This is a genomic window from Curtobacterium sp. TXMA1 (genome assembly GCF_020162095.1).
Taxonomy (GTDB): Bacteria; Actinomycetota; Actinomycetes; order Actinomycetales; family Microbacteriaceae; genus Curtobacterium.
This window is the reverse complement of sequence record NZ_CP083910.1, coordinates 1255354-1486039: the sequence shown is the minus strand read 5'-3', so window position 1 is coordinate 1486039 and position 230686 is coordinate 1255354. Positions and strand designations below refer to the sequence as shown.

General features: G+C 72.5%; 211 protein-coding genes, 3 tRNA genes, 6 pseudogenes and 1 riboswitch (2 of these 221 running past the window's edge). Of the genes and pseudogenes, 72 read left to right on the top strand and 148 right to left on the bottom strand.

Annotated features, from left to right (window positions below; all coding sequences use genetic code 11):
• The 3 genes from LCG91_RS07065 to LCG91_RS07055 form a co-directional block, all read right to left on the bottom strand.
• Positions 1–744 carry the 5' portion of a multidrug effflux MFS transporter gene (locus LCG91_RS07065; protein WP_224442941.1) on the bottom strand. 474 nt of this gene lie to the left of the window's left edge, so the window shows 744 of its 1218 coding nt (coding positions 1–744); it begins with the start codon at positions 742–744; its stop codon lies off the left edge, out of view.
• Positions 745–1008: 264 nt separating this feature from the next.
• Positions 1009–3660: a phosphoenolpyruvate carboxylase gene (locus LCG91_RS07060; protein ID WP_224442940.1), complete on the bottom strand. Its 2652-nt coding sequence runs from the start codon at positions 3658–3660 to the stop codon at positions 1009–1011.
• Between the two features lie 140 nt (positions 3661–3800).
• A complete protein-coding gene (locus tag LCG91_RS07055) occupies positions 3801–4478 on the bottom strand; it encodes a heme oxygenase (biliverdin-producing) (RefSeq protein ID WP_224442939.1) in 678 nt (225 codons plus the stop codon).
• 57 nt (positions 4479–4535) lie between these two features.
• Here LCG91_RS07055 and LCG91_RS07050 point away from each other — a divergent pair, with 57 nt between their 5' ends.
• Both LCG91_RS07050 and LCG91_RS07045 read left to right on the top strand, forming a co-directional pair.
• Positions 4536–5375 (top strand): siderophore-interacting protein, encoded by an 840-nt coding sequence (locus tag LCG91_RS07050; RefSeq protein WP_224442938.1) that lies wholly within the window; start codon positions 4536–4538, stop codon positions 5373–5375.
• Between the two features lie 81 nt (positions 5376–5456).
• A complete protein-coding gene (locus LCG91_RS07045) occupies positions 5457–6038 on the top strand; it encodes a GIY-YIG nuclease family protein (RefSeq protein ID WP_411955830.1) in 582 nt (193 codons plus the stop codon).
• A gap of 52 nt (positions 6039–6090) precedes the next feature.
• Here the strand turns inward: LCG91_RS07045 and LCG91_RS07040 are convergent, their stop codons facing one another.
• The 5 genes from LCG91_RS07040 to LCG91_RS07020 all read right to left on the bottom strand — a co-directional run bounded on the left by LCG91_RS07040 (position 6091) and on the right by LCG91_RS07020 (position 10137).
• Positions 6091–7680 (bottom strand): GMC family oxidoreductase, encoded by a 1590-nt coding sequence (locus LCG91_RS07040; protein ID WP_224442937.1) that lies wholly within the window; start codon positions 7678–7680, stop codon positions 6091–6093.
• Positions 7677–9014, bottom strand: coding sequence for an alpha/beta fold hydrolase (locus tag LCG91_RS07035; protein ID WP_224442936.1), 1338 nt, complete (start codon positions 9012–9014; stop codon positions 7677–7679). The genes LCG91_RS07040 and LCG91_RS07035 overlap by 4 nt, the downstream gene beginning before the upstream one ends.
• A gap of 73 nt (positions 9015–9087) precedes the next feature.
• Positions 9088–9684 carry a TetR/AcrR family transcriptional regulator gene (locus LCG91_RS07030; RefSeq protein WP_224442935.1) on the bottom strand — a complete coding sequence of 199 codons (597 nt, stop codon included), beginning with the start codon at positions 9682–9684 and terminating at the stop codon, positions 9088–9090.
• Positions 9685–9712: 28 nt separating this feature from the next.
• Positions 9713–9916: a hypothetical protein gene (locus tag LCG91_RS07025; RefSeq protein ID WP_224442934.1), complete on the bottom strand. Its 204-nt coding sequence runs from the start codon at positions 9914–9916 to the stop codon at positions 9713–9715.
• Entirely contained in the window at positions 9913–10137 is a 225-nt protein-coding gene (locus LCG91_RS07020; protein ID WP_058729478.1) for a hypothetical protein, read from the bottom strand. The genes LCG91_RS07025 and LCG91_RS07020 overlap by 4 nt, the downstream gene beginning before the upstream one ends.
• Positions 10138–10376: 239 nt before the next feature.
• Here LCG91_RS07020 and LCG91_RS07015 point away from each other — a divergent pair, with 239 nt between their 5' ends.
• Positions 10377–11345 carry an AraC family transcriptional regulator gene (locus LCG91_RS07015; RefSeq protein WP_224442933.1) on the top strand — a complete coding sequence of 323 codons (969 nt, stop codon included), beginning with the start codon at positions 10377–10379 and terminating at the stop codon, positions 11343–11345.
• Here LCG91_RS07015 and LCG91_RS07010 read toward each other — a convergent pair.
• The 5 genes from LCG91_RS07010 to LCG91_RS06990 form a co-directional block, all read right to left on the bottom strand.
• Positions 11333–12337, bottom strand: a complete 1005-nt coding sequence (locus LCG91_RS07010; RefSeq protein WP_224442932.1) for an endonuclease domain-containing protein — start codon at positions 12335–12337, stop codon at positions 11333–11335. The genes LCG91_RS07015 and LCG91_RS07010 overlap by 13 nt on opposite strands.
• Positions 12338–12417: 80 nt before the next feature.
• Positions 12418–12669, bottom strand: a complete 252-nt coding sequence (locus tag LCG91_RS07005) for a DUF4287 domain-containing protein (protein ID WP_058750698.1) — start codon at positions 12667–12669, stop codon at positions 12418–12420.
• A 57-nt stretch (positions 12670–12726) separates the two neighbouring features.
• On the bottom strand, positions 12727–13695 hold the full coding sequence (locus LCG91_RS07000; protein WP_224442931.1) for a helix-turn-helix transcriptional regulator: 969 nt from the start codon (positions 13693–13695) through the stop codon (positions 12727–12729).
• 93 nt (positions 13696–13788) lie between these two features.
• Positions 13789–15273: a reverse transcriptase family protein gene (locus tag LCG91_RS06995; protein ID WP_224442930.1), complete on the bottom strand. Its 1485-nt coding sequence runs from the start codon at positions 15271–15273 to the stop codon at positions 13789–13791.
• 87 nt (positions 15274–15360) lie between these two features.
• Positions 15361–16323 (bottom strand): SDR family NAD(P)-dependent oxidoreductase, encoded by a 963-nt coding sequence (locus LCG91_RS06990; RefSeq protein WP_058750293.1) that lies wholly within the window; start codon positions 16321–16323, stop codon positions 15361–15363.
• A gap of 95 nt (positions 16324–16418) precedes the next feature.
• Here LCG91_RS06990 and LCG91_RS06985 point away from each other — a divergent pair, with 95 nt between their 5' ends.
• The 3 genes from LCG91_RS06985 (at position 16419) to LCG91_RS06975 (ending at position 19143) form a co-directional block, all read left to right on the top strand.
• Positions 16419–16682, top strand: coding sequence for a hypothetical protein (locus LCG91_RS06985; RefSeq protein ID WP_058750294.1), 264 nt, complete (start codon positions 16419–16421; stop codon positions 16680–16682).
• Positions 16683–16845: 163 nt separating this feature from the next.
• Positions 16846–18156, top strand: coding sequence for a PP2C family protein-serine/threonine phosphatase (locus LCG91_RS06980; RefSeq protein ID WP_224442929.1), 1311 nt, complete (start codon positions 16846–16848; stop codon positions 18154–18156).
• Between the two features lie 108 nt (positions 18157–18264).
• The gene (locus LCG91_RS06975) at positions 18265–19143 is read left to right on the top strand and encodes a family 16 glycosylhydrolase (protein WP_224442928.1); all 879 of its coding nucleotides are present in this window, start codon (positions 18265–18267) and stop codon (positions 19141–19143) included.
• A gap of 114 nt (positions 19144–19257) precedes the next feature.
• On the opposite strand, the gene LCG91_RS06970 is transcribed toward LCG91_RS06975, so the two are convergent.
• Together LCG91_RS06970 and LCG91_RS06965 are read right to left on the bottom strand one after the other, a co-directional pair.
• A complete protein-coding gene (locus LCG91_RS06970) occupies positions 19258–19467 on the bottom strand; it encodes a hypothetical protein (protein WP_224442927.1) in 210 nt (69 codons plus the stop codon).
• Positions 19468–19498: 31 nt separating this feature from the next.
• Positions 19499–19840, bottom strand: coding sequence for a DUF3140 domain-containing protein (locus LCG91_RS06965; protein ID WP_224442926.1), 342 nt, complete (start codon positions 19838–19840; stop codon positions 19499–19501).
• A 149-nt stretch (positions 19841–19989) separates the two neighbouring features.
• On the opposite strand from LCG91_RS06965, the gene LCG91_RS06960 reads away from it, so the two are divergent.
• From LCG91_RS06960 to LCG91_RS06950, 3 genes are all read left to right on the top strand, one after another.
• Positions 19990–21213: a zinc-dependent alcohol dehydrogenase gene (locus LCG91_RS06960; RefSeq protein WP_224442925.1), complete on the top strand. Its 1224-nt coding sequence runs from the start codon at positions 19990–19992 to the stop codon at positions 21211–21213.
• Positions 21210–22118, top strand: a complete 909-nt coding sequence (locus tag LCG91_RS06955) for an SDR family oxidoreductase (RefSeq protein WP_224442924.1) — start codon at positions 21210–21212, stop codon at positions 22116–22118. The genes LCG91_RS06960 and LCG91_RS06955 overlap by 4 nt, the downstream gene beginning before the upstream one ends.
• 113 nt (positions 22119–22231) lie before the next feature.
• A complete protein-coding gene (locus LCG91_RS06950; protein WP_161968431.1) occupies positions 22232–22372 on the top strand; it encodes a hypothetical protein in 141 nt (46 codons plus the stop codon).
• 221 nt (positions 22373–22593) lie between these two features.
• Here LCG91_RS06950 and LCG91_RS06945 read toward each other — a convergent pair whose 3' ends face one another.
• Positions 22594–23010 carry a VOC family protein gene (locus tag LCG91_RS06945; protein WP_224442923.1) on the bottom strand — a complete coding sequence of 139 codons (417 nt, stop codon included), beginning with the start codon at positions 23008–23010 and terminating at the stop codon, positions 22594–22596.
• Between the two features lie 293 nt (positions 23011–23303).
• Between LCG91_RS06945 and LCG91_RS06940 the strand changes: the two genes are divergently transcribed.
• Positions 23304–23459, top strand: a complete 156-nt coding sequence (locus LCG91_RS06940) for a hypothetical protein (RefSeq protein WP_161968432.1) — start codon at positions 23304–23306, stop codon at positions 23457–23459.
• 19 nt (positions 23460–23478) lie between these two features.
• On the opposite strand, the gene LCG91_RS06935 is transcribed toward LCG91_RS06940, so the two are convergent.
• Positions 23479–23733: a hypothetical protein gene (locus tag LCG91_RS06935; RefSeq protein WP_058750299.1), complete on the bottom strand. Its 255-nt coding sequence runs from the start codon at positions 23731–23733 to the stop codon at positions 23479–23481.
• Between the two features lie 138 nt (positions 23734–23871).
• On the opposite strand from LCG91_RS06935, the gene LCG91_RS06930 reads away from it, so the two are divergent.
• From LCG91_RS06930 to LCG91_RS06910, 5 genes are all read left to right on the top strand, one after another.
• Positions 23872–24429, top strand: a complete 558-nt coding sequence (locus tag LCG91_RS06930) for an RNA polymerase sigma factor (RefSeq protein WP_224442922.1) — start codon at positions 23872–23874, stop codon at positions 24427–24429.
• Positions 24426–25004 (top strand): Asp23/Gls24 family envelope stress response protein, encoded by a 579-nt coding sequence (locus tag LCG91_RS06925; protein WP_224442921.1) that lies wholly within the window; start codon positions 24426–24428, stop codon positions 25002–25004. Before LCG91_RS06930 ends, LCG91_RS06925 begins: the two co-directional genes overlap by 4 nt.
• Before the next feature lie 101 nt (positions 25005–25105).
• Complete coding sequence (locus LCG91_RS06920) at positions 25106–25528, top strand: hypothetical protein (protein WP_224442920.1); 423 nt, start codon at positions 25106–25108, stop codon at positions 25526–25528.
• Positions 25529–25679: 151 nt separating this feature from the next.
• Complete coding sequence (locus LCG91_RS06915; RefSeq protein ID WP_058729447.1) at positions 25680–26285, top strand: HD domain-containing protein; 606 nt, start codon at positions 25680–25682, stop codon at positions 26283–26285.
• 46 nt (positions 26286–26331) lie between these two features.
• On the top strand, positions 26332–27300 hold the full coding sequence (locus LCG91_RS06910) for a helix-turn-helix transcriptional regulator (RefSeq protein ID WP_224442919.1): 969 nt from the start codon (positions 26332–26334) through the stop codon (positions 27298–27300).
• Between the two features lie 18 nt (positions 27301–27318).
• Here the strand turns inward: LCG91_RS06910 and LCG91_RS06905 are convergent, their stop codons facing one another.
• From LCG91_RS06905 to LCG91_RS06895, 3 genes are all read right to left on the bottom strand, one after another.
• Positions 27319–28302 carry a helix-turn-helix transcriptional regulator gene (locus LCG91_RS06905; RefSeq protein WP_224442918.1) on the bottom strand — a complete coding sequence of 328 codons (984 nt, stop codon included), beginning with the start codon at positions 28300–28302 and terminating at the stop codon, positions 27319–27321.
• 124 nt (positions 28303–28426) lie between these two features.
• Positions 28427–28499: transfer RNA gene (locus tag LCG91_RS06900), tRNA-Val, on the bottom strand.
• Positions 28500–28560: 61 nt separating this feature from the next.
• Positions 28561–30156 (bottom strand): long-chain-fatty-acid--CoA ligase, encoded by a 1596-nt coding sequence (locus tag LCG91_RS06895; protein WP_224442917.1) that lies wholly within the window; start codon positions 30154–30156, stop codon positions 28561–28563.
• A gap of 418 nt (positions 30157–30574) precedes the next feature.
• Between LCG91_RS06895 and LCG91_RS06890 the strand changes: the two genes are divergently transcribed.
• The 3 genes from LCG91_RS06890 (at position 30575) to LCG91_RS06880 (ending at position 31533) form a co-directional block, all read left to right on the top strand.
• Positions 30575–31141: a MarR family winged helix-turn-helix transcriptional regulator gene (locus LCG91_RS06890; RefSeq protein ID WP_224442916.1), complete on the top strand. Its 567-nt coding sequence runs from the start codon at positions 30575–30577 to the stop codon at positions 31139–31141.
• 75 nt (positions 31142–31216) lie between these two features.
• Positions 31217–31366, top strand: a complete 150-nt coding sequence (locus tag LCG91_RS06885) for a hypothetical protein (RefSeq protein ID WP_224442915.1) — start codon at positions 31217–31219, stop codon at positions 31364–31366.
• A complete protein-coding gene (locus tag LCG91_RS06880; protein WP_161968386.1) occupies positions 31363–31533 on the top strand; it encodes a hypothetical protein in 171 nt (56 codons plus the stop codon). Before LCG91_RS06885 ends, LCG91_RS06880 begins: the two co-directional genes overlap by 4 nt.
• Here the strand turns inward: LCG91_RS06880 and LCG91_RS06875 are convergent.
• Positions 31506–33260 carry an AMP-binding protein gene (locus LCG91_RS06875; RefSeq protein WP_318010458.1) on the bottom strand — a complete coding sequence of 585 codons (1755 nt, stop codon included), beginning with the start codon at positions 33258–33260 and terminating at the stop codon, positions 31506–31508. The genes LCG91_RS06880 and LCG91_RS06875 overlap by 28 nt on opposite strands.
• Positions 33261–33343: 83 nt before the next feature.
• On the opposite strand from LCG91_RS06875, the gene LCG91_RS06870 reads away from it, so the two are divergent.
• From LCG91_RS06870 to LCG91_RS06835, 8 genes are all read left to right on the top strand, one after another.
• The gene (locus tag LCG91_RS06870) at positions 33344–33886 is read left to right on the top strand and encodes a hypothetical protein (RefSeq protein WP_058749040.1); all 543 of its coding nucleotides are present in this window, start codon (positions 33344–33346) and stop codon (positions 33884–33886) included.
• Between the two features lie 93 nt (positions 33887–33979).
• Positions 33980–34975, top strand: coding sequence for an aldo/keto reductase (locus tag LCG91_RS06865; RefSeq protein WP_224442914.1), 996 nt, complete (start codon positions 33980–33982; stop codon positions 34973–34975).
• Between the two features lie 89 nt (positions 34976–35064).
• The gene (locus LCG91_RS06860; RefSeq protein ID WP_224442913.1) at positions 35065–35604 is read left to right on the top strand and encodes a hypothetical protein; all 540 of its coding nucleotides are present in this window, start codon (positions 35065–35067) and stop codon (positions 35602–35604) included.
• A 130-nt stretch (positions 35605–35734) separates the two neighbouring features.
• Positions 35735–36112: a holo-ACP synthase gene (locus tag LCG91_RS06855; RefSeq protein WP_058729439.1), complete on the top strand. Its 378-nt coding sequence runs from the start codon at positions 35735–35737 to the stop codon at positions 36110–36112.
• 115 nt (positions 36113–36227) lie between these two features.
• The gene (locus LCG91_RS06850) at positions 36228–36515 is read left to right on the top strand and encodes an acyl carrier protein (RefSeq protein ID WP_224442912.1); all 288 of its coding nucleotides are present in this window, start codon (positions 36228–36230) and stop codon (positions 36513–36515) included.
• Positions 36512–37726: an acyl-CoA dehydrogenase family protein gene (locus tag LCG91_RS06845; RefSeq protein WP_224442911.1), complete on the top strand. Its 1215-nt coding sequence runs from the start codon at positions 36512–36514 to the stop codon at positions 37724–37726. The genes LCG91_RS06850 and LCG91_RS06845 overlap by 4 nt, the downstream gene beginning before the upstream one ends.
• A complete protein-coding gene (locus LCG91_RS06840; RefSeq protein WP_224442910.1) occupies positions 37723–38664 on the top strand; it encodes an amino acid--[acyl-carrier-protein] ligase in 942 nt (313 codons plus the stop codon). Before LCG91_RS06845 ends, LCG91_RS06840 begins: the two co-directional genes overlap by 4 nt.
• A complete protein-coding gene (locus LCG91_RS06835) occupies positions 38661–40247 on the top strand; it encodes an alpha/beta fold hydrolase (RefSeq protein WP_224442909.1) in 1587 nt (528 codons plus the stop codon). The genes LCG91_RS06840 and LCG91_RS06835 overlap by 4 nt, the downstream gene beginning before the upstream one ends.
• Before the next feature lie 8 nt (positions 40248–40255).
• On the opposite strand, the gene LCG91_RS06830 is transcribed toward LCG91_RS06835, so the two are convergent.
• Both LCG91_RS06830 and LCG91_RS06825 read right to left on the bottom strand, forming a co-directional pair.
• Positions 40256–41200, bottom strand: a complete 945-nt coding sequence (locus tag LCG91_RS06830; protein WP_058749044.1) for an alpha/beta fold hydrolase — start codon at positions 41198–41200, stop codon at positions 40256–40258.
• Positions 41173–41661 carry a peroxiredoxin gene (locus LCG91_RS06825; protein WP_058729435.1) on the bottom strand — a complete coding sequence of 163 codons (489 nt, stop codon included), beginning with the start codon at positions 41659–41661 and terminating at the stop codon, positions 41173–41175. Before LCG91_RS06825 ends, LCG91_RS06830 begins: the two co-directional genes overlap by 28 nt.
• Before the next feature lie 242 nt (positions 41662–41903).
• Here LCG91_RS06825 and aceE point away from each other — a divergent pair.
• The 6 genes and pseudogenes from aceE (at position 41904) to LCG91_RS06795 (ending at position 49683) form a co-directional block, all read left to right on the top strand.
• Positions 41904–44647 (top strand): annotated as a pseudogene (aceE, locus tag LCG91_RS06820) (pyruvate dehydrogenase (acetyl-transferring), homodimeric type).
• Positions 44648–44654: 7 nt separating this feature from the next.
• Entirely contained in the window at positions 44655–45884 is a 1230-nt protein-coding gene (locus LCG91_RS06815) for a PucR family transcriptional regulator (protein WP_224442908.1), read from the top strand.
• A 94-nt stretch (positions 45885–45978) separates the two neighbouring features.
• The gene (locus LCG91_RS06810; RefSeq protein WP_224442907.1) at positions 45979–46932 is read left to right on the top strand and encodes an ACP S-malonyltransferase; all 954 of its coding nucleotides are present in this window, start codon (positions 45979–45981) and stop codon (positions 46930–46932) included.
• A 62-nt stretch (positions 46933–46994) separates the two neighbouring features.
• Entirely contained in the window at positions 46995–47984 is a 990-nt protein-coding gene (locus LCG91_RS06805; RefSeq protein WP_058729459.1) for a beta-ketoacyl-ACP synthase III, read from the top strand.
• Between the two features lie 91 nt (positions 47985–48075).
• Entirely contained in the window at positions 48076–48324 is a 249-nt protein-coding gene (locus LCG91_RS06800; RefSeq protein ID WP_058729431.1) for an acyl carrier protein, read from the top strand.
• A gap of 114 nt (positions 48325–48438) precedes the next feature.
• Positions 48439–49683, top strand: coding sequence for a beta-ketoacyl-[acyl-carrier-protein] synthase family protein (locus LCG91_RS06795; protein ID WP_224442906.1), 1245 nt, complete (start codon positions 48439–48441; stop codon positions 49681–49683).
• A gap of 313 nt (positions 49684–49996) precedes the next feature.
• On the opposite strand, the gene LCG91_RS06790 is transcribed toward LCG91_RS06795, so the two are convergent.
• The 6 genes from LCG91_RS06790 to LCG91_RS06765 all read right to left on the bottom strand — a co-directional run bounded on the left by LCG91_RS06790 (position 49997) and on the right by LCG91_RS06765 (position 55066).
• Entirely contained in the window at positions 49997–50476 is a 480-nt protein-coding gene (locus LCG91_RS06790) for a DUF3145 domain-containing protein (protein WP_224443108.1), read from the bottom strand.
• A gap of 182 nt (positions 50477–50658) precedes the next feature.
• Positions 50659–51480: a DUF1684 domain-containing protein gene (locus LCG91_RS06785; protein WP_224442905.1), complete on the bottom strand. Its 822-nt coding sequence runs from the start codon at positions 51478–51480 to the stop codon at positions 50659–50661.
• On the bottom strand, positions 51477–52604 hold the full coding sequence (locus LCG91_RS06780) for an AI-2E family transporter (RefSeq protein WP_318010453.1): 1128 nt from the start codon (positions 52602–52604) through the stop codon (positions 51477–51479). The genes LCG91_RS06785 and LCG91_RS06780 overlap by 4 nt, the downstream gene beginning before the upstream one ends.
• Before the next feature lie 29 nt (positions 52605–52633).
• A tRNA-Ile gene (locus tag LCG91_RS06775) sits at positions 52634–52707 on the bottom strand.
• A gap of 13 nt (positions 52708–52720) precedes the next feature.
• The gene (locus LCG91_RS06770; protein WP_167346597.1) at positions 52721–53941 is read right to left on the bottom strand and encodes a glycosyltransferase; all 1221 of its coding nucleotides are present in this window, start codon (positions 53939–53941) and stop codon (positions 52721–52723) included.
• A gap of 213 nt (positions 53942–54154) precedes the next feature.
• Complete coding sequence (locus LCG91_RS06765) at positions 54155–55066, bottom strand: multidrug DMT transporter permease (protein WP_209442903.1); 912 nt, start codon at positions 55064–55066, stop codon at positions 54155–54157.
• Between the two features lie 39 nt (positions 55067–55105).
• Here LCG91_RS06765 and def point away from each other — a divergent pair, with 39 nt between their 5' ends.
• Positions 55106–55681 (top strand): peptide deformylase, encoded by a 576-nt coding sequence (def, locus tag LCG91_RS06760; RefSeq protein ID WP_058729426.1) that lies wholly within the window; start codon positions 55106–55108, stop codon positions 55679–55681.
• A gap of 81 nt (positions 55682–55762) precedes the next feature.
• On the opposite strand, the gene LCG91_RS06755 is transcribed toward def, so the two are convergent.
• The 11 genes from LCG91_RS06755 to dusB form a co-directional block, all read right to left on the bottom strand.
• Positions 55763–56290, bottom strand: a complete 528-nt coding sequence (locus LCG91_RS06755; RefSeq protein WP_224442904.1) for a hypothetical protein — start codon at positions 56288–56290, stop codon at positions 55763–55765.
• Between the two features lie 142 nt (positions 56291–56432).
• Positions 56433–56505: transfer RNA gene (locus LCG91_RS06750), tRNA-Asn, on the bottom strand.
• 136 nt (positions 56506–56641) lie between these two features.
• Positions 56642–57664: a D-isomer specific 2-hydroxyacid dehydrogenase family protein gene (locus LCG91_RS06745; protein ID WP_224442903.1), complete on the bottom strand. Its 1023-nt coding sequence runs from the start codon at positions 57662–57664 to the stop codon at positions 56642–56644.
• Entirely contained in the window at positions 57661–58593 is a 933-nt protein-coding gene (locus LCG91_RS06740) for an ATP-binding cassette domain-containing protein (RefSeq protein ID WP_224442902.1), read from the bottom strand. Before LCG91_RS06740 ends, LCG91_RS06745 begins: the two co-directional genes overlap by 4 nt.
• Positions 58594–58738: 145 nt before the next feature.
• On the bottom strand, positions 58739–60424 hold the full coding sequence (locus LCG91_RS06735; RefSeq protein WP_058729424.1) for an ABC transporter ATP-binding protein: 1686 nt from the start codon (positions 60422–60424) through the stop codon (positions 58739–58741).
• Positions 60421–61416: an ABC transporter permease gene (locus tag LCG91_RS06730; protein ID WP_224442901.1), complete on the bottom strand. Its 996-nt coding sequence runs from the start codon at positions 61414–61416 to the stop codon at positions 60421–60423. Before LCG91_RS06730 ends, LCG91_RS06735 begins: the two co-directional genes overlap by 4 nt.
• A 2-nt stretch (positions 61417–61418) precedes the next feature.
• The gene (locus LCG91_RS06725) at positions 61419–62525 is read right to left on the bottom strand and encodes an ABC transporter permease (RefSeq protein ID WP_137767101.1); all 1107 of its coding nucleotides are present in this window, start codon (positions 62523–62525) and stop codon (positions 61419–61421) included.
• Positions 62526–62609: 84 nt separating this feature from the next.
• A complete protein-coding gene (locus LCG91_RS06720; RefSeq protein ID WP_137767100.1) occupies positions 62610–64226 on the bottom strand; it encodes an ABC transporter substrate-binding protein in 1617 nt (538 codons plus the stop codon).
• 972 nt (positions 64227–65198) lie between these two features.
• Entirely contained in the window at positions 65199–67121 is a 1923-nt protein-coding gene (gene dnaG / locus LCG91_RS06715; protein WP_224442900.1) for a DNA primase, read from the bottom strand.
• A 431-nt stretch (positions 67122–67552) separates the two neighbouring features.
• Positions 67553–68842, bottom strand: a complete 1290-nt coding sequence (locus LCG91_RS06710) for a deoxyguanosinetriphosphate triphosphohydrolase (protein WP_058729419.1) — start codon at positions 68840–68842, stop codon at positions 67553–67555.
• Positions 68839–70011: a tRNA dihydrouridine synthase DusB gene (dusB, locus tag LCG91_RS06705; RefSeq protein ID WP_058729418.1), complete on the bottom strand. Its 1173-nt coding sequence runs from the start codon at positions 70009–70011 to the stop codon at positions 68839–68841. The genes LCG91_RS06710 and dusB overlap by 4 nt, the downstream gene beginning before the upstream one ends.
• A gap of 47 nt (positions 70012–70058) precedes the next feature.
• Here dusB and LCG91_RS06700 point away from each other — a divergent pair, with 47 nt between their 5' ends.
• Positions 70059–70541, top strand: coding sequence for an aminoacyl-tRNA deacylase (locus LCG91_RS06700; RefSeq protein ID WP_058729417.1), 483 nt, complete (start codon positions 70059–70061; stop codon positions 70539–70541).
• 175 nt (positions 70542–70716) lie between these two features.
• On the opposite strand, the gene LCG91_RS06695 is transcribed toward LCG91_RS06700, so the two are convergent.
• From LCG91_RS06695 to LCG91_RS06685, 3 genes are all read right to left on the bottom strand, one after another.
• Positions 70717–71451 (bottom strand): DsbA family protein, encoded by a 735-nt coding sequence (locus LCG91_RS06695; protein WP_058729416.1) that lies wholly within the window; start codon positions 71449–71451, stop codon positions 70717–70719.
• Positions 71452–71712: 261 nt separating this feature from the next.
• The gene (locus LCG91_RS06690; RefSeq protein ID WP_058729454.1) at positions 71713–73098 is read right to left on the bottom strand and encodes a glycine--tRNA ligase; all 1386 of its coding nucleotides are present in this window, start codon (positions 73096–73098) and stop codon (positions 71713–71715) included.
• Between the two features lie 114 nt (positions 73099–73212).
• Positions 73213–74262, bottom strand: a complete 1050-nt coding sequence (locus LCG91_RS06685) for an aminotransferase class V-fold PLP-dependent enzyme (protein ID WP_224442899.1) — start codon at positions 74260–74262, stop codon at positions 73213–73215.
• Between the two features lie 70 nt (positions 74263–74332).
• Here LCG91_RS06685 and LCG91_RS06680 point away from each other — a divergent pair, with 70 nt between their 5' ends.
• The gene (locus LCG91_RS06680; protein WP_224442898.1) at positions 74333–75295 is read left to right on the top strand and encodes a LysR family transcriptional regulator; all 963 of its coding nucleotides are present in this window, start codon (positions 74333–74335) and stop codon (positions 75293–75295) included.
• A gap of 177 nt (positions 75296–75472) precedes the next feature.
• Here the strand turns inward: LCG91_RS06680 and LCG91_RS06675 are convergent, their stop codons facing one another.
• From LCG91_RS06675 to hrcA, 15 genes are all read right to left on the bottom strand, one after another.
• Complete coding sequence (locus LCG91_RS06675; RefSeq protein WP_224442897.1) at positions 75473–76279, bottom strand: isoprenyl transferase; 807 nt, start codon at positions 76277–76279, stop codon at positions 75473–75475.
• Positions 76276–77109 (bottom strand): DNA repair protein RecO, encoded by an 834-nt coding sequence (gene recO, locus LCG91_RS06670; protein WP_058729412.1) that lies wholly within the window; start codon positions 77107–77109, stop codon positions 76276–76278. The genes LCG91_RS06675 and recO overlap by 4 nt, the downstream gene beginning before the upstream one ends.
• Positions 77110–77398: 289 nt before the next feature.
• Complete coding sequence (gene leuA, locus LCG91_RS06665; RefSeq protein WP_058729411.1) at positions 77399–79168, bottom strand: 2-isopropylmalate synthase; 1770 nt, start codon at positions 79166–79168, stop codon at positions 77399–77401.
• 199 nt (positions 79169–79367) lie between these two features.
• Positions 79368–80768: an ABC transporter permease gene (locus LCG91_RS06660; protein WP_224442896.1), complete on the bottom strand. Its 1401-nt coding sequence runs from the start codon at positions 80766–80768 to the stop codon at positions 79368–79370.
• Positions 80765–81517, bottom strand: coding sequence for an ABC transporter ATP-binding protein (locus LCG91_RS06655; protein ID WP_224442895.1), 753 nt, complete (start codon positions 81515–81517; stop codon positions 80765–80767). The genes LCG91_RS06660 and LCG91_RS06655 overlap by 4 nt, the downstream gene beginning before the upstream one ends.
• A 129-nt stretch (positions 81518–81646) precedes the next feature.
• Positions 81647–82336: a response regulator gene (locus LCG91_RS06650; protein WP_224442894.1), complete on the bottom strand. Its 690-nt coding sequence runs from the start codon at positions 82334–82336 to the stop codon at positions 81647–81649.
• Positions 82333–83571 (bottom strand): sensor histidine kinase, encoded by a 1239-nt coding sequence (locus LCG91_RS06645; RefSeq protein ID WP_224442893.1) that lies wholly within the window; start codon positions 83569–83571, stop codon positions 82333–82335. The genes LCG91_RS06650 and LCG91_RS06645 overlap by 4 nt, the downstream gene beginning before the upstream one ends.
• Before the next feature lie 56 nt (positions 83572–83627).
• Positions 83628–84590 carry a GTPase Era gene (era, locus tag LCG91_RS06640; protein ID WP_224442892.1) on the bottom strand — a complete coding sequence of 321 codons (963 nt, stop codon included), beginning with the start codon at positions 84588–84590 and terminating at the stop codon, positions 83628–83630.
• Positions 84587–85909 (bottom strand): hemolysin family protein, encoded by a 1323-nt coding sequence (locus LCG91_RS06635; RefSeq protein WP_058729406.1) that lies wholly within the window; start codon positions 85907–85909, stop codon positions 84587–84589. Before LCG91_RS06635 ends, era begins: the two co-directional genes overlap by 4 nt.
• A gap of 4 nt (positions 85910–85913) precedes the next feature.
• The gene (ybeY, locus tag LCG91_RS06630) at positions 85914–86375 is read right to left on the bottom strand and encodes an rRNA maturation RNase YbeY (protein WP_058729405.1); all 462 of its coding nucleotides are present in this window, start codon (positions 86373–86375) and stop codon (positions 85914–85916) included.
• Entirely contained in the window at positions 86372–87433 is a 1062-nt protein-coding gene (locus LCG91_RS06625) for a PhoH family protein (protein ID WP_224443107.1), read from the bottom strand. Before LCG91_RS06625 ends, ybeY begins: the two co-directional genes overlap by 4 nt.
• Before the next feature lie 109 nt (positions 87434–87542).
• A complete protein-coding gene (locus LCG91_RS06620) occupies positions 87543–87899 on the bottom strand; it encodes a histidine triad nucleotide-binding protein (protein WP_058729451.1) in 357 nt (118 codons plus the stop codon).
• Between the two features lie 32 nt (positions 87900–87931).
• Positions 87932–88735, bottom strand: coding sequence for a 16S rRNA (uracil(1498)-N(3))-methyltransferase (locus tag LCG91_RS06615; RefSeq protein WP_224442891.1), 804 nt, complete (start codon positions 88733–88735; stop codon positions 87932–87934).
• Positions 88735–89847, bottom strand: coding sequence for a molecular chaperone DnaJ (gene dnaJ / locus LCG91_RS06610; RefSeq protein ID WP_058729403.1), 1113 nt, complete (start codon positions 89845–89847; stop codon positions 88735–88737). Before dnaJ ends, LCG91_RS06615 begins: the two co-directional genes overlap by 1 nt.
• A gap of 111 nt (positions 89848–89958) precedes the next feature.
• Positions 89959–90981, bottom strand: a complete 1023-nt coding sequence (hrcA, locus tag LCG91_RS06605) for a heat-inducible transcriptional repressor HrcA (RefSeq protein ID WP_058729402.1) — start codon at positions 90979–90981, stop codon at positions 89959–89961.
• 108 nt (positions 90982–91089) lie between these two features.
• On the opposite strand from hrcA, the gene LCG91_RS06600 reads away from it, so the two are divergent.
• Positions 91090–91533 (top strand): DUF4870 domain-containing protein, encoded by a 444-nt coding sequence (locus LCG91_RS06600; protein ID WP_224442890.1) that lies wholly within the window; start codon positions 91090–91092, stop codon positions 91531–91533.
• Between the two features lie 55 nt (positions 91534–91588).
• Here the strand turns inward: LCG91_RS06600 and hemW are convergent.
• A pseudogene (hemW, locus tag LCG91_RS06595) lies at positions 91589–92825 on the bottom strand (radical SAM family heme chaperone HemW).
• Between the two features lie 28 nt (positions 92826–92853).
• Between hemW and LCG91_RS06590 the strand changes: the two are divergent.
• Positions 92854–93546, top strand: coding sequence for an HAD family hydrolase (locus tag LCG91_RS06590; protein WP_224442889.1), 693 nt, complete (start codon positions 92854–92856; stop codon positions 93544–93546).
• A gap of 82 nt (positions 93547–93628) precedes the next feature.
• On the opposite strand, the gene LCG91_RS06585 is transcribed toward LCG91_RS06590, so the two are convergent.
• The 7 genes from LCG91_RS06585 to LCG91_RS06555 form a co-directional block, all read right to left on the bottom strand.
• The gene (locus LCG91_RS06585) at positions 93629–94276 is read right to left on the bottom strand and encodes a DUF1990 family protein (protein ID WP_058748991.1); all 648 of its coding nucleotides are present in this window, start codon (positions 94274–94276) and stop codon (positions 93629–93631) included.
• 37 nt (positions 94277–94313) lie between these two features.
• A complete protein-coding gene (locus LCG91_RS06580; RefSeq protein ID WP_224442888.1) occupies positions 94314–95621 on the bottom strand; it encodes a family 16 glycoside hydrolase in 1308 nt (435 codons plus the stop codon).
• A complete protein-coding gene (locus LCG91_RS06575) occupies positions 95618–96733 on the bottom strand; it encodes a S26 family signal peptidase (protein WP_224442887.1) in 1116 nt (371 codons plus the stop codon). The genes LCG91_RS06580 and LCG91_RS06575 overlap by 4 nt, the downstream gene beginning before the upstream one ends.
• Positions 96730–97353: a hypothetical protein gene (locus LCG91_RS06570; protein ID WP_224442886.1), complete on the bottom strand. Its 624-nt coding sequence runs from the start codon at positions 97351–97353 to the stop codon at positions 96730–96732. The genes LCG91_RS06575 and LCG91_RS06570 overlap by 4 nt, the downstream gene beginning before the upstream one ends.
• A 10-nt stretch (positions 97354–97363) precedes the next feature.
• A complete protein-coding gene (locus tag LCG91_RS06565; protein WP_224442885.1) occupies positions 97364–97987 on the bottom strand; it encodes a hypothetical protein in 624 nt (207 codons plus the stop codon).
• A 349-nt stretch (positions 97988–98336) separates the two neighbouring features.
• Positions 98337–100184 carry a translation elongation factor 4 gene (gene lepA, locus LCG91_RS06560; protein WP_058748986.1) on the bottom strand — a complete coding sequence of 616 codons (1848 nt, stop codon included), beginning with the start codon at positions 100182–100184 and terminating at the stop codon, positions 98337–98339.
• Between the two features lie 155 nt (positions 100185–100339).
• Positions 100340–101506 carry a pyridoxal phosphate-dependent aminotransferase gene (locus LCG91_RS06555; RefSeq protein ID WP_224442884.1) on the bottom strand — a complete coding sequence of 389 codons (1167 nt, stop codon included), beginning with the start codon at positions 101504–101506 and terminating at the stop codon, positions 100340–100342.
• A gap of 293 nt (positions 101507–101799) precedes the next feature.
• Here LCG91_RS06555 and rpsT point away from each other — a divergent pair, with 293 nt between their 5' ends.
• Complete coding sequence (gene rpsT / locus LCG91_RS06550; protein WP_058729393.1) at positions 101800–102060, top strand: 30S ribosomal protein S20; 261 nt, start codon at positions 101800–101802, stop codon at positions 102058–102060.
• A gap of 205 nt (positions 102061–102265) precedes the next feature.
• Here rpsT and holA read toward each other — a convergent pair whose 3' ends face one another.
• The 13 genes from holA to LCG91_RS06485 all read right to left on the bottom strand — a co-directional run bounded on the left by holA (position 102266) and on the right by LCG91_RS06485 (position 119672).
• A complete protein-coding gene (gene holA / locus LCG91_RS06545; RefSeq protein ID WP_224443106.1) occupies positions 102266–103240 on the bottom strand; it encodes a DNA polymerase III subunit delta in 975 nt (324 codons plus the stop codon).
• Positions 103149–105710, bottom strand: coding sequence for a ComEC/Rec2 family competence protein (locus tag LCG91_RS06540; RefSeq protein ID WP_224442883.1), 2562 nt, complete (start codon positions 105708–105710; stop codon positions 103149–103151). Before LCG91_RS06540 ends, holA begins: the two co-directional genes overlap by 92 nt.
• Before the next feature lie 69 nt (positions 105711–105779).
• Entirely contained in the window at positions 105780–106574 is a 795-nt protein-coding gene (locus tag LCG91_RS06535) for a ComEA family DNA-binding protein (protein ID WP_224442882.1), read from the bottom strand.
• A 154-nt stretch (positions 106575–106728) separates the two neighbouring features.
• Positions 106729–109314, bottom strand: coding sequence for a leucine--tRNA ligase (gene leuS, locus LCG91_RS06530; RefSeq protein WP_263480179.1), 2586 nt, complete (start codon positions 109312–109314; stop codon positions 106729–106731).
• A 69-nt stretch (positions 109315–109383) separates the two neighbouring features.
• The gene (cydC, locus tag LCG91_RS06525; protein WP_224442881.1) at positions 109384–111093 is read right to left on the bottom strand and encodes a thiol reductant ABC exporter subunit CydC; all 1710 of its coding nucleotides are present in this window, start codon (positions 111091–111093) and stop codon (positions 109384–109386) included.
• A complete protein-coding gene (gene cydD, locus LCG91_RS06520) occupies positions 111090–112838 on the bottom strand; it encodes a thiol reductant ABC exporter subunit CydD (protein WP_224442880.1) in 1749 nt (582 codons plus the stop codon). The genes cydC and cydD overlap by 4 nt, the downstream gene beginning before the upstream one ends.
• 9 nt (positions 112839–112847) lie before the next feature.
• Positions 112848–113852: a cytochrome d ubiquinol oxidase subunit II gene (cydB, locus tag LCG91_RS06515; protein ID WP_224442879.1), complete on the bottom strand. Its 1005-nt coding sequence runs from the start codon at positions 113850–113852 to the stop codon at positions 112848–112850.
• Between the two features lies 1 nt (position 113853).
• A complete protein-coding gene (locus tag LCG91_RS06510) occupies positions 113854–115266 on the bottom strand; it encodes a cytochrome ubiquinol oxidase subunit I (protein ID WP_224442878.1) in 1413 nt (470 codons plus the stop codon).
• Positions 115267–115553: 287 nt separating this feature from the next.
• The gene (locus LCG91_RS06505; RefSeq protein ID WP_224442877.1) at positions 115554–116474 is read right to left on the bottom strand and encodes an ABC transporter substrate-binding protein; all 921 of its coding nucleotides are present in this window, start codon (positions 116472–116474) and stop codon (positions 115554–115556) included.
• Positions 116471–117199, bottom strand: a complete 729-nt coding sequence (locus LCG91_RS06500; protein WP_224442876.1) for an ABC transporter permease — start codon at positions 117197–117199, stop codon at positions 116471–116473. Before LCG91_RS06500 ends, LCG91_RS06505 begins: the two co-directional genes overlap by 4 nt.
• Positions 117196–117912, bottom strand: a complete 717-nt coding sequence (locus LCG91_RS06495) for an ABC transporter permease (RefSeq protein WP_058729760.1) — start codon at positions 117910–117912, stop codon at positions 117196–117198. The genes LCG91_RS06500 and LCG91_RS06495 overlap by 4 nt, the downstream gene beginning before the upstream one ends.
• Complete coding sequence (locus tag LCG91_RS06490) at positions 117909–118823, bottom strand: ABC transporter ATP-binding protein (RefSeq protein WP_058729759.1); 915 nt, start codon at positions 118821–118823, stop codon at positions 117909–117911. The genes LCG91_RS06495 and LCG91_RS06490 overlap by 4 nt, the downstream gene beginning before the upstream one ends.
• Positions 118824–119024: 201 nt before the next feature.
• The gene (locus tag LCG91_RS06485; protein ID WP_058729758.1) at positions 119025–119672 is read right to left on the bottom strand and encodes a TetR/AcrR family transcriptional regulator; all 648 of its coding nucleotides are present in this window, start codon (positions 119670–119672) and stop codon (positions 119025–119027) included.
• Positions 119673–119824: 152 nt separating this feature from the next.
• Between LCG91_RS06485 and LCG91_RS06480 the strand changes: the two genes are divergently transcribed.
• The gene (locus LCG91_RS06480) at positions 119825–120889 is read left to right on the top strand and encodes an App1 family protein (RefSeq protein WP_058729757.1); all 1065 of its coding nucleotides are present in this window, start codon (positions 119825–119827) and stop codon (positions 120887–120889) included.
• A gap of 87 nt (positions 120890–120976) precedes the next feature.
• Positions 120977–122863 (top strand): glycoside hydrolase family 15 protein, encoded by a 1887-nt coding sequence (locus tag LCG91_RS06475; RefSeq protein ID WP_224442875.1) that lies wholly within the window; start codon positions 120977–120979, stop codon positions 122861–122863.
• 191 nt (positions 122864–123054) lie between these two features.
• Here the strand turns inward: LCG91_RS06475 and LCG91_RS06470 are convergent, their stop codons facing one another.
• The 6 genes from LCG91_RS06470 to LCG91_RS06445 all read right to left on the bottom strand — a co-directional run bounded on the left by LCG91_RS06470 (position 123055) and on the right by LCG91_RS06445 (position 130041).
• Complete coding sequence (locus LCG91_RS06470) at positions 123055–124428, bottom strand: glucose-6-phosphate dehydrogenase (protein ID WP_058729755.1); 1374 nt, start codon at positions 124426–124428, stop codon at positions 123055–123057.
• A 187-nt stretch (positions 124429–124615) separates the two neighbouring features.
• The gene (locus LCG91_RS06465; protein WP_058729754.1) at positions 124616–125032 is read right to left on the bottom strand and encodes a cytochrome c oxidase subunit 4; all 417 of its coding nucleotides are present in this window, start codon (positions 125030–125032) and stop codon (positions 124616–124618) included.
• 4 nt (positions 125033–125036) lie between these two features.
• Positions 125037–126773, bottom strand: a complete 1737-nt coding sequence (gene ctaD / locus LCG91_RS06460; protein WP_058729753.1) for a cytochrome c oxidase subunit I — start codon at positions 126771–126773, stop codon at positions 125037–125039.
• 11 nt (positions 126774–126784) lie between these two features.
• Entirely contained in the window at positions 126785–127687 is a 903-nt protein-coding gene (gene coxB, locus LCG91_RS06455; protein ID WP_058729752.1) for a cytochrome c oxidase subunit II, read from the bottom strand.
• 302 nt (positions 127688–127989) lie between these two features.
• Complete coding sequence (locus tag LCG91_RS06450; protein ID WP_058729751.1) at positions 127990–128364, bottom strand: HesB/IscA family protein; 375 nt, start codon at positions 128362–128364, stop codon at positions 127990–127992.
• A gap of 231 nt (positions 128365–128595) precedes the next feature.
• The gene (locus LCG91_RS06445; protein WP_224442874.1) at positions 128596–130041 is read right to left on the bottom strand and encodes a dipeptidase; all 1446 of its coding nucleotides are present in this window, start codon (positions 130039–130041) and stop codon (positions 128596–128598) included.
• A 51-nt stretch (positions 130042–130092) separates the two neighbouring features.
• On the opposite strand from LCG91_RS06445, the gene LCG91_RS06440 reads away from it, so the two are divergent.
• Positions 130093–130668: a DUF3043 domain-containing protein gene (locus LCG91_RS06440; RefSeq protein ID WP_058729749.1), complete on the top strand. Its 576-nt coding sequence runs from the start codon at positions 130093–130095 to the stop codon at positions 130666–130668.
• An 815-nt stretch (positions 130669–131483) separates the two neighbouring features.
• Here LCG91_RS06440 and LCG91_RS06435 read toward each other — a convergent pair.
• The 25 genes and pseudogenes from LCG91_RS06435 to LCG91_RS06315 all read right to left on the bottom strand — a co-directional run bounded on the left by LCG91_RS06435 (position 131484) and on the right by LCG91_RS06315 (position 161175).
• Positions 131484–132560, bottom strand: coding sequence for a quinone-dependent dihydroorotate dehydrogenase (locus LCG91_RS06435; RefSeq protein WP_224442873.1), 1077 nt, complete (start codon positions 132558–132560; stop codon positions 131484–131486).
• A complete protein-coding gene (nrdR, locus tag LCG91_RS06430; RefSeq protein WP_058729747.1) occupies positions 132557–133054 on the bottom strand; it encodes a transcriptional regulator NrdR in 498 nt (165 codons plus the stop codon). Before nrdR ends, LCG91_RS06435 begins: the two co-directional genes overlap by 4 nt.
• Positions 133055–133126: 72 nt before the next feature.
• Positions 133127–134437 (bottom strand): histidinol dehydrogenase, encoded by a 1311-nt coding sequence (gene hisD, locus LCG91_RS06425; RefSeq protein WP_224442872.1) that lies wholly within the window; start codon positions 134435–134437, stop codon positions 133127–133129.
• Complete coding sequence (locus LCG91_RS06420; RefSeq protein WP_224442871.1) at positions 134437–135261, bottom strand: hypothetical protein; 825 nt, start codon at positions 135259–135261, stop codon at positions 134437–134439. The genes hisD and LCG91_RS06420 overlap by 1 nt, the downstream gene beginning before the upstream one ends.
• An 8-nt stretch (positions 135262–135269) precedes the next feature.
• Complete coding sequence (gene dnaE, locus LCG91_RS06415) at positions 135270–138752, bottom strand: DNA polymerase III subunit alpha (RefSeq protein WP_411955835.1); 3483 nt, start codon at positions 138750–138752, stop codon at positions 135270–135272.
• Positions 138753–139485: 733 nt separating this feature from the next.
• Positions 139486–140415: an RluA family pseudouridine synthase gene (locus LCG91_RS06410; RefSeq protein ID WP_058729744.1), complete on the bottom strand. Its 930-nt coding sequence runs from the start codon at positions 140413–140415 to the stop codon at positions 139486–139488.
• On the bottom strand, positions 140412–141080 hold the full coding sequence (lspA, locus tag LCG91_RS06405) for a signal peptidase II (RefSeq protein ID WP_224442869.1): 669 nt from the start codon (positions 141078–141080) through the stop codon (positions 140412–140414). Before lspA ends, LCG91_RS06410 begins: the two co-directional genes overlap by 4 nt.
• Before the next feature lie 2 nt (positions 141081–141082).
• Entirely contained in the window at positions 141083–141778 is a 696-nt protein-coding gene (locus tag LCG91_RS06400) for a DivIVA domain-containing protein (protein ID WP_058729743.1), read from the bottom strand.
• A 185-nt stretch (positions 141779–141963) separates the two neighbouring features.
• Positions 141964–142260 (bottom strand): YggT family protein, encoded by a 297-nt coding sequence (locus LCG91_RS06395; RefSeq protein WP_082687673.1) that lies wholly within the window; start codon positions 142258–142260, stop codon positions 141964–141966.
• Positions 142261–142333: 73 nt separating this feature from the next.
• A complete protein-coding gene (locus LCG91_RS06390; RefSeq protein WP_224442868.1) occupies positions 142334–142924 on the bottom strand; it encodes a cell division protein SepF in 591 nt (196 codons plus the stop codon).
• Positions 142925–142966: 42 nt separating this feature from the next.
• Entirely contained in the window at positions 142967–143686 is a 720-nt protein-coding gene (locus LCG91_RS06385) for a YggS family pyridoxal phosphate-dependent enzyme (RefSeq protein WP_224442867.1), read from the bottom strand.
• Positions 143687–143694: 8 nt separating this feature from the next.
• Positions 143695–144859: pseudogene (gene ftsZ / locus LCG91_RS06380) on the bottom strand (cell division protein FtsZ).
• A 214-nt stretch (positions 144860–145073) separates the two neighbouring features.
• Positions 145074–146435: an FtsQ-type POTRA domain-containing protein gene (locus tag LCG91_RS06375; protein ID WP_224442866.1), complete on the bottom strand. Its 1362-nt coding sequence runs from the start codon at positions 146433–146435 to the stop codon at positions 145074–145076.
• On the bottom strand, positions 146432–147859 hold the full coding sequence (gene murC, locus LCG91_RS06370) for a UDP-N-acetylmuramate--L-alanine ligase (protein WP_224442865.1): 1428 nt from the start codon (positions 147857–147859) through the stop codon (positions 146432–146434). Before murC ends, LCG91_RS06375 begins: the two co-directional genes overlap by 4 nt.
• A pseudogene (locus LCG91_RS06365) lies at positions 147856–149051 on the bottom strand (UDP-N-acetylglucosamine--N-acetylmuramyl-(pentapeptide) pyrophosphoryl-undecaprenol N-acetylglucosamine transferase). Before LCG91_RS06365 ends, murC begins: the two are co-directional and overlap by 4 nt.
• Positions 149048–150352 carry a putative lipid II flippase FtsW gene (gene ftsW, locus LCG91_RS06360; RefSeq protein ID WP_058729736.1) on the bottom strand — a complete coding sequence of 435 codons (1305 nt, stop codon included), beginning with the start codon at positions 150350–150352 and terminating at the stop codon, positions 149048–149050. Before ftsW ends, LCG91_RS06365 begins: the two are co-directional and overlap by 4 nt.
• Positions 150321–151850 (bottom strand): UDP-N-acetylmuramoyl-L-alanine--D-glutamate ligase, encoded by a 1530-nt coding sequence (murD, locus tag LCG91_RS06355; protein WP_224442864.1) that lies wholly within the window; start codon positions 151848–151850, stop codon positions 150321–150323. The genes ftsW and murD overlap by 32 nt, the downstream gene beginning before the upstream one ends.
• Entirely contained in the window at positions 151840–152943 is a 1104-nt protein-coding gene (gene mraY / locus LCG91_RS06350) for a phospho-N-acetylmuramoyl-pentapeptide-transferase (RefSeq protein ID WP_058729734.1), read from the bottom strand. The genes murD and mraY overlap by 11 nt, the downstream gene beginning before the upstream one ends.
• Entirely contained in the window at positions 152940–154451 is a 1512-nt protein-coding gene (locus tag LCG91_RS06345) for a UDP-N-acetylmuramoyl-tripeptide--D-alanyl-D-alanine ligase (RefSeq protein ID WP_224442863.1), read from the bottom strand. Before LCG91_RS06345 ends, mraY begins: the two co-directional genes overlap by 4 nt.
• Positions 154448–156073, bottom strand: a complete 1626-nt coding sequence (locus LCG91_RS06340; protein ID WP_058729765.1) for a Mur ligase family protein — start codon at positions 156071–156073, stop codon at positions 154448–154450. The genes LCG91_RS06345 and LCG91_RS06340 overlap by 4 nt, the downstream gene beginning before the upstream one ends.
• A 14-nt stretch (positions 156074–156087) precedes the next feature.
• Positions 156088–157857 carry a peptidoglycan D,D-transpeptidase FtsI family protein gene (locus LCG91_RS06335; RefSeq protein ID WP_224442862.1) on the bottom strand — a complete coding sequence of 590 codons (1770 nt, stop codon included), beginning with the start codon at positions 157855–157857 and terminating at the stop codon, positions 156088–156090.
• 49 nt (positions 157858–157906) lie between these two features.
• On the bottom strand, positions 157907–158671 hold the full coding sequence (locus LCG91_RS06330) for a hypothetical protein (RefSeq protein ID WP_224442861.1): 765 nt from the start codon (positions 158669–158671) through the stop codon (positions 157907–157909).
• A 1-nt stretch (position 158672) separates the two neighbouring features.
• Positions 158673–159629 (bottom strand): 16S rRNA (cytosine(1402)-N(4))-methyltransferase RsmH, encoded by a 957-nt coding sequence (gene rsmH / locus LCG91_RS06325; RefSeq protein WP_224442860.1) that lies wholly within the window; start codon positions 159627–159629, stop codon positions 158673–158675.
• Positions 159630–159737: 108 nt separating this feature from the next.
• A pseudogene (mraZ, locus tag LCG91_RS06320) lies at positions 159738–160170 on the bottom strand (division/cell wall cluster transcriptional repressor MraZ).
• 606 nt (positions 160171–160776) lie between these two features.
• Positions 160777–161175 (bottom strand): DUF3040 domain-containing protein, encoded by a 399-nt coding sequence (locus LCG91_RS06315; protein ID WP_058730171.1) that lies wholly within the window; start codon positions 161173–161175, stop codon positions 160777–160779.
• Positions 161176–161301: 126 nt separating this feature from the next.
• Between LCG91_RS06315 and LCG91_RS06310 the strand changes: the two genes are divergently transcribed.
• Complete coding sequence (locus tag LCG91_RS06310; RefSeq protein WP_058750353.1) at positions 161302–162420, top strand: polyprenyl synthetase family protein; 1119 nt, start codon at positions 161302–161304, stop codon at positions 162418–162420.
• A gap of 132 nt (positions 162421–162552) precedes the next feature.
• Here LCG91_RS06310 and LCG91_RS06305 read toward each other — a convergent pair whose 3' ends face one another.
• The gene (locus LCG91_RS06305) at positions 162553–162918 is read right to left on the bottom strand and encodes an Rv2175c family DNA-binding protein (RefSeq protein ID WP_224442859.1); all 366 of its coding nucleotides are present in this window, start codon (positions 162916–162918) and stop codon (positions 162553–162555) included.
• 163 nt (positions 162919–163081) lie between these two features.
• Between LCG91_RS06305 and LCG91_RS06300 the strand changes: the two genes are divergently transcribed.
• Positions 163082–164362, top strand: coding sequence for a LysM peptidoglycan-binding domain-containing protein (locus tag LCG91_RS06300; RefSeq protein ID WP_224442858.1), 1281 nt, complete (start codon positions 163082–163084; stop codon positions 164360–164362).
• Positions 164363–164471: 109 nt separating this feature from the next.
• Complete coding sequence (pknB, locus tag LCG91_RS06295) at positions 164472–166511, top strand: Stk1 family PASTA domain-containing Ser/Thr kinase (protein ID WP_224442857.1); 2040 nt, start codon at positions 164472–164474, stop codon at positions 166509–166511.
• A gap of 191 nt (positions 166512–166702) precedes the next feature.
• On the opposite strand, the gene LCG91_RS06290 is transcribed toward pknB, so the two are convergent.
• The 3 genes from LCG91_RS06290 to LCG91_RS06280 all read right to left on the bottom strand — a co-directional run bounded on the left by LCG91_RS06290 (position 166703) and on the right by LCG91_RS06280 (position 169951).
• Positions 166703–168046: a class II 3-deoxy-7-phosphoheptulonate synthase gene (locus LCG91_RS06290; protein ID WP_224443104.1), complete on the bottom strand. Its 1344-nt coding sequence runs from the start codon at positions 168044–168046 to the stop codon at positions 166703–166705.
• Positions 168047–168233: 187 nt separating this feature from the next.
• Entirely contained in the window at positions 168234–168956 is a 723-nt protein-coding gene (locus LCG91_RS06285; protein WP_058729215.1) for a lysophospholipid acyltransferase family protein, read from the bottom strand.
• Between the two features lie 41 nt (positions 168957–168997).
• Positions 168998–169951: an ROK family glucokinase gene (locus tag LCG91_RS06280; RefSeq protein WP_224442856.1), complete on the bottom strand. Its 954-nt coding sequence runs from the start codon at positions 169949–169951 to the stop codon at positions 168998–169000.
• Positions 169952–170189: 238 nt separating this feature from the next.
• On the opposite strand from LCG91_RS06280, the gene LCG91_RS06275 reads away from it, so the two are divergent.
• Positions 170190–172037 carry an AMP-dependent synthetase/ligase gene (locus LCG91_RS06275; protein WP_224442855.1) on the top strand — a complete coding sequence of 616 codons (1848 nt, stop codon included), beginning with the start codon at positions 170190–170192 and terminating at the stop codon, positions 172035–172037.
• A gap of 110 nt (positions 172038–172147) precedes the next feature.
• Here the strand turns inward: LCG91_RS06275 and LCG91_RS16415 are convergent, their stop codons facing one another.
• From LCG91_RS16415 to LCG91_RS06265, 3 genes are all read right to left on the bottom strand, one after another.
• On the bottom strand, positions 172148–172276 hold the full coding sequence (locus LCG91_RS16415) for a hypothetical protein (protein WP_263480178.1): 129 nt from the start codon (positions 172274–172276) through the stop codon (positions 172148–172150).
• Positions 172277–172475: 199 nt separating this feature from the next.
• Positions 172476–172979 (bottom strand): peptide deformylase, encoded by a 504-nt coding sequence (locus LCG91_RS06270; protein WP_058729212.1) that lies wholly within the window; start codon positions 172977–172979, stop codon positions 172476–172478.
• Position 172980: 1 nt separating this feature from the next.
• Positions 172981–173157 carry a hypothetical protein gene (locus LCG91_RS06265; protein WP_161968441.1) on the bottom strand — a complete coding sequence of 59 codons (177 nt, stop codon included), beginning with the start codon at positions 173155–173157 and terminating at the stop codon, positions 172981–172983.
• Positions 173158–173217: 60 nt separating this feature from the next.
• Here LCG91_RS06265 and LCG91_RS06260 point away from each other — a divergent pair.
• Positions 173218–174029: pseudogene (locus LCG91_RS06260) on the top strand (ParA family protein).
• An 848-nt stretch (positions 174030–174877) separates the two neighbouring features.
• Here LCG91_RS06260 and LCG91_RS06255 read toward each other — a convergent pair.
• From LCG91_RS06255 to LCG91_RS06220, 8 genes are all read right to left on the bottom strand, one after another.
• The gene (locus tag LCG91_RS06255) at positions 174878–175438 is read right to left on the bottom strand and encodes a MerR family transcriptional regulator (protein ID WP_058729221.1); all 561 of its coding nucleotides are present in this window, start codon (positions 175436–175438) and stop codon (positions 174878–174880) included.
• Between the two features lie 199 nt (positions 175439–175637).
• Positions 175638–176342, bottom strand: a complete 705-nt coding sequence (locus LCG91_RS06250) for a MerR family transcriptional regulator (RefSeq protein ID WP_224442854.1) — start codon at positions 176340–176342, stop codon at positions 175638–175640.
• Positions 176342–176821 (bottom strand): FHA domain-containing protein, encoded by a 480-nt coding sequence (locus LCG91_RS06245; protein ID WP_058729209.1) that lies wholly within the window; start codon positions 176819–176821, stop codon positions 176342–176344. Before LCG91_RS06245 ends, LCG91_RS06250 begins: the two co-directional genes overlap by 1 nt.
• 194 nt (positions 176822–177015) lie before the next feature.
• Positions 177016–178038: a hypothetical protein gene (locus LCG91_RS06240; RefSeq protein WP_224442853.1), complete on the bottom strand. Its 1023-nt coding sequence runs from the start codon at positions 178036–178038 to the stop codon at positions 177016–177018.
• Positions 178002–178613, bottom strand: a complete 612-nt coding sequence (locus LCG91_RS06235) for a hypothetical protein (RefSeq protein WP_224442852.1) — start codon at positions 178611–178613, stop codon at positions 178002–178004. Before LCG91_RS06235 ends, LCG91_RS06240 begins: the two co-directional genes overlap by 37 nt.
• Positions 178613–181036, bottom strand: coding sequence for a glycosyltransferase family 2 protein (locus tag LCG91_RS06230; protein ID WP_224442851.1), 2424 nt, complete (start codon positions 181034–181036; stop codon positions 178613–178615). The genes LCG91_RS06235 and LCG91_RS06230 overlap by 1 nt, the downstream gene beginning before the upstream one ends.
• 501 nt (positions 181037–181537) lie before the next feature.
• Positions 181538–182518, bottom strand: a complete 981-nt coding sequence (locus LCG91_RS06225) for a FecCD family ABC transporter permease (protein ID WP_224442850.1) — start codon at positions 182516–182518, stop codon at positions 181538–181540.
• On the bottom strand, positions 182515–183567 hold the full coding sequence (locus tag LCG91_RS06220; protein ID WP_224442849.1) for a FecCD family ABC transporter permease: 1053 nt from the start codon (positions 183565–183567) through the stop codon (positions 182515–182517). The genes LCG91_RS06225 and LCG91_RS06220 overlap by 4 nt, the downstream gene beginning before the upstream one ends.
• A 189-nt stretch (positions 183568–183756) precedes the next feature.
• On the opposite strand from LCG91_RS06220, the gene LCG91_RS06215 reads away from it, so the two are divergent.
• The gene (locus LCG91_RS06215) at positions 183757–185334 is read left to right on the top strand and encodes a S1C family serine protease (protein ID WP_224442848.1); all 1578 of its coding nucleotides are present in this window, start codon (positions 183757–183759) and stop codon (positions 185332–185334) included.
• 33 nt (positions 185335–185367) lie between these two features.
• Here LCG91_RS06215 and LCG91_RS06210 read toward each other — a convergent pair whose 3' ends face one another.
• Positions 185368–186525: a hypothetical protein gene (locus LCG91_RS06210; protein WP_058729206.1), complete on the bottom strand. Its 1158-nt coding sequence runs from the start codon at positions 186523–186525 to the stop codon at positions 185368–185370.
• Positions 186526–186534: 9 nt separating this feature from the next.
• Positions 186535–186867, bottom strand: coding sequence for a hypothetical protein (locus tag LCG91_RS06205; protein WP_224442847.1), 333 nt, complete (start codon positions 186865–186867; stop codon positions 186535–186537).
• 50 nt (positions 186868–186917) lie between these two features.
• Between LCG91_RS06205 and LCG91_RS06200 the strand changes: the two genes are divergently transcribed.
• Positions 186918–187280 (top strand): RNA-binding S4 domain-containing protein, encoded by a 363-nt coding sequence (locus tag LCG91_RS06200; protein ID WP_058729205.1) that lies wholly within the window; start codon positions 186918–186920, stop codon positions 187278–187280.
• Positions 187281–187298: 18 nt separating this feature from the next.
• On the opposite strand, the gene LCG91_RS06195 is transcribed toward LCG91_RS06200, so the two are convergent.
• Complete coding sequence (locus LCG91_RS06195) at positions 187299–188243, bottom strand: J domain-containing protein (RefSeq protein ID WP_058729204.1); 945 nt, start codon at positions 188241–188243, stop codon at positions 187299–187301.
• A 112-nt stretch (positions 188244–188355) separates the two neighbouring features.
• A complete protein-coding gene (locus tag LCG91_RS06190; RefSeq protein ID WP_058729203.1) occupies positions 188356–189108 on the bottom strand; it encodes an aminoglycoside phosphotransferase family protein in 753 nt (250 codons plus the stop codon).
• Positions 189109–189258: 150 nt separating this feature from the next.
• On the opposite strand from LCG91_RS06190, the gene LCG91_RS06185 reads away from it, so the two are divergent.
• Together LCG91_RS06185 and LCG91_RS06180 are read left to right on the top strand one after the other, a co-directional pair.
• Positions 189259–189900 (top strand): GntR family transcriptional regulator, encoded by a 642-nt coding sequence (locus tag LCG91_RS06185; protein WP_058729202.1) that lies wholly within the window; start codon positions 189259–189261, stop codon positions 189898–189900.
• A complete protein-coding gene (locus LCG91_RS06180; protein WP_224442846.1) occupies positions 189897–191150 on the top strand; it encodes an MFS transporter in 1254 nt (417 codons plus the stop codon). The genes LCG91_RS06185 and LCG91_RS06180 overlap by 4 nt, the downstream gene beginning before the upstream one ends.
• 94 nt (positions 191151–191244) lie before the next feature.
• On the opposite strand, the gene LCG91_RS06175 is transcribed toward LCG91_RS06180, so the two are convergent.
• Entirely contained in the window at positions 191245–192147 is a 903-nt protein-coding gene (locus tag LCG91_RS06175) for an NUDIX domain-containing protein (RefSeq protein ID WP_224442845.1), read from the bottom strand.
• A 68-nt stretch (positions 192148–192215) separates the two neighbouring features.
• A riboswitch (TPP riboswitch) is annotated at positions 192216–192311 on the top strand.
• Here LCG91_RS06175 and thiM point away from each other — a divergent pair.
• From thiM to thiD, 3 genes are all read left to right on the top strand, one after another.
• The gene (thiM, locus tag LCG91_RS06170; protein ID WP_224442844.1) at positions 192300–193226 is read left to right on the top strand and encodes a hydroxyethylthiazole kinase; all 927 of its coding nucleotides are present in this window, start codon (positions 192300–192302) and stop codon (positions 193224–193226) included. (Overlaps the previous riboswitch by 12 nt.)
• Positions 193223–193891 carry a thiamine phosphate synthase gene (gene thiE / locus LCG91_RS06165; RefSeq protein ID WP_224442843.1) on the top strand — a complete coding sequence of 223 codons (669 nt, stop codon included), beginning with the start codon at positions 193223–193225 and terminating at the stop codon, positions 193889–193891. Before thiM ends, thiE begins: the two co-directional genes overlap by 4 nt.
• Complete coding sequence (gene thiD, locus LCG91_RS06160; RefSeq protein WP_224442842.1) at positions 193888–195432, top strand: bifunctional hydroxymethylpyrimidine kinase/phosphomethylpyrimidine kinase; 1545 nt, start codon at positions 193888–193890, stop codon at positions 195430–195432. The genes thiE and thiD overlap by 4 nt, the downstream gene beginning before the upstream one ends.
• 121 nt (positions 195433–195553) lie before the next feature.
• On the opposite strand, the gene LCG91_RS06155 is transcribed toward thiD, so the two are convergent.
• The 4 genes from LCG91_RS06155 to LCG91_RS06140 all read right to left on the bottom strand — a co-directional run bounded on the left by LCG91_RS06155 (position 195554) and on the right by LCG91_RS06140 (position 197527).
• Positions 195554–196063: a metallophosphoesterase family protein gene (locus LCG91_RS06155; RefSeq protein WP_137767022.1), complete on the bottom strand. Its 510-nt coding sequence runs from the start codon at positions 196061–196063 to the stop codon at positions 195554–195556.
• Positions 196060–196626, bottom strand: a complete 567-nt coding sequence (locus LCG91_RS06150) for a MarR family winged helix-turn-helix transcriptional regulator (protein ID WP_224442841.1) — start codon at positions 196624–196626, stop codon at positions 196060–196062. Before LCG91_RS06150 ends, LCG91_RS06155 begins: the two co-directional genes overlap by 4 nt.
• 86 nt (positions 196627–196712) lie before the next feature.
• Entirely contained in the window at positions 196713–197174 is a 462-nt protein-coding gene (locus LCG91_RS06145) for a VOC family protein (protein WP_224442840.1), read from the bottom strand.
• A gap of 56 nt (positions 197175–197230) precedes the next feature.
• Positions 197231–197527 carry a GNAT family N-acetyltransferase gene (locus LCG91_RS06140; protein WP_224442839.1) on the bottom strand — a complete coding sequence of 99 codons (297 nt, stop codon included), beginning with the start codon at positions 197525–197527 and terminating at the stop codon, positions 197231–197233.
• Between the two features lie 136 nt (positions 197528–197663).
• On the opposite strand from LCG91_RS06140, the gene LCG91_RS06135 reads away from it, so the two are divergent.
• Positions 197664–198311 carry an NADPH-dependent F420 reductase gene (locus LCG91_RS06135; protein ID WP_058727410.1) on the top strand — a complete coding sequence of 216 codons (648 nt, stop codon included), beginning with the start codon at positions 197664–197666 and terminating at the stop codon, positions 198309–198311.
• A gap of 281 nt (positions 198312–198592) precedes the next feature.
• On the top strand, positions 198593–199879 hold the full coding sequence (locus tag LCG91_RS06130) for a hypothetical protein (RefSeq protein WP_224442838.1): 1287 nt from the start codon (positions 198593–198595) through the stop codon (positions 199877–199879).
• 178 nt (positions 199880–200057) lie between these two features.
• Here LCG91_RS06130 and LCG91_RS06125 read toward each other — a convergent pair whose 3' ends face one another.
• On the bottom strand, positions 200058–200915 hold the full coding sequence (locus tag LCG91_RS06125) for a LysR substrate-binding domain-containing protein (RefSeq protein WP_224442837.1): 858 nt from the start codon (positions 200913–200915) through the stop codon (positions 200058–200060).
• 141 nt (positions 200916–201056) lie between these two features.
• Between LCG91_RS06125 and LCG91_RS06120 the strand changes: the two genes are divergently transcribed.
• The gene (locus LCG91_RS06120; protein WP_224442836.1) at positions 201057–202379 is read left to right on the top strand and encodes an MFS transporter; all 1323 of its coding nucleotides are present in this window, start codon (positions 201057–201059) and stop codon (positions 202377–202379) included.
• A gap of 332 nt (positions 202380–202711) precedes the next feature.
• Here LCG91_RS06120 and LCG91_RS06115 read toward each other — a convergent pair whose 3' ends face one another.
• Entirely contained in the window at positions 202712–203365 is a 654-nt protein-coding gene (locus tag LCG91_RS06115) for an NAD(P)-dependent oxidoreductase (RefSeq protein WP_224442835.1), read from the bottom strand.
• Between the two features lie 90 nt (positions 203366–203455).
• Between LCG91_RS06115 and LCG91_RS06110 the strand changes: the two genes are divergently transcribed.
• The 3 genes from LCG91_RS06110 (at position 203456) to LCG91_RS06100 (ending at position 206116) form a co-directional block, all read left to right on the top strand.
• Positions 203456–203818, top strand: a complete 363-nt coding sequence (locus LCG91_RS06110; RefSeq protein WP_058749567.1) for a winged helix-turn-helix transcriptional regulator — start codon at positions 203456–203458, stop codon at positions 203816–203818.
• Positions 203819–204005: 187 nt separating this feature from the next.
• On the top strand, positions 204006–205034 hold the full coding sequence (locus tag LCG91_RS06105) for an NADPH:quinone reductase (RefSeq protein WP_224442834.1): 1029 nt from the start codon (positions 204006–204008) through the stop codon (positions 205032–205034).
• 209 nt (positions 205035–205243) lie between these two features.
• On the top strand, positions 205244–206116 hold the full coding sequence (locus LCG91_RS06100) for a patatin-like phospholipase family protein (RefSeq protein ID WP_224442833.1): 873 nt from the start codon (positions 205244–205246) through the stop codon (positions 206114–206116).
• A 242-nt stretch (positions 206117–206358) separates the two neighbouring features.
• Here LCG91_RS06100 and LCG91_RS06095 read toward each other — a convergent pair whose 3' ends face one another.
• Positions 206359–207552 (bottom strand): acyl-CoA dehydrogenase family protein, encoded by a 1194-nt coding sequence (locus LCG91_RS06095; RefSeq protein WP_058749556.1) that lies wholly within the window; start codon positions 207550–207552, stop codon positions 206359–206361.
• 63 nt (positions 207553–207615) lie between these two features.
• Here LCG91_RS06095 and LCG91_RS06090 point away from each other — a divergent pair, with 63 nt between their 5' ends.
• A complete protein-coding gene (locus tag LCG91_RS06090) occupies positions 207616–208236 on the top strand; it encodes a QsdR family transcriptional regulator (RefSeq protein ID WP_224442832.1) in 621 nt (206 codons plus the stop codon).
• Positions 208237–208287: 51 nt separating this feature from the next.
• Here LCG91_RS06090 and LCG91_RS06085 read toward each other — a convergent pair whose 3' ends face one another.
• The 4 genes from LCG91_RS06085 to LCG91_RS06070 form a co-directional block, all read right to left on the bottom strand.
• Positions 208288–208725, bottom strand: coding sequence for a VOC family protein (locus LCG91_RS06085; RefSeq protein ID WP_058749554.1), 438 nt, complete (start codon positions 208723–208725; stop codon positions 208288–208290).
• 48 nt (positions 208726–208773) lie between these two features.
• Complete coding sequence (locus LCG91_RS06080) at positions 208774–209262, bottom strand: VOC family protein (protein ID WP_224442831.1); 489 nt, start codon at positions 209260–209262, stop codon at positions 208774–208776.
• Complete coding sequence (locus LCG91_RS06075; RefSeq protein WP_181430632.1) at positions 209259–209414, bottom strand: hypothetical protein; 156 nt, start codon at positions 209412–209414, stop codon at positions 209259–209261. The genes LCG91_RS06080 and LCG91_RS06075 overlap by 4 nt, the downstream gene beginning before the upstream one ends.
• A 302-nt stretch (positions 209415–209716) precedes the next feature.
• Positions 209717–213187 carry a proline dehydrogenase family protein gene (locus LCG91_RS06070; RefSeq protein ID WP_224442830.1) on the bottom strand — a complete coding sequence of 1157 codons (3471 nt, stop codon included), beginning with the start codon at positions 213185–213187 and terminating at the stop codon, positions 209717–209719.
• 81 nt (positions 213188–213268) lie between these two features.
• Here LCG91_RS06070 and LCG91_RS06065 point away from each other — a divergent pair, with 81 nt between their 5' ends.
• The 4 genes from LCG91_RS06065 to LCG91_RS06050 all read left to right on the top strand — a co-directional run bounded on the left by LCG91_RS06065 (position 213269) and on the right by LCG91_RS06050 (position 218494).
• On the top strand, positions 213269–214186 hold the full coding sequence (locus tag LCG91_RS06065; protein WP_224442829.1) for a LysR family transcriptional regulator: 918 nt from the start codon (positions 213269–213271) through the stop codon (positions 214184–214186).
• A 112-nt stretch (positions 214187–214298) separates the two neighbouring features.
• Positions 214299–215903 (top strand): hypothetical protein, encoded by a 1605-nt coding sequence (locus tag LCG91_RS06060; RefSeq protein WP_224442828.1) that lies wholly within the window; start codon positions 214299–214301, stop codon positions 215901–215903.
• Positions 215904–216203: 300 nt separating this feature from the next.
• On the top strand, positions 216204–217727 hold the full coding sequence (locus LCG91_RS06055; protein WP_224442827.1) for a hypothetical protein: 1524 nt from the start codon (positions 216204–216206) through the stop codon (positions 217725–217727).
• Between the two features lie 134 nt (positions 217728–217861).
• On the top strand, positions 217862–218494 hold the full coding sequence (locus LCG91_RS06050) for an FMN-dependent NADH-azoreductase (protein ID WP_058749549.1): 633 nt from the start codon (positions 217862–217864) through the stop codon (positions 218492–218494).
• A gap of 73 nt (positions 218495–218567) precedes the next feature.
• Here LCG91_RS06050 and LCG91_RS06045 read toward each other — a convergent pair whose 3' ends face one another.
• Positions 218568–219611: an MBL fold metallo-hydrolase gene (locus tag LCG91_RS06045; RefSeq protein WP_224442826.1), complete on the bottom strand. Its 1044-nt coding sequence runs from the start codon at positions 219609–219611 to the stop codon at positions 218568–218570.
• Between the two features lie 140 nt (positions 219612–219751).
• Between LCG91_RS06045 and LCG91_RS06040 the strand changes: the two genes are divergently transcribed.
• Together LCG91_RS06040 and LCG91_RS06035 are read left to right on the top strand one after the other, a co-directional pair.
• Entirely contained in the window at positions 219752–220795 is a 1044-nt protein-coding gene (locus LCG91_RS06040; protein ID WP_058727394.1) for an ATP-dependent DNA ligase, read from the top strand.
• A 101-nt stretch (positions 220796–220896) separates the two neighbouring features.
• Positions 220897–221040 carry a hypothetical protein gene (locus tag LCG91_RS06035; RefSeq protein ID WP_161968408.1) on the top strand — a complete coding sequence of 48 codons (144 nt, stop codon included), beginning with the start codon at positions 220897–220899 and terminating at the stop codon, positions 221038–221040.
• A gap of 12 nt (positions 221041–221052) precedes the next feature.
• Here LCG91_RS06035 and ligD read toward each other — a convergent pair whose 3' ends face one another.
• Complete coding sequence (ligD, locus tag LCG91_RS06030) at positions 221053–222072, bottom strand: non-homologous end-joining DNA ligase (protein WP_224442825.1); 1020 nt, start codon at positions 222070–222072, stop codon at positions 221053–221055.
• Positions 222073–222332: 260 nt separating this feature from the next.
• Between ligD and LCG91_RS06025 the strand changes: the two genes are divergently transcribed.
• Genes LCG91_RS06025 through LCG91_RS06015 form a run of 3 tightly spaced genes read left to right on the top strand, consistent with a single transcriptional unit; the run spans position 222333 to position 225005 of the window.
• The gene (locus tag LCG91_RS06025; protein WP_224442824.1) at positions 222333–223169 is read left to right on the top strand and encodes a DUF429 domain-containing protein; all 837 of its coding nucleotides are present in this window, start codon (positions 222333–222335) and stop codon (positions 223167–223169) included.
• Positions 223170–223179: 10 nt separating this feature from the next.
• Positions 223180–224382: a glycosyltransferase gene (locus LCG91_RS06020; RefSeq protein WP_224442823.1), complete on the top strand. Its 1203-nt coding sequence runs from the start codon at positions 223180–223182 to the stop codon at positions 224380–224382.
• Positions 224379–225005 (top strand): uracil-DNA glycosylase, encoded by a 627-nt coding sequence (locus tag LCG91_RS06015; protein WP_224442822.1) that lies wholly within the window; start codon positions 224379–224381, stop codon positions 225003–225005. The genes LCG91_RS06020 and LCG91_RS06015 overlap by 4 nt, the downstream gene beginning before the upstream one ends.
• Before the next feature lie 189 nt (positions 225006–225194).
• On the opposite strand, the gene LCG91_RS06010 is transcribed toward LCG91_RS06015, so the two are convergent.
• On the bottom strand, positions 225195–225623 hold the full coding sequence (locus LCG91_RS06010) for a DUF6892 domain-containing protein (protein ID WP_058727390.1): 429 nt from the start codon (positions 225621–225623) through the stop codon (positions 225195–225197).
• 124 nt (positions 225624–225747) lie between these two features.
• Here LCG91_RS06010 and LCG91_RS06005 point away from each other — a divergent pair, with 124 nt between their 5' ends.
• Entirely contained in the window at positions 225748–227310 is a 1563-nt protein-coding gene (locus tag LCG91_RS06005) for an APC family permease (protein ID WP_224442821.1), read from the top strand.
• A 270-nt stretch (positions 227311–227580) separates the two neighbouring features.
• Positions 227581–228195 carry a hypothetical protein gene (locus LCG91_RS06000; protein WP_058749542.1) on the top strand — a complete coding sequence of 205 codons (615 nt, stop codon included), beginning with the start codon at positions 227581–227583 and terminating at the stop codon, positions 228193–228195.
• A gap of 2 nt (positions 228196–228197) precedes the next feature.
• Here the strand turns inward: LCG91_RS06000 and LCG91_RS05995 are convergent, their stop codons facing one another.
• The 3 genes from LCG91_RS05995 to LCG91_RS05985 all read right to left on the bottom strand — a co-directional run bounded on the left by LCG91_RS05995 (position 228198) and on the right by LCG91_RS05985 (position 229676).
• Positions 228198–228638 (bottom strand): hypothetical protein, encoded by a 441-nt coding sequence (locus LCG91_RS05995; RefSeq protein ID WP_058727388.1) that lies wholly within the window; start codon positions 228636–228638, stop codon positions 228198–228200.
• A 94-nt stretch (positions 228639–228732) separates the two neighbouring features.
• Entirely contained in the window at positions 228733–229122 is a 390-nt protein-coding gene (locus LCG91_RS05990) for a hypothetical protein (RefSeq protein WP_082688214.1), read from the bottom strand.
• Between the two features lie 170 nt (positions 229123–229292).
• Positions 229293–229676 carry a MauE/DoxX family redox-associated membrane protein gene (locus tag LCG91_RS05985; protein WP_058727385.1) on the bottom strand — a complete coding sequence of 128 codons (384 nt, stop codon included), beginning with the start codon at positions 229674–229676 and terminating at the stop codon, positions 229293–229295.
• A gap of 113 nt (positions 229677–229789) precedes the next feature.
• On the opposite strand from LCG91_RS05985, the gene LCG91_RS05980 reads away from it, so the two are divergent.
• Positions 229790–230122 (top strand): hypothetical protein, encoded by a 333-nt coding sequence (locus LCG91_RS05980; RefSeq protein WP_224442820.1) that lies wholly within the window; start codon positions 229790–229792, stop codon positions 230120–230122.
• A gap of 126 nt (positions 230123–230248) precedes the next feature.
• Here the strand turns inward: LCG91_RS05980 and LCG91_RS05975 are convergent, their stop codons facing one another.
• Positions 230249–230686, bottom strand: partial view of a DUF427 domain-containing protein gene (locus tag LCG91_RS05975; protein ID WP_224442819.1) — the 3' portion only. It continues 54 nt past the right edge of the window; 438 of the gene's 492 nt are visible here — the last part of the coding sequence; its start codon lies beyond the right edge, outside the window — the gene reads right to left on this strand; it ends in the stop codon at positions 230249–230251.

The window sequence follows — 230686 nt, the reverse complement described above, 5'->3', positions numbered from 1 at the left end:
CACGAACGAGCTCGTCGCGATGTAGGCGAAGAACCCGATCGTGGACAGCACGCCCGTGAGCACGTACGCCCGGAACCGCCCGATCGCGAGCAGGTCCCGGATGCGTCGCCCGTTCGCACGGAAGCCGGTGCCGCCCCGCGCAGCCGGCGGCAGCGTCTCCCCGAAGCGCAGGACCACCGCGACGGTGAAGGTCGCGCCGAGCACCGCGAGGACGACGAACATCAGGCGCCACGAGCCGACCGTGAGCACGGCACCACCCGCCAGCGGTGCGACGACCGGGCCGATGGCGTTGATCGCGGCGAGGGTGCCGAACACCTTCGCGGTGCGCGGACCCGTCGTCGTGTCCGAGACCATCGCGCGTCCGGCGACGGCTCCGGCCGCTCCGGCGAGCCCCTGCAGCACACGGGCGGCGACGAGGGTGCCGACGTCGGGCGCGAGTGCGCACCCGACGGAGGCCACCGCGAAGCCGGCGGTCCCGACGAGCAGCAGCGGCCGGCGCCCGATGCCGTCGCTCACCGGACCGGCCAGGAGCTGCCCGACGGCGAACGCGACGAGGAACGCCGTGAGCGACAGCTGCACGAGGCCCGGGGTCGTCCCGAGCTCGTTCGCGATGGTCGGCAGCGCGGGGATGTACATGTCCGTCGCGAAGGGCGAGACCCCGACGATGAGCGCCAGCGGGACGATGGGCGGCAGGACCCCACTGGTAGAGGTCGTCGGTCCGGTCCCCGCGCGCTCCGTCGTCACCGACGCCACGCTACGCCCGCGCGAATCGATTCGACAAGGGTCGACGCGACGCCGGACTCGCGACTCCTGCGACAGGAGCGTCGTCGGACGACAGCGGTCCTGTCGCGTCAGCCGACGTGCGGCTCCGGCGCGCGGACGGGACGACAGGTCCGTCGTCGGACGACAGCGGTCCTGTCGCGTTGGCCGACGAGCATCAAGCGCACGGACGGGAGGCGCGGTGCCAGCCGGCACCGTCCTCCCGTCCGCCACCGGCCGGGTCCGGGCTCAACCCGTGTTCTGCAGGCCGGCCGCCACCCCGTTGACGGTGAGGAGGAGCAGACGGTGGTCGCCGTCCGTCGGGTCGGTGCTGCCCGAAGTGCGGATCGCGCGCAGGGCGCGGAGCTGCAGGTGCGACAGCGCGTCCACGTACGGGCTGCGCAGGCGCACGGCCCGGGCGAGCACCGGACGGTCCTCGAGCACGTCGCTGCCGCCGGACACCCGCAGCACCCACTCGCGCGTGCGGAGCATCTCGTCGAGCACCTTCGCAGCGAGGTCGTCACGGTCGGCGAGCTCGAGGTAGCGACGGGCGATCTGCTCGTCGGTCTTCGCGAGCGACATCTCGACGTTCTTGATCATCGCGCCGAACAGCGGCCACTCGGCGTAGGCCGCACGGAGGGCGTCGACGTCACCGACGGCCTCGAGCGCTGAGCCCAGGCCGTACCAGCCGGCCAGGTTGATCCGCGCCTGCGTCCACGAGAACACCCACGGGATGGCGCGGAGGTCCTCGAGCGACTCGACGCTCAGCCCGCGGCGGGCCGGGCGGGACCCGAGCGGCAGGAGCCCGATCTCCTCCATCGGGGTGACGCGGGCGAACCACGGCGCGAAGCCGTCGGCCTTCACCAGGTCGTAGAACGCCCGGCGCGAGACGTCGTCGAGCTCCTGCGCGAGGTCGGCGAAGCGGGTCGCCGCGGCTGCCGTGCGCTCCTCGTTCGAGGGCGACGACGCGAACAGCGTGGCCGAGGCCATCTGCTCGAGGTGCCGCGCCGCGATGTCCTGGTCGCCGTACTGGGCGAAGATGACCTCGCCCTGCTCGGTGAGCTTGAGCCGACCGTCGATCGACCCCGGTGGCTGTGCGAGGACGGCCTCGTTCGCCGGTCCTCCGCCACGACCGAGCGATCCGCCGCGGCCGTGGAACAGCGTCAGCTCGACGTCGTTGTCGCGGGCCCAGTCGGCGATCCGGGCCTGCGCGTCGTAGAGCGCCAGGTTCGCCGAGACCGGGCCGACGTCCTTCGACGAGTCGGAGTAGCCGAGCATGACCTCGAGCCGCCGCCCGGTCGCCGCGAGCCGCCGCTGGAAGGGCTCGGTGCGCACGGCCTCGTCGAGGATGTCGACGCTCGCGTGCAGGTCGGCGAAGGTCTCGAACAGCGGGATGACGTCGAGCACGGGGGCGCGGTCACCACAGGCGGCACGGGCGAGTTCGTGCACGTTCGCCAGGTCGGCGGCCGACTGCGTGAAGGAGACGATGTAGCGGTGCGCGGCGCGGACGCCGTAGCGCTGCTGCAGGTCGGCCACGGTGCGGAACACCGAGAGGACCTCTCCGGTGGTCTCGCTCAGCTCACCACCGGCACGGATCTCCGCCAGCGCGTTCCGGTGCACCTGGGAGTGCTGGCGCACCTCGAGCTCGGCGAGGTGGAACCCGAACGTCTCGACCTGCCACACGAGGTTCTGCAGGTCGCCGTTCGCCGTCCGGACGGCACCGGCGGCCACGAGCGATGCCTGGATCACCCGGAGGTCGGCGAGGAGCTCCTCGGGACCGCCGTACGCCAGGCCGTCCTGACCGCGACGGGTCGCACGGATGCGGGCGGCGACGAAGAGCAGTGCGCGGCGGTGGGTCTCGTTCGGGGCACGGACGCCGATGCGCTCGGCGATGCCCGGGTCGAGCTGCTCCTGCGCGGCCACGAGGGCCTGCAGCCCTGCGTCCGCCGGGGTCTCGGCGGCGTCGAGCGTGAGCGCCGAGCCGATGCGGGTCGCGGCGCGGGCGAGGCCGAGCAGGATGTGCTCGGCGGCGATGTCGGCGGCCTGCTTGGTGACGGCGGCGGTCACGTGCGGGTTGCCGTCGCGGTCGCCGCCGATCCAGGTGCCGAAGCGCACGAAGGCCGGCGCGGTCACGGGCACCCGACCGGCGTCGTCCCCGAGCAGCCGGTCGTCGAGCAGGCGGTAGACCTGCGGCACGATCTCGAACAGGGTCTGGTCGAACACGCTCATCGCCGTGCGGACCTCGTCGAGCGGGGTCGGACGGGTCGTGCGGAGCGGCGAGGTGCGCAGCAGCGTCGTGATCTCCTCGAGCAGCCGTCGCTCGTTCTCGGCACGCGCGGTGGCGTTCCGGGAGCGGTCGCGCTCGTCGATCAGGTCCGTGATGCGTCGGACGGCCGTGGTCACCGCGCGGCGGCGGGCCTCGGTCGGGTGGGCGGTGAGCACCGGGTGGAACCGGAGGTCGGCCAGGCGGGCGGCGGCCTCGTCGGCGCCGACCTGCTCGACGAGCGAGGCGTAGGTGGCGGGGAACGAGTCACCCGGCAGTCCCCCGTCGTCACCGCGGGCACGGAGGACGCGGACGCGGTGGTGCTCCTCGGCCAGGTTCGTCAGGTGGAAGTAGGTCGTGAACGCCTGGGCGACGGCCTCGGCCCGCTCGGCGGACATGCCGGCGACGATCGCCTCGGCACGTGCGGCACCCTCGCTGTCGGAGCCCTCGTACGCGTCGATGACCGCAGCGCGCAGGCTCTCGACGTCGTGCAGCAGCTCGTCGCCCCCGGTCTCCCGCAGCACCCGCCCGAGCAGGTTGCCGAGGTACCGGACGTCCGCGCGCAGGTCGCTGTCGACCGCGCCGCTGACGTCGTCCCGTGCGCGCCCGTGGCGCGTCGATCCGTCGATCGCCGTCATGGGTTCCTCTCACGTTGCGCCGGGAGCACGTCCCGGGTCCCCAGCACTGTACCGGCGCACGCGCTCGCGTGACGACGACCGTCCGGACGGACCGCAGTGCTCCCGGCGATCGGCCGGCCGCGACCGTCCCGCGGGCGCGGTCAGGCGGGGAGCAGCGCCGCGGCCTGGTCGTCCCCGGCCCCGGGGCGACGCACCGACGCCACGAGCGCTCGGTCCAGGCCCGCAGCCAGGTCGACCTCGGCGAGCACGGCCTCGCGCTCGGCGTCCGACCACGGCGCGGCGTCGAGCTGCGCCCGGTAGGTGTCCTCGAACGCCGCGGGGTCGGCGACCTGGTCGAAGATCGTGAACAGCACGCCGTTGGTGTCGAAGCCGAACCGGTCCTCGAGCAGCCGCGCCAGGGTGGGGCCGCCCGTCAGGTCGCCGAGGTAGCGCGTGTAGTGGTGCGCGACGAACGCCCCGGGCGAGGTCGCCGCCACGGCGCACAGACGGCGGACGTACGCGGTGGTCGCGGGGGTCGGGCAGCAGAGCTCGGACCAGTCCGGACCGACCAGGTACTCGAGGTCGGCGCGGATCGCGGGCATCCGGGTGAGCTGCGTCGTGACGAACGGCGCGGCCACCGGGTGGTCGGCCATCCGCTCGGCGGCCCGCTCGAGGGCGTCGTACACGACGGCGTACTGCCCGAGCAGGTCGGCGTAGTCCGCGACGTCGCACTCCCCCGCCAGCAGGTCGTGCGCACCGCCGGTCCAGGCGGCCGGGGCCGCAGCGCTGCGGGAGCGCCGGCGCAGGAGCTCGGAGAACGGCGTCACGGTCGGACTCATGAGGTGAGGCTAACCTCACTAGCTGGCAAGGTCGAGCACCGGAAGAGGAATCCCAGGATGAACCCCAAGCGCAGCCAGCACGTCTTCGTCGTCGAGCGGACGGAACGCCTGACCCCCCACATGGTCCGCGTGCACCTGGGTGGTCCTGCCTTCCGGGACTTCGTCGACGGCGCCGACCCGGACCGGCTCGGCGCCACCGACAAGTACGTGAAGCTCCTGCTCGCGCCGCCGTCGAGCAGGCTGACCCCGCCGTACGACCTCGAGGCGCTCCGTGCGACCCTGCCGAAGCACGAGCGGCCCGCGCGCCGCACCTACACGGTACGCTCCGTCGACCACGCCGCCGGCACCATCGCGATCGACTTCGTCGTGCACGGCGACCAGGGCCTCGCCGGACCGTGGGCCGCAGCCGCGCAGCCCGGCGACCTGCTCGCGCTGTCCGGTCCCGGCGGCGGGTACGCCCCGTCGCACGACCCGGACGTCACCCACGTGCTGCTCGGCGACGACAGCGCGCTCCCCGCGATCGGCGCGGCCCTCGCCGCGATGCCCGCCGACGCCCGCGGCGTCGCGCTCGTCGAGGTCGGCGGCGTAGCCGACGAGCAGCCGCTCGAGCACCCGGTCGACGTCGACCTGCGGTGGCTGCACCGCGACGCCACCGGCGCCGAGCCGGGCACGCTGCTGGTCGAGGCCGCTCGCGGACTGCCCCGTGCCTCCCGGCCGGTGCAGGTCTTCGCGCACGGTGAGCGGACCGCGGTGAAGGCGATCCGTCGGCTGCTGCAGGACGGGTGGGGCCTCGAGAAGACGGAGATGTCGCTGTCTGCCTACTGGGCGCACGGTCGCGCCGAGGACCGCTTCCAGGAGGAGAAGCGCGAGCCCGTCGGCGTGATCTTCGCGGACTGAACCCCGCCCGTCCCGGATCGCGTCGCCCGCACCGGCCTGGAGGTCCGTGACACGTCGGTGGCGCGCGCTAGCGTCCGACGCGTGGTCACCCCTCCCGCCGTCCCCTCGTGCTGCGTCCCCGGCTGCGACGCGCCCTGCGCCGACGGCTTCGCCGCCGTCCTGCCGCTCTGCGGCGGGCACGTGACGCTGGTCGCCGACGCGGCGGCCGAGCACCTCGGTACCGAGGACGCCCTGCCGGGCCCCTGCCCGGTGTGCGGCTCGCGGGTCGGTGTGCGCTGGCCGAGCGCCGTGCTCTGCGGGACGTGCGAGTGGCCGTGGGGCGACGTGCCGGACGGGGAGCTGCCACCGCCGCGGGTCGACGTCGTCTACTACCTGCGGCAGCGCGACGACTTCGGCGACCGGGTGAAGATCGGCACGACCGCGAACCCGCGGCAGCGGCTCGCAGCGGTGCCGCACCAGGAGCTCCTGGCGTTCGAGCGCGGCGACCGGCACCTCGAGCGGCGGCGGCACACGGCGTTCGCCGCCGACCGGTTCCCCCGGACGGAGTGGTTCCGGACGACGCCCGCGCTGCTCGACCACGTCGCGCAGGTCGCCGCCGGGGTGGACGACCCGTGGACGCTGCACGCCCGGTGGACGAGCGAGGCGGTGGCGCTGCGCGGGTGAGGGCCGTGCCGCGCCAGCGAGACGCTGACGCAGCACGGGCGAGGGGTGCGCGTCAGACCGCTGCTGCGATCGTGCGCTGCCGGTCGGCTGCCGGGTCGTCCCGCAGGAACCGGTCGGCGGTGCGCAGGGACAGCGCCATGATCGTGAGCGCTGGGTTCGCGATGACGGCGCTCGGGAACACCGAGTTGTCGCACACCCACAGGTTCGGCACGTCCCACGAGCGGCCCGCGGGGTCGACGACCGACGATCCGGCGTCGGAGCCCATCCTGGCGGTGCCGATCGTGTGCGCGGTCCGCTCGAGGACCCGGACGTCGGTGCCGCCGGCCGCCTCGACGATCGCCGTCATCGTGCGGACGGCGTGGGCGCGGATGGCGTCCTCGTTCGACCCCGGCGAGAAGGTCACGCGGGCGCGGGGCACCCCGTGCTCGTCGAGGTCGTCGGAGAGCACCAGTCGGTTGTCGTCGTACGGCAGGCACTCGGCGTTGATGCCGACTCCGGCCATCCACGGGTAGTCGCGCATCGCCTTCACGAGCTCGGCTCCGCGGAGCCCCCCGCCGCGCACGAGCGTGGTCGCGAACGTCAGGGGCTGGACGCCGAGGCTCTGGATCAGGTAGCCGCCCGCGAAGTCCGCGTCGGTCGGCCGGACGAAGTCCTCGGTGATGATCGACGACGGGTAGCCGCGGTACGAGCGCATCGACTCGTCGAAGGTCGCCCACACCTGGGTGGCCCCGTGCGCGGTGAAGTTGCGACCGACCTGGCCGCTGCTGTTCGCCAGGCCGGTGTGCAGGAGCAGGCGCGGCGTCTCCACCCCGCCGGCGGCCAGCACGAGGGACCGGCACCGTTGGCGCCGCTCCCGACCGTCGCGCGTGTAGAGCACGGCGCACACCCGGCCGTCGGCGTCGAGCTCGATGCCGTGCACGAACGACTCCGGACGGATCTCGGCCCCGAACGCCACGGCCGCGGGCAGGTACGTGGTGTCCATCGACACCTTCGACCCGTTGCGGCAGCCCTGGTGGCACGAACCGCAGGACACGCAGGCCTGGCGCAGCCCGTGGTGCTCCTGCACCCGGTCCTCCGTCGTCAGCGCGACCGGAGCGTCCGTGGCCGTGATCCCGAGCGCCGCGGTACCGCGCATCATCATGTCCGACGAGGCGTTCCGCGCCGGCGGTCCCATCCGGTAGCGGCGGTCCGGGTCCCACGGGTAGTGCTCCGGGCCCGCGACGCCGACCTCGTGCTCGACGCGCTCGATGTACTCGGTCAGCTCGGCGTGGTCGATCGGCCAGTCCTCACCCTGCCCGCTCTCGGTGCGCAGGCGCAGGTCGTGCGTGCTCGGGCGCGGGGTGAACGCGCCCCAGTGCAGGGTCGACCCGCCGACGCCCGTGCCGCTGTTGTTCGGACCGAAGGCCGTCGGGGCGGCTCCCCCGCTGATCCGCTCGTCCATCCAGTTGATGTCCGTGGGTGCCTCGACCTCGTCGGGGGTGTGGTCGCCGGGCTCGCTGTTGCGGCCGGCCTCGAAGGCGACCACGGTCAGGCCCTCGCGGGCGAGCCGGGCGGTCAGCGGTGCGCCGCCCGCGCCCGTGCCGACGACGACGACGTCGACGACCTCGTCGTCCTGGTGGTGGCGCTGTGCGTCGAGTCTCATCGTCCTGCTCCCTCGGGTTCCCACGCTTCCCGCTGCCCGGCTCCGAGCAGCTGGAAGCCCTGCTTCCGGACGCCGTCGCCGCCGTTGGCGAAGCCGTCGTAGTCGATCTCGGACATGGTCGCGGGGTGAGCGAGCCACTGCTTCACCAGGTCCACGCTCGCGTCCTCGAACCAGACGCGGAGCTGCTCGGCGTCGAGCGGACCGTCCGACCGGTACCGGCCGGCGGCGACGTCCTCGAGCGCTGCGGCCAGGTCGTCGGCGGACACCGCCCCGAGCACGTCGAGCGCACCGCGGTAGGCGTCGACGTCGGTCGGCATCCCGTCCGGTCGCCAGCCGTCGCCCTGCCCGGCGGCGAGCTGGCGGTCGACGCGGAGGGCGACGTCCACCTCGCCCTCCCCTGGCTGTGGCACGACGATCCGCGCCACCGCCCGGAGCACGTCGAGCTGCTGCCGCGTCAGGGCGTCCGGCGTCGCGTCGGGGTCGTCCGACAGTGCGCGGACCGCCAGCACCCCACGGGTCCTGGCGCTCACGCGCGGCGAGGCGATGACCCGCGCCTGGTCGGCGGGCACCACCGGGCCGTGTGCGATCCGGCGCGTCCAGAAGTCACGGACGAGTGCGGCGACCTCCACCGGACGCTCCCACGGCAGCAGGTGTGCAGCGTCGGCGACCTCGTGCAGCTCGGCTGCCGGCCAGTGCGGCATCGTCAGGCGCCGCTGCGCGTCCGCGGCCAGGTCGCCGTCCTCGGCGCCGGCGAGCACGAGCGTCGGCACGGGGTTCGGGTCCGCGGTGGTCGACCAGTCCTCGCGGCTGCCGCGGAGCAGCCAGTCCCGCCAGGCCCGCGGATCCGCTCGCTGCACGTCCTGCACGGCCTGCTCGTGGCGGTCGGGCGGCAGGACGCCTGCGGTGTTCGCGTCGACGAACTCCGCCGCGTGGTGCGGCTCGATCGGTCCGTCCGCGGCCCAGGCGAGCATGGACGCACGTCGACCCTCGTCCATCGGCTCGGGCGCGAGGGGCGAGGCGGCCAGGAGCACGACGGCGCGCAGCCCGAACAGGCCGTTCGCACCCGACACGGTCCGGTCGGCGACGACGGTCGCGACCTTGCCGCCCATCGAGTGGCCCACGATCGCCCACTCGGTGGCACCGCTCGCGCCGATCGCCCGCTCGACGAGCACGGCCATCTCCTCGACGGTCGTACCGCCGGACGCCGGGCTCCGGCCGAACCCGGGCAGGTCGATCCCGACGAGGTCGAGGGTGCCGGCGAGTTCGGAGCGGAGGAGGGCGAACTCCTCCGCGCTCGAACCCAGCGCGTGCAGGCAGAAGGCGGTCGCTGTCATCCTTCGTTCCTACCGTCCGGATCGCGCGGGACCCAGGCTCCTGTACCCCGTGCCCGTACCCCGACGGACGACGTCAGGAGGTGGGGTGCGCGTCGTAGACGGACAGCAGCATCGCCGCGCCGAGGCGGGCGGCACGGGCCGGCTGTGCGGACCGCTGCACGGCCGACCCGACCCGGGCTCCCTCGACGAGCAACGAGAGCGCCTGCGCCACGTGCGACGGCACGCCGGCGCGCGCACACAGCTGCGTCAGGTGCGCCTCGACGTCGGCGAAGTGCGCCTGCGCGAGCTCGGCGATCGCCGGGTCGATCCGTCCGAGCTCGGCGTGGCCGTTGATGAACGCGCAGCCGCGCCACCCCTCGTCCGCGAAGCACTGCTCGAGGTAGCCGAAGACGCCGAGCACCTCGTCCCGGGGGTCCTCGGACGCGCGGGCGATCCCGTCGAGCGCTCGACGCCAGGCACCGTGCCAGCGCTGCAGCACGGCGACCACGAGTGCACGCTTCGACGGGTAGGCCGCGGCGAGCTCGCCCGGGGCGAGCCCGGCCTCGGCCGCGATGTCGTCCATCGTCACGGGCGTGACGCCGTGCCGGGTGAAGAGCGTGTCCGCTGCGGTCGACGCCCTGCGCTGCGCCGCGGTCTCGCGGGTGGTGGGCGTCAGGGAGAGGAGGGTCATGGGCCTTCCGGTGATCGGTTCCGCGAGCCTAGCGAGCGGAGACGCTCGGCGCTTCGAGCGCCTCGGCGAGCAGGGCGCGCATGTCGATCGGCTGGGTCGGCGCGTCCGCTGCGGCCGACCGGCGTACCGGCAGGACGGAGTCGGCGACGGAGCGGTCCGCACCGGGCAGCGCGCGGGTCCCGCGGGACAGTCGGGAGCCGCGGATGCCGAGTTCGTTGCGCGGGATGCTCATGCGGAGAGTCCGAGCACGATCGCGGCGGAGGCGGCGACGGTGACCGACACGAGACCGGTCGTCACCGCAGCGACCTGCAGGCCGTGCAGTCGTCGGGCCTCACGGACCTCGGAGAACACCGGGTCGGCGCCCGCTCCGGCTGCTCGTCGTCGCGCGGCCGACGAGACGGCGTCGCGGGCGGTCCTCGGTCCGGTGTGCACTCCGGCGGCGGTGATGGTCACGGTCATCGTCCTCGGGTCTGCGGGGCCGGCTGTTCCGGCCCCCTCCACCGAGGACGTTAGGAGCGGGCGGGGCGCCCCGGTCGCCGATCGGAGGACGACGACGATTCGCGGACGTCCACGGCGGTCCGGGCGACGATCGGTGGACATCGGCTGCGCGCGGAACGGGCCGTCCACCCCCCGGACCGGGGACATGCCTGTCCGGACAACGCCGCGTCACACGGACAGAATGCACGGGACCCATGAACCCGACACCGCCACTCCGCATCGACGTCGAGACGCAGAGCACCGACCTCGACGACGCCCGCGACTTCCTCGCCACCGCCTACGCGGGGAACGAGTGGAGCGCCGACGCGACCCGGCAGCCGTTCGCCTTCCGGTACTCCGCCGTGGGCGACGCCGCGATGTCGCTCCGCGCGATCCGGTTCGACGGCCACCTCGAGGGCGTGATGACCCCGTCCGAGGACTTCGTCGTCCAGTGGACGAACCGCGGTTCGGCGACGATCGGCACCGGTGACGACCAGATCGTCATGGAGCCCGGTCGCCCCCAGCTGTGGCCGCAGCAGGGTGCGGCCTTCTCGTACGACGACTACGAGCAGCGCATCGTCCAGGTGAACCGCGCTGCGCTCGAGGAGGTCGCCGGCGAACGCGGCACGGCCCCCGGGCAGCTCGTGCTCGACCACACCGTCCGCCTCGACGACCGCGCGCTCAGGGTGTGGCGCAGCAGCGTGCAGCTGATCTCGCACACGGTCCTCGACCGCCGCGCCTCGCCGCTGCTGCAGGCCGAGATGGGTCGACTCGGGGCGCTCGCGCTGCTGGAGCTCTACCCGGTCGTGAGCTCGTCGCTCCCCGACGAGCTCCTGCTCCCCCGCAACGCGCACGTCCGGCGGGCCGTCGAGTACGTGCACGAGCACGCGCACCTCCCGATCACCAGCACCGACCTGGCGCGTGTCGCCTCGCTGAGTCTCCGTGCCCTGCAGACGGCCTTCCAGCGGACCTTCGAGCAGTCGCCGAACGCCTACATCCGGCAGGTCCGGCTCGACCGGGTCCGCGACGCGCTGCTCGCCGGCGACCCCGCGACGACCAACATCGCCGACGTCGCGCGTGCGTGGGGCTTCGCGCACGCGGGTCGGTTCTCCGCGACGTACCAGCAGCGCCACGGGGAGTACCCGCGGGAGACCCTGCGCCGGTCCGGCCGTCAGCGCGCGTAGGCGTCGACGAACAGCGGCCCCCGGAGGTCCCGCAGGGTGTCGACGAGCCGCTCCACCGTCCGGCCGGAGATGCCGGACACCTCGAGGTCGTACGGTCCGAGCGCGGGCAGGCGACCGGTGCGGATCCGCACGACCTCCCACCCCACCGCGCGGACGGCCCGGTCCTTCCGACGGTCCGTCTCCTGCCGCGGCCCGACGTGCTCGAGCCCGTGCCGACCGGTGCTGTCGTACTCGATCGCGACGCGGAGCTCGGGGAGCACGACGTCCGGCCAGGCCTCGACGTGGTCGAAGAACGGTCGGTCGAGCCGGATGGCGGTGTGGTCGAACGTGAAGGCGAAGCGGTCCCGCAGCGCCTGTCGGAGGTCGGCCTCGACCGCCGAGGCCGGAGCAGGGGCGCACACGCTCGTGAAGGACTCACCGGACGGCAGCCGCGGCGTCTTCGTGCAGACCGACCGCGGGACCGGTCGTGCCGAGCGCCCGCCACCGGTCCGACCCGGACGACCCGGAGACCGTCGGCCCGACCGGGACGACGCGACCGCACCGCTCGGCAGCTGGGTCGTTCCCGGGCTCGGCGCCGGGCCGCGAGCCGGGGCGGCGGGGATCGTCTGCCGACCGCGGACCCGCTCGGCCCGCTGCGGCGGCGGGACCGCGGCCGGCCAGTCAGCGGGGAGCACCGGCCACCGCTGCGGGGTCGCCTGCAGGCGGCACTCGGGACACCACACCGACCTGCGGCGTTCCCGACCGGGGCGGGAACGCTGCTCGGCCGGGGTCGCGACGAAGACGTGTCCGACGTCGCACTCCCAGGTCAGCAGGACCTCTGCCGCGGGCGGGACCTGCGTGAGCACCACGCCGTGGTTCCACTCCGGGTGGTACTGCCGCACGAGGACCGGGTAGGACGCCCACGCCGCCCGGAACTCGCCGACGGCGTACGGCACGGCGACCCCGCGCGACCACTGTCGCCGCCGCCACCACGCGTCCACCGGTTCGACCACGGTGCCACCGTAGGGAGCACCGCCGACACCCGCTTCCGTGCGACGGACCCGCCGCCGCGTGTCAGGACCGGTACCGCACGTCAGGAGTCGAGCGCGCTCCGGACGTACCCGACCAGGGCGTTCGCGTGCCCGTGCCCGAACCCGTGCTCGTCCTTGAGCCAGGCCACGACCTCCATGTGCCGGTGGCCGTCGAGCTGCTCCACGACGAGGTCGAGCCAGTCCTGCACGGGACGCCCGTACGTCTTCTCGATGCTCGGGAAGTACGAGGCCGGGCCCTTCGGCTTCGAGCCGTCGACCGTCGGCTCCGGAGCGGTCACACGCTGTGTCGTCACGGCGGTGAGGCTAGCCGGGGTGGCGTCCGAACGCCACCGTCGAACCGGGTCCGGGTGTCAGCGCAGCGCGTCGTCCCGCCGACTCCGGTGGACGGTGTCGCTCGGGTGCTCGCCGAAGCGCTCGGCGTACGCGGCCGCGAACCGGCCGAGGTGCGCCCACTGCCACCGCCGCGCGACGTCCGCCACCAGGAGCTCCCCGCCGGAGCCCTCGAGGTCGCGTCGAGCGCCGTCGAGCCGCTCGGCGCGCAGCCGCGCCATCGGCGACTCCCCGAACCGCCGGTGCATCGCGTTCTGCAGTCCGCGCTCGCTGATCCCGACGGCGTCCGCGATGTCCCGGAGCGTCACGGGCTGGTCGGCGTGCGTGCGGATCCACTCCGCCGCGCGCGCCGCTGAGCCACGAGCGGTCGGTGCAGCGCTCGGGACGACCGGGAAGGCGGCCACGACGGCGTCGGCGATCTCGGCGTTGACGGCCTGGCGGGCAGCGTCGGCGAGCGCCGCGTCCATGACGGGTCCGCCGTGGGCTCGGATCACGTCGCGCAGGGTCCGCCGGGCGGACTCGTCCGCCGATCTGAGTGCGAGGACGACCGGCCCGGTCGGGACGTGGCCCCGGCGGACGAGTGCGCGCCGGAGCACACGATCGGACAGGTGGACCATCGTGATGGTGCGGACGTCCGCCGTGAAGGCGTAGCGGCGCGAGGCGGAGAGCAGGACCGGCACGCCAGGCTGCACGACGAGCGCGTCACCGCTCTCGAGGTCCTCGATGGTCGCGCCGCCGTCCCCGACCCAGAAGACGATGTGCTCGTCGCGGGGCTGCATGGTGCCGGCACGGGTGCCCTCGACCTCGGCGCGCCGGACCGAGACCTCGGTGTCGCCCGCGCCCAGGTAGCGGAAGGCCTCGAGGGCGCTGTCGATCCCGCCGGCGGTCCCGTAGATCGTGTCGAGTTCGACTCCGCGCTCCTCGCTGACGGCCTCCACCCGGAACCGGCGGAACGAAGGGCGCTCGGGCCCCGGTGCCTGCACAGTCACGATCGCATCGTCTCAGCACCGCCGGTCCGTGTTCGCATTCCGGACAGGCGGGTCGCAGGCCGTCGGCACCGTCACGCGTCGGGGACGGACGCGTCACCAGCGGATGCGCGCGAACTCCTCGTGCAGCCGGCGAGCACGACCGGGGTGCACCTGCTCGACCCAGCCGATCCGGCCGAGCAGGTGCGCTCGGAAGTCCGGGTGACCGGTGCGGTCCTGGGACGCCGGGCCGTGCACGACGCAGTTGTGCAGGACCGCGTGCAGGCGGTCGACCTCGCGCCGCCCGGGCGATGGGAGGTCGTTGACCACGACACCCGTCACCGACTGCCTCGTGCCCCGCCGGCGGACGCGGGTCTTGTGCGGGTTGAGCCGGTGGCCCTGGTCTGCGACGATCCGCTCGACCCCGCGCAGGAACGCGTCGGGCCGCGCCGCCAGTCGATCGTCGCCGCTGAAGGTCAGGTCGTCGGCGTACCGCGTGTAGCGGCCCCCGGCCGCCGCCGCCCACCCGGCGAGCCGCGCGTCGAGGTGCCGGAGCGCCGTGTTGGCGAGCGCCGGCGAGGTGGGGGCGCCCTGCGGCAGGTGGGCGACGGCGAGCGCCTCGCGCAGGGCGGCCCGTTCCTCGGGCGTCCCACCGGCGGGCATCGCGGTGAGGACGTGCGGCGGGACCCGGTGGGTGCAGAGGCCGGTGAGCACGTGTGCGAGCGGTTCGGCGAACCCGGCGGACCGGAACACGCCGTACACCGTCGGGGCGCTGACGCTGGCGAAGAACGTGGTGAGGTCGGCGGTGAGCACGACCTGCCGACCGGTGTGCGCCGCAGCGCCGGTGACGACGCTGCGGCCCGCGACGAAGCCGTGGGCGGCGTCGTGCACCGGCAGCCGGACCAGCAGTCCGTCGAGCAGGACGCGCTGCGTCCTGCTGAGCAGGTCCATCGGCTTCTCGAGGAGCCGTGGGACCCGCCCGGGGCGGACCACCCACTCGTGCCGGACGTGGTGGAGTGGACTGCCGGCAGGAGCGTGCCGGTTCCACGCCCGGGTGTCGGCGAGCCACAGCAGCCGGCCGACGGTGACGTCCAGTGCCCGGGCGAGCTCCGGGATCGTGTCGACGAGCAGCGGGCTGTCGGTGACGGGTCGTGCCCGGACGGCGGTCGCGCGTCGGGTCAGCACGCGGACCGGACGCCGCGCTCCGCGGGAGCGGTGCAGGGCGGCGAGCCGGGGCTCGGCGGCGAGCACCCCGGCCAGCTGGCGCGGCGCGTCGACGGGTGATCGGGGGTACGCGTCGAGGGCCGCTCCCACGGCTCGGCCCACGTAGGCGCGTTCCACCCCGACGACGGCGTAGCCGGCGGCGGTCAGGTCGTCGGCGGTCCAGGCGTCGGCGGCGAGGAAGGCGTCGGCGAGCGCCGCCGCCACGACGGTGAGGGGCGCGGGGTTCCCGGGGGACCCGTCGGTGCCTCCGTGCGGCGTGGCGCGCGGAGCGCGCTCTCCCGCTCGGGGCGTGTCGTCCTGCTGGTCCTGCGTGCCCCGGGGTGACCCCGGAGAGGTCGACGCGTCGCGCGCGTCGGCCGCCTCCCCCGGGAACTCCACCCGGTCAGCGTACGGCGAGCAGCCGACGGACGGGAGGCCCGTTGCCCGACCGCCGCGCGCCTCCCGTCCGTCGGTGGGCTGGTCCGGTCAGCGGCGCGGCCGGCCGAGCAGGACCGTCCCGACCACGGCGGCGACACCCGCCCAGACGAGCGGACGCGTCACACGGCGGCGCTTCGCGACCCAGCCGCCGTCGGTGGCGTTGTGGGCGTCGGCGGGCGCGTAGAGGTTCCCGTCGCTCGGCACGCCCCTGCCGCGCAGGGCGAACGTCTCCACCATGGGCTTGGTGATCCTGTGGAACAGGCCCGGGAAGACGTACTGCAGCGGGACGAGCGACGCCTGGATCCGCCCGACGAACCGGTAGCGCTTCGGGTGCAGCGCGGCCTGGACGACGGCCTTGCCTGCCCGCTGGACCGACACCGTGGGCGGCAGCGGGTGCGAGGTCTTGCCGGTGTAGTTGGCGCCGTTCTGGTAGATCGGGGTGTCGATCGTCGACGGCAGCAGGGCGGTGAAGCGGATGCCGGTGCCGGCGTACTCGTCACCGAGGACGTCGACCAGGCCGAGGGCCGCGTGCTTGCTGGTGACGTAGGCCGACTGGTAGGGCGCGGACAGCAGCGACTGGATGGACCCGACAAGGACGTAGGTGCCCTTCCCCCGCTGCTTCCAGTGCGGCAGCAGGGCGGTGATCGCGTGCAGGTGCCCGTACAGGTTCGTGTCGACGACGCGCTTGAAGGCCTTCGTCGGGGTCTGCTCGAACAGCGCGTAGACGAACAGCGCGGCGTTGCCGACGAACACGTCGATCCGGCCGAAGCGGGCGGTCGTGGTGGCGATCAGGGTCTGCACCGCGTGCTCGTCGGCGACGTCGGTGGGGATCGCGATCGCCTCGACGCCGAGGGCACGGCACTCTGCGGCGGCGGCCTCGAGGGACTGCTCCCCCCGGGCGGCGAGCACGAGCGTGGCGCCCTGTCGGGCGAACTCGTGGGCTGCGGCCCTCCCGATGCCGCTCGATGCTCCGGTGACGACGACGATCTTCCCGCGGAACCGTTTGGTCATGTCCTCGTTGGTACCCGGGGCGTGCTGCGGTGGTGTCCAGGCCGGGAGACGATCGGCTCTTCCGACCCGCGACCACGGGGTGCGACGATGGGCGCATGCCGAAGGACGAGCTGACCGTCGAGGAAGCGACGGCGATCGCCGAGCACGCCCGGTCCGGGTCGCTGCCACTGGACGACCCCGAGGTCCGCAAGGTGGTCGAGCAGGCGAACCGCACCCTGGTGCGTGCGCAGATGTGGGGCGAGGACCGCAGTCCGAAGCTCCGGCGGCGGCGGCGGTGGCTCGCGGCCGGAGCCCTCGTCATGGTGCTCGTCTGGGTCGCCGGGCTGCTCGTCCCGCTGGCGTTCCGACTCGGGCTCTGAGACGGGCCGATCGTCCCGCCAGCGCGGCGGCCGTTCATCCCGTGAGCGCTTCGGCCGTTCATCCCGTGAGCGCGGCGCTCGTTCATCCCGTGAGCGCGGCTCAACACGCCCGGCCCTCGGAGTGGGGTTGCCCGGACGTCCACGCGCGGGTTGACTCGACGGTGTGACGAGCACCGCGGACCGCCCCTCGTCGACGAGGACGTGGACGACCAGCGTGCGCGACGACACCGGTCCGATCGTCCTCGCCGGCCTCCGCACGACCTGGGCGCCGCTCGCGAAGCAGACGCTCATCGCCGCCCTGGTCGTCGGTGCCGCGGTCGCGAGCACCTTCTCGCCGTGGCTCCTCGTGACCGCTGCGCCCTGGATGTGGACGGGCGTCCTCATCGCCGTCGTCGGTCTGGTCGTCGCCGCAGCCGCTGCTCGGTGGCCAGCCGTGATGCGGATCGAACTCGTCGTGCCGGCAATGGACTTCTTCGCCGTCGGTCTGCTGCGGTACGGCACCGGGGACAGCCGATCCGTCTTCACCACGATCGTGGCGCTCCCACTCATCTGGGTGGCGGCGAACCCCGGTCGCTGGAACGTCCTGTGGCCGGTCCTCGGCACCGCCGGCACCCTCCTGCTGCCGTACCTGATCGCTCCGACGGACGCGCAGGGCAGCGAGCTCGTGCGACTGTTCACCGTCGTGGTGGTCTTCGGTGCCACTGCGGCCGTCACGAACGAGCTCGCCCGCCAGGCCGGTCTGCAGCTCGCCGCGGTGCAGCGTCGACGCCGGGTGGCCGAGGGCGAGATCGACCGCGCCGCCCTCGTGCAGCAGTCCCTCCTGCCGACCACCGCCGCAGGCCTGCCCGAGGAGCTCCGCGCCGTGGGCGTCTGCATCCCCGCCCGCACCGTCGGCGGCGACTTCTACGACTGGTTCCCCACCCCCGGCGGAGCCGCCTTCACGCTCGGCGACGTGATGGGCAAGGGTGTCGGCGCAGGCATGATCGCCGCGGCCGTGCGCTCCCTGATCCGCAGCACCGTCGACGAGTCCGACCCCGCGGTCGCCGTCCGCCGCGCCGCGACCGGGCTCGCCACCGGCACCTCCGACCTGACCAGCGGGCAGTTCACGACCTGCTTCCACGTCCGGGTCGACCGCGACGGGCACGCACGCTGGGTCGACGCCGGGCACGGCCTGACCGTGCTCCGGAGCTCCGACGGCACGGTCCGCTCCCTGCGCTCCGGCCACCTGCCGATCGGTGTCGGTACCGCGTGGACCGCGGAGGACACCTTCCTCGAACCCGGCGACGTGATCGTCACCGTCAGCGACGGCGTGCTCGACCTGTTCGGCGGTGACCTCGACTCGCTCGACCGCTTCGAGGCGTGGGTCGCCGAGCGCGACCACCCGCAGCAGGTCGTGGACGGCATCGCCGAGCTCGCCCACGCGGGCGACCACCCCGACGACGTCACCGTGCTGTGCATCGGCTACCGCCCCTGAACCGGCCCCCGCGGGGTTGTCCCTCGAAGTGCGGACTGGTCGTCGGCCCGATCACGGGTGATGATCGTGCGTCCCGTCCGTCGACGGGCGCGACGACAGGAACCCCACATGCCGCACGACCACACCCCGCACGACGCCGCGCGCGCCGTGGACCGACGCCGCTTCCTGACGTTGGGACTGGGCGGTGCCGCTGCCGCGACGGCAGCCGCCACCGCTGCCCTGGCCGCTGACGACCGGGCGGACGCAGCCTCCACCACGGCATCCGGTGCCGTGCTGCTCGCCGCCGACGAGTTCGACGGCGCCGCCGGCAGCGCCCCGAACCCCGGCATCTGGCGGTTCGACACCGGTGCCGGCGGATGGGGGAACGCCGAGCTGCAGACCTACACCGACTCGCGCCGCAACAGCGCGCTGGACGGCGCCGGCAACCTCGTCGTCACGGCACGACGGGAGGCCGACGGCACCTACACGTCCGCTCGGCTGAAGACCGAGGGCACCTTCACGGCGCAGTACGGCCGGATCGAGGCCCGCATCCGCATCCCGAGGGGGCAGGGCATCTGGCCCGCGTTCTGGATGCTCGGCGCGGACATCGGGCAGGTCGGCTGGCCGGCGTGCGGCGAGATCGACGTGATGGAGAACGTCGGGTACGAGCCCGGCACGGTCCACGGCACGGTGCACGGGCCCGGCTACTCGGGCGCGAACGGGCTCTCCGCCGCAGCGACGCTGCCGGACGGCGCCGCCTGGGCGGACGCGTTCCACGTGTTCGGCGTGGACTGGCGACCCGGGTCGGTCACGTGGACGGTCGACGGCGTCGCGCAGCGGACCGTCACCCGCGCGGACGTCGGTTCGTCGCCCTGGGTGTTCGACAAGCCGTTCTTCGTGCTGCTCAACGTCGCGGTCGGTGGCACGTGGCCGGGGTCGCCGGACGCGACCACCCGGTTCCCGCAGCAGATGCTGGTCGACTGGGTGCGCGTCTGGCAGCAGTCCTGACGGGACGGGAGATCCCCACCGGGCACGGCCCGACAGCCGCCGGCGCGTCTGCCGGGAACCGGCCGGCGTGGCCCCTGCTGAACTGCGGTCACGCGCCTCCCGTCCGCCCGCCACTCAGCGCCGGGCGCGGCCCAGCAGCCAGAGGTAGGTCGCGTGGCCGACCAGTGCCAGGCCGAAGAACACCGCGGCGACCGCGTACACGCGGTCGAGCTTCCCCTGCCCGATGACGAGCATCACGACGCAGAACACCACGGCCGCAGCGAGCACGCCGACCTGGATCGTCGACCAGATGCGGCGGAAGCGGGGCATGCCGGAGTCGTCCACGACCCCATTCTGCCCGACGCCGACGACCGGACTACTTCTCCGGGTCGTGGCCCCAGTTCATGAGCGAGTACCGCCACCGCGAGTCGTGCGAGTCGCCCTTCGGCTCCTGCTTGGAGTGCCGCGCCACGTAGCCGACCACCTTGCGCATGTGCGCGTAGTCGTCGTCGGTGTAGTCGCCCTGCTTCTTCTCGAGGATGCGGACGATGTGGCGCCCGCTCTCGTGCCCGGTGGACTCCCCGCCGCCGTCGGACTTCTGCCCGACCTCCTTCGACTCGTCCGTGTCGAGCCACTTCTTCAGCTCCGACGCGGTCATGTTCACCGCATCGGCGAAGTCGTCGCGCGTCTGCTCCTCGTCGTGCTGGTCGTCACTCATGGGCGCCAGCGAACGCGTCCGGCCTGGGTGTCCACGCAGCGCTGCGTGTCCCCCGTTCCCGTGCGCTGATCGGACGCCGCTCCGCGTCCGTCCAGGCCGTCCCGGGTTGTGTGTCCCCCGAACACCCCACGACAGGAAGCGAGAGCGACATGCGCGCAGTGGTCTGGCACGGCATCGGGGACATCCGTCTCGACGAGGTCCCGGAGCCCACCATCCAGCACCCGGAGGACGCGATCGTCCGGATCACCCGCAGTGCGATCTGCGGCACCGACCTGCACTTCGTCCGCGGCACCATGGCGCCGATGGAGGAGGGCACGATCCTCGGGCACGAGGCCGTCGGCGTCGTCACCGAGGTCGGCGACGCCGTCCGCGGGTTCAGCGCCGGTGACCGCGTCGTCATCAACTCGACGATCTCGTGCGGCGCGTGCCGGTACTGCCGGATGGGCAAGACCGCCCAGTGCGACGTCGCGAACCCGAACGGACCCGACGCCGGCACGAGCTTCTTCGGCGGCCCGCAGTCGACCGGCCCGGTGAACGGCCTGCAGGCCGAGTACGTCCGGGTGCCGTACGCCCGCAACACCATGCACCCGCTGCCCGAGAACGTCAGCGACGAGCAGGCGATCCTGCTCTCCGACATCTTCCCGACCGGCTGGTTCGGCGCCGAGCTCGCCGGCGTCACCCGCGGCGACGTCGTCGTGGTGTTCGGTGCCGGCATCGTCGGCCAGTTCGCCGCCGCCTCCGCCTACAAGCTCGGCGCGGCACGTGTGATCGTCGTCGACGGCGACGAGACCCGGCTGGCCGCCGCGCTCGCGCAGCACTGCGAGGTCGTCGACTACAACCGCGAGGACCCGGTGCAGGCGATCAAGGACCTGACGAACGGCATCGGCGCGGACGCCGTGATCGACGCCGTCGGTGTCGACGCCGAGCGCCCGAAGCGCGGCCCCGCCGCGGTGTCCGACGAGGACGCCGCAGCGTTCGACGCCGAGGTGCAACAGGTCGCGCCCGACGCCTCGCCGGACGGCTTCGGCGACCTCGAGCAGTGGAAGCCCGGCGACGGTCCGTCACAGGTCGCGCAGTGGGCGGTCGCGTCGGTGGCGAAGTACGGCCGCATCGGCATCATCGGCGTCTACGGCCCGACCGCCGAGCGCTACCCGATCGGCCAGGCGATGAACAAGAACCTGACGATCCGCATGGGCAACTGCGACCACCACTCGGTCACGCCGCCGCTCATCGACATGGTCGCGTCGGGTCAGTTCGACCCGACCGCACTCATCACCGAGCACGAGCCGATCGGCGACGCCATCGCCGCGTACGAGGCCTTCGACCGGCGCGAGCCCGGCTGGGTCAAGGTGGAGCTGGAGGCGACCCGATGAGCGCCGCGCCGTCCGATCAGTACGCCTTCGGCGACCCGCGCAGCCGGTACCCCGACGTCTCCCCCGAACCCCAGACCCAGGATGAGCCGGGTCTGCAGTCGCAGATGACCCCCGTCCCCGACCTGGGCGAGTCCAGCTACCGCGGCACCGGGCGACTCGAGGGCCGCAAGGCGGTGATCACCGGCGCCGACTCCGGCATCGGAGCCGCCGTCGCGATCGCCTTCGCCCGCGAGGGCGCCGACGTCGTCCTGGCGTACCTGCCCGAGGAGCAGTCGGACGCCGACCACGTCATCGAGCAGGTCGAGGCCGCCGGTCGCAAGGCCGTCGCGGTCCCCGGTGACCTCCGCGACAAGGCGTACGCGGGGCAGCTCGTCGAGCGGGCCGTCGCCGAGCTCGGCGGGATCGACGCGCTCGTCAGCGTCGCCGGCAAGCAGCGGTGGCAGCCGGACCTGCTCGACATCACCGACGACCAGTTCGAGGCGACGTTCGACGTCAACGTCTTCGGGCTGTTCCGTCTCGTGAAGGCCGCCCTGCCGCACCTGCAGCCGGGGTCGACGATCACCACGACCGCGTCGATGGAGGCGTACAAGCCGGCTCCGGACCGCCTGGACTACGCGGCGTCGAAGGGCGCGATCAACAACTTCTCGAAGGGGCTGTCGCAGCTGCTCGTCGAGCGCGGCATCCGCGTCAACGTCGTCGCGCCGGGTCCGACCTGGAGCGTCCTGCAGCCGAGCGGCGGGGTCGACCCCGAGTCGCTGCCCGAGTTCGGCAGCAGCGAGTCACCGATGGGTCGCGCCGCACAGCCAGCGGAACAGGCGCCCGCGTACGTGTTCCTCGCCTCGCAGGAGTCGAGCTACGTCGTCGGCGAGACGCTCAACGTCAACGGGGGCATGGTCACGCCCTGACCCCGCTGTCATCACCCACCGGCTCGTGAACCGGACAGTCCGCTCCCCCGAGCGGGAATGCCCGTGCAACCGACGGTGTCGAACCATCCACACACCACGCGAAGGAGCACATCATGACCCTCGACCTCCACAAGGGGAACAGCGTCGACACCGAGCGTCGCTGCCTGCCCACCAGCACCCTGCGCGCCCTGCACGACGACCAGCAGGAGCCGTCGTTCGGCCGCTGGCTCGGCCAGATCAACGGTCAGCGCTGATCACCGGACAGCGCTGATCGAGCGTCAGGACTGATCGACGGACGGGAGGCGCGGTGCCAGCTGGCACCGCGCCTCCCGTCCGTTCGTGCTCGCGCCGGGCGCCGTGAGCCGGCCGACACGCCGCCCCGTCCGCGAGACGCCGCCGCATCCGGCTGCGTCTCGCGGGGACGAGGGCGTGCCGCGCTGACGCCGGCGTCCCGCACCGCCGGCGGTCAGCCCGGTCAGGCCGCCGCGCCGCTGATGTTCACGAGCCAGGTGACCCCGAAGCGGTCTGTCAGCATGCCGAAGGTGTCGCCCCAGGGGGCCTTCGTCAGCGGCTCGATGACCGTCGCCCCGTCGGTCAGTCCCTCCCAGTAGCCGGTGAGCAGGTCCTCGTCGTCGCCGCTGAGCGACACGGACACGTTGCTCTCGGTCGGTGTCGGCATGCTCGCCGGCGAGTCCGACGCCATGAGCAGCAGGCCCCCGGGGGTCTCGATCTGGCCGTGCATGATCTTCTCAGCGTCCGCCGGGTCCTGGACCATGCCGCCCTCGGCGAAGGTCATGGTCTTCAGCTCGCCGCCGAGCACCTCGTGCCAGAAGCCGAGCGCCTCGCGGGCCTGGTCGCGGAAGCCGATGTAGGGGTTGAGGTGGACGGACACGGTCGCTCCTTCGGGTCACGCGGACCCCGGCGTCCGCTCCGGCACGATGATTGCAGACCGCCGGGGCCGGGCGGAAGGCCTCGGTCGCGCAAGCTCAGCAGGCCGGACCGCGCGCGCAGCAGGCCGGGCCGCGCGCAAAGCGGACGACCGGCCGGTCCGCGTCCGGAAGGCGACCGGACCCGCCGGGCACACCGCGGTGCGTGCAGTGTGGGCGGGGTCGTCCGACCGGGCGGCGCCCCACGCTCGCAGACCGAGCGTGGACGGCGGACGAGGACGACGGAGAGGTGTCACGGGTGCGACCGAGACTCTCCGACCTGCACGACGAACCCCGGGAGTGGCACCAGCGCGGGCTGCGCCACCCGGACGAGATCGCCTCGCTCGTGCACACCCGGTTGCTCGAGAACGTCCCGGCGGACCCCGCCTACCGCGACTTCTTCACCGCGGAGTGACCGTCGTGCCGAGCACCGCTCAGAGGTCCCGGAGCATCCGTCCGGAGACGGCGTCGTTCCAGGACGTGGTGGCACCCACCTCGACCGCGGTGTGCAGACCCGCGTGCCCGTCCTCCAGGCCGCACCGCCACCGGTCGAAGACGCTCATGCAGAGGTCACGCGCGGGACGGTCCGGGCCGACGACCGGCGACTGCGGCGCAGGGTCGTCGAGCACCTCCTGCACCGTCACGGGGTCGGTCTCGGGCAGGGGCGTCGCTGTGGTGTCGTCGTGCATCTCACCAGTGGGACGACACCGGGAGCCGATGTGTCACGAAGTGACCGACCGGACGGCGCCCGGGCGCGGCGTGTGCGGGCGGTGCATGCTCGGAGGAGACCGGTCGAGCGACCGGCCCGGGTCGGACGGAAGGCGGGGATGAGCGACGGGACCTCGCTGCAGCACGCGTCCGACGCGACGCTCGTCGCCCGCGCGGCCGACGGGGACGTCCCGGCGTTCGAGGTGCTCGCCCGGCGGCACGGACCGCTGATGCGGGTCTACGCGGAGCAGGTCCTCGGCTCGAACGTCGAGTCCGACGACGTCGTGCAGGAGGCGTTCCTGACCGGCTGGCGGAAACTCGCCGACCTCGAGGACGCCGAGCGCTTCCGGCCCTGGATGATGCAGATCGTCACGCGTCGGGCCCTCGACCGGCTCCGGCGACGACGACACCACGACGACCTGGACGACCACGACGGGGCAGCCGATCCGTCGCAGGCGCCGGAGCGTACCGTCGAGACGCGGTTGCAGCTCGACGCGATGTGGGCGGCGCTGGACCGGATGCCGGTCGACCAGCGGCGGTGTTGGCTCCTCCGCGAGACCGCCGGCTACAGCTACCAGCAGATCGCCGAGGAACTCGAGCTCCCGACGTCGACCGTGCGGGGTCTGCTCGCCCGGGCACGACGGTTCCTCTCCGCGGAGATGGAGGGATGGCGATGACGACCGACGACCTCCCCCTGCCCGAGGACGACCTCGACGGCCACACCATCGAGGAGCTCGCGGACTACCTCGACCGTGGCCGGACGCCCGTCGACCCGTCCATCGAGGGCTCGGCCGCGTGCCGTCTCGCGATGACGAACATGCAGCGCCTGCGCGAGCTGTCCCTCGGCGCCCTCGAACAGCGTGCCGACGCCGAGCCCGACCGGGAGACCGCCTGGGTCGACCGGCTGCTCGAGGCGATCCGCGCCGAGGTCCGCCCCGGCCGCGACGTCCCGGTCGCCCACCCCGACCCCCGCCTCCGCCTGGCCGTGACCGAGGCGGCCGTCCGCGGGCTCGTCCGTCGCGCCGGCGACACCATGGGCGGCGTCGTCATGGGTCGGTGCGTGCTCCGCGGCGACGTGGAGCAGCCCGGGGCCGCGGTCAGCATCGACGTGACCGCGGGTCTCGTCTACGGCGGATCGGCGCTCGAGACCGCCGAGCGGCTCCGCCGGACCGTCGCCGAGGCCGTCGAGCGGCACACCGAGCTGCGCGTCGAGGCCGTCGACGTCCGCTTCGACGACGTCTACCTGCCCTGAGCGCGACCGGACCGACCACCAGCCGCCGACGACGGACCGCCAGCCGCCCGACCACCGATCAGACCAGCAGCCGAGACCACCACGGGAGCGAGGAGCACGACATGGACGACGAGGCGATCTCCCGCACACTGACCGGCGGCGTCCGCCGCGTTCCCGGCGTCACCGGCGTCTACCCGCCGCGTCCCCTCGCGGCCGTCGCCGAGACCGTCGTCGACGCGGTGGCCCCCGTGCCGCTCCGCCTGCACGACCCGGACGTGCTGGTCGACGTCGACCGGCACGGCGGCCGCGTGCACGTCGTCACGGGCATCAGCGTCGACGGTGGGCGACCCGCAGCGGACACGCTCCGCGCGGTCGGCGAGCGCGTCCGCGACCTGCTCGACAGCGGCACGACCACGACGGCGGACCTGGTCAGCGTGACCGTCCACCTCGTCGAGGACCCGGTCCCGCCCGACCACGCCGCCGCCGCCGCCGCCGCCGCCGCCGAGGACCCTCGCCCGACCGACGCGAGCCAGCCGGACCGGTGAGCGGTCGCCGCGGGCCGACCGAGGGGCCGACCTCGTCGTCGACGGACGGGGCACCGGACGGGAGGCCCGTGGCGGGCCGGCGACGAGCCTCCCGTCCGCCACGGGGCCGGGTCGGAGGCGTGCGGGCTGCGTGCACGTGTCATGATCCGGTGTGCACATCGAGGACTTCCCGGCTCCGGACACCGCTGCCGCCCGCGCGGCCGTCTCGCTCGCCGAGCGCTACCAGTCGCCTGCGATCACCGCGCACGCGGTCCGGTCCTGGTACTGGGCGGCAGGCTTCGCGGCGCTCGATGCGCTGACCGGCGTCGACCACGAGCTGCTCTGGGTCGCGGCCGTGCTGCACGACATCGGCACCGTCACCGAGTTCGACGCCCACACGGTGTCCTACGAGCACGCCGGCGGGCACGTCGCGGTCGCACTGACGACCGGAGCCGGGTGGGCGGTGGAGCGCCAGCAGCGTGTGCTCGACGTCGTCGTCCGCCACAACTGGCCGAGCGTCGACGTGGACCTCGACCTCGAAGGGCACCTGCTCGAACGCGCCACCGGGCTCGACATCTCCGGCGCGGGAGCCGACCTGCTCCCGGAGCCGTTCCTCCGCGAGGTGCTCGCGCGGTACCCTCGCGGCTCGCTCGCGGCCGAGTTCGGCGCGTGCGTCGTGGACCAGGCCGCGCGGAAGCCCGACACCGCAGCGCGTCGCCTGGTCGACGGCGGTGTCGTCGAGAAGCTCGCGCGGAACCCGCTCGAGACGCTCTCCTGACCACGACGCGCGCGCGGCACCCAGGAGGACGTGACAGCATCGGCTCATGAGCACCGCCGAGACCGACGTCCGTCACGTCGTCGAAGCCTCCGGTGACGACCTCGACGCAGCCCGGGCGCTGTTCGAGTCGGCGTACGGCGCGTCCGGGTTCCTGCCCGAGCGCACCGAACGGGACTTCGGGTACCGGTTCCGATCGGTCGGTGACGACACCCTGTCGCTTGACGCGAAGCGCTTCGACGGTCGCATGGCCGGCGAGGTCGACGCGACGAGTCACTACTTCGTGTCGTGGGTCAGCGACGGCGGCGGCTTCCTGGACATCGGCCGCGACGAGGTCGCACTCGCGCCGGGCCGGCCGGTCGTGTTCCCGAGCGATCGCCCCTACCGCTTCGACCTCGCGGACGTCCGGCAGAACGTCGTGCAGTTCGACCGCCGCACCCTCGAGCGCACCGCGGCCGAGCTGCACGGGACGGAACCGGCGCCCCTCGTGTTCGACCACGCAGCGCTCCCCCGGCGCGACGACGTCCGAGCCTGGAACGCCGAACTGCGGGAGACCGCACAGGTCGTGCTCGGCGGCACGCCGCTGACCCCGCTCGCGATGGCCGAGGCGACCCGGCGCACCGCGGTCGCGATGCTCCGGACCTTCCCGCACGCGACGCTCGCGCCGGCCGCACCGGTGCCCGTCGGAGCCCGGGGGCGGGTGCAGCAGGCGATCGAGTACATGCACGCCAACGCCGACACCCCGATCACCACCACGGACGTCGCCGAGCACGTCGGACTCAGCGTCCGCGGGCTGCAGCAGGGCTTCCAGCGCCAGGTCGGGATGTCGCCGAACGCGATGCTCCGCGGGATCCGGTTCGACCGGGTGCGGACCGAACTCCGGTACCACTCGGTCGGCGAGACCACGGTCGCCGGGGTCGCACGGCAGTGGGGCTTCGCGCACGCGGGGCGGTTCTCGTCCGCCTACGCGAAGCGCTTCGGCGAGCTGCCGAGCGAGACGTTGCGCGCGCGGCGCTGAGGATCGCCGACCGGCCGCTCAGCGGTGGAGCGAGTCCCTCGGGAACTCGCCGAACCGTGCGCGGTACGCGCCCGAGAACCTGCCGACGTGCAGGTACCCCCATCGTCGGGCGACCTGGGCGACGGTCGTCGTCGCCGGGTCGGCTTCGAGGAGGTCCGCACGGACGCGTTCCATCCGGTGCTGCTGCACGTACTGCATCGGCGTGACACCGAGCACCCGCTGGAAGGCCTCCTGCGTGCTGCGCGTGCTCATCCCCGCCGCGGCCGCGATCTCCGCGACGGTCAGCGGTTGCGCGGCGTGGACGTGGACGTGCTCCACGGCCGCGCGCACGCGGGCGTTCCGTGGGTACCGCAGGGCCGGGTGCACTGCCTCGACCGGCGGCGACCAGAGCCCGAGGAACGCCGCGGCGACCGACCGGGTCGCCCGGTGCCACGCGAGTGGTGCGGCCGTGCGGTCCCCCACCGACGCGGTCGCACCGGCCATGGCGTTGCGCCACCGCGCCAGCGCAGCACCGTCCGGCGGTCGCCGCACGTCGAAGTGCAGGGTGTCGACCGGCTCTCCCGCTCGTTCGGCGGCGACGTCGTGCACCAGGTCACGACCGAGGTGGACGAGCCGGGTGTCGTAGTCCTGCGTCTCGAAGACGAACTCCTCGCCCTCCGGGGAGAGGTGCGGTCGCATCGGCGTCACCACGATCGGGTCCCGGTGCGTGTCCAGCACCACGGTCCCCCTCGTGAGCCAGTAGACGACGTAGTCGCCGTCGCCGGTGCACACAGCACCACGGAGGAAGCCGTCGAGGACGGACCGGCGGAACGTCAGGTCTTCGTCCCCGACGGCGGAGTACCGGTACGAGAACGGGTGGTCCGTCCTCCTGCTGTACCAGTGCTTGCCGGCGTACAGGCCCGGCAGGGTGGCCATCGCTTCGTCCGGGCTCGTCCCGCTGGCCTCGACCCGCACCGGGCGCTGCACGGTTCCCGCAGCTTGCAACGACTGCACGGTGGACACGGCTCTGCCTCCTGGTCGCCTGATCACGGTGAGGAGTGTTGACGGGACACTACGGAGCCGCCGAGCCGAGGGGAAGGCTGCCGTCCAGATCCCGCGGATCGACGTCCGGGCGAGCGGGTGCGAGTGGGCCCTGCCGGGATCGAACCGACGACATCCACGGTGTAAACGTGGCGCTCTACCAGCTGAGCTAAAGGCCCCTGCCGACGATCCTAGACGCTCACCGGCGTCGTCCCGAGCGCCGACCGTCGTGCGGAGCCCTCAGCCGAACCGCTCGACGAGCTCCCGCTTCAGCACCTTCCCGCTCGGCCCGAGCGGCAGCGCGTCCACGACGTGCACGACCCGCGGGTACTTGTAGACCGCGATCTCGTCCGCGACGAAGCGCACGAGCTCGTCCGGGGTCACCTCGGCGCCCTGGCGGAGCACGACGGCCGCGGCGACCTCCTGCCCGTGCACCTCGTGCGGGATCCCGAAGACGGCGGCCATCGTGACGTCCGGATGCGCGGCGAGGACCTCCTCGACCTGCCGCGGGTACACGTTGTAGCCGTTCCGGATGATCATGTCCTTCGTGCGGTCGACGATCGTCAGGTAGCCGTCGTCGTCCTTCGTGCCGAGGTCGCCGGTGCGGAACCACCCGTCGACGATCGCCTCGGCGGTGGCCTCGGGGCGGTTCAGGTACCCGTTCATCAGGTTGTGCCCGCGGATCACCAGCTCGCCGATCTCGCCGCGGGGCAGCAGGACGGTCCGGTCGGTGACCTCGGGGTCGGCGATCTCGATGTCGACGCCCCAGATCGGCGTCCCGATGGTGCCCGGTCGCGGGGTCGTGCCGACGTGGTTGAACGACGCCACCGGCGAGGTCTCGGTCAGGCCGTAGCCCTCGTGCACCGGCGCGTCGAACACCTGCTGGAACCGCTCGAGCACGGCGAGCGGCAGCGAGGCGCCGCCGGAGATCGCGTAGCGCAGGTGCGGTCGGGCGGCGTTCCGCGTGGCCGCGTCGAGCAGCGCGATGTACATCGTCGGGACGCCCATGAAGATCGCCGTGTCGTGCTCGACCATGGCCGTGAGGGCGGCGTCGCCGTCGAACTTCGGCAGCATGACGATGGTCGCCCCGGCGCGGAAGCCGGTGTTCATGGTGCAGGTCTGCCCGAAGGTGTGGAAGAGCGGCAGTGCTCCGAGCAGCACGTCGCCCCGACGCATGTCGAACGTGGTGAGCAGGCACGTGTTGACCTGTTCGAGCAGGGCGAAGTGCGACCCCTCGGCACCCTTCGGCTTCCCGGTCGTCCCGCTCGTGTACAAGATCGTGGCGGTGTCGAACGGATGGCGGGGCACGTAGGTGTCGAGCGGCTCGCTCGCCGCGGCGACGGTCTCCAGCCGATCCGGGGCGCCCTCGGCGTCCGCGGGGGCGAGCACGCTGAGGACGTCGACGTCGGCACGCTCCGCCCCGGCTGCACCCTCACCGAGCAGCGGGGCGGCACAGACCAGCAGCCGCGCGTCGCTGTCGCGGAGCACGAACTCGATCTCGCCGCGCTTCAGCAGGGCGTGCACGGGGACGACCACGGCACCGAGCGCGAGGACCGCGTAGTAGACGCGCGGGAAGTCGGCGACGTTCGGCACGAGCATCGCGACCCGGTCACCCTCGCGGACGCCGCGTGCCCGCAGCCCACCGGCGTAGGCGAGGGCCTGCTGCCACAGCTGGGCGTAGGTGGTCCGCTGGTCGCCCACCACGACGGCGACGTCGTCCGGGAACCGCGCCGCGGACTCGGCGAGGATCGCGGCGACCGAGGCGGTGGCCTGGGTCGTCCTGGCGCCGTCGGCGACGCCGGGTGCGGGGTGGCTGCTGGTGGTGGTGCTGGTCATGCCGGCCTTCCGTCTCCCGTGACGAGTTCTCCTCAGGAGCCTACGGCTCCGGTGTACCTGCCGACCGGATGCGGGCCTCCGGGCGTGCCACGGCGACAGCGGCAGCTGGACGTCGGCTGCGCGCGCTGCGCGGAGCGGCTGTGGACTTGCGCTCCCAGCAGGATCGTGTTCAATCGAGACGTCGTGGTGCGGGTCAGGCACCACGGCACGGGCGGCCGGTCTGTGTTCGGGTCACGGATCGGCCGCCGTCTCCCCGGGCCGGTGCGCCCGTGAGCGGGAGCACGACCTGATCGCCCCGCGTCGGACGGCAGGCCCGTGGCGGGTCCGCCCCGTGCCTCCCGTCCGTCTCGTACCCCGTTGTCCCCCACCCCGCCGCAACCGCTCGGTACTGTCGATCCGACGACGTGAGGAGGGTGCGATGACCGAGGACGGCACGCACGGTACGTCCGGGTACTGGTACCCGGACCGACCGACCAGGACCGGTGTCGAGCTGCTCACGACGATGCGCCGGTACCGGGCCGCAGAGGTCGCCATGCGCGAGCGCAAGCGCCGGTCCATGGGGATGAACGCGACCGACATGGAGGCGGTCCGGTTCCTGCTGCGCGCGGCCGAACAGGGGCGAACGGTGCGTCCTGGCGACCTCACCGCCCACCTGGGCATCACATCGGCGTCGACCACGGCCGTCGTGAAGCGACTCGTGGCCAGCGGCCACGCGGAGCGCCGAGCGGACCCGACCGACGGACGCGGCGCGATCCTCGTCGCGACGGTGCACAGCGACGACGAGGTCCGGTCCGAGCTCACCGACGTGCACGCTCGCATGATCGCCGCGGCGGACCGGCTGTCACCGCAGACCGTGGCCGAGATGCAGGCGTTCTTCGCCGAGGTGATCGATGCGATGAGCGCCGACTCCCCCGCCGACGAGGCCGACGGCGCCGACCGCCCGGGCGCGATGGCCGATATGCGTACGCATCCAATCGGTAGTTAGACAAACTAGAGAAACCGGAGCAAGCTGGTCACAGTCGCCCACCGGCGACGATCCACCGCACGGGAAGGGCCGGCCATGAGCACCATCGACGCGACGCACTCGCAGTTCTCCGAAGTCCGAGAGGCCGCCCGTGGACGGCTCCTCGCCACCGTCGCCACGACTCTCGGCATCGTCGCCGTGACCGTCGCCACCGCCGCCGTCACCGTCGTCACCCTCGGGGCGTGAGCACGATGCGCACCGCGACCGACCTCCGCGAGCTCCAGCGCCACCCGCACGAGTGGCACCGCCGCGGGCTGCGACACCCGGACGAGATCGAAGCGCTCGTGCACCACCGCACGCACGGTGCGGTCCCGCCCGAGCCGACCTACGGCGACTTCTTCCGCGCCGCCTGACCCCGACCGACCGACCGGAGCTCCGGGAACTGCTCGTCCCGCCACTCCCCCTCGACCGGCCTGCCGGCCGATGCAGCAGCCTCTTCGCGCTCGCGGAGCTCGACCCGGCGGATCTTGCCCGAGATCGTCTTCGGCAGTTGCCCGAACTCGACCCGGCGGACGCGGGCGTACGCCGGGAGCGCGACCCGGGCGTGCTCGAGCACCGCGCGGGCGGTCTCGGCCGTGGGCTCGAACCCGGCGGCGAGCGTGACGTACGCCTTCACAACGTTCAACCGGGCGTCGTCCGGGGCGGGCACGACCGCGCTCTCGGCCACGGCCGCGTGCTGCAGGAGAGCGCTCTCGACCTCGAACGGCGACACCTTGTAGTCGGAGGACTTGAACACGTCGTCGGTCCGACCGATGAAGGTGAGCTGTCCGTCGGCGTCGCGGCTCGCGATGTCGCCGGTGTGGAAGAAGCCGTCCCGCATCGCATCGGCGGTGCGCTCCGGGTCGCCGAGGTACCCGGACATCAGGTTGGTCGGCCGCTCGGTCAGGTCGAGGCAGACCTCGCCCTCGTCGCCGGCACGACCCGTCAGCGGGTCGAGGAGCGTCACGGCGACACCGGGCAGCGGGCGCCCCATCGCGCCGGGTGTCACGGGCGCGGCCGGCACGTTGCCGACGATCGCCGTGGTCTCGGTCTGGCCGTAGCCGTCACGGATCGTCAGGCCCCAGGCCGCCTGCACGCGGGCGATGACCTCGGGGTTGAGCGGCTCACCCGCCGACACCACCTCGCGCAGTGCACGGGGCCTCGGTCCGAGGTCGGCCTGCAGCAGCATCCGCCAGGCGGTCGGCGGTGCGCAGAAGGTGTCGACGCCTGCCTCGTCGAGCTGATCGAGGAGTCCGGCCGGGTCGAAGCGCGGGGTGTCGTACACGAAGACGGTCGCCTCGGCGATCCACGGGGCGAAGAAGCAGCTCCAGGCGTGCTTGCCCCAGCCGGGCGAGCTGATCGCCAGGTGCACGTCGCCGGGTCGGAGGCCGAGCCAGTGCATCGTGCTCAGGTGTCCGACCGGGTAGGACGCCTGCGTGTGCACGACCATCTTTGGCCGCGACGTCGTGCCCGACGTGAAGTAGACCAGGCAGGGGTCCTCGGTGCTGGTGGTCACGACGGGTCGCGCCTCGCCCTCGGGTGCCGGCTCGCCGAGGTCGTCCGGGTAGGACGTCCAGCCGTCCGCGGTTCCCCCGACGACGATGCGTGAGGGCGCTCCGGTGACGCCGTCGAACTTCGGCGTCTCGCCGTGGTTCGTCACCACGTGCGCGACGCCCCCGCGGTCGATGCGGTCCTGCAGGTCGGCGGTGTCGAGCATGGTCGAGGTCGGCAGGATCACCGCGCCGAGCTTCATCACCGCGAGCATCGTCTCCCAGAGCTCGAGCTGGTTGCCGAGCATGAGGAGCACGTGGTCGCCCTTCCGCACACCGAGCCGGTCCAGGTGCACGGCGAGCCGGTCCGACCGGGCGGCCATCTCGGCGTAGGTCGTGCGGGAGCCGCCGTCCTCGTCGACGATCCAGAGCGCCACGCGGTCGTTCCCGTGCGCGACGACGTCGAACCAGTCCGTCGCCCAGTTGAACGTCCCGCCCAGGTCCGGCCAGCGGAAGGCACGTCGGGCGGCCTCGGCGCGCGCGGCGTCGGGCTCGTCGAGGACGGCGAGCAGCTCGTCGCGGGCGGCGCGGTAGACCGTGGTCGGGTTCAGGGAGGACACCGGTCGATCATGCCCCACCCGGCTCCCGACGCGCTCGCAGCGCACCGTCGCACGACACGGGTACGGTCGTCGACGTGGACGGAGTCGGCGTGGTGGACGAGGCCGGGCGGCTGCGGCTGCTCGGCAGCGCGGGCGCGGGTGCCGCCTTCGGCGTGGTGCTCGCCGTGCTCGTCGCGTCGTCCTGGGTGACGACGACCACGGCGCTGCTCGTCGGGGTCGGGGTGCCGGCCGGGCTCCTCGGTGCGGCGATCGGCGTGTGGACGCAGCTGCGCTCGTGGCGAGCGGCCGGCGGGTACGAGCGTTGCGTGGCCGTGCAGCGCTGGGTCGCGGAGCAGCGCGTGCCGCCCGGGGTGACGGCGGACGAGTGGGTCCCGGCGCTGCAGGCGCAGGCGGACCGCGAGGGCGCTGGCTGGGGCAAGATCGTCCTCTGCGTGCTGTGGACCGCGATGACGCTCTCGATGGCCGACCAGCACGGTCCGCTCCTGACCGGGATGCTCGTGACGCTCTGGGTCGGCATCGGGGCGTGGTCCGCCCTCTGGATCATCCCCCGCGCCCGTGCCGCCCGAGCCCTGCTCCGCCGCGGTGTCGCGACCGAGCCGCACCCGACCGAGTCCTGACCGACCGGGTCCTGACCGACCGGGTCTGCGCTCGCCCTGCGCCCCGGGGATCGTCCCGGGCCGTCCGCGGCCGCCGTGACTACGGTGGGCGGCATGCAGAGTCGCACCCTCGGCCGCACCGGCCGCTCCGTGTCCGTCGTCGGCCTCGGCACCTGGCAGTTCGGCGGTGACTGGGGCCCCGTCAGCGAGCAGGACGCCGCCGCCGTCATGGACGCCTCGGTCGAGTCCGGCGTCACCCTCTTCGACACCGCCGACGTGTACGGCGACGGCCGGAGCGAACAGCTCATCGGGGCATGGCGTCGGTCGAACCCGGACGTGCCGCTGACCGTCACGACGAAGATGGGCCGCCGTGCGGAGCAGGTCCCGTCGAACTACGTCGCAGCGCACTTCCGCGAGTGGGTCGACCGGTCCCGCCGGAACCTCGGCCAGGACACCCTCGACCTCGTCCAGCTGCACTGCCCGCCGACGCCGGTCTTCGAGGACGACGCCGTGTACGACGCCCTCGACGCGCTCGTCGCCGACGGGTCGATCGCCGCCTACGGCGTCTCCGTCGAGACCGCCGACCAGGCGCTCACCGCGATCGCCCGTCCGCACGTCGCGAGCGTGCAGGTCATCCTCAACGCGTTCCGCCTCAAGCCGCTGGACCGCGTGCTGCCGGCCGCCCGGGAGGCAGGGGTCGGCATCCTCGCGCGCGTCCCGCTGGCCTCGGGGCTGCTCTCCGGGAAGTACACGACCGAGACCACGTTCAGCGAGGGCGACCACCGCAACTACAACCGCCACGGCGAGGCGTTCGACCAGGGCGAGACCTTCAGCGGCGTCGACTTCGCGGACGGCGTGCAGGCAGCGCGGGCGTTCGCCGCGGCACTGCCCGAGGGCGTCTCGGTCCCGCAGGCGGCGCTCGCCTGGATCGTCGCACAGGACGGCGTGACCGCCGCCATCCCCGGGGCGCGGAACCCCGAGCAGGCACGCTCCAACGCCGGTGCGGCAGACCTGCTCGACGGCAGCGCCCTCGACCTCGGCAGCCTCGACACGACCGTGCACGAGCTCTACGACCGGTGGTTCCGCGCCACCGTGCACGACAAGTGGTGACCCGGACGGGCGGCGGTCGCCGTCCGTCCACCGGGCGCCGCTCCGGCGCGCGCGGTGGTGACGGACGGAGGGCGCCCCGCAGCATTGCCGTGACGGTCGTGGCGGCGGTGGCCGTCGTCCTGCTCGCGCTCTGCACGGCGCCGGCTGCGGGCACGACCCGCGCAGCGCCTCCCTGGCCGGCACCGACCAACCTGCAGACGCGTGCCGAGGCGGCCGGACTGCGGAACGTGTGGGGTGAGCCGCTCGCCGAGCACGTGCACACCCACCTGACGATCCTCGACGGGTCGACGCCGGTGACCGTGCCCGGGAACGTCGGGCACTCGTCACGGGAGCGCTTCGCCGCCGAGCTGCACACGCACGACACCTCCGGCATCCTGCACGTCGAGTCGCCCACCCGGCAGACCTTCACGCTCGGGCAGTTCTTCGACGAGTGGGACGTCTCGCTCGGCGCGGGGCACGTCGGCGGACTCCGCGGCGAGCTCACGGTGTGGGTCGACGGACACCGGTACCTCGGCAACCCGCGCTCGATCGAGCTGACGAACCGGCGCGAGGTCGTCCTCGCCGTCACGACGATCGGCGAGGTGCCGCGCCTGCCCGCGCCCTTCGACTGGCCGCCGCAGTACCGCTGACGGTCCCGCAGCCGGCGGTGGGCAAACGGCCGGCGCCGCAGCCGCGGCGGCGCGGCAGTGTCGCCGCGGACGCGGCCGTGTCGCCGCGGCCTGCCCGGTCGCAGCGCGGCGGGCACCGTACGCTTCGTCCATGACGACCATCCGGACCGGCACCGACCTCGCCGCGGTCGAGGACGTGGTCGCCGGCATCACCGCCCACGGCGAGCGCTACCTGTCGCGGGTGTTCACCGAGCGGGAACGGGCCGACTGCGGCGACGACCCCGAGCGCCTCGCGGCCCGGTTCGCCGGCAAGGAGGCCGTCGTGAAGCTCCTGCGTCCCGCGCCGGACGACGCGGTCCTGCCGACCGAGGTCGCGGTGGTGCTGGACACCGCCGGCGCACCGGTCGTCGAGCTGTCCGGACGCGCCGCCGAGCTCGCCGCCGCCCTCGGGTGCGGCCCCGTCGCGGTGTCCCTGTCACACGAACGGGGGCTGGCGGTCGCGACCGCCGTCGCGCTCGCCGAGCGCTGACCGACCGCCGGTCCGGTGCCGGCCGGCGGGACCCGGCGCACCTTGCGGAGCACGTGCGGGATCACGCACCGGCACGGCGGTTTTCCGGGTCCGCACCCTCCCTAGGGTGGCTCACATGCACCAGGACCCGACCTCCGCATCCCCCTCCGTCGCCCTCGCCGCACCCCGCGCCGAGCAGGCCGTCCGACGGGCCCTCGCCGAGCACGGCCACCTCTCCGTCGACGCCTCCGACGTCGCGTCCATCGCGGACCTCTACGTCCTCGGGCTCACCTCGCACGCCACGGTGAACGTGATGCTCGCGGTCGAGGACGAGCTCGACGTGGAGTTCCCGGACGCCCTGCTGCACCGTTCGACCTTCGCCACGATCGAGTCGATCGCGGCCGCTGCCGAGGCCGCGGCGTGAGCACCGACCTGCTGGTCGACGACGACGTCGCCGCAACCGGCCCGACCACGGCCGGAGCCGGCGCAGCCGACCGCTTCGCCGCCCGTGCCGCACGCGTCGCCGAGGTCGCCGCACGCCACGCCGACGAGGTCGACCGCGACGCACGCCCCCCGCGCGAGGCGATCGCCGCCATGAAGGAGCACGGGCTCCTGGCGGCCGCGGTGCCGACCGCGCTCGGCGGCGAGGGGGCGACCCTCACCGAGCTCTCCGCGATCGCGACGACCCTCGGGCGCGCCTGCGCCGCGACCGGGATGGTGTTCGCGATGCACCACGGTCAGGCGATGGCGCTCTGGCGGCACGGCGGCGTGGGGCTCGGCATCACCGCGATGACCGAGGCGGTGCTGGCGGGGGCGCTGGTGGCCTCCTCGACCACCGAGAAGGGCATCGGCGGCGACGCGCGACGGAGCACCTGCGCCATCGAGACCTCGGCGGCGGGCCGGATCCACCTCCACAAGGAGGCGCCGGTGATCTCCTACGCGACCGAGGCCGACGCCGTGTTCGTCACCGCCCGCCGCGACCCGGACGCCGCCCCCTCGGACCAGCGGCTCGTCGTCTGCCTCCCCGAGGACACGACGCTGACGCAGACGTCCACGTGGGACACCCTCGGGCTCCGCGGCACGTGCAGCCACGGGTGGGTGCTCGACGCCGAGACCCACGAGGACCGGGTGCTCCGCGACGACTACGCCACGATCTCGGCGCGGACCGTCCTGCCGGTCTCGCACGTCCTCTGGGCATCCGTGTGGACCGGCATCGCGGCTGCGGCCGCGGACCGTGCCCGCAGCGCGGTCCGGAAGCAGGCTCGTGCCGCCGTCGGGACGACCCCGCCCGGGGCCCTCCGGCTCGCCGAGCTGCTGGTGGAGCTGCAGACCCTCGCCGACGCCGTGCGCCACGCGGCGGAGCGCTTCGACCGAGCAGCCGAGGACCCGTCCGTCCTCGAGTCCCCGGCGTCCGCGCTCGCCGCGAACGCCCTCAAGGTCGCCGCGTCCGAGCGGGTCGTCGACATCGTGACGGCGGCGATGCGCGTCGTCGGCATCGCCGGCTACGCCGCCTCCGGGCCGCTGAGCACCGCCCGACACCTCCGGGACGCCCACGGAGCCGCCGTCATGGTGAGCAACGACCGGCTCCTCCACAACGACGCCGCACTGGCACTGATGAGCGGAGCGATCCTGTGACGATCACCGACCCCACCACCACGTCCGCCCTGGACGCCGCCCGAGCCGACCTGCGCGGGCGCCTGCTCGCCGACGGCGTGCTCATCGACCTCGGCTCCCCCGGGCTCTACGGACGCACCGGCGTCTTCGAGCGCGTGTACGCGGCCGTCGACGCCGCAGCCGTGCGGAGCCAGGCCGACCTCGACGCCGAGGTCCTGCGCTTCCCGCCGGTCGAGCCCCTGGCAGCCTTCGAGCGCACCGACTACATCGCGTCCTTCCCCGACCTGGCCGCGTCGATCTCCGGGTTCACCGGCGACGACCGCACCCACCGCGCCCTGCTCGCCGCCCGGGAGCGCGGCGAGCGCTGGGAGACCTTCCTCGAGCCGGCCGACCTGATGCTCACCCCCGCGGTGTGCCACCCGGTCTACGGCCTGATCGGCGACACCGTCCCCGAGGGCGGCCGGGCGTTCGACATCGTCGGCGACTCCTTCCGCCGCGAGCCCTCCCTCGACCCGATGCGCCTGCAGGCGTTCCACATGCACGAGTTCGTGCACGTCGGCACCCCGGAGTCGGCGAAGGCGCACCGCGACGGCCGGATCCCGGGCATGCGCGCGCTCCTGGAGTCCTTCGGCCTGGCGATCGACGTCGTGCCGGCGAACGACCCGTTCTTCGGCCGCGTCGGGCAGATGCTCGCCCGCAACCAGGTCGAGCAGTCCCTGAAGTACGAGTTCGTCACCCCGGTCCACGGGCCGGACCACGACGCGACGGCGATCGCGTCGGCGAACCTGCACGAGGACCACTTCGGCACCGCGTTCGGGCTCCGCACCACCGACGGCGAGGTCGCGCACAGTGCGTGCCTCGCGTTCGGCCTCGAGCGCATCACGATCGCCCTGTTCGCCGCGCACGGCACCGACCCGGACCGCTGGACGTCGGACGTCCGCGCGGCCCTGGCGCTGTGACCACCCACCACGGCTGGGCAGGCTCCCCCGCGCTGCGGGTCGCCGTGCAGCTGCCGTCGTCCACCGCGCGCGCCGGCGTCGTCCTCTGCCCGCCGCTCGGCCAGGAGGGCGTGATCGCGTACCGCACGTTGCGCCTGCTGGCGGACCGCCTGGAGGCACGTGGCGTGGCCTCGGTGCGCTACGACCCGTCCGGACGTGGGGACTCCGCGGACGACGACGACCCCGACGCGCAGGTCCGGTCCGCACGCGCAGCCGCGGCCCTGCTGCGTCGGTCCGGCGTGGAGCACGTCGCCTTCGTCGGCCTCGCCTCGGCGGCCCTCGTCGCCGCGGCCGCCGCGACCGACGAGGACGCCCTGGTGGTGTGGGACGCCCCGGCGTCCGGCCGCGCCTGGCTGCGTCGACAGCGGGCCCTCGCGGCGATCGCGATCGGGCCCGACCGGGTCCTCGACCGGACCGAGTCGCTCGTCGGCATCGACCTCGGCCCGGAGGAGCTCGCGGCCATCGGGGCGCTGACGTACCCGCCGCGTGCCGCGACGACGGTCGCGGTCGTCCGACCGGGCGGCGCCGCACCTCGCGCGCTCGCCTCCGCGGAGGTCCTCGAGGTACCCGGCACCGCCGAGCTCCTGGACGGCACGAGCATCGACGCCAGGATCCCCGGGGAGGCCGTCGAGGCGGTCGCCCGGCGGCTCGACCGCTGGGCTCCCGCCGCGGGCGTCCCGACCACGCCGCCTGCGGTCGCCGAGGTGCTCGACGTGGACGACCGCGTGTCCGAGCGGGTGCTCCAGCTCGGTCCGCACGGGCTCTTCGCCGTGGAGACCGTGTCGTCGGCCCAGGACGAGGACGCCCCGGTCGTGCTGCTCCACAACGGCGGCGCCGAGCACCGCACCGGCGCGGTCGACTACCAGGTCGCGCTCGCCCGCACGCTCGCCCGGGACGGCGTCCGCGTCGTGCGGGTCGACCGACGCGGGACGGGTGAGAGCTCCGCGGTGCGGGCGGACGAGGACGCGTTCCTGTTCGCCCAGGAGTGGGTCGACGACCAGCACGAGGTGGTCAGGGCGCTGCGCATCCCCTCCGAACGGCTCGCGATCGTCGGCATGTGTGCCGGTGCGTGGATCGCCGGCCGCGCGGTGGTCGAGAACCCGCGCCTCGTCGTCGAGATCAGCCCGAACGACTACCGGCGCACACCGGCCGCGCCCGGGACCTACGCCGAGTCGGCGCAGGCCGTCGCTGATGCCTCCCGGCTGCGGCGCGCGCTCCGCGGTCCGTACAACCGGCTGGTTCCAGCAGTGGTGCGCGACGCGGTCGCCCGCCGCGGTGCCCTCGGTGGGGTCGTCGGACACCTCGGCCCGCTCGTGGAGCACGGCACCGACGTCGTCGTGGTCGCCGCTCCGGAGGACATCGAGCGGTTCGAGCGTTACGGCGGCCGTCGTGCCGTCCGGCGCTGGGGTGCCCGGGTGTCGGTCGTCGAGGTACCGGACGGCGACCACGCGTTGTTCTCGCTGGCGATGCGCCGAGCGGTGGTGGACGAGGTGCGTTCGCGGGTCGCCACGACCTTCCCGACGCGGCGGGCGCTCGTGCGCTGACGGCGTCGTCAGCCCTGCGCCGCGACGAGTCCGAGGAACGCCGCCACGGCCTCGGGGTGCTCGACGTGCGCGAAGTGCCCGCAGTCCTCGAGCACGGCCGTCCGGGCTCCCGGCACCAGGCGGCGCAGGTCGTCGAGGTCGGTCACCCGGGCGAAGACGTCCCCGCGTCCGAGGACCGCCGCCACCGGACAGGCGACCGCGCTCCACCGCTCGACGTCGTGGTGGGCCGCGTCGCGCGCGGCCGCAGTGAAGCGTCCGGGCCGGAACTCCTCGACGAAGGCGTCGAGCACGCTCGGGTCGAGGCGACGCACGTGTGCGAACACGGGCGCGGCGAGGACCGGGAGGAGTCCGGTCCGGGCGGTGGCGCGGAGGATCCGCCGTGCCGACCGCCCCGTCACGAGGAGCCCGGCGCGCAACAGCGTGAACGCGGGCAGGGAGACGAGCGCCCTCCAGGGGTGCCGGGCGGCGCGGACGGTCGCGGTCGTGGTGCCCGACACGAGCCCGAGCGACCGGACGCGGTCCGGGGCCACCACCGCGAGGTGCAGTCCCACGAAGGCGCCCATCGAGTGCCCGACGACGTCGACCGACCCCACGGCGAGTGCGTCGAGGACCTCGACGAGCACGCGGACGCCGTCGTCCACGGTGAACGGCGTCGAGGGCTCCGGCGACGATCCCCAGCCGGGCAGGTCGACGAGCACGAGACCCCGGTCGCCGATGCCGCCGGCGGCGGCGAGCAGGGGCGTCCACGTCGTCCACGACCCGGCGACGCCGTGGAGCAGCAGCACCGGATCGGGTCCCGGTCGGTGGTGCACCACGACGGGTCCGCTGCCGGTGGGCACCACGGAGCGCGCCAGTCCCCACGCGGCGGGCGCGTCGCGCACCGGCCACGGCGCGTACGGCGTCGTGCCGAGGGCCGCGGCCGGTCTCAGGCGACCGGGACGGGCGCGGCGCACGCGGCGAGACGGTCGAGCGCCTCGCGGTACTCGGCGACGTCGCGCTGCAGCCCCGGCTCGGTGATGATCGAGGCCTTGATCCGGCCGTGCACGTCGATGACGAAGGTCGCGCGGGTCGCGAAGCCCTTCTTGTCGAGGAACACGCCGTACTCCTTCGACACCGCGCCGTGCGGCCAGAAGTCCGCGAGCAGCTCGAAGTCGTAGCCGTGCGTCTCGGCGAACGAGCGGAGCGTGGCCTTCGAGTCGACGGAGATGCCGATCAGCTCGACGCGCTGGTCCTGGAACATCGCGATGTTGTCCTGCAGGGTGCAGAGCTCGTTGGTGCAGCCGGACGAGAACGCCAGCGGGAAGAAGACGAGGGCGACCGGGCGGACGCCCCGGAAGTCGCTGAGGCGGACGTGCTCACCGAACTGGTTCGGGAGCTCGAAGTCCGGCGCGAGTGAGCCGATCTCCAGGGCCATCGGTGCGTTGCTTCTTCCTCGGGCGTGGGGTGTGCCCGTGTCGCGTGCGCACGTGCGGGTCGCCCGTGCACGATCGGCAATCGTACGCCGACGACACCAGGACGCAAGTACCCGTCCACCTGCACGTCACCATCAGCGAAGGCGTCGGTCCTGGGGCCTAAGGTGGTGTGGGCCCCATCCGGTCGTGACCCGACCACCGGTGGCCCCCATGTCCACCACCACGAGAACGAACGAGGTCAAGGGTGACGGTGAACGACCAGGACCCGCGCAGCACCGCAGGGACCGACCAGGACCCCGAGGAGACCGCAGAGTGGCGTGAGTCGCTCGACGGGCTCGTCGCGACGCACGGCCACCAGCGGGCGCGCGAGATCATGCAGAGCCTGCTGAAGCGCTCGAACGAGCTGCACCTCGGCGTGCCCATGGTCCCGACGACCGACTACGTCAACACGATCGCGCCCGAGGACGAGCCCGAGTTCCCCGGTGACGAGGAACTCGAGCGCCGCTACCGCCGGTGGATCCGGTGGAACGCCGCCATCACGGTGCACCGCGCCCAGCGTCCCGGTGTCGCGGTCGGCGGCCACATCTCGACGTACGCGTCGAGCGCCGCCATGTACGAGGTCGGCTACAACCACTTCTTCCGTGCGCAGGACCACCCGTCCGGCGGCGACCAGGTGTTCTTCCAGGGCCACGCCTCCCCGGCATGTACGCACGCGCCTACATGGAGGGTCGTCTCAGCGAGGACCAGCTCGACGGCTTCCGCCAGGAGAAGTCGCACGCCGGCGGTGGGCTGTCGTCCTACCCGCACCCGCGTCTCATGCCGCACTTCTGGCAGTTCCCGACCGTGTCGATGGGCATCGGCCCGATCAACGCGATCTACCAGGCGCAGCAGGCCAAGTACCTGTCCAACCGCGGGATCAAGGACGCCGCCGACCAGCAGGTCTGGGCGTTCCTCGGCGACGGCGAGATGGACGAGGTCGAGTCGCGCGGGCAGCTGCAGGTCGCGGCGAACGACGGGCTCGACAACCTGAACTTCGTCATCAACTGCAACCTCCAGCGCCTCGACGGCCCCGTCCGCGGCAACGGCAAGATCATCCAGGAACTCGAGGCGTTCTTCCGCGGCGCCGGCTGGAACGTCATCAAGGTCGTCTGGGGCCGCGAGTGGGACGACCTGCTCGCCCGTGACACCGAGGGCGCGCTCCTCAACCTGATGAACGCGACGCCCGACGGCGACTACCAGACGTACAAGGCCGAGAACGGCGCCTACGTCCGCGAGAACTTCTTCGGGCGCGACCCGAAGGCGCTCCAGCTCGTCGAGGGCTACTCGGACGACCAGATCTGGAACCTCAAGCGCGGCGGCCACGACTACCGCAAGGTCTACGCCGCGTTCAAGGCCGCGACCGAGCACAAGGGCCAGCCGACCGTCATCCTGGCGAAGACCGTCAAGGGCTACGGCCTCGGGCCGAGCTTCGAGGGCCGCAACGCGACCCACCAGATGAAGAAGCTGACCCTCGACAACCTCAAGCAGTTCCGCGACGAGATGCGCATCCCGATCTCGGACGCGCAGCTCGAGGAGAACCCCTACACGCCGCCGTACTACCACCCGGGCAACGACGACGAGGCGATCCAGTACATGCACGAGCGTCGCCGCGCGCTCGGCGGGTACGTCCCGGAGCGCCGCACCAAGTACACGCAGTTCACGCTGCCGGACGAGTCGAAGTACCAGGTCGTCAAGAAGGGCTCCGGCAAGCAGGAGGTCGCCACGACGATGGCGTTCGCCCGCCTGCTCAAGGACCTGCTCCGTTCCCCGGACTTCGGCGACCGCGTGGTCCCGATCATCCCGGACGAGGCACGCACCTTCGGCATGGACGCCTACTTCCCGACGGCGAAGATCTACAACCCGAACGGCCAGCACTACACGTCGGTCGACCGCGAGCTGCTCCTGGCCTACAAGGAGAGCCCGCAGGGCCAGATCGTCCACGTCGGCATCAACGAAGCGGGCGCCCTCGCGGCGTTCACCGCCATCGGGACGTCGTACTCGACGCAGGGCGAGCCGCTCATCCCGGTCTACGTCTTCTACTCGATGTTCGGCTTCCAGCGCACCGGTGACGCGATCTGGGCCGCCGGCGACCAGATGGCGCGCGGCTTCATGATCGGTGCGACCGCCGGTCGCACCACCCTGACTGGTGAGGGCCTGCAGCACGCCGACGGGCACTCGCCGCTCCTCGCGGCGACGAACCCGGCGGTCGTGTCGTACGACCCCGCCTACGGCTACGAGATCGGCCACATCGTCAAGTCCGGCCTCGAGCGCATGTACGGCACGAACGAGGACGGCTCGCCGAAGCACGCCGACCCGAACGTCATGTACTACCTCACGGTCTACAACGAGCCGATCGTGCAGCCGGCCGAGCCCGAGGGCGTCGACGTCGAGGGCATCGTCAAGGGCATGTACCTGCTCAAGCCGAGCGAGCACGACGGCCCGAAGGCCCAGCTGCTCGCGTCCGGCGTCGCGGTGCCGTGGATCCTCGAGGCGCAGCAGCTCCTCGCGGAGGACTGGGGCGTGTCCGCCGACGTCTGGAGCGTCACGAGCTGGGGCGAGCTGACCCGCGACGGTCTCGACGCCGAGCAGCAGGCGTTCCTCAACCCGGACGAGCAGCCGCGCACCCCGTACGTCACCGAGCGGCTGCTCGGCACCGAGGGCCCGGTCGTCGCGGTGAGCGACTTCATGCACGCCGTGCAGGAGCAGATCCGTCCGTTCGTCCCGACCGACTACGCCACGCTCGGTGCCGACGGCTTCGGCTTCTCGGACACCCGCCCCGCGGCCCGCCGCTTCTTCCACATCGACGGCCCCTCGGTCGTCGTGCGGACGCTGCAGCAGCTCGCGAAGCAGGGCAAGGTCGACCGCGCCGTCGTCCAGCAGGCGATCGACAAGTACCGCCTGCACGACGTGAACGCCGGCACCACCGGCAGCGCGGGCGGAGAGGCCTGATCCTCCGGTGAGCACACCCCGCACCGTCCCTGCCGCGAGCCAGGAGAGGGAACGCGAACGCGCGCTCTCCTGGCTCCGGCAGGTGTCGGGCGAACTCTCCACCGCGACGATCAAGCGGCTCGAGGACACGCTGCCCTGGTACAGCGAGATGCCACCAGGGCGCCGGTCCGCCGTCGGACTCGTGGCCCAGGCGGGGATCACCTCGTTCATCTCGTGGCTCGAGGGCACCGCCTCGACGCCGTGGATCGCCGCGGCCGACGTGTTCGGCTCCGCACCCCGGGAGCTCCTGCGCTCGGTGAGCCTGCAGCAGACGCTGCAGCTCATCCGCGTCGTGGTGACCGTCGTCGAGGAGCGCGCGAAGGACGACGAGATGCTGCAGGAGGCGATCCTGAAGTACTCGCGCGACATCGCCTTCGCAGCAGCCGACGTCTACGCCCGCGCGGCAGAGGCCCGCGGGCTGTGGGACGCCCGGCTCGAGGCCCTGGTCGTGGACTCGATCCTGTCCGGCGAGTACGACGACGAGCTCCCCTCCCGCATCGCCGCGCTCGGTTGGCACGGCCACGGCGAGGTCGCGGTCCTGGTCGGCAACGCGCCGAAGCAGCTCGAGGTCGACCAGATCCGCCGGACCGCGCGGCACATGGACGCCGACGTGCTCATCGGCGTGCAGGGCTCGCGGCTCGTGGTCGTCATCGGTCGTGCCACCCCGAGGGAGGACGTGCCCGAGGGCGAGGAACCGGTGTCCTTCACCGCCATCGCCCAGGCGCTCGAACCGTCCTTCGGCGAGGGACACCTGGTGCTCGGCAACGAGGTCCCCGGGGTCGTCGACGCCTCGACCAGCGCGAAGGGCGCCCTCGCCGGGTTCGCCGTCGCGCGGGCGTGGCGTGGTGCTCCCCGTCCGGCCCTCGCCGACGACCTGCTCCCGGAGCGGGCCCTGGCGGGTGACCCGCTCGCCCGGTCGGCCCTGGTGCAGCGCATCTACGTGCCGCTCAAGGACCAGTCGACCGAGCTGCTGCAGACGCTCTGGTGCTACCTCGACACCGGTCGCTCGCTCGAGGCGACGGCCCGCGAGCTCTTCGTGCACCCGAACACCGTCCGCTACCGGCTCCGCCGGGTCGCCGACGTCATCGGGTGGGACGCCACGCACGCCCGCGACGCCCTGATCGTGCAGTCGGCGCTCATCCTCGGCGCGATGTCCGAGTCGAACGCCGGCCGGCGCCGCCTGCCCAACCGCCGCTGACGATCCTTCCCGGTAGGGATCGCACAACGTCCCCGCCGGATCGCTGTCGGATGTCCACACGGACCGGAGCGACATCGGCAGCAAGGATTGACCGGTGATCGTCGTCGTCGCGCCCGGACAGGGCTCCCAGACCCCCGGCTTCCTCGCCCCCTGGCTCGAGGACTCCGCCGTCCGTGACCGCGTCGGAGCGTGGTCCGAGGCGATCGGCGTCGACCTCGTCGAGCACGGCACGAACTCCGACGCGGACACCATCAAGGACACCGCCCTCGCGCAACCGCTCATCGTCGCCGCCGGGCTCGTGACCGCGGACGCCCTGCTCGCCGACGGCCGTCGCGCCCTGGTCGGTGGCGTCGCCGGGCACTCGGTCGGCGAGTTCACCGCCGCCGGCGTCGCCGGGATCCTCGAGCCCACCGACGCCGTCGCCCTCGTCGCCGAGCGCGGCCGGGCGATGGCCGACGCCGCAGCGCTCGAGCCGACCTCGATGGCCGCCGTGCTCGGTGGCGACGCCGACGCGGTCGCCGCGGCCCTCGAGCAGCACGGCCTCGTACCCGCGAACCACAACGGCGGCGGGCAGACCGTCGTCGCCGGTCCCGCCGAGGGCATCGCGGCGCTGGCCGCCGAGCCGCCCGCGCGCGCCCGGGTCGTCCCGCTCGCCGTCGCCGGTGCGTTCCACACCCGGTACATGGTCCCCGCGGTCGACCGGGTCACCCCGGTCGCCGCCGCCACCACGGTGCAGGACCCGACGCTGCCCATCTGGACGAACGCCGACGGCTCGCGCGTGGACGACGGCCGGCACTTCGTCGACCTGATGGTCCGCCAGATCGCGAACCCCGTGCACTGGGACGCGGTCATGGAGTCGTTCTCGACCGCCGGCGTCACCGGCATCATCGAACTCGCGCCGGCGGGCGCGCTCGTCGGGCTCGCCAAGCGCGGCCTGCGCGGTACCCCCACCGTCGCCGTGAAGACCCCCGACGACCTGCCCGCCGCGATCGAGCTCCTGCAGCACGACAGCGAGACCGCAGGCCAGGAAGCAGACGCAACCGCATGACCGACGCCACCACGCCGTCCCCCGCAGCCGACGGGACGGACGCGACCCGCGCCTCCCGGCCGATGCTGCAGCAGCGTCGCGGCCACGAGTACACCCGCATCCTGGCGTTCGGCGCCGCCCGCGGTGAGCACGTCGTGCCGAACGACGACCTCGTCGGCCCGATCGACTCCTCCGACGAGTGGATCCGCCAGCGCACCGGCATCGTCACCCGCAAGCGCGCCGGCGCCGACGTCGAGGCGGTCGACCTCGCCGAGACCGCAGCGCGCGAGGCCATCGAGAAGGCCGGCATCACCCCGGAGCAGATCGGTGTCGTGCTCGTCAGCACCGTCACCCACACCGTCGCGACCCCGTCGATGGCGTCCCTGCTCGCCGAGCGCATCGGCGCGACGCCGGCCGCGGCCTACGACGTCAGCGCGGCCTGCGCCGGCTACGCGTACGGCATCGCCCAGGCGGACTCGTTCATCAAGTCCGGCCTCGCCGACCACGTGCTCGTCGTGGGCGCCGAGAAGCTCAGCGACGTGGTCGACCCGACCGACCGCTCGATCTCCTTCCTCCTCGGCGACGGCGCGGGCGCCGCGGTCGTCGGCCCGAGCGACTTCCCCGGCATCGCCCCGACGATCTGGGGGTCGGACGGCTCGAAGTGGGACGCCATCGGCATGACGGCGACCTACAACGAGTGGGCCGCCGGCGCCCCGCGCCCGACGATGCGCCAGGCCGGTCAGACGGTCTTCCGCTGGGCCGTGTGGGAGATGGTCAAGGTCGCACGTCAGGCACTCGAGACCGCGGGCGTCGCTCCGTCGGACCTCGCCGCGTTCGTGCCGCACCAGGCGAACATCCGCATCATCGACGAGTTCGCGAAGCAGCTCGGCCTGCCCGACACGGTGACGATCGCCCGCGACATCACCACCACCGGCAACACCTCGGCCGCGAGCATCCCGCTCGCCACGCACCGCCTGCTCGAGGAGCACCCGGAGCTCTCCGGCGGTCTCGCGCTGCAGATCGGCTTCGGTGCCGGTCTCGTGTTCGGCGCGCAGGTCGTCGTCCTCCCCTAGTCCCCCATCCCGGCTCGGCTCCGGGCACCCGTACCACTCGTGCCCTAGGCTGGTCCACGGTCAAACGACACCCCCCTCAAGGAGAACACCCATGGCCCTGTCCAACGAAGAAGTCCTCGCCGGCCTGGCCGAGCTGATCAACGACGAGACCGGCATCGCGACCGACACCGTCGCCGCCGACAAGTCGTTCACCGACGACCTCGACATCGACTCGATCTCGATGATGACCATCGTCGTGAACGCCGAGGAGAAGTTCGACGTGAAGATCCCGGACGAAGAGGTCAAGAACCTCAAGACCGTGGGCGACGCCGTCGACTACATCACCAAGGCCCAGGCCTGACGCGAGCTTCCTGAGCGCCGCGGACCGCGCACACTCCGCGGTCCGCGGCGCTCTCCTCGTTCACAACGGCGGGTCGTCCCGCCGACTCGTCCACACGAAAGAACACGTCGTTCCATGACCAAGAAGACCGTCGTCGTCACCGGGATCGGTGCGATCACACCCCTCGCCGCGACCGCCCGGGAGACCTGGGAGGCGCTGCTCGCCGGCCGGTCCGGCATCACCCGCATCGAGGACGAGCGCTACTCGTCGCTCGAGATCCCCGTCGAGTTCGCGGGCCAGGCGCGCCGCTTCCTGACCGACCAGCTCACCCGCCCGGAGACCAAGCGCCTCGACCCGTCGTCGCAGCTGTCGCTCGTCGCCGCCCGCGAGGCCTGGGCAGACGCCGGCATCGACCCCGAGACCGTCGTGCCCGAGCGCCTCATCGTCGACTGGGCGACCGGCATCGGCGGCGTCAACACGCTCCTCGACGCCTGGGACACCCTGCGCGAGAAGGGCCCGCGTCGCGTCATGCCGATGACGGTGCCGATGCTCATGGCGAACGGCCCAGCCGCCGCCATCGAGATGGAGTTCGGCGCCCGCGGTGGCGCCCGCACGTACCTGTCCGCCTGCGCCTCGTCCACCGAGTCGCTGGCCGAGGCCTACCGGCACATCGCCGACGGCGACGCCGACATCGTCATCACCGGTGGCGCCGAGGCCGCGCTGCACCCGCTGCCCCTCGCCGCGTTCGCCGCGATGCAGGCCCTGTCGCGCCGCAACGACTCCCCCGAGACGGCCTCGCGGCCGTACGACGTCACGCGCGACGGCTTCGTGCTCGGCGACGGCGCCGCGGCGCTCATCCTCGAGTCGAAGGAGCACGCCGAGGCCCGCGGCGCGACGATCTACGCCGAGGTCGCCGGTGCCGGCATCACCTCGGACGCCTTCCACATCACCGCTCCGGACCCCGAGGGCAGCGCCGCCGCCCGCGCGGTCATCACCGCCCTCGAGCACGCCGACGCCGCCCGCGAGGACGTCGTCCACGTCAACGCCCACGCCACCTCGACCCCGGTCGGCGACGTGGCCGAGTACCACGCCATGCGCCGGGTCTTCGGCGACCACCTCGACAACGTGGTCGTCTCCGCGACCAAGGCGTCGACCGGTCACCTGCTCGGTGGCGCCGGGGCCATCGAGGCCGCGTTCACGGTCTTGGCGCTGCACGAGCGCGTCGCGCCGCCGACCATCAACATGACCGAGCAGGACCCGGAGATCGTCATGGACGTCGCGACCGCGCCGCGCGAACTGCCGGCGGGCGACCTGCTCGCGGTGAGCAACTCGTTCGGCTTCGGCGGGCACAACGCCGTGGTGGCGTTCCGCACGGCCTGATCGGTCGTCGCCGGCCCACGTCGGTCTGGAGGCCCGCCCTGCATCCGCAGGGCGGGCCTCCGTCGTCCCCGTGGCCCACCTCCCGCACCACGTCCGCCCCCGCCTTCGGCCGCTTCCGGTTGCACGACATGCCGCTCACCTTCGTCTCCGACGGCATGTCCTGCGACCCGGACGTCCGCCGGCGGCTTGTCGTGCGACTGCAGGGGCAGCGGCAGGCGCCGTCCGTCGTGCCGGCGATCCGCAGCACGACGGACGCCGCCGGCTCCGGAGGGAGCGGGCGGCGTCCGAGGTGGTGCGGAGGAAGCGGGTACGGTCAACCGACGCGGTGCAGCCAGACGACCGGGTTGCCCTCGGCGGCCTGCCGGAAGGGCTCGAGCTCGTCGTCCCAGGCCTGCCCGAGGGCGAGCCGGAGCTCACGGTGGAGTTCGAGGGCGTTGCTGCCGGCGACCTCCATGGCGTAGCGCACGCGGTCCTCGGGAACGACCATGTTGCCGGAGACGTCCGTCTGCGCGAAGAAGACGCCGAGGTCGGGCGTGTGCATCCATCGGCCGCCGTCGGACTGCGCCGTGGGCTCCTCGGTGACCTCGTAGCGCAGGTGCTCCCAGCCGCGCAGGGCAGAGGCGATCGCCGCGCCGGTGCCGACCTGCCCGGTCCACGTGAACTCCGTCCGACGGGAACCGTCGAGCGCGGGCTGGTCGAGCCACGAGAAGTTCACGGCGCGGCTCATCGCGCGACCTGCTGCCCATTCGACGTGCGGGCAGAGCGCGCGTGGTGAGGAGTGCACGTAGAGCACTCCTGTCGTCGTTCCGTTCACGATTCCTCCGCTTCGTCAGGTGCGACTTCCCCATCGACCTGTGGTGCGGAGTCCCGTAGCGGAACCATCGGTATCAGATTGTGATGTCCCTGCGGACACGCCCATTATGCAGCGTCCGCGCTGGGAACGCCACACCCGTCGGGCACCGGGCGGAGACGAGGTCAGTGCAGCACGGCTCCGGTGGTGTCGACCGGGTGCCGCTCCCCCGCGGTCACGGAGACCGGGATCCGGTTCTCCTCCGGCGGGACCGGGCAGGCGTACTGGTACGAGAACGCGCACGGCGGCAGCACGAGCCACTCCCAGTCGAGGGTGACGTCGGCGGCGCCGTCCGGCTCGTCGAGGTACAGGAAGCGGCCCATCGAGTACGAGCTGCCGGGGTCGTCCTCCGGCAGGGCGCTGGTGCCGTCCTGCACGATGAGCTGCAGCCGCGGACGGCCGTGGAACGGCGCGGACCGGACCGCGGTGAGACGCACCGTGACGCCGTCGACGGTGGTCGTGATCGTGCCCGCGATCGGCAGGGCGTCGCCGGCGGCGTCGGTGAGGTGACCGGGTGCCTCCAGGCCGGACCGCGGTTCGTACCTGCCGGTCGTGACCCACCCCTCCGGACTCGGGGCGAATCGCGCGATCCGGGCGAAGCGGGAGACCGCGTCGGACGCCGGGTCCCAGACCCGGAGCACCTGGTCGTCGATCGTCCGGCCGTGCACCGTCCCGGCGAGTCCGTCGGCGAAGGCGACCGTCGAGGGCACCACTGCGGTGTCACCGGCGACCAGCACCGTGCCGTCCACCGGGACACCGTCGACGACGACGCCGTCCGACACGGCGGCGGTGACCGTGAGCCCGCCCGGAGCCGGTGCCCACTGCCCCGCGACCGGCCACACCGGCTGCGGCCGGTCGACGTGCTGCGCGTTCACCAGGGCGAGCGGGCCGCGGGCGCTCCTGGCCCAGGCGTCCCGCGCGGCGACGTGCTCGGCGAGGTCGGTCACGACTGCTCCTGGCGCGGGTAGATGACCTTCTGCACGATGATGATCACCGAGGCGGCGACCGGCACGGCGACCAGCGCACCGAGGACCCCGCCGATCGTGCCGCCGGCGACCGCGGCGATGACCACGAGGGCACCGGGGACCTGTACCGCCCGCGACATGATGCGCGGGGAGATGAGGTACGCCTCGACCTGCATGTAGACGAGGTAGTAGATCGCGGCCGCGAGCGCGGTGGCCGGCGAGGCGAACAGGCAGAGCAGCGAGATGACGACCGCGGCGGCCAGGGTGCCGACCAGCGGGATGAGCGAGCCGAGGAACGCGAAGGTCGCCAGCAGCACCGGCAGCGGCGCGCCGATCACGAGCAGGAACACCAGGCTGAGGATGCCGTTGATGAGCGCCTGGCTGATCTGCCCGACGACGTACCGCCCCACGGCCTGGGTGATCTGCTCGCTGACGTCGACGAAGTTCTGCCGACGGGTCGCCGGGACGAAGCGGTACGCCATCGACTTCAGGCCCCGCATCGAGGCCAGGAAGTACAGCATCAGGATGATGACGATCACGGCGCCGGTCAGTCCGGACAGGATGCCGCTGCCGACCGCCAGGATGCCGCCGCCGAGGCTCAGGAGGTTGCCCGGGTCCTCGACGAAGGACTGCAGCGACTGCAGTGCGTGGTCCACGTCGAACGCACCCGCGAACTGCTGCGACAGGTCCTGGAACCACTCCTGCCGCGAGATGTCCTGGATGATCTCCGGGAAGTTCTGGACGAGGTTCGTCGCCTGCTGGATGAGGATCGGGACGACCGCGAACACCACGCCGGCGAAGGCGGAGAGCACCCCGACGACGACGATGGTGATCGCCGCCCACCGCGGGATGAAGCGCTCGAGGAAGGAGACCAGCGGGTCGATGCCGAGCGACAGGAAGAGCGCGACGCCGATGTAGACCAGGACCGTGCTGAGCTGCTGGACGATCACGCCGGCGAGCAGGGCGATGAGCACGCCGAGGGCGCCCATGAAGCCGATGCGGAAGGCGTTGACGCGCACGCCCGTGCCGACCCGGGTGGCCTCGAACGTCACGTTCGGGGTCGGCGCGTGGTCGTCGGGGGTGTCTCGTCGTCGGGGCAGGTGCACGGGCGGGCCAGCCTTTCTGGACTGCTCGGTAGGGCGGGCGGGACTTGAACCCGCGATCGTTCGGTTATGAGCCGAGTGCCTTGACCAGCTTGGCTACCGCCCCTCGTCGGGGACCGTCAGGCCACCGGCTCCCCACGATACAGCGACTCGAACGTCGCGAGCGTCCGGTTGATGTCGTGTGCCTCGATCATGGTCAGGCTGCGCTCCCGCATCGCCTGGTAGTCGCTCTCCGACGCCTGCAGCACCTGCGTGAGCTTCGCCGCGAGGTCCTGCACGTCGCCCGGGGTGAACAGGTACCCGTTGCCGTCGATCAGGTGCGGCAGCGCCATCGAGTCCGCGGCGACGACCGGCAGCCCTGACGCCATCGCCTCGAGCGACGAGATGCTCTGCAGCTCCGCGGTCGAGGGCATCGCGAACACGGTGCCGTTCGTCAGTGCCTGGCGCTTGGCCTCGTCCGAGACGAACCCGGCGAACCGGACGCGGTCGGTGAGCCCGAGTTCCTGCACGAGCGTCTTCAGCTTCGGGATCATCTCGCCGCCGCCGACGATGGTGAGCGTCGCGTGGAGTTCCGCCGGCAGCAGCGGGAGCGCCCGGACGAGCACGTCGAGGTTCTTCTCCGGGGCGACACGACCGACGAAGACGATGTCGTTGCCGGCGGGCCGCCCGATCCGGGCCGTGTAGCGCGAGGCGTCGAGACCGCAGGAGATCGCGAGCACCCGCTGTCCGGCGATGGCGTGCCGGAGGTAGTCGGCGGCCAGGACGGTCGGGGTGGTGATGGCGTCGGCCAGCCGGTAGGTCTTCGCGGCGTCGTTCCACGCGATCTTCAGCGCGATCGGCAGGGTCCGGCGGCCGAACGGCACGTACTCGAGCAGGTTCTCCGGCATGAAGTGGTTCGTCGCCACGATGCGGATGCCGCGCTCGTGGGCCTCGTGCGCGATCCCGCGGCCGATCACGATGTGCGACTGGATGTGCAGGACGTCCGGCTGCACGGCGTCGAGGATCGGGGCGGTCCACTTGCGGACGCTCCACGGCCACACGAACCGCAGCCAGGCGTGCCACGGCCACTTGTAGGACTTGAGACGGTGCACGGTGAGCACGACCCCGCGGTGCTCCTCGTCGAAGGTACCGTGGTGGGCGCTCGACGCGGGGGCGACGACGTGGACCTCGTGCCCGCGCTCCGCGAGCCCGACGGCGAGCTGCTCGGCGAAGGTTGCGGCGCCGTTGACGTCGGGCGGGAAGGTGTCCGCCGCGATCATGACGCGCAGCGGTCGGGACCCGCCCGTCGCACCCGTCGACTCGGCGGTGGCGGTGGTGGCGTCCTCTGACACGGCTGGCATCGTCCTCTCGTGGGCGGTTGCTGGTCGGGCCTCGACGGTACCGCACGGGCCCGAGGGCACGCGTCAGCCTCGCGGACGACCCCCGGAGCCGACGACGGACGCCGCCGGTGGGCACCGGCCGCGATCCGACCGGACGCCGACGGCGAGCACCGACCTCGAGCGGACGAGGCGCCGACCGCGATCAACGACCGCGAGCACCGATCGCGTGCGCCGTCAGCGCCGCGTCTCGGGGTGGTGCTTCGCCAGCAGGAACACCCCGGTGATGGCGATCACCGCGGCGACCAGGAACCCGACCACCGCGATCCACGGCGCGCCGGCCGCCTCGCCGAGCACGATCACGCCGATGCCCACCGCCACGATCGGGTCGATGACCGTGAGTCCGGCGATCACCAGGTCGGCCGACCCGCTCGAGTACGCGTTCTGCACGAAGTACCCGCCGAGCGCGGCCGCCACGACGACGCCGACGATCGCGATCGCGGTCGACCAGTCGAACGTGCCGTGCAGGAAGCGGTTCAGCACCACCTTGGCCAGCGTCGCGACGAACCCGTAGAGCACCCCCGCCCCGACGATGTAGTACATGGCGCTCGCCCGCTTCGCCGCGAAGCGGAACGACAGGAGCACGGCCACGAGCACGACCGCCAGGACCACCAGGATCGTGACGAGCTGCTGGTGCGTGATCGCGCTCTCGCGACCGACCACCGCGGCGATGCCGACGAAGATGCCGACGCCGATGATGCAGGTCCAGACGGCCCGACGCGCCTGCTGCCCGAGCGGGACGCCCGACGAGCGCGACGAGAACCACGTCGTGATGACGAGCGCGACGGCGCCGAGCGGCTGCACGACGATGAGCGGGGCGTTGGTGATGCTGATGAGCTGGAGCACGACGGCGAGCCCGAGCATGAGCGTGCCGAGCACCCACCAGCCGCTGCCGAGCAGTCCGAGGACGTGCCGCACCGACAGGCCCTTCGACTGCCGGCCGAGCCGGGCCTCGACGCGCTGCACCCCGCGGCTCTGGAACTGCGCCCCGAGCGACAGGAAGACGGCGCCGACGAGCGCGACGGGGATCATCAGGGCCTGGAACGGCGTCAGGTTGACCGCGTCCGGGATCGGGAGGTCCGTCGTCACGCGATGAGGCTACCGGTCCTGGCCGGATAACCTGGGTGAATGCCCGTACTCCCCATCCGCATCACCGGCGAACCCGTCCTCCACGAGCGCGCGACCGAGGTCACCGCGTTCGACGACGACCTCCGCTCCCTGGTGCAGGACATGTACGAGACGATGGACCTCGCCCCCGGGGTCGGCCTCGCGGGCCCGCAGGTGGGGGTCGGCAAGCGCCTGTTCGTGTACTCGTGGACCGACGACGACGAGGTCCTGCACCGCGGGGTCGCCGTGAACCCGGTGCTCTGGACCACCCCGCCGGTCCCGGAGTCGGTCGAGGAGCTCGACGAGGACGAGGAGTCCGAGGGCTGCCTCTCGATCCCGGGTGAGCGCTTCCCGCTCCGCCGCGCCGAGGGCGTCCTGCTCCGCGCGGTCGACGAGCACGGCGAGCCCTTCGAGATCGAGGCGCACGGGTGGCTCGCCCGCGTCTTCCAGCACGAGTACGACCACCTCGACGGCACCCTGTACGCGGACCGGCTCGTGCACCCGTACGGCAAGCAGGTCGCGAAGGCGATCCGGAAGAACAGCTGGGGCGGGCCGGGCAGGTCCTGGCTGCCCGGGCGCGACCACCCCGAGGGCTGACGGAGCGGCGTCCCGCGCTCGGAGCCGCGTTCCGCGCACGGAGTCCAGCCGACGACGACGCAGCCGGCCTGGAGGCGCGGCTCAGCCCCGGTAGGCCGTCAACGCGTCCTGCAGACGGTCTCGGTCCGGGTGCCCGGGGCAGTACGCGACGAGTCCGGCTGCCAGGTCCGCCTGCTCCGGCGTGGAGACGCTGTCACGCCACGGCGACGCCCCGCGCTCCGCGCAGGTCGCCGCGAGCTCCTCGAGCGTCGCGGCGCCGTCGGTCGCCCGCACGGCGGCACGCTGCTGCGCGGACATCTCCGTGCCGGTGATGCGCTCGGCGCGGCAGTCGGCGCGCTCGGCCTCCCACACGGCGGCGTAGGTGGTGTACGTCTCGGCCGTGCCGTCGGGATCGTCGCTCGGTTCGTCGCCCGAGTCGGTGCTGCCGTCCGCGGCGCCGCTGCACACGAACGCGAAGACGATCGGGGCGCTGCCCGTCGCCGAGACCTCGGACCGGGCGGCGGTGTCGAGCGAGTCCTCCGGCTCGGGCTGCCCGGTGGTGCAGGCGGTGAGCCCCGCCGCTCCGAGGACGACGACCACCGCGGCGAGGGCTCGGCGCACGGTGATCACCTGTGAACGCTAACAGCTTCCGCCCGGACGGCGCCTGCGAGCCAGCCGGAACCCGAACGGGCCCCTAACGCCGACGGAGCCGCGCTGACGGAATCGCGCTGAAACGCGAGAGGCCCCCACCCGGAGGGTGAGGGCCGTTCTGCTCCCCGAGTTGGACTCGAACCAACAACCTGCCGGTTAACAGCCGGCTGCTCTGCCAATTGAGCTATCGAGGATCACTGTCCGCTGGCGAATGTCTTGCGAACAACGGGTAACAGCATAGCAGCACCCCGAGCCCGCTCCGCGCATCGGCCACGCATCCCGGGCGTGCCGCGCTGACGCGCCGCCGGCGTTCCCGCGCGCGGGTGCCGATCAGTACCCGGCGGCCGGGTCCACGACGCCGACGAACCCGTCGCCGGATCCGCCGAGGAAGGCCCTGGCGTTGGTGCGGACGCGCTCGGCCAGCAGCGGCGCCACCATGTCCGGGGTGTCCGCCTGGTGCGGCGTGATGATCGCGCCCGGCTCGTCCCACAGCGGGTGGCCGTCCGGTAGTGGCTCCGGGTCGGTCACGTCGAGACCTGCGGCGGCGATCGTGCCCTCGCGCAGCGCCGTGACGAGTGCGTCGGTGTCGACCAGTCCCCCGCGCGCGATGTTCACCAGGCGCGCCGACGGCTTCATGAGACCGAAGCGACGGGCGTCGAACAGCTTCGCGGTGCCCGAGGTCATCGCCGCCGCGACCACGACGACGTCGGCGTCGGGCAGGACCTCGTCGAGCGCGTCGGTCGTGACGGTGCGCTCGGCGCCGGGGACCGGGTCGTCCGAGCGCCGGACGACGGTGACGGACACCTCGAACGGTGCGACGAGCCGGAGGTACTCGAGCGCGATCCCGCCGGCACCGATGACGACGACGTTCCGCCCGTAGAGCGACACGCCCTCGGGCTCGGTCGCCCACGAGGTCGCACGAGCGCGCTGCTGCAGCACCCGCAGCGTCGCCAGCGTCAGCGCGAGGGCGTGCTCGGCGACCGGCTCGGCGTACGCACCCTTGGCCGACGTGAAGAGGACCCGGTCGCCGTGCTCCTGGATCAGGTGCGCGAACGCGTCGACCCCGGCGAACGGCAGCTGGACCCAGCCGACACCAGGAGCCTCGGCCAGCGCAGCCTCGAGCCCGTCGGGGTCGCGCGCGTCGAGCCAGACGATCCCCCGCGTGTCCGCACCGAGGTCGCCGACCGTTCCGCCGGCGTCCCGCACGGCGTCCGCGTGCAGGTCGGCCGCCGTCGGGAGGATCGCGACGGGTCCGGCCTCGGGCGGTTCGACGGGCAGCGGCGCGCCGGCGTCCGTGACGACCGCACGGTGCCCTCGGCTGCTCGCCGTGTCCGGTGCGCTGGTGGTGCTCATGCGTTCTCCTGACGCTCGGTGCGGGGGCCGGTACCGGCGCCGACCGGGCGACGGGGTGCGGACGAGCGGCGCGGTGCGCCGGTGGCGGCGGTGCGGCGCTTCACGGGGCGCGAGGCCGTCGCGGCGAGCGTCTGCACGTACGGGTCGACGGGGTTGTCGAGGACCTCGTCGAAGGTGCCGAGGCCGACGAGACGGCTCTCGGCGAGCACGCCGACACGGTCCGCGAGCGCCCGGGCCTCGCGGAGGTCGCTCGACACCACGACGGCCGAGAACTGCCGGCCGCGCTGCAGGTTGGTCAGTGCCTCGAGCACCGACTGGCGGACCAGGACGTCGACGCCACGAGCGGGTTCGTCGGCGACGAGGAGCTGCGGCTCGAGGATCAGGGCACGTGCGAGGGCGACGCGCTGCCGCTGGCCGCTCGACAGCTCCCAGGTGTTGAGCCGCATGATGCCGAGGGGCAGGTGCACGGCGTCGACGAGCCGCGCGACCATGAGACCGGCTTCTCGGCGGTCGAACCGCCGGTCGCGGACGTAGATCGGTTCGGCGATCGCCTCGCCGACGGTCAGGTCGGGACTCAACCGGTCGGCGGCGTCCTGCGGCAGGTAGCCGATCCGGCCGGTCAGCCGCTGCGCCTTCCGCGACGAGGGACGGAGTCCACGGACGTGCTGCCCGAGTACGGTGAGCTCGCCGCCGACGATCTGCCGACGGTGCGCGCCCTCGCCCTCGCCGGTCGCACCGAGCTGGCCGGCGACCGCGGCGGCGAAGGTGCTCTTGCCGGACCCGGACTCACCGATGAGCGCGAGGATCTCGCCCTGACGGACGGTCAGGCTGACCCCGTCGACCGCGCGGATCGGCTCCGAGCCGCGCACGCCCCGGTACTCGATCGAGACGTCGTCTGCGACGACCGCCGGGCCGTTCACCGCGATCATGGGTCCCCTTCCACGCCGCCCCCTGGCGGCGGCCTGCGCGACGGACCGGTGTCGCGTCGTCTGTGGTGCCGTGGAGGTGACCGGCCTGGAGGCGCGGCGTGCGTCGACGACGCGGGTCGCGCCTCCAGGCTGGTCTCGCGTCGGGTCAGGACCCGGCGTTCTCCAGTTCCACAAGCGTACGCCGTCGCTCCGCCTGTTCCGCCGGGTCCGGGACCGGCAGCGACGCGAGCAGGCGCTGCGTGTAGGGGTGCTGCGGCGCGCCGAGGACCTCGGCCGTGGTGCCCGTCTCCACCAGGTCGCCGCGGTAGAGCACCGCGATGCGGTCGGACAGCGCGCCGACGACGGCGAGGTCGTGGCTGATGAACAGGGACGCGAAGCCGAGGTCCTGCTGCAGCTCGAGGAAGAGCTCCAGCACGCGGGCCTGCACCGACACGTCGAGCGCACTGGTCGGCTCGTCGGCGATGAGCAGCTTGGGCCGGAGGGCGATCGAGCGGGCGAGCGACGCACGCTGCCGCTGACCACCCGACAGCTCGTGCGGGTACCGGTCGCCGTACGACGACGGCAGCTGCACCATCTCGAGCAGCTCGCCGACACGCTTCCGGGCGGCGCGCGGGTTCGACACCTCGCCGTGCACGACGAGCGGCTCGGCGACGCACTCGGCGATCGTCAGCAGCGGGTTGAACGAGGTCGCCGGGTCCTGGAAGACGAACCCGATGTCCTTGCGGTGCCGCTTGAAGTCCCGCTCGCGGTACCCGAGCATCTCCGTGCCGAGGACGTTCAGCGAGCCCCCGGTGATGCGGGTGAGGCCCGCGATCGCCCGACCGATGGTGGTCTTGCCGGAGCCCGACTCCCCCACCAGCCCGAGGACCTCGCCCGGTCGGATGTCGAGGTCGACGCCCTTCACGGCCTTGAACGCGTGCGCACCGAGGCGTCCGGGGTACTCGATCTCGAGCCCCTTCGCGCTGACGAGCGGTTCGACGTCGGTCGCGATCGCGGCACGGCGGGCGGCGCCGGTCGACGCCTCGAGCCGGGGCACCGCGGCGAGCAGGCGCTTCGTGTAGTCGGCCTGCGGGGCGGCGAAGAGCTGCGCGACCGGTGCCTCCTCGACCACCTCGCCCTGGTACATCACGGCGACCCGGTCCGCCAGGTCGGCCACCACGCCCATGTTGTGCGTGATGATGACGATCGCCGCGCCGAACTCGTCGCGGCACCGGCGGAGCAGGTCGAGGATCTCCGCCTGCACCGTCACGTCGAGGGCCGTGGTGGGCTCGTCGGCGATGATGACGCTCGGCTCGAGGGCCAGTGCACTCGCGATGACCACGCGCTGCTTCTGCCCGCCGGAGAACTGGTGCGGGTAGTGGTCGACGCGTGTCTCGGGGTCGGGGATGCCGACGCGGCGCAGGTAGTCGATCGCCTTGGCGCGGGCCTCCTTCTTCGAGACGCCGCCGTGCGCACGGAGGCCCTCGGCGATCTGCCACCCGACGGTGAAGACCGGGTTGAGCGCGGTCGACGGCTCCTGGAAGACCATCGCGCCGGCGGTGCCGCGGAGCTCGCGGAGCTTCGCTGCGCCGACGCTGACGACGTCGGTGCCGTCGAGGTACACCGCACCGCCGAGGGTCGCCGTCTCGGGCATCAGTCGGAGCATGCTCCGGGCCGTGACGGACTTGCCGGAACCGGACTCGCCGACCAGGGCGAGGACCTCGCCCGGACGGACGTCGAGGCTGACGCCCTTCACGGCGTCGACCGCGCCGTTGTCGGTGGCGAACGTGACGGTCAGGTCGTCGACGACCGCGACCGGCCGGCCCTGCTGGTCGTTCGTTGCGTCGGTCATGCCGTCGCCCCTTCCGTGCTGGCGGCCTGCTTGCGGGACACCAGCTGCTTCAGTCGCCGACGCGCACGGAGGCGCGGGTCGGAGATGTCGTTGAGGCTCTCACCGATGAAGGTCACACCGAGCACGAGCACCACGATGGCGACACCCGGGAAGACACCGGTCCACCAGACACCCGAGGCGACGTCCGACAGCGCGCGGCTGAGGTCGTAGCCCCACTCGGCGCCGCTGGTCGGACCGATGCCGAAGCCGAGGAAGCCGAGGCCGGCGAGGGTCAGGATCGCGTCGCTGGCGTTGAGCGTCAGGATGAGCGGCAGGCTGCGGGTGGAGTTGCGGAGCACGTGCCGGGTCATGATGCGCCAGGGGTTGGTGCCGATGACCCGGGCGGACTCGACGAACGCCTCGTTCTTCAGGCGGACGGCCTCGGCGCGGACGACCCGGAAGTACTGCGGTACGTACACGACCGTGATCGAGATCGCCGCGGCGATGATGCCACCGGAGTAGCTCGAGTTGCCGCCCGAGATGACGATGGACACGACGATCGCGAGCAGCAGCGACGGGAACGCGTAGATCGCGTCCGCGACCACGACGAGGATCCGGTCGAGCCACCCGCCGATGTACCCGGACACCATGCCGAGGATCACGCCGATGGTGATCGACACGACCACGGCGACGATGACCACGAGGACCGCGGTGCGTGCGCCGAACACGACGCGGCTGAAGACGTCGAAGCCGCCCACCGTCGTGCCCCAGACGTGCTCGGGGCTCGGCGGCGAGGTGCGCGGGAAGCCCTGGCCGTCGGCACCCTGCAGCTGGCCGAAGCCGTACGGGGCGATGAGCGGCGCGGCGATCGCGACGACGAGGTACAGGGCGCAGATGACCACGCCGGTGATGAGCATGGCGCGCTGCCAGCCGGTGCTCCTGCGGAGCTGGACCACCACGGGGAGCCGCTTCCAGAGCGGCTCGTGGCGGTCGACGAGCGAGGTGTCGGCCATCGCTAGAACCTCACTCTCGGGTCGATGAGCGCCGCGACGACGTCGACGATGAAGTTCGTCACCGCGACGATCACCGCGAGCATCGCGACGATGCCCTGGACCGCGACGAAGTCGCGGGCCGACAGGTACTGGTTGAGCTCGAAGCCGAGCCCGCGCCAGCCGAAGGTGGTCTCGGTGAGGACCGACCCACCCAGCAGCATGGCGATCTGCAGGCCCATCACGGTGATGATCGGGACCAGCGCCGGACGGAAGGCGTGGGTCCGGACGAGCCGCGCCTCCCGGACGCCCCGTGAGCGCGCCGCGTCGACGTACTCGGAGCCGAGCGAACCGATCATGTTGGCGCGCACCAGCCGCAGGAAGATGCCGGCGGTGAGCAGGCCGAGCGTCAGCGCAGGCAGGACGGCGTGCGACAGCACGTCGCCGATGACCTGCGCGTTGCCGGTGCGGAGCGCGTCGATGATGTAGATGCCGGACGCGCCGGGGATGTTGTCGAGGATGAGCGAGACCCGGGTCGACGCACGGTCGCCGAGCGGGAGCCAGCCGAGCCAGACCGAGAAGACGAGCTTGAGCAGCAGGCCGCCGAAGAACACCGGCGTCGCGTACGTCAGGATCGCCAGCGCGCGGAACAGCACGTCGGGCCACTTGTCGCGGACGTACGCTGCGAGCATGCCGAGCGGGATGCCGAGCACGAGCGCGACGATGAGCGCGTAGAAGACGAGCTCGGCGGTCGCACCGCCGTACGTGACGATGATCTCGGTGATCGGCCGGTTGTCGGTCGACGTCGTGCCGAAGTCACCACGGACGATGTTGCCGAGGTACTCGAGGTACTGCACGATCACCGGGCGGTCGTACCCGGCGGCGTGCAGGCGCTCCTGCAGCTGCGTCGGGGTGAGCCGCCCACCGACGGATGCGGTGATCGGGTTGCCGATGACGCGCATCAGGAAGAAGACGAGGGTCACCAGGATGAAGACCGTCGGGAAGATGAGGAGGAAGCGGACCAGGATGTACCGGCCGAGTCCGCCGCCCTGCCCGCGGGCACGTCGCTGTGCCTGGGGCTTGGTGGGGTCGGTGGCCAGCTCCGGTGTCGCCTCGGGGGTGCTGAGGGTCACGGGGACGGGTGCCTTTCGGTGCCGTTCGGGACGCGGTCACGGGGGCGCTCCTCGTGGGAACGCCCCCGTGGGCCGACGCCGGTGTTACTTGGAGAGGGTCGCGTAGCGGAACTTGTACGAGGAGTCGAGGGTCAGGCCCTTGACGTCCTTGCCCGCGACCGCGACGGACTTGCCCTGCAGGAGCGGCAGCGTCGAGATCTGCGTCGCCTCGCGCTCCTGCGCCTGCTCGATGAGCTCGGCGCGCTTGTCCTTGTCGGACTCCTGCTGCTCCTCGGAGATGAGCTGCTGGATCTCCGGGTCGTCGTAGTGGTTCTGCACGAAGTTGTCCTTCGTGAAGAACGGCGACAGGTAGTTGTCGGCGTCCGAGAAGTCCGGGAACCAACCGAGCTGGTACACCGGGTAGGCGTCCTTCGTGCGCTCCTGCGCGTAGGTCGTGTAGACCGTCGACTGGATGTTCACGGTGAACAGGCCGGAGTTCTCGAGCTGCGTCTTGAGCTCGGCGTACTCGTCGTCCGAGGTCGAGCCGTAGTGGTCCGGCGCGTACTGGATGTCGAGCTGCACCTTGCCGCTGACGCCCGCCTTCGACAGGGTCTCCTTCGCCTTGTCGACGTCGGGGCCGCCGCTGCCGTTGCCGTAGAGCTCCTCGAAGGGCTTCGCGGCACCGGTCAGGCCGTCCGGCACCATCGAGTAGAGCGGCGAGTACGTGTTGTTGTACACGTCCTTCGCGATCTTCTCGCGGTCGACGACGTCCGCGACGGCCTGGCGGACGGCCAGGGCCTTCGCCTGGTCCGCGTCGGACTGGCTCGCGCCGAACGGCTGCGTGTTGAAGTTGAAGACGAGGTAGCGGATCTCGCCGCCGGGGCCGTCGTAGACCTTGACGGAGTCGTCCTTGCGGAGGTCCGCGATGTCGGTCGGCGTCAGGGAGCGGTACGCCACGTCGACGTCGCCCTTCTGCACGGCGAGCTTGAGGTCGGTCTCCTTGGTGTAGTAGCTGGCGGTGACCTCGTCGGTCTTCGCCTTGCCGAGGAGCCCGTCGTAGTTCGGGTTCGCCTTGTACTGGATGGTGTCGTTCTCCTTGTACGAGGTGATCTCGTACTGCCCGGCGAACGCGTTGCCCTTGACGATGTCCGCCGCCGGGGTGAGCTTGTCCGCCGAGAACACCTGCTCGTCGACGATCGGACCCGCGGGGCTCGAGAGCACCTGCGGCCAGGTCTGGTCGGCGTGGTCGAGGTTGAACACGACCGTGGTGTCATCCGGGGTGTCGATGCTCTTGAGGTTGGCGAGCAGGGACTGCGGGCCGTTCTCGTTGTTGATCTTCAGCTCGCGCTCGAACGAGAACTTCACGTCGCTCGAGGTCAGGTCGTGCCCGTTCGCGAACTTCAGCCCGCTCTTGAGCTTCACCGTGTACGTCGTGTCGTTCGTGAACTCGCCGCTCTCGGCGATGTCCGGCTTGACGTCCGGGCTGCCGACCGGGGTGTTCATCAGGAAGGGGAACACCTGGTTCTGCACGGCGAACGAGCCGTTGTCGTACGAGCCGGCCGGGTCGAGGGACGTGACCTTGTCCGTCGTCCCGATGCTCAGGCCGTTCAGTTCGGTGTCGGAGACGCTGCTGCTCGCGCAGCCGGTCAGCACCAGCGCCGTCGCTGCCACTCCGGCGCCGAGCGCGATGCCGCGTCGACCCCACTTGTTCACGGATGCCATGTCCGCTCTCTCTCTTGTTGGTTCGCAAGGGGTTCGCGGCGGGTGGTGGTTCGACTGTGAGGCCCGCCGGGAACGCTCATTGGTACCACCCTGACACGGAACTCCACGATTCGAGGGAGATTTGTTTACACCCTTGTAATGCGCGATCGGCGCCGGTGACGCATGATGCGCGCGCAGGGGTGCGGCGTGTCGCGCAGGATAGTTGCGTGGTGCAACGCGCGAGGTCGGCGGTGCTACGGGCCGGGCTGGGTCGCGGTCTCGGTCTCGGTCTCGGTCTCGGTCTCGGTCTCGGTCTCGCCGGTGCCGGGCGGGCTGCCGAGCGGGCGGGATCTGGCACGCTCGCCGTCCCGTCCGACGCATCTCGCCCGCTCGACGTCACGCTCGCGGCATGTCGTGCCCGCTCGTCGTCCGTCGCGCGGCTCGGAGCGGCTCCGGGTCCTCGCCGTACCGCGCAGGTCGAGTCGCGGCGGCGCGCACGGCTCCGGTTGCACGACCTGCCGCCCGGTTCGACTCGCGGCAGTGCGCACCGGCTCCGGGCGCACGACATGCCGCGCAGGTCGGGTCACGACGGCGAGTCGTGCGACCAGGGCGACCGCACACGGCAGGTCGTGCGACCGGAACGACGGCGCGAAGGGCTGGGACCGGTCGGGCGTCGAGCGGCCGAATTACGTCACGCTCGGCCTCGTCGAGCGACGAATCCCGCCCGCTCGACGTCGCGCGCGGCATGTCCTGCCCGCTCGGCGCCCGGCGGATGGTCCGGAGCGGCTCCGGTCGCACGACGTGCCGCTCAGTTCGAGACGCGACGGCGAGTCGTGCAACCAGGGCGACCGCGCACGGCGAGTCGCGCGACCTCAGCGACCGCGATCGACCGCGGACGGCGGGGTCGTGCGACCGGAACGTCGGCGATCGGCCGCGCCCGACGGGCTCCGACCGGGGTCCTGCCCGTGCCCGGTGCCAGCCGAACCGCGACGCTCAGCCCTGCGCGGCCTCAGCGTCAGCGCGGAGACGCATCCGCTGGGCGTCGATGTCGACGAGCTGGCGCTGGATCTCGGCGCGCCGGTCGGCCTGCTCGTAGGGGTCGGCGCGCTGCAGCTGCCCGAGCAGCGATGCCTTGCGGGCGAGCAGGTCGCGCTCGACCAGGGCGACGACGATGCTCCGTGCGTAGAGCGCGAGGTCCTCGTCGGTGCGGGCCGGGATCGGCGCGAGCGCGAGCTCCTGCACGAGGCCACGGAACGGCGCCGGGACGTCCTGCAGCAGCCGGTCGAGCCAGTTGGGCGCGCCGATGGCGTCCAGGTTCGCCACGACGGCGTCCCGCACCACCGACAGCATCGGAGCCGAGAACGTCGCGCCGGCGGCGAGCCCGAGCAGCGGCGCCCCGACGTGCGCGGGCTGCTGCACCATCGCCATCACGGCGTCGCGTTCCATCCGCGTGATCGGGTCGTTCGGCAGCAGGCGCAGGCCGGCCACCGGCTCCTCGGCCGGGGTGACCAGCTCTCCACCGGGGCCGGCCTGGCCGACCGGCACCGGGCCTCCCGTCCGGTCTGACGGTGCCGAGCCCGACCGCTGTCGGGCCGCGTCGACGGCTCGACGCACCTCGGGGATGTCGACTCCGAGCCACTTGGCGGTCTCGCGGACGTAGGCACTGGCGAGGGTCCGGTCACGGATGCCGGCCACGACCGGCGCGACGTCGCGCAGACCGGCGACGCGACCCTCGGCGGTCTCGATGTCGTGAGCGGCGAGGCGGCGCCGGATGATGAACTCGAACATCGGCCGCTTCGTGTCGATCAGCCGCTCGACGGCGGCGTCACCCCGGGCGAGCCGGAGGTCGCACGGGTCGAGACCACCGGGAGCGACGGCGACGTACGTCTGCGATGCGAACCGGCTCTCCTCGGCGAAGGCCCGGGCCGCGGCGCGCTGACCGGCTTCGTCGGGGTCGAACGTGAAGACGATGTCACCGAGCTGTGAGAGGTGCGCGTTCGCGGAGTCGCCGAGCATCGGCCGGAGCACCTTGATGTGGTCGACGCCGAAGGACGTTCCGCACGTCGCGACCGCGGTCGTCACGCCGGCAAGGTGGCACGCCATCACGTCGGTGTAGCCCTCGACGATGACGACCTGCTTGCCCTTCGAGATGTCCTTCCGGGCGAGGTCGAGCCCGTAGAGCACCTGGCTCTTGTGGTAGATCGGCGTCTCGGGGGTGTTGAGGTACTTCGGGCCCTTGTCGTCGTCGAGCAGGCGGCGCGCGCCGAACCCGATCGTCGCACCGGTGACGTCGCGGATCGGCCAGACGAGCCGACCGCGGAACCGGTCGTACGGCGAGCGGTCGCCCTGGCCCGCGAGCCCGGCCGCGAGGATCTCGTCCATCGAGAAGCCCCGGCCGCGCAGGTGTTCGCGGGTCGCGTCGTACGACTGCGGCGCGAAGCCCACACCGAAGTGCTGGGCCGCGGCGGGGTCGAAACCGCGCTCCCCGAGAAAGCGTCGCGCCGGTTCGGCGGCCGCCGAGGTGAGCTGCGACTGGTAGAACTCGAGCGCTGCCTCGTTCGCAGCGATCAACCGGGCACGCTGGTTGTAGTCGGTGCGAGGGCCGTCGCCCTCCTCGTAGTGGAGCGTGAAGCCGATCTTCGCGGCCATCCGCTCGACGGCTTCCTGGAACGTGGTGTGGTCCATCTTGATGATGAACTCGAAGACGTCGCCGTCCTCGCCGCACCCGAAGCAGTGGTACCGGCCGACCTGCGGCCGCACGTGGAAAGACGGGGAGCGCTCGTCATGGAAGGGGCACAGGCCCTTCAGCGAGCCGACACCCGCCGACTTCAGCGTGACGTGGTCACCGACGACGTCGGCGATGTTGACACGCGAGCGGACCTCGTCGATGTCGTTCCGCGCGATCCTGCCAGCCACCCCTCGATCCTAGTTCGTGCGGCCGACCCCGGCGGACGTCGGGCGCCCGCCTGTGGAGAGCAGGACGGCCAGGAGGCGCGGTGCAGGACCGGCACGCCGGCTGCCGTCGACGAGACGGTCCCGTCTACGCGAGACGGAGCCGTGCCGAGACGGTCGCCCGGCGACGGGACGGCCCCGTCTCCGCGAGACGGCGGCAGATCGGCGAGACGGACCCGCATCCGGCGGCGTCTCGAGCGCGCGGCAGCGTCCCGCGTAGACGCCGGCGTCTCCCGCGCAGACGCCGGCGTCTCCCGCGCAGCCGCCGGCGTCTCGAGCGCTCGGCGACGTCTCGCGCAGGCGGCCCCGTCTCCCGCACCCGCCAGCGTCCCGCCCAGACGCCGGCGTCTCGCACGCACACCGCCGTCAGGCACGGCGCCGCCGCGCACCCGCGGTCAGACCGGGATGTGCGTCGCCTCGCGGTCCCCGACCACGAGCCGCTTGTGCCACGCCAGTGCACCCTGGTCGGTCAGGCTCGCCACCTGGTCGACCACGGCGCGGAGTCGCCCGGCGTCGTCAGCCGCCGCCCGCCAGTCCGCCGCGAACCCCGGCTCGAGGTCGGCGCTGCCCGTCGCCGCCAGCGCGTCGAGGAGCTCGGTGAGCACCCGGCGCTGGTCCTCGTACACGGGCTGCCGGTCACCGTGGGTCATCACGAACGCCGCGACGATGCCCTTGAGCACCGCGATCTCGCCGATGATCTCCGGCGGGGTCACGACCGAGGCGGCGAACCGGACGAGCGACCCCGACGCGTAGGACTCCCGCGTCGCGGCGGTCGCGGTCCGGGCGAACCGGCCGATGAGCTGCGACGTGAGGTTCTTCAGCCGTGCCATGTCCCGTCGCGACCCGTCGTACGACGTCATCCACAGCGGCAGCGACCGGAGGCGGTCGAACGCCTCGAGCAGCTCGTCGCGGCTGAGGTCCGACCCGACCCACGCGTGCATGGCGGTGACGATGTCGTTCTCGCCGACCCGGTCACCGAGTGCGGCGACGTCGATGAACCCCGCGACGACGGCGTCCTCGAAGTCGTGCACCGAGTAGGCGATGTCGTCGGAAAGGTCCATGACCTGCGCCTCGATGCACCGCTGCCGGCGGGGAGCACCGGCGCGGAGCCACTCGAAGGCGTCGTGGTCGTCGTCGTAGAACCCGAACTTCGTCCGGCCGGAGGACGCCTCGGCGACGCCCTGCGCCGCGGGCCACGGGTACTTGCAGCTCGCGTCGAGCGATGCACGCGTCAGGTTCAGCCCGTACGGCCGGTCGTCGTCGGGACCCTCGCCGTAGACCTTCGGCTCGAGACGCGTCAGCAGCCGCAGGGTCTGCGCGTTGCCCTCGAAGCCACCGATGTCCGCTGCCCAGGCGTTCACGGCGGTCTCGCCGTTGTGGCCGAACGGCGGGTGCCCGATGTCGTGCGCCAGGCACGCCGTGTCGACGACGTCGGGGTCGAGCCCGAGCGAGTCGGCGAGCTCGCGCCCGACCTGCGCGACCTCGAGCGAGTGCGTCAGGCGGTTGCGCGCGAAGTCGAGGCCGGTCGTCGGGCTGAGGACCTGGGTCTTCGCGGCGAGGCGTCGCAGCGCGCTCGAGTGCAGGAGCCGGGCGCGGTCGCGGGCGAAGTCGGAGCGGCGGTTGCCGTGGGTCTCGGGCAGCCAGCGCTCGGCGTCGGCGGGCCCGTACGAGGCGGTGGCGCTCATCCGCCGCTGTGGTGCAGCTCGGCGGCGGCGAGGACCTTGCGGAACTCGGCGTCGACGTCGCGCGACTCGAGCCAGCGGTCCGGCAGCGCCGTGCGCTTCGGGTGTCCGGCGCGGCCGCGGGGGCCCTCGACGTCGGCTCCCGGGTAGGGCGCGGACCAGTCGAGCTGCCCGAGCAGGTCGTCGATCTCCTGCAGGCTCGACGCCATCGAGAGCGCCGACCGGACGTCACCGCCGATCGGGTACCCCTTGAAGTACCAGGAGACGTGCTTCCGGGCGTCACGGCACCCGTGGTCCTCGGACCCGAAGAACTCGACGAGCAGTTCGGCGTGCCGGCGGAACGCGGTCGCGACGTCGCCGAGCGAGGGCATCGCACGGACGTCCTCGCCGCGGAACGCCGCAGCCAGGTCGCCGAACAGCCAGGGTCGACCCAGGCACCCGCGGCCGACCACGACGCCGTCGCAGCCGGTCTCGTCGACCATGCGCAGGGCGTCGGCGGCGGACCAGATGTCGCCGTTGCCGAGCACGGGGATGTCGGTGATCGTCTCCTTCAGCGTGGCGATCGCCGACCAGTCCGCGTGGCCGGAGTAGTGCTCGTTCGCGGTGCGCGCGTGCAGCGAGATCGCGGCGACCCCGGCGTCGCGGGCGATGCGCGCGGCGTCGAGGTAGGTCAGGTGGTCGGCGTCGATGCCCTTGCGCATCTTCACCGTCACCGGCACGTCACCCGCGGCCTTGACGGTCTTGGTGACCAGGTCCTGGAACAGGTCGAGCTTCCACGGCAGGGCCGCTCCCCCACCCTTGCGCGTGACCTTGGGCACGGGGCACCCGAAGTTGAGGTCGATGTGGTCGGCGCGGTCCTCGCCCACCAGGATCGTCGCGGCCTCGGCCACGGTGTTCGGCTCGACGCCGTACAGCTGGATCGACCGCGGCGTCTCGGACTCGTGGTGCTGGATGAGCTGCATCGAGACCGGGGTGCGTTCGACGAGCGCGCGGGACGTGATCATCTCGCAGACGTAGAGACCGGCGCCGTACTCGCGGCAGAGCCGGCGGTAGGCCATGTTCGTGATGCCCGCCATCGGGGCGAGCACGACCGGCGCCTCGACCTCGATGGGGCCGATGCGCAGGGGCTTCGCCGTGCGGGGCGCCGTGCTGGGCGTGTCGGTGATCGTCATACGTGTTCCATCTTCCCACGTCGGTCCGGGCCGGTAGCGTTCTCCACATGTCCGACACCGCGATCGCCCGCTTCGACGCCGACGCCGCCGCCCGGGGCCTGACCGTGGACGTCGTCGAGCGTCCCGCGGCCGACTCCCTCGAGGGCGCCGCGGCCCTGCTCGGCATCGAGCCCGGCGACATCGTGAAGACGCTCGTCGTGAAGCGCCACGACGGCGGCTTCCTGCTCGCCCTCGTGCCCGGCGGACGCAGCATCGCCTGGAAGAAGCTCCGCACCGTCGTCGGCGTCAACAAGCTCTCGATGCCGGACGCGGCCACCGCGCTCGAGGCCTCGGGCTACGAGCGCGGCACGATCACGCCGATCGGCGCGACCGGCGACCTGCCGGTGTTCGCGGACGAGCGCGTGCTCGGACGCCGCATCGCGCTCGGTGCCGGCCGCCACGGTGCGAGCGCCTTCGTCGACGGCGACGCGCTCGTCGCGGCCTACGACGCGACCGTCGCCGACATCACCGACGAGGAACCCGTCCGCTAGCGGTCGGCTCAGTCCGGGACCTCGGTCCAGTCCCCCTCCGCGCCGGGTACGAAGCAGCTGTCCCCCTCGCAGACCGGCGCCCCACCGGGCGTGACGAGCGTCAGGAGGGCGGGACGCGCCTCCCGTCCGTCGGCCTGGAGGCTCGGCTCGACCGGTCCGGTCGTCGTCGCCCCCGTCACCGGGTCACCTCCGCGTCCGCGGCCGCGTCGTCCGCAGCGCGCTGCTGCTGGGCCGCGAGTTCCTCGGGCGTCGTGTCGCGCAGCGCGACCACCTGGCGGAGGACCTGCTCGAAGGCTGCCGGGTCCTGCGCGCCGGAGACGCCGTACTTACCGTCGATGACGAAGAACGGCACGCCGTTGATGCCGAACGCCTGCGCCTGGGCCTGGTCGGCACGGACGGCAGCGAGCTGGGCGTCGTCCCGCAGGGTGGCCAGGACCTCGTCGCGGTCGAGTCCGATCGACGCGCCGAGGTCGGCGAGCGACTCGTCCTGCCCGACGTGCTCGCCGCGCTCGAAGTAGGCGGTGAACAGCCGCTCGACCATCTCGAGCTGCTTGCCGTGCTGCTTCGCCAGGTGGATCACCTGGTGGGCCTTCACGGTGTTCGTGTGGCGCAGCGCGTCGTAGTCGTAGTGCAGCCCGACGGACTCGGCGATGCCGGCGACCTGGTCGATCATCTGCTGCGCCCGGTCGACGGGGAGCCCCTTGTGCTGCGAGAGGAACTCGGCCTCGGTGCCCTCGAAGTCGACCGGGGTGTCCGGGCTCAGCTCGAACGAGTGGTACTCGACCTCGACCGGCTGGGCCTCGGGCGTCGAGGAGAACGCGGCGACGCCGGCCTCGAACTTCCGCTTGCCGATGTAGCACCAGGGGCACGCGATGTCCGACCAGACATCGACCTTCACAGACTCGTTCACGGCGGGTGCAACGCGGGACGCACGTGCGCATTCCCGCGGCCGCGCCCCGCGCCCCGTGCACCGCGCCCCGCGCCCCGCGCACCGTCCACCGTCCACCGTCCACCGTCCACCGTGCACCGTGCACCATGCGCCGTGCACAACCGAAGGCACCCCGAACTACGCGATTCTGCGGTTCGAGGTGCCTTCGGTTGTGCGGCGGCAGCTCGCGCAAGCGATCCTCGCCAGCGGCAGCGGCAGCGGCAGCGCGACGGGCGCGGCGCGCTACGCGCCGAGCAGGCGCTGCGCCAGGTAGCCCTGCAGCTGGTCGAGCGCGACGCGCTCCTGCGACATCGTGTCGCGCTCGCGCACCGTCACGGCCTTGTCGTCGAGCGTGTCGAAGTCGACGGTGATGCAGAACGGGGTGCCGATCTCGTCGTGGCGACGGTAGCGACGGCCGATCGCACCGGCGTCGTCGAAGTCGACGTTCCAGTACTTCCGCAGGTCGTCGGCGAGACCGCGCGCCACCGGCGAGAGCTGCTCGTTGCGCGACAGCGGGAGCACCGCGGCCTTGACGGGGGCCAGGCGCGGGTCGAGGCGCAGGACCGTGCGCTTGTCGACGCCGCCCTTCGCGTTCGGGGCCTCGTCCTCGTGGTACGCGTCGAGCAGGAACGCCATGAGCGCACGCGTCAGACCGAACGACGGCTCGATGACGTACGGCACGTACTTCTCGTTCGCGGCCTGGTCGAAGAAGCGGAGGTCCTTGCCCGACGACTCGATGTGGTTGTTGAGGTCGAAGTCGGTGCGGTTCGCGACACCCATCAGCTCGCCCCACTCGGACCCGGCGAAGCCGAAGCGGTACTCGATGTCGGCGGTCGCGTCGGAGTAGTGCGCACGCTCGCCGTCCGGCACGTCGAAGCGGCGGAGGTTCTCGGGGTCGATGCCGAGGTCGGTGAAGAACGCCACCGAGTCGGCGATCCACTGCTCGTAGTGGGCGTCGACGTCGGCCGGCGGCACGAAGTACTCGATCTCCATCTGCTCGAACTCGCGCGTGCGGAAGATGAAGTTGCCGGGCGTGATCTCGTTGCGGAACGCCTTGCCGACCTGGCCGATGCCGAACGGGGGCTTCATGCGGCTCGTCGTGACGACCTGGGCGAAGTCGACGAAGATGCCCTGCGCGGTCTCGGGGCGGAGGAAGTTCAGGCCTTCTTCCGACTCGACCGGGCCGAGGTAGGTCTTGAGCATGCCGGAGAACTCGCGCGGTTCGGTCCACTCACCACGGGTGCCGCAGTTCGGGCACGGCACCTCGGCCAGACCGCCCTCGGGCTTCCGGCCCTTCTTCGCCTCGAACGCCTCTTCCAGGTGGTCGGCGCGGAAGCGGTGGTGGCAGTGCAGGCACTCGACGAGCGGGTCGGTGAACGTGGCCACGTGGCCCGAGGCCTCCCACACCTTGCGGGGCAGGATCACGGCGGAGTCGAGGCCGACCATGTCGCCACGACCGCGGACGAACCGCTGCCACCACTGGCGCTTGATGTTCTCCTTCAGCTCGACGCCGAGGGGCCCGTAGTCCCATGCGGAGCGGGATCCGCCGTAGATCTCCCCCGACTGGAACACGAAGCCACGGCCCTTGGCCAGGGCGATGACGCTGTCGAGACGGGAGGACTGTGCCAAGAGGGACTCCATGGGTCGCCGGACTGGGTGCCCGGTGCGGGAAGGTACCGGGCAAGCGTACCGGCCTCGCGGCCGTCGGCGGACGGGAGGCGCGGCACCTGGGGACAGGTCGGCTCACCCCACAGGACGGATTGCGGGGAGTGCCCCGAGCGCGTCGACGACGCGTGTCACGTCCTCCGCGTCGTTCCAGAGGTGGAACGCCAGCCGGACCCGACCGGCGCGTCCGCTCGCCGTCACTCCCCGGTCCGCCAGCGCCCGGAGCGCCGAGCCGTCCGGGTCCGGGAACGTCGCGATCGCCTGGCCGGACCGGGGCGCACCGAGCGCGTCGGCGAGCCGGTCCGTGAGGCCGGTCGCGTGCCTCCAGGCCGACGCCGCGCCGACGGACGCGAGGTGCCGCAGGGCGGCGACCGCCCCGGGCCAGGCCTGCCAGGCCGGGGAGACGTCGAAGCGGCGGGCGTCGGTGGCGAGCCGCATGGTCGGACCGTAGCAGGAGGACCAGACGTCCTCACCCGCGTACCATCCGGCCTGCGAGGGTCGGATGCGCTCGAGCGCGGCGTCGGAGACCGTGACGAAGGCCACCCCGCGGGGCGCGCACAGCCACTTGTAGGCGTGCGTGACCGTGACGTCGAACGGGGCGGCGGACACCGGCAGGACCCCGGCCGCCTGAGTGAGGTCGCAGAGGGTGAGGGCCCCGACGGTACGAGCCGCGTCGAGGACGGGCTGCGGGTCGGTCACCACGCCGGTGGCGGACTGCACGGCCGACCATGCGACGAGGGCGGTGCCGGGTCGCACCGCGTCGGCGAGTCGGTCGAGCGGCACACTGCGGACGGTGACCCCCCGGTGTGCCTGCACCAGGAACGGGAAGACGATCGACGAGAAGTCGCCCTCGGGGACGACGACCTCGGCACCGTCCGGCAGCGCGGCCGCGACGACCGCCACCATCGCCGAGGTCTGCGAACCGGTGGCGACCCGGCCGGCGTCGACGCCCACGATGCCGGCGAATAGCGCGCGGCCCTCCTCGACCAGGTCGCCGTAGGTCGCCGGCGAGGTCTCGGCGCGCGACCAGGCGTCGAGGTCCGCCCGCTGCGCGGCCAGCGTCCCGAGCGTGGGGAGCCCGGCGGTGCACGCGGCGAGGTAGCCCGATCCGTCGACGAAGGAGTCCATGCGTCCAGGCTCCGATGCCCGCGACCATCACGCCAGGGCAGCTTTCTTCGGGGTCCCATAACATCGCGTTGTGGAGACGATCGAACCGCAGCTGCTCCGGGTCCTGCTCGCCGTGCGTGACGGTGGGTCCATCAGTCGCGCCGCCGCCGTGCTCGGCTACAGCCAGCCCGCCGTCAGTCAGCTGCTCGCCCGCGCGGAGCAGCGCCTCGGGCACGACCTCGTGCTCCGCGGGGGTCGCGGTGCGACGCTGACCGAGTCCGGTCGCGTGCTCGCCGACCACGCCCTGCACGTCGAGGCGGCGCTGACCGCGGCGCGTGAGGACCTCGATGCCGTCGGCGGCCTCGCCCGCGGTCGCGTCCGGCTCGCCGGGTTCCCGAGCGCGTCCTCGACCCTCGTGCCGCCCGTGCTCGCGGCGCTGGCGGCGGACAGCCCCGGGGTGGTGACGTCGTACGTCGAGGCCGAACCGCCCGAGGCCGTCGACCTGCTCCGCCGCGGCGAGGTCGACGTCGCGCTGACGTTCTCGCACGCGCTGCAGGAGGACCCCGCGAGCGATCCGACCCTCACGACGAGCGCCCTCGGGCGGGATCCGCTCGCGCTCGTGACCGCGGCGGACGCGGTTCCACGCGACGGCACGGTGTCCCACGACGACGCGGTCTCCCGCGACGCCCTGTCCCGGGACGACGCGGTGGCCGACCTCGCCGCGTTCCGCGACGCACGGTGGATCGGCGGGTGTCCGCGGTGTCGCGGGCACCTGCTGGCGTCCTGCGCGGCCTCCGGCTTCACGCCGGAGATCGTGCTCGAGACCGACAACGCGGCGGCGGTCGTCGGGCTCGTCGCGGCCGGCCTCGGCGTCGCGCTGCTGCCCCGGCTCGCGCTCTCGACCACCGTCGTGCCGCCGGGGGTCGCGGTCACGCCGGCCGACGACGCGCTCGCGCGTCGGGTCGAGGTCGTCGTCGCCCGCGGTGCGGACCGGGTCCCCAGCGTGCGGGCCGCGCTCGACGCGGTGCGCGGGGTGGCGGGCCTGCTCGCCTGATCGGCGACGGGTCTCCGCCTGCTCGCGTGGTCGGCGACGGGGCTCCGCCTGGTCTGCGACGGGGCTCCGCCTGGTCGGCGTCGGGGCGGGGCTTGCGCGCATGGGGTCCGACGCGATGCGGTCGGCCCACCAGGCGTCGGACGGGAGGCCCGTCGCGGCGTTGCCACGCGCCTCCCGTCAGGCGGTGGGTGCGTCGACCGCGCCACCGTAGCGTCGGTCGCGGCGCGCGTACTCCTCGATCGCTCCCCACAGGTCGGTGCGACGGAAGTCCGGCCAGAGCCGGTCGAGGAACACCATCTCGGCGTAGGCCGACTGCCAGAGCATGAAGTTCGAAGTGCGCTGCTCCCCCGAACTCCGCAGGAACAGGTCCACGTCGGGCAGCTCCGGCACGTACAGCCGCTTCGCCAGGGCCTTCTCGGTCACCTGGCTCGGCTTCATCCGACCGGCGGCGACGTCCTCGGCCATGCCCCGCACCGCGTCGATGATCTCGTTCCGCCCGCCGTAGTTGACGCACATCGTCAGCGTGCAGACATCGTTGTCGGCGGTCATCCGCTCCGCCGTCTGCAGCTCGTCGATGACGCTCCGCCAGAGCCGGGGGCGACGGCCAGCCCACCGGACGCGCACACCCCAGGCGTGAAGCTGGTCACGGCGACGGTGGATGACCTCGCGGTTGAAGCCCATCAGGAAGCGCACCTCCTCCGGGGAACGCTTCCAGTTCTCGGTCGAGAACGCGTAGGCGGAGACGTGCTTGACGCCGATCTGGATCGCGCCGGCGACGACGTCGAGCAGCGAGGCCTCGCCGGCCTTGTGCCCCTCGACCCGCGTGAGGCCGCGCTGGTTCGCCCAGCGGCCGTTGCCGTCCATGACGATCGCCACGTGCTCCGGAACGAACTGCGCGGGGATCGCGGGCGGCTGCTCCCCCGTCCAGTCGACGGGTCGCAGTCCCTCGGACGCGGCTTCGGACGCGGAGCGGCGTGGGCTCATGCAGGGCTTCCTTCGTGGTCGGACGGAACGGGGACGGCGGGTGCCGGGGTGGCGGCCACCGCTGCCGGCACCCCACCCGGTGTGGGTGCGACCGGGGCGGGGTGCTCGCTGCGGTCGACGTGGGGCAGTGACCGGAGCGATCGTTCCAGGTGCCACTGGGCGTACGCCGCCACCACGCCGGAGGCGCGCGACCGCGTCCGCTCGTCCGAGGCGTCGACGGTCGACCAGTCGCCCGCGAGCAGCGCGCCGAGCAGCCCGAGGGTGTCGGTGTCGAGCCGCGGCGTGCCGGGAGGAGCCGCACGATCGGCCACCACGCCGCCGAGCTGCACGACGAAGGCGGTGTGCGGTCCGGGCTCCCCCGTCACCGCACAGTCGCCGAACGACGGTGCCCAGCCCGCGATGCTCATCGCCCGCAGCAGGTACGAGTCGAGGGTGGCGCTGACGACGTGCTCCCGACGGGACAGCGACCGGAGGGCACCGACGAGCAGCAGGTACTGCTGGAGTCCGGCGTCCGCCTCGCTCAGCCGGTCGGCCGTCTCGACCATGGCACTGGCCGCCGTGTAGGCGCCGTAGTCGGCGACGATCTGCGCGCCGTAGGACCCGAGGCTCTCGGCCTGGGTGACGATGTCGAGCGAGCGGCCCTCGTAGAACTGGGCGTCGACGACCATGAACGGTTCGAGCCGGGAGCCGAACTTCGACGCCGTGCGCCGGACCCCCTTGGCCACCGCCCGGATCTTGCCGTGCTGTCGGGACAGCATCGTGACGATGCGGTCGGCCTCGCCGAGCTTGTGGGTGCGCAGCACGACGCACTCGTCCCGGTACAGCGGCATGGCCCCAGTATCCCCCGCCCCGCCGACAGCGCGGTGCCGGTGGCCGCGGCGGCCGGGCGGCGTCGGCGTCGGCATCGGCGTCCGCTTCGCCGGGTCGCAGGACGGGCCGCGTGCAGCACGTCGAGGTCGCACGACACGCCGCCGCGAGCGAAGGTGAGCGGCACGTCGTGCGACTTCGGCTGGCGCCGCGGCGCTCCGCGGCGGCAGGACCGACGCGGCGGGCGCTCGCACGGACGGGAGGCGCGGTGCGGGTCGGACCCGCACCGCGCCTCCCGTCCAGGGTCCGGTCCTACGCCGTGACCAGCTCCGGCGTGCCGGTCGCGGCCCCGGCGCGCACCGCGCGGTTGACCGCGGAGACGATCGCCTTGAGTGAGGCGGTCGCGATGTCGGCGTCGATCCCGACGCCCCACAGCCGCGTGCCGTCGACGTCGAGCTCGACGTACGCTGCCGCCTTGGCGTCACCGGAGGCGCTCATCGTGTGCTCCGAGTAGTCGTACAGCGTGACCGCGACGCCCTGCTCCCGCATGACCGTGAGGAACGCGTCCACCGGACCGGTGCCGACCGCGTCCGCGGTGACCGACCCCTCGTCGACGCGCATCGCGACGCTGAGCTTCGTCGTGCCGTCGAAGTCGCTCGACGTCGCCGTCTTCGTGATCTCGTAGCGGCCCCACTTGTCCGACTCGTCGTCGGCGGGCAGGTACTCGTCGCGGAACAGGTCCCAGATGCGCTCGGACGAGAACTCGCCGCCCTCGGTGTCGGTGCGCTGCTGCACGACGCCGGAGAACTCGATCTGCAGCTTGCGGGGCAGGTCGATCGCGTGGTCGGTCTTGAGCAGGTACGCGACGCCGCCCTTGCCCGACTGCGAGTTGACGCGGATCACCGCCTCGTACGAGCGGCCGATGTCCTTCGGGTCGACCGGCAGGTAGGGCACCGCCCAGGCGATGTCGTCGACGGACTTGCCCGCCGCGGCGGCCTTCGCCTTCATCGCCTCGAAGCCCTTGTTGATGGCGTCCTGGTGCGAGCCGCTGAACGCCGTGTAGACGAGGTCACCGGCCCACGGCTGCCGCTCGGGCACCGGCAGCTGGTTGCAGTACTCGACGGTGCGCTTGACCTGGTCGATGTCCGAGAAGTCGACCTCGGGATCGATGCCCTGCGTGAACAGGTTCATGCCCAGTGCGACGAGGTCGACGTTGCCGGTGCGCTCCCCGTTGCCGAACAGGCAGCCCTCGATGCGGTCGGCCCCGGCCATGTACCCGAGCTCGGCTGCTGCGACGGCGGTGCCGCGGTCGTTGTGCGGGTGCAGCGACAGGATGACGTCCTCGCGGTGGTCGAGGTTGCGCGACATCCACTCGATGGAGTCGGCGTAGACGTTCGGGGTCGCCATCTCGACCGTCGCGGGCAGGTTGATGATCACCTTGCGCTCGGGCGTCGGCTCGAACACCTCGAGCACGGCGTTGCAGATGCGGGCCGCGACCTCGAGCTCGGTACCCGTGTAGGACTCCGGCGAGTACTCGTAGAAGACCTGCGTGCCGTGCTGCAGCCGGGCCTCGGCCGCCTTGCACATGCGGGCACCCGCGACGGCGATGTCGACGACGCCCTGGACGTCGGTGCGGAACACGACCTCGCGCTGGACGATCGACGTCGAGTTGTAGAGGTGCACGATGGCCTGCTTCGCCCCGTCGATCGCCTCGTAGGTGCGGTCGATGAGGTGCTCGCGCGCCTGGGTCAGCACCTGGATCGTGACGTCGTCCGGGATCGCGCCGTCCTCGATGAGGGACCGCACGAAGTCGAAGTCGGTCTGCGACGCGCTCGGGAACCCGACCTCGATCTCCTTGTAGCCCATCCGCACCAGCAGGTCGAACATGGCGCGCTTGCGCTCGGAGTCCATCGGGTCGATCAGGGCCTGGTTACCGTCACGCAGGTCGACGGCGCACCACCGCGGCGCACGGTCGATGCGCTTGGTCGGCCAGGTGCGGTCGGGCAGGTCGACCCGGATCTGCTCGTGGAAGGGGACGTACTTGTGGATCGGCATCCCGGAGGGGCGCTGGGTGTTCTGCATGGTCGTCGCTTTCGTCGTCTCGCCGGCATCGGCGCTGTGGGGGCCACGACGGACTCCGCGACGAGGTGGGCCGTGTGTCAGGCCTCGTCGCGGCAGCGAAGGAGGAGGAGCGCCGAGTACATCGCAGCCACCGTAGCACTGGTACACCAGCGCGGTGCAAGTGGATGACGCCCCCGGCGCTCCCGCGGCCCGTACCGTCTCAGTCGACGGCGAGCGCCTCCGTCGGTGACACCCGCATCGCCCGCCGGACCGGAGCCACCGTGGCGACGACCGCGAGGACGAGGGCTCCGACCACCACGACCGCGACGGTCAGCGGCGGGAGCACGGGGGTGACGACGGTCCCGAGCGAGCCGAGCATCGTCTGCCCACCGACCCACCCGTAGACCGTCCCGAGCACGAGCCCGGTGACGACCGCCGCGACGACCATCTGCACGGCCTCGGTGACGATCATCCGACGGACCTGCGCTGCGGTGAGTCCGAGGACCCGCAGGAGCCCGAGTTCGCGACGTCGCTGGAGCACGCCGAGCGCCAGCGCGTTCACGACGCCGACCGCGGCGATGACGGCGGAGAACCCGACGATCACGCTCACCACGGCGTTCAGCTGGACGAAGAAGTCCCGCTGCGCCTGCACTGCGTCCGCCGGCAGCGAGCCGTCCCCCATGGCCGCCATCTGGGTCTCGACCACGTGCTGCATGATCCCGAGTGCGACCGCGAAGGTGACCAGCAGCGTCACGCCGATGACGAGGCCGATGGTGGCCCTCGACGACCGACCGGGGGCACGCATCGCGTTGCGGCCGGCGAGCAGGACGACCGGGTCGCGGGACCCGATCCTGCCGATGAGCTGCAGGATCGGCGGCATCACGATCGTCGCGCCGACCGCGATGCCGGCGAAGGAGACGAACCCACCCAGTGCCGCGGGCAGCACGGCGGCCGGCGTCGCGGGGCTGAGCACGAGGCCGAGCGCCATCAGCAGCGCACCGGCTGCCATGAGCAGCACCGCCCACACCGTGCGGGCCCTGCCCGAGCGGACGTCGTCGTGACTGGGTTCGACGGTCGCGGACAGCGCCTGGAGCGGCGTGACCGACAGGACGCGACGCGACCCGGCCGCGAACGCACCCCAGGTCGCCAGGACGACCGCGACGAACGGCAGGACCAGCTCCCACGGGACCAGCGTGTAGCTCGTGTCCGGCAGGAACCCGTCGCCCCGCAGCACCGTGACGAACAGCGCGGACAGCCCGGTGCCGACGAGGATCCCGACGGCGCCGCCGACCGCCCCGACGAGGAGTCCGGTGCGGGCCGTCCTTGCACGCAGGTCGGCCCCCGTTGCCCCGATGAGCCGCTGCAGCGCGATCGTGCGGGTCTGTCCGGCGATGATCGTGGCACAGGTGTTCGCCGTGACGATCGCACCGACGTACAGCGCGATGCCGAGGAACAGCCACCCGACGACGGACAGGATCGCCCGCACGGGTGCAAGGTCGTCGAGGCCCGCGGCGCCCATCGCCTGCGTGACGATCCCGGGCGCGATGACCAGGGCGGACCCGAACGTCGTGCCGAGGGCTGCGACGAGGACCGTCGGGGCGAACGTACGCAGGCCGGTCACGCGGCTGCCTCCATCCCGAGCATGGTCGCCGAGATGTCGGCAGCGCTCATCGCGGGACGGTCGTCGACGATGCGTCCGTCGGCCAGGAAGAGGATCCGGTCGGCGTTCGCGGCGGCGGTCGGGTCGTGCGTGACCATCACGACGCTCTGCCCCCACTCCTGCACCGCGCCGCGGAGGATCGCGAGGACGTCGCGCCCGGTGCGGGAATCCAGTGCACCCGTCGGCTCGTCCGCGACCACCACCGCGGGACGCGAGGCGAGCGCGCGGGCGATGGCGACGCGCTGCTGCTGGCCGCCGGAGAGCTGGTGCGGCCGGTGGCTCAGCCGGTCGCTCAGGCCGAGCAGGTCGACGAGCCGGTCGATCCACGCCGACTCGTCGCGGCTCGGCTGCTGCCCACCGAGCAGGAACGGCAGCCGGATGTTCTCGCGCACGTCGAGCGTCGGGACGAGGTTGAACGACTGGAACACGAAGCCCAGCCGTCGCCGTCGCAGCTCGGTGAGCTCGCGGTCCCCGAGGCCGGTGATGTCGACCCCGTCGATGGTGATCCGCCCGCAGCTCACGGAGTCGAGCCCCGCGGCGACGTGCATCAGCGTCGACTTCCCGGAACCCGACGGACCCATCACCGCGGTGAACTCCCCTGCTCCGATGTCGACGCTGACGTCGTCGAGTGCGGTGACACGGCGTGCCGCGTCGCCGTAGTGCTTGGAGACGTGGTCGAGCCGGATGATCGGGGTCTGGTTGGTGGTCATGCTCCGAGCTTCGCGTCCGGAAGGCCCGCCCCGCGTCCGTCACGCGGCTCCTGTGGATGGTCCGCTCGGCTCGTCCTGCCGTGGAGGGGTCATCCTGTCGGATGACGGTGCGTCCACCCGGAAGCGGCGTCACTCCGCCTTCGGCACCAGTCCGTGCTCGTGCGCGAACACGACCAGCCGGACGCGGTCGCGCAGGTCGAGCTTCGTGAGCACCCGCGAGATGTGCGTCTTGACCGTCGCCTCGCTGACGTACTCGTGCTGCGCGATCTCGCTGTTGCTCCATCCGCGCGCCGCGAGGTCGAAGATCTCCCGCTCGCGCGGCGTCAGTTCGGCGAAGGCTGCGGGCACGGCGGCGGCCTGCGCGGCCCCGTCGTCGTACCGGCGGAGGAGCTCACGCGTGGCCGAGGCAGCGAACACGGCCGTACCGGCGTGCACGGTCCGGATCGCGGCGAGCAGGAACTCCGGGTCGGCGTCCTTGAGCACGAAGCCGCTCGCGCCTGCCCGGATCGCCTTCGCTGCCGCTTCGTCGAAGTCGAACGTGGTGAGCACGAGGACCTTCGCGGCGTCCGCTCCGCCCTGCTCGACGATCCGCGCCGTCGCCGTGATGCCGTCCATGACGGGCATCCGGACGTCCATGAGCACGACGTCGGCACCGGTGCGACGGACGAGCTCGGCTCCTTCGGCGCCGTCCCCGGCCTCACCGACGAACTGCAGGTCGGGCTGCGAGTCGATGAGCATCCGTATCCCGGTGCGGAAGAGCGCCTGGTCGTCGACGAGGGCGACCCGGATCGGGCTGCCGGTCGGCTGGGACGTGGTCATCTGGTGCGCTCCTGCTCCGTGTGGGTGGTGCGGCCTCGGGGGAACTGGCCGCTGGCGGGGACGACCGGCATGCGGACGGCCACCGTGAAGTCGTCGCCGCGCGGCCCCGCCGTCATCGATCCGCCGGTCATCGCGACACGCTCGCGCATCCCCACGAGCCCGTGTCCGGTTCCGGGGCCGCGCGTGCCGTCGTCGGCTCGTCGGTTGACCACCGTGACCTCCACGGTGTCGGGTCGGTAGGTCAGCGACGCGTGGACTGGTGTACCGCCCTCACCGTGCTTCCACGCGTTCGTCAGGCTCTCCTGCACGATGCGGTAGACGGCGAGCTGCGTCGTCGTCGGCAGCCCGGTCGGGTCGCCCTCCCGGTCCACGCGGACGTCGAGGCCGACCTCGCGCATCTCGGCCACCAGCACCTCGAGGTCGGCCGCCTCGGGCGTCGGGACCGTCCCCTGCTCGTGCCGCAGGGCACCGAGGAGTTCGCGGACGTCCCCGAGGGCACTGCGCGCGGTGGTCGAGATGGTGGCGAGCGCCTGGTCGGCGACGCCGGGGTCCGTCTTCGCGGCGTAGCGGGCGCCGTCCGCCTGCGCGATCACGACCGCGAGCGAGTGGGCGACGATGTCGTGCATGTCGCGAGCGATGCGCACGCGTTCCTGCTCGACGGCGACGGCGCGGTCCGCTCGTGCGGCATCACGCTCGGCGACGAGCTGCGCCTCGCGGCTCATGCTCGCGGACCGGCGCGCGCGTCGGACCAGACCGGCGAGCCACGGGAGCAGGAGCAGCAGGAGGACGGCTGCGAAAGCGGCGAGGACGACCTGCAGGGTCTCGAGTGCCGGTGTCGACGCGGTCTGGATGCCGGAGCGCCGCTGGTAGTCCTGCAGACCGATGAAGCCCGCCGCGACGAACGACCCGCCGACGGCCGAGACGAGCCCCGCGATCCGGACGCGGCGGCTGCCGTAGGCGCTCGTGGTGAAGAGGACACCGGCCATGAGCACGTTCGACGGGTCGGGCTGCGTCTGCCACGTCGCCATCTCGAAGACCGCGACGACCCAGCAGAGGGCGAGTGCCAGACCGGGCGAGAGCCGACGGATCGCCAGGGCTGCGCTCAGCCCGACGACGGTCACCAGCCAGAGGAACGACTGGTCGGCCGAGACGCGCAGGAGCACCAGGAGTCCGCCGAGCAGCACCGCGGCGGTGACGTCGGTGACGAGCTGCGCGCGCAGCATGGGACGGAACACCACCCCACGGTACGGCCGGGCAGCCCGCTCCGCGTCCGACCAGGGGATGACCCGGCTCAGAAGCCGAGGCGCCCGAGCTGCTTCGGGTCGCGCTGCCACTCCTTGGCGACCTTGACGCGGATGTTCAGGTACACGTGACGGCCGCCGAGCAGCGACTCGATCTCGGTGCGCGCCCGGGACCCGACGTCCTTGAGCCGCTCCCCGCCCCGTCCGATGACGATCGCCTTCTGGCTGTCGCGCTCGACGAACAGGTTCGCGAAGATCCGGAGCGGTCCGTCCGGGTCGTCGTCCTCGTCCGGCTCCACGACGTCCTCGACGACCACTGCGAGCGAGTGCGGCAGCTCGTCGCGGACGCCCTCGAGCGCGGCCTCGCGGATGAGCTCCGCGATGCGGTCCTCGTCGGTCTCCTCGGTCACGGTGGACGCGTCGTAGAGCTGCGGCGACTCCGGCAGCAGCTTCGTGATCTCCCCGAGCAGGGCCTCGAGCTGCAACCCCTTCGTGCCCGAGGTCGGCACGATGGCGTCCCAGTCACGCAGCTGCGACACCGCGAGGAGCTGCTCGCCGACGCGGTCCTTCGGGGTGCGGTCGATCTTCGTGACGATGGCGATCTTCTTCGCCCGCGGGTACTGGTCGAGCGACTCGTTGATGAACTTGTCCCCGGGCCCGATCGGCTCGTTCGCCGGGACGCAGAAGCCGATCACGTCGACGTCGCCGAGCGTGGACTGCACGAGGTCGTTCAGCCGCTCGCCGAGCAGGGTGCGGGGGCGGTGCACGCCCGGGGTGTCCACGATGATGACCTGGCCGTCGGTCCGGTGGACCACGCCACGGATGGCCCGGCGCGTGGTCTGCGGCTTCGAGGAGGTGATCGCGACCTTCTCGCCGACGAGGGCGTTGGTCAGCGTCGACTTCCCGACGTTCGGGCGCCCCACGAAGGACACGAACCCCGCCCGGTACGGCTGCGTCGTGGCGTCGGCACCCGTGCTCGTGTCGGTGCCGTGGTCGGACTCGTGCTCGGTCATGCGTTGGGGGTTCCCGTCGTGCTCGGAGTGGTGTCGTCGAGGGCGTCCTCGGCGTCCTGGAGTGCGGCGCTCCGTTCGGCGAGGACGGTGATCAGGTGGCGGCGCTTGCCCTCGACCCGATCGGCCGTGAGCTCGACGCCGGAGACGGTGACCTGCTCGCCGCGGACCGGGAGCCTGCCGAGCTCCTTCGTGAGCAGGCCGCCGGCGGTGTCGACGTCGTCGTCCTCGAGCTCGATGCCGAAGAGGTCGCCGAGCTCGTCGATCGGCATGCGGGCCGAGATGCGCCAGACGCCCGGGCCGACCTCGGTGCGGTCGACGACGGTGCGGTCGTACTCGTCGGAGATGTCCCCGACGAGTTCCTCGATCAGGTCCTCCATCGTGACCAGCCCGGCGACACCGCCGTACTCGTCGACGACGAGCACCAGGTGGTTCTTCGCGACCTGCATGTGCCGCAGGGTGTCGTCCGCCGGCTTGGACTCGGGGACGAACTCGGCGGGACGCAGCAGCGTGGTGACCGCCTCGCGCTCGCTGCCGGGCTGCTCGTACAGCGCACGCGAGACGTCGCGCAGGTAGAGCACGCCGAGCACGTCGTCGTTGTCCTTGCCCGTGACGGGCATCCGTGAGACCCCGGCCACGAGGAAGCGTTCCATCCCGGCGGCGAGCGTGGCCGAGCCGTCGACGGTGAGCATGTCGGTGCGGGGCACCATGACCTCGCGCACCAGGGTGTCGCTGAACTCGAAGACCGAGTGGATGAGCTCGCGGTCGTCCTGTTCGAGCACGTTGCTCTCGGTCGCCTCGTCGACGAGCGAGAGCAGCTGTTCCTCGCTCGACACCGTCGATGCGCTGCGTCCGCGTCCGGGCGTCACCCGGTCGCCGATCGCCACGAGCAGTCCGGCGAGCGGCCCGAGCACGATGCGGACGGCGCGCACGAGCCCACCGGTCGCGCCGATGAGGCGCTCGGCGTGGGCCCGTCCGACGCTGCGCGGGCTCGACCCGACGAGGACGAACGACACGGCCGTCATGATCGCGGCGGACACGATCAGCGCCACCCACCAGGTGTCGAACACCGTGACGAGGGCGATGGTGACGAGCACCGCGGCGGCGGTCTCGGCGAGCACCCGGACGAAGTTCAGCGCGTTGACGTGCGCGCCGACGTCGTCGGCCACGGCCTCGATCGCACGACGGTTGCGGCTGCCGCGCGCGATCTCGTCGAGATCGGCGCGGGACAGCACGGTCAGCGCGGCGTCGGACGCGGCGAGCAGACCGCCGACGACGACCAGGACGAACGCCACCGCGAGCAGGACGGCGACGAGCACCATCAGGTCACCGCCCGCGACGCTGCGCCGCGAAGGCGGAGAGGATCTCGCCCTGCAGCCCGAACATCTCGGCCTTCTCCTCCGGCTCGGCGTGGTCGAAGCCGAGCAGGTGGAGGATGCCGTGGCACGTGAGCAGCAGCATCTCGTCGGTGGTGGTGTGCCCCGCGGTCTTCGCCTGCTCCGCGGCGACCTGTGGGCACACGACGATGTCCCCGAGCAGCCCGGCCGGAGTCGGCTCGTCCTCGGTCCCGGGGCGGAGTTCGTCCATCGGGAAGCTCAGGACGTCCGTCGGCCCCGGCTCGTCCATCCACCGGACGTGCAGCTGCTCCATCGCGCCCTCGTCGACCAGCACGATCGCGAGCTCGGCGTCCGCGTGGACGTGCAGCGCGTCGAGCGCGAAGGCGGCGAGGCGCTGGATCGCCTGCTCGTCGACCTCGACACCCGACTCGTTGTTGAGCTCGATGCTCACCGGTTGCCTCCTCGGGCATCGTTCTGCGGGTACGGGGACTGCTGGCGGTCCTGCGGCGGACGACCCCGGCGCTCGGCGCGGTTCGCCCCCTCGGGGTTGCCCACCGGAGCGGTCCCGCGGCCGGCGGGTCGGTGCCCGGCCTGCTCCGCCAGCCGTTCCTCGTCGTACACCGTGTAGGCGTCGACGATCCGACCGACCAGGGTGTGCCGGACGACGTCCTCGCTGCCGAGCCGGGCGAAGTGGATGTCGTCGACGTCGCCCAGGATGCGGGTGACGAGCCGGAGACCGGACAGGTTGCCGGGCAGGTCGACCTGGGTGATGTCACCCGTGACGACCATCTTCGAACCGAAGCCGAGGCGCGTCAGGAACATCTTCATCTGCTCGGGCGTGGTGTTCTGCGCCTCGTCGAGGATGACGAACGAGTCGTTCAGCGTCCGGCCGCGCATGTACGCCAGCGGTGCGACCTCGACCGTGCCGGCCGCGAGCAGCTTCGGGACCAGCTCGGGGTCCATCATCTCGTTCAGCGCGTCGTACAGCGGTCGCAGGTACGGGTCGATCTTGTCGGTCAGGGTGCCCGGCAGGAACCCGAGCCGCTCCCCCGCCTCGACCGCGGGGCGGGTCAGGATGATGCGCGTGACCTCACGCCGCTGGAGCGCCTGGACGGCCTTGGCCATCGCCAGGTAGGTCTTGCCCGTACCGGCCGGCCCGATGCCGAACGTGATGGTGTGCTGGTCGATCGCGTCGACGTAGGCGCGCTGCCCGTCGGTCTTCGGGCGCACCGACTTGCCGCGGCTCGAGACGATCGGCGTGCCGAAGGTGTCCGAGGGCTTGCGGTCCTCGTCGAGGATGCGCGCCGACGTCGGGATGTCGGCCGGGCCGATGTCCTGGCCACGCTTCACCATGGCGACGAGTTCGTCGACGAGGGCGTGTGCGCGGGCGACGTCGCGCTCGGCACCGGTCAGGGACACCTCGTTCCCGCGGACGAGCACCCGGACGCCCGGGTACTGGCGTTCGACCGTCTTGAGCAGGCGGTCCTGCGGGCCGAGGAGCTGCACCATGGCGATGCCGTCGACCTGGATGTCGACGGTGACGTCCGACGGGTCGGTCACGGGACGCGCCACGGGACGGTCGGTCCCGGGCTGGGTGGGTTCGGGACGGACGGGTTCGTCAACCGGCAAGGAGATTCCCTTCGTGCAGATCACCTGCGAGGACGTGCGCGTGCACGTGGAACACGGTCTGACCGGCGGCTTCGCCGGTGTTGAAGACGAGACGGAACTGGCCACCGGACCGCTCGTCGGCGATGCGACGGGCGGTGGCGACGACGTGTGCGAGCAGCTCCGGGTCACCGGCCGCGAGCTCGGTGACGTCGCGGTACTGCTCGGTCTTGGGCACCACGAGCACGTGGACGGGCGCCGCGGGCGCGATGTCCTCGAAGGCGATCACCCGGTCGTCCTCGGCCACGATCGTCGCCGGGACCTCGCGCGTGACGATCTTCGAGAAGATGCTCGGCTCGCTGCTGCTCATGGTCTCCATCGTAGGACCCGCCTCCGACGCCGCTACCAGCGCCCGAGCCGGGTCTGCAGGACCGCCAGGGCCGCAGGCCCGGCGGTCGAGGTCCGGAGCACGGTGTCGCCGAGCCGGACACGGACCGCGCCGGCGGCCTCGAGCCGGTCGAACTCGGACCCGTCGATGCCGCCCTCCGGGCCGACCACCAGGACGATCTCGTCGACGTCCGCAGGCGGCTCCCACGCCGAGAGCCGCACCGCACCCACCGGGTCCAGCACGACCACCGCACGCCGCGCCTCCCGGCCGACGTCCGACGACTGGACAGCAGCCGACGATGCGACACCACCCGACGACGAGCCGGCCGACGCCGACAGCTGCGCCGTCGTCACCGGTGTGTCCACCGCGGGGACGCGCGAGCGGACCGCCTGCTTCGCGGCCTCCTGCGCGATCGCCGCCCACCGGGCGCGACCCTTCTCGACCTTCGCGCCGTCCCAGCGGGACACGCTCCGCGCCGCCGACCAGGGGACGATGCGGTCGACGCCGATCTCGGTCGCCGCCTGCACCGCCATCTCGTCGCGCCCGCCCTTCGCCAGCGCCTGGACGAGCACCAGCGCGGGGCGCGGAGCCGCGTCGACCGTGACGTCGGACACGGTCAGCGTCAACGTGTCCCTGCCCGTCGCGGCCACCGCACCGGTCACGACCGTGCCGCGCCCGTCCGCGATGCGCAGCGTCTCGCCGACCCGGACCCGCGCGACGGACACCGCGTGCCGCCCCTCTGCGCCGTCGAGCGGCACGGGGTCACCGACACCGACGCCGTCGAGCCGGCCCGGCTCGACCAGGTAGAGCGAGGCCATCAGAAGTTGAAGAAGCGGTCGCGCAGCTTGCCGAACATGCCCTGTTGGAAGCGCGCGAGCTGCGGCCCCGGTGCCTTGTGCGACTTCGCCAGCTGTTCGACGAGGCCGCGCTCCTTGTGCGAGAGCTTGGTGGGCGTCACGACCTGCACGCCGACGCGGAGGTCCCCGCGCCCGGCGCCGCGCAGCTTCGTCACGCCGCGGTCCTTGATCACCAGGACGTCGGCGCTCTGCACACCCGGACGGATCTCGAGCTCGACCGGGCCGTCGAGGCCGTCGATCGTGGTGTGCGCCCCGAGGATCGCGTCGGTCATCTGGACCTCGAGCGTCGCCAGGAGGTCGTCGCCGTCGCGGCTGTAGACGTCGTGGTGGCGGACCTTCACCTCGAGGTAGAGGTCACCCGAGGGGCCGCCGGCCGGGCCGACCTCGCCCTGTCCGGGCATCTGCAGCCGGAGCCCGGTCTCGACGCCGGCGGGCACGTCGACGGGGATCGTGCGGCGGGCGCGGACGCGGCCCTGCCCCTGGCACGTCGGGCAGGGGCTGGGGATGACGGTGCCGTAGCCGCGGCACGTCCCGCAGGGCGCGCTCGTCACGACGTTGCCGAGCAGCGAGCGGACCTGGCGCTGGATGTGCCCGGAGCCGCCGCAGATGTCACAGGTGCGCGGGCTCGTCCCCGGCGCGCAGCACGAGCCGTTGCACGTCTCGCAGACGACGGCCGTGTCGACCTCGACGTCCTTGTGCGTGCCGAAGACGACCTCGTCCAGGTCGACCTCGATGCGCAACAGGGCGTCCTGCCCGCGCTCGGCGCGACTCCGCGGACCGTTGCCGCGTCCGCCGCCGCCACCGCCGCCGAAGAAGGCGTCGAAGATGTCGCTGAAGCCGCCGGCACCGCCGCCGAAGGGGCTGTCCGCCTGCGGTCCGGCGTCGTAGCGTCTGCGCTGCTCCGGGTCGCTCAGCACGTCGTACGCGTGCGTCACGTCCTTGAAGCGCTCGGCCGCGTCCGGGCTCGGGTTGACGTCCGGGTGCAGCTCGCGCGCCAGCCGTCGGTAGGCCTTCTTGATGTCGGCATCGGAGGCGTCCGGCTGGACGCCGAGGACGTCGTAGTGGTCTGCCACGGTTCCCTCAGTCGGTTTCGGTTCGGTCGGTGGGTCGCGGCGGTCGCCGCGGTCCGGTCTGGAGGCGCGGAGCCGGTCCGCTGGACGCCGCGCGTCGGGCGCGTGGTCCGGTCAATGTTCGCCCAGCAGCTTGGACAGGTACCGTGCGACCGCGCGGACGGCCGCCATGTTCGTGCCGTAGTCCATGCGGGTCGGGCCCAGGACGCCCAGTCGGGCGACCGCACCGCCGCCGGCGAGGTACCCGCCGGCCACGATGCTCGTCGCGTCGAGGCCGTACTCGGCGTTCTCGGCGCCGATGCTCGCGGCCACGGCCACGTCGTCCACCTGCATCTCGCCGAACAACCGGAGCAGGGTCACCTGTTCCTCGATCGCCTCGAGCACGGGGAACAGGCCGCCGGAGAAGTCGCGTTCGCTCTTCGCCAGGTTCGCCGCACCGGCCATCACCAGACGGTCCTGGCGGTTCGCGGCGACCTGCTCGATGAGCGTCGCGACGACGACCCCGCCGAGGGTCTGCGCGTCCGGGCGGAGCTGCTGCGGCACCGCGCGCAGGGCACGGGGCACGTCCTGCAGCAGGAGCCCGACGCTCGCGCCGTTCACCACGGTGCGGAGCTCGGTGAGGGAGTCCTCGTCGAGCGGGACGTCGGTCTCGACCACGCGCTGCTCGACCCGGGCGGTGTCCGTGATGAGGACGACCATGAGCCGGGTGTCACCGAGCCGGACGAGCTCGACGTGCTGCACGCGGGCGCGCACCATCGACGGGTACTGCACGAGGGCGACCTGGTTCGTGAGCTGGCTGAGCAGGCGCACCGTCCGGCCGAGGACCTCGTCGAGGTCGTTCGGCGTGCCGAGGAACGTCTCGATCGCGTGCCGTTGCGCGCTCGACAGCGGTCGTGCGGCGGCGAGGTGGTCCACGAATACGCGGTAGCCCTTGTCCGTCGGGACCCGGCCGGAAGAAGTGTGCGGTGCTGCGATGAGCTGTTCGTCCTCGAGCTGCGCCATGTCGTTGCGGATCGTCGCCGCGCTGACCCCGAAGGCGTGCCGCTCGACGATCGTCTTCGAGCCGACGGGCTCGCGCGACGCGACGTAGTCCCGCACGATGGCCTTGAGGACCTCGAGGGAGCGTTCGCTGACCATCCGGACCCCTTCCGTTCGATGCTGGCACTCGGACGTGTCGACTGCTGATCCTACGCCCGACCACCGACCGACCGGGACCGCGGGGGCCCGCGCCGGTACGCTCACGGCATGAGCTACGGACAGCAACCAGGCGGCCCGCAGGACGGCCGGTACGGCCAGCAGCCGGGGGGACCCCAGAACCCGCAGGGACCGCAGTACCCGGCGGGCTTCACGCCGCCCCAGCCGATGTCACCGGAGGACCAGCGCCTCTGGGCGACGCTGACGCACGTCGGCGGCATCTTCTTCAGCCTGGTCGTGCCGATCATCGCCTACCTGGTGCTGCGTGACCGCGGGCAGTTCATCAAGGAGCACACCCGCCAGGCGCTCAACTTCCACATCACGATGGCGATCGCCTACGTCGTGGCGTGGCTGCTCTGCCTGGTCGTGATCGGGTTCGTGCTGCTGCCGATCATCGGTGTCGTGGTGATCGTCTTCGCGATCCTCGCGGCGGTCGCCGCGAACCGCGGCGACCTGTACCGCTACCCGCTCACGATCGAGTTCGTCAAGCAGTAGCCCGCAGGCAGAGCAGTAGCCCGCAGGCACCGACGCGCGGGCGGCAGCCCGCGCGTCAGTCGAGCAGCTCGCGGACGACGGCGTCCGCGAGCAGTCGGCCCTGCAGGGTCAGCTCGATCCGTCCCCGCACCGCGGCCGAGCCGTCCACGAGACCACGCGCGATGAGGCCGGCGACGCGGCCACGGGCCTCCCGACCGAGCTCCGCGGTGGCGAGCTCGCCCCGGACCCGCGCGGCCAGCAGCACCCGCTCGACGTACCGGGTGTCGGCATCGAGCGTCTCGCGCCCGGCCGCCGGGGACTCCCCGGACAGCACCCGGTTCGCGTACGCGGCCGGGTGCTTCACGTTCCACCAGCGGGTGCCGGCGACCGCGGAGTGCGCGCCCGGGCCGACACCCCACCAGTCGTGACCCTTCCAGTACGACAGGTTGTGCCGGCTCGCGTGGCGGTCCGGACCGCCCTGCTCGTCGGCGCGGGCCCAGTTCGACACCTCGTACCAGGCGTACCCGGCGTCGGCGAGGGTGCGGTCGGCGAGCTCGTACATGTCGGCCGCCAGGTCGTCGTCCGGCGCAGGGAGCTCGCCGCGGGCGACCATGCGCCCCATGGCCGTGCCCTCCTCGACGATGAGGGAGTAGGCGGACACGTGGTCGGGGGCGCAGGCCAGTGCGGCGTCGAGCGAGGTGCGCCAGTCGTCGAGGGACTCCCCGGGCGTCGAGTAGATGAGGTCGAGGCTGACGTCGAGGCCCTGCTGCTTCGCCAGGTCGACCACCACCGGGACGCGCTCGGGGTCGTGCGTCCGGTCGAGCGTGGCCAGGACGTGCGGTACGGCGGACTGCATGCCGTAGCTCATCCGGGTGAACCCGCCGCGCTGGAGCGTGGCGATCGCGTCGGCGTCGACGGAGTCCGGGTTCGCCTCGGTCGTGACCTCGGCCCCCGGCAGGATCCCCCAGGTGTCGTCGATCGCCCGCAGGATCATCACCAGGTCGTCCGCCGGCAGCATCGTCGGCGTTCCACCGCCGAAGAACACCGTCGAGACCGGGCGTCGCGGGACCCCGGAGCGGTCGAGCACCTCGGCCGCCCAGCGGATCTCCTGCACGGCGTGGCCGGCGTAGTCGTCGCGGCGGACCCCGCGCAGCTCCGACGCCGTGTAGGTGTTGAAGTCGCAGTAGCCGCAGCGCACCCGGCAGAACGGCACGTGGACGTAGACGCCGAAGGGGGACGTCGCCGGCGCCCGGGCCGGGGGTGAGCAGGCCGTCCGCGGGAGCGGGATCGGCGATCGGGAGCGCACTCGGCATGGACTCCATTGTCGGCCATGATGGAGCCATGGAGCACCACACCGTCCCCACCACGGTGCTGTGGGACATCGACGGCACCCTCGTCCTGAACGCCGCGTCGCCGGGCAACCTGTACCACCTGGCCGTCGAACGCGCCGTCGGTCGCGACCTGGTGCTGAAGGTCGGGCACCAGCACGGCCGCACCGACGCGGGCCTCATCGCCGACCACGTCCGGGCCCACGACCTCGACGACGCGCTCATCCCCACCGTGAGCCGGCACCTGCGCGACCTGACCGACGAACGGTACGGCCGGGGCGAACGGCGCTCCCCCGCACCGGGAGCCGCTGCGCTCGTCCGGCGCTTCGCCGAATTCGGCTGGCGGAACGGACTGCTGACCGGCAACTCCGAGCACCGCGCGCGGGTGAAGCTCAGCGGCGCCGGCTTCGACCTCGACGCGTTCGACTGGGAGCACTCGTACTTCGGGGACGCGGAGGTCGAGCGCACCGGGGTCACCGCGCGCGCCGCAGCCGCACTGTCCGGGGAGCGTGCCGTGATCGTCGGGGACACCCCGCGGGACGGCGAGGCGGCCGACGCGGTGGGGATCCCGTTCGTCGCGGTGGCGACCGGGGTGTACGAGGTCGACGCACTGCAGGGGACGAGTGCGGTGTGCGTCGCGCGGGACTGCGTGCAGGACGCCCGGCTGCTCGAGGACGCGATCGCCGCGCTGCCGCCGCTGCGCTGAGCGGGGCGCGGTCGGTGCACTGCCGGGCGCGGTCGGAGCGCTCAGACGCGCTCGCGGTCGGTCCGCTCCGTCGCGCTCGCGGTCAGTCGCCTCGGAGTGCGCTGAGGTACTTGGCGGCCATCACGCGCTGCTGCCGGCGGAGCAGGGGCGCGACGAACGCCCACTTCCGGCTCGACGGCTGCGAGAACTGCCGGACCTGCAGCCACACCGACCCGTCGCTCGTCCGCTCGACCACGAAGGACTCCTCGCCGGAGAGCGGGTGCCCCTCGAGGGTGCCGTACGCGAAGCCCTTGCGGTCGGTCTCGTCGATGATCGACACGACGCGGACCGGAGCGTGCACGGTCTGCCCGAACGCGTGCATCTCGAGCGTCGCGGTGGTGCCGGCCGTGAGCAGCGGGGTGCCGTCTGCGGCGAACTTCTCGACGCGGGGCGTGCCGATCGACGCTGGCGCGACGGGGACGCCGTGCTCGTCGAAGGTCACCGGGTTGTAGCGGACCTCGTCGTCGTCGGGCTGGTCCTCGACCTGCACGCGGATGCCGCTGCGCTCCTGGATCTGCCAGGTCAACGCCTGCGTCACCGCGGTCTCGAACCGCGCGTCGCCGTGGCCGATCCGGGCCCGCGACTCCGCCGGGGTGAAGCCCTCCGGCGGGTAGGTCATGAGGTCCGCCGCCTGCGTGGCGCCGACGGCACCGTAGGTCAGGGCGGTCCGGTAGCTGCCGCGGGAACTCATTCCGCCATCGTACCGGGGCCGCCCGGGCCGACCTGTGTCAGCGTGGCGTGACGGCGATGTTCCGCCACTCGGCCTCGGTCCCCTGCTCGCGGATGCCGACCGCACCGGTCCTCAGCGAGCAGGCGCCGAAGTCCGCCCGCCCCTGCACCGGCGTCCCGCCGTCGGCCGGCGACGCGGTGGCGGTGATCGTGCACCCGACCGCCTCGACGGTCAGGTGCCACCACTCCCCGGCCTGCACCGTCCGCCCGAACGGCACGAAGGTACCCGCGAACCCCGGGTTCCTGTGCTCCCCGATCGTCATGCCCGTCCTCGTGATCCCGACCGAGTACGCGCGCATCGAGTCGATCCCGGTCGACGGGTCGTCCACCCGGACGAGAAACCCCGCGTCGGTGCCCGACCTCGGGGCGCGCATCAAGCGCACGTCACCCGTCAGGGTCATGTCGCCCCACGTCCGGTTCAGGACCTGCTTGTCCCCGCTGTTCGCGTACGCGGTGCTGCGGATCCGTTCCTCCTGCTGGTCGATCGCCCACGTCCCGCCGTAGACCCGCGCGGGCGCACCGTCCTCGAACCGCCCCGTGGACAGCGTCGAGTTCCACGGGTCCGACGCGAGCGACGGTGCGAGGGCGCCCGCGGTGGCCGTCACGAAGCGGTAGCCGGCCGCACTGCCGTTGCCGCGCAGGCCGATCGCGCCCGTCGTCAGGCAGTCGGCAGACGACTCCGAGACGCTCACCCGCGTCCAGTCGTTGGCGCCGACGGTCGACGACCAGGCGGTGATGCCGCACCCGGCTGCCTGGACGACCAGGTGGTAGAACTGCCCGTTCCGCAGCGTGCCGGGGATGGTCGACTGCGCCAACCGGGTGGTGGCCCCGTTCGCGGTCCGGTCGATCGACAGCGCGTTCTCCCCGAGGCCGAGGCCGATCGAGTACCCGGTGAAGGCGTTCGCGCCCGTTCCGGGACCGGTGACCCGGACCAGGAGCCCGGCGTCCGTGCCGCTGTTCACCTGCACGTCCGCCTGCATCGTGTAGTCGGTCCACGCGGGGTCACCGGTGACGGCCTTCGGTCCGTCCGACGATCCGGACGTCTCGGTCAGGGTGCCGTAGCCGAACCGGGTCTGTGTCGTCCACGAGCCGCCGTAGGTCCGCCAGGCGCCCTGGCCACCCGCGAAGGAGTCACGGAAGGGCAGACCCGTCACGGCGTAGTCGCCGACCGTGGTGGCGGTGCTCCGGTTCGACGTCGTCGCGGTGTAGGCCGCGGTCGTGTCCTGGGACGTGGCGGCGACCCCGGTCAGCGCTCCGACCGCCGCCACGAGCGCCACGGCGAGCACGATCGGCGCCCGGACGATCATGCCGGGACCGTCGGGACGACCGGCGACTCCGTCGCGGGATCGGTCGTCGCGTCCGTCGCAGGGTCGGTCGTCGCGTGGTCGGTCGTCGCGTCCGTCGTGCTGTCCGCCAGGCGGTGGGTCGCGCTGTCCGCCGGGCGGTCGGTCGAGCGATCCGTCCGGCGGTCAGTCCCGCGATCCGTCGGGCGGGCCCCCGTGCGATGCGTCAGGACGTCCGCCGCATCGACGCGTTCCGACGGCGCACGACGCGACGAGCGAGCGAGGAGCACACCGAGCACGAGCGGGACGGCGCAGACCAGGGCGAGCGTCACCCAGCCGATCGGGGGGAGGTCGAGCTGCGCGGTGAGCGCGACCGCGCCCTCCGACCCCGGCGGCAGCTCCACCTGTCCGACGGAACCGCTGAGGAGCCGCTCGGACGCGCCGGACGGACCGACCGCCCGGATCGGGAGCAGCCCCGTCGACACGACGTGCGCCGTCGGACGTGCGCCCGGATCGACCCCGGTCACGACGAGTGCGACGAACGGCCGGAAGACCGCGACCACGACCGCGAGGACGGCGCTCACGCCGACGAGCCGCGCGGCCGTCCGGGGAGCACGCGCGGCGACGGAGCCGGTGAGGAGCCACACGAGGCCGATGCCGCCGGCGGTCCACGGCAGCATCCGGAGCGCCCACCCGCCTCCGGGCAGCACCGCGACCACCCGCCCGACGACGTCGCCGCGACTGATGGTCCACGCGTCCGCGGCACCGTTCGCGTCGCCCTTGGTCGTGATCGCTCCGTCGACGACCGCGGTGACGCGGTGCGTGTAGGGCAGTCGCGCCGCCGTCCCGCCGCCCTCCGCGACCGGCGGGACGAACGTGACGACGTCGCCGACGGCCAGCCGGTGCTGACCCGGCGGCACCGTCACGACGAGCGAGCCGACGGGCGCCGCGCGGCCCATCGAAGGGGTCCGGACGTCGAAGGTCCGGACGCCCGCGGCCATCGCGACGCCGACCGCGATCAGCACGAGCAGGACGACGGCGACCGTGACGACGACCCGCGTCCGCACGGCACGGCCGGGGGCGCGCCGGCGACGAGCCGTCGGGACGACGCCCGCGTCCGCGGTCCCCGCCGTCATGCGGTGAAGGTCCACACGAGCGACTGGCTCATGCTCTGCGCCTGCGAGTCGTTCGGGGCCGCCGGGTCGAGGGCGACCGTGACGGTGGCGGTGCCGCCCTGACCGGCAGCCGGAGCGGGGTCGACGGGGAAGGTCTTGCCGCCGATCGCCCCGGCACTCTCCCCCGAGACCACGGTCGTCGTCCCCGCCGACGTCGTCCACGTCACGGTGACGCGCAACCACGAGCAGATGCTGTTCGCCGTCGAGACGGTGCCGGTGCAGGTACCGGGAGCGAGCGAGAAGGCGGATGCGGCGACGCCTCCGGTGTTCCGGATCACCGTCGCGGTCCCGCGCGTCGTGTCCCCCGGTCGCAGGTCCTTGCCGGCGTACAGGTCGGTCGCGCACGACGTGGTGCCCGCGGCGGTGCTCCGGCACGCGACGGTCGATGCGTCCGGACCCTGCGTCATCGCGATCGACACCGTGTTCGCGGTGTTCGTGGTGTTCGCGATCGACGCGGTGTAGGCCGACGTCGTGCCGGTCGTCGTCAGCGCGAGCGTGACCGAGGCGACGAGCCCCGCCGCGGTGAGGAGCCAGCCCGTGCGCACCGAGGCGCGCCGGACGGTGGTCGAGTGCCTGCCCACGACGGCACCGTCAGGCCGAGAAGGTGAACGTGAGGGACTGCGAGAGGGTCACGCCTGACGTCGGCGCGGTGGCACCCCCCGGGAGCGACACCTGCACGGTGAGCGGGAAGCGCTCCCCCGCCGCGGGCGGGTTCGGCAGCGTGATCGCGTTCGCCGCCAGGAAGGCAGGGGTGGTGGACGCGGGCAGCACGTCGGCGCCGCGCCACGTCATCTTCACGACGAGCTGGCTGCAGAGGTCCGACCCGCTGGTCGGCGCCGTGGTGCACGGGCCGCCGGTGAGCCGGAAGCCGGTGGGTGTCGCCGTCCCGGTGTTCGCGAAGGAGATCGTCTGGGTCGTCGACGACTCCCCGGGACGCAGCGAGCCGCCTCCGTAGAGGTCCGGGTCGGTGCAGCTCGCCGTGCCGTCGGCAGCGGTCGTGCAGACGCCCGGCGAACCGTCCGCCGCGGTCTCCACGATCCGGATGGTCGAGGTCGAGACCGTGTTGGTGCCGTGCACGAAGGCCTGCGTGAAGACCGAGAGCGTGCCGCTGAAGCTCAGGGCGAGCACCACCGCGGCGGTGACCCCGGCGGCGATGGCGACGAGTTCGGACCGCCGTCGCCTTGCGCGGGTGACGGTCGTTGCGTGACGGGACATCGTTGTTCGCACCTCCGTGTGCACCCCGGGTCCAGGGACACCGCGACACGGGAGCGTGCACGGGTCGGGCGGCCGGGTCCGCCCCGAACTGAGGGGTGTTCACTCCCGCTCGGTCCAGGTGCGACTGTACGGATCGGGTGACCGCCCCGGTCCCCCAGAGTGCGGGCAGACAGACCGGTCCGCCTGCCACATCCGCGGAGGGACGGGCTGGGCCGGCCCACCGACCGACGCGCAGCGCCGCCGGTCTCGTCCGGTTCCCGCAGCGGAGCGAACGGGTCCGGGAACGACGGAGCCCCGCTCGTGGCGGGGCTCCGTCGTGCTGCTCGTCGTGCTGCTCGCGGTCGTCGAGCTACTTCTTCTTCTCTTCCACGTCGCCGGAGAGCGCCGCGATGAAGGCTTCCTGCGGGACCTCGACGCGACCGACCATCTTCATGCGCTTCTTGCCCTCCTTCTGCTTCTCGAGGAGCTTGCGCTTGCGGGTGATGTCACCGCCGTAGCACTTCGCGAGGACGTCCTTGCGCATCGCCCGGATGCTCTCGCGGGCGATGATCCGCGCGCCGATCGCCGCCTGGATCGGCACCTCGAACTGCTGGCGTGGGATGAGCTTGCGGAGCCGCTCGGTCATCAGCGTGCCGTAGGCGTAGGCCTTGTCGCGGTGCACGATCGCGCTGAACGCGTCGACCTGCTCGCCCTGCAGCAGGATGTCGACCTTCACGAGGTCGGCGGCCTGGTCACCGGTGGGCTCGTAGTCGAGCGAGGCGTAGCCCTGCGTCTTGCTCTTCAGCTGGTCGAAGAAGTCGAACACGATCTCGCCGAGGGGCATCTCGTAGCGGATCTCGACGCGGTCCTCGCCCAGGTACTCCATGCCGAGCAGGGAGCCGCGGCGCGACTGGCAGAGCTCCATGATCGCGCCGACGTAGTCCTTCGGCGCGAGGATGGCCGCGCGCACCATCGGCTCGCGGACCTCGACGATGCGGCCGCCCGGGAACTCGGACGGGTTCGTGACCTCGGTCACGGAATTGTCCTCGTTCGTCACCTCGTAGACCACGCTGGGCGCGGTCGTGATGAGGTCGAGGCCGAACTCCCGCGACAGGCGCTCGGTGATGATCTCGAGGTGCAGCAGACCGAGGAAGCCGCAGCGGAAGCCGAAGCCGAGCGCGACCGAGGTCTCGGGCTCGTAGACGAGCGCGGCGTCGGAGAGCTTGAGCTTGTCGAGCGCCTCGCGCAGGTCCGGGTAGTCGGAACCGTCGATCGGGTACAGGCCCGAGAAGACCATCGGCTTCGGGTCCGTGTAGCCGGGCAGTGCCTCGGTCGCGGGGCGCTGCGCGCTCGTGACGGTGTCGCCGACCTTCGACTGGCGGACGTCCTTCACCCCGGTGATGAGGTACCCGACCTCGCCGACCGAGAGTCCCTTGGTCGGCTTGGGTTCCGGGCTGGAGACGCCGATCTCGAGGATCTCGTGGGTCGTCCGCGTCGACATCATCTGGATCTTCTCGCGCGGCTTGATCGTGCCGTCGATCATGCGCACGTAGGTGACGACACCGCGGTAGCTGTCGTACACCGAGTCGAAGATCATCGCGCGCGGCTCGGCGTCGACGGTGCCGACGGGCGCCGGGACGGAGCCCACGACCCGGTCGAGCAGCTCGGGCACGCCCGCACCGGTCTTGCCGGACACGCGCAGCACGTCCTCCGGCTTGCCGCCGATGAGCTGCGCGAGCTCGGCCGCGTACTTGTCCGGGTCGGCGGCGGGCAGGTCGATCTTGTTGAGGACCGGGATGATCTCGAGGTCGTTCTCGAGCGCCAGGTACAGGTTGGCGAGCGTCTGCGCCTCGATGCCCTGGGCCGCGTCGACGAGCAGGATGGCGCCCTCGCACGCGGCGAGGGACCGCGAGACCTCGTACGAGAAGTCGACGTGTCCGGGGGTGTCGATCATGTTCAGGGCGAAGGTCTGCCCGTCGAGCTCCCACGGCATGCGGACGGCCTGGGACTTGATCGTGATGCCGCGCTCGCGCTCGATGTCCATGCGGTCGAGGTACTGCGCACGCATCGCCCGCTCCTCGACGATGCCGGTGATCTGCAGCATGCGGTCGGCCAGCGTGGACTTGCCGTGGTCGATGTGCGCGATGATGCAGAAGTTGCGGATCGCCTCGGCCGGGGTCGCGGCGGGCTCGAGCGGCGCGGATGCTTGTGGGCTCACGGTTCCTCAGGGGGTCGGTGCGGTCGAACGATTGTCCCACGGTTGCACGCGGGCAGCGCGCACCGGCGGCCGACCTGTGGAGGCGCGGACGGACCGCGACGGTGTGCAGGACTGTCTGGAGGCGCGTGGCGGGATCGCCACGGGCCTCCCGTCCGTCAGACGGTCACCGAGACGGGCGCGGGCAGTGCGCCCAGGCCGCGGCGCAGGTCCTCGACGGTCGCCGCCAGGCAGACCCGGACCCAGCCCTCGCCGGAGCGGCCGAACGCACTGCCCGGCGCGACCGCGACGTGCTCCCGGTGCAGGAACGCGAGCGCCCACTCGGCGACGTCGCCATGCGAGGCGTGCGAGACGTCGATCCACAGGTAGAAGGCGCCGCGCGGGTCGAGGTAGCGGATGCCCGCCGCGTCGAGGACCTCCTTCGCGACGGCGAGGTTCGCTCGGTAGTGCTCGCGCGCGTCCTGCACGGCCTGGTGGTCGCCCACGATCGCCGCGAGGGCCGCCCACTGGTCCGGCTCGGCGACGCAGCTGATCATGGCCTCCTGCGTCGTGCGCATCGTCGGCCCCATGCCCTTCGGCGTCACCAGGTAGCCGACGCGGACGCCGGTCATCGCGTACGTCTTGCTCAGCGAGAAGGCGGTGAAGACCCGGTCGTCCTCGTCGAGCGACGCGATGCTGACGTGGCGCGTGCCGTGGGTGAAGTACTCGTAGACCTCGTCGCTGATCACCCAGAGGTCGTGCCGCTTCGCCAGGGCGAGCAGGGCTCGGAGGGTCTCCTCGCCGAACACCGAGCCGAGCGGGTTCGACGGTGAGTTCACCACGATCGCGCGGGTGTGCTCGGTGATGCTCGCCTCGAGCGCCCCGAGGTCCGGCTCGAAGTCGTGCTGGGGCTCGAGCCGGTACGGCACCGGGGTCGCCCCGATGATGTGGGCGTTCATCGTGAAGGTCGTGTAGCCGGGGTCCGGCACGAGGACCTCGTCGCCCGGGCTCAGCACGAGGGTCATCGCCTGGAACAGCGCCTGCGTCGCGCCGATCGTCATCCAGACCTGCTCGACGTCGACGTCGATGCGGTTCTCGCGGCGGAGCTTGTCGCGGATCGCCTCGCGCAGCGGCGCGATGCCGCCGTTCGGCGTGTAGTCCGTGCGGTCCTCGGTCCACGCGCGGCGGGCGGCCTCGCCGATGTGCGGGGCCACGGGCACGTCGGGCTCGCCGATCACGAGCATCGCGACGTCGGTGCCGTCCGCGCGGAGCAGTGCGGCCTGCTCGTAGACGCGGCGGATGCCGGAGGCCGGGACGGAGTCGATGCGTGGGGCGAGTGAGGGCACCTCGTCACGGTAGCCCGTCCGTGTTGCGGTGTCGTTTCCGCCGCTCGACGGCCGGTCCGGTGTCGTGACGATCGTCCGGCGCGTCGTTCGACCGACGCGGCGCTCGGCCGGTGCGTCGCTCGTCCGGTGCGTTGCTCGTCCGGCGCGTCGGGGCTTTGGCCGTCAGTGGGTCTGCTGGTAGAGTCGGTGGCTGGCTTCCGCGTTCCCCGCCCACGGGTGGAACGCGATGCGACAGAGGGCCCCTCTACCCGACGTCGCGATCACCCGTAGCAGACGAACAAGGAGCAACACGCATGGCGAACATCAAGTCGCAGATGAAGCGCATCAAGACCAACCTCAAGGCCCAGGAGCGCAACAAGGCCTACCGCTCGGAGCTCAAGACGGTCATCCGTCACACGAACGAGGCCGTCGTCGCCGGCGACAAGGACAAGGCCGTCGCGGCCCTGGCCCTCGCGTCGAAGAAGCTCGACAAGGCCGTGAGCAAGGGCGTCATCCACAAGAACCAGGCGGCGAACCGCAAGTCGGCCATCGCCAAGAAGGTCTCCGCGCTCTGAGCGTCTGACACCTGCACGAGAGCCCCGCACCGATGGTGCGGGGCTCTCGTCGTTCACGGGCACGTGCGCGTCGCGCCGCGCGCACGTCCCGGTGGGCGCTGCGAGCACGGCGCGGTGCCGACGGACCAGGGATGCGACATCGAACCAGCACCGCCCGCTGGTCCGGTGTCGGGTCCGTGGCTCGATCCGGGAGGCGCGTCCCGCCTCAGCGCTCCTCGCCGCGTCGGGCGATGGTCCGGACCATGACCTCGAGCGCGTAGTGCGCGTCGCGCGACCCGCCCTTCACCGCGGTGTCCGCCGCCGCGATGCTCGTGATCGCGTTCGCCAGCCCCGCCTCGCTCCACCCCGCGACGTCGCGCTGCGCACGCTGGACCTGCCACGGCGCCATGCCGAGCGCGGACGCCGCCTGACCGCTCGTCCCGCGGAAGGCGCTGACCTTCGCCATCGTGCGGATCTTGCTCGCGAACGCGGCGACGATCGGCACGGGGGCCTCCCCCGTCGCGAGGGCGTGCCGCAGCTCGACGATCGCCGGGGCCGAGCGACCCGAGAGTGCGATGTCGGCGACCTTGAACGCGTTCGTCTCGACGCGGCCGCCGTAGTACTTGTCGACGGTCCGGTCGGTGATCTCCTCGGCCTCGTCCGCCAGCAGCTGTCGGCAGGCGGCCGCGAGCTCCGCGAGGTCGTCCGAGAACGCCGCGACGAGCGTCCGGACCGCCGAGGGCGCGATCTTCCGCCGGGCGGCCCGGAACTCGGCGTTGACGAAGTCGATCTTGTCGGTGTCGCGCTTGAGCTCGTCGCACTGCACCTCGACGCCCCCACCGACCCCGCTGCGGATCGTGTCGAGCAGTTTCTTGCCGCGCACACCGCCGCCGTGGCGCAGGACCAACGTGACGTCGTCGGCGGGTGCCTGCAGGTACGAGATCGTCTCGGTGATGAAGGCGTCGGTGCACTTCTCGACGTTCGTCACCCGCACGAGTCGCGGCTCACCGAAGAGCGACGGGCTCGCGAGCGTCGCCAGGAGGCCCGGTGCGTACTGGTCCGCCTCGAGGTCGTGCACCTCGAGCGCCGGGTCCTCGCCGACGAGCAGGTCACGGAGGACGCTGCTCGCGCGCTCGGCCAGGAACTGCTCGGGCCCGGTGACGAGCACGACGGGTGCCGGTCGGACGCCGGACCACGGCACCTGGTCGATCTTGGCGGCGGCGCGCGTGGGCTTCTTGGCGGGCATGCGTTCCTTCCGTCGGCTCCGGGGCGAGCTGGTCGGGGCCTGGTCCGATCCTACGGGCCGCCACCGACGCGGCCGCCATCGTCCGGGCCGCCACCGACGCAGACCCTGACGACGACGGCGGCTCCCGCTCGGTCCAGACCTGCAGCGCGCCGTCGGCCGAGCGCGAGACCACGATGGTGCCCTGCTCGTCGGTGCGGAACGCGGTCGTCCCCGCCGCGCGGAGGGCGTCGAGCGCCGACGCCGTCGGGTGCCCGTAGGTGTTGTCGGCGCCGACGCCGATGAGGCCGATGGGCGCCGCGAGCTGTCGGTACAGCGCAGGGTCCTGGTCGGCGGACCCGTGGTGGGCGACCTTCACCACGTCGGGGTGCGACTCCACGATCGGTCGGAGCCGCCGCTGCGCGTGCTCCCCGAGATCGCCGAGGAACACCCCCGTCACGCACGCCGCGCACGTTGCGTCGCGCATCGTCTCGAGGACGAGGCTCGCGTCGTTGCCGGAGTCGGGCGAACCGGCGGGCGGCCACACCATCCGCCACTGCAGGGCACCGAGGGTGCCCGACGTCCCGTCGTCGGCGGTCCGGACGTCGGCGCCCGCCCGGTCGAGCTCCTCGACGACCCGGTCGTCCTCGGGCCGTCCGATCGGACCGACCAGCGCCCGCGCAACCCGGTCCGCCACGGCCCCGACCGCGCCGACGTGGTCGCGGTCGAAGTGCGTGAGCACGAGCAGGTCGATGTGGTCGACCCCGAGCAGGTCGAGGCACCGCAGCAGCTCGTCCTCGTCGTCCCCGGTGTCGACGAGGGCGACCGGCCCGGCACCGTCGCGGACCAGGACGGCGTCGCCCTGGCCGACGTCGCACGCCACGACCGACCAGTCCCCGGGCACGGTCGCCCGCACGACGAGCCGCGGGACCGCCACGACCCCGAGGCCGATCGCGACGACTGCCCCCGCGGCCACCAGCGCCGATGTCCGTCGGCGGCGCTCCGCGACCACGGCAGCGGCCACCGCCGTGGTGGCCGTCCCGGCCGCCGCAGCGCCGAGCGGTCCGGCCGGCCAGTCGAGTGTCGCCGCGGGCAGGGCGGCCGCACCGCGGGCGATCGCGCCGATCGCCGCGGCGGGCGCCCAGGCGACGTGGGCGACGACCCCGGCACCCCAGGGCCACACCGGAGCGAGCAGGCAGGCGAGGAGTCCGGTCACCGTGACGACCGACGCGAGGGGCTCCGTCAGCAGGTTCGCAGGCACGGCGTAGGTCGGCAGCGACGGGGCGAGCAGGACCGTCACCGGCCAGCACGCGAGCTGTGCCGCGACCGGGATCGCCACGGCCGCTGCCACCGCCCGGCCCCACCGCTCGGCGAGCAGCACGGCCAGCGGCGGGGCCAGCACGATGATGCCGCCCGTGGCGAGCACCGACAGTGCGAACGCCGGAGCCCTGGCGTACCAGGGGTCCACCACCAGCATGCCGAGCACCGTCAGCGCCAGCAGCGGGACGCCGCGGAGCGGTCGGCCGGCGAGCCGGACGGCCAGCACGACGACCGCCATCACCGCCGCGCGCACGATCGACGGGTCGGGACGCACGAGCACCACGAACGCCACGAGGAACACGACGGCCACGACCACCCGGACCACCCACGGGAGCCCGATCGCTCGACACCCGGCCACGACGAGCGCGACGACGACGGCGCAGTTCGAACCGGACACCGCCGTCAGGTGCGTCAACGCGGTGGTCTCCATCGCGGCCTCGGTCGCTGGATCGAGTCCGCTGCGGTCCCCGATCGACAACCCGCGGAGCAGGGCGCCGCCGGGTTCGGGCAGCCCGTCCGTCACGGTCACGAACGCCTGCCGGACGCGGTCCGTCAGCGCGAGCAGCCCGGTCGGTGGCACGAGCGACGGGTGTCCGCGCAGGAACACCACCGCCGCCGTCGGGGTCCCGTCGTCGTCGAGCTGCACCGTCCCGCGTGCGCGGAGCGTCGACCCGGCCGCCGCACGGAGCCGCTCGCCGGGGACCACGCGAACCGGGACGCCGAGCCCGCCGACGGCGTCGAGCGCACGCAACGTGCCCGTCGTGGACCGGTCGGTGTCGGCGAGGTCCCGGGTGAGCACGACCTCGACGGACACGGTCTGCCCCGTCCGGTCGACGAGTGCCCCCGGCGACCGCTCTGGCGCACCCACCGCGACGGCCACCGCGACCAGCGCACAACAACCGGCGGCGACCAGGGCGACGCCGAGCACACCGCGCACCACCGCCCCGCGGTCGTCCGATGACGGATCGACCAGGCCGGCGTCCAGGTCGTCGGTGCCGGAGCCGGACCGGGCGAGCACCACGAGCACCAGGACGGCGACGAGGCCGACCGCCGCGGTCGACGCGGCACACCACCACGCGGCGGACGGCATCCCGACGAGCAGCACGGCCTCGACCCACGCGAGCAGCACCGGACCCGCGAGACGCAGTTCGGCCGCCCGCGGGCGCAGATCCCTGACGCTCGAGCGCACGTCCACGGCTCAGACCCGGACCCGGTCGCGCAGCTCGGCGAGCCGCGTCTCCCCGATGCCGCTGACCTGGAGCAGGTCGTCCACGGCCGTGAAGCCGCCGTGCTCCTCCCGCCACGCCAGGATGCGCGCCGCGAGTGCCGGGCCGATGCCCGGCAGCGTCTCGAGCGTCGCCTGGTCGGCGGTGTTCAGGTCGACGACAGCCGCACCGGCGTCCTCACCGCCCGCGCCGCTGCCCCCTGCGGCACCGCCGGCGCCTGACCCCCCGCCACCCGAGCCACCGACCCCCGGCGCATCCGGCCGGAGCGCGTCGGGTACCGGTCCCTCCCCGATCCGCGGCACGTACAGACGCTCCCCGTCCACCACCGGACGAGCGAGGTTGAGCCGCGCGAGGTCGGCGTCGCCCGTGGCACCCCCGGCACGCTGCAGCACCTCGTCCACGCGCGTCCCGGCGGGGACCTCGACGACCCCGGCCCGGACGACCGCACCGACCACGTACACGGAGACCACCGCCGGAGTCGGCGAGCCGGAGGGCGTGCCGGAACCCGCGCCGGAGCCGGAGCCCGCGTTCGGCCGGGCCGAGGCACCCGCGGCGGGCGCGGAGCCCGGACCACCGGCTGCCGGCACCGACGGACCGCTCGTCACCGTCACACCGACCGACGAGTGCGTACCGAGCGTGCTGATCGCCACGACCACCAGGGCGAGCACGACCACCACCGCGGCCAGCACCACGGCCGCCCTCGGGGACAGCGCGAACCGGGACACCCACGACCCGCCACCGGGCCGCCCAGGAGACGGAGCAGTCATGCCCGGCACGGTAGGTCGGCCGCGGGAACGGCGACGGCCCGGCGAATCCTCCTGTGGAGGAATCCGCCGGGCCGGTCAGCTGGGGAGGACTGCCGCCTGCCAGCGAGCGGCCTGCCAGCCGGCCGTCAGCCCGACCCGCTCCGCAGGCGCCGTGTCAGCCCTTGATCGCGATGTTCACGAGCTTCGGCGCCCGCACGATGACCTTCACGATCTCGCGGTCACCGATGTACCGCTGCACGTTCGCCGACGCGCGCGCGAGCTGCTCGAGCTCGTCCGCCTCGATCGACTTCGACACCTCGAACGAGTCGCGGACCTTGCCGTTGACCTGCACGACCGCGGTGAGGGTGTCCTGCACGAGGAGCGTCGGGTCGGCCTTCCGCCAGCCGTACGTGGCGACGGTCGCCTCGTAGCCCAGCTTCTCCCACATCTCCTCGCCGGTGTACGGCGCGAAGACGGCGAGGGCGAGGGCGATCGTCTCGACGGCCTCGCGTACGGCCGGGTCGCCGGCACCGGGGCCGCTGTCGACGGCCTTGCGGGTGACGTTGACCAGGTCCATCAGGCGCGCGATCACGACGTTGAACTTGAACGCCTCCATCATCCCCGGCGCATCCGCGAGGAACCGGTGCGTCACCTGGCGCAGGGCGCGGTCGCCGTCGGCCCACACGGCGTCCGGGGTCGACGTGACGTCGAGCGCCAGACGGTAGGCGCGGGCGAGGAAGCGCGCGGACGCCGACGGTGACACGTCCTCCCAGTTGATGTCGTCCTCCGGCGGACCGGCGAAGCCCATCACGAGACGGATCGCGTCGACACCGTTCGCGTCGAGCTCGTCACCGAGCGAGACACCGCCCTTCGACTTCGACATCTTCGAGCCGCCGGACAGCACCATGCCCTGGTTGAGCAGCGCCGAGAACGGCTCGGTGAAGTCGAGGTAGCCGAGGTCGAACAGCACCTTCGTGACGAAGCGCGCGTACAGCAGGTGCAGGATCGCGTGCTCGATGCCGCCGATGTACTGGTCGACCGGCGCCCACTTCCGCGCGGCCTCGGGGTCGAACGCCTGCGTGTCGTCCTGGGCGGACAGGAAGCGGAGGAAGTACCACGACGAGTCGACGAACGTGTCCATCGTGTCGGTGTCGCGCGTCGCCGGCGTCCCGTCGACCGGGTTCGGCACGTTCACCCAGTCGGTCGCCCCACCGAGCGGCGACGTGCCCTTCGGCTTGAGGTCGAGGCCCTCGGTGGACGGCAGACGCACCGGCAGCTGGTCCATCGGGACCGGGTGCTCGGTGCCGTCGGCGCCGTGGATGATCGGGATCGGGGTGCCCCAGAAGCGCTGGCGCGAGATGAGCCAGTCGCGCAGGCGGTACGTCTTCGCGGCCCGGCCGGTCCCGCGCTCCTCGAGCAGGGAGATCGCCGCGGTGATCGCGTGCTGCTTCGACATGCCGTCGAGCGGCCCGGAGTTGATCATCCGGCCCTGGCCGGTCAGCGCCTCGCCGGTCGCCACCGGGTCGAGGGCGGGCAGGTCCTCGAGCGTCGCGCCCTCGGGGATCACCGGGATCGCGCCGGTCACCGGCTGGTTGGTGTCGACGACGACCTTCACCGGCAGGTCGAACGCCCGGGCGAAGTCGAGGTCGCGCTGGTCGTGCGCCGGCACGGCCATGACGGCACCGTGGCCGTAATCGGCGAGGACGTAGTCGGCGGCCCAGATCGGCAGGCGCTCCCCCGTCAGCGGGTGGATCGCCCAGCGTCCGAGCGGCACGCCCGTCTTCGGCCGGTCGGCGTTCTGCCGGTCGATCTCCGAGGTCTTCTGCGTCGCGGTCAGGTACTCGTCGAACGCCTCGCGCACCGCGGGCTCGGCAGAGGACACCAGCTCCGCCGCCAGGTCGGAGTCCGGCGCCACGACCAGGAAGGTCACCCCGTGGATCGTGTCCGGCCGCGTGGTGAACACGGTGACGGGCTCGTCGCGCCCCTCGATGACGAAGTCGACGTCCGCACCGACCGAGCGGCCGATCCAGTTGCGCTGCTGCGCGATGACCTTCGCCGGCCACCGACCCTCGAGCTGGTTGAGGTCGTCGAGCAGCCGGTCGGCGTACTTCGTGATGGCGAAGTACCACTGCGTCAGCTTCTTCTTGACGACGACGGCGCCGGAGCGGTCCGAGGTGCCGTCGGGCAGCACCTGCTCGTTCGCGAGCACGGTCTGGTCCACCGGGTCCCAGTTGACCCAGCTGTCCTTCCGGTAGGCCAGGCCCTTCTCGTACATCTTCAGGAACAGCCACTGGTTCCACTTGTAGTACTCGGGGTCCGAGGTGTGGATCTCGGTCGTCCAGTCGAAGGACGGCGCGTACCGCTTGAACGACGCCTTCTGCTGCTCGATGTTCGCGTACGTCCACTCGGCCGGGTCGACGCCGCGCTTGATCGCCGCGTTCTCGGCGGGCAGCCCGAAGGAGTCCCAGCCGATCGGGTGCAGGACGTTGAACCCCTGCTGCCGCCAGTAGCGTGCCACGAAGTCGCCGAGCGCCCAGTTCTCGGCGTGCCCCATGTGCAGGTCACCGGACGGGTACGGGAACATCTCGAGGATGTACTTGCGCGGGCGCGAGTCGTCGAGGTCGGTCGTGAAGAGCCCGAGCTCCTCCCAGCGGGGCTGCCACTTCTCCTGGATGCGGCGGAAGTCGTAGGCGTCCGGGTCGACGGCTGCGGGCGCGCCGGAGTGCTCGGTCGAGTGCGCAGTGGAGTGCTCGGTGGTCACGATCACCAAGGGTACAAGGCCTGGAGGCCCGCCCCGGCCCCGCCGACGGCCCGCACCTCGGGCGGGTGGTCACCGGGTCCGGTGGCCGGCCCCGTCGGCGACGATCCGCCCGTCGCGCATCCGCACCGTGCGGTCCACGAGGTCCGCCGGCACCGGCACGTGCGACACGACCAGGACCGTGCGACCGTCCTGCCGCGCGGCACCGACGAGGTCGCGGAGCACGGCGTCGCCGAGGTCCGGGTCGACGTCGGCGGTCGGCTCGTCGAGCACCAGCACCGGGAAGGCGTGCAGCAGCGCACGGGCGAGCGCGAGCCGGTGCGCCTGTCCACCGGACAGCAGCCCGCCGCGCTCCCCCACCGGGGCGTCGAGCCCGCCGCGCCGCTCGACCCACTGGCCGAGCCCCACCCGGTCGAGCACGCCGGTGAGCTCGGCGTCGGTCGCCGTGTCGCGCGCGAAGAGCAGGTTCTGCCGCACCGACTGGTCGAACACGAACGGGTCCTGCTCCACGAGCCCGACCCGGGCGCGGACTGCATCGGGGTGCATCGTCCGGGCCTCGACCCCGTCGAGCGTGTAGGAGCCCTCGTGCTCGACGAACCGCACCAGGGCGTCCACGAGCGTCGACTTCCCGGCGCCGCTCGGTCCCTCGAGCACGACGACCTCGCCCGGCTCCAGGTCGAGCGAGACCCGGTCGAGCGCCGGCGTCGTCGCACCGGGCCACCGCACCGTCACGTCGCGCAGCGCGACGCGGACCGGCCCGTCGACGACGAGCTCCGCCGGGTCCGCCGGCTCGTCCGGCTCCGGGACGATGCCGTCCGGCAGCACTGCGGGCACGACCTGCTCGACGCGCTCCGCGGCAGCGCGGACCCGTCGGAGCGTGAGGACGGCGAGCGGGACCCCGCCGACGACCTCGAAGAGCGCGAGGGGCACGAAGACGGCGAGCGCCCACAGCGGCCCGTCCAACGCCCCGCGCACGACGGCGGGCGCGCCGACCGCGAGGACACCGACGACCGCGCCGCCGCCGACCAGGCCGACGAGCGCCCCGACGAGCGACTCGACGGTCGCCCGGCGTCGGACGGCGCGGGTCACGCGTGCGTCGAGTGCCGCGACGGCCGCCAGGCGGTCGGATAGCGTGCCGTACGCGGTGAACACGTCGAGGGTCCGGACGGTGTCGAGCACCAGGTCGGCCACGCGTCCGCGCTCGGCGGCCGTCTCACGGTCCGACCGACGCGCGACGGTGAGCGTCGCGACCGTCCCGAGCAGCGCGGCGAGCGCGAGGGCGACGACGAGGACGACCGCCGCCGGCCACCAGACCACCGCGACCGCGACGACCGACAGCAGGGCGACGACGGCCGCCGAGACGAGCGGCCCGACCACCCGGATCGGCAGGTCCTGCAGCCGGTCGGTGTCGGTGACCAGCCGGGTGAGCAGGTCGCCGCGCCCGGTGGCCCCGAGCCCGGCCGGTGCGACCGGTGCGAGCCGTCGGTACATCTCGGTCCGGACGACGGCGAGCTGACGGAAGGACGCGTCGTGCCCGGCGAGGCGGTCGACGTAGCGCAGCGCGGCACGGCCGAGGGCGAAGGCGCGCACCCCGACCATCACGAGGGTCAGGTACAGGATCGGTGGCTGCTCGGCCGCGCGGGTGATGAGGTAGCCGCTCGCGGCGAGGAGCGCGACCGCGCAGACGGCACTGAGCGTGCCGGCGGCGACCGCCTTCGCCCAACCGGCCCCGTGGGGCAGGGCCAGCCGCAGGACGGAGGTGGGACGGGCCTCCCGGCTCATGCGCGTGCCTCCTGTCGGTGCGTCACGGTCACGGCTCCCCCGGGTCGGAGGTCGACGCGGACGTCCGCGGCGGCCAGCACGGCGGGGCGGTGGCTCGCGACCACGACGACCGCACCGTCGGCCGCGAGCGACCGCACGGCGTCGACGACGGTGCGTTCGGCGTCGGCGTCGAGGGCCGACGTCGGTTCGTCGAGCAGGACGAGCGGGGTGCGTGCGCGACGGGCCCGGTAGAGGGCACGCGCGACCGCGACGCGCTGCGCCTGGCCGCCGGACAGGCCTGCTCCCCCGGCTCCGACCGGGAGGCCCGGCTCGAGTCCGAGCCCCGCCTCGCCCAGGGCACGGCGCACGTCGTGGTCGTCGGGTCGCGTGTGCAGGGCGACGTTCTCGGCGACGGTGCCGCGCACCAGGCGCGGGCGCTGGTCGCCCCAGGTCGTGCGGTCCGCACGGGGCGTGCCCGCCGGGCCGGGCACGGTCACCGTGCCGTCGTGCGGCAGGACACCGCGGATCGCGGCGATGAGGCTCGACTTGCCGGAGCCGCTGGGTCCGGCAAGCGCGACGACGGTGCCGCGCGCCGCGCGCAGGTCGAGCGGGCCGACGACGACGTCCGGCCGGCGGACCACCACGCCCTCGAGCACCAGGTCGGTGGCAGCGCTGGCGGTGGCGTCGGAGGCGGCATCGCCGGTCGACGCCGTGCGACCGCGGTCGTCGAGGACGTCGAGCACGGCGCCGGACGCCTCGCCGCCGACGCCGGTCGACGCCGTGCGACCGCGGTCGTCGAGGACGTCGAGCACGGCGCCGGATGCCTCGACCCCGTCCTGGGCGGCGTGGAAGTCGGCGCCCACCTGGCGGAGGGGCGCGAAGGCCTCCGGGGCGAGGACGAGGACGAACATCGCGGCACCGAGGCCGAGCGACCCGTCGACGAGCCGGACGCCGATCGACACCGCGACGAGGGCGACGGACAGGCTGGCCGCGAGCTCGAGGGCGAAGCCGCTGACGAAGGACAGCCGCAGGACCCCGATCGTGCCGCGGCGGTACTCGTCGGTGACGGTGGCGATCCGCCCGACCTGGCGACGGGCACGTCCGAAGACCTTGAGGGTCGCGAGCCCCTCGACCGCCTCCGTGAACGCGCCGCCGAGCCGGGTGAGCGCGTCCGCCTGCCGCCGCTGGAGCGCCTGGGTCGCCAGACCGATGAGGACCATGAAGACGGGGATCACCGGCAGCGCCAGCACGATGACGACCGCACTCGTCAGGTCGCCGTACCCGATCGCGACGAGGAGCACCGGGGTCGCGACCGCGGTGAGCGCGAGCTGCGGGACGTAGCGCCCGAAGTAGGCGTCGAGTGCGTCGAGTCCGGGGCCGAGGGCCGTGGCGAAGCCCGCACTCGACCGCTCCGCGAGCCAGGACGGGCCGCGCTCCGCCGCGCGGGCGAGGACGGTCGCGCGCAGCTCGCTCTTCACCGTCGCGCCGGCCCGGGCAGCCAGGTCGTCGGTCGCCCAGGCCGCGACGGCCCGGACCACGAACGCGCCGGCGAGCAGCGCGAGCGTCGGGACGAACGCGGCGGGGAGGTCCCCGTCGGCGAGCCGCCCGTCGCGCACCGCGTCGACGCCGAGCGTGACCGCCGTGGCGATCCCCCACGCGATGCCGATCGTCGCGAGCGTGCGGACCAGGCCCGTCGCCGCCGAGGCGACGACGGACCAGCGAGCGGCACGCGACAGGCGGAGCAGACGGGGGTCGAGCGGCTTCACCGGGGGCTCCTAGTGCGCGGCCTGGTCGATGTGCGCGCGCGAGACGCGCTTGCGGAACACCCAGTACGTCCACGCCTGGTACGCGAGCACGAGCGGCACGAAGACCAGCGCCACCCAGCTCATCACCGTCAGCGTGTACTGGCCGCTCGAGGCGTTCGTGACGTTCAGGCTGTTCGCCGGGTCGTTCGACGCGGGCATGACGTCCGGGAAGATCGCCGTGAACATCGCGAGGACCACCGCGGCGATCGTGACCGCCATCAGCGTGAACGCGCGGCCCTCCTTGCCCCAGGCGGTGCAGAGCACGGCCAGGACGAGCGCGAGTGCGGCGACGACCGAGAGCACGAGGCTGGCCGGGGTCGCGCGGACGAACGCCATGGCCACCAGGAACGCGGCAGCGACGACGATCGTGAGGACCCCCGCACGGGTCGCCAGGCGCTTCGCCCGCTCGCGGACGTCGCCCTCGGTCTTCAGTGCGACGAACACGACGCCGTGGGTGAAGAACACCATCAGGGTCGCGAGCCCGGTCAGCAGCGCGAAGGGGTTGAGCAGGTCGAGGAACGTGCCGGTGAAGTTGTGTCCGGCGTCCATCGGGATGCCCCGGACGACGTTGCCGAACGCGACGCCCCACAGGAACGCCGGGACGGCGCTGCCGACGACGATCATCAGGTCGAAGCGACGCTTCCACTCCGGGTGCTTCCGCTGGTGGCGGTACTCGAACGACACCCCGCGGGCGATGAGCGCCACCAGGATGAGCAGCAGCGCGAGGTAGAAGCCGGAGAACATCGTGGCGTACCACTCCGGGAACGCCGCGAACAGGCAGGCCCCGGCGACGATCACCCAGGTCTCGTTGAGGTCCCAGACCGGGCCGATCGTGTTGATGAGGACGCGACGGTCGGTGTCGTCCCTGCCGAGGAACGGCAGGGACATGCCGACGCCGAAGTCGAACCCGTCGAGGACGAAGTACCCGACGAAGAAGAGTCCGACGATCGCGAACCAGAGAACGGGCAGGTCCATCTCAGTACACCGTCACTTCGTGCTTGACCTCGCCGGTGGCCTCGTCGACCTCAGCGGGGGCGGCAGGACCCTCCTGCGCGACCTTCTTGACCAGCTTGAACTCGACGACCGCGAGCGCACCGTAGATCAGCGTGAACACGACCAGCGAGATGAGGACCTCGACCCCGGTGACGTTCGGCGAGACGCCGTCCGCCGTGCGGAGCAGACCGAACACGAGCCACGGCTGCCGGCCCATCTCGGTGAAGACCCAGCCCATGATCATCGCCGCCATGGGGAGCGGGACCGACCAGGTCGCGACACGCCAGACCCAGCGCTGCGTGGGGAACCGGCCCTTGCGGGTCAGCCACAGGCCGACGACCGAGACGAGCACCGCGCCCACACCGAGTGCGATCATCCACCGGAACGACCAGTAGGTGACCCAGATGATCGGCTTGTAGTCGCCGGGGCCGTAGACCTGCGAGTACTGCGCCTGCAGGTCGTTGATGCCCTCCACCGTACCGGTGAACGTGTGCGTCGACAGGAACGACAGCAGGTACGGGATGCGGATCGAGAACAGCTCGTGGACCCCGTCCGGCGTGCCGAGCGTGAAGATCGAGAACGAGGCGTCCTTGCCGGTCGAGGTGTTGTAGAGCGCCTCGGCCGCGGCCATCTTCATCGGCTGCGTGTCGACCATGGTCAGCCCGAGCTGGTCGCCGGACAGCACGGTCAGCGCGCCGGACGCGAGCATCGTCCACATGCCGAACTTGAGCGCGGGCATCATCGTCTCGAGGTTCTGGTTCCGCGCCAGGTGCCACGAGGCGACCGCGATGATCACCGAGGCCGCGACCATGAACGCCCCGAACAGCGTGTGCGGGAAGGCGGCCAGTGCGACCTTGTTCGTCAGGACGGCCCAGATGTCCGTGAGCTCGGCGCGACCCTTGGCTTCGTTGATCGCGAAGCCGACCGGGTGCTGCATGAAGGCGTTCGCCGCCAGGATGAAGTACGCCGACATCATCGTGCCGACACTGACGCACCAGATGCTCGCCAGGTGCAGGGCCCGCGGCAGACGGTCCCAGCCGAAGATCCAGATGCCGATGAACGCCGCCTCGAAGAAGAACGCGAGGATGCCCTCGAGCGCGAGCGGCGCACCGAAGACGTCACCGACGAACCGCGAGTAGTTCGACCAGTTCATCCCGAACTGGAACTCCTGCACGATGCCGGTGACGACGCCCATCGCGAAGTTGATGAGGAAGATCCGACCGAAGAAGCGGGTCAACTGCAGGTAGTGCGCGCGCCCGGTCCGCACCCACGCCGACTGGAACACGGCGACGACGAGCGCCATGCCGATCGTCAGCGGGACGAAGAGGAAGTGGTAGATCGTCGTCAGACCGAACTGCCACCGCGACAGGATCAGGGGATCGAGGATGTCGTTCATGCGGCGTGTCCGAGCCGGTCCGCCGCGCGCTGTTCGTGCACGAGAGATGCCTCTTCCGAGAGGAGGAACTGGTACTTGTCACCCCGTCGGGACACCTCCACGCTACCGGCCGGACACCTCCTTCGACAAGTTGTAGAGGGAGACTCTGCACGAACGTGCAGTGGCATTGGTCGGCACAACCGTGCGGAACGACGGTGCCTGGGAACCCCGTTCACGAACGACGACAGGTGCCGGGCCGAAGCCCGACACCTGTCGTTCAGTCCTGGTCGGCGCCGCGCGCCGGTCGACTAGAGCAGGCCCTCGTCCTGGAGGAACTGCTTGGCGATCTGGGACGCCTTCTCCTTGTCGGTGACGCTCTTCTCGTTCAGCTCGATGAGCTTTTCGGTGGTGAGCTTCTCGTTCACCTCGTCGATGGCGTCGGCCGCCTTCTCGTCGACCTTGTCGGAGACGACCGGGATGACGTTCTGCGGCAGGATCAGGTTCTCCGGGTCCTTGAGCGAGACGAAGTCGTTCGCCTTGATGCTCGGGTCCGCACTGTAGATGTCGGCGAGCTGGACGGTGCCGTCCTTGAGCGCCTTGACCGTCAGGGCGCCACCGGAGTCCTCGATCGCCGTGAAGTCGACGTCCACGCCGTAGACCGACTTCAGGCCCTCGGGGCCGTACGGGCGGGTCTGGAACTCCGAGTTCGCGCCGACGGTCAGCTTCTCCTTGACGTTCTTCAGGTCGGCCAGGCTCGTGACGTCGTTCTCCTCGGAGAACTGCTTCGTCACGGTGTAGCTGTCCTGGTCCGTCGCCTCGGCCTCGTCGAGGACGCGCAGGCCCTTCGGCAGGGCCTTCTCGAGCGCCTCGTCGACCTGGTCGGCGCTCTTGGCGGTCGACTCCTTGTCGAAGTACTGCAGCAGGTTGCCGCTGTACTCCGGCATGACGTCGATCGCGCCCTTCTCGAGCTGCGGGATGTAGACCTCGCGCTGCCCGATGTTGAAGTTGCGCTGGACGGTGAAGCCGTCCTTCTCGAGCACCTGGGCGTAGAGCTCGGCGATGATCTCGTTCGAGTAGTACTGCTGCGAGCCGATGACGATCGTCTTGGAGTCGGAGGACGCGCTGGAGCCGCTGCTGAGCGGGTCTCCCGACGAGCAGCCGGTCAGGGCTGCTGCGACGCCGAGGGCCGTTGCGGCGGCGAGGGCGACGCGGATCCGTGCTGTGATCACGATGGGTTTCCTTCCGGGATGGGATTGCGGGCTCGCTCGCGCGATCCCTGGCGCTGCCGCGCGGACGGGTCGAGGGTGCCCTTCGGCACAGACGCCCGCTGCAGTGCGGCGAACACGATCTCGAACGCGATCGCGAGTGCGATCACGAGGACGGACGCACCGAGCATCTCGGCGTAGTCCTGGGTCTTGAGGCCGAGGAAGAAGTAGCCGCCCAGACCACCGGCACCGACGTAGGCGGCCAGGGTGGCGGTCGCCACGACCTGGAGCACGGCCGACCGGACGCCGCCGATCAGCAGCGGGAGGCCGAGCGGGACCTCGACCTTCCAGAGGACCTGCCAGCCGGTCATGCCCTGGGCCTTCGCGGCGTCGATCGTCACCGGGTCGACGGACTCGATGCCCGCGTACGCGCCGGCGAGCACCGACGGGACCGCGAGGACCACGAGGGCGAGCAACGGCGCCTCGAGACCGATGCCGAGCAGCAGGCCGAACAGCGACAGCACACCGAGTGTCGGCAGTGCGCGGATGCCGCCGGACAGGGCGATCGAGAGGCCGCGCGCCCGGCCGGTGTGCCCGATCGCGTACCCGATCGGGACCGCGATCACCGACGCGATGGCGACCGCGAGCAGGGTGATCCACACGTGTTCCCAGAGCCGACCGGGGATCGCGTTGAAGCCGGAGTAGTTGGCGGGGTCGAACACCCATCCGAACGCCTGAGCGATGATCACGAGGCGACCTCCGCCCGCTGCAGGACCCGGCGCGCGGTGCGACGGCTCCGGGGCGCCCGGCGCGTCCACGGCATCACCAGTCGGCCGAGCGCCACGAGCAGGCCGTCGAGCACGAAGGCGAGCACGAGGACCATGACGATGCCGGAGAGGATCTCCTCGGTGATGCCGCGCGCGAGTCCGTCGGTGAAGAGCGACCCGAGGCTCTGGATGCCGAGCACGGCACCGACGGTCGTCAGCGAGATCGTCGAGACCGTGACGACCCGCAGGCCGGCGAGCAGGACGGGGCCGGCGAGCGGGAGCTCCACGCGGAAGAAGCGCTGCACACCCGAGTACCCCATCGCGGTCGAGGCCGCCTTCGTCGCGGCGTCGACCGAGGTCAGGCCGTCCACCGTCGAGCGGACCATGAGCGCGAGGCCGTAGATCGTCAGGCTGATGATCACGTTGACCGGGCTCTGCAGGCTCGTCCCGATGATGCCCGGCAGCGCGACGAAGAGCGCCAGCGACGGGATCGCGTAGAGCAGTCCCGCGAAGGTCACGATGCCGCTGCCGAGCCCGGCGGCGAAGCGCGATCCTCCCGGTCGCTGCAGGCGGACCACCACCCACCCGATCGGGATGGAGAGCAGGAAGCTGATGATGATCGGTGGGATCGCGATCGCGAGGTGCGCGATCGTGGCGTCACTGATCGTGTCGAGGTTCGACAGGATCCAGTTCACCGCGGTCCCCCACCCTGCGCCGGAGCACCCGGGGCGGTGTCACGCGCCCCGGCCTCTGCTGCCTGCGGCACCGCGGCTGCGGCGTCGACCACCTGGACCGGGCCCGTGAGCACGCCGGCCGCACGACCGTCACCGTCGACGACGATCGGCCCGGTCGGGGTCTGTTCGACGCGCAGGGCACGCCGTCCGCGCCCGGCACCGATGAAGTTCGCGACGAAGTCGTCGGCGGGCTCGGCCAGGATCTCGGCGGGGGTGCCGAGCTGGGCGATCTCGCCGCCCTTCTTCAGGATGACGACCTGGTCGCCGAGCTTGAACGCCTCGTCGATGTCGTGCGTGACGAAGACGACGGTCTTGCCGAGTTCCCGCTGCAGGCGGATGAGCTCGTCCTGCAGGTCGTTCCGCACCAGCGGGTCGACGGCGCCGAACGGCTCGTCCATGAGCAGGACGTTCGGGTCGACGGCGAGGCCGCGTGCCACGCCGACGCGCTGCTGCTGACCCCCGGAGAGCTGCGAGGGGTACCGGTCCGCGAAGGCGCGGTCGAGGCCGACGGTGTCCATCAGCTCGAGCGCACGGGCGCGTGCCTCGCCCTTGGAGACACCGGTCAGCAGCGGGACGGTCGCGATGTTGTCGGCGACCTTGCGGTGCGGCAGCAACCCGGCGTTCTGCATGACGTACCCGATGCGACGACGGAGCTGCACGGGGTCGACCCCGGCGACGTCCTCGCCGTCGATCTCGACCGTCCCCGACGACGGGTCGACCATCCGGTTGATCATGCGGAGCAGGGTCGTCTTGCCGCAGCCGCTGGAGCCGACGAAGACGGTCGTTGTCCGCGACGGGATGACGAGGCTGAAGTCGTCGACCGCGTTGGTGCCGTCCGGGTACGTCTTGCGCACCGAGCGGAACTCGATCATGTGGGTGCCCTTCTGTTCGGAGGTAGCCCGACTCCGCACGAGCGTACCCGCGCATCGAGGACAGCGTTCCACCGTGACCGGTCATGACGGCTCGCGGACAACGACGCCCGCACTCCCTGTTCGGGAGCACGGGCGTCGGTGGATGGTCCGGTGCGTCGGCCGGGCGCGTCGCGCGGGTCACGCAGACCGGGCGGCCCCGGGTCAGGCTGCTGCGGCGACCGCCTCGAGGTGCGCACGGCTCATGGTGCGGTACTCCTCGATGAGCGCGGTGTCGGGAGCGGACCGGTCGCGGAGCGCCCGGGCGATCACGGCGTGCGCCGACTCCGCCAGGACGACCCAGGCGCGCTCCGGACGCTCGCCCAGCGGGTAGCCGAAGCGGTCGTGCAGGATCTGCGCGACGGCCGCCCCCAGCGCGGCCATGCGGTCCTCGGCGTCACCGGTGCCGGTGTCCGCGGGGTCACCGAAACGGATCGCCCGGAAGCCCGGCTCCGACCGGTACATCTCGACGGTCGCGTCGATGAGCGCGTCGTGCGCGTCCTGCCACGTCGTGGCGTCGCTCTCGTCGAGCGCGGTGAGGAAGCGCTCGGCGAGTCGCTGCGTGCTCCGGATCGCCAGTGCCTCGACCACGGCGATGCGGTCCGGGAAGTACCGGTAGACCGTGCCGATGGACGCCCCCGCGCGCTCGGCCACCATGGCGGTGGTCAGCCGCTCGAAGCCGATCTCGTCGATCACGGCAGCCGCGGCGTCGAGGAGTCCCGCGAGGCGCGCCGAACTGCGGGCTTGGACCGGCTCGTTCCTGAGCAGTGATGATCCCCCCGGCAGTGCGTTCGATACCTCGGTGACGAGCACGTGTTCTCCTCTTGCGCTCCCGGCGGAGCGCGGTCATGTGGGATGTGACGGAGAGGACTCTCGCACAGACCGGCTGGAACGTGGCTGCGACTCACCCCGTTCGCCCGGCCGAGCGGCCGCCGCCGGCGCCGCTCGCGTGGGAGGATGGGGCCATGCCCGACCCGACGCCCCACGAGCCGTCGTTGGCCGAACCGATCCTCCACCGGGCCGCCCGGATCGAGGACGCCGTCCAGGAGTTCCGCGAGCACCGGGCCCGACGGCGCGGCCTCGTGCCGACCGTGATCCCCTACACGGGCTACGGCGCACCGGGTTGGATCCGCGTGCTCTGCCGGGTCCTGCTGACGCGGCGCGGTCTGGCGTCCGACGCCTCGTACTACGGTGTGCGCGGCTGGCGGAGCTTCACGAGCGTGGCCGTCGACGACGCCGAGGTCACCGTGACGGCCGGCGGGACCACGCACGTGGTGCAGTCCGACCGCGGCGGCGTGGTCGACGTGAAGGTCCCGATCGACCTCGAACCCGGGTGGCAGACCGTGCGTCTTTCGGCCGGTGGGATGCGCGACGTCGAGGCCGACGTGTTCATCGTCGACCCGGAGACGCGCTTCGGTCTGCTCTCCGACATCGACGACACCGTCATGGTCACCTCGCTCCCCCGCCCGATGCTCGCGGCGTGGAACTCGTTCGTGCTCACCGAGCACGCCCGCCGCCCGGTGCCGGGGATGTCGGTGCTCTACGAACGCGTCCTCGCGCAGCACCCGGGCGCCCCCACCGTGTACCTGTCGACCGGGGCGTGGAACGTCGCTCCGACACTGCAGCGCTTCCTGACCCGGAACATGTACCCGTCCGGCACGCTCCTGCTGACGGACTGGGGCCCGACCCACGACCGGTTCTTCCGCAGCGGGCAGCTCCACAAGCAGCAGAACCTCCGGCGGCTCGCCAGCGACTTCCCGGACGTGCAGTGGCTGCTGGTCGGCGACGACGGGCAGCACGACGAGACCCTCTACGGCGAGTTCGCCCGGGAGCACCCGGAGAACGTCGCCGGTGTCGCCATCCGCCAGCTGTCCACCAGCGAGGCGGTCCTCGCCGGTGGTCGGTCCCGCGCGCAGGAACGCACGCGCGCCGGATCCGCTCCGTGGGTGTACGCGCCGGACGGTGCCGGGATGTGGGCGGAGCTCAGCCGGGTCGGCCTGGTGGACGCGGACCCGTCGGCCCCGCTCTGATCCCTGCACAGGTGCTCCGACGCCCGCGCTGTGCACACCTTCAGCGCCGTCGGGCCGCTCGGCGGTCGCCGGTGCCAGGATCGACCCATGAGCACCGCGACCCCGCCGAACCGCATCGAGGACCACGCCCTCATCGGTGACACCTACACGGCAGCCCTGGTCGGCCGCGACGGCACGATCGACTGGGCGTGCCTGCCCCGTTTCGACAGCCCCTCGACCTTCGCGTCGCTGCTCGGCACCGAGGACCACGGGCACTGGTCGCTCCGCCCGACCGACCCCGACGCCACCAGCACGCGGCGCCACCACCCCGACACGCTCGTGCTCTCCACCGTGTGGACGACGTCGACCGGCGTCGTCGAGGTCACGGACCTCATGCCGATCGGTGCCCACCGCGCGTCGATCATCCGTCGGGTGCGCGGCCTGCAGGGCTCCGTGGAGATCGAGCAGACCCTGCGCATCCGCTTCGACTACGCCAGGGCGCTCCCCTGGGTCCGGCAGATCGGCGGTGATGAGGACCCCGCGCTCCTCGCGACCGCCGGCCCCGGCTCCGTCGTCGTCCGCGGCGTGCGCTTCCGCGCCGACGACCACCGGCACACGCACACGGTGACGGTGCACGACGGCGACGTCGTCGACACGGTGCTCACCTGGTACCCCTCGCACCGCGAGCCGCCGGAGCCGCTCGACGTCGACGCCGCACTGCAGGCGACGGAGCGCTGGTGGCGCGACTGGATGGCGACCGCCCACACCGAGGGTCCGTACGCCGAGGCGAGCCGGCGCTCCCTGCTGCTGCTCCGTGCCATGACCCACGGGCAGACCGGCGGCGTCGTGGCGGCGGCGACGACGAGCCTCCCGGAGGACCCGGGCGGTGAACGCAACTGGGACTACCGGTACGTCTGGCTCCGGGACGCGTCCCTGGCGCTCGCGTCGCTCATCGCCCACGGCCACCGGGACGAGGCGATGCACTGGCGGGGCTGGCTGCTCCGCGCGATCGCCGGCGACCCCGCCGACGTGCAGATCATGTACGGCATCGCCGGGGAACGCGAGCTGCCCGAACGCACGCTCGACGAGCTGCCGGGGTACCTCGACTCGACCCCGGTGCGGCTCGGCAACGGGGCGTCGACGCAGTACCAGGGCGACGTCTTCGGCGAGGTCCTGGCCGCCCTCCACGACGCACGGGAGCTCGGTGTCGAGGAGAACGCCGACTCGTGGGCACTGCAGCGCGCCCTGCTCGGCTACGTCGAGGAGCACTGGCAGCAGCCGGACAACGGCATCTGGGAGATGCGCGGGCCGCGACGGCACTTCACGCACTCCCGAGCGATGATCTGGGCCGCGTTCGACCGCGGGGTCGCCGCCGTCGAGGAGTTCGGCCTCGAAGGCCCCGTCGACCGCTGGCGCCAGCTGCGCGACGAGGTCCGCGCGGAGATCGAGGAGCACGGTTGGAACGCCGAGCGCGGCAGCTACCGGCAGCACTACGACACCGACGAGGTCGATGCCAGCCTGCTGGTCCTGCCGCAGATCGGGTACGTGCCCGCGGACGATCCGCGCATGGCCGGGACGGTCGCGGCCATCGAGCAGGACCTGCGCGTCGGCGACCACGGGCTCGTCCTGCGGTACCGGACGACCTCCGGGTTCGACGGGCTGTCCGGCAGCGAGCACCCGTTCCTCGCGTGCTCGTTCTGGCTCGTCGAGCAGTACGCCGCCTCCGGACGGGTCGAGGACGCCGAACGCTTGATGGACGTGCTCGTCGGGTACGCGAACGACGTCGGCATGCTCTCCGAGGAGATCGACGTCGCGACCGGGCACCACATCGGCAACACCCCGCAGGTGCTCTCCCACCTGACGCTCGTGTCCGCGGCGGACGCGATCGCGCGGGCACGTGGCACCTCGTCGGGGCACCGCACCCGGCTCGCCGTGCACGACGGGGGCACGCGATCGTGGACGGGCGGCGGCCGCCGGGCCGGCGCCCCGTCCTGAGCCCGGGCCGCACTGCGCGGAGGAGCCTGATCCGCTCATCGCGAGCGGTCCCGACGCGCCTCCGATCCGCGGGTCGGTCGCCCACGCCGGGTGCGACGAGCAGAACCGGCGCACAGACGGACGGGAGGCGCGGTGCCAGCCGGCACCGCGCCTCCCGTCCGTCAGGTGGCTCCGTCAGGAGGCCGCGTCGGTCAGGACGACGACTCCCAGTCCGCCGGGCCGCGCGAGCCCGCGCGGTACTCCTCGAGGGGGACGTCGCCCGACTTCCAGGCGTCCACGACCGGCTCGACGATCTCCCAGCAGCGCTCCGCCACGTCGCCGCGGATCGACAGCAGCGGGTCGTCGTGGAAGATGCCGTTGAGGACCTCGCCGTACGGGGTGAGCTCGCCGTCGTCGAAGGACGACGACAGGGTGACCTGTCCCATCTCGAACGGGTTGCCGCCGCCGTTCGCCGACACGCTCAGCTCGATCTCGTCCGGGTTGAGGACGATGCGCAGCGTGTCCGCCTTCGGCCGACCGGACAGACCGGAGGGCAGACGCGTGACCGGCTTGAAGGTGATGAGGACCTCCTTGCGGCTGGCGCCGAGCGCCTTGCCGGAGCGGAGGGTGAAGGGGACGCCCTTCCAGCGGGCCGTGTCGACCTCGACCTCGATCTCGGCCAGGGTCTCGGTGCCACGCGACTTGTCGACGCCGTCCTCGTCCTGGTAGGACGGCAGCTCCTTGCCGTCGATCGTGCCGGCCGTGTAGACGGCGCGGCGCGAGGCGATCTTCGGGTCATCGCCCTTGAGGCGGGTGGAACGGAGGACCCGGGCGAGCGACGAGCGGAACTCGACCGCGTCGATCGCGGCCGGCGCGTCCATGGTGACGAGGCCGAGGATCTGCAGCAGGTGCGACTGGATCATGTCGACCAGCGCGCCGGCCTCGTCGTAGTACTGCGCGCGGTTCTCGAGGCCGAGGGTCTCGTCGTAGAAGACGTCGACCTTCTCGATGTTGTCCGCGTTCCAGATCGGCTCGAACAGACGGTTCGCGAAGCGCAGACCGATGATGTTGAGCACCGTCGTGCGACCGAGGAAGTGGTCGGTGCGGTGCACGCGCTCCTCGGGGACGAGCTCGAGCACCGTCTTGTTCAGTGCCTCGGCACTGGCGACGTCGGTGCCGAACGGCTTCTCGAACGCCAGGGTCGTGCCCTCGGGCAACTCGACGCCCTGCAGCGCCTCGCAGATGTCCGACGCGATCTGCGGCGGCAGGGCGAAGTACAGGATGGGCTCGGCGTCGGCCGCGTCGAGCAGCGCCTTGAGGTGCTCGGGGTCGGTCGGGTCGCCCTGGATGAAGGTCGTGGACTCGAGGGTCGCGTCGACCTCGGGACCCTTGACGTCCTGCGACGCGAAGGACTTCGTGACGACGTCCTTCCACTGCTCCGCACTGCGGGCGCTGCGGCCCGTGCCGATCAGCTGGACGGGGACCGCTCGACCGCTCTGGAGGAACGTTCCGAGTCCCGGGAGCAGCAGGCGGGAGGCGAGGTCGCCCGTCGCGCCGAAGATGATGAGGGTGCGCTTGTCGGTCACCGGAGGTGAGTCCTTTCGCTGTGGTTGCGGGGTCCGCACGGGTCAAGCCACGTGCGGGCCGGTTGATTCCCTGTGGTTCCGGGATACCCGCTGCGGGCCGAGAGCTCGGTCCGGGTGGGGTACGGGCCCCGGACGCACCTCGGGCGGCACCGGATGTGGTGCCGCCCGAGGTGTCAGGTGGATCGGATCAGTGTCCGAAGTTGCCGCGGTAGTACTCGTAGACCCAGCCGACGAGCGTGACGGTGACGAGCGCGAGCCCGATCGGCACGATCCAGAGGCCGGCTGCGAGGCCGAGGAAGCAGATGCCCGTCGAACCGGCGAGCAGGATCGGCCACCACGACCACGGGCTGAAGTGCCCGAGCTCGGCGTCGCCGTCCTCGATGTTCGCGTCCGGACGGTCCTCGGGGAGGACACCGCCCTGCGACGACATCACCTTGCCGAGGTAGAACGCGATGAACGCGGACATGATCCCGGTGAGGCCGATCGCCACGGTGCCGACCCACTCCGGGCGGCCGTAGTAGATCAGCGCCCAGATGGTGTACGCGGCGTCCGCGAGGATGAAGAAGACGAACAGGATCCAGAACAGGTTGGTGTTGGCGCGCATCGCCTTACTTCACCTCGCCCTTCGCGGCGTCGTAGGTCGGAGCGTCCGGGGCGTCCTTCGCCGGACCCACACCGATCGGCACACCGGCCTCGGGGTGGTTCAGGTCGAACGCCGGGGACTCGGAACGGATCCGCGGGATGGACGTGAAGTTGTGGCGCGGCGGCGGGCAGCTGGTCGCCCACTCGAGCGAGCGGCCGTAGCCCCACGGGTCGTTCACGGCGACCTTCGGTGCGTTCCGTGCCGTCACGTAGACGTTGAAGATGAACGGCAGGAACGAGATCGCGAGGATCATCGAGCCGATCGTCGACAGCTGGTTCATCCAGGTGAACCCGTCGTTCGGCAGGTACGTCGCGTACCGACGCGGCATGCCGATGACGCCCAGCCAGTGCTGGATGAGGAACGTCGTGTGGAAGCCGATGAACAGCAGCCAGAAGTGGATCTTGCCGAGGCGCTCGTTGAGCATGCGACCCGTCCACTTCGGCCACCAGAAGTAGAAGCCGGAGAACATCGCGAACACGACGGTGCCGAAGACCACGTAGTGGAAGTGCGCGACGACGAAGTACGAGTCGGACACGTGGAAGTCGAGCGGCGGCGACGCCAGGATCACACCGGTGAGACCACCGAAGGTGAAGGTGATGAGGAAGCCGACGGCCCAGAGCAGCGGGGTCTCGAAGGTGACCGAACCGCGCCACATCGTGCCGACCCAGTTGAAGATCTTCACGCCGGTGGGGACCGCGATGAGCATCGTCATGAGCGAGAACCACGGGAGCAGGACGCCACCGGTGACGTACATGTGGTGCGCCCACACCGTGACCGACAGGGCTGCGATGGAGATGGTCGCGTAGACGAGGGTCTTGTACCCGAAGATCGGCTTGCGGCTGAACACCGGGAAGACCTCGGACACGATGCCGAAGAACGGCAGCGCGATGATGTACACCTCGGGGTGGCCGAAGAACCAGAACAGGTGCTGCCAGAGCAGGGCACCGCCGTTGGCCGGGTTGTAGATCTGCGCGTCGAACACGCGGTCGAGGCCGAGGCCGAAGAGCGCGGCGGCGAGGACCGGGAAGGCCATGAGCACGAGCAGCGAGGTCACGAGGGTGTTCCACGTGAAGATCGACATGCGGAACATGGTCATGCCCGGGGCGCGCATCGTGATGATCGTCGTGATGAAGTTCACCGCGCCGAGGATCGTCGAGAAGCCGGTCATGCCGAGGCCGAAGACCCAGAGCGTCCCGCCGAGACCGGGTGTGAACGTCGTGTCACTCAGTGGCGCGTAGGCGAACCACCCGAAGGACGCGGCACCCTGCGGGGTGAGGAACCCACCGACGGCGATGAGCGAGCCGAACAGGTACAGCCAGAAGGCGAACCCGTTCAGACGCGGGAAGGCCACGTCCGGCGCACCGATCTGCAGCGGCATGATCGCGTTCGCGAAGCCCGAGAAGAGCGGCGTCGCGAACATCAGCAGCATGATCGTGCCGTGCATGGTGAAGAGCTGGTTGTACTGCTCCTTCGTCTCGACCACGTGCAGGCCGGGCTCGAAGAGCTGTGCACGGATCACGAGCGCCATGACGCCCGCGAGCAGGAAGAAGATGAACGAGGCGATCAGGTACATGTACCCGATGGTCTTGTGGTCGGTGGAGGTGATCCACCGGACGATGATGTTGCCCTTCCGACCGACCTTCGACGCCTGGAAGTCCGGCGTCGTCGGCGCTGTCGGCTGGCCGACGAGTGACGTTGTCATCTGACGGACCCCTACTTGTTCTCGCTCGACGCCTCGACCGGCGCCTGGTTGTTCGGTTCGTTCGTGTTGGTGTCGTACTCGTTGCCGAGGAGACCGACCTTGCCCTGCTCGCGCAGCGTGTCGAGGTACTGCTGGTACTCGGAGTCCGAGACGACCTTCACCTGGAAGAGCATCAGGGAGTGGTACTCACCGCAGAGCTCGGCGCACTTGCCCTGGTAGGTGCCTTCCTTCTGCGGGATGAAGTACTCGTAGTTCGTCTTGCCCGGGAGCATGTCCTTCTTGTAGAGGAAGTCGATGACCCAGAAGGAGTGGTCGACGTCGCGCGAGGAGAGCTCGATCTCGACCTTCTTGCCGACCGGCAGGTAGAGCGTCGGGAGCTGCGACTCGTCGATCGCGCCGTTCCCGTTCTCCTCTTCCTGGGCCTGGATGCCCTGGTAGTAGACGCTGTCCTGCGGGTTGTCCTTGTCGATGTAGTTGAAGTCCCAGGCCCACCGCTTGCCGTACACGTGGATCGTGGCGTCCGGGTCGTCGAACGGCTTCTCGATCGCCGACTGGTCCTTCGCGGTGAAGGCGAAGAAGCCGAGCACGAGGATGAGCGGCACGATCGTGTAGAAGATCTCGAGCGGCATGTTGTACCGCATCTGGACCGGCAGGCCGGTCTGGCCCTTGCGGCGGCGGTAGACGATCGCCGCCCAGATGATCAGGCCCCACACGATGAGACCGACCGCGAGCAGGACGACCCAGCTGGTGGTCCACAGGCCGACGACGCGGCTCGTGTGGTTCGTGACGTCCTTCGTCTCCTCGGTCCCGGGGAGCCATCCGTTCATCTGCTGCTGCGTGCAGCCAGCCAGTGCGATGACCAGACCGACGGCCACCGGGACGGCCGCCCAACGTATACGGCGATTCGAACGCACTGTTACCTCTCGGAAGACGTTGCCCGGAACCGGCGGAGCGGACGTCACCTGCACCGCGATGGGTGCAGGGAGCCCGCACATTGCTGGTTCCCAGCTTGGTTGGAACACTCCTAGCTTACTCGCAGCCGGTGACGTCTCGCGCACACCCGATGCGGTCCGGCGCGGGATCATCGGCCGCGGCCCGCAGCTTTCCCCCGGTCTGCGGCCCGGTGCGGGTGACGACGACGAGCGGGGAGCGACCAGATCGGTCACTCCCCGCTCGCGTGTCGGTTCGGTGGGCGGACAGTCGCCCGCCGTCGGCGTCAGTGGAAGCTGTCGCCACACGCGCAGCTGCCCTGCGCGTTGGGGTTGTCGATGGTGAAGCCCTGCTTCTGGATGGTGTCCTCGAAGTCGATCGTCGCACCGTCGAGGTACGGCACGCTCATCTTGTCGACGACGACCTCGACACCGCTGCCGAACTCGGCCGTGGCGTCACCGTCGAGCAGACGCTCGTCGAAGTAGAGCTGGTAGATCAGACCCGAGCAGCCGCCGGGCTGGACCGCGAGGCGCAGGCGGAGGTCGTCACGGCCCTCCTGCTCCAGCAGACTCGCCACCTTCGCCGCCGCCGCGTCGCTGAGCGCGACGCCGTGCGAGCGTGCGTCCGTCGCCGGTGCGTTGTCGATGATGGTGTCGCTCATCCGCGCGTCTCCCTCCGGGCGGTGTCGGTCACCGCGCCTGGGTCGATTGTAAGCACGGGAGCCGACAGGACGGGCGCGCCGTCCACAGGGCGGGACCGGACGGCGGGCGCCAGGCCCGTGGCGGCGTCGCCACGGGCCTCCCGTCCGTCGCTGGTCCGGTCCGTCACCGTCGCGGCAGGAGTCCGTCCCGGTCCGTCACCGGCCCGGTCGCGTCCCGCAGCGGTGCGCCGGTCAGGGGCGCGTCGCGAGACGCGCCAGCAGGATCGTCTCGGACGCGATCGCCCGGTGCAGCACGCCCAGGTGCTGCGACTCGTTCGGGCTGTGCGCGCGGGTGTCCGGGTCCTCGACGCCGGTGACCAGGATCTGTGCCTCGGGGAACTCCGCGGCGAGGTCGGACACGAACGGGATCGAGCCGCCGATGCCCTGCTCGACCGCGGGCGCGCCCCAGCCCTCGTGCATGGCGGTGCGGGCCTCCTGCACGGCCCAGCCGGCCGTGTCGACCAGGAAGCCGTCGCCGGTGTCGACCTCGGTGATGTCGAGCTTCGCGCCGAACGGCACGTGGGCGCGGAGGTGCCGCTCGACGGCGACGTACGCGTCCGTGGCGGACTGACCAGGGGCCACGCGCACCGAGACGCGGGCCGCGACGTTCGGCAGCAGCGTGTTCGACGCGTTCGCGACGCTCGGCACGTCCATGCCCGTCACGGTGATCGACGGCTGGAACCACATGCGCGAGAGCACCGGGCCGCTGCCGACCGGCTGCACACCCTCGAGCAGCGCGGCGTCCGTGGCGAGCTCGGCCTCCGAGCGCTCGGGGACGTCGGCGTCGTACGCGGTGAGCCCCTCGACCGCGACCGAGCCGTCGTCGTCGTGCAGCGAGGCGAGCAGGCGCACCATCGGGATCATCGCGTCCGGGGCCGCGCCGCCGAACATGCCGCTGTGGCTCGCGTGCTCGAGCGTGGTGAGCGTCGCACGGAACGTGACGTTGCCGCGGAGCGAGACCGTGATCGAGGGGACGTCGACCGACCAGTTGTCGCTGTCGGCCACCACGATGACGTCGGCGGCCAGGTGCTCCTTCTGCTCCCGGAGGAAGGTGCGGAACGACCGGGAGCCGAACTCCTCCTCCCCCTCGACGAAGAGCACGACGCCGAGGTCGAGGTCGTCGCCGAACTGCGCGTGCAGGGCACGGAGCGAGGCAACGTGCGTCATCACGCCGGCCTTGTCGTCCGAGGCACCGCGACCGTACAGCCGGTCGCCGCGGAGCGTCGGCTCGAAGGGCGGGGTCTCCCACAGCGCGTCGTCGCCCTGCGGCTGCACGTCGTGGTGCGCGTAGAGCATGACGGTCGGCTTCCCGTTGCGGGCGGGTCGCACCGCCAGGACGGCGGGCTGCCCGAGCTCGCGGCCGGCCTCCTCGGCCCCGGCCGTCTCCCCCTCGACCGCGGACCGGACGATGCGGACGGCGTCGTCGGCGAAGACCCCCGTCGACCGGGCCAGGTCCGCGACCGCCTCGGCACTGGCCTGCACGTGCGCCGGGTCGAACGCCGACCACGACACCGACGGCAGCCGGACCAGCGCGGAGAGGTCCGCGATCGTGCTCGGCAAGCCTCCCTGCACGTGTTCGCGGAGGGCGTCGAGGAGCGCGGGGTCGGTCGCGGGGCTGTGCTGGTCGGTGTCGGTCATGTCCCGTAATCTAGAGGAGATCCAGCACGCAACCGCAGTCAGGAACGCACCGTGGCGAAGGCAGCCCCCAAGACCAACACGACCGTCACCCCGTCGGACGAGGAACTCCTCGAGGCCGGCAAGGGACGTCCGACGCCGTCGCGTCGCGAGCGCGAGGCCGCCAACCGTCGCCCCCTCGTCGGCAACAGCCCGCAGGACAAGAAGGCCGCTCGCGCGCGCCTCAACACCGAGCGCGAGAAGGCCCGCCTCGGCATGGCCAACGGCGAGGAGCGCTACCTCCCCGCGAAGGACAAGGGTGAGCAGCGGAAGTTCGTCCGCGACTGGATCGACGCGCGCTGGAACGTGGGCGAGGTCATGATGCCCGTGCTCGTGCTGTTCCTGATCGTCGGGTTCGCCGCGGCGCAGACCGTGCTCGCGTCGTACTCGCTCCTGCTGGTGTGGGCGTTCGTCGCGCTGTTCGTCCTCGACTGCATCGTGCTGTGGCTGTCGCTCCGCAAGAAGATCACCGCGAAGTTCGGCGAGATGCAGCGCGGGACCTTCCTCTACATCCTGACGCGGGCATGGCAGCTGCGCTTCCTGCGCCTGCCGAAGCCGCAGGTGCGCCGCGGGCAGTACCCCTCGCTCTAGGCACCACCGCGCGAGCGCCGTCCGGCCGAGCCGGGCGGCGCTTCGTCGTTCCCGGGACGGGAGCGGGCCTGTTGGCCGGGCTGGCTCCGGCTGGGCTGGGCTGGCCTGGGCTGGGCTGGGTGGGCCGGGCCGGGCCGGGCTCCGGCGAGCGGGTGAGCGTCGGGCTCCGGGCTCCGGGCTTCGGGCTTCGGGCGCCGGGCGCCGGGCTCCGGGCTCCGGGCTCCGGGCTCCGGGCTCCGGGCTCCGGCCTTCGCCGAGCGGGCAAGTTCTGTCACGCTCGCCGGCCCACGCCGACGGATCTCACCCGCTCACCAAACACAATGGGCGTGTTCCGCCCGGTCGATGAGCAGCAGCACGCCCCCGGCATCGAGGCGCCGGACCGCCGACGGGCTCCCGCGAGCGAGCACTTCCTGTCACGCTCGGCACCCTCCGCCGGCACATCTCACCCGCTCGCCGAACACGAGCGGCATGTTCTGTCCGGTCGCTGAGCAGCGCGCGCCCGGCACGACGCCACGAGACACCAGCTCTCAGCCGGGAGGCACGACACCGGCCGCCGTGTCGACTCCTGCCCACGACGTGGTCACCACTGTCCGCACCAGAACCGGGGCGGCCGTCGCGCGCGTTCAGGTCGCAGGACATGCCGTCGGCGACGAACGTGAGCGGCATGTCGCGCACCGCGGTCGGCATCAGACGGCAGGTCGTGCGACCGGAGCGGCACGGGGTCGGCGGCGAGCGGCGACGGCACGGCACGGCAGGACACCGCACAGGGTCGGTGTCGAGCGGCAGCGCGGCAGCCGGACGACAGCGGCCGGCGACTACCGCGCTGCGCGCCGCAGCCGCCGACGACGCAGTCGGTTGATCCGCATCGCCCAGGTCGGCCCCTCGTAGAGGAACGCCGTGTAGCCCTGCACGAGCGTGGCACCCGCGTCGACGCGGTCCTGCACGTCCTGCTCGCTCGTCACGCCACCGACGGCGATCACGCAGAAGTCCTGCGGCACCGCGGCACGCACCCGGCGCAGGACCTCGAGCGACCGGGCGGCGATCGGCGCACCGGACAGCCCGCCCGCCCCCATAGCCTCGACCTCGGCGTCCGGCGTGGTCAGGCCGGAGCGCGCGATCGTGGTGTTGTTCGCGATGATCCCGGCGAGCCCGAGGTCCACTGCGAGTCCGGCGATCGCGTCGATCTGCTCGTCGGTCAGGTCGGGCGCGATCTTCACCAGCACCGGCGTCCGACCAGCGGCATCGCGCACGGCGGTCAGGAGCGGCCGGAGCTGGTCGGCCTCCTGCAGTCCACGGAGCCCGGGCGTGTTCGGCGAGCTGACGTTGACCGCCAGGTAGTCCGCGAACGGGGCGAGCAGGCGCGTCGACTCCAGGTAGTCGTCGATCGCGTCCTCGACCGCGACCACCCGGCTCTTGCCGATGTTCACGCCGATGACCGGCCGACCGGGACGGCGCCGTGCCCGTTCGAGCCGTCGGGCGGCCCGGGCGGCACCGTGGTTGTTGAAGCCCATCCGGTTGACGAGCGCCTTGTCGCGGATGAGCCGGAACAGCCTCGGCTTCTCGTTGCCAGGCTGGGCCTTCGCCGTGATCGTGCCGACCTCGACGTGCCCGAACCCGAGCAGTCCGAGACCGGCGATGCCCTTGGCGTCCTTGTCGAACCCGGCCGCGAGACCGAAGCGCGAGGGGAAGTGGATGCCCATCGTCGTGATGCCGTCGGCGGCCGAGGGCCTGGCGTACCGCTCGATCGTCCCGCTCAGGAACGGCACCTTCGGCAGCGCGCGGATCACCGCGAAGGCGATGTGGTGCGCCCGCTCCGGGTCCATGTTCGCGAAGACGGTCCGGAAGACGACCGCGTAGCCGTTGCGGACGACGCGCTCCGCGACCCCGCTCATGCGCTGCTGCCCGACTCGGCACCGCCGGACGCGCCCGCTCCGGCCGCCTGGTGGTCGCGGCGCAGCTGCGCGATCGCGTCCTCGAAGTCCTCGAGCGTGTCGAAGGCCTGGTACACGCTCGCGAAGCGCAGGAAGGCGACCTCGTCGAGCTCGCGGAGCGGCGCCAGGATGGCGAGACCGATGTCGTTCGCGTCGATCTGGCTCGACCCCGACGAGCGCACGGTCTCCTCGACGCGCTGCGCGAGCACGGCCAGGTCGCCGTCGGTCACCGGGCGGCCCTGGCATGCCTTGCGGACGCCGGAGACGATCTTGTCGCGGCTGAACGGCTCGGTGACGCCGTTGCGCTTCACGACGTTGAGCGAGGCGGTCTCGGTCGTCGAGAACCGGCGCCCGCAATTCGGGCACTGGCGGCGACGACGGATCGAGGTGCCGTCGTCGCTCGTGCGGGAGTCGACGACGCGGGAGTCCGGGTGGCGGCAGAAGGGGCAGAACATGTCGTTCCCCAGGCTATCGGCTCGACGGCGTCCACAGGGCGCGGTGACGGCCCTGTGGACGACGGCCCGCACTCAGGCCCGGGTCGTCCGCTCCGTGACGGCGGCCCCGTGCCCGGGCAGCTGCTCCTCGGTCGCGAGCGCCACGATGTGCGGCGCGACCTCGGCCAGGGCCGCGGGCGTGTACCGGATGACCTGCTGCGGCCGGAGGAACGTCGAGGCAGACAGCCCCGACCCGAACCGCGCCTGACCGCCGGTCGGCAGCACGTGGTTCGACCCCGCCAGGTAGTCCCCGAGGCTCACCGGCGTGCTCGGCCCGACGAACACGGCACCGGCCGCGTCGATGTCGGCCAGCACGGCGTCGTCGTCGGCGGTCTGGATCTCGAGGTGCTCCGGCCCGTACGCGTTGCTCACGGTCGCGGCGTCGGCCAGCGAGTCGACCAGCACGATCGCGGACTGCGGTCCGTCGAGTGCGGTCTGGAGGCGCGCAGCCGTCCCCAGCGCCGCCACCCGTTGCGGGATCGCGGCCTCGACCGCGTCGGCGAACGCGGGCGAGGTGGTCACCAGGACGCTGCCGGCCTGCTCGTCGTGCTCGGCCTGGCTCACCAGGTCGGCGGCGACGTAGCCGGCGTCCGCGGTGTCGTCCGCGATGACGAGGATCTCGGTGGCCCCGGCCTCGGAGTCGATGCCGACGACACCGCGCACCAGGCGCTTGGCCGCGGCGACGAAGTTGTTCCCCGGGCCGGTGACCAGGTCGACCGGCTCGAGGCCGATCTCGCTCACGCCGTACGCCAGCGCGCCGACCGCGCCGGCCCCGCCCATCGCGTAGACCTCGTCGATGCCGAGCAGTCCGGCCGCGGCGAGGATCGTCGGGTGCACCCGCCCGCCGTGGTCGCGCTGCGGCGGTGAGACGAGGGCGATCGACCCGACGCCTGCGACCTGCGCGGGGACCACGTTCATGACGACGCTCGACGGGTAGACGGCCTTGCCGCCCGGCACGTAGAGCCCGACCCGTCGCATCGGCTGCCAGCGCTGGTGGACCTCGGCGCCGTCGGCCAGGCACGTGACCGACCCGGCGGGGACCTGCGCGGCACTCGCGGCACGGACCCGGCGGATCGCCTCGTCCAGGGCCTCGCGCAGCTCCGGGCTCAGGCCGGCGACGGCCGCGGCGATCTCGGCGGCGGGGACCCGCACGTGCTCCGGCGCTCCCCCGTCGAAGCGGTCCGCCTGCTCGCGGAGCGCCGCGGCCCCGTGCTGCCGGACCGCGTCCACGAGCTCGCGCGCGGCGTCGACGGCGTGGGAGACGTCACCGACGGCACGCGGCATGAGGCGGAGGAGGTCGGCACGGGCGGGCAGGCCGCCGCGGAGGTCGATTCGCTGCATCATCAGGCGTCCAGCGTACCGGCGGCGCCCGACAGCAGCGCCTCCGCCAGGGGACGGTGACGCGCAGCGTGGTCGTCGTCCCACCCCCCGAGCAGCTGCAGGACGAGCACGCGGAACGCGAGTGCCCGAACGAGCAACTGCGGCCACCCGGGCGCCGTCGCGAGCTGCCCGAGCGCCGGCAGACGACCGATCGGCACGCCGTGCCAGCACACCGCATCGACGGCGGTCACCGCGGCGGCGAAGCCCACCGGTCGCCAGGTGGGGGCCCAGTCGAACACGGTCGGTGGTTCCCCCGGGGCGAAGAGCACGTTGCCGAGGAGGTCGCGGTGCACCAGCTGCGACGGTGCGCGGACGGGCCGGAAGCCCGCAGCGAGCCGGTCGAGCAGCGGCTCCGACGGCAGGGGCTCGGGCCCCCAGACGAGCCGGTCCGCCCGGCTCCACGGGTCGTCGACCAGGTCGAGGAACGCCGGACGGGGCAGGTGCGCGACCGCGCGGTGGAAGGCAGCACCCGCGGCGAGGACGTCCTCGACGCGGGTCGGGTCGGTGGCGCCGGGCAGCCACGCCCAGGCCTCCCAGCCGTCCGCGAGCCAGCCGCCGTCGGTGCTCGGGACCGGGCGCGGCGTGCGGAAGCCGTCGGTGTGCGCGAGGCGGGCCAGCGTGGCGGACCGCCACCGTGCCTCCCGGACGTCACCGTGCGGACGCAGGACGATGCCGTCCGCACGCCACGTCGTGCCCTGCCCGCCGGGCAGGAGCAACGGTCGCCGGTCCCCCACGCCGAACGCCCGGAGCACCGCGGCCGAGGGCCGCGGTGCTCCGGGGACGGTCACGTCGGTGCCTAGACCAGGCAGCGCGGCCCGAGCAGGCTCTTCAGCTCGCCGAACAGGTCGGGCGTCAGGTTGACCGGGAACGGCAGCTCGAACGTCCGCGCGACGTCGTCCTTGAGCAGCCGGAGCCGGACCTCGGTCTCGCCCTGGTGTCGGCCGAGCACGGCGGCGAGCTCGGTCACCGTCGACGTCGTCGCCTGGCGCTCGGGCAGGGACAGCGTGAGCGGTCCGGACCCCATCGCGTCGCCGACGTTCGGCTGGAACATGCTCACCGCGTGCAGGGCCTTGCCGTCGTCGCGGACGTTGACCCGGCCGCGGAGCACCACGATCGAGTCCGCCACCAGGGACGGCCCGAACTCCTGGTACGTCTTGCCCAGGAACATCACGCCGATCTCGCCGCCGAAGTCCTCGATCTGCACGATGCCGTACGGGTTGCCGCTCGACTTCGCGACGCGGTGCTGCACGCTGGTCAGCAGCCCGGCGACCGTGACCGTCTCGCCCTCGATGCCGTCGTCGGCGGCGATCAGGTCGGCGATGGTGATCGACTGGTGCTTCGCCAGCTCGATCTCGAGGCCGGCGAGCGGGTGGTCGGACACGTACAGCCCGAGCATGTCCCGCTCGAAGGCCAGCTTGTCGCGCTTCGACCACTCGGGCCGGTCCGGCACCTGGGACACCGGCGCGGACGCGGGCGTCTCCTCGGCGACCTCGGCGAACAGCGAGTCGAAGTCGAAGCCGACGTTGCCGTTGGCCTCGTCGCGCTTCACCTTCACCGCGCCCTCGACCGCGCCCTCGTGGATCTCGACGAGCGCGCGTCGGGTGTCGCCGAACTCGTCGAAGGCACCGGCCTTGATGAGCGACTCGACCGTCCGCTTGTTCGCCGACGAGATCGGGATCTTCCGCAGGAAGTCGTGGAACGACTCGAACGCGCCCTTCTCCGTCCGGGCCTGCACGATGTCGTCGACGACGTTGAAGCCGACGTTGCGGATCGCACCCATGCCGAAGCGGATGTCGTCGCCGACGGCCGCGAAGAAGCCGATCGACTCGTTGACGTCCGGCGGCATGACCCGGATGCCCATCCGGCGGCACTCGTTGAGGTACAGCGCGAGCTTGTCGCGGGCGTCACCGACACTGGTCAGCAGCGCCGCCATGTACTCGGCCGGGTAGTGCGCCTTGAGGTACGCCGTCCAGAACGACACCACGCCGTACGCGGCGGAGTGCGCCTTGTTGAACGCGTAGTCGGAGAACGGCAGCAGGATGTCCCAGAGCGTCTTGATCGCCGCGGCCGAGTAGCCGTTGTCCTGCATGCCCTTCTCGAAGCCCGCGTACTGCTTGTCCAGCTCGGACTTCTTCTTCTTGCCCATCGCGCGACGGAGGATGTCCGCCTGGCCGAGCGAGAAGCCGGCGACCTTCTGCGCGATGGCCATGACCTGCTCCTGGTAGATGATCAGGCCGTAGGTCGTACCGATGATGTCCTGCAGGGGCTCCTCGAGCTCCGGGTGGATCGGCGTGATCGCCTGCTCGCCGTTCTTGCGGAGCGCGTAGTTCGTGTGCGAGTTCGCACCCATGGGGCCCGGGCGGTACAGGGCGATGAGCGCGGAGATGTCCTCGAAGTTGTCCGGCTTCATCAGTCGGAGCAGACCGCGCATCGGGCCGCCGTCGAGCTGGAACACACCGAGGGTGTCACCGCGCTGCAGCAGTTGGTAGGCGGCCTCGTCCTCGAGGCCCATCGTCTCGAGGTCGAGCTCGATGCCCCGATTCGACTTGATGTTGTCGAGGGCGTCACTGATGATCGTCAGGTTCCGGAGCCCCAGGAAGTCCATCTTGATCAGACCGAGCGACTCCGCTGCCGGGTAGTCGAACTGCGTGACGATCTGGCCGTCCTGCTCGCGCTTCATGACCGGGATGATGTCGATGAGCGGCTCGCTCGACATGATCACACCGGCGGCGTGCACGCCCCACTGGCGCTTCAGGCCCTCGAGCCCGAGCGCGGTGTCGAAGACGGTCTTCGCCTCGGGGTCGGTCTCGACGACCGTCCGGACGTCGACCGCCTCCTTGTAGCGAGGGTGGTCCTTGTCGAAGATCCCGGTGAGCGGGATGTCCTTGCCCATCACGGGCGGCGGCATCGCCTTCGTGAGCTTCTCGCCCATGCCGAACGGGAAGCCGAGCACGCGCGAGGAGTCCTTGAGCGCCTGCTTCGCCTTGATGGTGCCGTACGTGACGATCTGCGCGACGCGCGCGGACCCGTACTTCTCGGTGACGTACTTGATCGCCTCACCGCGGCGCCGGTCGTCGAAGTCGACGTCGAAGTCGGGCATCGAGACGCGGTCCGGGTTGAGGAAGCGCTCGAAGATCAGCCCGTGCCGGATGGGGTCGAGGTCGGTGATGCGCATCGCGTACGCCACCATCGAGCCGGCACCGGAACCACGGCCCGGACCGACGCGGATGCCGTTGTTCTTCGACCAGTTGATGAAGTCTGCGACCACCAGGAAGTAGCCCGGGAAGCCCATCTGGTTGATGATCCCGACCTCGTAGTCGGCGCGGTCCTGGACCTCCTTCGAGATGCCGTCCGGGTACCGGTACTGCAGGCCCTTCGCGACCTCCTTCTCGAACCAGGAGTGCTCCGTCTCGCCCTCGGGCACCGGGAACTTCGGCATGTAGTTCGCCGCGGTGTCGAACTCGACGTTGCACCGCTCGGCGATGAGCAGCGTGTTGTCACAGGCCTCGGGGTGGTCGCGGAAGACGTGCCGCATCTGCTGCGGGGTCTTCAGGTAGAACTCGTCGGCGTCGAACTTGAAGCGGTTCGGGTCGTTGAGGGTCGAGCCGGACTGGACGCAGAGGAGCGCCGCGTGCGACTTCGCATCGTGCGAGTGCGTGTAGTGCAGGTCGTTGGTGCCGACGAGCGGGATGCCGAGGTCCTTCGAGATCCGGACGACGTCCTCGATCACCCGGCGCTCGATCTCGAGGCCGTGGTCCATGATCTCGGCGAAGTAGTTGTCCTTGCCGAAGATGTCGCGGTAGTCCGCCGCTGCCTTGAGCGCCTCGTCGTACTGACCGAGCCGCAGGCGCGTCTGGATCTCGCCGGAGGGGCAGCCCGTCGTCGCGATGATCCCCTCGTGGTACTGGTCGAGGAGTTCGATGTCCATGCGGGGCTTGAAGTAGTAGCCCTCGATCGACGCCCGGCTGGAGAGCCGGAACAGGTTGTGCATGCCCGTGGTGTTCTCGGCGAACATCGTCATGTGCGTGTACGCGCCGGAACCGGACACGTCGTCCCCGCCGCCGTCGCCCCAGCGCACACGGGTCTTGTCCGACCGGTGCGTGCGCGGCGTGATGTACGCCTCGGTCCCGATGATCGGCTTGACCCCGCCGGCCTTCGCCGCCTTCCAGAACTCGAACGCGCCGAACATGTTGCCGTGGTCGGTGACCGCGACGGCCGGCATGCCCTGCGCGGCGGTCTCGGCGACCAGGTCGCTCAACCGGGCGGCGCCGTCGAGCATCGAGTACTCACTGTGCACGTGCAGGTGGACGAAGGAGTCGGAATCCGACACGGGACCTCCGGTTTCGACGGGGACTGCTGCGGGGCGGGACAAGCCTAACCGGCAGCACCGACGTCCCCCGCGTGTCCGGCGTGCCCGTCGCCGGGGGCCCGGCGGTCCCGCCCCGCGGACGGGCGGAACACGCCGCAGGCGGTCCGCCGAGCGGGCGGAACACGCCGGGCGGGGCCGTCCAGCGTGACGGGAACGGCCCGCTCGGCCGCTCACGGGATGTGGTGCCGTTCGAGCCGGCGGCGGCCGCGGCGGCGGCCGCGGCGGCGGCCGCGGCGGCGGCCGCGGCGGCGGCGGCGGCGGCGGCGGTCGCGGCCGGGCGGAGCCGCCGGTCGCGCGCGAGCGGGCGGGACACGCCGCAGGCGGTCCGCCGAGCGGGCGGAACACGTCGGCGGATGCCGCCGACCGTGACAGATCCTGCCCGCTCGACGGAACGGACGGCGGCAGACGTGACCCGGCGACGGCCTGGAGGCGCGTGGCGGCGCCGCAACGAGCCTCCAGGCCGCAGGTGGGACACGACGGCCAGCCGGCTCAGGTCGCACGACCTGCCGCTCACTTCCCCACCGCACGGCAAGTCGTGCGAGCGGAACGACCGCGGGCGGCAGGTTGCGCGCCCAGGACCAGCCCGCCGCCGAGCCGACCCGGTCAGCGCCGAGCCGAGCGCGCCGGCTGCGACCCCGCCGGACTACGCCGACGCCGCGCGGATGCGGTCGAGCGCCTGCTGCAGGTCGTCGGGGTAGGACGCCTCGAACTCGACCCACTCCCCCGTGCGCGGGTGCTCGAACCCGAGCCGGACCGCGTCGAGCCACTGCCGGGTCAACCCGAGCTCCGAGGCGAGCACCGGGTCGGCGCCGTACATCGTGTCGCCGACGAGCGGGTGCTTGGTCGCCGCCATGTGCACGCGGATCTGGTGCGTCCGCCCGGTCTCCAGGTGCACCTCGAGCAGGCTCGCCGACCGGAAGGCCTCGAGGGTCTCGTAGTGCGTCACGCTCGGCTTGCCGTCGGCCGTGACCGCGAACTTCCAATCACTCGACGGGTGCCGACCGATGGGGGCGTCGATGGTCCCCGCAGTCGGGTCGGGGTGCCCCTGCGCCAGTGCGTGGTAGACCTTGTCGACCGTGCGCTCCTTGAACGCCCGCTTCAGGTGCGTGTACGCCAGCTCGGTCTTCGCGACGACCATCAGGCCCGAGGTGCCGACGTCGAGCCGGTGCACGATGCCCGCGCGCTCGGCGGCGCCGGAGGTCGCGATGGTGAAGCCCGCGGCGGCGAGCCCACCGGGGACGGTCGGCCCGTCCCAGCCGGGCGACGGGTGCGCGGCGACGCCGATCGGCTTGTCGACGACGACGATGTCCTCGTCGTCGTGCACGACCCGCATCCCGGGCACCTCGACCGGCACGATGCGCGGGGGTTCCTTCGGGGACCACTCGACCTCGAGCCACGAGTCGGCGTGCAGACGGTCGGACTTGCCGACCTCGACGCCGTCGACCCGGACACCACCGGCCGCGACGACCTCGGCCGCGAAGGACCGCGAGAACCCGAGCAGCTTCGCGATCGCCGCGTCGACCCGCTCGCCGGCGAGTCCGTCCGGCACGGGCAGGGAACGCTGCTCGCTCACGTCGCGTCGTGCCCGAGGACGTCGCGGCCCTCGCGCGGCGCACGCGGGTCCGGCTCCGCCACCACCGGACGGGAGGCACGGGGCGAGTCCGCCCCGTCGGCCGCGTCGGAGCGGGCAGCCGCGTCAGCAGCGCGCTGCTGCTTCGCGGTCAGCGCGCGGGTGCCGTCGAGGTTCACACCGAGGATGACGAGGAGCACGAACACGACCATGCTCACGCAGATGAACGAGTCGGCGATGTTGTAGATCGCGGGCATCATCCACGGCGTGGAGATGAAGTCGACCACGTGACCGCGGCCGAAGCCCGGCTCACGGAAGAGCCGGTCGAGCAGGTTGCCGAGCGCACCACCGAGCAGCATGCCGAGCACGATCGCCCACCACATCGACCGGATGCGCCGGGCGAACACGATGATGGCCACGACGACCGCCGTCGACACGATCGAGAACACCCACGTCATGTTGACCGCGAACGAGAACGCGGCCCCGGGGTTCCGGACGTACAGCAGCTGGAGCGCGTCACCGAGGACCGGGACGACCTGGCCGTACGGCAGGTTCGCGACGACGAGTGCCTTCACGCCCTGGTCGAGCGCCACCACGACGACAGCGGCGAAGGCCAGTGCCGCGATCGCGCGGACACTGACCTTCGCCGTCGGTGCTGGTCTGACCAACGTCAGTTGCCGAAGCCCTGCGCCGAAGCGGGCGCGGGGGTGAGGCCGGACTCCTGCGAGCCGGACCCGTCGAGCTCGGCGAGCTGACCCTGGATGTAGCTCTTGAGCTGCGCACGGTAGTCGCGCTCGAAGGTGCGGAGCTCGTCGATCTTGCCCTCGAGCTGACGCTGCTCGCCCTCGAGCACCGCGACGCGCTGGCGGTTGGTGTTCTCGGTGTCGGCGATGATCTGGCGCTGCTTCGCCTCGGCCTCGGAGACCAGGCGGGCGGCCTGCGCGGTGCCCTCGGCGATGAGTGCGTCGCGCTTCTCGATGCCCTCGCGGACGTGCTCCTCGTGCAGGCGGCGAGCGAGCGTGAGGAGGTTCGTCGTGCCCTCGGTGTCCTCGTCGGCCGGGACGGTCGAGGGGGCCGGAGCGGCGGCGGCGACCGGCGCGGGCTCCGGAGCGGCGGCGACGGGGGCCGGCTCGGGCTCGGGGGTCGACTCGGGCTGCTGCTCGACGGGCTGCTCGGCCGCGGCCGGCTTCGGCGCCGACTCGGCTGCCTGCAGGCGCTGGCGGAGCTCGTCGTTCTCGGCCGTCAGGCGGCGGAGCTCGACGACGACCTCGTCCAGGAAGTCGTCGACCTCGTCCTGGTCGTAGCCCTCGCGGAACTTCGTCGGCTGGAACCGCTTGTTGACTACGTCTTCCGGCGTCAAAGCCATTGCCGTCACCTCAATAGAACTGCTGAACGTGTGGAACCACTTGCGTCGCGACCGAATCTACCAGCCGCGACGAGCGGTGCGGATGTCCACCGGAGCGGACATCGATCCCGACCACCGTACACCGGGGCCGGATCGGAACCGTGACCTTGACCGCGGCGCGGCGCGTGTCGCGGCGGGGTGCTGCTTCAGAAACCGCGGGCGAGTCCGCCGACGATCACCCGGAGGATGATCACCACGAGCATGACGATCGTCCAGCCGAAGTCGAGCGCGACCGGCCCCAGCCGCAGCGGCGGGAGCAACCGACGGACGAACCGGATCGGCGGGTCGGTGAGCGTGTAGACGACGTCGGCGACCACGAGCATCGCGCCCCGGGGACGCCAGGTGCGGTTGTACGCCTGCACGATGTCGAACGCGAACCGGCCCCACATCACGAAGAAGTAGAGCAGGAGGGCGAAGGAGAGGATCCCGAAGACCAGTGACACGATGGGGCTCGCTCGGCTCGGGTGCGTCCGCCGTCACGGCGACCGCACGGGGCGGGGTGAACCGGACTCCGGCTCAGGACTGGGCGAAGAAGGACGCCTCGATGTCGGACTCTACCTCAGCAGGCTCACCGCTCACCGCGACGTGGGCCGGCGAGAGCAGGAAGACCTTGTTCGTCACGCGCTCGATCTTGCCGTAGAGGCCGAGTGACAGACCCGACGCGAAGTCGATCATGCGGCGGGCGTCCGACTCGGTCATCTGCGAGAGGTTGATGATGACGGGGATGCCGTCGCGGAAGCTCTCGGCGATGGACTGGGCGTCCTTGTACTCGCGCGGGTGGACGGTGAGGATCTCGTTCATTTCCTGGACCGGGGTCGCCTTCTGTGCGGTCGTGTGCGAGCGGCGGAGCGGGGTGACCTGGGCGCCGCGCTGGTGGGTGTGCGTCTTGGGCTCCGCGGGCGCGGCGGCCGGGGCTGCTGCCGGCGCCGCGGCGGGTGCGGCGGCAGCCGGGGCCTGCGCTGCCGACGCTGCCGCGGGAGCCGCGGCGGGGGCGGCGGCCTGGCGCGTCGGTGCGGCCGACTGCTGCTGCTGCTGCTGCTCGTCCTCGTACAGTTCCTCGTCCGCGAGGCCGAGGTAGACCATCGTCTTCTTGAGCGGGTTCGCCATGGTTCCTCCGGAGGTCGGTGCTCGTGGTGCCCTGCAACGAGGCTAGGGCGCGGCCGGCCGGTTTCCCGTGATTGCGGTGCCGATCCGGAGGTGTGTCGCGCCCTCGGCGATCGCCTCGGCGAAGTCGCCGCTCATCCCCGCCGAGATGTCGGTGGCGTCGGGGGCGAGCGCGACGACCCGCGACGAGATCCCCCGCAGTCGGGCGAACGCCTGACGGGGCTCCTCGTCGAGCGGCGCGACCGCCATCACCCCGCGCAGCCGGATCGTGCCGGTGGCGAGGACCCGCTCGACCATGGCGTCGACGTCGTCTGGCTGCACGCCCCCGCGACCGGGGTCGTCGGTCAGGTTGACCTGCACGAAGCCGTCGATCACCCGCGGGTCCGGTTCGGTCTCGGTGGGTGCGAAGGCGTCGACGACCGAGTCGCGGTCGAGCGACTGCACGACGTCGGCGTAGCGGCGCACCTGCCGGGCCTTCTTCGACTGCAGCTGCCCGACGAAGTGCCAGGTGAGGTCGAGGTCGGCGAGCTCGGCGGCCTTGGCCTGCGCCTCCTGGTGCCGGTTCTCCCCCACGTCGGTGACGCCGAGCGCGGCGAGCTCGCGCACCAGCGAGGCCGGGTGGTACTTCGTCACGACGACGAGCGTCAGGTCGTCGACCGAGCGTCCGGCGGACCGGGCGGCGTCGGCGACGGCCCCGCGGACGGACGCGAGACGCGCCTCCGGCCCGTCAGGAGCGACGGACGGGAGGCGCGGATCACCTGCCACGGGACGGGTTACTTCAGGAAGTCGGGGACGTCGAGCTCGTCGTCGTCGTCGAACGCCGGGTCGGCAGCGCGACGCACGGGCGCCTCGTGCTCCTGCGTCGACCAGGACGGCGCGCTCGTCGCGGTGTCCTCGATCGCGCCGGTACCGGCGGCGCCGGCCGAGGCCGCAGCACCGGACTCCGGGTCGACCCAGCTGGAGCGACGCTCCTTCTGCTGCGCGCCCGGCTCGCCACCGTCGAAGCCCGCGGCGATGACGGTCACGCGGACCTCGTCGCCCAGGGTGTCGTCGATGACCGCACCGAAGATGATGTTCGCCTCGGGGTGGACGGCCTCCTGCACCAGGCGGGCGGCGTCGTTGATCTCGAAGATGCCGAGGTTCGAGCCACCCTGGATCGACAGCAGCACGCCGTGCGCACCGTCGATCGAGGCCTCGAGGAGCGGCGACGCGACGGCGAGCTCGGCCGCCTTGATCGCACGGTCGGCACCGCGGGACGAGCCGATGCCCATGAGGGCCGAACCGGCGCCCTGCATGACGCTCTTCACGTCGGCGAAGTCGAGGTTGATGAGGCCGGGGGGTGGTGATCAGGTCGGTGATGCCCTGGACGCCGGCGAGCAGCACCTGGTCGGCGGTCGCGAAGGCCTCGACCATCGAGATGCCGCGGTCGCTGATCTCGAGCAGGCGGTCGTTCGGCACGACGATGAGCGTGTCGACCTCGTCCTTCAGGGACGCGACGCCGTTCTCGGCCTGCGACTGACGGCGCTTGCCCTCGAAGCTGAACGGCTTCGTGACGACACCGATGGTGAGCGCGCCGATCGACTTCGCGATGCGGGCGACCACGGGCGCACCACCCGTCCCGGTCCCGCCGCCCTCGCCGGCGGTGACGAAGACCATGTCGGCACCTGCGAGGGCCTCCTCGATCTCCTCGGCGTGGTCCTCGGCGGCACGACGGCCGACCTCCGGGTCCGCGCCGGCACCGAGGCCGCGGGTGATCTCGCGGCCCACGTCGAGCTTGACGTCGGCGTCGCTGAGCAGGAGTGCCTGCGCGTCGGTGTTGATCGCGATGAACTCGACGCCGCGGAGGCCGAGCTCGATCATGCGGTTCACGGCGTTCACGCCGCCGCCGCCGACGCCGACGACCTTGATGACGGCGAGGTAGTTGTGGTTCGTGGTCACGTCAGTCGGGCCTCCGGTCGAACCCTCAACCTCTACTTGAAGTTCAGGGGCGTTGCTGGTAGTTGTGGTGCTGCCACGACGCTACGGGTGCGCTCCGCACGCTGTCGCCCCGCCACGCCGCGTGTCGCCGATCGTGTCGCCGAGATTGCCGCTGTCGCCGGTACCACGGCCGTCGTCGCCACCCGGGCGCCGCGGGTATCGAGCCCGTTCGTCCTCACTGCGCCGGACGGACGATCCCGTTGTCGGGCGCCGAGACGTCGAACTCGACCTTGGAGCCCGGGTCCCGCGAGGCGTGGTCCGCCACGAGCGCCGCGAGGAGCGACGCCTTCGCGTCCGAGTCGTCGGGGCTCCCCCACACGACCGACGAGCCGTCGTCCAGGGTGAGCGTGACGTCGTCAGCGGTCGTCGCCCGGACGTCGGTGACCTGCCGACGGACCGTGGAGGGCAGTGACAGCACCACCTCGGTCATCGTCCGGAACACCGGCGAGCCGAGCTCGGCCCGCTGCACGTCGGCGACCGGGACGCCCTCGGGACGGTCGGGCGAGGACTGCACCACGATGCCGGCCGGGTCCACCAGGTCGTACGAGTTGCCCGACTGCACGGCGACGACGGGCGTCCGTTCGGTGACGGTCACCACGAGGGTGTGCGGCGGCACCTCCTCGGTCACGTAGCTCTCGATGAGCGGGAAGCCGGCGATGTCGCGCTTGACCTCGCCGAAGTCGATGCGGGCGAGCGGCGTGCCCACCTGGTCGGAGAGCGCCTGGCGCAGCGCGGTCGCGTCGACCCGTTCGGTCCCGCGGACCTCGATCGTGCGCAAGGCCATGAGCGGTGAGTAGACGGCGACCAGGATGGAGGCCCCGAACACGACCACCACGGCACCCGCCGTGATCCACGCGGCGCGCCGGTGTCGCGCACGACGCGTGAACCGTCGGACCTCGGCGCGTTCGAGCAGCCGACGGCGGCGCTTCGCGACGCGGGCCTCGCGGGCGGTCTCGGCGGCACGGACACCGGCACCGACCGGGGTGCTGTGCGCACCCTCGGTGGACGTCCGGGAGGCACGGTGCGCGTCGATCACGTCGGTCACCGTGGCCACGCCGGTCGCGTCGTCCGCACCGGCCGCGTCATCCGCGCCGGTCCCGTCGTGGTGCGACGTGACGCCACCGTCGGGAGCGCCGGCGGACGAGCTGCCCGCGTGGTCCTCGTCCGGGGTGTACTCGCGCAGGCGCTCGGCGACGCTCGACCAGCCGGCGCCGAGGCGCCGCCCGGCGGCGCCGGCGAGGGCGCTCGCACGCTCGCGCTGGTTCGACGCCTGCGTCGGTGCCGCGCCCGGTGTCCGGTCCGCAGCGTGCGTGCCGGGAGCCGGTGCGGCGGTGGGGGCGTCCGCCCCGGCGGCCGGCGACGACGGGGCGGACGCGGGGCGGGCCTCCCGGCCGTCGTCCGCTGGTCCGTGTCCCGCGGCTCCGTGCCCCGCGCGCCATGAGCTCAGCCGACCGCGACGCTGCCGCGGTGCGCGGGCGTCGGCGGCCGGGACGTCCGGTTCCTCCGGACGCCCGTCGAAGCCCTCGGGTCGTTTCACTGCGCGCGGTCCCCGTCGCCGTCCTGGCGGAGCGCACCGAGGACCTGCGGGATGATCCGGTACACGTCACCGCAGCTCAGCGTCATGACGATGTCGCCGTCGCGGGCGACCTCGGCCGCACGGGCAGCGGCGTCGCCCCAGTCCGGCAGGAACTCGACCTTGGACTGGTCCGTGAAGCGCTCCTGGACGAGGGCGCCGGTGACGCCGGGCTCCGGGTCCTCACGGGCGCCGTAGACGTCGAGCACGACCGTGTGGTCGGCGAGCTCCTCGTAGACGCGGGCGAAGTCGCCGGCCATGAGCCGGGTGCGCGAGTAGAGGTGCGGCTGGTGGATCGCGATGATCCGGCCGTCACCGACGACGTTGCGTGCTGCGCGCAGCGCGGCCGCCACTTCGGTGGGGTGGTGTGCGTAGTCGTCGTACACCGAGACCCCGCGCTCGACGCCGTGCAGCTCGAAGCGTCGCTCGGTGCCGCCGAACGCCTCGATGCCGCGGATCGCGTCGGCGGGCTCGACACCCAGCCCGGTGAGCACCGCGAAGGCGCCCACGGCGTTGACGGCGTTGTGCCGACCGGGCACGCGGAGCGTCATGTGGTGGTGCTCACCGTCGGCGCGGAGGTCGACCTCGACGCTCGCCGCCTCGACGATGCGCTCGATGCGGACGTCGGCGTCGGCGGCCTCGCCGAACGTGACGATCTCCGGGGCGTCCTCGCGGGCCCGGACGCCCTCGGTCACGCGCTTCGCGCCGGCGTCGTCACTCGACACGACGATGCGCTCGCTCGCCTTGCCGGCGAACTCGACGAACGCGTCGATGAAGGCCTGCTCGCTGCCGTAGTGGTCGAGGTGGTCGGCGTCCACGTTCGTGATGAGCGCGACCGCGACGTCGTAGAGCAGGAAGGACCCGTCGGACTCGTCCGCCTCGACGACGAACAGGTCGCTGCCGCCGGGGGCCGAGCTCGTGCCGAGCGACTGGATGACACCGCCGTTGACGAAGCTCGGGTCGAGGCCGAGCTCGACCATGGCGGTGACGATCATCCCCGTCGAGGTCGTCTTGCCGTGCGCGCCGGCGACCGCGACCAGGCGGTGGTCGGCGATGAGCGCGGCGAGGGCCTGGGACCGGTGCAGGACCGGGAGCCCGCGGCGCTGCGCCTCGAGGAGCTCGGGGTTGTCCGGCCACAGGGCGCTCGTGACCACGACGGTGTCCGCGTCGCCGACGTTCGCGGCGTCGTGGCCGACGTGCACCTCGGCGCCGAGGTCACGCATCGTGCCGGTCGTCGCGGTCTCGCGGGAGTCGCTGCCCGTGACGCGGTGCCCTGCGGCCAGGAACATCCGCGCGATGCCGCTCATGCCGGAGCCGCCGATGCCGACGAAGTGGACCGTGCCGAGGTCGTCCGGGATCGGCTGGGTCAGGTCCGGCTTGATGGTCATCGTTCCTCCGTGGTGCTGGTGCTCGTGCGGTCCGCGCTCGTCTCGCCGCTGCGGTCCGTGCTCGATCCGCTGCTGCGGTCCGGGCGCGCTCCGCGGCTGCGGTCCGGGCGTGCTCCGCCGCTGCGCTCCGCCGCCGCGCGGACGAGGGCCGTCATCCGGTCCGCCCCGTCGCGGTGCCCGACGCTGCCGGCGCGGACCGCCATGTCGGCGATCCGGGCCCGGTCGCGCAGGATCGGCAGCAGCTGGAACGTCACCCACTCGTCGGTGAAGGCCGCGTCGTCGACGAGGACCGCTCCCCCGGCGCCGACGACGTCCGTCGCGTTGTGCCGCTGCTCGCCGTTGCCGACCGGGTACGGCACGAGCACGCTCGGCAGTCCGACCGCCGTGAGCTCGCAGACCATTCCGGCACCCGACCGCGACACCACGAAGTCGGACGCGGCGTACGCCAGGTCCATCCGGTCGCAGTACGGCAGCACGTGGTACCCGTCGAGGTCGCTCGGCCCGATGTCGGACTTGCCGCCGACGACGTGCAGGACCTGCCAGCCCGCGTCGACGATCGCCGTGGCCGAACGGTTCACCGTCGTGTTGATGCTCCGCGCGCCGGACGAGCCTCCCGTGACGAGCAGGACCGGACGGTCGGGGTCGAGGCCGAACTCGGCGAGGCCCTCGGCCCGCGATGCCCGGCGGTCGAGCGACTCGATCTCCCTGCGGAGCGGCATCCCGACCAGCCGGCCGTGGCGCAGGTGCGTGTTCGAGAAGGTCAGCCCCACGTGGCGGGTCAGCAGGGCGGCGAGCCGGTTCGCGAGCCCGGGCTTCGCGTTCTGCTCGTGCACGACGATCGGGGTGCCGGTCCGCTTCGCGGCGATGTACGCGGGAGCCGCCGCGTAGCCGCCGACGCCGAGGACCACCTCGACGTCGTGCTCGCGGATGAAGCGCTCGGTGCGCCGGACCGCGCCGAGGAAGCCACCGGGGAAGCGGAGGGCGCGCGCGTCGAGCTTCCGGGGAAGGGCAGGCGCGGGATTGTCAGCAGCTCGTAGCCGCGCATCGGGACGAGCCGTGCCTCGAGCCCCTCCGCGGTGCCGAGGACGAGCACCCGGGCGTCGGGGTCCTGCTCGGTCAGCCGGTCGGCGACCGCGAGCAGCGGGTTGACGTGGCCGGCGGTGCCCCCGCCGGCGAAGAGGTAGGTGCTCACCGGAGCACTCCGTTCTGTGGTGCAGAGCCACCGCGCGGCGCCGCTGGACGGCCCTTGCCCGGCAGCTCACGGGCGAAGGACAGCACGACGCCGATCGCCAGCAGGGTCATGATGAGGGCCGACCCACCGGCGGAGATGAGGGGCAACGGTACCCCGAGCACCGGCAGCAGACCCAGCACGACCGCGATGTTCACGAGGGCCTGGCCGATGATCCACGCCATGATGCCGCCGGTGACGGTGCGGACGAAGGGGTCGTCCGACTGCCGGATCACCTTGATCATGCTGACCGCGAGCACGATGAACAGGGCGAGCACGACGACGGCGCCGATGAGCCCCAGTTCCTCGCCGATGATCGCGAAGATGTAGTCGTTGTCGGCCTCTGGCAGCCACGACCACTTCGCCTTCGAGTTGCCGAGGCCGACGCCGAACACCCCGCCGGACGCCAGCGCCCACATGCCGTGCACGGGCTGCCAGCACAGGTCCTGGTACTGGTTCGAGTCCGTGCAGCCGGACAGCCACGCGTTGATGCGGTACTGCCGCGACGCCGACGCCATCGTGACGAACGGCAGCACGACCGCGACCGCCCCGAGGATGACGAGCAGGTGCTTGGCCCGCGCGCCCCCGATGAAGAGCGCACCCAGCAGCAGGATCAGCATGATCATCGCGGTGCCCTGGTCACCGCCGAGGAGCACCATGCCGAGGGGCAGGACCGTCGCGATGCCGACCGGGACGAACAGTTCCTTCCAGTCCCGCAGCCGGTCGCGCTTCACGTAGATGATCGCGCCGACGGCCAGGGCGATGCCGAGCTTGACGGCCTCGGACGGCTGGGCGCTGAACGAGCCGAGCTTGATCCAGTTCCGGTTGCCCTGGATCTCGATGCCGAGCGGCGTGTAGACGAGCAGCTGCAGGACGAGCGCCGCGGCGAGGATCCGCATGGCCCACTTCCGCCAGAGCCGTGCCGGCACGCGGCTGGCGACGAGCATGAGCGGGACGCCGAGCACCGCGTAGAGCCCCTGCTTCGACGCCGCGCCGAAGAAGTCGTGGGTGGCCGCGTACTGCTCGACGCTCGACGACGACAGGACCATCACCACGCCGAACACGACGAGGAAGAGCGTCACGCCCAGGATCGTGTAGAAGGTGCTCGACTCGGCGACGAAGACGTTCTTCACCGCGACGACGGCACCGCGCGCACGACGGGGCGCACCCGCGTGTCCGGTGCCGTCGTGTCCGGCGCCCGTCTGTCCGGCGCTGCCCGTCGTCCGGCCGCCGCTACGGCCGCTCGGGAGATCCGTGGTCGCCATCGGCTGTGCCTCCCAGGTGCTCGTGGACCGCCGCCGCGAACCGGCGCCCCCGGTCGGCGTAGGAGTCGAACTGGTCGAACGACGCGGCAGCCGGGGCGAGGAGGACCGTGTCGCCCGGTCGTGCGACCGAGGCGGCATGCCGGACCGCCTCGGGCATGACCTGATCAGTGTCCGTCGCCTCGACCTGCAGGACCGGGACCGCCGGCGCGTGTCGCGCGAATGCCTCGAGCACGGGCGTGCGGTCCGTGCCGATCACGACGACTGCTCGTGCGCCGGGGCCGAAGCGCTCGACGAGGCCGTCGATGTCGACGCCCTTGAACTGGCCGCCGACGACCCAGACGACGGTCTCGAACGCCGCGAGCGACGCGGTCGCCGCGTGCGGGTTGGTCGCCTTCGAGTCGTCGACCCATGCGATCCCGTCCGCGGTCGCGACGTGCTCGGTGCGGTGGTGGTCCGCGCGGAAGCCCTGCACCGCGGTGCGGATGTGCGCCGGCTCGACCGAGGCCGCGCGGGCGAGTGCGGCCGCGGCGAGCACGTTCATCGTCATGTGCGGGCTGGCGAGCCCGGCCTGTTCGAGGTCCGCCAGGGTGGCGAGCTCGAGCGCGCTGTTGCGGCGGTCCTCGGTGAAGGCGCGGTCGCAGAGCACGTCGTCCACGATCCCGACGTCACCCGGTGCGGGCACGCCGGGCGTGAAGCCGACCGCACGGCAGCCCTCGACGACGTCGGCTCCCTCGACCATCCGACGGGTCGCCTCGTCCGCGGTGTCGTAGACGCAGGCCATCACGGTGCGCTCGTAGACCTTGGCCTTGGCGGCCCGGTACGCCTCGGCGGAGCCGTGCCACTCGAGGTGGTCGTCGGCGATGTTGAGGCAGGTGCTCGCGAGCGGCACCACCGCGCCGTCACCCGTGGTGGGCATGTAGTGCAGCTGGTGGCTGGACAGCTCGACGACCAGGACGTCGAAGCCCTCCGGGTCGCGGACGACGTCGAGCACCGGCACGCCGATGTTCCCGCACGCGACCGCGCGGAGCCCGGCGGCGGCGAACATCGCGGTGGTCAGCTGCGTCGTGGTGGTCTTGCCGTTCGTGCCGGTGATGGTGACCCAGGGCGCGGCGACCGGGCCGCGGACGACCTTGTCACGCACGCGCCAGGCGAGCTCGATGTCGCCCCACACGGTGCTGTGCTCGACCGACCAGCGGACCGAGGCGTTGTGCGGGGGCAGGCCGGGCGACACGACCACGACGTCCGGGGCCTGCTGCTCGAGCGCGGCCGGGACGGTGTCGAGCGGGGTGCGCTCGAACCGCGCGCCGATGACGTCGAGCAGCTCCACCGTGTCGGCGGGGCCGTCGGGCGCGTAGACGACGACGTCGCTGCCGAGCTCCACGAGGGTGTCGGCGACCGAGAACCCGGTCGAGCCGAGGCCCAGGACCGCGACGCGCAGGCCCTTCCAGTCCTCGGCGTACCAGCTGTCGAGTCCTTCGAGGCGGGCGTCAGCCGACACGGGCGATCCACTCCAGGTAGAAGAGTCCGACACCGGCCGCGACGCAGAGCCCCGCGATGATCCAGAACCGGACGACGACGGTCACCTCGGCCCACCCCTTCAGCTCGAAGTGGTGGTGCAGCGGACTCATCCGGAAGATGCGCTTGCCGTGCGTGATCTTGAAGTAGGCGCGCTGCAGGATGACCGACCCGGTGACGATGAAGAACAGGCCGCCGATCAGGACGAGCAGCAGCTCGGTGCGGCTCAGGATCGCGAGGCCGGCCAGCGCGCCGCCGAGGCCGAGCGAGCCGGTGTCGCCGAGGAAGATCTGGGCGGGCGACGTGTTGTACCAGAGGAAGCCGATCAGGCCACCGCACACGGCAGCCGCCACGACCGCGAGGTCGAGCGGGTCCGACGTGCTGTAACAGGCGTGCCTGGTGCTCTCGTCGAGGCGGACACCGCCGCAGATCTGGTTCGACTGCCAGAAGCCGATGATGACGTACGAGCCGATCGCCAGGATGCTCGAACCGGTCGCGAGACCGTCCAGGCCGTCGGCGACGTTCACACCGTTCGACGTGGAGACGGTCAGCAGCACGATCCACGCGAGGTACAGGATGGTGCCGATCACGGTGCCGAGCACCATGAAGTCGAGCCACGGCACGTCGCGGATCGCCGAGATCATCGTCGATGCCGGGGGCTTGCCGTTGCCGGTCGGCACGACGAGCGCGATGGTGGCGAACACCACGCCGACGATGACCTGGCCGAGGACCTTGGCCCAGCCGCCGAGCCCGAGGCTCCGCTGCCGACGCACCTTCAGGAAGTCGTCGATGAACCCGACGAACCCGAGTCCCACCATCAGGAAGAGCACGAGCAGTCCGGACAGCGTGACCGAGTCGCGGCCCACCAGGTGCCCGACGAAGTAGCCGAGCACCGCGCCGATGATCAGGACGATGCCGCCCATGGTCGCGGTCCCGCGCTTGGTGTGGTGCGACTGCGGGCCGTCGTCACGGATGAACTGTCCCCAGCCGAGGCGGTGGAACAGCTTGATGAACAGCGGTGTGAGCAGCAGTGTGAACACCAGCGCCACGGCGCCGGCGACGAGGAGCGCGATCATTCGGTGACACCTCCGAGGCGGTCGCCGAGGAATCGCAGTTCGGCGGACTTCGAGGACTTGACGAGGACGACGTCGCCGGGGCGGACCATCTCCTGCAGGGCGTGGACGGCCGCGTCGACGTCCTCGATGTACACGGACTCGCCGTCCCACGATCCCTCGAGGGTGGCGGCCTGGTGGATCGGCGCGGCGCCGGGTCCGACGACCACGAGCTGTCCGATGCCGAGACGGACGACGAGCCGGCCGATGCGGTCGTGCTCCTCCGTCGAGAACTCCCCGAGCTCGGCCATCTCGCCGAGCACGGCGACCGAGCGCTCCCCCGGGCGCACGATCTGCGCGAGGGTCCGGAGGGCGGCGGCCGTCGAGTCGGGCGACGCGTTGTACGCGTCGTTGATGACGGTCACACCCTCCGGTCCGCCCTGGAGGAGCTCCATGCGCCAGCGCTCGGCCCGCGTCATCGACGCGAGCGCCTCCGCGCCGGCGGCGAGCGGGATGCCCCACAGGTGGGCCACGGTCAGGGCGGCCGACGCGTTCATCGCGTGGTGCTCGCCGAGGATGGCGAGGCGGACGTCGACGGTCTCGGGGAAGCGGGTGGTGCCTCCCGGCTGGTCCGTCGCGTCGGCGAGACCGTCGCCTCCGGGGCGGACGGCAGGCGCCGTGAGCGTGAAGCGCGTGCCGCTGCGGTCCGTCTCGATGCCGGATATGCGGTAGTCCGCCCCGGCGGACGTGCCGAACCCGACGACGGTCGCATCGGTGATCGCGCGCATGGACGCGACGCGGTCGTCGTCGACGTTGAGCAGGGCCGTCGCGGTGGCCGGCAGGTCGGTGACCATCTCCGACTTCGCGCGCTGCGTCGCCTCGATGCCGCCGAACTCACCGGCGTGCGCGAGTCCGACCTTGAGCACGACGCCCGTGTCCGGCTCCGCGATCGAGACGAGCTTGGCGATGTGGCCCTTGCCGCTCGCACCCATCTCCACCACGAGGAACCGGGTGTCGTGGGTGATGCGGAGCATCGACACGGGGGCGCCGACGTGGTTGTTGAACGACCCCTGCGGCGCCACGGTCGCACCGTGCTGCTCGAGGATCGTCCGGAGCATGTTCTTGGTGCTCGTCTTGCCGTTCGAGCCGGTGATGCCGACGACGCGGAGCGGCGCCGGGCGACCCTGGTCGTCCACACGGTCGACACTCGAGGCGCGGACACGGGCGACGACCTCGTGCGCGAGCGCGGCGAGTGCGGCATACCCGTCGGACACGACGACCTGCGCGGTGGCGGAGCCGTCCGGCAGCGCGACCGCGCGCTCGGTGACGACCAGGGCCGCACCGGCCTCGGCCGCGTTCGGCACGAAGCGGTGGCCGTCGGTCTCCTCGCCGAGCAGGGCGAAGAACACGCTGCCGGCGCCGACCAGGCGCGAGTCGGTCTCGACACTGCCGTCGACGACCTGCTCCGGGGCACCGCTGACGAGCTCGCCGCCGATCGCGGCGGCGATCTCGGCGAGGGTCAGGGCGATCATCGGATCTCCTCCGCCGGGCCGGAGTTCGGCTCCCAGCCGGCCTCGCGGAGGGCCTGCCGGGCCTCGTCGCGCGCCGAGTACGGCGTGCGGACGCCCTCGATGTCGCGGTAGTCCTGGTGGCCGGGGCCGGCCCAGAGGATCGAGTCGCCCTCGCCGAGCAGGCTCACGGCCTTGCGGATCGCGGCCTCGGGCGGGCTGACCTCGTAGGTCTCGTGGTCCGGGTAGGCCTCGCGCGCGGCGTCGACCAGGGTCTTCCGGATCGACGCGGCGTCCTCGAAGCGCGGGTGGTGGTCGGTGACGACGAGGATGTCGCTGCCCGCCGCGGCGACACGCGCCATGTCGCCGCGCTTGGTCTTGTCACGGTCACCGTCGGCGCCGAAGAGCATGAGGACCTTGCCGGGCGTGAACTGCCGGACCGCGGCGAGCGTGTTCTCGAACGCGTCGGCGCTGTGGCCGAAGTCGACGTAGACGCTCGGGCCCGAGTCGCCGGACACCCGCTCGGTGCGTCCGGGCAGGTAGCACTCGATCGCGCTGACCGGGTGCTCGTCGGTCTCGTCCGCGTAGCGGCGGTGGTTCGACCCGAGGGCGTGTGCGATGGCACCGAGCTCGAAGCCGCCCTCGACCAGCATCACGATCGCGAGTCCGGCGTTGGCCGCCATGTGCCAGCCGATCAGCGGGACGCGCGTCGTCAGCTCGCGGCCCTCCGGACCGGTCAGCCGGAACTCGGTGTAGGCCGCGTGCGCCTCGACGATGTCGACGTGCCACTCGGCCTCGACCTCGGGGTGCACCGTGATCGTCGTGACCGGGATGCGGGAGTCCTGCACCACGCGGTGGCCCCAGTCGGTGTCCAGCGAGACGACGCCACGACGGGCGTGCTCGGGCTGGAACAGCGGGAGCTTCGCCTGGTAGTACTCCTCCATGTCGGCGTAGTCGTCGAGGTGGTCGTGCGACAGGTTCGTGAACCCGGCGACGTCGAACACGATGCCGTCGACGCGGTGGCGGCTCAGGGCCTGGGCGCTGACCTCCACCGCGACCGCGCGGACCTCGGACTCGCGCATGCGGGCCAGGAGTGCGTGCATCTCGCTGGCCTCGGGCGTGGTCAGGCGGCTCGTCACGCTGAGCGAGCCGATGTGGCGCTCCGCGGTCGAGCTGAGGCCGGTGACCAGGCCGAGCTGCTTGAGGATGCCCTCGAGGATGTACGACGTGCTGGTCTTGCCGTTCGTGCCGGTCGTCGCGAAGAGCTGCGGCAGGTCGGTCGCCTCGTCCGGGTGGGTGCGGTAGACCCACGCCGAGACGTCGCCGAGTGCGGCGCGCGGGTCCTCGACCACGAGCACCGGCATGCCGGACGGCTCCGCGAGGGCGACCCCGTCGGCGTCGGTCAGCACCGCGACGGCACCGCGCTCGGCGGCCTCGGTCGCGAACTGGGCGCCGTGGCGGTTCGCGCCGTGCACACCGACGAAGAGGTCACCCGGCTGCACCTCGGCAGCACTCAGCGTGACGCCCGTCGTCTCGACGGCGTCGACGGAGCCGACCACGCGCATGCCGAACGCGTTCGCGAGCTCGGCCACGCTCCTCGGGGTCGGGTGTTCGGGTCGGAGGACCGGGGGGATCCGTGCGGACAAGTGCTCCTTCTTCCTCACCACGTGGACGGGTACAGCTGCGCCTCGGCCGTGGAGGGGGCTACTCGGTACTTCTCGAGCACCTGGGACATGAGTGTGCGGAACGCCGGAGCCGCTCCGCTGGACCACTTGTTGGTCTGCGGCTTCGTGAACGTCACCGTGACAACATACTGGGGGTCCTCGGCGGGTGCCATTCCGGCCACGGAGGTGATCCGCTGGCCGCCGTAGCCCTTGCTGCCCTCGGCGACCTCGGCGGTACCGGTCTTCGCCGCGATGTTGTAGCCGGAGATCGGCTTCATCCCGACCAGGGTGCCGCCGGTGACCACGCTCTGCAGCATCTTCACGGTCTGGTCGGCCGCCGCGGCGGACACGACGCGCGTGCCCTGCACGTCGGGCGCGTCGATCATCCCGCCGTCGGCGGTCTTGCAGCCCTTCACCATGTGGAGCGGGATCCGGACACCCTGGTTCGCCAGGGTCTGGAACACGCTGGCGACCTGGATCGCGGTCGTCGAGATGCCCTGCCCGAACATCGAGTTGATGTTCGTCTGGCTGCTCCAGTCGGGCGATGCGCCGTACTGCATGGCGGGTTGCCCCGGGTACTGGATCGCCGACTCGGGCTCGAACAGGCCGAACTTCTTCATGTAGTCGTACCGCTGTTGCTGCGAGAGCCGCTCGCCGAGCTCCGTGATGCCGACGTTCGACGAGTTCTGCAGGATGCCGGTCAGCGTCAGGTTCTCGGTCGGGTGGAACTCGGAGTCCTGGATCTTGCCGCCCCACGGGAAGGACCGCGAGTACGGCACGACCGCACGGTCGGTCGGGCTCGACTTGCCCTGGTCGATGAGCGCAGCGGCGATCGCGGCCTTGATGGTCGAGCCGGGCTCGTAGGTCGAGGTCAGCGCCCGGGAGCCGTACGCGCCCTTGTCCGTGGTCGCATCGACGTCGTTCGGGTCGACCGTGGGCCAGTCCGCGACGGCGAGGAGCTCACCGGTCTTGACGTCGACGACCGTCGCGGTCGCCGACTCCGCCTGCAGCGACTGGGCGGCCGAGGCGATCGTCTGCTGCGCCATGTACTGCAGGTCGCTGTCGATGGTCGTCTCGAGCGTGCCGCCGTCCTTGGCCTGCTCCGTCGTCCGGGTGCTCCCGGGGAGCTGCACGCCGTCCTCGCCGCGCTCGTAGGTCTCCGAGCCGTTCTTGCCCGCCAGGCACTGGTTGTACGAGTACTCGAGGCCGGCCTGGGCCCCGTCCGTGCCCATGAAGCCGGTCAGCGCACCGCCGGTCGCGCCCATCGGGTAGACGCGCGCCGACTGCTGCTCCTTGTAGACCCACGGGATGCCGAGGGCGACGACGGCCTCGTAGTGCTTCACGTCGAGGCCCTTGACCAGGTAGGCGAAGTCGGACTTCGGGTCGGCCTGGATCGCCTTCCGCATCGCCTGCGCGTCGCCGCCGGACGCCTTCGCCAGCGCCTGCAGGGCGTCGTCGACCGAGACCTTCTTCGTGCGTTCGCCGCCGAGCTTGCCGTCGAAGGCCGCCACCAGCCGCGGCGACGTGACGATGTTGTAGCGGTTCACGCTCTCGGCGAGCTCGGTGCCGTTGCGGTCGACGATCGCTCCGCGGTTGCCGTAGATGGTCACCGGGATGCTGCGCTTCGCCTTCGAGGCCTCGTTCAGGGACGCTGCCTCGACCACCTGGATGTCGACCAGGCGGATCACGAAGACCGCGACGAGGGCGATCACGGCGATGATCACCACGCTGTAGCGCAGTCGAGGGTTGCGGATCGTCTTCGTCACGCGGTGCGGTCCTTCCCGGGTGGTGCGGCAGTCCGATCCCGCCCGCAGGTCACCGGGTGGTGGGTGCCTGGAGCGGGTTCGCGTCGGACTCTACGTCGGTGGTCGAGCCCGTCCGGCCCGACTCGCTGGCGCCTGCGCTCTTCTCAGCGTCGGTGGCCGAGGAGCCACCGGCGGCGGTGCTCGTGCTGCCCCCGGTGCCGGACGTGCCGTCGGCCGTCGCGCTGCCGTCGGTCGTGCTCGTGCTGCCCGTGGCCGCGGTCGAGCCGGCGCCGCCCGCGGACGTGCCGCCGTCGGTCGCGCCGGCCTTCCCGGCGCTGGCGTCGGGCCCCGCGGCGAGCGGGACCGGGTCGAGCAGGGCGTTGGGGACCTGGTTGTCGCCACTCGCGGTCGCCTCGTCCGGGGCCGCCGGGGTCGGCGTGCCGTAGACGTGGCCGGTCTTCGGGTCGAGGTAGACCGGCGTCGAGTTCGCGATCATCCCGAGCGCCTTGGCGTTGCGCGCCAGGTTCTGCGGCGAGTCGAGCACCCGGAGCTCCTCGGACAGCGACTGCTGCGTCCGGGAGAGCTTCGTCTGCTCGGCCCCGAGGGAGTCGAGCGTGTACGCCCCCTGGCTGAGCACCATGCTGATGCCGAGCTGCGCGAGGAGGAGCACGCCGAGCGCGACGACCCCGACCACGGCGTAGGCGACCTTCGGCCGGGCCCGACGCTGCGCCTTCGACGGGGCGACCTCGACGAGCTCGGGGCGCGCCCGGCGGGGCGACTGCGGGGCACGCGACGGTGCGTCGACGGGGTCGACGAGTGCGAGGTTCGTGCTCATGTCACTTCCGGATCCGCTCGGCCGCGCGCAGGCGCACGGGGATGGCTCGGGGGTTGGCGGCGCGTTCGGCCTCGTCGGCCAGTTCCGCGCCCTTGACGACGAGGGAGTAGGTGGGAGCGTGCTCCGGCAGCTCGACCGGCAGGCCGGCCGGGGCGCTCGAGGTGGTGCGCTCGACGAGGGCCCGCTTCACGAGGCGGTCCTCGAGCGACTGGTACGACTCGACGACGATGCGGCCGCCGACGGCGATCGTGTCGAGCGCGGCCGGGATCGCCCGCTCGAGCACGGCGAGTTCGGCGTTCACCTCGATGCGGAGCGCCTGGAAGACGCGCTTCGCCGGGTGCCCCTGCCGCTGCACGGCGACGGGGGTGGCGTCGTGCAGGACCTGCACCAGGTCCCCGGACATCGCGAACGGGCGCTCGGCGCGGCGCTCGACGATGGCGCGGGCGTAGCGCCCGGCGAGCTTCTCCTCGCCGTAGCGCTGGAAGATCCGGCGCAGCTCGCCCTCGTCGTAGGTCGCGAGGACGTCGGCGGCGGTCTGCCCCTCGGTCCGGTCCATCCGCATGTCGAGCGGGGCGTCCTGGCTGTAGGCGAAGCCGCGCTCCGCACGGTCGAGCTGCAGGGAGCTGACGCCGAGGTCGAACAGCACGCCGTCGACCGCGTCGAACCCCTCGCCCTCGACCGCCTCGACGATCCCGTCGTACACGGTGTGGACGAGCCGCACGCGGTCGCCGAAGCGCGCGAGCCGCTCCCCCGCGATGCCGAGGGCGTCGGTGTCGCGGTCGAGCCCGATGAGCGTGAGCTCGGGGAAGCGCTCGAGCAGCGCCTCCGAGTGCCCGCCCATGCCGAGGGTGGCGTCGACGACGACCTTGCCCGGTCCGTCGAGCGCGGGCTCGAACAGGTTGACGATGCGCTGGAGCATCACCGGCGTGTGCGGGAACTTCGGCTGGTCTTCGGCCATGTGCAGCCCCTCTGGTCCTCCGGGCCACGCATCCGGATCCCCATCCATGCGACCTGACACCGGGGAAGGTGTGTCAGGGCACCACGGCTGGGAGTCCCGATCCGCGGATCAGAAGATCCCCGGGATCACCTCCTCGTCGTTGTCGGCGAAGCCCCTCTTCGACCTCGGCGTAGTAGGCCTCCCACGCGGGGGTCGACCAGATCTCGGCACGGTCACCGCTGCCGATGACCGTGAGGTCCCGCTCGAGCCCCGCGTACTCACGGAGGTTCTGCGGGATCGTCACGCGGTTCTGCTTGTCCGGGGTCTCCGCGCTCGCTCCGGAGAGGAACAGGCGCATGTAGTCCCGGGTGCGCTTCGACGTCATCGGGGCCGTCCGGATCCGTTCGTGCAGTTGCTCGAACGTGTCCGCGCTGAAGACCACGACGCAGCGCTCCTGCCCGCGGGTCATCACGAGTCCCCCGGACAGTTCGTCCCGGAACTTGGCGGGGAGGATCACGCGACCCTTCTCGTCGAGCTTCGGGGCATGGGTACCGAGCAGCACGTCGGGGCCTCCCCTCCGCTCCACCGGACCGTCGTGACCCCCACTTTACTCCACTTCGCTCCCCGCGGAACGGTCGGCACTCCCGAATTCCCCCGGATCCCCCGGACTGGGGCATCCAGGAGGGGTCTGGAGCGCGTCGGCGACCTGGCTGATCCGCGGAACGACGGGAATCTGGAACGCGATGGAGGTGGTGGAGGGAAGTGGAGGACTTTCGCAGCCTCGGGAGCCAGCGGGGGCGCGCCGGACGGGAGGCACGGCGCCTGCCCGCCCCGCGCCTCCCGTCCGATCGCACTCGCGCCGGCCGCCGTCGCGCCCGTTCCTTCCCACAACGCCCGCAATGGAAGGCGGAAACGGGCGAACCAGGTGGTTCCGTCCGACCAGGTACGCCCGATTCCGCCAGGTACGCCCGGTTCCGCGGGGTACGCCCGGTTCCGTCAGGTACGCCCGGTACCGCGAGGCACGCCCGGTTCCGCCGAGTACGCCCGGCTCCGCCAGGCACGTGCACTGCGCTCCGCCACAGCAACACGTGACGGACCCCGGACACGAGAACGGGGCCGGTCCCGAAGGACCGGCCCCGTGGAGGCGTGTGGAGGATCGAGCGGGCGGCTACTGCTGCCCGGGGTCGTTGCGCTTGTCCCAGCGCTCGTTCATGCGGTCCATGAACGATCCACCGGAGGACGAGCGCGGCGAGCGGCCGGCCGACGCCTTGCCGGCCTTCGGCGCCTTCGCCCCGGACTTCGGCATGCGCATGCCCGGGCGCAGCGCGTAGAGCACGCCGGCGAGCATCACGACGAAGCCCGGCAGTCCGAGCCACGGCTGCTTGACGACGAGCGCGACGATGACGATCGCGATCCCCGCGAGTGCGGCCAGGACCCCGAGCGTGATCGACGTGTAACTCGCGCGACCCTGGCGGCGCGTGACCCGCGCCACGAAGTCGGAGTCGTTCTGGTAGAGGCTCCGCTCCATCTCCTCGAGGAGTCGCTGCTCTTGCTCCGAGAGTGGCATCTCGTTTCCCTCTTGTTCCTGGGGATGCTGTCTGGGTGACCGCTGGTGTGCCGCGTTGCCGCCGGGTTGTGGCATCGCTGAAGTGGACCGATCCTACGTCTCAGCCGCTCCACTAGGGTAGGAGTCGTGGCTGAGAGTACGCGATTAGTGGACCTCGTTTCGGCACGGGTCGGTCGGGCCCTCGACGAGCAGCGTGACCGGCTCCTCGCGATCAGCCCCGACCTCGCGCCGTTCGACCGGTACGCCCGGGACCTGCTGTCCGGCGGCAAGCGCTTCCGGGCGCTGTTCTGCTACTGGGGGTGGCAGTCCGTCGCCGGCCGTTCCGGCTCGTTCGACCCCCTGGCCGAGGGCTCCCGCCAGACCACGGCCGAGGCGATCGTCACGGTGGCCGCGGCGCTCGAGATCTTCCACGCCGCGGCGCTGGTGCACGACGACATCATGGACCGGTCGGACACCCGCCGCGGGCGCCCCGCCGCACACCGGCGCTTCGAGTCCCTGCACGAGGAGTCCGGCTGGGTCGGCGACCGCGGCCTGTACGGCACGAACTCCGCGCTGCTGCTCGGCGACGTGCTGCTCTCGCTGAGCGATGCGGTCTTCGACGAGGGACTCGCGCTGCTCGACCCCGCGCGGGCACGGATCGTCCGCCAGGAGTTCCACACGATGCGGCTCGACGTGACCGCGGGGCAGTACCTCGACGTGCACGAGGAGACCGCCTGGCCGTCGATCGACGAGTCCGAGCACCTCGTGCGTGCGCAGCGCGTCATCGTCTTCAAGTCGGCGAAGTACTCGATCGAGGCTCCGCTCGTCATCGGGGCCCTGGTCGCCGGCGCATCGGAGGCGCAGCTCGAGGGTCTCCGCTCGTTCGGCCTGCCCCTCGGGGTCGCCTACCAGCTGCGCGACGACGTGCTCGGCGTCTTCGGCGACCCGGAGGTGACCGGCAAGCCCGCCGGTGACGACCTCCGCGAGGGCAAGCGCACCGTCCTCATCGCCTCCGCACGCAAGTCGCTGCCGGCAGGGCCCCGCCAGCTGCTCGACGAACTCCTCGGCGACCCGGACCTCACCGAGGAGCAGGTGCAGATGCTCCGCGCGACCCTCACCGAGTCCGGTGCGGTCGCCGCGGTGGAGCGCTCGATCGACCGGCACGTGCAGCGCGCCAAGGCAGCGCTCGAGGCCACCCCGCTCAGCCCGTCGGCCCGCAACCAGCTGCTCGCACTGGCCGACACGGTGAGCCGCCGCGTCGCGTAGCCGCGCACCCCACCGGACGGGAGGCCCGTGGCGACGCCGCCACGGGCCTCCCGTCCGGTGTCCGCTGTGTCGGTCGCGCGACCAGCGTCGTGCGGACCGTCGGTCGGCCCGGTGTCGCCAGGCAGGGAGTCGCTAGAGCAGGGACTGCGCGACGCGGCGCACCTCGGCCTTGCGGCCGGCGCGCAGTGCGGCGATCGGCGAGGTGCCGAGCGCCGGCTCCTCGGAGAGCATCCACCGGACGGCCTCGTCGTCGGAGAACCCGTTGTCGCCGAGGACGATCAGCGTGCCGCGCAGCTCCGGCAGCGGCTCGGCGTCGTCGAGGAACTCGCTCGGCACCCGCAGCACGCCGTCCACGCGGGCCGGCAGGAGCGTCTTCTGCTCGAACAGTCGGTGGATGCGACCGGGGGTGACCCCGAGCAGGTCCACGAGGTCGGGCACCGTCAGCCAGCGCTCGGAGAGGGTCGTGTCGTCGGTGGGTCCATCACTCACGCGCCCCATGTTGCCAGAGCGGCGGTCACTGTCGACGCCGCCCCGTTCGTCACACGAGTCACACGCGCAACACGCGACTCTCTGGTTGACTTGGGAATCACGCCATGTCAGCGTGGAGCCACCTGTGAGTGCGCGCCCGCGCGCACGGCTCACCCAGGACAGGAGACAACCCGTGGACAACGCCGCAGACGACGCCGCCCGGCGCGCTCGATCCGCCCGGTTCGCCACCATGCCGATCGTCCTCGCCGGCACGATCGCCGTCACCGCAGGCCTCACCGGCCCGGTGGCGCACGCCGAACCCCGACACGACGACGACGCCGCGAAGAAGCGGCACGTCGACGAGGACCGCAACGTCGGCGACCGACCGGTGTTCGGCACCGCCGTCGCCCGCCCCTCGACCACCACCGTCACCACGGTGGCCAGCGTGTCGAAGGCCCCGACCACCTACACGGTGCGCCAGGGCGACACCGTCTCCGGGATCGCCGCGCGGTTCGGGCTCTCCGCGCAGGAGGTCCTGGTGCGCAACGGCCTCGGCTGGAACACGATCATCCACCCCGGCCAGACCCTCCACCTGGCGTCCGCGCCCGCCGCCCCCGCCGCGGCCCCCGCATCGTCAGGCACGAGCGGCAGCTACCACGTGAAGTCCGGCGACACCGTGTCGAGCATCGCGGCGCGCAACGGCGTGTCGACGTCGGCGGTCCTCGCGGCCAACAACCTCTCGCAGCGCGCGCTGATCTACCCCGGTCAGACGCTGACGATCCCGCGCGCCGGGTCGACGCCCGCCGCGGCCGCACCGGCAACGTCCGCACCGGCCACCTCAGCTCCGGCACCGGCTCCCGCTGCTGCGACGAGCGTGAAGATCGCGACCGGTGACACGATCGGCGCCATCGCCGCGAAGCACGGGGTGTCGGTGAAGGCCCTCCTCGCCGCGAACGGCCTCAGCTACACGAGCACGATCTACGCCGGGAAGACCCTGGTGCTGCCGGCCGCGACCTCGAAGCCGACGACGACCCCGACCGGCGGCGCCGTGACGACCGCGGTCGGCAGCGTCAACGGCGTCGAGCTGACCGGCGAGCAGCGGCGCAACGCGGCGACCATCGTCAGCGTCGGGCGCACCCTCGGTGTCCCCGACCGCGGCATCGTCATCGCCCTGGCGGCCGCGCTGCAGGAGTCGAGCCTGCGCAACCTGTCACACGGCGACCGCGACTCCGTCGGCCTGTTCCAGCAGCGACCGAGCCAGGGCTGGGGCACGAAGGCCGCACTGCAGGACCCGGCCACCGCCGCCGAGCTGTTCTACGTCGGCAACCCCGGCAAGACCCGCGGGCTGCTCGGCGTGCGCGGCTGGTCGTCGATGGCCCTGACGGATGCCGCCCAGGCCGTCCAGGTCTCCGCGTACCCGAACGAGTACGCGAAGTGGGAGCAGACGGCGCGCGCGCTGCTGGCCTCGCTCTGACGCGCAGACGTGGTCGGCCGGTCAGCCGACTCATCCTCGAGATCGAGATTGGGTCACGGTCGGTGCGTCAGGTCGGGCCGCACGGGCAGCGCTTCGTAGAATGCCGCCGATGACCACGAACGCCGCCACGGACCCGATGATCGGTCGCATGATCGACCAGCGGTACCGCGTGCGCTCGCGCATCGCCCGCGGCGGCATGGCGACGGTGTACCTCGCCACCGACGTCCGCCTCGAGCGCCGCGTCGCGATCAAGATCATGCACGGGCACCTGGCCGACGACCAGGCCTTCCGGGAACGCTTCATCCAGGAGGCCCGGTCCGCCGCCCGGCTCTCCCACCCGAACCTGGTCGGGGTGTACGACCAGGGCGCCGAGGACGACACGGCGTACATCGTCATGGAGTACATCCCGGGCATCACGCTGCGGGACCTCCTGCAGGAGCACCGGGCCCTGACGCCCGAGCAGGCGACCGACATCCTGCGTGCCGTGCTCGCCGGTCTGGCGTCGGCGCACAAGGCCGGGATCGTCCACCGCGACCTCAAGCCCGAGAACGTGCTGCTCGCCGACGACGGCCGGATCAAGCTCGGCGACTTCGGCCTGGCGCGGGCGACGACCGCGAACACCGCGACCGGCGCGGCACTGCTCGGGACGATCGCCTACCTGTCCCCCGAGCTCGTCACGCGCGGGGCAGCGGACTCGCGCAGCGACATCTACGCGCTCGGCATCATGCTCTACGAGATGCTGACCGGCGAGCAGCCGTACAAGGGCGACCAGCCGATGCAGATCGCCTACCAGCACGCGAACGACACGGTCCCGGTGCCGAGCGCCACGGAACCCGGGGTCCCGCCGGAACTCGACGACCTGGTGGCCTGGGCGACCGCGCGCGACCCCGAGGACCGCCCCCGGGACGCCCGGGAGATGCTCGACCACATCTCGGGCAACCAGCAGCGCGCGACGGGCCAGTACCGCACCGCCGTGCTCCGCCCGGACAACGCGACCGCGATCCTGCCGGCCGGCAGCGCGGCGCCGTCCTCGGCGGACACCGGTCGACGCGACGACGGTGGACAGGACGACGCCACGCGGGTCATCGCGAGCTCGACCGGAGGCACTCCCGCAGCGCCCGGTCGTCGCGGCGCACCCGGCCCCCGCCGCACGGGCTCCCAGCCCGGCGCGCTCTCCCCCGCCGGGCAACGACTGGCCGACAAGTCCGCCAAGCGCCGGAAGCGCGGGTGGATCGTCCTGGCGGTCGTCGTCGTGCTCGCGGTGCTCGCCGGGGTGATCGGGTGGGCACTCGGCCCCGGCCCGTGGGGCAACGTCCGCATCCCCGAGGTCACCGGCAAGTCGGTGGCGCAGGCCAGGCAGCTGCTCCAGGCCCAGGGCCTCGAACCGACGGCCCGTACCGACAGCCGGTACGACGCCGTGGTGGCGAAGGGCCAGGTGTCGACGACGGAGCCCGCGGCTGCACGCGAGGTCCGCAAGGGCACGCCGGTGCAGATCGTCGTGTCGGACGGCCCACGGATGATCGCCCTGCCCGCGATCGTCGGACAGCCCCTGTCGACCGTCACGGCGGCGCTCGACGACGACTTCCAGCTGCAGGACGACCAGTACGAGTTCTCGGCCGACGCACCGAAGGACACCGTCATCGCGGCGAAGGGCCTCGGCACCGACGGGCAGACCGTGGACCTGGCGTCGGTCGGCGAGTACGCCGAGCGCGGTCCGGTCACGCTCACCGTGTCGCTCGGTGCGGTCCCCGACGTCACCGGCAAGACCCTCGACGCGGCGACCGCGGCTCTCGACGAGGTCGGCCTGGTGGTCGGGGCGCAGCAGGAGCGGTACAGCGACGACGTGCCGAAGGGCCAGGTCATCTCCTCGAGCGTCGAGGACTCCCCCGCCGTCCGTGGCTCGGCCGTCGACCTCGTGCTCTCGAAGGGCCCGACGCCGATCACGCTGCCGGACGTCGCCGGCAAGACCATCGACGAGGCGACCTCCACCCTCGAGAACCTCGGGCTCGACGTGGAGGTCCCCGACTGCACGAACGTGCTCTGCCGCTTCTACGACTGGAAGTCGGCGCTCCCGGTCACCGCGACGGACCCGGTCAAGGGGTCCACGGTGTACCGCGGCGACACGATCACGCTGTCCTACGAGCAGTAGGCGAGCCGGACGCGCGGCCGTTCCGGTGGCACGACGTGCCGTCGGCGGTCGTTCCGGTCGCACGACGCGCCGTCGCGACGGGACGTGAGCGGCAGGTCGTGCGACCAGGGCGGGCACGACGCCGAGCCGGGACGGACGGGAGGCGCGGTGCCAGCTGGCCCCGCGCCTCCCGTCCGTCCCGGCTGTCGCGGCTACGGCCGCTGGTACGGGTGGGCGCTGAGCTCCTCGGCCACCAGGAAGGCGAGCTCGAGCGACTGCATGTGGTTGAGACGCGGGTCGCACAGCGACTCGTACCGCGTCGCCAGGGTCGCCTCGTCGATCTGCTCGGAGCCACCGAGGCACTCGGTGACGTCGTCGCCGGTGAGCTCGACGTGCATGCCGCCCGGGTAGGTCCCGACCTGCCGGTGCGCCTCGAAGAACCCGAGGACCTCGTCCACGACGTCGTCGAAGCGACGGGTCTTGTAGCCGGTCGGCGTCGTGAGCCCGTTGCCGTGCATCGGGTCGGTGACCCACAGCGGGTTCGCGTCCATGCCCTTGATGGCCTCGAGCAGCTTCGGGAGTTCGTCACGGATCCTGCCGGCGCCCATGCGGGTGATGAACGTCAGGCGGCCGGGCTCGCGCTCGGGGTCGAGCGTGTCGACCAGGGCCTTCATGTCGTCGACGCTCGTGGTCGGGCCGAGCTTCACACCGATCGGGTTCCGCACGCGGGACAGGAAGTCGACGTGCGCGCCGTCGATGTCGCGCGTCCGCTCACCGATCCAGATGAAGTGCCCGGACGTGTCGTAGGCCTGGCCGGAGCGCGAGTCGATGCGGGTCATCGGGCGCTCGTAGTCCATGAGCAGCCCCTCGTGCGAGGCGTAGAACTCGGTGTGCTTGAGCGCTTCGAAGTCGGCACCGCAGGCGTCCATGAAGCGGATCGCGCGGTCGATCTCCTTCGCCAGGTGCTCGTACCGGGCGTTCGCCGGGTTCGACGCGAAGCCCTTGTTCCACGAGTGCACCTGCCGCAGGTCGGCGAACCCGCCCTGGGTGAAGGCACGGACGAGGTTCAGCGTCGAGGCGGCCGTGTGGTAGCCCTGCACGAGGCGCCGGGGGTCGGCCTGGCGGCTCTCCGGCGTGAAGTCGTAGCCGTTCACGATGTCGCCGCGGTACGCCGGCAGCGTCACGTCGCCGCGCGTCTCGAAGTCGCTCGACCGCGGCTTGGCGAACTGCCCCGCCATCCGGCCCATCTTGATGACCGGCATCGAGGCGCCGTAGGTCAGCACGACGGCCATCTGCAGGATCGTCTTGACGCGGTCGCGGATCGAGTCCGCGGTGGCACCGGCGAAGGTCTCGGCGCAGTCGCCGCCCTGCAGCAGGAACGCCCTGCCCTGCGCCGCGGCGGCGAGCCGGTCACGGAGCTTGTCGACCTCGCCCGCGAAGACGAGCGGCGGGAGCGTCGCGATCTCGGCGGAGGCCGCCTCGGCCGCGGCACGGTCGGGCCACGTCGGCTGCTGCTTGATCGGCAGGGTGCGCCAGTGGTCGAGGCCCTCGATCACGTCCGGATCCTGCAGGGCGACGACGTCGGTCGACTCGATCAAGGCGGTACCTCGGTGTTCTGGGTCGGGCGGGAGCGGATGGCCTGCGCGCAGGCCGGTCCGGCCGGGGCCGGAGTCCTCAGATCCTACCGTCCGGGCAGGACGCCCCGCTCCCGCGTGACGCGGCAGCGGTGGCGACGGTCGTCCGTCAGGCCGTGGGCGTCCGGCGGTCCTTCATGACCTGCTCGCGCGCACTGCTGGCACGCTCCTTGACGCTCGTCGCGTAGACGTCGACGTACTCCTGGCGGCTCACCCCGGCGAGCTCGTGCATGACCTCGTCGGTCACGCTGCGCAGGATGAAGCGGTCGGTCTCGAACCCCTCGAAGCGCGAGAAGTCGAGCGGCTTGCCGAAGACGACGCCGACGCGCTTGAACTTCGGGAACTTCTGCCCGATCTGCTGCACCTCGCGCGTCCCGATCATCGCGACCGGCACGACGGTCACCCGGCCCTCGAGGATCATCCGGGCGATGCCGGTGCGGCCGCGGTAGAGCTTGCCGTCCGGACTCCGGGTGCCCTCGGGGTAGATGCCGAGCTGCTCACCGCGCGCCAGGACCTGGAGCCCGGTGTGGAGCGAGGCCTCGGAGGCCTTGCCGCCCGAGCGGTCGATCGGCAGCTGTCCGATCGCGTTGAAGAACGTCTTCGTCGCCCAGCCCTTGAGGCCGCGGCCGGTGAAGTAGTCGCTCTTCGCCAGGAACGAGATCCGCCGGTCGAGCACCGCCGGCAGGATCACCGAGTCGATGAACGAGATGTGGTTCGACGCGAAGATCACCGGCCCCTTCGCGGGCACGTGCTCACGACCGACGACCCACGGCCGGAAGAGGGTGAGGATGAGCGGGCCGAGCAGGAAGTTCTTGAGCAGCCAGTAGGTCATCGTCGACTCCAGTTCGGGACGCGCGTACCGTCGGGGTGACCCTACGCCGTGCGGGCGTGGATGCGGGCGAGGTCGGCGGCGCCGACGACACCGGCGTCGTTCACGAGCTCGGCGATCACGAAGTCGGGCTCGGGGTGGTAGCCGCGCGCCGGCAGGTTGTTCAGGTACGCCTGCTTGATCGGCTCGAGCAGCCGGTCCCCCGCGCTCGCGACCCCGCCGCCGAAGACGAACAGCTGCGGGTCGAGGACGGCGGACAGCGAGGCGCACGCCTCGCCGAGGTGCCGACCGAGGCGACGGAGCGCCGCGAGGGCCCCCGGGTCGTCGGCCAGGATCAGGTCGCCGACGATCTTCCCGTCGAGCTGGCCGCCGTTCTGCTCGCGGGCGTCCGCGAGCGCCGAACCGATGCCGCCGGCGTCGGCGACGTCGTTCGCCATGCGCTGCAGGGCACGGCCGGAGCCGTACTGCTCGATGCAGCCGCGGGCGCCGCAGCCGCAGGGCAGGCCGTTCGGGACGATCCGCAGGTGGCCGATCTCGCCGCCCGTGCCGAAGCCGCCGCGGAAGAGCCGGTCCTCGGTGACGATCGCGCCGCCGACCCCGGTGCCGATCGTGAGCATGCTCATGTCGGACACGAGCCGCCCGGCACCGAAGCGGAACTCCGCCCAGCCGGCCGCGTTCGCGTCGTTGTCGACGGTGATGTGCAGGTCGCCGAGGCGCTCCTGGAGCTTCTGTCGCAGGGGCTCGTTCCGCCACCGGATGTTCGGCGTGTAGTAGACGATCGACTGCGAGGCGTCGATGAACCCGGGTGCCGCGACACCGACCGCTCCCACGTCGTGGGCGGCTCGCAGACGCGTGACCATCGTCACGACGTCGTCGAGCATGGCGTCCGGGTCCGCCGCGTTGGTGGCGACGCGGTCCTCGGCGAGGATCTCGCCGAGCTCCGAGACGACCGCTCCCGCGATCTTGGTGCCCCCGATGTCGATTCCGATGGCATGCACGAGCGTCGAGCCTACCGTCTCCGCGTCCCGCCGCCGAACGCCCGTCCGACGACCGAGCCGGTCGACGGCTCGGCCCTGGCGACCGGATCCGACGCGAGCCCGGCCCGCCCGACGGCTGACGAGGTGCTGCGAACCCGGCCGCTCCCCCTCCGTCCCGCGGTCCCGCGCCCGTATGCTGGCGGTGACGTCTCATCGTCGAGGCGTCCTCGTGTCGAACCGGCCGACGAGGGAGTCAACCGTGAACGATCAGCGGCAGTCCGCACCCATCCCCGCACCCGACCACGGCTCCGCCGCCCGGCTGCTCTCCGACCGGGCCCGTCGCTCGCCCGACCGGCCGATCCTCGCCCAGCGGCACGGCGACACGTGGACGACGGTCAGCGCCGCCGACACGCTCGCACGCGTCCGCGGCATCGCGAAGGGGTTCGTCGCCGCCGGGCTCGAGCCGGGCGCGCACGTCGCGATCCTGTCCCGCACCCGGATGGAGTGGACGCTGGTCGACTTCGCCGTCTGGACCGCCGGGCTCGTGTCCGTGCCCGTGTACGAGACGAGCTCGCCCGACCAGGTCCGCTGGATCCTGTCCGACTCCGAGACCGTGGCGATCGTGGTCGAGCAGGAGGAGCACGCCCGCCGGGTGGCCTCGGTCGCCCCGGACCTGCCGCACCTCGGCCAGCACTGGACGATCGACGGCGGCGGCCTCGACGACCTGGTCCGCCTCGGCGAGACCGTCACCGACGCCGAGCTCGACGCCCGCACCGCCGACGTGCACGGCCACGACGACGCGACGATCATCTACACCTCGGGCACGACCGGGCGTCCGAAGGGCTGCGTCCTCCGCCACGACAACTTCACCGGCACGGTCGAGGGCGCCACCGAGGCCATGCCCGAGGTCGTCGCCGACGGGTCCTCCACGCTGCTCTTCATCCCGATGGCCCACGTGTTCGCCCGGTTCATCGCGGTGATGTCGATCTCGACCGGCGTGCTGGTCGGCCACGAGCCGGACACCCGTGACCTGATGCGGGCGGTCTCCACGTTCCGACCGACCTTCCTGCTCGCCGTCCCCCGGGTGTTCGAGAAGATCTACAACTCGGCGGAGCAGAAGGCCGACCTGGGCGGCAAGGGGAAGGTCTTCCGGGCCGCCGCCGACGTCGCCGTCGCGCACTCCGAGGCCGTCGCCGCCGGCCGCGTGCCGCTCGGCCTGAAGCTCCGCTTCGCCCTGTTCGACAAGCTCGTCTACGCGAAGCTCCGCGACGCGATCGGCGGCCGGGTGCAGTACGCGATCAGCGGGTCCGCACCGCTCTCCCCCCGCCTCTCGCACTTCTTCCGCTCGATCGGCGTCCACATCCTCGAGGGCTACGGGCTGACCGAGACGACGGCCCCCGCGACCGTGAACCGGGCGCACGAGCTGCGGATCGGCACCGTGGGCCGGGCGCTGCCCGGGGTGGAGGTGCGCATCGCCGACGACGGCGAGGTCCTGATCCGCGGGGTCGACGTGTTCGACCGCTACTGGCACAACGACGAGGCGACGACCAAGGCCTTCGCCGACGGCTGGTTCCGCACCGGTGACCTCGGTCGGCTCGACGCCGACGGCGTGCTCACCGTGACCGGTCGGGCGAAGGAGCTCATCGTCACCGCGAGCGGCAAGAACGTCGCGCCGGCGCCGCTCGAGGACGGCATCCGCGAGCACCCGCTGGTCGGGCAGGTCGTGGTCGTCGGCGAGGGCAAACCGTTCGTCGCGGCACTCGTCACGCTCGACCGCGAGATGCTGCCCGGCTGGTGCGAGGCCCGCGGGATCTCCCCCGCGCTCACCCCACGCGCGGCAGCGTACGACGAGCGCGTGCACGCCGCCGTGCAGGAGGCCGTGGACACCGCCAACCAGCGCGTCTCCCGTGCCGAGTCGGTGCGGTCCTTCACGATCGTCGACACGGAGCTGACGGAGGCGTCGGGGCACCTCACCCCCAAGCTGACCATCAAGCGCGCGGTGGTCCTGCGGGACTTCGCCGCGGACGTCGAGCACATCTACTCGGGCTCGAAGGTCCAGACCACGGCCACCCCGGTGGTCGCGTCCCGACGACGGAACCGCGCGTAGGGAAGACGGACGGGAGGCCCGGCGCCGGTCCGACGGACCGACACCGGGCCTCCCGTGTGTCGTGTGCGCGCGGGGCGCGACCCGTCGTCGGGACGCGACCGTGCGCCGGCTCAGGCCTCCGGGGCCTGCTGCACCTCCGGTGCGTCGAGGACGGCGACCGACGACGTCGTCGGTGCGGGGTCCGGGCGGCGGTTGGTGCGGGTGCGGTGCGAGCTGAGCTCGTCGTTCTGAACGGTCATGCTGGGTGTCCTGAGGGTGTGGGATGCGCGTCGGTGGGAAGCCGACGCGGACACGGTACCTCGTGGTCGGGATGTCCGGACAATCCCTCGAAGGGGTGTCACGCCCTGTTCGCCGAGAGCGGCTCGCCCGGTTGCGTTCCGGAGCCCGGACGAGCAACCACGCCCCGGACCCGGGACGCTGCCCGCCGGACGCTCGCGCTCAGTGGAACCAGGCCTGCGCGCGGATGTCGCGGAGCGCCCCGCGGCGGACCTCGGGGTCGAGGGTCATCACGTAGACCGTGCCGTCGAGGTGGTCGACCTCGTGCTGCAGCGCCTCGGCCATCAGCCCGGTGCCCTCGAGCACGACCTCGGCCCCGTCGACGTCGACGCCGCGGACCTTCGCGTACGGGGAACGCGGTGTCGGGTAGGACAGGCCGGGGACCGACAGGCAGCCCTCGTCCATCAGTTCGACCTCGCCACGGACCTCGACGACCTCGGGGTTGAGCACGTACCCGACCTCGCCGTCGACGTTGTACGAGAACGCCCGCAGCCCGACCCCGATCTGCGGAGCGGCCACGCCGGCGCGGCCGGGTTCCCGCACGGTGTCGAGGAGGTCCTGCACGAGGTCGCGCACGCCCTGGGAGCCGAGCGCGCCGGGCGCGATCGGGTCTGCAGGGGAACGGAGGACGGGGTCGCCGAACAGGCGGATGGGACGGACGGTCACGTTACTGCAGCACCACCAGGAGGTCGGCGGCGTCCACCTGCTGGGACGCCGGGATCGCGGAACGGCCGACGGCGTCACCGACGGCTACCTCGGGCACCACCGCACCGGAGGACGGTGCGACACGGGATGCGTGCAGGGCGATCTCGCCACGGTTCGCGACCGAGATCTTGCTGGACACGACGTCCCTTTCAGCCCGGGTTGAGGTGTCACAACCCTACTGGCGGTAACGTGGCTCACCGTGCATGTACTCAGCGTGAGCTCCCTCAAGGGTGGTGTCGGCAAGACGACGGTGACGCTCGGCCTGACTTCGGCCGCGTTCGCCAAGGGACTGCGCACGCTGGTGGTGGACCTCGACCCGCAGTCCGACGTCTCCACGGGCCTCGACATCGACATCTCCGGCCACCTCAACGTCGCCGACGTCCTCGAGAACCCGAAGGAGAAGATCGTCCGCCAGGCGATCGCCCCGTCCGGGTGGACGAAGGGCTCGCAGGGCAAGGTCGACGTGCTCGTCGGCTCCCCCTCGGCGATCAACTTCGACGGGCCGCACCCCTCCATCCGGGACATCTGGAAGCTCGAGGAGGCGCTGGCCAACGTCGAGCAGGACTACGAGCTCGTGCTCATCGACTGCGCGCCGTCGTTGAACGCCCTCACCCGGACCGCCTGGGCAGCGTCGGACCGCGTGACCGTCGTCACCGAGCCGGGTCTGTTCTCCGTCGCCGCCGCCGATCGGGCCCTCCGCGCGATCGAGGAGATCCGTCGTGGCCTCTCCCCCGGCTGCAGCCGCTCGGCATCATCGTGAACCGGGCGCGCGTGCAGTCGCTCGAGCACCAGTTCCGCATCAAGGAGCTCCGGGACATGTTCGGGCCGCTCGTGCTCTCGCCGCAGCTGCCCGAGCGCACCTCGCTGCAGCAGGCGCAGGGTGCGGCGAAGCCCCTGCACGTGTGGCCGGGCGAGTCCGCGCAGGAGATGGCGAAGAACTTCGACCAGCTGCTCGAGCGCATCATGCGCACGGGCAAGATCGGCCCCTACGCCGAGGGCGGCGCCGCCTAGGCCCTGCCGGGTGGGCTGGCCTGCCTGGCGCAGGGCCCGGCCTGGCCTGCCTGGCCGGGGGCAGGGCCCCGGCTCGTTCTCGTCGCACGACATGCCGTCGAGTCGGAAGCTGAGCGGCAGGTCGTGCGACCCCAGCGCTCGCAGGCGGCATGTCGTGCAACCGGAACTGGCGACGAACCGGGCGTCGGCGGTCGGTCCGCGCCGGTCGATCGACGGTCGGCGATCGACCGTCGCTCACGCACTCGCGTCCTGGTCGTACGACATGCCGTCGCGTCGGAAGCTGAGCGGCAGGTCGTGCGACAACAGGGCTCGCGGGCGGCGTGTCATGCGACCACACAGCGGACGTTGACGGCGTGTCGTGCGACCGGAAGCGTCGACGATCCGGGCTTCGGAGGTCGACGTCTGGCGAACGGAAGTCGTCGGTCGTCGGACGGCGCCAGTTGATCGCCGGTCAGCGGCTGGCGGTCCCGCACTCGCGCTACCGCCCTGGTCGCACGACATGCCGTCGCACCGCAAGCTGAGCGGCAAGTCGTGCGACCTCAGCGGACGCAGGCGGCAGGTCGTGCGACCGGAGCTGGCGGTCTTCCGGACGCCGTCGGCGCGGCGCAGCGGCGTGCGGCGCAGCGGCGTGCGGCGCAGCGGCGTGCGGCGCAACGCGGCGCCCGGCGGTCCACATCGGCGGCAGCGCCGAGCGGGCAGGAAACGCCGCGCGTCGGACGCCGAGCGGGTGCGACCCGTCGTCGGAGGGCGCGAGCGTGACGGATCGTGCACGCTCGTGCGTGCGCGATGACGACGGCGCCGAACCACGGCGGACGCCGGGCGCCCGAGGAAGCAGGCCGAGCGGGCGGCTACGACGCCCGGGAGGCGCGGCGCGCGGCGAGCTCGTCGTCGGGGTCGGCCGCCGGGGTGGCGTCGAGCTCGACCAGGGAGCTCTCGACCTCGCGCAGGACCTTGCCGACGGCGATGCCGAAGACGCCCTGGCCGCGGGACACCAGGTCGATGACCTCGTCGTCGGAGGTGCACAGGTAGACCGACGCGCCGTCGGACATCAGCGTCGTCTGCGCCAGGTCGGACACCCCCGACTCGCGGAGCTGGTTCACGGCGGTACGGATCTGCTGCAGCGAGATGCCGGTGTCGAGGAGCCGCTTGACGAGCTTGAGGACGAGGATGTCGCGGAAGCCGTAGAGCCGCTGCGAGCCCGAGCCGGCAGCGCCACGGATGGTCGGCTGCACGAGCTCGGTCCGGGCCCAGTAGTCGAGCTGGCGGTAGGAGATGCCGGCTGCACGGGCGGCGACGGTGCCGCGGTAGCCGTTCTGCTCGTCGTGCTCGGGGAGGCCGTCGGTGAAGAGCAGGCCGAGGTCGTACCGAGTCATCTCGGACTCGGTACCGGGGGTGTCAGTCCCACTCATGTGCATGCCTTCCACGACGTTCGAGCTCCCACCAGAAGGTTCAACGACGGGTTGAGAGTTGTTCCGAGGTCCACGGTAGCGACTCGGGCACGGTCTGCCCGGCACATCCGCACCGGCGCGTCCGGCGTGTCGAGGATACGCCCCGACCACCGACGGCCGACAGGGGTCACCCGTGCTCCGGACGCCGACCGACGACGGGTCATCCGTCGAGGCGACCGATCGCCGCGCGGACCAGGTTGGATCGGACGACCTCGAGCTGACCGGCGATCTCCCGCGCGAGCTCCGTCGCCTTGGCACGCGACGTCGCGTCGCCCCGCCGGGACACCGGCATCAGTGCGGACTCGATCAAGCCGACCTCGCGCTCGACGACGCCACGCATGGTGCGCAGGTGTCGCGGCTCGATGCCGGTGCGCTGCAGTTCGACCAGGGCCTTGAGCACGGCCACGGCGTCGTCGCCGTACGTGTCTGCGGCGGGGAGCAGCGACGCCGAGACCGCATCGGTCAGGAGCATCGGCGAGGCGCCCGCGGCACGGACCGTCTCGTCGCGGGTGTACCGGCGCTCGCGACCGAGGATCGACGGCTTCGGCGCGTCACCACCACCAGGGAGGACCGGCTCGCGACCGGCGTCGAGGTCAGCGAGGTAGTCCTTGATGACCTTGAGCGGCAGGTAGTGGTCACGCTGCAGCCCGAGCACGATGCGCAGCCGCTCGACGTCGGCCGCCGAGAACTTCCGGTAGCCGCTGGCGGTCCGGATCGGCGTCACGAGCTCGCGTTCCTCGAGGAAGCGGAGCTTCGAGCTCGACAGGTCGGGGAACTCGGGCTTCAAGCGGGCGATGACCTGCCCGATCGTGAGCAGGTCCGGTACCGCAGCGCCGGCCCGTACTGCGGCGGACCGCGCAGCCACTACGCGGTCGCCAGGCGCGCCAGGTCGACCCGGGAGGCGTAGAACGTCAGGCGGAACTTGCCGACCTGCACCTCGGCACCGTCGGTGAGCAGCGCTTCGTCGATGCGGACGCCGTCGAAGTAGGTGCCGTTCAGGGAGCCGTTGTCCTTGACGCTGAAGGCCGTGCCGTGGCGCAGGAACTGGGCGTGCTTGCGGGAGACCGTGACGTCGTCGAGGAAGATGTCCGCGGCGGGGTGCCGCCCGGCCGTCGTGACGTCCGAGTCGAGGAGGAACCGGGCGCCGACGTTCGGGCCACGACGGACCACCAGCAACGCCGAACCGGAGGGCAGGGCGTTGATCGCCTCGCGCTCTTCCGTCGAGACACCGGACTCGGCCGTGAGGGCCGTCCCCATGTCCATGCTGAAGGTCAGGGTGGTGTCGACCAGCCGCTGTTCCGGAGTCTTCTGACCGCCCGGCTGCGGGGCCACTGGTTCTGGCATCGTGGACCTCCTCCTCTTGGCGCACCAGCGTATCGGAAACGGGTGACCTCGCGGGAGCCCCGAACGGGGCTGGGGAGAAGTCGCCAGCACGCGCACAGCGAACGCACCGAGGCGACCCAGCTGACGGACGGGAGGCGCGGGGCGGATCCGCACCGCGCCTCCAGACCGGAACAGGGTCACGTCGGTGCGTCCACTCACGGAGCCGGCGTCGCCGTCGCCGTCCCGGACGGGGCCGGCTCCCCGGAGGCGATCCCGTCGAGGATCCGGCGCACCTCGGCGTCCTTCAGCCGCACCCAGGGCGACCCGTCCGGGTCGCTCGTCGACGCTTCGGGGCTGTCGCCGGTGTTCCACCACTTCGACTGGTACGGGATCCCGTGGAAGAGGACGCGGGCACCCGTGTCGTACTGCGCCGTGCCGGACCACGCGGCGTAGGAGCCGGCGGGCAGGGTGAGCGGTTGCACCGGCTTCTCACCGGGCAGGACCGGCCCGATGATCTGCCACGGCGTCTCGTAGGCGCTGAGCACCGGGTCGTCCGGCAGGTCGCCCGAGGTCCACCACTTCGCCTCGTAGACGTTGTGGTGCCACACGACCTTCGTGCCCTCGAGGTACGAGGCGTCCTGGTCCCAGACCGGGTACGGGCTGGTCTTCGGGTCGTCGGTGGGCTGCTCGGTCGCCGACGGCTCGGCCTCGGTGACGTCGGACGCCGCCGCGACGATGCCGCCGGTGAAGCCCTTGCCGAGCACGTCGGCGAACAGCAGTCCGTGCTGGTCGACGCCGGAGCACGAGTTCGAGACGGTCGACAGGTTGACGTAGTTCGAGCCGCAGGTGGTGTCCCGGTTCAGCGACCACATCGACATCCGCCCCAGCCCGCGGTCACGCGCCCAGGCGTTGAGCTTCCGGGCGTCGCTCAGCGAGAAGACCTCGTCGCGGACGTCGTTCTGGCCGATCATCGGGGTCGCGCCGACCTTGTGCCAGAGCGTGCCGTCGCCGAGGGGTGTGCCCGCGCGCTGGTACAGGACGCCGAGCTGCCGCTGGACCTCCTGCAGCGCCTGCACCGAGGCCGAGTACATGCTCTGGCTGGAGCCCTTCGCCTCGCCGTAGTCCATCGTCATGGCGTTCACGCCGGCGAGGTCGACGCCCGCAGCGAGGAACTGCGACACGGCGGTCGTCCCGTCCTCGGTCAGGCCCGAGGGCGCGGCCGGCAGGGTGAGCCACACCGCGAGCGGGTGGCCGGCCGCCCGACGCTGCTCCTGCAGCGCCGCGACCGCCTTCGCCCGGCGCTCCCCGCGGTGCGGTTCGTCAGGTCGTCGCCCTCGACGTCGAAGTCGACGGTGGACAGGTCGTAGCGCTCCACGACCTGGCGGTAGGCGCCGAGCAGGTCGGACCCGTTCGTGCAGGTGGTGGCGAGCTCGTCGTTCGCCAGGCCGCCGAACGACACCCCGACCTCGCCGTGCTGCTGCTGCAGGCGGGCGACACGGCGGTCGAGGTCGAGCTGGTCCGCCGCACCCTGCAGCGAGTAGTAGGACCCCCACGTCGGCGAGCAGGCGTCGTCGTGGTCGGCGACGACGAAGGACAGCATGACGTTGCGACCCTTGGCCGACTTGACGTCCTCGAACGCGAAGGCCGGCGTCGCGGTGACGTCCGTGTAGGCGCCGAACCACGCGGGCTGCCGCTCGGTCGCCTGCGCGGCGTGCCAGCGGTCGAAGCCGGCGTACCCGGCGACCGCGACGGCGGCGGCGACCACGACCGCGATGGTGACCCGGACCGGGGAGAGTCGTCTCGTCGTCGACATCAGGCTGCGCTCCGTTCCTGCTGGGGGCCGGTCGTGCTGGCCCGGGTGGACGCGACCGGGCGGGCGCCGGTCGCACCGACGACGTCGGCGTCGTGGCGCACGGGCAGGTTGCCGCCGCCGTGGCCGAAGTAGAGGACCGCGTGCCAGTCCTCGGTGACCGGCTCCGGGACCGGGCCGACCCCGTGGCGACGACGTCCGTGCCGACGCTCCGCGCGGGCGGCGTGACGAGCGGCACGACGGGCCGCTCGCGCCGAGGGGTCGTAGTACATCCACCGGGTGGCCCACAGCCAGACGTCGACCACGGAGTTCCACACGCCGATGTAGGCGATGATCGCGTACGTGGCGAGGAGCGCGTTGAAGGCGGCGAAGACCGCGTTCCCCCAGTTCTGCGCGCCGTAGTCACGGACGAAGGTGAAGACCGAGAACGCCACGATCGCGTACGGCGCGAGCACGTAGAGCGCCGGCGACGCGGTGCGGTCCCGCACCTTGGGCGTCCGGGCGAACGGGATCTTCTTGGCCGTCAGGGCCTGCTGGATGCTCTTGAGCACGCCCGCCACGTTCACCGGGGTCAGGATGAGGTTGAAGCCGTAGATGCGGAGGACGTCGGTGCGCTTGTACCCGCAGTACTCCAGGTCGCTCGACAGCAGCCAGAAGTACGGCAGCGCGGCGAGGAGCACCATCGGGCTGAGCAGGCGCGAGTCGTACGGGTACGCGAGCAGGAAGACGAGCCCGAACGACGCCCAGGTGATCGACGCCATGTAGTTGACGCGCAGCGCCATCTCGACGAGACCGACCCGCTCGCCACGTGACCGGCGTTCGCGGACCTGCCGGACGTACTTCGGCAGGATGAGGAGACCGCCGTTCGCCCAGCGTCGGCGCTGGACGACGAGCGACCCGAAGTCCGGCGGCGTGGCGCTGTAGGACAGGCGCTCCGGGTAGTTGACGAGCGTCCAGCCGTGCATGCCCAGGTCGACGCTCGACTCGGTGTCCTCGATCACGGTGCGGTCCTGCACGTAGCGCTTCACCTCGAAGCCCCCGACGGTCTCGACCTCCTCGATGTCGCGGAGCGCCTGCGTGCGGATCACGGCGTTCGCCCCGACCCAGAAGGTGGCGTCGTAGCGGGACATCCCCTGGTGCAGGATGTGCTGGATGTCGGTGGTGGCGCCCGCGAGCCGTTCGATGCGCGTCGCGGCACCGCGGAAGGACGAGTACGGGGTCTGCGTCACCGCGACCCGGGCGTTCTCCGGCTGCTCGAGGAAGTAGACCAGGCGCAGGCAGTAGTCGCGCAGCAGGACGGAGTCGGCGTCGAGCGTCAGGAGGTAGTCCGAGGCCGGGACCACCAGGTCGGCGGCGGCCGGGTCGGCGACGGTGCGCAGGACGGTGCCGGACGCGGTCTCGTCGAACGCGTACGCCCCGCCCATCAGGCCGATGTACGCGTTGAGGTTCATCGCCTTGTTGGCCTCGTCGGACAGGTTCACGTACCGCTTGCGCTCGAAGGTCGTGAGCTCGGCCGTGAAGGTCCAGGCGAGACGGCGCTGCAGCTCGAGTGCCCGGGCGGAGGTCACCTCGCTGAAGTCCTGCCCGAGGGCGACGGCGTCGGCGATCGCGGCCTCGAGCGCCTCGGCGGTCAGGCGGAACTCGTCCGCGAGCCCGACGAGCACCTGGTCGTGGAAGAACCGGTCGACGTGGTCCGCGACCTCGTGCTCGCGGGCGTTCCGGCGGAGCCACGCGTCGGCCCAGCGGTGGTGCTCGACGAGGGTCCGGAGCGCGTGCGTGCTGGCGAACGGTGCCGCGTCCGCCTCGACCTCGGCGGAGAACAACGCCTCCTGGAACCGACGCGAGGGCGCCTCGAGCTGCGCCTGGATGCGGCCCGCGACCGCGCGGGTGCGCTCGAGCTTGTCGAGCGTCTCCGGGTCGGTCGGGAAGGGCGCATCGTCGACCAGCAGGACGACCCGCAGGGACGGGTACTCCTGGAGCGCCGCCGACCAGAGGGTGGTCGCGACGACGTCCGGCTCCTCGGCGTAGCTCGGCACGAGGACGGTCATCGGCGCGTCGTGGCCGGTCGCGAAGTGCCGGTCGAGCTCGGCGCGCGGGACCCGCACGTGGGCCGCGAAGCGCTCCATCGCGCCCTGGCGGGCGACCAGGTGCATGAGCGCCGAGAACGTGAGGAAGGTGACCACCACGAGGTACGAGATCGCCTCGGTGGTGAACCGGAAGCTCTCGGTGCCGTAGTCGAGGAACTGGCGGATCACGGTGTAGACGACGTACGCCAGCCAGAAGGCGATGGTCAGGATGATCGCCACCCGCCCGGAGACGAGCTTCCGGTCGGAGGGGCGGGCGTGCAGGGTGTCGAGCGGACGGGTCCGGCGCTCGGCACCCCACTGGCGACGGCGCGTCGGTGCACCGGCGGGCAGATCAGGCATGGCAGTCCTTCGTTCCTCACGGACCAGCGCTCCGTCGGGTCGGGCGCTGTCGGGTGTCCGGTCGGTCGGGACGACGGTACGAGGGATCGCGGCGGGCGCCGACACCCGAACGGGGGGTCGGGGCGGTTGTGTGCGGGATCGCGCAGCGCGGTGCGGCATCACGTGGGCCGCACGCGGCACCCCGCACGGGCCGCACGGGCCGCACGGGCCGCACGGCGCGACCGTGTCGAGGCCTGGACCGAGCGCTGCCGGGCGGCACGGAAGGACGCCACCATGCGCCGGACGGGAGGCGCGGCACCGGCCCGCCCCGCGCCTCCCGTCCGCCCGGACACCCGTTCCTTCCCAGAACGGCTGAGATGGGATGCGGAAGCGGGCGTACCTGGTGGATGAGGACGACCTGGTACGCCCGGAACGACCAGGTACACCCGGCAGGCCCAGGTACGCCCGGAACGACCAGGTACACCCGGCAGGCCCAGGCACGCCCGGGCTCGGGCGCGGTCGCTACCGGCCGCGCGCGAGCAGCCAGAGCAGGTACGGCGCCCCCACGACGCCCGTGACCACCCCGACCGGCAGCGCGTTGCCGGGGATCGCGAACTGCGCCACCAGGTCGCTCGCGAGCGTGACGACCGCACCGACCGCCGCGACCACACCGAGCGCGACGCGACCGTTGCCGACGAGACGGCGTGCGATCGGGGCGGCCATCAGCGCGACGAAGGCGACCGGTCCGGCGGTCGCGACGGCACCCGCGGTCAGCCCCACGGCGGTGAGCAGCAGGAGCACCTTCGCCCGGTCGGGCCGGAGGCCGAGGGCGGCCGCGACCTCGTCGCCGAGCGCGAGCACCGTCAGCCGCCGCGACTGTGCGAGGGCGGCGGCCAGGAGCACGACGACGGCGACGGCGAGGATGCCGACGAGCGTCCGGTCGACGGCGTTCAGGCTGCCGGAGAGCCAGAGGAGCGCGGTGCCGGCCTGCTGCACGGTGCCCGCGGTCAGCATCCACCCGGTGATGCTCAGGCAGATCGCGGCGACCCCGATGCCGACCAGGACGACCCGGTTGCCGGTGATCCCGCGGCGCCACGAGAGTGCCGCGATCACGACGGACACGAGCACGGCTCCGACCACGACGGACCCGAACAGCACCCCGCCGCTCGCGCCGAAGAGCACGATCGCGGTCAGGCCGGAGGCGCTCGCCCCCGAGGTGATGCCGATGACGTCCGGGCTCGCGATCGGGTTGCGCACGACGCTCTGCACGATGCCGCCGGCCGCACCGAGCGCGGCCCCGACGAGCAGCGCCCCGGCGACCCGCGGCCCGCGGAGCTGCCCGATCACGAAGTCCGAGACGGTGTCGCCGTGGCCCACCAGTGCGCCGGCGACCTGCAGCGGCGTGAGCGGGATCTCCCCCACCCCGAGTCCGACGAGCACGAGGGCGACCAGGAGCACGAGCACCGCGCCGAGGACGACGAGCTCGCGGCGGAGGGCGGTCACAGGCCGGTCACCACCCGCGACCGGACGAGCCAGATGAAGACCGGTGCGCCGATGAGCGCGGTCACGATGCCGACCTGCAGCTCCCCCGGGTACGCGACGACCCGTCCGACCACGTCGGCGACGAGCAGGAGCGCGGGTGCGACGAGGGCGGACAGGAGGATCGTCCAGCGCTGGTCGGGTCCGCTCAGTCGGCGGACGGCGTGCGGGACGGCGAGGCCGACGAACGCGATCGGTCCGGCGGCGGCCACCGCGGAGCCCGCGAGCAGGACCGTCACGACCCCGCCGACGACGCGGACGAGGACGACGCGCTGGCCGAGCGAGGCCGCCAGCTCGTCCCCGAGCGCGAGGGTGTTCAGGGAGCGGCCGAGTCCGGCGGCCACGACGAGCCCGACGAGCACCGGGGCCGCGACGACTCCGGCGGTGCCGAGGTCCTTGCCCGCGAGTGCGCCGACCTGCCAGAAGCGCAGCTGGTCGAGCAGGCTCTGGCTCGACACGAGGACCGCCGTCGTGATCGACGACAGCGCGGCGGCGACCACCGCTCCGGCGAGTGCGAGCCCGACCGGCGACAGGCCGCGGCGGGCGACGGCCGCGATGCCGTAGACGAGCAGCGCCGCGAGTCCGGCGCCGACGAAGGCGAAGGGCAGGTAGGCCGCCGTCCCGCTGATGCCGAACACCGCGATGCCGACGACGACGGCGAGGGCCGCTCCGGCGTTGATGCCGAGGATGCTCGGGTCGGCGAGCGGGTTCCGGGTCACACCCTGCATGACGGCACCGGCCACCCCGAGCGCGGCACCGGCGAGCAGCCCGACGATCGTCCGCGGGACGCGGTTGCCGAGGACGATCAGCCCGACGTCGTCGTTCCGGTCCGGGTGCAGGACGACGTCGACCACGGTGCCGAGCGGGATCGGGCGCGAGCCGAAGGCCACGGAGAGTGCGACGGCGACCACGAGCGCGGCGACCGCGAGCAGGGCCGCCCCGACGAGACGGGACCGCGAGGCGGGTGCCGGGCGGGGCCGGACGGCGGGGGTGACGGGTGAGGACGCGTGCATGGGAGGTGCGGCAAGCCTAATCCCGCACCTCGTACGGCGGCCCCCGAGCAAGCCCGGAGCAGCCACTGGGTCCGTTCATAGGGTCGTCATGGGTTCGGCTCCTGTACTGGTCTCCGTCGACGCCCGACCGGGTCGTCGAGGAACACACCGCCACCCCCGGGGTGGTCGAGGGACGACCGGAGAGCACCCATGAACGAGAACCCCGCCGACGACCAGCGCGCGACCGACCGCCCCGGCTGGGAGGCCCCGCACGCCGACCGCGACACCCTCCGCCCCGCCTACGCCTTCGACGGCAGCGGCCCGTGGCTGTACGGCACCGACGGCTCGGGGCCCTACGCCTACACGCCCGACGGCCGCGGCCCCTACCTGATCGGCAGCGCAGCCCTCGGCGGTACCTCGCTCGGCGGCACCTCCGGCCCGGGTGCGACCGCCTCCGGCGCGACCGCGTCCGGCACGACCGCCCACGGCGCGACGAACGCGGCTCCCACCGGCGGCTCCACGCCCTGGGGCTGGACCTCGGGTGCAGCGGCGGCGAACCACCCCGACACGAAGCGCCCGCGGCGGCTCGGGCTCGTCATCGGCTCGGGTGTCGCCGCACTGGCGATCATCGGCGCGGCCGGCGGCACCGCCCTCGGGCTGTCCTCCCACGGCACGACGACGACGTCGAGCCAGTCGCAGGGCTCGACGACGCTCCCCGGCGGCGGCTCCGGCACGAGCGGCGGGACCGGCGGCGGCACGAACGGCTTCACCGTCCCCGGGTACGGCAGCGGCTCGGGCAGCGACGGCAGCAGCGGGAGCGGGAGCAGCGGCAGCAGCAGCAGCGGCACGGGGACGCAGACCGCCGCGACCCCGGCGACGACCGCCCAGGAGAAGGGCGTCGTGACGATCGACACCGTGATGAACTACGACACCTCGTCGCAGGCAGCGGGGACCGGCATGATCCTCACCTCGGACGGCTTCGTCCTGACGAACAACCACGTGGTGCAGGGCGCCACGAGCATCACGGTCACCGACGAGACGACCGGCAAGCAGTACCAGGCAGAGGTCGTCGGCACCGACGCCACGCACGACGTCGCCGTCCTCAAGCTGCAGAACGCCTCCGGGCTGTCCACGGTGGCGCTCGACGACGACGGCGAACCGTCCACCGGTGACGCCGTGACCGACGTCGGCAACGCGGAGGGCACGGGCAACCTCGTCGCCGCCGCGGGCACCGTCACCGCACTCGACCAGGACATCCAGGTGCAGAGCGAGTCCGGCACCGGCACCGAGTCGCTGCAGGGCCTCATCCAGGTCGCCGCGCAGATCGTGCCGGGCGACTCGGGCGGCCCGGTCCTGGACAGCGAGGGCGAGGTCGTCGGCATGGCGACCGCGGCGTCGTCCGGCTCGGCCGAGGTCACCGGGTACGCCATCCCGATCACGACGGCGAAGGCGATCGCGGACAAGATCCTCGCCGGGGAGTCCTCGGACACCATCACGATCGGCCTGCCGGCGTTCCTCGGCGTCGAGGTGGCCTCGACGGCGACGTCGCAGACCACCGCGGGGGTCCCGGTCGCCGGGACCGTCGACGGCTCGGGTGCGGCGGCAGCGGGTCTGGTCGCCGGCGACACGATCACGAGCCTCGACGGCACCGCGGTCGCGAGCAACGACGCGCTGACGGCGGCGATCCGGGCCCACGCCGTGGGCGACCGCGTGCAGGTCGGCTACACCGACGCATCCGGCGCGGCGCACACCGTGACCGTGACGCTGACCGCGGGCCCCGCCGCCTAGCGAGCAGGGGCAGCGGCAGCAGCAGCAGCAGCGTCAGCCCAGCAGCGCCCGCACCAGGGACCGGTAGACGTTGGCCGGGGAGTCGGACCGGAAGGCCGTCTCCCCGGCCTCCGTGCGTCCGACCCGCGCGAACCCGATCCCCTCGGCGTGCACGACGACGACCGGCGCCGGCCGCCCCGGCCGACGGATCGACGAGACCGTCCACGGCGCCGCCCAGAAGCGTGCCAGGCGCGGGTCTGCCTCGGCGACGGCCGCCGGCAGGTCCGACGCGGTCGCGGCGGTCCCCGTCCTGCGGGACAGCAGGTCCGCGCCGACCGACCCCGTGCGGAACGGGAAGGTCCACGACGGGCGGATGCCGAGCCTCCCGGCCGCGAACGCGACCACGCGCTCGACCGGCAGCCGGGCGACGGTGCCGCCCGTCTCGTCCGTCCCGTCGACGACGGTCTCCGACCAGGCCTGGAGGCGCGTGGTCCGCCCGTCGGGCAGCCGCTGTTCGAGGGTGACCGGCTGGGTGTCGTCGGCCCAGGGCGCGAGGAGCTCCTGGGTGGCCTCGGGCAGCGTCCCGAGGCGGCCGACGAGCCCGGTCTGCACGAGTTCGCGGCCGGCGGGCGAGCGCAGGAGCATCGGGTCCCACCGGCGACCGGCCAGGCTGCGCAGGGTGGTCAGCGCGTCGGGCCCCAGGTGCGTCCCGTCGAGCTGCGGTTCCGGCGCGGCGACCGGGAGGGCCTCGAGCTCGCGCTGCGGTCGGGACGCTGCGGGCTCGGTGGCGCGGACGGACTCGAGCACGCTCGACACCAGGTCGTCGGTGGCGAGCATCCGGGTCAGCGGCCGCTCGACGGTGAGGTCGACGCGGTGCCGTCCGGTGACGAAGAGCAGGTGGCTGCCGGTGACGTCGCCCTCCTCGTCGGGGCGGACGTACTCGACCAGGCGGGCCGGCGCTCCGGCGGCGGTCCACGGATCGCAGCCGATGAGCCGGAGCCCCTCGACGGAGCCGGGCAGGCGTTCGAGCAGGCTGGTGTGCTCCTCGGCGATCGTGCGCTCGGAGGGACGGGAGCGGACGGTCAGCACCACGTCGTCGCCGGTCAGCCGGAGGTCGGCCTGCGGGGCGTCCTCGCGGCGCCAGCGGTCGGGACGGCGGAGGGTGAGGCGGGAGGTTCGGTCCTCGGTGCCGAGCGGGACGGGGACGGCCATGGGTCGAGGCTACGTGGCGGCCGCTGCGGGGACGGCGACGGCTCGCCGGTGACCGGCGGCGAGGGCTGCGGCGACGTCGCCGTCAGGGTCGACGCGGTCGGGGCGCGGGTGGCGGGGGCACGGGCTTCGCCGCGACGACGTCGGCGAGCCGGACGTCGAGGGCCCCCGGCGCGTCTCGATCGTCACCGTGTCGGCGGTGCGTGCGGTCAGCGTGCCGAGGGCGTCCTGCGCACCGTCCCCGTGCCGTGCCCGCACCACGAGCCGGTCACCGAGCGTCGCGTCGGACAGCACACCGAGCGCCAGTGCCCGGGCGAGGGCGTCCTGCTGCGGCGGTTCCTGCACGGGTCGAGCGTAGGGCCTGCTCGCAGGACCGGGCCGCCTAGGCTGGGCGGATGGAGAAGGCACGCGTCGACAGCTGGATCTGGGCGGTGCGGATCACGAAGACCCGCTCCGCGGCGACCAGCGCGTGCAAGGCCGGTCACGTCCGGGTGAACGGCGAGCGCGCGAAGCCGGCGCAGCCGATCGCCCCCGGGGACGAGGTCCGGGTCCGCCAGCACGGCTTCGACCGTGTGGTCGTCGTGCGGGGCATCATCCTCAAGCGCACGAGCGCGACCGAGGCGGCGAAGCACTTCGAGGACCGCACCCCGCCGCGGCTGCCCCGCGAGGAGGCCGGCTTCGTCCCGACGCGCGACCGCGGGGCAGGGCGTCCGAGCAAGCGGGAGCGCCGCGACCTCGAGAAGCTCCGCGGGTACTGAGTCCCGGGTCCGGGCGCCTCAGACGAAGCGGACGGTCTGCTGCAGGCGGTCGCGGATCTCGAACACGTCGACGGAGCCCTCCGGCGAGAACACCCCGTTCAGGACCTGCCCCAGGGCGCTCCGGCGGACCACGAGCGCGGTGGGCTTCCGCGCCGGGCCGACGACCTGGACGTCCTCGTCGACGGCGGCGTCCGGCACGACCATCAGTCGCCCGGTGAACTTCACGCGGGTCTGCTTCTGGACGGCCCGGGCGGCACGGACGAGCTCCTTGACCGGGCGCTCCCCCGGTGCCAGGGTCTCGCCGGCGATCTCACCGTGCTCGATGCGCACGGGCGCTCCCCAGTCGATCGACTCGACGGCCCAGAGCCCGCTCGGGGTGAGGACGGCGTGGTCGAGCTTGCCCTCGGCACCGGCGTCGAGGTCGTGCCAGACGCTCACGCCGATGCCCATGTCGGACACGATCGCGGCGGTCGCCTCCTCGGCCAGCGCCTCGGCGAGCAGGCGCCGGATGTGGCGCGGCGCCGACCGGACGAGTGCGGGGTCGTACGGGTCCTCGATCGGGTCGCCGAGGCCGACCCACTCGCGTTCGGCCTGCAGGAACACCTCGCGCGAGCGGCCGCCGGGGTGGCCGTGCGAGCGCGCCCGCGGCCGGGAGTCGCGTCGGGCGGTCGGGGGCGCGAAGCCGCCGCCGTCGTCGTGCGACCAGACGGACGAGCCGGACGGACCGGACGCCGTCCGCGGTGCCGATGCACGCGACCCCGCGTCGTACGCGCGCCGGGCGGCCGGGGTCCCGATGCGCTCCCACGCGATCTGCACCTGGCGGAAGCGCCGGGCGTCGCCGCCGAGGTCGGGGTGGGTCTCGCGGGCGGCCCGGCGGTAGGCGCGCCGGAGCTCGTCGTCGTCGGCGGTCGCGGGGACGCCGAGGACCTCGTACGGGGTGGCGTCGGCCGGGCTGTCGGTCATGGCCCTGCGACACTACCCGCTGCAGCATCGGAGTCCGCCGCGTACGCGCTGGGAGCTGCCGGGAGGCCCGGTGCACGTCCGTCGCGCGCGTCCCGTCCTCGGGACGCCGGGGTCAGCCTGCGGTGACCGCCTCGTGGATCGCGTCGGCGTGCGACTCGATCCACGTGACGTCCGCGCGGTACAGGTCCGCGTGCCCGTGCTCCAGGTCGCTGAGGAACTTCGGGTTCCCCGCCGCAGCCTCGGTCTCCATCGTCGTGACGAGCGCGACGAGCGACGCCGTCATGGTCTCGACGAGCACCCCGCGGGAGCGGTCGTCGAGCCCGTAGGCGCGGCAGAACTCCGCCGCCCGGTCGAGGCGTTCGTCGAGCCCCGGCGCGGTACTGCCCTCGACCAGGCCGGTGGTGAACGGCGCGAAGCGGTAGACGGCGCTCGCGACGTCCCACACCCGCGGCCCGGGGTGCGCGGTGTCGAAGTCGATGAGTCCGACGGCCGCGATGCCGTCGTAGACGCAGTTGTACGGCGCGAAGTCGCCGTGCACGATCGTCTCGACCGGCAGTCGTTCCGCCTGCGACCACACGTCGACCGTCGCGTCGCGCGGGTAGGTCGCCGCGACGTCGTGGTACTGGCGGAGCAGCCGCGCGGAGGTGACGAGGGCGGCCTCGCTCGCGATCTCGGTGCTCCACGGGTAGTTCCCCGCTGTGCCGGGCACGAAGCTCACCGTCTCGACCGCGCCGCCGACGGCGATCGGTTCCGGGGCCGCGACGAACCCCTGCTCGTGCAGGTGCGCGAGCAGCCGGTGGACCGTCGGCGTCCAGGGCCCCGCGGGGCGGTGGACGCGGTCGTCGGCTCTGGTGACACGCTCCATCGTGACCTCCTGATCGGTACGTCTCCGTTGACGTGAGGGTCAGCGTAGCGACGGTGGCCGGGGAATGTCTCGATCCGGTCACGAACCGTGTGTGACGTTCTCGCTCCGCACGGGATGCAAGGTTGCATGCAAGGCGTAGGATCGGCTGTCGTGAGCGACACCAGCACCGAGGCACCCGCGGCGGAACGGGCCTACGAGCACGTCAAGCGGGCGATCATCCGTGGCGACCTGCCCGGCGGCACGGCGATCAGCGAGAACGCCCTGTGCCAGGAGATCGGCGTCTCGCGGACACCCGTGCACGAGGCGTTCCTGCGGCTGGCGGCCGAGGAGCTCATCCTGCTCGGAGCCCGCCGGGGCGCCGTCGTGCGCCCGATGTCGCCGAACGAGGCGGCGGACGTGCTCGAGATGCGCGAGGCGATCGAGTCGACGGCGGCGACCCGCGTCGTCACCGACGGTCGCGCGCCGGAACTCGCACCGCGCCTCCGGGCCGAGCTGGCGGAGCAGGAGGCGGCGGTCGCGGACGGCGACGTGGACCGGTTCGTCGAGCGGGACGCGGCGTTCCACGCAGCCGTGATCGCGGGGTCACGGAACGCGATCGCGGTCCTGTTCGCCCGGACGCTCGCCGACCGGCAGCAGCGGCTCCGGCACCAGTTGATGCGGCTCCGGCCGGAGCAGCTGCAGGCGTCGCTCGACGACCACCGCGCACTCGCCGCCGCTCTCGACGACGGCGACGCCGAGCGGTACGCCGCGGTCCTCCGCGCCCACGTCGCCTCGCACCGGGGTGCGCTGTGAGCGGCGCGACCGGGAGCGTCCCGACCACCGGGTCGGTCGCAGCGCCGGCGAGCCGGGTGGCGCCGTGGGCGATGGTCTGGGGTGCGGTCTTCGTGTGCTCGTGGGGCGGCAACCAGTTCTCCCCGCTGCTGCTCATGTACGAGGAGCGGGCGCACTACTCGTCCCTGCTCGTCAACGCATTCCTCGGCGTCTACGTGCTCGGGCTCGCACCCGCGCTGCTCGTCGCCGGGTCGCTCTCCGACCGGCACGGGCGGAAGCCGCTCATGCTCGTCGGCATCGGCGCCGCGGTCGTCGGCAGCGGACTCCTGGCCCTCGGGCCGCTGGGTCCGGGGTTCCTGGCGGCCGGACGACTGTTCTCCGGGGTGACGGTCGGCATCGCGATGGCGGTCGGCAACAGCTGGGTGAAGGAGCTCTCGCAGGGCCGGTACGACCCGACCGCCGACACCGGCTCGGGTGCACGGCGGGCATCGCTGGCGTTCACGCTGGGGTCCGGGATCGGCGCGCTCGTCGCCGGCGGGATCGCGCAGTGGGGCCCCGTGCCCGAGGTCCTGCCGTTCCTCGTGCACGTCTGCGTCGCGGCGCCGTTCGCCCTCGTCGTGTGGCGGGCACCGGAGACCGCGGTGCACGGCGGCCTGGCCGGGCCGTGGTGGCGGCAGCTCGCGATCCCGAGTGCCGGGCACCGCCGGTTCACGCGGGTCGTCGTCGTCGCGGCGCCGTGGATCTTCGGATCGGCCGCGATCGGCTACGGGTACCTGCCGACGCGGCTCGCGGGGGCGACCGGCCCGTGGGGGCTCGTGTTCGCCACCGCCGCGACCGTCGTGGCGCTCGGGGTGTCGAGCGCCGTGCAGCCGTTCGCGAAGCGGGTGCACTCGGTGTCCTCGGCGCGCGGGCTCGTGACCGCGGTCGCGGTGGTGACCGTCGGGATCGGGATCGTGCTCCTGGCGATCGAGCTGCAGTCGGTGTGGGTCGGGCTCGCGGCGAACGTGGTGATCGGCGTCGGGATGGGGACCGCGCTGGTGTCCTCGTTGCTCGAGGTGCAGCGCATCGCCGGGTCGCGGGACCTGGCCGGGCTGACGGGGGCGTTCTACGCGGTGGCCTACAGCGGGTTCCTCGCGCCGGCGGTCATCGCGGCGGTCGTCGGCGGCGCCGGGGTGCCGGTGTCGGTGGTCCTGGCCGTCGTGGTCGGACTCGGCGTGGTGTCGTGGGTGGCGCTGCTGGTGTCGTCGAAGCGGTACGTGCCCGAGGCCTGACGCAGCGGCACGCCCGACACAGGTCGCGCCGGTGCTCGCGGTGGCGGCAGCGGCACGCCCGACACCGTGGCGCGCCGGTGGTCCCGGCGTCGGGCTACTGCTCGCGGAACCAGCCCGGCCCGCGCGCCTCGGCACCCAGGGCCTCGACGCGGGTCCGGAGCTCCCGGTCCGCCGTGACGACGACGACCGGTGCACGGCCGTCGGCGAGCGCCGTACGGACGGCCTCGACGATCGCGTCGTCGCCGGAGCCCTCGGCGCGGACGACCTCGACCGAGGCGCTGTCGGCCCCGGACCCAGTCGCGGCTGCGGCCCGCGCCTCGCCCTCGACCACCACCGTCCACCGAGGCCACCACCGCGCGAACGGCAGCCCGAGCTCGTTCGCGTCCAGCCCCCGTGCGGCGAGCGCCGCCACGGACGACAGCAGTCGCTCCGCCGCACCCGCGCGGTCCCGCCACCAGCCGTCCGGCACGCTGCCGACCACGTTCGCCGCGTCGACCACCACGTGCGGGGCGGTCTCGATCGCGGCTCGGAGCGCCGGCCACGAGGCACCGAAGCCCGGGTGCAGCGGCAGCGCGTCGACCTCGGCGACGGGCACCCACGACAGTGCGAGGCTCTCGCGGTCGGCGATCACCGGCTCGAACGGGGTCCGGGCCCGGCCGACGACGGTCGTGTAGGTCCAGAACCCGAGGTCGAGCACGGCGGCGTGCCGGAGGTCGATGCCGTCCTCGGGCACCCCCGCTTCCTCGGCGGACTCGCGGAGCGCCGCGGTGACGGCGTCCTCGTCCTGGTGCCGTGCTCCGCCGGGGATGCCCCAGGTCCCGCCGTGGTGGCTCCACTCCACGCGGTGCTGCAGGAGCACGCGTCCGGCGCCGTCGTCGACGAGCAGTCCGGCCGCGCCGAAGCGTCCCCAGGCCTTCGTGCCGTCCGGTCCGACGGCCCACGCGTCGCCGGGGTCTCGGGGTCCGGGCGGCGGTCCGGGAGGGGTCACGTCAGGCACCCGTCAACACTGGCACACCGCACCCCCGGTGTGCCCGGAGGACGTCGTCGGACGTCGTGTACGGTGTCGTCCGAGACACGGGGTGCCGCACCGAGCGGCTGAGATCACACCCGTCGAACCTGCTCGAGCTCGTACTCGCGAAGGGATCGTCCATGCACACTGCTGCGCCCGTACCCGGATCCGCCGGCGCCCCGTCCCCGGACTGGGCTGCCCGCACCGCCACGCTGCTCGAGGAGGTGCGCGCCCGCAGCCCCCTGGTGCAGTGCATCACGAACACGGTGGTGCAGAACGTGACGGCGAACGTCCTGCTCGCCCTCGGCGCCTCCGCCGCGATGGTCGACGTCACCACCGAGGCCGGCCCGTTCGCCCGGGTGGCCGACGCCCTGCTCGTCAACACCGGCACACCGCACCCCGAGCCGCGCGCGGCGTCGGTCGAGGCGGTCACCGCGGCGGTCGACGCCGGCACCCCGTGGGTCCTGGACCCCGTCGCCGTCGGCTCGCTGCCGGTCCGCACGGCACTCGCCCACGAGCTGCTCGCGCTCCGCCCGTCCGTGCTGCGCGGCAACGCCTCGGAGGTCCTCGCCCTGCTCGGTGCCGCCGACGGCGGCCGCGGGGTCGACAGCACCGCCGGGACGGACGAGGCGCGGGAGGCCGCACTCCGGGCGTCGGACGGGAGGCTCGTGGGCGCCGTCGCCGTGTCCGGTCCCGTCGACCTGCTGGTCGCGCCGGACACGGGCGTGGTGCGGGTCGCGAACGGGACACCGCTGCTCACGCGCATCACCGGGGGCGGCTGCGCGCTCGGCGCCGTGATCGCCGCCTTCGCGGCGGTGGTGCCGGAGGACCCCGGCACGGCCGCCGTCGCCGGCACCCTCGTCCACACGGTCGCCGCCGAGCTGGCCGCCCGGGACGCCGGCGGGCCCGGCACGTTCCAGCCACTCTTCCTCGACCGGTTGGCCGCGTTGACCCCCGAGGACGTCGTCCGGGTGGCACGCGTCACGACGGACGCCACGCCGCCGAGCACGGGGCCCGAGCCTGCGAGCACGGCACGGGCTGCCCTGCCCGCGGCGGTCCGGCCGTGAGCGCCCCGACGGACCTCGGCGTCTACCTGGTCACCGACCCCGTGCTCGTCGACCGGCACGGCAGGGGCGTGCTCGGCGTGGTCCGTGCCGCGGTCGACGCCGGCGTGCGGTTCGTGCAGGTGCGGGACAAGCAGGCGCCGGTCCGCGACCTCCTCGCCCTGACCGCCGCGGTGGCCGACGCCGTCGGGGACCGCGCGACCGTCGTGGTGGACGACCGGACCGACGTCGCGCTCGCCGCCCGACGCGCCGGCCACCGGGTCGCGGGCGTCCACCTCGGCCAGTCGGACCTGCCGGTCGCCGCCGCCCGGGCGCTCCTCGGGCCGGACGCCCACGTGGGGCTCACCGCGAACACCCCGGAGCACCTCGACGCCCTCGCGGAGCTGCCCCGCGGCACGGTGGACCTGCTCGGGGTGGGCGTCGTCCACCCCACCTCGACGAAGCCGGACCACCCGCCGGCGCTCGGCGTCGACGGCGTCGCCCGGATCACGCGTGCGGCTCGACCGCTCGGTGTCCCGTGCGTCGCGATCGGCGGGGTCACCCTCGACGACGTCGCCCCGCTGCGGGCGGCCGGTGCGGCGGGCGTCGCGGTGGTGTCCGGGATCTGCGCTGCCGCCGACCCGCACGCGGCGGCAGCGGCGTACGTCCGCGCGTGGAGCGGGGCATGACCGCCCCGGGCGCAGGCGCAGACACAGTCAGCGGCACCGGCACAACAGCGACGGAGCACACCGGGCCGACCACGGGGGCCCGACCGGGCGGGCTGCTCGTCCCGCGCGTCCTCAGCATCGCGGGCACCGACCCGACCGGCGGCGCGGGGCTGCAGGCGGACCTCAAGGCGATCGTGGCGCACGACGGCTACGGGATGGGCGTCGTCACGGCCCTCGTCGCGCAGAACACCCACGGGGTCCGGTCGGTGCACGTGCCCGACGTCGGGTTCCTCCGCGAGCAGCTCGACGCCGTGTCGGACGACGTGGTGGTCGACGCGGTCAAGGTCGGGATGCTCGGCACCGTCGAGGTCGTCCGCACGGTCAGCGACTGGCTCCGCGAGCACCGCCCGCCCGTGGTCGTCGTCGACCCGGTGATGGTCGCGACGAGCGGGGACCGGCTGCTCGACCCGCAGGCCGCGGCCGCGATGGGCGACCTGCTCGTCCTCGCCGACCTGGTGACCCCGAACCGCGCGGAGCTGACCGACCTCGTCGCGCTCGCCGGGGGCACCGCTGCGACACCCCTGGAGTCCGCACGTCTGGTGGCCCGCCGCTGGGACGTCCTGGTGCTCGCGAAGGGCGGCCACGACACCGGCCCGACGTCCGACGACGTGCTCGTCCGGCCCGACGGCTCCGCCCGGACCTTCCGGGGGCCGCGGGTCGCCACGAGCAACACGCACGGCACGGGGTGCTCGCTGTCGAGTGCGATCGCGACGCTGGCTGCACGCGACGGCGACTGGGAGCTCGCGGTCGGCGAGGCGAAGTCCTGGCTCACCGACGCGCTCCGGGGTGCCGACGCCCTGCACGTCGGGACGGGCAACGGCCCGGTCGACCACGGCGCCCGCACCCGTGCGGCCCTGCCCCCGGTGACCTGGACGGACCGGTGGTGGACGGACGTCGCGGAGACCCTCGACGCGACGCGCTCGTGCGCCTTCCTGGAGGGCCTGGCCGACGGCACGCTCGACCCGGACGTGTTCGCCGGGTACCTCGCGCAGGACGTCCACTACCTGCGAGCCTACGAGCAGCACCTCCGGCGGCTCGCCACGGCCACGGACGGGGACGATGCGCGGTCCTGGGCCTCGGCAGCCGAGGGCTGCGCGGACGAGGCACGCGACCTGCACCACCGCCGTCTGGCCGGCACCCACGCCGACGACCCGGTCCACCCGACCTGCGCGGGGTACCTCGCCCACCTGCAGGACGCGGCCGACAGCGGGTCGGTCGGGGTGCTCGCCGCCGCCGTGCTGCCGTGCTTCCGGGTCTACGCCTGGGTCGGGACGCAGCTCGGGCATGCTCCGGAGGGACACCCGTTCGCGGACTGGCTCGGTGCGTACGGGGACCCGACGTTCGCGGCGGCGAGCGCCGCGGCGACCGCACGGGTCGAGGCACTCGCCGCGGCTGCGGACCCGGCGGAGCGGGGGCGGATGGCGCGGGCGCACCGGCGGTCCACCGAGTGGGAGCTCGCGTTCTTCCGGATGCCCACGGAGCCGCCCGGCTGGCGCGGCTGACCGGACCACGGCGGTGGCACCCGCCACGGGACGGACAGGAGGCACGGGGCGGACACCAGCCGCGCCTCCCGTCCGGTGGGTCCGCGCGGTCCGTGCCCGCCGTCCCGACCGCTGCGTCGCGTCAGCGGGCTGCCGGGGGCAGGCGGACCGTCTCGACCGTCAGCGCGCGCCCGTCCACCGTGCCCCGCATCCAGGTGAAGTCGGGCTGTCGACGGCGGTCCGTCGGCGACCCGGGGTTGAGCAGGCGCATGCCTGAGGGCGCGACCGAGTCCCAGGGGATGTGCGAGTGCCCGAAGACGAGCACGTCGGTGTCCGGGTAGGCGGCGTCGGCCCGACGCTCGCGGCCCGTCGCGGCACCGGTCTCGTGCACCAGGGCGAACCGCAGGTCCTCGACGGTGAACCGCGCGACGAGCGGCAGTCGGTCGTCGAACTCGGGGCCGTCGTTGTTGCCGCGGACGCCCTCGGAGCGGCGGGACCGTCCCTGCACGGCGTCGAGGGTGGCGAGGTCCACCCAGTCCCCCGCGTGCACGACGAGGTCCGCGGCGTCGATGTCCGCCCAGAGCCCGGCGGGCAGGTCCTTCGCGCGCTTCGGCAGGTGGGTGTCGGAGAGCAGGACGAACGAGGTGGTCACGAGGCGGTGGGACCGTCGCGCCCGGGGTCGCCGTCGCCGCCGTGACCGGTGTCGGCGTCGGCGCCGTCGTCGGTCGCGCGCGCGGGCATGGGGAGACCGGCCTCGTCGGCGGCGCCGAGTCGTTCAAGCAGGCCGGCGAGGAGCGCGACGTCGTCGTCGGACCAGTCGGCGAGCCGCTCCTCGAGCGCGTCGCGGTGCAGGCGCACCGAGCGCTCGAGTGCGGCACGGCCGGCGTCGGTCGCCTCGAGCGGCTTCGCGTTGCCGGAGCCGCCGTCGGTGGTGCGGACGAGCCCCGCTGCGAGCAGGCCGGAGAGCTGTCGGGAGATCGTCGACCGGTTCAGCCGCAGGTAGCGGGCGATGTCGATCGCCATGCACCCGGGGTGCTGGACGACGAAGTCGACGAGGGACTGGTCGACGACGCTGAGCACGAGGTCGTCGCCGCGCGCCCGGATGCTCGCACGTCGGGTGATGCGGGAGAGTTCGGTGTAGGCGCGGCCGATGTCCGTGTTGCGGACGTCGTCGGTCGTGCGGCCGCCGCGGACGTCTGCACTCGGGCTGCTCATCGGGTCCTCCAGCCTGTGACCGGGTGCGCCGGTCTCCCGGCACTGGTGGGTCCCGCCACCCTACCGGCGGACACCCCGGCTCCTCGTCACCCGCCGGCCGCTGCGGCCTGCAGCGCCGGGATGTCGAGCTTGACCATGTCCTGCATCGCGCGGAACACCCGGGCGTTCGCCTCCGGGTCGCCGCCGCCGGTCATCAGGTCGCCCATCATCGACGGGGTCACCTGCCAGGTCAGCCCCCAGCGGTCGTGGAGCCATCCGCACGCGAGCGGCCGACCACCGTCGGCGAGGAGCGCGTCCCAGACCCGGTCGAGCTCCTCCTGGGTGTCGACGTCGACCTGGAAGGACACGGCGTCGGTGTGCGGGTGCCCCGGCCCGCCGTTCATCGCCCGGTACGGCTGGCCGAGCAGGGTGAACTCGACGACGAGGGCGGTGCCGTCCGGGGTCCGCGCAACGCGGTCGACCCGGCTGTCCGGGAAGAGCGACACGTAGGAGGTGGCTGCCTGCTCGGCCTGGTCGTCGAACCAGAGGAACGGGGTGATGGTGGGCACGGTGTCTCCGGGTGCTCGGGGCCGGCGGCGACGCTGCGACCGGACCGGGTGGTGCGTCAGTCCGCGGCGCCGCGGCTGAGCAGGTCGGCCTTCTCCGGGTGCTCGTCGAACCACTTGCCGACGAACCAGCACATCGGCACGATGCGCTTCGTGGTCCTGGCCTCGACGTCACCGACGGCGTGTGCGACGAGCTCCGCCGCGTAGCCGTGCCCGCGGTGCTTCGGGACCGTGTAGGTGTGCGGGAACGACACGGCGTCGTCCCCGGCCCGGTAGTCGAGGACGCTCACGAGCTCGCCGTCGACGTACATCGCGTAGCGGTCGCGGTCGGCTTCGTCGCGGAACTCCTGGGCCATGGCGCCATCATGCACCCGACGGACAGCGGCCGCACGGAGGTCCGCACCGGCCGGAGCGCACCGGCCGGGACGCACCGAGCACCGCGGCACGCGCCCGGGTGGGAATGCTCCGCACCGGACCGCGTTGCACGACCGCATGACAACGATCGGCATCATCGGAGCAGGCAACATCGGTTCTCAGCTCGCGCGCCTCGCCGTGCAGCACGGTCACGAGGTCGTGATCGCCAACTCGCGCGGGCCCGAGACCCTGCAGGACCTCGTCTCGGAGCTCGGCGAGCACGCCCGTGCGGCCACCCGCGACGAGGCTGCGGCCGCGGGCGACATCGTCGTCGTGACCACCCCGCTCGCGGCGATCGAGACGATCCCGGTCGAGCCCCTGGTCGGCAAGGTCGTCATCGACACGAACAACTACTACCCGCAACGGGACGGCCACATCGCGTCCCTCGACGACGAGACCACCACCACCGCGGAGCTCCTGCAGGACCACCTGCGCGGCGCCCGGGTGGTCAAGGCGTTCAACCACATCGCCGCCACGGCACTCACCGACGAGGCCACCCCCGCCGGCACCCCGGACCGCCGCGCCCTGGTGGTCGCGGGTGACGACGCCGAGGCCAAGCGCGTCGTGTCCGAGCTCATCGACCAGTTCGGGTTCGACGTCGTCGACGCCGGTCCGCTGGCCGAGGGCTGGCGGATCCAGCGGGACACACCCGGGTACGTCACGCGGTTCACGGCCGACGAGCTCCGTACGAAGCTCGCCGAGGCGAAGCGCTACCGCGACATGTAGTCACACCCGCCGCAAGACGCCACGAAGGCGGTTCCCCGCAGCGCTGCAGCCCTGCGCGGAGCCGCCTTCGTCGCGTTCTGCGGGGGCCTCCCGCGGGGCCTCCTGCGGGAAGTGGACCGCGCGACCCCGGAACTGGGGCTGCGCATGATCCATGCACGCGGATAGAAATGACGATGGATCAGAAGAGCGAGGGAGCACGAGTGGCGTCGCACCGCATGCTGGACCGAGACCGGCCGCGTCGAGCGGTCCCTGCGTGGGTCGTCGCGCCCCCGGAGGACAGCGTGAGCGGCCGGGAGGCACCACTCGCCCCCGCCGCGCACCCTGCCGTCGTCGACACGGGTGCGTCGGTCCCCGCGGCCGCTCCCGGCCCGCACGGCACCGCCGTCGCCGGGTCGCCCACCGCGACCGCGGTCGGGGCTGCCGCGGGCGCCGGAGCAGCCGCCGCGGGCTCGGTGTCGACGTCCGGCTCGGTGTCGCCGTCGGGCCCGGTGTCGACGTCGGCTCCGGTGTCGCTGTCGGCTCGGGCCGGGTCGCTGCCCGTCGGCGAGGTCGTCGTCCCGGACTACCCGCCGCAGGAACACCTGCTCCCGCCCGCTCCCACCTCGCCCGCCGTCCAGGTGCCGTCCTCCGACACCGCTCCCCTGCCGGTGTCGCCCGCCGACGCCGCGGAGGCGAACGGGCCCCTCACGCCTCCCGTCGACCCGACCCACAGCGCCCACGCCTCGGCACCGGTGCAACGCCCCACACCGGCCGTGCCGACCGTCGGGCAGCCCCGCTTCTCGGTGCCCGGCCTCGAGCACGTGGTGGTCGAGGGCACGGAACCCGAGCCCTCCGGTCCGATCGGGTACCGCACGCCAGCGCGCTTCGCCCGACAGCAGGCACCGCGGCCGGTCGTCGTCGAGCCCGCGCCGAGCGACTTCGACGCCGTGATCGCAGCACCCGCCCCGGCGTCGACGTCGACGCCGGCCCCGGCCCCGGCGCCGTCGGTCTTCCCCGGCACACTCCCCGCCGATGCCCGAGCCGCCACCGGCCCAACGGGCACGACGGCCGCGTCGGTCGTCCCCGCCGAACCGAGCACGGCCGGCGCTCCGGTGCGGCGCCGGGGGGCCGGGACCCGCGGGCGAGGCCATCGGTCGGAGCCGACCACGGTGCAGACCGGGGTCGACGCCGGAGTGGGCGAGGACGACGGGGGCGAGCGGAGCCTCCAGGCCGGGGACGCAGCGGTTCGGGACCGCAGCCGCACCGCGATCGGTGTGACGCCGGCGGCCGCGCTCGGGGCCGTGACCGGGGTCGCCACGATCGCCCTCGCCGCCTGGTGGTTCACGGCGCCGGCGACGGTGCACGCGACGGGACTGGTGCTCGGGGTGCTCGCCCTCGCACTGTCGGGGACGGCGTTGCGGAGTCCCGCGGCGACGTGGCAGCGACCGGTGGGGCTCCTCGGGGCGGTGCTCGGCGGGGTCGGGACGCTCGTGCTGCTCTGGGCGGTCGCCGCGGCGCTGCTGGCGCCGGCGGGTGTGGCGCTGCCCGACCTGACCGGCACGGGGACCACGCCGACCGTCGCGCCGTAGCGGGCCGCTCCCGGCCAGGCACGGCGCGGCGCGGTCCGGCGCGGCCTGCCCGGCGCGGCCAGGCGAGGCCCGATGCGGGTCAGTTCCGCGAAAGCGACAGTGCGCCGCGGAACATCGGCGGCAGCCTGTCGCTCTGGCGGGAGTGTCTGGCGGCAGGGCGGCAGGGCGGCCGGAGCGCTCAAACGGCGCGGACGACCCCGCGGGACAGGATCGCGCTCGTCAGGGCGTCGATCGGCTCGCGCTGCACCGTCGGGTTCGCGATGAGGACGTAGTCGACCGCCGGGAGGTCCGGCAGCGCGAGCCGCTGCGACACCTTCACGAGGTCCGCCGGGATGAGCGAGTGCGGGAACACCGCGACCCCGATCCCCGCGCGCACCGCGGCGAGCACCCCGTTCACGTCGCGGGTGTTGCAGGTGATCCGCCACGTGCGGCCGGCGGCCTCGAGCGCGTCGATCGCCATCTGCCGACTGATGCTCGGCGCCTGGTAGGCGATCAGCGGGACGGGCTCGTCGGCCTCGAGCGCGATGCCGTCCTGCGCCATCCACACCATCTGGTCGGTCGCGACGCGGGTGCCCTCGGCGGACTCCCCCGCGGTCTGCTTGATGAAGACGAGGTCGAGCTGCCCGGCGTGCACCCGACGGAGCAACGGCGCGGACTGGTTCACCGTCAACTCGAGGTTCACCTGCGGGTGCAGCCGGCGGAAGTCCCGCAGGATGCGCGGCAGCTGCGTGATCGCGAGGTCGTCGGCCGCCCCGAAGCGGAGCCGGCCGCGGGTCGCCGCTCCGGAGAAGTAGGCGTCGGCGGTCGCGTGCGCCGCGAGGATCGACCGGGCGAACCCGGCCATCGCGTCCCCGTTGTCGGTGAGCGCGACCCCGCGGGTGTCCCGCGCGACGAGCGTCCGGGCGACGGCGGTCTCGAGTCGGCGGACGTGCTGTGAAACCGTCGGCTGGCTGATCCCGAGCCGCTGGCCGGCGAGCGTGAAGCTGCCGGTCTCGGCGACGGCGAGGAACGTGCGGAGCAGCACCGGGTCGAGCACGTGACCTCCTCCGGCGGGCGGACCGCCGCCATTCGACATCGCAATGGAGTGATAGCCACCATAGGGGTGTCGAATGGGTCGTCGCCACGTAGTTTCGAACGGGTACCGAATCCACCCCCGACGATCCGGAGCCCCACGACCGTGAGTGCGTCATCGACGACCCTCCCTCCGCCCACCGAACCGCTGCCGATCCAGGCCGAGCGCCCGCCCTGGCGGCACACGCTCATCGCCCTCTCGGTGCCGAACTTCCGGCTCTTCACCGCGACGAACCTGGTCGCCATGACCGCCGGGTGGATGCAGCGGATCGCGCAGGACTGGCTCGTGCTGCAGCTCACCGGATCCGTCGCGCAGGTCGGCATCACCGTCGCGTGCCAGTTCGCGCCGATGCTGCTGTTCGGACTCTGGGGCGGTGTGCTCGTCGACCGCTTCTCGAAGCGCGCCCTGATGATGCTCACCCAGGGCGCCTTCGCGGTGCTCTCCGCGCTCCTCGCCGTCCTGACGCTCACCGGCGTGGTCGAGGCGTGGCACATCTGGGTGATCGCGTTCCTGGTCGGCATGGTGACCGTGATCGACAACCCGGCTCGGCAGGTGTTCGTCACCGAGATCGTCGGCCACCAGCACCTGCGCAACGCGATCAGCGTCAACTCCAGCGTGTTCCAGCTCGGCGGGATGATCGGTCCGGCGCTGTCCGGAGCGCTGCTCGTCGCCGTCGGGGCGGGGTGGTCGTTCGGGGTGAACGCGGTCGCCTGCGTCGCAGTGGTCGTCACGCTCGGGTTCCTCCGGACCTCGGAGCTCCACCGGACACCGCCGATGCCGCGCGCCAAGGGGCAGCTCGTCGAGGGCCTCCGCTACGCCGTCCGGAAGCCGACGATCCTGGTGCCGGTCGTGCTCATGGCGTTCTTCTCGGTGTTCGCCCTGACGATGCCGGTGCTGCTCTCGGCCTTCGCGTCCGAGGTCTACGACGTCGGCGCCGGCGGCTACGGCGTGTTCAACTCCGGCGTCGCGGTCGGCGCGCTGACGGGGGCGCTGCTCTCGACGAGGCGTGCGACGGTGCGGCTCCGCACGATCGTCGGCGGGGTGTTCTGGACGGGCGTGCTGCTCGTCGTGAGCGGCTCGATCCCGGTGATCGCGCCGTTCACGGTGGCACTCGTCGCGGTCGGGATGTCGCAGCTGCTGTTCATGACGGCGTCGAACTCGCTCGTGCAACTGTCGTCGAACGTCGCGATCCGCGGGCGCGTGATGTCGCTGTACGTGCTCGTGCTGCTCGGCGGTCAGGCGGTCGGCGGGCCGGTGATGGGCCAGGTCGTCGACCACTTCGGCGCGCACGTCGGCATGGTCGTCGCCGGGGGCGTCCCCGCGCTTGCCGCGGTCGTCGCCGGGGTCGTGCTCGCGCGGCGCGGCGGGCTGCACCTGGCGGTGCGGATGCGGCACCACGTGCCGCTGCCGGCGATCGAGGCGCGGTAGCGCGGCGCCGCGGCGGCACGCGCAGCGCCGCGCCGCGCCGCGCCGGGATCGAACCACGATTCCCACGTCGAACCGACCCGCCGGCCTGGTTCGATGTCGGCTCTGTGGTTCACCGCGAGGCAGGTGACGCGGCGGCGGCGGGTCGCGCGGCGGCGCGCCTCGCCGCGGCGCAACCGAAGGCACGTCGCGCCACGAGATGGCGTGGCGCGACGTGCTCCCCGTCGTGCGCGGGCACGTCGCACCACACGACGGACGGGAGGCGCGGTGCGAGCCCGCAGCGTGCCTCCCGTCCGTCAGCCGGTCCCGTCGGCCGGTCCGGCCGGCCGCTCGCGTCAGTACGCGACGCCGAAGCGCGCCCGGTGGTGCGCCGGGTGCTCGACCTCGTCGACGACCGCGATGGCGTAGTCCGCGCCGGAGATGTCCGAGTTGCCCTCGGCGTCCGTCAGGAGCAGGTCGTCGGTCGTACGGTAGGTCCCGCGACGCTCGCCGGGGTTCCAGCTACCGAAGGCCGCCGCCGGGCTCACGTAGAACCAGTCGACGTCACCGGTGTAGTCGCCCGCACGGAGCGCCTCGAGGATCTTGCCGTGGCTCTTCGCCTCGGGCTTGACCTCGTCCGGGAACGAGTCGGTGTCGACGAGTGCCGGGCCGCCCTCGGCGACGAGCAGCGAGCCCGCGCCGCCGACGATACCGAGCCGGGCACCCGCAGCGGTCGCCGCATCGACGAAGTGCTGGAACTTGTCCTTGAGCTCACTGCCGTCCGCCTGCACCGCGGACAGCGAGACGATGACGACGTCGGCGCCCTTCGTGACGTCCGCCACGAAGTCGGCGTCGAAGGCGTCGCCCTGCGCGAGGGTGAGTCCCTCGGCGGCGTCGAGCTTCGAGGTGTCGCGGGCGACGGCGGTGACGGCGATGCCGCGGGACAGGGCCTCGCGGACGATGGCGGAGCCGGCGTACCCGGTGCCGCCGAAGACGACGATGTTGGTCATGAGTGTCCTTCCGTGACTGGTGCACCCGACCGTACTCGCGTTACTCTCTTTCGGGAAGTAGGCACCTCACAGTGCGTAACGGAGGTCATGATGTCGGCGCTCGAGTACAGCCCCTACGCGGCGGACTGCCCCTCGCGGCAGCTGCTCGACCGGATCGGCGACCGGTGGAGCGTCCTGGTGATCGGGTCGCTCGTGGACGGACCGCGGCGGTACTCCGCCGTGGCCGACCGGGTGCAGGGCGTGTCGCAGAAGATGCTCACACAGACGCTCCGGGCGCTCGAGCGGGACGGGCTCGTGACGCGCACGGTGTTCCCCGAGATCCCGCCGCGGGTCGAGTACGAGCTCACCGAGCGGGGCCGATCGCTGCGGGCGGTGCTGGCACCGCTCGAGGACTGGGCGACGTCGCACATGGCCGACGTGCAGGAATCCCGCGACGCGTACGACGCGCGCTGAGCTGATACGCGCGGACGCGGCGCGCGCTGGCGGCAGGAGCCGAGCGCCGCGAGCAGGCGCCGCTCGCTGCGGGCTGTGACCGCGCGCGGAGCGACGCCCCGCAGAACGGCACGCGCCGGACACGCACGGGCGCCGCCGCTGACCGTCGCCAGGAAGACCCGGGGACCCCCGGTGGTTGCCTGGACACATGCGATCGATCGTCTACACGAAGCCCGGTGACAGCAGCGTCCTCGACCTGGTCGAGCGGGAGGTCCCCCAGCCCGGTCCCGGCGAGGTCCGCGTCCGCGTCGTCGTCTCCGGCGTGAACCCCACCGACTGGAAGGCCCGCGCCGGCGGCACCTACGGCGACGGCCTGCCCTTCCCCGAGATCACCCCGAACCAGGACGGCGCCGGCGTGGTCGACGCCGTCGGCGAGGGCGTCGACACCCTGCACGAGGGCGACCGCGTCTGGCTGTACATGGCCGCCGCCAGCCGCCCCACCGGCACCGCGCAGGAGTACACCGTCGTGCCGGCGTCGCGCGCGGTGGCGTTGCCCGAGGGCACGAGCCTCGACGTCGGCGCCTCGCTGGGCGTCCCCGCGATGACCGCGCACCGCGCCCTCACCACCCACGAGGACGGCCCGTCGCGGCTCACGCCCGGAGCGCTCGAGGGCCGCACCGTGCTGGTCGCCGGTGGCGCCGGGGCCGTCGGCCACGCCGCGATCCAGCTGGCCCGCTGGGCCGGCGCGACCGTCATCAGCACGATCAGCTCGGAGGAGAAGGCCGCCCTGGCGACCGCCGCCGGCGCCCACCACACCGTGAACTACCGCGACGAGGACGCTGCCGCGCGCATCCGCGAGATCGCTCCCGACGGCGTGGACATCGTCGTCGAGGTCTCGATCCCCCAGAACGCGCAGCTCGTCGCCGACGTCCTGGCGAACCACGGCGTCGTGTCGATCTACGCGAACAACGGCGGCGACGAGGCGACGCTCCCGATCCGTCCGAACATGTCGGTGAACGCCCGCTACCAGTTCCTGCTGCTCTACACGATCGGCGACCGCGCCCTGGCCGCCGCCGCCGAGGACGTCACCGCCGCGCTGCGCGACGGCGTGCTCTCCGTCGGCGAGGACGCCGGCCTGCCCCTGACACGCTTCGCGCTCGAGGACACCGCCGCCGCGCACGACGCCGTCGAGGGCGACGCGGTCGGCAAGGTCCTCATCGACGTCGCGGGCGAGTAGGGACGGGTCGCCGTCGCGACCGGGTGACGGCCGGGAGGCGCGACCCGCGACCCGACCACGGGCCGCCGTCGCGACCGGGTGACGGCCGGGAGGCGCGACCCGCGACCCGACCAGGCGTCACCGACGCGACCGGCTGACGGCCGGGAGGCGCGTGGCGGGTCCGCCCCGCGCCTCCCGGCCGTCGCGCGCCCACCTGGTACACAGGTCGCATGACGGATCTCGCGACGCCCACGCCCGGAACCAGAGCACTCGTCCTCGGCGGAGGCGGCGTCGCCGGCATCGCGTGGGAGGTCGGGGTGCTCTCCGCCCTGCAGGACGCCGGGGTCGACCTCGACGCCGCGGACCTCGTGGTCGGGACGAGCGCCGGCAGCGTCGTCGGCTCGTTCGTGCGCGCGGGCGCCGTGGCCCAGGCGTACGAGCAGCAGCACGCGCCGCTGCCGAGCACCTACGTCGAGCCGGAGCGGATCGCCGGCGAGGACTTCCAAGAGCGCCTGCTGCAGGTGCTGGCCGGGGCGACCTCGGAGCAGGACGCCCGCGCACGCCTCGGAGCCGTGGCGCAGCAGGTCGTCACCGGACAGTCCGACGAGGAACGCGTGGCGACGTTCAGCGAGACGCTGCCGTCGACCGAGTGGCCGGCGAAGCCGCTCGCACTGACCACGATCGACGCACTCGACGGCGCGTTCCGGGTGCTGACCGCCGAGTCGGGTGTGCCGCTCCCCCGCGCGGTCGCCGCGAGCTGCTCGGTGCCGTTCGTCTGGTCGCCCGTGCACATCGACGGCGTGCCGCACTACGACGGCGGGCTCCGCTCCGCCACGAACGCGGACGTCGCCGCCGGGTACGAGCGCGTGCTCGTCGTGGCGTGCGGGCCGGAGGGTCCCTCGCCGCTGGGGCCGTGGCTCGACCTGGCGGTGGAGTCCCTGCGGGCTGGCGGGAGCTCGGTGGAGACGATCGTGGCGGACAGCGGAGCGCAGCACGCGTTCGGGGACAACTCGTTGTCGCTGTCGACGCAGGCACCCTCGGCGACCGAGGGTCGACGGCAGGGCGAGGCGGCAGCGGAGGCGATCGCGGCGTTCTGGGCGTAGGCGGCGGTCGCGCGGGCCGGGTCGCGGTGCGCGGCGGTGCGCGGCGGTGCGCGGTACCGCTGGGTGGCCGCTCCGCTGGCGACATCGCGCGCGTCGATCGACGACTGCGTTGTCGCACGATGCGCACGCACCGGATACGGGCGCACGGATCGACGTCCCGCGTGTCGATCGACGCGTGCAACGTCGAAGGAGCGTGCGCTACGCCGGGGTCCCGCCCGTCCCAGCGCACCGCCGGTCACCGCTCAGACGAAGGCGGCCTGCCCCGTGATCGCCCGACCGACGATGAGCGTGTTCACCTCGCGCGTGCCCTCGTACGAGTAGATCGCCTCGGCGTCGGAGAAGAACCGCGCGACCCCCTTGTCGAGCACGATGCCGTTGCCGCCCTGGACCTCGCGGCACCAGCCGACCGTCTCGCGCATCTTCGCCGTCGCGAACGCCTTCGCCATCGCGGAGTGCTCGTCACCGCCGATCCCCTGGTCCTGCATCGCCGAGGCCTGCGTGCACAGGGCGATCGACGCGGTGATGTTCATGAGCGACCGGACGAGCAGGTCCTGCACCATCTGGTGCGCCGCGATCGGCTTGCCGAACTGGATGCGCTCGCGGGCGTAGTCGAGCGCTGCCTCGTAGGCCCCGATCGCGATGCCGATGGCCTGCCAGGCGACCTCGGTGCGGGTGAGCCGGAGCACCGCCGCCGTCGTGCGGAACGAGTCCGCGCGCTGCAGTCGGCGCGACTCGGGCACGCGGACGCCGTCGAGCACGATGTCGGCGTTCTGCACGGTGCGCAGGGCGATCTTGTCCTCGATCTTCGTGGCGGTGAAGCCCGGGGTGTCCGTCGTGACGAGGAAGCCCTTGACCTGCTCGTCGGCGACGTCCTTCGCCCAGATGACGACGACGTCCGCGAAGGTCGCGTTGCCGATCCACCGCTTCTCGCCGTCGAGCACCCACGTGTCGCCCTCGCGCCGAGCGGTGGTCCGGAGCCCGCGCGCGGAGTCGCTGCCGGACAGTGGCTCGGTCAGCCCGAAGGCCCCGACGACCTCGCCACGCGCCATCCGCGGCAGCCACTCCTGCTGCTGCTCGTCGCTGCCACCGACCGCGATCGAGTTCATCGCCAGGCCGGACTGCACCCCGATGAACGTCGAGACGCCGGCGTCGATCCGGCCGAGCTCGAGCGCCGCCCATCCGCGGTACACCGCCGAGTTCTCGAAGTGCCGCACGAGCGGGATGCTCGGGCCGTACATGCCGAGCTCCGCGAGCGGCGCGATCGTCTGCGTCGGGAACTCCGCCCGCGCCCAGTACTGGTCGGCGATCGGGCGCACCTCGGCCTCGAGGTACGCGCGCAGCTGCCCGAGCGACTCGCGCTCCCTGGGCGTGAGCCCCTCCTGGAACCGGTAGAAGTCGGATTCGAGCAGGGGCGTGTCGGTGATCGACGTTGACATGGCACCAACGATGCATCATTCTCGAAAACGTTGCAAGACCGGCGCCGGCACTCAGGGGGAACGGTGAGGAACGAACCACTCGGCACACTCGGATCGACGCTCGTCCCGAGCGCGCTGGCCGCCAGACTGGAGGCCCACGGCGACTCCCAGCGCGCGTTCCGTTCCGCACGGCGTGCGTTCATCGACGGGGCACGCATCGACATGGGCTCACTCGCCGCGTCGCTCGGTGTCGACCGGACGTCGCTGTTCCGCTGGGTCGGCAACCGCGACCAGCTGCTCTCCGAGATCCTGTGGTCGCTCGCCGTCCCGACGCTCGACGCGGCGGGGCGGGCGGCCGCACCCTCCGGCGCCGCGCGGATCGTCGACGTGCTCGACCACTTCACGGCGGACCTCATCCGGGCGCCGTACTTCCGCGCGTTCCTGACCCGGGAGCCGACCCGGGCGCTCCGTCTGCTCACCACGACCGACAGCGACGTGCAGCGCCGGTTCGTGGCCGTCATGACCGCGGTGATCGCGACCGAGCAGGAAGCCGGCGCGTTCGACCCGGCACCCCTGTCCGCCGAGGAGCTCGCACGGCTGCTCGTCCGGGTGTCGGAGTCGTTCACGTACGCAGACCTGATCTCCGGCGAGACGCCGGACCCCGAGCGCGCCCGGACGACGTTCGAGTACATCCTGCGGCCCTGACGCTCGGGGGCGACAGCCGTCCGGCCACCGTGTGCCACGAGGGCTGCGCGGCTACTTCTGCGCGGCGAGCTCCAGGTTGATGTCGTCCGGGTCCTGCACCGACAGGATGACCATGCCGGCGTCGCCGAGGTCGGTGACCTCGCCGTGCTCGATGCCGGCGGCGTCGAGACGCTCGGCAGCAGCGTGCAGATCGTCGACCGACCCGACGACGAAGCTCACGTGGTCGAGGCCGACCGTGTCCGGGTCGAAGCGCTGTCCGCTCGGGGCGACCGGGCGCAGCCCGAAGAGCTGGTCGCCGACCGGGAAGATCGCGCCGCCGTACAGGCGCTCGCGGTCCTCGGTGATCCCGGGCTCGTCGATGTGGTCACTGAAGTCCATCGCGGGTGCGGTGCCGAGCAGCTGCTCGTAGAAGGCCTTGCTGCGGTGGATGTCCGTGACGGTGACCCGGACGTGCGCGAGGCCGAGGGGCTTGACGATCTGTTCGCTCATGCCGTCGAGCCAACGCCGTCAGACTGGGCGGCCCCGGTCAGCGTGCGGCTACCGGCCAGCACGGCGCGAGCCGGCCGCTCGGGCGTCAGACGGTCGCGGTGCCGCGAGCTCGAGGTTGATGTCGTCCGGGTCCTGCAGCGACAGGATGACGAGGCCGAACGGTTCGAGGTCCGTGACCGCTCCGTGCACGATGCCCGCCTGGTCGAGCCGCTCGGTCGCGCGGTGGAGGTCGGCGACGGAGCCGACCCGGAGGCTGAGGTGGTCGAGACCGACCCGGTCGGGGTCGAAGCGATCGCCGGCCTGCGCCACCGGACGGAGCCCGAGCGTCTGCCCGTGGAAGGTGAACGAGCACCCGCCGTACGTCCGCCACGGGTCGTCGTGGATCGTCGGGTCGTCGATCTGGTCACTGAAGTCGCTCCCCGGCGGCATGCCGAACAGCTGCTGGTAGAAGGCCTTGCTCCGACGGATGTCCGTCACCGTGAGTCGGACGTGCGCGAACCCCTGCGGGTCGACGATCCCGCCGTCGGCGGTGCTCACCGGAAGCCGGCGGCGTCGAAGACGTGCCGAGGGAGTCCGTGGCCCGTGCAGCGGTCCCGGCGACGGACACCGCGGAAGACGTCGCGGACGTGCTCCCCGCAGCCGGTCCACGAGGTCTTGCCGCACACCGGGCACTGGACGGACTCACACATGAGCCCGACGGTACGCACCGCCACCGCCGGAGGGTACGGGGGCGGTGTCCCGCGCACGCTCGACGGTCCGGAACACGCACTCGGAGCTGCGTGCGCAGTGCTCAGTGCTCAGTGCTCAGTGCTCCGTGCTCAGTGCTCAGTGCTCAGTGCTCAGTGCTCCGAGCGGCACGCATCGAACCAGGAACACGACACCGAACCAGCGGGCGGTGCTGGTTCGACGTCGCTTCCGTGGTTCGATGCCCGAGGTCGCGGACAGCAGGTCGCGGGCGGCACGCGGCGCCGGGTAGAGCGCTCGCTGACGGTCAGATCAGCGCGTCGGTGAGGTGGTTCGGCGTGCCGAAGCGGTGCGCCGTGATCGACACCGCCTGCTCGCGGAGGAACGGCAGCAGCTCGATCCGCCCGGACTCGGTCACCGGTTCGCCGTACACCGCGACGTCCGGCCGTCCACCGATCGCGGTCGTCAGCCCCGCGGTGTCGCCGCCGATCAGCCGGACGCGCGTTGACGCACCACGCTCGACCCGCTTCGCGAACGCTTCGTCCGACTGTCCCTCGGCGACGGAGCGCACGTTCGGCAGCGCACGGATCGCCGATGCGACGTCGGACGGCAGCGCGGCCACGGCCGAGACGTCGATCGTCGTGCCGGCCCGGACAGCTGCGGCGACGACGCGCACGAGGTCGGCGACCGCGGACTCCTCCGCCGAGGCGAGACGGACGTGCACACCCGGGTACGGCAGGTACCGCGCGATGTTCCGCTCGGCCGAGAGCGCCGAGACGTCGACCGCCGCGCCGAAGAGCGCCGACCAGGCCCGCTCGTCGGACGCGATCGCCCGGTCGAGCGACTCCGACGGCACGCCTGCGGCCCGGACGAAGGAGCGCACCGGAGCCGACACGGGCGCACCGGCCGACGCCACCGAGGGCGACCACGACCCGAGCCCGAGCAGGTAGTTGAGCCCGCCGGCCTTGGTGCCGGCACCGACCGCGGACTTCTTCCACCCGCCGAACGGCTGCCGACGGACGATCGCGCCGGTGATCCCACGGTTGACGTAGAGGTTGCCCGCCTCGATCCGGTCGAGCCAGGTGCCGATCTCGGAGGCATCGAGGGAGTGCAGGCCCGAGGTCAGGCCGTAGTCGACCTCGTTGACGATGTCGATCGCCTCGTCGAGGGTCTTCGCCGTCATGATGCCGAGGATCGGGCCGAAGTACTCCGTCCGGTGGAACGCCGAGCCACGTCGGACGCCGTCACGGACACCGGGGCTCCAGAGCTTGCCCGTGTCGTCGAGGCGCTTCGGCGTGACGGCCCAGGACTCCCCCGCGCCCAGGGTCGTCAGCCCCTCGAGCAGCTTGCCGGCGGCGGGTTCGATGACCGGGCCCATCTGCGTCGTCGGGTCGGTCGGGTACCCGACGGTGAGCGACGACACCGCGTCGAGCAGCTGCGAGCGGAACCGGCGCGAGGTCGCCACGGAGCCCACGAGCACGACGAGTGAGGCGGCGGAGCACTTCTGCCCGGCGTGCCCGAACGCCGATGCCACGACGTCCTTCACCGCGAGGTCGAGGTCGGCCGACGGGGTGACGATGATCGCGTTCTTGCCCGAGGTCTCCGCGAGCAGCGGCAGGTCGGGGCGGAACGACCGGAACAGCTCGGCCGTCTCGTAGGCACCGGTCAGGATGACCCGGTCGACCTGCGGTGCGGCGATGAGCTGCTTGCCGAGGTCGTCCTCGGCGACCTGCACGAAGGCGAGGACGTCCGCGGGGACCCCGTGGGCGTCGAGTGCGGTCTCGATGATCGACGCCAGCACGGCGCCGCAGCGCTCGGCGGGCGGCGCGGGCTTGAGCACGACGGCCGACCCGGCGGCGAGCGCGGCGAGGGTCGAGCCGGCCGGGATCGCGACCGGGAAGTTCCACGGCGGCGTGACGAGGGTCAGGGCGGCAGGAGTGAAGGACGCGCCGTCGACGTCGTCGAGCTGCGCGGCGAGCTCACCGTAGAAGTGGGCGAAGTCGATCGCCTCGGACACCTCGGGGTCGGCTTGGTCGATGGTCTTGCCGGCCTCGGCCGCCATGACCTCGACGAGCGCCGCACGGTTCGCCTCGAGCGCGTCGCCGACGGCGTGCAGCACGGCGCCACGGGCGGCACCCGACCACGTGCCCCACTCGGTGCCGGCGGCGCGGACGCGACCCAGGACGGACTCGAGCTGCTCGGCGGAGGTGAGCCGGGCCTCCTGGACGGCACGTTCACCGAGCGTCGACGTGGCGACGCGCGACGTGATCGCCGCGCCCCACTCGCGGGTGGCCGCGACCGACGGGTCGCTGTCCGGCGTGTTGTCGAAGTGCCCGGGATGGGGTCGCTCGACCGCGGCGTACCGGTCGGCGACACGGTGCGGTGCCGGGGCGTCGAGCCCGCCGGGCTGCGCGAGCGGCAGCAGGGAGTCGCGGAAGCGTGCCTCTTCGCGCGCGAAGAGCTCGGGCGACGACGCCAGCGAGAACACCGCCGACATGAAGTTCTCCTGCGACGCGCCCTCTTCGAGCCGTCGGATCAGGTAGGCGATGGCGACGTCGAACTCGCCCGGGTGGACGACGGGCGTGTAGAGGAGCAACGAGCCGACGGTGCGACGGACTGCCTCGGCCTGCCCCTGCGCCATGCCGAGCAGCATCTCGAACTCGATGCCGTCGCGGACCCCGCGCTCCCCGGCGAGCAGCCAGGCGTGCGCGACGTCGAACAGGTTGTGCCCGGCGACACCGACGCGGACGTTCGCGATGCGCTCGGGCGTGAGCGCCCAGTCGAGCACGCGCTTGTAGTTCGTGTCGGAGTCCTGCTTGGTGTGCCAGGTGGCGAGCGGCCAGCCGTGCACCGAGGCCTCGACCTGCTCCATCGGCAGGTTCGCACCCTTGACGAGCCGGACCTTGATGTCGGCACCGCCGCGGGCGCGACGAGCCGCCGACCACTCCTGCAGGTGCTGCATCGCGGCGAGCGCGTCGGGCAGGTACGCCTGGAGGACGATGCCCGCCTCGAGGTCGGTGAACTCCGGCTCGTCGAGGAGCTTCGTGAAGACCGCGATCGTCAGGTCGAGGTCCTTGTACTCCTCCATGTCGAGGTTGATGAACTTGCGCGGCGAGCTCTGCACGGCGCGGCGGAAGAGCGGGCGGAGCTTGGCGATGATGTCCTCGACCGCGTGGTCGAACGCCCACGGCGAGTGCGGGTGGACCGTCGACGAGACCTTGATCGACACGTAGTCGACGTCGTCGCGTGCGAGCAGTCGCTGCGTGCCCTCGAGTCGACGCGAGGCCTCCTTCTCACCGAGCACGGCCTCACCGAGCAGGTTCACGTTGAGCCGGATCCCGTCGCGCTTGATCTTGGCGATCGCCGGGCCGAGCTTGGCGTCGGTCGCGTCGACGATGAGGTGCCCGACCATCTCACGGAGCACCCGGCGCGCGATCGGGACGACGACGCCCGGCAGGACCGGCGCCATGCCCCCGCCGAGGCGCACCAGCCCGCGGAGTGCTGCCGGCAGGAACCCCGGTGCACCCGGCGCGATCTGCCGGAGCTTCCGGGCGGCCACACCGAGGTCCTCGGGTCGGACCACGCCGTCGACGAACCCGACCGCGAAGTCGAGGCCGGCCGGGTCGGCGAGGACGCCGGCGAGCTGCTTCGCCGAGCCGTCGACCGGGTAGGTCTCGGCCTCGGCCAACCACTGCCGGACGAGCGCGACGGAGGCGTCGGTGAGGGCATCGGGAGCAGGCGTGGCGGACGCGTCGGTGCGCGGCTGGACGTCGGTCATGGCATCAGTGTGATGCCACACAATCGGTAGCGGAAGCAAGGAGTTCTGACGCATACCGTGAAGAAGAACTACTGTTCGAGCATGCTCGACGTCCGGCGCCTGGTCCTCCTCCGCGAACTCTCGATCCGCGGCACCGTCGCGGCCGTGGCGGAGGCCGTGAACCTCACGCCGTCGGCCGTGTCGCAGCAGCTCGGCGTGCTCGAACGCGAGGCCGGCGTGCAACTCGTCCGCCGGGTCGGGCGCCGGCTGCAGCTCACCCCGCAGGCCGAGGTGCTCGTGGCGGCGGCGGGCGACGTGCTCGACGTGCTCGAACGCGCGCAGTCGTCGGTCGAGTCGACGCTCACGAGCGTGCAGGGGCGGATCCGCGTCGCGGTGTTCCAGTCCGCGGCGCTCGCGCTCATGCCGACCGCGCTCCGCACCATGGCGATCGAGCACCCCGACGTCCGGGTCGAGATGGTGCAGCGCGAACCGGAGACCGCGCTCAACGAGACCTGGGCGCGGGACTTCGACATGGTGATCGCCGAGCAGTACCCGGCGCACGCTGCCCCGCGCTTCCCGGGGCTGGACCAGCGGGACCTGACCACGGACGCGGTGCGGCTCGCCCTGCCGCCGACGGTAACGAGCCTCCGCCCCCTGAGCGACGACGACCCGTCGGTCGCGCTGGTCGACGCGGCCGAGATGCCGTGGGTCATGGAGCCGCGCGGCGCGGCGTCCCGGCACTTCGCGGAGCAGACGTGCCGACGCGCCGGGTTCGAGCCCGACGTGCGCTACGAGACCGCCGACCTGCAGGCGCAGATCCGGCTGATCGAGTCGGGGAACGCCGTGGGCCTGATGCCCGACCTGGTCTGGGCGGGCCGCTCGACGTCCTGCCGACTGCTCGAGCTGCCGGACCCGGCTCGCCGCACGATCTTCACGGCGCAGCGGATGTCGGGCGCCGACTCCCCCGCGGTGACTGCGCTCCGGGCAGCCCTCGAGGACGCGGCCGCCGCGCAGCGGTGACGGGTGCGGCGAACCGTGACCGAGCCGTGACCTGATCGCCGTGAGGATCCGTCCGGTCGCGACACCACTCAGTGAGGGCACACCACGACGCCCGCCACCACGAGGGGAACCCATGCACCAGCACACCTGCCGAACCGCACTCCGCCGCACCGCTGCACTCGGCGCCGCCGCCGTCGTCGTCGCCGTCGGCTCGTCCGCCTTCGGCATCGGCGCCGCCACGGCCAGCGCCGCCGAACCGACGGGCACGGACGCGATCACGGCCGCGACGAAGCCGACGAACGCGGACCCGTCGAACGCGGACCCGTCGAACGCCGGCACGACGAACACCGGCACGACGTCCGCCACCGCTCCCGAGAGCGCCGGCGACACCGCAGCAGCCCCTGCCGCCGCCGCGCCGGCCTCCACGGACTCCGGGACGGCCGCGCCGCGCCCCACGGCGGACACATCGGCCGCAGCCGATGCGGCCAACGCCGACGCGGGCACCGCCGCTCCCACCGCCACCGCCCCGGTCACCGGCGGGAGGGGGACGACCTCCCCGGCTCCGACGGCCGCCGTCGATCAGCCGTCGGCCGCCGCCACGCCGGCTGGCACCGTGACCGTCAGCGGGAGCGTGAAGCGTCTCCGCACCCTGACCGCCGAGACCGCCGGGTGGCCCGCCGGCACCACGTTCACCTACCAGTGGCTCCACTCGTACGACGGCGGCCCTCTCGTCGAGCAGGTCGGCGCGACGACCGAGCGCACGTTCGTGATCGGCTCCGTGGAGGGGGCCCTCGACCGGTACGCCGTCCGCGTCACCGGCACCGCCCCCGGCGCGGAACCGACGACCGTCATCAGCGAGACGACCGCACCCGTGGACGAGGCGCCCGAGAACCGCTGGGGACTGCTCGGCTTCCGGAGCTTCGACCTGCGCGTCGGTGAGTCCAGCAGCATCTCCCTCGCCGCTTTCGACGGCGACGGGCTCGTCTACTCGGCGAGCGACTCGTGGGGCGGGGCGGGCAACACGTTCCAGCTGCCCGACGGTCTGCGGCTCGCCCCGGACGGCACCCTGTCCGGGACCCCGACGCGCGCCCAGGTGGTCGAGTTCTGGCTGCGCACGTCCTCCAGCATCCGGCCTGATGGCGGCGAAGCCTCTCGGGTCGAGCTCGTGATCACCCCGGGCCAGACCGAGTCCCTCAACGCGGTCGTGCGCGGCTCCGGGACGTGGCTGGTCCGGTCGGACGGCTCGACCGAGTACAGCCGCAGCCCCGAGGTGCAGGACGGGGACCCGACAACTCCCCTCCGCGTCCGCGACGGCGAGACGGTCGAGGTCGACCTCCTCACCCTGGACCGGAACGGTGACCTGAACGTCGATCCGCAGCGGCCGACGTGGTCGTCGTCCGCTGACGCCGACGTCCTCGAGACGACGAGCGCAGTCGGAACGCCGGTCATCTCCGCACGCTTCGTCGGGGCGGGCGACCACCGGATCACCGCTCGGCTCGGCGACCTCACGCTGACCTTCACGGTGCAGGTGGTGGACGCGCCGGCGACCAGCACGATCGACACGACGGGCACGACCGACACGACGGGCACGACTGCCGCGACCACCCACACCCAGCACCCCACCACGGGTTCCCTCGCCTACACCGGCGTCGAGACCGGGGCGCCGATCGGGTGGGCCCTCGGCCTTCTGGCTGCCGGCGGCGGCCTGCTCCTCCACCGCGCGCGCCGGCGCGCCTGACGACGATCCTGCTGCGCCGGGACGTGACCGACCCGGACGGTCGCGTCCCCCGCGCGGCGGGTGACCAGGGGACGGACGGGAGGCACGGTGCCGGACCGCACCGCGCCTCCCGTCCGCCGTCAGGTTGCGGGATCACGCAACCACACGCACGATTCCGGCACCCGACCCCCAAACCCAGGTCACATTTCGGGAACCGCGCCCCGGTCCGCGTTCCTGGGCCAGTACGATCCGAGCACGCCGAGATTCTCGGCAGATTCACACGATCCGGCACCCGACCGGACCTGACCCCTGGGGGGACCCGTGCACCGCAGCACCTCCTCGACCCGTCGCGCCTGCGCGCTCGGGACGACCGTCGCACTCATCGGCCTGACGACCGGACTCGGCGTCTTCACCTCGACCGCAGCGTTCGCCGCCGACGAGCCGACCTCGGCCGTCGCACCGGCCGACACGTCCTCGACGAGCGCTCCGTCGAGCGCAACGGACACCACCGGCACCGACACGACCGCGAAGGACGCCTCCGGCACGGCCACGCCGACGGATGCCACGACGACGCCGGCCACCACCGGCACGACGACGGATGCCACGACGGCACCGGCCACGACCGACGCCACGGCGCCCGCGCCGACGACCGCCTCGCCCGCGCCGAGCACGACGACGAAGGTCGCACCGACGGCCAGCTCGTCGGTGACCGTCGTCGGCTCGCCGAAGGTCGGTACGACGCTGTTCTACAAGACCACCGGCGTCGACGACCCCCGTGCCGTGTGGACCGTCGAGGGTGCCGCCCCCGTCGTCGCGTCCTCCTTCGAGGTCACCGCCGCCATGATCGGCAAGACGATCACGGTCACGGTCACGGGCTCGGCTCCGGGACAGACCGCGACCGCGACGACGGACGCCGTCACCGAGGACGTCGCGTTCGCGACCGAGACCTCGTACGACGCTCCGCGCACGATCGAGCTCACCGCGGGCGACACCCTCGACGAGGTCTTCGGCGTCAGCAAGGGCAGCGGCCCGGTCACCTACTCGATCGGCTACGCCGACCCGGAGAGCGTCGACCCGGAGACCGACACCCCGGAGTCCTACCTGCCCTACGACACGACGTTCGACGCCGCGACCGCGAGGCTGTCCGGCCGCGTGACGGTCGCCTCGGTCTTCGACTTCACCGTCGTCGCGACGAACGGCACCTCGACCGCGACGGAGTACGTCGAGGTCGTCGTCGAGCCGGCGAAGGCCGTCGGGGTCATGGCCCAGACAGTCAACACCTCGCCGACGGACCTGTTCGACGGCGAGCACCCCTTCACCGGGTGGCTCATCGAGCCGGACGGGCACATCACCACCTTCAAGTTCCCGGGTGACCCGGACCAGGAGCCGACCGTCACCGACGGTGGGCAGCCGACGGTGCAGCAGGGCCAGTCGCTCTGGATCAACGGCTCGCCGGTGGACGAGTTCGGCAACGACACGACCCGCTACGACGACGAGGGCAACGCCGACCCGGTCACCGTCACGAGCGACCACGCGACCGACCAGATCGCGTTCGACGAGGACTCGTTCTCGACGAAGGTCACGTTCCCGCACGCCTCGACCCACGTCCTGACCGTCGCCGCGCAGTCCGTCTCGGTCTCCTTCCCCGTGACGGTCGTCCCGACCGCGGCACCCGCCTCGACCGTGGGTTCCGTCACCCCGACCGTCGCCACCGCGCCGAAGGGTCAGCTCGCCTTCACCGGCGCCGACGAGACCGCCCCGATCGCCTGGGCCCTCGGGCTGATCGCCGCGGGTGCCGGTCTGGCGGGCGCCCGCTCCCTCCGCCGCCGACGCGCCCAGCGCTGACCGCACCGCCTGCGGTCCGTCGCGCTCCGGCGTGACGGACGGGAGGCACACCACGGCCCCGTCGCACCCCTCCCGGTGCGACGGGGCCGTCCCTGTTCCCCGCCGGCACGCCCCGGCCTCGGTAGCGTGGGCGCATGCCCACCCTGCTGCACATCGACTCCTCGGCCGACCTCGCCCACTCGCGCTCGCGCGCACTGACCGCCGCGTTCGCCGACGCCTGGCGCGCCCGCGGGCCGGAGTACACCGTGGTGCGCCGGGACCTGCACGTCGACCAGCTCCCGCACCTGGAGTCGTCCGCGCTGCACTGGGCAGCGGCAGACCGCACCCCCGAGGAGTCCGTCGCGCCCGAGGCCGAGGCACTCCGGCAGGAGGTCATCGACGAGCTCCTCGCGGCCGACGCCGTCGTCGTGGGCGCTCCGCTGTACAACTACACGGTGCCGTCGACGCTCAAGGCCTGGATCGACCGCATCCACGTCCCCGGGGTCCTGGCGGGTGACGTCCAGCCGCTCGCCGGTCGTCCCGTCGTGACCGTCGTCAGCCGCGGAGCCACCTACGACGCCGGCTCGCCGACCGAGACCTGGGACCACGGCTCGCCTGTGCTGCACCTCATCCTCGGGACGGCGCTCGGCATGAAGCTGTACCCGGTGACCGTCAGCGCCACGCTCGCCGACCGGATCCCGGACCTCGCCCCGCTCGCCGAGCACGCCTCCGCCGAGTTCGCGGACGCCCGCACGACGCTCGAACGCCTCGCAGCGACGGTCGTCTGACACCACCGGTCGCCCGACACCGCCGGGCGCCCGACACCGCCGGTGGTCCGGCACCGCCGGTCGTCGCCGGTGCTCAGGCGGGACGGATCTCGTCCGCCCGTCCGAGCAGGTCCGCGTGGAAGGCCGTCTGCGTCAGTGCGCTCGCGAGCAGGAACCCCGTCATCGCGTCGATCCCGCCGCTGAACGGCACGCGGGACGCCACCTCGAACAGGGTCGGTGCCGTCAGGGTGTCGAGCGCTGCGGCGACGTGCCGGGCGCGCTCCTCGCGGTGCCGGGCGAGCGTCCGAGCACGCGACACGACGTCCCGGAAGCGGTACTCGTGCCCGGGGCAGACCTCGAGGCCCGCGGACGGTTCGAGCCGCGCGAGCGAGGCCAGGTAATCGCCGAGCGGGTTCGTCGCGGTCCGGCCTCCGAGGCCGATGCCCGGGTTGATGCGCGGCAGCACGTGGTCGCCGGTGAACAGCAGCCCGTCGGACTCGTCGACGAGGCAGAGGTGCCCGGCGGTGTGCCCCGGTGTCCAGAGCGCCCGGACCGCGCGCCCGGCGATCGGCAGCACGTCGCCGTCCTCGACGAACACGTCGGCGAGCGGTTCCTCGGTCCGCCCGAGCCCCATCCGTCGCCCGCTCCCCCAGGTGGCGACCACGCCGGCGACCAGCGCGTCGGGCAGCCCCCACCGGGCGATGTCGGCGTCGTTCGCCGCGGCGTCCTCGCGCTCCCGGTGCAGGGCCTCGACCTCGAGCCGGTGCATCGCGACCCGGGCCCCGCTCGCACGTCGGAGCGCGGCGGCAGCGCCGAGGTGGTCGGCGTGCAGGTGCGTCACGACGACGAGGCCGACCTGGTCGACGGACCGCCCGATCGCCGCGAGCCCTGCCCGGAGCACCCCGAGGTCGTCGTCCTCGGCCCAGCCGGGGTCGACCACGGTGAGTGTCCCGTCCGTCCCCTCGAGCACGTAGGACAGGGTCGCGTCCGGCACACCTCCGCGGAACGGCACCGCGATCGTCCAGATGCCAGGGCGGACCTGCTCGACGGGCGGCAGCACGCCGGCGCGGAGCGCGGCGGCCTGCACGGGGCTGATCGGTTCCGGTGCCGGCGCTGCCGGCGGGGGCACGGTCGTCACGCGACCACCCTAGGGCCGGGCGGGCGTGCCGGGGCCTTGCCGCGCCTCCCGGCCGGACCACGAGCAGAGCGGAGCGGAGCTACCGAGCCGAGCCGCGCCTCCCGGCCGCCCACCGGAGCACCCGCGAGTAGACAGGCCGCATGGAGATCGCACCGATGCTCGCCAAGGCCGTCGCCACCGTGCCCGACCCGGACAGCGTCCGCGGCGGCCTGCGGTACGAGCCGAAGTGGGACGGCTTCCGCGGGATCGTCACGGTCGACGGCGACGACGTCACCATCGGCAGCCGCGGGTCGAAGCCGCTGACCCGGTACTTCCCGGAGCTCGTCGAGGCCTTCCGCGCGCAGTTCGGCGGACGCGAGCACCCGGTCGTGGTCGACGGCGAGGTGGTGCTGCGGAGCGGCGAGCGGGGCGCCGAGCACCTCGACTGGGAGGCCCTGTCGCAGCGCATCCACCCCGCCGAGTCGCGGATCCGGAAGCTCAGCGTCGAGACCCCGGCGCAGTTCGTCGCGTTCGACCTGCTGGCCGCCGACGGCGAGGAGCTCCTCGTCCTGCCGTTCGACGAACGGCGTGCGCGGCTCGAGGCCCTCGCGGACGGCATGACCGACCCGCTGTTCGTCACCCGGACCACGCTCGACGTCGACCTCGCCCGGGAGTGGCTCACCACGTTCGAGGGCGCCGGGCTCGACGGCGTCGTCGCGAAGCCGCGGGCGAAGGCCTACGAGCCGAACAAGCGCACCATGCTCAAGGTGAAGCACCACCGGACCGCCGACGTCGTCGCGATCGGGTACCGCGTGCACAAGAGCGGCAGCGGGGTCGGCTCGCTGCTCGTCGGGCTGTACGACGCGGACGGCGAGATCCGGCAGGTCGGCGGCGTCTCCGCCTTCACCGACCGTCGTCGCCAGCAGTTGGTCGAGGAACTCGAGCCCGTCGTGCTCCGCGATGCGGACGGGAGGCCCGTCACAGGTGACGGGGAACGGTCGCGGTTCTCGTCGGGTCGCGACACGTCGTTCGTCCGGCTCGAACCGTCGCGCGTGCTCGAGGTGCGGTACGACCAGATGGAGGGCGACCGGTTCCGGCACACAGTGCAGTTCGAGCGGTGGCGGCCGGATCGTGACGCGCGATCGTGCGGGTTCGAGCAGCTGGATGTCCCTTCTGCGTACGACCTCCGCGACGTCTTGTCCTAGCGCTTGCACCACCCGACGCTCGCCAATATGCTCGCAGTAGTTAGGCTAACTAGTGACTTCCGGACGGGGATCCGGAGGCGCGCAGGAGACGGGAGCGGGACATGATCATCGACGGCATCAGCGACGCCAACCGCGGCACCTGGTCCCGCCTGACGCGGCTGCACACGGCGAGCGTCACGCTCCCGATGCACACCAGCCGGGTCGCCAAGCCGGAGCAGCGCGCCGAGGACGTCGCCGCAGCCTGAACCGCTCAGGTGTCACGCCTTCTTCGCCCGTGACGGCTGCACGCGCGGCGGCTCACCGGGCATCTTCGGGAAGTCCGGCGGGAACGGCAGCTCGCCCAGTCCGTCCGCCAGGTCACGGTCCCACCACGCGAGCAGCGGGGCGAGGTCGCCCGGCTCCTCGTGCATGGTCTGCCACGGATCGCCGATGGTCGCCAGGCGCTCGGGCACCGTCCGCACCGTGAAGGTCGTCGGGTCCGCGCCGTCGAGCTCGTCCCAGGTGATCGGCGCCGACACACTGGCGTGGGCGAGGGCCCGCGGACTGTAGGCGCCGGCCATCGTGCGGTCGCGGTTCGCCTGGTTGAAGTCGACGAACACGCGCTGCCCGCGCTCCTCCTTCCACCACGCCGTCGTGACCCGGTCGGGCATCCGCCGCTCGAGCTCCCGCGCCGCCGCGATCACCGCGTGGCGGACGTCGAGGAACTCGTGGTCGGGGCGGATCGGGGCGAAGACGTGCAGGCCGCGGTTGCCGCTCGTCTTGATCCACGCCGTGAGCCCGACCTCGGCGAGCACCGTCCGGAGTTCGTGCGCGACCGGCACGGTGTCTCGGAAGTCCGTCCCCGGCTGCGGGTCGAGGTCGATGCGGAGCTGGTCCGGGTGGTCGCTGTCCTCGGCGCGGGAGGCCCACGGGTGGAACACGACGGTGTTCATCTGCACTGCCCAGACCGCGACCGCCGGCTCGTCGATCACGAGTTGCGGGTGCGACCGGCCGCTCGGGTAGGTCACCGTGACGTCGCGGACGTACCCGGGAGCGCCCTTCGGCGGGTTCTTCGAGAAGAACGACTCGCCGTCGATGCCCGAGCCGAACCGCTGCAGCGAGACCGGGCGGTCGCCGTTCGCCCGGACGAAGGGCTCACCCACGGCGACCAGGTACTCGGCGAGGTCGAGCTTCGTGATGCCCACCTCGGGGAAGAGGATGCGCGACGGGCTGCTGATCCGGACCTCCCGGTCGCCCTCTGGGCCCGGTACCGTCAGCGTCGTCGCCTCGCTCGCCATGCAGCGGACCGTACACGGCCGGCGCTCCGGTCGTCCCCGACTGCCGGCGCCGCCGTGCCTTGCCCCGCCCACCGTCGTCCCGCCGAGCGGGCCAGATCTGTCACGCTCGACGCCCCGGACCGACGAGTTCCGCCCGCTCGGCGCAGGACCGGCGACGTGTTCCACCCGCTCGGCGTCGGCGGACTGCCGCTCGGCGCGGCGAAGGGCCGTCGGTGACGGTCGTGGAGCCTCGACCGAGCGAGTCCGGGCACGATGGAGGGGTGACGGCGTACCTCGGGGTGGACCTGGCGTGGGGACTCGGCAGCGACCGGAAGCCCGCCAACGAGACCGGGCTCGTCGCGATGGACGACGACGGCACGATCACCGACGCCGGCTGGGCCCGCGGGGTCGAGGCTGTCACGGACTGGATCACCGCGCACCTCGGCCCTCGGACCCTGATCGCGGTCGACGCCTCCCTCGTGGTGACGAACCCCACCGGCATCCGCGAGGCCGAACGGCAGGTCGGACAGCGCTACGGCCGGTGGAAGGTCGCGGCGAACCCGACGAACCTGGCATCCGCGGCGAGCGCCGGCGCCCGGCTGCTCGACCGGCTGACGGATCTCGGCGTCGGGTACGTGTCCTCGACGGCGGCGATGCGGGAGCGCTCCGGACCGGCGGCGTTCGAGTGCTACCCGTACACGACGCTCGTGGGCGTCGAGGAGCTCGGCTACGACGAGGAGCGTCCACGGTACAAGCGCCTCGACCTGAAGCTCCCGGCCGCGGTCGCTCGGCAGCGGCGTGCCGAGGCCTTCGACGATCTGGTGCACCGGCTGCGCACGGCACCGCTCGACCCACCGCTGCTGCTCGACTCGCACCCGCTGACCGCCGGGCTCGCCGAACCCTCTGTGCTGCACGGGCCGACGCACAAGCACCGGGAGGACCTGCTCGACGGCGCCCTCTGTGCGTGGACCGCCGCGTTCTGGGAGCGGCACGGCGACGGGCGGGTGCAGGTGCTGGGAGGCGATCCGGGCCTCCCGTCCGACCCGCCGGACGAGGCGGGCCGCCGGCCCGCCGTGGTGGCGCCCGCCCGTGGGTCCCAGCGGCGGCCGCGCGGCTAGGCTCGACGCCGTGAGCACCACGACCGAACCCTTGCGCATCGGGCTGGTGTCGCTGCACACCTCCCCCGGCGACGAGCCCGGATCCGGCGAGGTCGGCGGCATGAACGTCGTCGTCCGGCACCAGGCCGAGGCCCTGGCCGACCGCGGCCACCAGGTCGAGATCATCACGCGGCGCTCGTCGCCGACCCAGCCGGACAGCGTGTCGCTCGTGCCGGGCGTGTGCCTGCGGTTCCTGTCCGCCGGACCCGCGCAGCCGGTGCCGAAGGGCGAGCACGACGCGTTCATCGAGCCGTTCCGGGTGGGTCTCGAGGAGCTCGGCCCGTACGACGTGCTGCACTCGCACCACTGGTTCTCCGGTGTCGCTGCACTGCCCTCGGCTCGCGAGCGGGGCATCCCGCACGTGCAGTCCTTCCACTCCATCGCCGCCGAGTCGGACACCCCGCTGTCCGAGGGCGAGCGTCCCGAGTCCGCCGGGCGTCCCGCCGGTGAGCGGATGCTGGCGCGCGAGTCCGACGCCGTGGTCGTGGTGTCGTCGGCCGAGGCAGCGACCGTCCGCACCCGCCTCGGCGGGGACGAGTCGCGCACCTGGATCGTCCCGCCGGGCGTGGACGGGTCCGTCTTCCGCCCCGCCGGCGCGGGTGCGCGCCGTGCCGAGACGCCCTACGTCGTCGCGGCAGCACGGGTGCAACCGCTGAAGGGGCTCGACCTGGCGATCGAGGCGGTCGCAGGCATCGGCCGGGAGGCCCGCCCCACCCTCGTCATCGCGGGCGACGCCTCGAGCGAGGCGGGCGACTACGTGGACGAACTGCGTCGGCTCGCCGCCGCGCACGGCATCGCCGACCGGGTGACGTTCATCGGCCCGCAGTCGCGTGCCGACCTGGCCTTCCTGTTCCGTGGCGCAGCGGCGGTGCTCGTGCCGTCGCACTCGGAGACGTACGGGCTCGTGGCGCTCGAGGGCTCCGCTTCCGGGGTGCCCGTCGTGGCAGCGGCTGCCGGTGGACTGCGCGAGGCCGTGGTCGACGGGGAGACCGGGGTCGTGCTCGAGTCGCGGGACCCGGGCGACTGGGCTGCGGAGATCGAGCGGATCCTGACCGACGACACCTACGCCGCCGGGCTCGCCGCCGCGGGTCGTGAGCACGCCGAGCGCCTGAGCTGGGAGCGCTCGGCCGCAGGACTCGAGGACGTCTACCGCCGGGTGCTCGGACGCTCGTGACGACGCTCGACCTCGGGGTCTTCTGGGCGGCACTCGATGCCGTCCCCGTGGCCGACGACGCCGAGGCGCTCTACACGACCGACTCGGCGGAGGGACGGCTGCGCCGGGCGAACCTGGCGTCCTACCTGGCGCACGTCGGCATCGGTGCCGACACGGTGCTCGTCGCCGAGGCCCCCGGCTGGCGCGGCATGACCAACACGGGCATCCCGTTCACGAGCATGCGGGAGCTCGGCACGCTCGGCTTCGACGTGCTGGTGCCGCCGGAGCCGACCGCGCCGTGGGAGGCCTCGTCGCGGGTCGTGCACGCGGCGCTGCAGGACTGGTCCGGGCCGCTCCCCCTGGCGTGGGCGATCTTCCCGCACCACCCGTTCGTCGCCGGCGACCGACTGACGAACCGGACGCCGAGGCCGGCCGAGGTGCGCTCGGGTGCTCCGGTCGCGCTCGCGCTGCTCGATGCCCTGGGTGCGGCTCGTGGCGCCGGACACCCGGTCCGGGTCGTCGCTGTCGGGCGGAAGGCCCAGGGTGCGCTCGCGCTGGCGGGCATCGACGCCGTGGGGGTGCGGCACCCGGCGCAGGGCGGTGCCGCGCAGTTCACCGAGCAGGTGCGGGCGCTGCAGCGGTAGGGCGGGGCACGCGGGCGCTGGGGGCAGCTCGTCCGCGCGCCGACATCGACATCGCACGTGTCGTTCGACGAGGACGATGTCGCACCGTACTCACGCATCCGGTGCGGGCGCATGGATCGACATTGCACGTGTCGTTCGTCGCGTGTGATGTTGCACGAGCTGTCGCTACCCGGGCGCACGGGCGCAGGATCAGGCGGAGCGGACCTCGACGCCCTTCGCAGCGAGGCGCTCGGTCACGTGCGCGGGCAGCGGCGCAGCGGCGTACACGGTCGTCAGCTCCGGGAGGTCGAGCACGTCGTCCCAGTTCTGCGGGTCGTACCGGTCGTCGGAACCGTCCCAGCCGGGGTGGACGTCCTGCAGGACCTCGAGGTCGGAGTCGACGGTGAGCTCCGTCACCAGCGCCAGGTGGGACGGCAACAGGTCGAGGTCGTCGTAGTACTCGCGGGCGCGGTCGTCCTGCCCCTCGACGTCGAGGTCCTCGCCGGCGTCCTCGTCCGCGTCACCGTCGTAGGGCTCGAGCACGTCGAGGTCGTAGCACAGGACGTCCAGCACGAGCAGCTTGGCGTTGAAGTCGGCGAACTCGACGGGTTCTTCGGTGGTGTCGGCATCGTCGTACATGTCCCGGAGCGTAGCGACCGGCGCCCGAGAGCGGCCGCGTGATCCGGGCAACGGGCGTGTTGCAGGCAGCGGCGATCTTCCTGTGAGAGTAGACAGAGTGCCATCCCTCGGGAAAGGCTGACGTATGACCACCACCAAGTCGGACGCGACGCAGCAGGAGCAACCCACGCTCAAGCGCGTCATCGGGCCCAAGCTGCTGCTGCTCTTCATCGTCGGCGACATCCTCGGGACGGGTGTCTACGCGTTGACCGGTCAGGTCGCCGCAGAGGTCGGCGGTGCCGCGTGGCTGCCCTTCCTCATCGCGTTCGCGGTCGCCCTGCTCACCGCGTTCTCGTACCTGGAGCTCGTGACGAAGTACCCGCAGACCGCGGGCGCCGCCCTCTACGTCCACAAGGCGTTCGGCATCCACTTCGTCACCTTCATCGTCACGTTCATCGTGATGTGCTCCGGCATCACGTCGGCGAGCACGGCGTCGCGGGCCTTCGCAGCCAACCTCGGCGCGGGCTTCGGTCTCGAACTGCCGAACGGCGTCGTGATGCTCATCGCGATGGGGTTCATGCTCGCGGTGATGGCGGTCAACTTCCGCGGTGTGAGCGAGAGCGTCAAGACGAACGTCGTGCTCACCCTGGTGGAGCTGTCCGGTCTGGTGATGGTGATCCTCATCGGGTTCTGGGCGATCGCCGGCGGCAACGCGGACTTCTCGCGTGTGGTGATGTTCGACACCCCCGAGGACAAGACACTGCTGCTGTCGGTGTCCACCGCGACCTCGCTGGCGTTCTTCGCGATGGTCGGCTTCGAGGACTCGGTGAACATGGCCGAGGAGACCAAGGACCCATCGCGGATCTTCCCGAAGGTGATGCTCACCGGCCTGGGCATCACGGCGGTCATCTACGTGCTCGTGTCGATCTGCGCCGTCGCCGTCGTGCCGATCGGCGAGCTCGCCGGCAACGAGACCCCGCTCGTCACGGTCGTGCAGACCGCGGCGCCGGACTTCCCCATCGCCGACCTGCTGCCGTTCATCTCGATGTTCGCGGTCGCCAACACGGCGCTGATCAACATGATGATGGCGTCCCGACTGCTGTACGGCATGAGCAAGCAGGGCGTGCTGCCCGGGTTCCTGTCGCGGGTCTCGCCGGCCCGTCGCACCCCCTCGACCGCGATCGTCTTCACCACCCTCATCTCGCTCCTGCTCATCGGGTGGGTCTCGCTCGACCCGGACTCCCCCATCGTTGTGGTCCTCGGCGGCACGACGTCGCTGCTCCTGCTCTCGGTCTTCGCGGTCGTGAACCTGTCGGTGCTCGTGCTCCGCCGCGATCACGTCGGGCACAAGCACTTCCGGGCCGGCGTCGTGATCCCGGTGATCGGCGTCGTGACCTGTCTCTGGCTGGTGCTGCCGTTCTCGTCCGGTCGTGACCCGCAGCAGTACCAGATCGCCGGCGCGCTGCTCGGACTCGGCGTCCTGCTGTGGCTCCTCACCTGGTTCACGCACGGTCGCAAGCAGACCCAGAAGGCACCGACCGGCCTGGTCACCGAGCCGACCGCGGTCATCCGACCGGGGACCGGACACCGCCACCACGAGGACGGGGACCGCACCGAGCGCGTCGACAGCGTCGACGGCGCCGAGCGCATCGACGGCCAGCACGACGGGCAGCACGACGGGCGGCGCGTCGACCGGCGGGACGGCTGATGGACGCGAGCGAGATCATCTTCGCGGTCTCCATCGGGACGATCGTCCTGATCTCGCTGTCGATGGCCTTCCGCGACGGGCGGAAGCGCGACTGAGCAGCGGACGAACGGGCCGACGTGCGGGGAGCCGAACGCAGGCGGGCAGCGGTCCCGGCCGCCGACACCCCCGATCGGGCGGCTGCGGTTCCCAGCCGGTGACCGTACGCTCGTCGTGCCCTGCACCCGTCCGTCCGGCTCTCCGGAGGGACCACCCGCCCGGAAGGACCCCGACATGCGCCGCGCCGGCATCACCATCGCCTCGGTGTTCGGGGCAGGCGTGGTCGCAGCCGTCATCGGGGTCGTCGTGGTCGTCGTCATCGCGGTGCACTCGCTGACCGGCGCCGCGAAGTCCGTCTCCGCCGAACCAGCGTGCCCCGACGTCGCCTCGCGGACGGTCGGCGGGATCGTGGTGCCCGCGGGCCCCGTCGCCGGCTTCTGCCAGGACCGCCTGGTGAACGCGGCCTACGTCATCGAGGCCGCACAGGCACTCGGCATCGGCCCGCACACCCAGGCCGTCGGCGTGATGACCGCGATCGGTGAGTCGAGCCTGGTGAACCTCGACCACGGGGACGCCGTCGGACCGGACAGCCGCGGGCTCTTCCAGCAGCGCGACAACGGCGCGTGGGGCACGTACGAGCAGCGGATGGACCCCTACACCGCCGCGACGATGTTCTACACGAAGCTCGTCAAGACGCCGGGGTGGAAGACCATGACCCCGACGCAGATGGCGCACGCGGTGCAGATCAACGCGGACCCGGACCACTACGCGAAGTTCTGGCCGGAGGCGAAGGCCGTCGTCGAGGGACTGACGGGGCAGACCGTGCCCGACACCGCTCCGCAGGGCTGAGGTCACCGCAGCACCGGCCCGAGTTCCTCGGCGTCGTGGAGCTCGACCATCGACGCTCCCGTGGCGTTCACCACGACCTGCCCGCGCAGGCGCACCGCCCGCTCCGCGAAGGCGCACGCGCAGGCGTCGATCCATTCCCAGTCGACCGGGAACAGCTGCGTCTCGCCCGGCCGTTCCCACGCCAGCACGACCTCGGCCGCGGCGTTGTCGACGCAGACCTCGGCGACGAGCGTGGCGAAGTCCTCGACGTGCTCGTCCGGCTGCAGCGGCAGATCGGACACGGGCAGCAGGAACGGCACCGGGACGGCCCGCTCGTCGAGGAAGAGCACCCAGCACTGCCTCCGGATCGGGCGTCCGACGACGCCGGAGACGAGCGCGACGACGTCGGCGTCGGTCCGGGCGGACGTGGTGAACAGCTGGTCGAGCAGATCGGTTCCTGACATGCTCCGAGCCTGCGGGACGAACTCGCTCGGCAGCAGCGCCGATCGATGATCTGTGGACGCACGCGCGGCGACGACTGCCTGTGCAGGAGGACGGTCAGAACCCGTGCTGGACCGCAGCGTCGACGAGCAGCAACGCGGCGAAGAACACGACGACCTGCGCCGCGATCCCGACGAGTGCCAGGGGCCAGGCGAGGCGTCGACGGACGAGCCGCAGCACGCATCCGACGACCATGCCGACGAGCACCAGGGCGACGAGGACCGGCCCGACGGTCACGACCCCGGTGCCGAGGCCGGCGTCGCAGGTGTTGCCCGGGGCGGCGCACGAGTGGAACGCCAGCGACAGGAACACGATGCCGCCACCGGCGGCCACCGACTCGACCGCGAGCAGGGCGAGCAGCAGCACCGTGGCGACCACGTCGACGACGTGACGGGGCGTGCGGGCGGCGAGTCGTGCCTCCCGGCCGGACGATGCCGGCGACGACACGGACGACGCAGACGCAGACGCAGACGCAGACGCAGACACACTCGACACTGGCGACCCCGACGACGAAGCCGACACCGACGACGAAGCCGACACCGCCGCAGCAGCCGATCCGGCCACGTCGACGGACCCGGACGTCACGTCCGGGTCCTGCGACGCAGCCGGGGCGGACATCAGCGGGACCCGGACCCTCGCGTCGACCAGAGCGCCGCCCAGATGAGCAGCGGCTGCCCGAACAAGCGGGCGACGCGCTTCTCGTCGGTGTCGAGCCCGAACGCGTCGCGGCGGTTGACCCACTGCGACAGGTTCCCCGGGAAGATCACCGTGAAGAACAGCGCCGCGATCGTCCCGACGGTCTTCCGGCGCCGACGCGGCGTGAACAGGAGCGCGCTCCCGAGCCCGATCTCCGCCACGCCCGAGGCCAGCACCGTCGTGTCCGTGTCGAGCGGCACGAAGTCCGGCACCTGGGCCCGGAAGTCGCGACGGGCGAAGGTGAGGTGGCTGGTGCCCGCGAAGACGAGCGCGGCACCGAGGAGGACACGGACGAAGGAACGCATGCCCCCATCGTGCTCGCTCGTTCGACAGCCGTCCGGCGCGTCGCAGAGCAGCGCGCAACGCGGCGGTCCACGTCGGCGCGCACGACGCACGTCACCTCGGTAGGTTCGGACCCATGGCAGCAGGCGCTCGCGACCACGAACCGCCCGCCGTCCTGGCGACCGTCGCCGTGCTGCTCGCTCCCCTCTCGCTCTGGATGGGGATCATCGTGCCTGCCGCCGACATGGCGCGGCACGTCACCCTCGAGCTCGTGTTCGGCGTCGTCTGCGTCCTCTGTGGTCTCCGTGCCGCGCACCTCGCCGGGCGCCGCCGCGCGGTGCGCGTCTGGGCGTGGATCGGCCTGGTGCTCGGGGCACTCGGCCTGGTGATGATGGGCTGGCAGCTGCTCACCTTCGCGACGGACGGGGCCTTCCCGCCGCCATTCTGGTCGCCCTACGCGCGCCGCTGACGGCGGCTGGGCACCGCTCGACGACGGCCTGGAGGACCGGGGCGCGTCCGCCCCGCCGGTCCGGCTCCGCTCGGCCCGACGCTGCTCCGTCCGACCCGGCGCGGTCCGGCGCGGGCCGGCGCGTGGTCACCAGCCGAGCGTGCCCGGCCCGCCCTTGAAGGGTCCGACCACCCGCGAGGTGATCCACCCGCCGTAGAAGTCACCCTCCTGCGCCTGCACGACCTCGCCGCCGACCTCGCACGAGTCCACCGCCGACGGGTAGATCGCCACCCGGTCGCGGAGGTCCTCGTACCCGGGCTCCGGCGTCGGGTAGTTCCACGCCGCCCGGGGCGCGACGACCCCGTCCCCGCCGACCACGTCGAAGTAGCGCGCACGCCCCTTGAACTCGCACATGCTCGACCCCTGCGCCGGACGCAGCTCGAGCCCCGCCATCGGGACGTAGTACACCGGCGGGTGCGAGGTCTCGAGCACCCGGACGGCGTCGGTCGTGTCGACCACGGCCCTCCCGCCGAGCCGCACGACGACGCGGTCGCGGACCGCCTCGACGGCAGGAGGACGCGGGTA

Excerpts from the sequence above, each read along its gene's own strand:
- LCG91_RS06190 (WP_058729203.1), bottom strand. The coding sequence starts at position 189,108 with ATGGAGCGTGTCACCAGAGCCGACGACCGCGTCCACCGCCCCGCGGGG.
- LCG91_RS06990 (WP_058750293.1), bottom strand. The coding sequence starts at position 16,323 with ATGACCAAACGGTTCCGCGGGAAGATCGTCGTCGTCACCGGAGCATCG.
- LCG91_RS06215 (WP_224442848.1), top strand. The coding sequence starts at position 183,757 with ATGAACGAGAACCCCGCCGACGACCAGCGCGCGACCGACCGCCCCGGC.
- LCG91_RS06885 (WP_224442915.1), top strand. The coding sequence starts at position 31,217 with ATGAGCACCATCGACGCGACGCACTCGCAGTTCTCCGAAGTCCGAGAG.
- hrcA (WP_058729402.1), bottom strand. The coding sequence starts at position 90,981 with ATGGTCAGCGAACGCTCCCTCGAGGTCCTCAAGGCCATCGTGCGGGAC.
- LCG91_RS06000 (WP_058749542.1), top strand. The coding sequence starts at position 227,581 with ATGCGCCGCGCCGGCATCACCATCGCCTCGGTGTTCGGGGCAGGCGTG.
- LCG91_RS07035 (WP_224442936.1), bottom strand. The coding sequence starts at position 9,014 with ATGACAGCGACCGCCTTCTGCCTGCACGCGCTGGGTTCGAGCGCGGAG.
- LCG91_RS06585 (WP_058748991.1), bottom strand. The coding sequence starts at position 94,276 with ATGAGTTCCCGCGGCAGCTACCGGACCGCCCTGACCTACGGTGCCGTC.
- LCG91_RS06600 (WP_224442890.1), top strand. The coding sequence starts at position 91,090 with ATGAGCTACGGACAGCAACCAGGCGGCCCGCAGGACGGCCGGTACGGC.
- LCG91_RS07060 (WP_224442940.1), bottom strand. The coding sequence starts at position 3,660 with ATGACGGCGATCGACGGATCGACGCGCCACGGGCGCGCACGGGACGAC.
- LCG91_RS06635 (WP_058729406.1), bottom strand. The coding sequence starts at position 85,909 with ATGGTGCTCGTCGCCGTCCTGCTCGCGGTGGCGTTCGTCCTGGTCGTC.
- LCG91_RS07050 (WP_224442938.1), top strand. The coding sequence starts at position 4,536 with ATGAACCCCAAGCGCAGCCAGCACGTCTTCGTCGTCGAGCGGACGGAA.
- LCG91_RS06200 (WP_058729205.1), top strand. The coding sequence starts at position 186,918 with ATGGAGAAGGCACGCGTCGACAGCTGGATCTGGGCGGTGCGGATCACG.
- rpsT (WP_058729393.1), top strand. The coding sequence starts at position 101,800 with ATGGCGAACATCAAGTCGCAGATGAAGCGCATCAAGACCAACCTCAAG.
- ftsW (WP_058729736.1), bottom strand. The coding sequence starts at position 150,352 with ATGGCGACCACGGATCTCCCGAGCGGCCGTAGCGGCGGCCGGACGACG.
- LCG91_RS06050 (WP_058749549.1), top strand. The coding sequence starts at position 217,862 with ATGCCCACCCTGCTGCACATCGACTCCTCGGCCGACCTCGCCCACTCG.
- LCG91_RS06745 (WP_224442903.1), bottom strand. The coding sequence starts at position 57,664 with ATGAGCACCACCAGCGCACCGGACACGGCGAGCAGCCGAGGGCACCGT.
- LCG91_RS06435 (WP_224442873.1), bottom strand. The coding sequence starts at position 132,560 with ATGAGCGGGGTCGCGGAGCGCGTCGTCCGCAACGGCTACGCGGTCGTC.
- LCG91_RS06010 (WP_058727390.1), bottom strand. The coding sequence starts at position 225,623 with ATGTACGACGATGCCGACACCACCGAAGAACCCGTCGAGTTCGCCGAC.
- dusB (WP_058729418.1), bottom strand. The coding sequence starts at position 70,011 with ATGACGATCACCGACACGCCCAGCACGGCGCCCCGCACGGCGAAGCCC.
- LCG91_RS06590 (WP_224442889.1), top strand. The coding sequence starts at position 92,854 with ATGGAGCACCACACCGTCCCCACCACGGTGCTGTGGGACATCGACGGC.
- mraY (WP_058729734.1), bottom strand. The coding sequence starts at position 152,943 with ATGATCGCGCTCCTCGTCGCCGGCGCCGTGGCGCTGGTGTTCACACTG.
- murC (WP_224442865.1), bottom strand. The coding sequence starts at position 147,859 with ATGACCATCAAGCCGGACCTGACCCAGCCGATCCCGGACGACCTCGGC.
- LCG91_RS06195 (WP_058729204.1), bottom strand. The coding sequence starts at position 188,243 with ATGACCGACAGCCCGGCCGACGCCACCCCGTACGAGGTCCTCGGCGTC.
- LCG91_RS06625 (WP_224443107.1), bottom strand. The coding sequence starts at position 87,433 with ATGGTGCAGCTCCTCGGCCCGCAGGACCGCCTGCTCAAGACGGTCGAA.
- LCG91_RS06620 (WP_058729451.1), bottom strand. The coding sequence starts at position 87,899 with ATGAGCAGCAGCGAGCCGAGCATCTTCTCGAAGATCGTCACGCGCGAG.
- LCG91_RS06210 (WP_058729206.1), bottom strand. The coding sequence starts at position 186,525 with ATGGCCGTCCCCGTCCCGCTCGGCACCGAGGACCGAACCTCCCGCCTC.
- LCG91_RS06850 (WP_224442912.1), top strand. The coding sequence starts at position 36,228 with ATGCACCAGGACCCGACCTCCGCATCCCCCTCCGTCGCCCTCGCCGCA.
- LCG91_RS06920 (WP_224442920.1), top strand. The coding sequence starts at position 25,106 with ATGGACGACGAGGCGATCTCCCGCACACTGACCGGCGGCGTCCGCCGC.
- cydC (WP_224442881.1), bottom strand. The coding sequence starts at position 111,093 with ATGAGCCGGGAGGCCCGTCCCACCTCCGTCCTGCGGCTGGCCCTGCCC.
- LCG91_RS06400 (WP_058729743.1), bottom strand. The coding sequence starts at position 141,778 with ATGGCTTTGACGCCGGAAGACGTAGTCAACAAGCGGTTCCAGCCGACG.
- LCG91_RS06975 (WP_224442928.1), top strand. The coding sequence starts at position 18,265 with ATGCCGCACGACCACACCCCGCACGACGCCGCGCGCGCCGTGGACCGA.
- LCG91_RS06480 (WP_058729757.1), top strand. The coding sequence starts at position 119,825 with ATGCCCGACCCGACGCCCCACGAGCCGTCGTTGGCCGAACCGATCCTC.
- LCG91_RS06795 (WP_224442906.1), top strand. The coding sequence starts at position 48,439 with ATGACCAAGAAGACCGTCGTCGTCACCGGGATCGGTGCGATCACACCC.
- LCG91_RS06895 (WP_224442917.1), bottom strand. The coding sequence starts at position 30,156 with ATGACCAGCACCACCACCAGCAGCCACCCCGCACCCGGCGTCGCCGAC.
- LCG91_RS07030 (WP_224442935.1), bottom strand. The coding sequence starts at position 9,684 with ATGACCCTCCTCTCCCTGACGCCCACCACCCGCGAGACCGCGGCGCAG.
- LCG91_RS06285 (WP_058729215.1), bottom strand. The coding sequence starts at position 168,956 with ATGACCTACTGGCTGCTCAAGAACTTCCTGCTCGGCCCGCTCATCCTC.
- LCG91_RS06445 (WP_224442874.1), bottom strand. The coding sequence starts at position 130,041 with ATGACCGACACCGACCAGCACAGCCCCGCGACCGACCCCGCGCTCCTC.
- LCG91_RS06800 (WP_058729431.1), top strand. The coding sequence starts at position 48,076 with ATGGCCCTGTCCAACGAAGAAGTCCTCGCCGGCCTGGCCGAGCTGATC.
- era (WP_224442892.1), bottom strand. The coding sequence starts at position 84,590 with ATGACCGAGCACGAGTCCGACCACGGCACCGACACGAGCACGGGTGCC.
- LCG91_RS06955 (WP_224442924.1), top strand. The coding sequence starts at position 21,210 with ATGAGCGCCGCGCCGTCCGATCAGTACGCCTTCGGCGACCCGCGCAGC.
- LCG91_RS06770 (WP_167346597.1), bottom strand. The coding sequence starts at position 53,941 with ATGCCAGCCGTGTCAGAGGACGCCACCACCGCCACCGCCGAGTCGACG.
- LCG91_RS05985 (WP_058727385.1), bottom strand. The coding sequence starts at position 229,676 with ATGCGTTCCTTCGTCCGTGTCCTCCTCGGTGCCGCGCTCGTCTTCGCG.
- LCG91_RS06580 (WP_224442888.1), bottom strand. The coding sequence starts at position 95,621 with ATGATCGTCCGGGCGCCGATCGTGCTCGCCGTGGCGCTCGTGGCGGCG.
- LCG91_RS06060 (WP_224442828.1), top strand. The coding sequence starts at position 214,299 with ATGCACCAGCACACCTGCCGAACCGCACTCCGCCGCACCGCTGCACTC.
- LCG91_RS06740 (WP_224442902.1), bottom strand. The coding sequence starts at position 58,593 with ATGATCGCGGTGAACGGCCCGGCGGTCGTCGCAGACGACGTCTCGATC.
- LCG91_RS05995 (WP_058727388.1), bottom strand. The coding sequence starts at position 228,638 with ATGTCAGGAACCGATCTGCTCGACCAGCTGTTCACCACGTCCGCCCGG.
- LCG91_RS06115 (WP_224442835.1), bottom strand. The coding sequence starts at position 203,365 with ATGACCAACATCGTCGTCTTCGGCGGCACCGGGTACGCCGGCTCCGCC.
- LCG91_RS06450 (WP_058729751.1), bottom strand. The coding sequence starts at position 128,364 with ATGAGCGACACCATCATCGACAACGCACCGGCGACGGACGCACGCTCG.
- LCG91_RS06965 (WP_224442926.1), bottom strand. The coding sequence starts at position 19,840 with ATGAGTGACGACCAGCACGACGAGGAGCAGACGCGCGACGACTTCGCC.
- leuA (WP_058729411.1), bottom strand. The coding sequence starts at position 79,168 with ATGCAGAACACCCAGCGCCCCTCCGGGATGCCGATCCACAAGTACGTC.
- LCG91_RS06255 (WP_058729221.1), bottom strand. The coding sequence starts at position 175,438 with ATGAGTGGGACTGACACCCCCGGTACCGAGTCCGAGATGACTCGGTAC.
- LCG91_RS06925 (WP_224442921.1), top strand. The coding sequence starts at position 24,426 with ATGACGACCGACGACCTCCCCCTGCCCGAGGACGACCTCGACGGCCAC.
- thiM (WP_224442844.1), top strand. The coding sequence starts at position 192,300 with ATGCACACTGCTGCGCCCGTACCCGGATCCGCCGGCGCCCCGTCCCCG.
- LCG91_RS06105 (WP_224442834.1), top strand. The coding sequence starts at position 204,006 with ATGCGATCGATCGTCTACACGAAGCCCGGTGACAGCAGCGTCCTCGAC.
- LCG91_RS06035 (WP_161968408.1), top strand. The coding sequence starts at position 220,897 with ATGATCATCGACGGCATCAGCGACGCCAACCGCGGCACCTGGTCCCGC.
- LCG91_RS07055 (WP_224442939.1), bottom strand. The coding sequence starts at position 4,478 with ATGAGTCCGACCGTGACGCCGTTCTCCGAGCTCCTGCGCCGGCGCTCC.
- LCG91_RS06650 (WP_224442894.1), bottom strand. The coding sequence starts at position 82,336 with ATGACCACGTCCCAGCCGACCGGCAGCCCGATCCGGGTCGCCCTCGTC.
- LCG91_RS06855 (WP_058729439.1), top strand. The coding sequence starts at position 35,735 with ATGACGACCATCCGGACCGGCACCGACCTCGCCGCGGTCGAGGACGTG.
- LCG91_RS06490 (WP_058729759.1), bottom strand. The coding sequence starts at position 118,823 with ATGATCGAGTTCCGCTCGGTGCGCAAGACGTACCCGGACGGCACCAAC.
- LCG91_RS06685 (WP_224442899.1), bottom strand. The coding sequence starts at position 74,262 with ATGGACTCCTTCGTCGACGGATCGGGCTACCTCGCCGCGTGCACCGCC.
- LCG91_RS07025 (WP_224442934.1), bottom strand. The coding sequence starts at position 9,916 with ATGAGCATCCCGCGCAACGAACTCGGCATCCGCGGCTCCCGACTGTCC.
- LCG91_RS06655 (WP_224442895.1), bottom strand. The coding sequence starts at position 81,517 with ATGACCACCAACCAGACCCCGATCATCCGGCTCGACCACGTCTCCAAG.
- LCG91_RS06095 (WP_058749556.1), bottom strand. The coding sequence starts at position 207,552 with ATGTCAACGTCGATCACCGACACGCCCCTGCTCGAATCCGACTTCTAC.
- LCG91_RS06075 (WP_181430632.1), bottom strand. The coding sequence starts at position 209,414 with ATGTGTGAGTCCGTCCAGTGCCCGGTGTGCGGCAAGACCTCGTGGACC.
- hisD (WP_224442872.1), bottom strand. The coding sequence starts at position 134,437 with ATGATGCAGCGAATCGACCTCCGCGGCGGCCTGCCCGCCCGTGCCGAC.
- LCG91_RS06535 (WP_224442882.1), bottom strand. The coding sequence starts at position 106,574 with ATGACTGCTCCGTCTCCTGGGCGGCCCGGTGGCGGGTCGTGGGTGTCC.
- dnaE (WP_411955835.1), bottom strand. The coding sequence starts at position 138,752 with ATGCTCGACGGCGCCGCCCGGTTGAGCGACCTGGTCGCCGAGACCGCC.
- LCG91_RS07040 (WP_224442937.1), bottom strand. The coding sequence starts at position 7,680 with ATGAGACTCGACGCACAGCGCCACCACCAGGACGACGAGGTCGTCGAC.
- LCG91_RS06330 (WP_224442861.1), bottom strand. The coding sequence starts at position 158,671 with ATGAGCACGAACCTCGCACTCGTCGACCCCGTCGACGCACCGTCGCGT.
- LCG91_RS06150 (WP_224442841.1), bottom strand. The coding sequence starts at position 196,626 with ATGAGCAGCCCGAGTGCAGACGTCCGCGGCGGCCGCACGACCGACGAC.
- LCG91_RS06825 (WP_058729435.1), bottom strand. The coding sequence starts at position 41,661 with ATGGCCCTGGAGATCGGCTCACTCGCGCCGGACTTCGAGCTCCCGAAC.
- ctaD (WP_058729753.1), bottom strand. The coding sequence starts at position 126,773 with ATGACAACGTCACTCGTCGGCCAGCCGACAGCGCCGACGACGCCGGAC.
- LCG91_RS06960 (WP_224442925.1), top strand. The coding sequence starts at position 19,990 with ATGCGCGCAGTGGTCTGGCACGGCATCGGGGACATCCGTCTCGACGAG.
- LCG91_RS06475 (WP_224442875.1), top strand. The coding sequence starts at position 120,977 with ATGAGCACCGCGACCCCGCCGAACCGCATCGAGGACCACGCCCTCATC.
- thiD (WP_224442842.1), top strand. The coding sequence starts at position 193,888 with ATGACCGCCCCGGGCGCAGGCGCAGACACAGTCAGCGGCACCGGCACA.
- LCG91_RS06065 (WP_224442829.1), top strand. The coding sequence starts at position 213,269 with ATGCTCGACGTCCGGCGCCTGGTCCTCCTCCGCGAACTCTCGATCCGC.
- LCG91_RS06565 (WP_224442885.1), bottom strand. The coding sequence starts at position 97,987 with ATGTCCCGTCACGCAACGACCGTCACCCGCGCAAGGCGACGGCGGTCC.
- LCG91_RS06935 (WP_058750299.1), bottom strand. The coding sequence starts at position 23,733 with ATGCACGACGACACCACAGCGACGCCCCTGCCCGAGACCGACCCCGTG.
- LCG91_RS06305 (WP_224442859.1), bottom strand. The coding sequence starts at position 162,918 with ATGGGGCGCGTGAGTGATGGACCCACCGACGACACGACCCTCTCCGAG.
- LCG91_RS06345 (WP_224442863.1), bottom strand. The coding sequence starts at position 154,451 with ATGATCGCCCTGACCCTCGCCGAGATCGCCGCCGCGATCGGCGGCGAG.
- ligD (WP_224442825.1), bottom strand. The coding sequence starts at position 222,072 with ATGGCGAGCGAGGCGACGACGCTGACGGTACCGGGCCCAGAGGGCGAC.
- LCG91_RS06465 (WP_058729754.1), bottom strand. The coding sequence starts at position 125,032 with ATGCGCGCCAACACCAACCTGTTCTGGATCCTGTTCGTCTTCTTCATC.
- LCG91_RS06735 (WP_058729424.1), bottom strand. The coding sequence starts at position 60,424 with ATGACCGACGCAACGAACGACCAGCAGGGCCGGCCGGTCGCGGTCGTC.
- LCG91_RS06315 (WP_058730171.1), bottom strand. The coding sequence starts at position 161,175 with ATGCCACTCTCGGAGCAAGAGCAGCGACTCCTCGAGGAGATGGAGCGG.
- LCG91_RS06575 (WP_224442887.1), bottom strand. The coding sequence starts at position 96,733 with ATGACGGCGGGGACCGCGGACGCGGGCGTCGTCCCGACGGCTCGTCGC.
- LCG91_RS16415 (WP_263480178.1), bottom strand. The coding sequence starts at position 172,276 with ATGACCGTTCAGAACGACGAGCTCAGCTCGCACCGCACCCGCACCAAC.
- pknB (WP_224442857.1), top strand. The coding sequence starts at position 164,472 with ATGACCACGAACGCCGCCACGGACCCGATGATCGGTCGCATGATCGAC.
- LCG91_RS06230 (WP_224442851.1), bottom strand. The coding sequence starts at position 181,036 with ATGCCTGATCTGCCCGCCGGTGCACCGACGCGCCGTCGCCAGTGGGGT.
- def (WP_058729426.1), top strand. The coding sequence starts at position 55,106 with ATGCCCGTACTCCCCATCCGCATCACCGGCGAACCCGTCCTCCACGAG.
- LCG91_RS06135 (WP_058727410.1), top strand. The coding sequence starts at position 197,664 with ATGACAACGATCGGCATCATCGGAGCAGGCAACATCGGTTCTCAGCTC.
- LCG91_RS06865 (WP_224442914.1), top strand. The coding sequence starts at position 33,980 with ATGCAGAGTCGCACCCTCGGCCGCACCGGCCGCTCCGTGTCCGTCGTC.
- LCG91_RS05980 (WP_224442820.1), top strand. The coding sequence starts at position 229,790 with ATGGCAGCAGGCGCTCGCGACCACGAACCGCCCGCCGTCCTGGCGACC.
- LCG91_RS06675 (WP_224442897.1), bottom strand. The coding sequence starts at position 76,279 with ATGAGCCCACGCCGCTCCGCGTCCGAAGCCGCGTCCGAGGGACTGCGA.
- LCG91_RS06985 (WP_058750294.1), top strand. The coding sequence starts at position 16,419 with ATGCCGAAGGACGAGCTGACCGTCGAGGAAGCGACGGCGATCGCCGAG.
- LCG91_RS06100 (WP_224442833.1), top strand. The coding sequence starts at position 205,244 with ATGACGGATCTCGCGACGCCCACGCCCGGAACCAGAGCACTCGTCCTC.
- LCG91_RS06085 (WP_058749554.1), bottom strand. The coding sequence starts at position 208,725 with ATGAGCGAACAGATCGTCAAGCCCCTCGGCCTCGCGCACGTCCGGGTC.
- LCG91_RS06890 (WP_224442916.1), top strand. The coding sequence starts at position 30,575 with ATGACCGAGGACGGCACGCACGGTACGTCCGGGTACTGGTACCCGGAC.
- LCG91_RS06700 (WP_058729417.1), top strand. The coding sequence starts at position 70,059 with ATGTCCGACACCGCGATCGCCCGCTTCGACGCCGACGCCGCCGCCCGG.
- LCG91_RS07015 (WP_224442933.1), top strand. The coding sequence starts at position 10,377 with ATGAACCCGACACCGCCACTCCGCATCGACGTCGAGACGCAGAGCACC.
- LCG91_RS06110 (WP_058749567.1), top strand. The coding sequence starts at position 203,456 with ATGTCGGCGCTCGAGTACAGCCCCTACGCGGCGGACTGCCCCTCGCGG.
- LCG91_RS06730 (WP_224442901.1), bottom strand. The coding sequence starts at position 61,416 with ATGGCCGACACCTCGCTCGTCGACCGCCACGAGCCGCTCTGGAAGCGG.
- LCG91_RS06710 (WP_058729419.1), bottom strand. The coding sequence starts at position 68,842 with ATGAGCGCCACCGCCTCGTACGGGCCCGCCGACGCCGAGCGCTGGCTG.
- LCG91_RS06140 (WP_224442839.1), bottom strand. The coding sequence starts at position 197,527 with ATGGCCCAGGAGTTCCGCGACGAAGCCGACCGCGACCGCTACGCGATG.
- LCG91_RS06805 (WP_058729459.1), top strand. The coding sequence starts at position 46,995 with ATGCTGCAGCAGCGTCGCGGCCACGAGTACACCCGCATCCTGGCGTTC.
- LCG91_RS06950 (WP_161968431.1), top strand. The coding sequence starts at position 22,232 with ATGACCCTCGACCTCCACAAGGGGAACAGCGTCGACACCGAGCGTCGC.
- nrdR (WP_058729747.1), bottom strand. The coding sequence starts at position 133,054 with ATGTTCTGCCCCTTCTGCCGCCACCCGGACTCCCGCGTCGTCGACTCC.
- rsmH (WP_224442860.1), bottom strand. The coding sequence starts at position 159,629 with ATGGCCGAAGACCAGCCGAAGTTCCCGCACACGCCGGTGATGCTCCAG.
- LCG91_RS06390 (WP_224442868.1), bottom strand. The coding sequence starts at position 142,924 with ATGGCGAACCCGCTCAAGAAGACGATGGTCTACCTCGGCCTCGCGGAC.
- LCG91_RS06040 (WP_058727394.1), top strand. The coding sequence starts at position 219,752 with ATGGAGATCGCACCGATGCTCGCCAAGGCCGTCGCCACCGTGCCCGAC.
- LCG91_RS06235 (WP_224442852.1), bottom strand. The coding sequence starts at position 178,613 with ATGTCGACGACGAGACGACTCTCCCCGGTCCGGGTCACCATCGCGGTC.
- recO (WP_058729412.1), bottom strand. The coding sequence starts at position 77,109 with ATGCCGCTGTACCGGGACGAGTGCGTCGTGCTGCGCACCCACAAGCTC.
- cydB (WP_224442879.1), bottom strand. The coding sequence starts at position 113,852 with ATGGACCTGCCCGTTCTCTGGTTCGCGATCGTCGGACTCTTCTTCGTC.
- LCG91_RS06070 (WP_224442830.1), bottom strand. The coding sequence starts at position 213,187 with ATGACCGACGTCCAGCCGCGCACCGACGCGTCCGCCACGCCTGCTCCC.
- LCG91_RS06930 (WP_224442922.1), top strand. The coding sequence starts at position 23,872 with ATGAGCGACGGGACCTCGCTGCAGCACGCGTCCGACGCGACGCTCGTC.
- LCG91_RS06005 (WP_224442821.1), top strand. The coding sequence starts at position 225,748 with ATGACCACCACCAAGTCGGACGCGACGCAGCAGGAGCAACCCACGCTC.
- LCG91_RS06245 (WP_058729209.1), bottom strand. The coding sequence starts at position 176,821 with ATGCCAGAACCAGTGGCCCCGCAGCCGGGCGGTCAGAAGACTCCGGAA.
- LCG91_RS06615 (WP_224442891.1), bottom strand. The coding sequence starts at position 88,735 with ATGGCCTCGCTCTACCTGGTCGAGCCGGGCCGGCTCGACGGCGTCGGT.
- LCG91_RS06910 (WP_224442919.1), top strand. The coding sequence starts at position 26,332 with ATGAGCACCGCCGAGACCGACGTCCGTCACGTCGTCGAAGCCTCCGGT.
- LCG91_RS06720 (WP_137767100.1), bottom strand. The coding sequence starts at position 64,226 with ATGGCATCCGTGAACAAGTGGGGTCGACGCGGCATCGCGCTCGGCGCC.
- LCG91_RS06220 (WP_224442849.1), bottom strand. The coding sequence starts at position 183,567 with ATGCACGCGTCCTCACCCGTCACCCCCGCCGTCCGGCCCCGCCCGGCA.
- LCG91_RS06510 (WP_224442878.1), bottom strand. The coding sequence starts at position 115,266 with ATGAACGACATCCTCGATCCCCTGATCCTGTCGCGGTGGCAGTTCGGT.